Source organism: Nocardia bhagyanarayanae (assembly GCF_006716565.1).
In the GTDB taxonomy this organism is placed as follows: domain Bacteria; phylum Actinomycetota; class Actinomycetes; order Mycobacteriales; family Mycobacteriaceae; genus Nocardia; species Nocardia bhagyanarayanae.
The window spans coordinates 747,457-978,142 of the sequence record NZ_VFPG01000002.1 but is presented as its reverse complement, the minus strand read 5'-3'; the positions used below and the strand labels follow the sequence as shown (position 1 = coordinate 978,142).

The 230,686-nt window shown below is 69.4% G+C and carries 202 protein-coding genes, 2 tRNA genes, 3 rRNA genes, 3 pseudogenes and 1 riboswitch (1 of these 211 cut by a window edge); of the genes and pseudogenes, 80 read left to right on the top strand and 130 right to left on the bottom strand.

What is annotated here, in order from left to right:
• Positions 1 to 181 carry the start of an amylo-alpha-1,6-glucosidase gene (locus FB390_RS31195; protein ID WP_141812761.1) on the bottom strand. Its footprint begins 1,904 nt before the window's first position, so only the first 181 of its 2,085 coding nucleotides appear in the window; it begins with the start codon at positions 179 to 181; its stop codon lies off the left edge, out of view.
• A 230-nt stretch (positions 182 to 411) separates the two neighbouring features.
• Here FB390_RS31195 and FB390_RS31190 point away from each other — a divergent pair, with 230 nt between their 5' ends.
• Positions 412 to 1,044, top strand: a complete 633-nt coding sequence (locus tag FB390_RS31190) for a response regulator (RefSeq protein WP_141812760.1) — start codon at positions 412 to 414, stop codon at positions 1,042 to 1,044.
• Positions 1,045 to 1,132: 88 nt separating this feature from the next.
• Here the strand turns inward: FB390_RS31190 and FB390_RS31185 are convergent, their stop codons facing one another.
• Positions 1,133 to 1,924, bottom strand: a complete 792-nt coding sequence (locus FB390_RS31185) for a sigma 54 modulation/S30EA ribosomal C-terminal domain-containing protein (protein WP_141812759.1) — start codon at positions 1,922 to 1,924, stop codon at positions 1,133 to 1,135.
• A 138-nt stretch (positions 1,925 to 2,062) separates the two neighbouring features.
• Between FB390_RS31185 and FB390_RS31180 the strand changes: the two genes are divergently transcribed.
• On the top strand, positions 2,063 to 3,802 hold the full coding sequence (locus FB390_RS31180; RefSeq protein ID WP_141812758.1) for a sensor histidine kinase: 1,740 nt from the start codon (positions 2,063 to 2,065) through the stop codon (positions 3,800 to 3,802).
• Positions 3,803 to 3,815: 13 nt separating this feature from the next.
• Here FB390_RS31180 and FB390_RS31175 read toward each other — a convergent pair whose 3' ends face one another.
• Entirely contained in the window at positions 3,816 to 4,964 is a 1,149-nt protein-coding gene (locus tag FB390_RS31175; protein ID WP_141812757.1) for a beta-ketoacyl synthase N-terminal-like domain-containing protein, read from the bottom strand.
• A gap of 261 nt (positions 4,965 to 5,225) precedes the next feature.
• Between FB390_RS31175 and FB390_RS31170 the strand changes: the two genes are divergently transcribed.
• The 3 genes from FB390_RS31170 (at position 5,226) to FB390_RS31160 (ending at position 9,297) form a co-directional block, all read left to right on the top strand.
• Positions 5,226 to 6,566 carry a diguanylate cyclase domain-containing protein gene (locus FB390_RS31170; RefSeq protein WP_246124490.1) on the top strand — a complete coding sequence of 447 codons (1,341 nt, stop codon included), beginning with the start codon at positions 5,226 to 5,228 and terminating at the stop codon, positions 6,564 to 6,566.
• A 10-nt stretch (positions 6,567 to 6,576) separates the two neighbouring features.
• A complete protein-coding gene (locus FB390_RS31165) occupies positions 6,577 to 6,924 on the top strand; it encodes an antibiotic biosynthesis monooxygenase family protein (protein ID WP_141812755.1) in 348 nt (115 codons plus the stop codon).
• Positions 6,925 to 7,002: 78 nt separating this feature from the next.
• A complete protein-coding gene (locus tag FB390_RS31160) occupies positions 7,003 to 9,297 on the top strand; it encodes a HelD family protein (RefSeq protein ID WP_246124489.1) in 2,295 nt (764 codons plus the stop codon).
• 223 nt (positions 9,298 to 9,520) lie between these two features.
• Here the strand turns inward: FB390_RS31160 and FB390_RS31155 are convergent, their stop codons facing one another.
• The gene (locus tag FB390_RS31155; RefSeq protein WP_141812754.1) at positions 9,521 to 9,973 is read right to left on the bottom strand and encodes a universal stress protein; all 453 of its coding nucleotides are present in this window, start codon (positions 9,971 to 9,973) and stop codon (positions 9,521 to 9,523) included.
• 417 nt (positions 9,974 to 10,390) lie between these two features.
• Positions 10,391 to 11,260: a helix-turn-helix transcriptional regulator gene (locus FB390_RS31150; protein ID WP_141812753.1), complete on the bottom strand. Its 870-nt coding sequence runs from the start codon at positions 11,258 to 11,260 to the stop codon at positions 10,391 to 10,393.
• 70 nt (positions 11,261 to 11,330) lie between these two features.
• Between FB390_RS31150 and FB390_RS31145 the strand changes: the two genes are divergently transcribed.
• A complete protein-coding gene (locus FB390_RS31145) occupies positions 11,331 to 11,801 on the top strand; it encodes a VOC family protein (protein ID WP_141812752.1) in 471 nt (156 codons plus the stop codon).
• 24 nt (positions 11,802 to 11,825) lie between these two features.
• Here FB390_RS31145 and uvrB read toward each other — a convergent pair whose 3' ends face one another.
• Positions 11,826 to 13,991, bottom strand: coding sequence for an excinuclease ABC subunit UvrB (uvrB, locus tag FB390_RS31140; protein WP_141812751.1), 2,166 nt, complete (start codon positions 13,989 to 13,991; stop codon positions 11,826 to 11,828).
• Positions 13,992 to 14,308: 317 nt separating this feature from the next.
• Here uvrB and FB390_RS31135 point away from each other — a divergent pair, with 317 nt between their 5' ends.
• Positions 14,309 to 14,833, top strand: a complete 525-nt coding sequence (locus FB390_RS31135) for a ribonuclease FAU-1 family protein (RefSeq protein ID WP_141812750.1) — start codon at positions 14,309 to 14,311, stop codon at positions 14,831 to 14,833.
• Between the two features lie 374 nt (positions 14,834 to 15,207).
• Here FB390_RS31135 and coaE read toward each other — a convergent pair whose 3' ends face one another.
• Positions 15,208 to 16,398, bottom strand: a complete 1,191-nt coding sequence (gene coaE, locus FB390_RS31130) for a dephospho-CoA kinase (protein WP_141812749.1) — start codon at positions 16,396 to 16,398, stop codon at positions 15,208 to 15,210.
• A gap of 307 nt (positions 16,399 to 16,705) precedes the next feature.
• On the opposite strand from coaE, the gene FB390_RS31125 reads away from it, so the two are divergent.
• Positions 16,706 to 16,918 (top strand): hypothetical protein, encoded by a 213-nt coding sequence (locus tag FB390_RS31125; RefSeq protein WP_141812748.1) that lies wholly within the window; start codon positions 16,706 to 16,708, stop codon positions 16,916 to 16,918.
• Positions 16,919 to 16,979: 61 nt separating this feature from the next.
• Here the strand turns inward: FB390_RS31125 and FB390_RS31120 are convergent, their stop codons facing one another.
• The 7 genes from FB390_RS31120 to FB390_RS31090 form a co-directional block, all read right to left on the bottom strand.
• Positions 16,980 to 17,423, bottom strand: a complete 444-nt coding sequence (locus FB390_RS31120) for a MarR family winged helix-turn-helix transcriptional regulator (RefSeq protein ID WP_141812747.1) — start codon at positions 17,421 to 17,423, stop codon at positions 16,980 to 16,982.
• 49 nt (positions 17,424 to 17,472) lie between these two features.
• Positions 17,473 to 18,468: a zinc-binding dehydrogenase gene (locus FB390_RS31115; RefSeq protein WP_141812746.1), complete on the bottom strand. Its 996-nt coding sequence runs from the start codon at positions 18,466 to 18,468 to the stop codon at positions 17,473 to 17,475.
• Between the two features lie 176 nt (positions 18,469 to 18,644).
• A complete protein-coding gene (locus tag FB390_RS31110; RefSeq protein WP_141812745.1) occupies positions 18,645 to 20,054 on the bottom strand; it encodes an SPFH domain-containing protein in 1,410 nt (469 codons plus the stop codon).
• Between the two features lie 66 nt (positions 20,055 to 20,120).
• The gene (locus FB390_RS31105; protein ID WP_141812744.1) at positions 20,121 to 21,542 is read right to left on the bottom strand and encodes an MATE family efflux transporter; all 1,422 of its coding nucleotides are present in this window, start codon (positions 21,540 to 21,542) and stop codon (positions 20,121 to 20,123) included.
• 7 nt (positions 21,543 to 21,549) lie between these two features.
• On the bottom strand, positions 21,550 to 22,620 hold the full coding sequence (locus FB390_RS31100; protein WP_141812743.1) for a PLP-dependent cysteine synthase family protein: 1,071 nt from the start codon (positions 22,618 to 22,620) through the stop codon (positions 21,550 to 21,552).
• The gene (locus tag FB390_RS31095) at positions 22,617 to 23,966 is read right to left on the bottom strand and encodes an alanine racemase (protein WP_141812742.1); all 1,350 of its coding nucleotides are present in this window, start codon (positions 23,964 to 23,966) and stop codon (positions 22,617 to 22,619) included. Before FB390_RS31095 ends, FB390_RS31100 begins: the two co-directional genes overlap by 4 nt.
• Positions 23,957 to 24,934 carry an ornithine cyclodeaminase family protein gene (locus tag FB390_RS31090; RefSeq protein ID WP_141812741.1) on the bottom strand — a complete coding sequence of 326 codons (978 nt, stop codon included), beginning with the start codon at positions 24,932 to 24,934 and terminating at the stop codon, positions 23,957 to 23,959. The genes FB390_RS31095 and FB390_RS31090 overlap by 10 nt, the downstream gene beginning before the upstream one ends.
• A 250-nt stretch (positions 24,935 to 25,184) precedes the next feature.
• Here FB390_RS31090 and FB390_RS31085 point away from each other — a divergent pair, with 250 nt between their 5' ends.
• Positions 25,185 to 27,458 (top strand): MMPL family transporter, encoded by a 2,274-nt coding sequence (locus FB390_RS31085; protein ID WP_141812740.1) that lies wholly within the window; start codon positions 25,185 to 25,187, stop codon positions 27,456 to 27,458.
• Here FB390_RS31085 and FB390_RS31080 read toward each other — a convergent pair.
• Together FB390_RS31080 and FB390_RS31075 are read right to left on the bottom strand one after the other, a co-directional pair.
• Positions 27,427 to 28,059 carry a TetR/AcrR family transcriptional regulator gene (locus FB390_RS31080; protein WP_141812739.1) on the bottom strand — a complete coding sequence of 211 codons (633 nt, stop codon included), beginning with the start codon at positions 28,057 to 28,059 and terminating at the stop codon, positions 27,427 to 27,429. The two genes, FB390_RS31085 and FB390_RS31080, sit on opposite strands and share 32 nt — an antisense overlap.
• Entirely contained in the window at positions 28,056 to 28,754 is a 699-nt protein-coding gene (locus FB390_RS31075) for a TetR/AcrR family transcriptional regulator (RefSeq protein ID WP_141812738.1), read from the bottom strand. Before FB390_RS31075 ends, FB390_RS31080 begins: the two co-directional genes overlap by 4 nt.
• Before the next feature lie 89 nt (positions 28,755 to 28,843).
• Here FB390_RS31075 and FB390_RS31070 point away from each other — a divergent pair, with 89 nt between their 5' ends.
• On the top strand, positions 28,844 to 29,524 hold the full coding sequence (locus FB390_RS31070) for an NAD(P)-dependent oxidoreductase (RefSeq protein ID WP_141812737.1): 681 nt from the start codon (positions 28,844 to 28,846) through the stop codon (positions 29,522 to 29,524).
• Between the two features lie 89 nt (positions 29,525 to 29,613).
• On the opposite strand, the gene rpsA is transcribed toward FB390_RS31070, so the two are convergent.
• Positions 29,614 to 31,080, bottom strand: coding sequence for a 30S ribosomal protein S1 (gene rpsA, locus FB390_RS31065; protein WP_068059547.1), 1,467 nt, complete (start codon positions 31,078 to 31,080; stop codon positions 29,614 to 29,616).
• Between the two features lie 313 nt (positions 31,081 to 31,393).
• Between rpsA and FB390_RS31060 the strand changes: the two genes are divergently transcribed.
• The 4 genes and pseudogenes from FB390_RS31060 to FB390_RS34540 all read left to right on the top strand — a co-directional run.
• Entirely contained in the window at positions 31,394 to 32,248 is an 855-nt protein-coding gene (locus FB390_RS31060) for a class I SAM-dependent methyltransferase (RefSeq protein ID WP_141812736.1), read from the top strand.
• Between the two features lie 89 nt (positions 32,249 to 32,337).
• On the top strand, positions 32,338 to 33,078 hold the full coding sequence (locus FB390_RS31055) for an aspartyl/asparaginyl beta-hydroxylase domain-containing protein (RefSeq protein ID WP_185757346.1): 741 nt from the start codon (positions 32,338 to 32,340) through the stop codon (positions 33,076 to 33,078).
• A gap of 185 nt (positions 33,079 to 33,263) precedes the next feature.
• A complete protein-coding gene (locus FB390_RS31050; protein ID WP_425465944.1) occupies positions 33,264 to 34,181 on the top strand; it encodes a helix-turn-helix transcriptional regulator in 918 nt (305 codons plus the stop codon).
• A pseudogene (locus FB390_RS34540) lies at positions 34,180 to 34,362 on the top strand (alanine-phosphoribitol ligase); the annotation flags it as partial. The gene FB390_RS31050 and the pseudogene FB390_RS34540, both read left to right, overlap by 2 nt.
• Positions 34,363 to 34,424: 62 nt before the next feature.
• On the opposite strand, the gene FB390_RS31040 reads toward FB390_RS34540, so the two are convergent.
• From FB390_RS31040 to FB390_RS31030, 3 genes are all read right to left on the bottom strand, one after another.
• Positions 34,425 to 34,583, bottom strand: coding sequence for a type II toxin-antitoxin system antitoxin (locus tag FB390_RS31040; RefSeq protein WP_141812733.1), 159 nt, complete (start codon positions 34,581 to 34,583; stop codon positions 34,425 to 34,427).
• Between the two features lie 9 nt (positions 34,584 to 34,592).
• The gene (locus FB390_RS31035) at positions 34,593 to 35,477 is read right to left on the bottom strand and encodes an SPFH domain-containing protein (RefSeq protein WP_141812732.1); all 885 of its coding nucleotides are present in this window, start codon (positions 35,475 to 35,477) and stop codon (positions 34,593 to 34,595) included.
• 118 nt (positions 35,478 to 35,595) lie between these two features.
• Positions 35,596 to 36,969 (bottom strand): FAD-binding oxidoreductase, encoded by a 1,374-nt coding sequence (locus FB390_RS31030; RefSeq protein WP_141812731.1) that lies wholly within the window; start codon positions 36,967 to 36,969, stop codon positions 35,596 to 35,598.
• Between the two features lie 71 nt (positions 36,970 to 37,040).
• Between FB390_RS31030 and FB390_RS31025 the strand changes: the two genes are divergently transcribed.
• Together FB390_RS31025 and FB390_RS31020 are read left to right on the top strand one after the other, a co-directional pair.
• Positions 37,041 to 37,988 (top strand): LysR family transcriptional regulator, encoded by a 948-nt coding sequence (locus FB390_RS31025; protein ID WP_141812730.1) that lies wholly within the window; start codon positions 37,041 to 37,043, stop codon positions 37,986 to 37,988.
• A gap of 315 nt (positions 37,989 to 38,303) precedes the next feature.
• Positions 38,304 to 38,822, top strand: a complete 519-nt coding sequence (locus FB390_RS31020) for a DUF8020 domain-containing protein (protein ID WP_246124488.1) — start codon at positions 38,304 to 38,306, stop codon at positions 38,820 to 38,822.
• A gap of 102 nt (positions 38,823 to 38,924) precedes the next feature.
• Here FB390_RS31020 and FB390_RS31015 read toward each other — a convergent pair whose 3' ends face one another.
• The 5 genes from FB390_RS31015 to FB390_RS33800 form a co-directional block, all read right to left on the bottom strand.
• Positions 38,925 to 39,677, bottom strand: coding sequence for an amino acid ABC transporter ATP-binding protein (locus FB390_RS31015; protein WP_141813203.1), 753 nt, complete (start codon positions 39,675 to 39,677; stop codon positions 38,925 to 38,927).
• A 38-nt stretch (positions 39,678 to 39,715) separates the two neighbouring features.
• Positions 39,716 to 40,675, bottom strand: coding sequence for an amino acid ABC transporter permease (locus FB390_RS31010; protein WP_179831090.1), 960 nt, complete (start codon positions 40,673 to 40,675; stop codon positions 39,716 to 39,718).
• Positions 40,676 to 40,678: 3 nt separating this feature from the next.
• Positions 40,679 to 41,542, bottom strand: coding sequence for an ABC transporter substrate-binding protein (locus tag FB390_RS31005; RefSeq protein ID WP_246124599.1), 864 nt, complete (start codon positions 41,540 to 41,542; stop codon positions 40,679 to 40,681).
• 289 nt (positions 41,543 to 41,831) lie between these two features.
• Positions 41,832 to 44,264 (bottom strand): molybdopterin oxidoreductase family protein, encoded by a 2,433-nt coding sequence (locus FB390_RS31000; RefSeq protein WP_141812727.1) that lies wholly within the window; start codon positions 44,262 to 44,264, stop codon positions 41,832 to 41,834.
• A 101-nt stretch (positions 44,265 to 44,365) separates the two neighbouring features.
• Complete coding sequence (locus FB390_RS33800; RefSeq protein WP_185757344.1) at positions 44,366 to 44,521, bottom strand: hypothetical protein; 156 nt, start codon at positions 44,519 to 44,521, stop codon at positions 44,366 to 44,368.
• Positions 44,522 to 44,680: 159 nt separating this feature from the next.
• On the opposite strand from FB390_RS33800, the gene FB390_RS30995 reads away from it, so the two are divergent.
• Both FB390_RS30995 and FB390_RS30990 read left to right on the top strand, forming a co-directional pair.
• Complete coding sequence (locus FB390_RS30995) at positions 44,681 to 44,866, top strand: DUF2795 domain-containing protein (RefSeq protein ID WP_141812726.1); 186 nt, start codon at positions 44,681 to 44,683, stop codon at positions 44,864 to 44,866.
• A 66-nt stretch (positions 44,867 to 44,932) separates the two neighbouring features.
• Positions 44,933 to 46,012 carry an NAD-dependent epimerase/dehydratase family protein gene (locus FB390_RS30990; RefSeq protein ID WP_141812725.1) on the top strand — a complete coding sequence of 360 codons (1,080 nt, stop codon included), beginning with the start codon at positions 44,933 to 44,935 and terminating at the stop codon, positions 46,010 to 46,012.
• Positions 46,013 to 46,024: 12 nt separating this feature from the next.
• Here the strand turns inward: FB390_RS30990 and FB390_RS30985 are convergent, their stop codons facing one another.
• Entirely contained in the window at positions 46,025 to 47,041 is a 1,017-nt protein-coding gene (locus tag FB390_RS30985) for a Ppx/GppA phosphatase family protein (protein WP_141812724.1), read from the bottom strand.
• A gap of 84 nt (positions 47,042 to 47,125) precedes the next feature.
• On the opposite strand from FB390_RS30985, the gene FB390_RS30980 reads away from it, so the two are divergent.
• Together FB390_RS30980 and FB390_RS30975 are read left to right on the top strand one after the other, a co-directional pair.
• Positions 47,126 to 47,647 (top strand): hypothetical protein, encoded by a 522-nt coding sequence (locus tag FB390_RS30980; protein WP_141812723.1) that lies wholly within the window; start codon positions 47,126 to 47,128, stop codon positions 47,645 to 47,647.
• Between the two features lie 72 nt (positions 47,648 to 47,719).
• On the top strand, positions 47,720 to 48,064 hold the full coding sequence (locus FB390_RS30975; protein ID WP_141812722.1) for a hypothetical protein: 345 nt from the start codon (positions 47,720 to 47,722) through the stop codon (positions 48,062 to 48,064).
• Between the two features lie 15 nt (positions 48,065 to 48,079).
• Here the strand turns inward: FB390_RS30975 and FB390_RS30970 are convergent, their stop codons facing one another.
• Positions 48,080 to 49,165 carry an isocitrate/isopropylmalate dehydrogenase family protein gene (locus FB390_RS30970; protein WP_246124487.1) on the bottom strand — a complete coding sequence of 362 codons (1,086 nt, stop codon included), beginning with the start codon at positions 49,163 to 49,165 and terminating at the stop codon, positions 48,080 to 48,082.
• A gap of 79 nt (positions 49,166 to 49,244) precedes the next feature.
• Here FB390_RS30970 and FB390_RS30965 point away from each other — a divergent pair, with 79 nt between their 5' ends.
• Both FB390_RS30965 and trxA read left to right on the top strand, forming a co-directional pair.
• The gene (locus tag FB390_RS30965; protein ID WP_141812721.1) at positions 49,245 to 49,766 is read left to right on the top strand and encodes a 2'-5' RNA ligase family protein; all 522 of its coding nucleotides are present in this window, start codon (positions 49,245 to 49,247) and stop codon (positions 49,764 to 49,766) included.
• A gap of 48 nt (positions 49,767 to 49,814) precedes the next feature.
• Positions 49,815 to 50,186 carry a thioredoxin gene (gene trxA, locus FB390_RS30960; protein WP_141812720.1) on the top strand — a complete coding sequence of 124 codons (372 nt, stop codon included), beginning with the start codon at positions 49,815 to 49,817 and terminating at the stop codon, positions 50,184 to 50,186.
• A 57-nt stretch (positions 50,187 to 50,243) separates the two neighbouring features.
• On the opposite strand, the gene FB390_RS30955 is transcribed toward trxA, so the two are convergent.
• On the bottom strand, positions 50,244 to 50,669 hold the full coding sequence (locus FB390_RS30955; protein ID WP_246124486.1) for a 2-isopropylmalate synthase: 426 nt from the start codon (positions 50,667 to 50,669) through the stop codon (positions 50,244 to 50,246).
• 341 nt (positions 50,670 to 51,010) lie between these two features.
• Here FB390_RS30955 and FB390_RS30950 point away from each other — a divergent pair, with 341 nt between their 5' ends.
• The gene (locus FB390_RS30950; RefSeq protein ID WP_141812718.1) at positions 51,011 to 51,319 is read left to right on the top strand and encodes a DUF6191 domain-containing protein; all 309 of its coding nucleotides are present in this window, start codon (positions 51,011 to 51,013) and stop codon (positions 51,317 to 51,319) included.
• Between the two features lie 167 nt (positions 51,320 to 51,486).
• Here FB390_RS30950 and FB390_RS30945 read toward each other — a convergent pair whose 3' ends face one another.
• Positions 51,487 to 52,773: a YhgE/Pip domain-containing protein gene (locus FB390_RS30945; protein WP_141812717.1), complete on the bottom strand. Its 1,287-nt coding sequence runs from the start codon at positions 52,771 to 52,773 to the stop codon at positions 51,487 to 51,489.
• A 65-nt stretch (positions 52,774 to 52,838) separates the two neighbouring features.
• On the opposite strand from FB390_RS30945, the gene FB390_RS30940 reads away from it, so the two are divergent.
• Entirely contained in the window at positions 52,839 to 53,438 is a 600-nt protein-coding gene (locus FB390_RS30940; protein WP_141812716.1) for a TetR/AcrR family transcriptional regulator, read from the top strand.
• Between the two features lie 67 nt (positions 53,439 to 53,505).
• Here the strand turns inward: FB390_RS30940 and polA are convergent, their stop codons facing one another.
• From polA to FB390_RS30900, 9 genes and pseudogenes are all read right to left on the bottom strand, one after another.
• Positions 53,506 to 56,241 carry a DNA polymerase I gene (polA, locus tag FB390_RS30935; RefSeq protein WP_185757342.1) on the bottom strand — a complete coding sequence of 912 codons (2,736 nt, stop codon included), beginning with the start codon at positions 56,239 to 56,241 and terminating at the stop codon, positions 53,506 to 53,508.
• A gap of 81 nt (positions 56,242 to 56,322) precedes the next feature.
• The gene (locus FB390_RS30930) at positions 56,323 to 57,312 is read right to left on the bottom strand and encodes a neutral zinc metallopeptidase (protein ID WP_141812714.1); all 990 of its coding nucleotides are present in this window, start codon (positions 57,310 to 57,312) and stop codon (positions 56,323 to 56,325) included.
• Between the two features lie 87 nt (positions 57,313 to 57,399).
• Positions 57,400 to 59,070, bottom strand: coding sequence for a DUF885 domain-containing protein (locus FB390_RS30925; protein WP_141812713.1), 1,671 nt, complete (start codon positions 59,068 to 59,070; stop codon positions 57,400 to 57,402).
• A 156-nt stretch (positions 59,071 to 59,226) separates the two neighbouring features.
• On the bottom strand, positions 59,227 to 59,922 hold the full coding sequence (locus FB390_RS34535) for an ABC transporter ATP-binding protein (protein ID WP_246124597.1): 696 nt from the start codon (positions 59,920 to 59,922) through the stop codon (positions 59,227 to 59,229).
• 237 nt (positions 59,923 to 60,159) lie between these two features.
• Positions 60,160 to 61,116 (bottom strand): annotated as a pseudogene (locus FB390_RS34530) (ABC transporter ATP-binding protein); the annotation flags it as partial.
• Positions 61,113 to 62,516, bottom strand: coding sequence for a branched-chain amino acid ABC transporter permease (locus tag FB390_RS30915; protein WP_141812711.1), 1,404 nt, complete (start codon positions 62,514 to 62,516; stop codon positions 61,113 to 61,115). The pseudogene FB390_RS34530 and the gene FB390_RS30915, both read right to left, overlap by 4 nt.
• A complete protein-coding gene (locus tag FB390_RS30910) occupies positions 62,513 to 63,550 on the bottom strand; it encodes a branched-chain amino acid ABC transporter permease (protein ID WP_141812710.1) in 1,038 nt (345 codons plus the stop codon). The genes FB390_RS30915 and FB390_RS30910 overlap by 4 nt, the downstream gene beginning before the upstream one ends.
• An 87-nt stretch (positions 63,551 to 63,637) precedes the next feature.
• A complete protein-coding gene (locus FB390_RS30905) occupies positions 63,638 to 64,714 on the bottom strand; it encodes a branched-chain amino acid ABC transporter substrate-binding protein (protein WP_246124595.1) in 1,077 nt (358 codons plus the stop codon).
• A gap of 358 nt (positions 64,715 to 65,072) precedes the next feature.
• Positions 65,073 to 65,690 (bottom strand): ANTAR domain-containing response regulator, encoded by a 618-nt coding sequence (locus tag FB390_RS30900; protein WP_141812709.1) that lies wholly within the window; start codon positions 65,688 to 65,690, stop codon positions 65,073 to 65,075.
• A gap of 221 nt (positions 65,691 to 65,911) precedes the next feature.
• Between FB390_RS30900 and FB390_RS30895 the strand changes: the two genes are divergently transcribed.
• The 5 genes from FB390_RS30895 to FB390_RS30875 all read left to right on the top strand — a co-directional run bounded on the left by FB390_RS30895 (position 65,912) and on the right by FB390_RS30875 (position 68,502).
• A tRNA-Leu gene (locus tag FB390_RS30895) sits at positions 65,912 to 65,998 on the top strand.
• Between the two features lie 304 nt (positions 65,999 to 66,302).
• Positions 66,303 to 66,374 (top strand) — tRNA-Val (locus FB390_RS30890).
• 169 nt (positions 66,375 to 66,543) lie between these two features.
• The gene (locus FB390_RS30885) at positions 66,544 to 67,056 is read left to right on the top strand and encodes a monooxygenase family protein (RefSeq protein ID WP_141812708.1); all 513 of its coding nucleotides are present in this window, start codon (positions 66,544 to 66,546) and stop codon (positions 67,054 to 67,056) included.
• Positions 67,057 to 67,283: 227 nt separating this feature from the next.
• A complete protein-coding gene (locus FB390_RS30880; RefSeq protein ID WP_141812707.1) occupies positions 67,284 to 67,904 on the top strand; it encodes an arsenate reductase/protein-tyrosine-phosphatase family protein in 621 nt (206 codons plus the stop codon).
• Positions 67,905 to 68,091: 187 nt separating this feature from the next.
• Positions 68,092 to 68,502 carry a hypothetical protein gene (locus FB390_RS30875; protein WP_141812706.1) on the top strand — a complete coding sequence of 137 codons (411 nt, stop codon included), beginning with the start codon at positions 68,092 to 68,094 and terminating at the stop codon, positions 68,500 to 68,502.
• Between the two features lie 39 nt (positions 68,503 to 68,541).
• Here FB390_RS30875 and FB390_RS30870 read toward each other — a convergent pair whose 3' ends face one another.
• The 11 genes and pseudogenes from FB390_RS30870 to FB390_RS30820 all read right to left on the bottom strand — a co-directional run bounded on the left by FB390_RS30870 (position 68,542) and on the right by FB390_RS30820 (position 80,057).
• Positions 68,542 to 69,354: an acyl-CoA thioesterase gene (locus tag FB390_RS30870; RefSeq protein WP_245910674.1), complete on the bottom strand. Its 813-nt coding sequence runs from the start codon at positions 69,352 to 69,354 to the stop codon at positions 68,542 to 68,544.
• Positions 69,355 to 69,448: 94 nt separating this feature from the next.
• Positions 69,449 to 70,870 (bottom strand): pyruvate kinase, encoded by a 1,422-nt coding sequence (gene pyk, locus FB390_RS30865; RefSeq protein ID WP_185757340.1) that lies wholly within the window; start codon positions 70,868 to 70,870, stop codon positions 69,449 to 69,451.
• Positions 70,871 to 70,940: 70 nt separating this feature from the next.
• Entirely contained in the window at positions 70,941 to 71,609 is a 669-nt protein-coding gene (locus FB390_RS30860) for an amino acid ABC transporter permease (RefSeq protein ID WP_141812703.1), read from the bottom strand.
• A gap of 6 nt (positions 71,610 to 71,615) precedes the next feature.
• Positions 71,616 to 72,371 carry an amino acid ABC transporter substrate-binding protein gene (locus FB390_RS30855; protein ID WP_185757338.1) on the bottom strand — a complete coding sequence of 252 codons (756 nt, stop codon included), beginning with the start codon at positions 72,369 to 72,371 and terminating at the stop codon, positions 71,616 to 71,618.
• A 168-nt stretch (positions 72,372 to 72,539) separates the two neighbouring features.
• The gene (locus FB390_RS30850; protein ID WP_141812702.1) at positions 72,540 to 73,001 is read right to left on the bottom strand and encodes a TM2 domain-containing protein; all 462 of its coding nucleotides are present in this window, start codon (positions 72,999 to 73,001) and stop codon (positions 72,540 to 72,542) included.
• A gap of 227 nt (positions 73,002 to 73,228) precedes the next feature.
• Complete coding sequence (gene lgt / locus FB390_RS30845; protein WP_141812701.1) at positions 73,229 to 74,386, bottom strand: prolipoprotein diacylglyceryl transferase; 1,158 nt, start codon at positions 74,384 to 74,386, stop codon at positions 73,229 to 73,231.
• 67 nt (positions 74,387 to 74,453) lie between these two features.
• The gene (gene trpA, locus FB390_RS30840) at positions 74,454 to 75,254 is read right to left on the bottom strand and encodes a tryptophan synthase subunit alpha (protein WP_141812700.1); all 801 of its coding nucleotides are present in this window, start codon (positions 75,252 to 75,254) and stop codon (positions 74,454 to 74,456) included.
• Complete coding sequence (gene trpB, locus FB390_RS30835) at positions 75,251 to 76,513, bottom strand: tryptophan synthase subunit beta (protein WP_141812699.1); 1,263 nt, start codon at positions 76,511 to 76,513, stop codon at positions 75,251 to 75,253. The genes trpA and trpB overlap by 4 nt, the downstream gene beginning before the upstream one ends.
• Complete coding sequence (gene trpC / locus FB390_RS30830) at positions 76,513 to 77,331, bottom strand: indole-3-glycerol phosphate synthase TrpC (protein ID WP_141812698.1); 819 nt, start codon at positions 77,329 to 77,331, stop codon at positions 76,513 to 76,515. Before trpC ends, trpB begins: the two co-directional genes overlap by 1 nt.
• A 408-nt stretch (positions 77,332 to 77,739) precedes the next feature.
• A pseudogene (locus FB390_RS34525) lies at positions 77,740 to 78,462 on the bottom strand (TIGR02234 family membrane protein); the annotation flags it as partial.
• The gene (locus FB390_RS30820; RefSeq protein WP_246124485.1) at positions 78,459 to 80,057 is read right to left on the bottom strand and encodes an anthranilate synthase component I; all 1,599 of its coding nucleotides are present in this window, start codon (positions 80,055 to 80,057) and stop codon (positions 78,459 to 78,461) included. The pseudogene FB390_RS34525 and the gene FB390_RS30820, both read right to left, overlap by 4 nt.
• A 156-nt stretch (positions 80,058 to 80,213) precedes the next feature.
• Between FB390_RS30820 and FB390_RS30815 the strand changes: the two genes are divergently transcribed.
• The 3 genes from FB390_RS30815 to FB390_RS30805 all read left to right on the top strand — a co-directional run bounded on the left by FB390_RS30815 (position 80,214) and on the right by FB390_RS30805 (position 81,961).
• The gene (locus FB390_RS30815) at positions 80,214 to 80,675 is read left to right on the top strand and encodes a peroxiredoxin (RefSeq protein ID WP_141812696.1); all 462 of its coding nucleotides are present in this window, start codon (positions 80,214 to 80,216) and stop codon (positions 80,673 to 80,675) included.
• A gap of 71 nt (positions 80,676 to 80,746) precedes the next feature.
• Positions 80,747 to 81,346 carry a permease gene (locus FB390_RS30810; protein WP_141812695.1) on the top strand — a complete coding sequence of 200 codons (600 nt, stop codon included), beginning with the start codon at positions 80,747 to 80,749 and terminating at the stop codon, positions 81,344 to 81,346.
• A 168-nt stretch (positions 81,347 to 81,514) separates the two neighbouring features.
• Positions 81,515 to 81,961, top strand: a complete 447-nt coding sequence (locus tag FB390_RS30805; protein WP_141813199.1) for a MarR family winged helix-turn-helix transcriptional regulator — start codon at positions 81,515 to 81,517, stop codon at positions 81,959 to 81,961.
• Between the two features lie 12 nt (positions 81,962 to 81,973).
• Here the strand turns inward: FB390_RS30805 and hisI are convergent, their stop codons facing one another.
• The 6 genes from hisI to FB390_RS30775 all read right to left on the bottom strand — a co-directional run bounded on the left by hisI (position 81,974) and on the right by FB390_RS30775 (position 86,305).
• Positions 81,974 to 82,321 (bottom strand): phosphoribosyl-AMP cyclohydrolase, encoded by a 348-nt coding sequence (gene hisI / locus FB390_RS30800; protein WP_141812694.1) that lies wholly within the window; start codon positions 82,319 to 82,321, stop codon positions 81,974 to 81,976.
• Positions 82,322 to 82,328: 7 nt separating this feature from the next.
• The gene (locus tag FB390_RS30795; protein WP_141812693.1) at positions 82,329 to 83,294 is read right to left on the bottom strand and encodes a TIGR03564 family F420-dependent LLM class oxidoreductase; all 966 of its coding nucleotides are present in this window, start codon (positions 83,292 to 83,294) and stop codon (positions 82,329 to 82,331) included.
• 138 nt (positions 83,295 to 83,432) lie between these two features.
• Positions 83,433 to 84,206 (bottom strand): imidazole glycerol phosphate synthase subunit HisF, encoded by a 774-nt coding sequence (hisF, locus tag FB390_RS30790; RefSeq protein ID WP_141812692.1) that lies wholly within the window; start codon positions 84,204 to 84,206, stop codon positions 83,433 to 83,435.
• Positions 84,207 to 84,210: 4 nt separating this feature from the next.
• Positions 84,211 to 85,038, bottom strand: coding sequence for an inositol monophosphatase family protein (locus FB390_RS30785; protein ID WP_141812691.1), 828 nt, complete (start codon positions 85,036 to 85,038; stop codon positions 84,211 to 84,213).
• Positions 85,039 to 85,048: 10 nt separating this feature from the next.
• Positions 85,049 to 85,780: a bifunctional 1-(5-phosphoribosyl)-5-((5-phosphoribosylamino)methylideneamino)imidazole-4-carboxamide isomerase/phosphoribosylanthranilate isomerase PriA gene (gene priA, locus FB390_RS30780; RefSeq protein ID WP_141812690.1), complete on the bottom strand. Its 732-nt coding sequence runs from the start codon at positions 85,778 to 85,780 to the stop codon at positions 85,049 to 85,051.
• Between the two features lie 72 nt (positions 85,781 to 85,852).
• Positions 85,853 to 86,305 carry a MarR family winged helix-turn-helix transcriptional regulator gene (locus FB390_RS30775; RefSeq protein WP_141812689.1) on the bottom strand — a complete coding sequence of 151 codons (453 nt, stop codon included), beginning with the start codon at positions 86,303 to 86,305 and terminating at the stop codon, positions 85,853 to 85,855.
• A gap of 102 nt (positions 86,306 to 86,407) precedes the next feature.
• On the opposite strand from FB390_RS30775, the gene FB390_RS30770 reads away from it, so the two are divergent.
• Positions 86,408 to 86,929 carry a nuclear transport factor 2 family protein gene (locus FB390_RS30770; RefSeq protein ID WP_141812688.1) on the top strand — a complete coding sequence of 174 codons (522 nt, stop codon included), beginning with the start codon at positions 86,408 to 86,410 and terminating at the stop codon, positions 86,927 to 86,929.
• 499 nt (positions 86,930 to 87,428) lie between these two features.
• On the opposite strand, the gene hisH is transcribed toward FB390_RS30770, so the two are convergent.
• From hisH to FB390_RS30735, 7 genes are all read right to left on the bottom strand, one after another.
• Positions 87,429 to 88,064 carry an imidazole glycerol phosphate synthase subunit HisH gene (gene hisH / locus FB390_RS30765; RefSeq protein ID WP_141812687.1) on the bottom strand — a complete coding sequence of 212 codons (636 nt, stop codon included), beginning with the start codon at positions 88,062 to 88,064 and terminating at the stop codon, positions 87,429 to 87,431.
• Positions 88,061 to 88,693, bottom strand: coding sequence for an imidazoleglycerol-phosphate dehydratase HisB (hisB, locus tag FB390_RS30760; RefSeq protein ID WP_141812686.1), 633 nt, complete (start codon positions 88,691 to 88,693; stop codon positions 88,061 to 88,063). The genes hisH and hisB overlap by 4 nt, the downstream gene beginning before the upstream one ends.
• Before the next feature lie 20 nt (positions 88,694 to 88,713).
• A complete protein-coding gene (locus FB390_RS30755) occupies positions 88,714 to 89,847 on the bottom strand; it encodes a histidinol-phosphate transaminase (protein ID WP_141812685.1) in 1,134 nt (377 codons plus the stop codon).
• Entirely contained in the window at positions 89,844 to 91,181 is a 1,338-nt protein-coding gene (hisD, locus tag FB390_RS30750; protein ID WP_141812684.1) for a histidinol dehydrogenase, read from the bottom strand. The genes FB390_RS30755 and hisD overlap by 4 nt, the downstream gene beginning before the upstream one ends.
• A 419-nt stretch (positions 91,182 to 91,600) precedes the next feature.
• Entirely contained in the window at positions 91,601 to 92,017 is a 417-nt protein-coding gene (locus FB390_RS30745) for a hypothetical protein (RefSeq protein ID WP_141812683.1), read from the bottom strand.
• A gap of 84 nt (positions 92,018 to 92,101) precedes the next feature.
• Positions 92,102 to 92,704: a maleylpyruvate isomerase family mycothiol-dependent enzyme gene (locus FB390_RS30740; RefSeq protein WP_246124484.1), complete on the bottom strand. Its 603-nt coding sequence runs from the start codon at positions 92,702 to 92,704 to the stop codon at positions 92,102 to 92,104.
• A 185-nt stretch (positions 92,705 to 92,889) separates the two neighbouring features.
• Positions 92,890 to 94,392 carry a serine/threonine-protein kinase gene (locus FB390_RS30735; RefSeq protein ID WP_246124591.1) on the bottom strand — a complete coding sequence of 501 codons (1,503 nt, stop codon included), beginning with the start codon at positions 94,390 to 94,392 and terminating at the stop codon, positions 92,890 to 92,892.
• Between FB390_RS30735 and FB390_RS34520 the strand changes: the two genes are divergently transcribed.
• A complete protein-coding gene (locus tag FB390_RS34520; protein WP_245910679.1) occupies positions 94,312 to 94,494 on the top strand; it encodes a hypothetical protein in 183 nt (60 codons plus the stop codon). The two genes, FB390_RS30735 and FB390_RS34520, sit on opposite strands and share 81 nt — an antisense overlap.
• A gap of 98 nt (positions 94,495 to 94,592) precedes the next feature.
• On the opposite strand, the gene FB390_RS30730 is transcribed toward FB390_RS34520, so the two are convergent.
• Both FB390_RS30730 and FB390_RS30725 read right to left on the bottom strand, forming a co-directional pair.
• A complete protein-coding gene (locus FB390_RS30730; RefSeq protein ID WP_141812681.1) occupies positions 94,593 to 96,341 on the bottom strand; it encodes a penicillin-binding transpeptidase domain-containing protein in 1,749 nt (582 codons plus the stop codon).
• A gap of 61 nt (positions 96,342 to 96,402) precedes the next feature.
• Positions 96,403 to 97,266, bottom strand: coding sequence for an arylamine N-acetyltransferase family protein (locus tag FB390_RS30725; RefSeq protein WP_141812680.1), 864 nt, complete (start codon positions 97,264 to 97,266; stop codon positions 96,403 to 96,405).
• A 334-nt stretch (positions 97,267 to 97,600) separates the two neighbouring features.
• Here FB390_RS30725 and FB390_RS30720 point away from each other — a divergent pair, with 334 nt between their 5' ends.
• Together FB390_RS30720 and FB390_RS30715 are read left to right on the top strand one after the other, a co-directional pair.
• Entirely contained in the window at positions 97,601 to 98,095 is a 495-nt protein-coding gene (locus FB390_RS30720; RefSeq protein ID WP_141812679.1) for a tellurite resistance TerB family protein, read from the top strand.
• An 83-nt stretch (positions 98,096 to 98,178) separates the two neighbouring features.
• Positions 98,179 to 99,351, top strand: a complete 1,173-nt coding sequence (locus tag FB390_RS30715) for a winged helix DNA-binding domain-containing protein (RefSeq protein WP_141812678.1) — start codon at positions 98,179 to 98,181, stop codon at positions 99,349 to 99,351.
• A 291-nt stretch (positions 99,352 to 99,642) separates the two neighbouring features.
• Here FB390_RS30715 and FB390_RS30710 read toward each other — a convergent pair whose 3' ends face one another.
• Positions 99,643 to 101,292, bottom strand: a complete 1,650-nt coding sequence (locus FB390_RS30710; RefSeq protein ID WP_141812677.1) for an MFS transporter — start codon at positions 101,290 to 101,292, stop codon at positions 99,643 to 99,645.
• A gap of 105 nt (positions 101,293 to 101,397) precedes the next feature.
• Between FB390_RS30710 and FB390_RS30705 the strand changes: the two genes are divergently transcribed.
• Both FB390_RS30705 and FB390_RS30700 read left to right on the top strand, forming a co-directional pair.
• Positions 101,398 to 101,847, top strand: a complete 450-nt coding sequence (locus FB390_RS30705) for a MarR family winged helix-turn-helix transcriptional regulator (protein WP_141812676.1) — start codon at positions 101,398 to 101,400, stop codon at positions 101,845 to 101,847.
• Positions 101,848 to 101,918: 71 nt separating this feature from the next.
• A complete protein-coding gene (locus FB390_RS30700; protein WP_141812675.1) occupies positions 101,919 to 102,557 on the top strand; it encodes a GNAT family N-acetyltransferase in 639 nt (212 codons plus the stop codon).
• 95 nt (positions 102,558 to 102,652) lie between these two features.
• On the opposite strand, the gene FB390_RS30695 is transcribed toward FB390_RS30700, so the two are convergent.
• From FB390_RS30695 to nadA, 4 genes are all read right to left on the bottom strand, one after another.
• A complete protein-coding gene (locus tag FB390_RS30695) occupies positions 102,653 to 103,138 on the bottom strand; it encodes an aminoacyl-tRNA deacylase (RefSeq protein ID WP_141812674.1) in 486 nt (161 codons plus the stop codon).
• Between the two features lie 173 nt (positions 103,139 to 103,311).
• Complete coding sequence (gene nadC, locus FB390_RS30690; RefSeq protein WP_141812673.1) at positions 103,312 to 104,172, bottom strand: carboxylating nicotinate-nucleotide diphosphorylase; 861 nt, start codon at positions 104,170 to 104,172, stop codon at positions 103,312 to 103,314.
• Positions 104,173 to 104,233: 61 nt separating this feature from the next.
• Complete coding sequence (locus FB390_RS30685) at positions 104,234 to 105,919, bottom strand: L-aspartate oxidase (RefSeq protein ID WP_141812672.1); 1,686 nt, start codon at positions 105,917 to 105,919, stop codon at positions 104,234 to 104,236.
• Positions 105,920 to 106,019: 100 nt separating this feature from the next.
• Positions 106,020 to 107,063: a quinolinate synthase NadA gene (gene nadA, locus FB390_RS30680; protein ID WP_141812671.1), complete on the bottom strand. Its 1,044-nt coding sequence runs from the start codon at positions 107,061 to 107,063 to the stop codon at positions 106,020 to 106,022.
• A gap of 76 nt (positions 107,064 to 107,139) precedes the next feature.
• Here nadA and FB390_RS30675 point away from each other — a divergent pair, with 76 nt between their 5' ends.
• Positions 107,140 to 107,892, top strand: coding sequence for an NUDIX hydrolase (locus FB390_RS30675; protein ID WP_141812670.1), 753 nt, complete (start codon positions 107,140 to 107,142; stop codon positions 107,890 to 107,892).
• Between the two features lie 56 nt (positions 107,893 to 107,948).
• Entirely contained in the window at positions 107,949 to 109,202 is a 1,254-nt protein-coding gene (locus tag FB390_RS30670; protein WP_141812669.1) for an ATP-binding protein, read from the top strand.
• 445 nt (positions 109,203 to 109,647) lie between these two features.
• Here the strand turns inward: FB390_RS30670 and FB390_RS30660 are convergent, their stop codons facing one another.
• The 4 genes from FB390_RS30660 to bioB form a co-directional block, all read right to left on the bottom strand.
• Positions 109,648 to 110,181: a DUF1353 domain-containing protein gene (locus tag FB390_RS30660; protein ID WP_141812667.1), complete on the bottom strand. Its 534-nt coding sequence runs from the start codon at positions 110,179 to 110,181 to the stop codon at positions 109,648 to 109,650.
• A 90-nt stretch (positions 110,182 to 110,271) separates the two neighbouring features.
• Positions 110,272 to 110,916, bottom strand: coding sequence for a DUF2567 domain-containing protein (locus FB390_RS30655; protein WP_246124483.1), 645 nt, complete (start codon positions 110,914 to 110,916; stop codon positions 110,272 to 110,274).
• A 23-nt stretch (positions 110,917 to 110,939) separates the two neighbouring features.
• Positions 110,940 to 111,167, bottom strand: coding sequence for a biotin synthase auxiliary protein BsaP (bsaP, locus tag FB390_RS30650; protein ID WP_067793307.1), 228 nt, complete (start codon positions 111,165 to 111,167; stop codon positions 110,940 to 110,942).
• Between the two features lie 9 nt (positions 111,168 to 111,176).
• Complete coding sequence (gene bioB / locus FB390_RS30645; RefSeq protein ID WP_097248369.1) at positions 111,177 to 112,190, bottom strand: biotin synthase BioB; 1,014 nt, start codon at positions 112,188 to 112,190, stop codon at positions 111,177 to 111,179.
• 133 nt (positions 112,191 to 112,323) lie between these two features.
• Here bioB and FB390_RS30640 point away from each other — a divergent pair, with 133 nt between their 5' ends.
• Positions 112,324 to 112,908 carry a TetR/AcrR family transcriptional regulator C-terminal domain-containing protein gene (locus FB390_RS30640; RefSeq protein ID WP_141812665.1) on the top strand — a complete coding sequence of 195 codons (585 nt, stop codon included), beginning with the start codon at positions 112,324 to 112,326 and terminating at the stop codon, positions 112,906 to 112,908.
• Positions 112,909 to 113,197: 289 nt separating this feature from the next.
• On the opposite strand, the gene FB390_RS30635 is transcribed toward FB390_RS30640, so the two are convergent.
• The 6 genes from FB390_RS30635 to FB390_RS30610 all read right to left on the bottom strand — a co-directional run bounded on the left by FB390_RS30635 (position 113,198) and on the right by FB390_RS30610 (position 121,181).
• Entirely contained in the window at positions 113,198 to 114,403 is a 1,206-nt protein-coding gene (locus FB390_RS30635; protein ID WP_246124482.1) for an MFS transporter, read from the bottom strand.
• A gap of 244 nt (positions 114,404 to 114,647) precedes the next feature.
• Positions 114,648 to 115,994 carry an LLM class flavin-dependent oxidoreductase gene (locus FB390_RS30630; protein WP_141812664.1) on the bottom strand — a complete coding sequence of 449 codons (1,347 nt, stop codon included), beginning with the start codon at positions 115,992 to 115,994 and terminating at the stop codon, positions 114,648 to 114,650.
• Positions 115,991 to 116,773 carry an ABC transporter ATP-binding protein gene (locus FB390_RS30625; protein ID WP_185757336.1) on the bottom strand — a complete coding sequence of 261 codons (783 nt, stop codon included), beginning with the start codon at positions 116,771 to 116,773 and terminating at the stop codon, positions 115,991 to 115,993. Before FB390_RS30625 ends, FB390_RS30630 begins: the two co-directional genes overlap by 4 nt.
• Positions 116,749 to 117,612, bottom strand: coding sequence for an ABC transporter permease (locus tag FB390_RS30620; RefSeq protein WP_141812663.1), 864 nt, complete (start codon positions 117,610 to 117,612; stop codon positions 116,749 to 116,751). The genes FB390_RS30625 and FB390_RS30620 overlap by 25 nt, the downstream gene beginning before the upstream one ends.
• Complete coding sequence (locus FB390_RS30615; RefSeq protein WP_141812662.1) at positions 117,612 to 118,703, bottom strand: ABC transporter substrate-binding protein; 1,092 nt, start codon at positions 118,701 to 118,703, stop codon at positions 117,612 to 117,614. The genes FB390_RS30620 and FB390_RS30615 overlap by 1 nt, the downstream gene beginning before the upstream one ends.
• A 1,311-nt stretch (positions 118,704 to 120,014) precedes the next feature.
• Positions 120,015 to 121,181, bottom strand: a complete 1,167-nt coding sequence (locus FB390_RS30610) for an alpha/beta fold hydrolase (protein WP_141812661.1) — start codon at positions 121,179 to 121,181, stop codon at positions 120,015 to 120,017.
• Positions 121,182 to 121,450: 269 nt separating this feature from the next.
• Here FB390_RS30610 and FB390_RS30605 point away from each other — a divergent pair, with 269 nt between their 5' ends.
• Positions 121,451 to 122,182: a DUF2071 domain-containing protein gene (locus FB390_RS30605; protein WP_141812660.1), complete on the top strand. Its 732-nt coding sequence runs from the start codon at positions 121,451 to 121,453 to the stop codon at positions 122,180 to 122,182.
• Positions 122,183 to 122,203: 21 nt separating this feature from the next.
• Here FB390_RS30605 and FB390_RS30600 read toward each other — a convergent pair whose 3' ends face one another.
• The 7 genes from FB390_RS30600 to FB390_RS30570 all read right to left on the bottom strand — a co-directional run bounded on the left by FB390_RS30600 (position 122,204) and on the right by FB390_RS30570 (position 131,734).
• A complete protein-coding gene (locus FB390_RS30600; RefSeq protein ID WP_141812659.1) occupies positions 122,204 to 122,674 on the bottom strand; it encodes an SRPBCC domain-containing protein in 471 nt (156 codons plus the stop codon).
• 164 nt (positions 122,675 to 122,838) lie between these two features.
• Positions 122,839 to 122,955: ribosomal RNA gene (gene rrf / locus FB390_RS30595) — 5S ribosomal RNA — on the bottom strand.
• A gap of 162 nt (positions 122,956 to 123,117) precedes the next feature.
• Positions 123,118 to 126,250 (bottom strand): 23S ribosomal RNA (locus tag FB390_RS30590).
• Positions 126,251 to 126,573: 323 nt separating this feature from the next.
• Positions 126,574 to 128,092 (bottom strand): 16S ribosomal RNA (locus FB390_RS30585).
• The 16S, 23S and 5S rRNA genes sit together here, the layout of an rRNA operon.
• 497 nt (positions 128,093 to 128,589) lie before the next feature.
• On the bottom strand, positions 128,590 to 129,264 hold the full coding sequence (gene bioD / locus FB390_RS30580; protein ID WP_141812658.1) for a dethiobiotin synthase: 675 nt from the start codon (positions 129,262 to 129,264) through the stop codon (positions 128,590 to 128,592).
• On the bottom strand, positions 129,261 to 130,415 hold the full coding sequence (locus FB390_RS30575; RefSeq protein ID WP_141812657.1) for an 8-amino-7-oxononanoate synthase: 1,155 nt from the start codon (positions 130,413 to 130,415) through the stop codon (positions 129,261 to 129,263). The genes bioD and FB390_RS30575 overlap by 4 nt, the downstream gene beginning before the upstream one ends.
• Positions 130,416 to 130,441: 26 nt before the next feature.
• A complete protein-coding gene (locus FB390_RS30570) occupies positions 130,442 to 131,734 on the bottom strand; it encodes an adenosylmethionine--8-amino-7-oxononanoate transaminase (protein ID WP_141812656.1) in 1,293 nt (430 codons plus the stop codon).
• A gap of 140 nt (positions 131,735 to 131,874) precedes the next feature.
• Between FB390_RS30570 and FB390_RS30565 the strand changes: the two genes are divergently transcribed.
• A complete protein-coding gene (locus tag FB390_RS30565; RefSeq protein WP_141812655.1) occupies positions 131,875 to 132,819 on the top strand; it encodes a bifunctional helix-turn-helix transcriptional regulator/GNAT family N-acetyltransferase in 945 nt (314 codons plus the stop codon).
• A gap of 203 nt (positions 132,820 to 133,022) precedes the next feature.
• On the opposite strand, the gene FB390_RS30560 is transcribed toward FB390_RS30565, so the two are convergent.
• Positions 133,023 to 133,271, bottom strand: a complete 249-nt coding sequence (locus tag FB390_RS30560) for a winged helix DNA-binding protein (RefSeq protein ID WP_221639438.1) — start codon at positions 133,269 to 133,271, stop codon at positions 133,023 to 133,025.
• A 329-nt stretch (positions 133,272 to 133,600) separates the two neighbouring features.
• Here FB390_RS30560 and glgX point away from each other — a divergent pair, with 329 nt between their 5' ends.
• Positions 133,601 to 135,721, top strand: a complete 2,121-nt coding sequence (gene glgX, locus FB390_RS30550) for a glycogen debranching protein GlgX (RefSeq protein WP_425465931.1) — start codon at positions 133,601 to 133,603, stop codon at positions 135,719 to 135,721.
• Positions 135,718 to 138,168 carry a malto-oligosyltrehalose synthase gene (gene treY, locus FB390_RS30545; RefSeq protein ID WP_246124481.1) on the top strand — a complete coding sequence of 817 codons (2,451 nt, stop codon included), beginning with the start codon at positions 135,718 to 135,720 and terminating at the stop codon, positions 138,166 to 138,168. Before glgX ends, treY begins: the two co-directional genes overlap by 4 nt.
• Here the strand turns inward: treY and FB390_RS30540 are convergent.
• The 4 genes from FB390_RS30540 to FB390_RS30525 all read right to left on the bottom strand — a co-directional run bounded on the left by FB390_RS30540 (position 138,121) and on the right by FB390_RS30525 (position 141,422).
• Positions 138,121 to 139,509 carry a DUF2235 domain-containing protein gene (locus tag FB390_RS30540; protein WP_246124480.1) on the bottom strand — a complete coding sequence of 463 codons (1,389 nt, stop codon included), beginning with the start codon at positions 139,507 to 139,509 and terminating at the stop codon, positions 138,121 to 138,123. The genes treY and FB390_RS30540 overlap by 48 nt on opposite strands.
• Before the next feature lie 108 nt (positions 139,510 to 139,617).
• Positions 139,618 to 140,433 (bottom strand): methyltransferase domain-containing protein, encoded by an 816-nt coding sequence (locus tag FB390_RS30535; RefSeq protein ID WP_141812653.1) that lies wholly within the window; start codon positions 140,431 to 140,433, stop codon positions 139,618 to 139,620.
• 173 nt (positions 140,434 to 140,606) lie between these two features.
• Positions 140,607 to 141,029 carry a hypothetical protein gene (locus FB390_RS30530; RefSeq protein WP_141812652.1) on the bottom strand — a complete coding sequence of 141 codons (423 nt, stop codon included), beginning with the start codon at positions 141,027 to 141,029 and terminating at the stop codon, positions 140,607 to 140,609.
• A gap of 36 nt (positions 141,030 to 141,065) precedes the next feature.
• The gene (locus FB390_RS30525; protein WP_141812651.1) at positions 141,066 to 141,422 is read right to left on the bottom strand and encodes a nuclear transport factor 2 family protein; all 357 of its coding nucleotides are present in this window, start codon (positions 141,420 to 141,422) and stop codon (positions 141,066 to 141,068) included.
• Positions 141,423 to 141,623: 201 nt separating this feature from the next.
• Between FB390_RS30525 and FB390_RS30520 the strand changes: the two genes are divergently transcribed.
• On the top strand, positions 141,624 to 144,308 hold the full coding sequence (locus tag FB390_RS30520) for a helix-turn-helix transcriptional regulator (protein WP_141812650.1): 2,685 nt from the start codon (positions 141,624 to 141,626) through the stop codon (positions 144,306 to 144,308).
• Between the two features lie 5 nt (positions 144,309 to 144,313).
• On the opposite strand, the gene FB390_RS30515 is transcribed toward FB390_RS30520, so the two are convergent.
• Positions 144,314 to 144,547 carry a hypothetical protein gene (locus FB390_RS30515; protein ID WP_141812649.1) on the bottom strand — a complete coding sequence of 78 codons (234 nt, stop codon included), beginning with the start codon at positions 144,545 to 144,547 and terminating at the stop codon, positions 144,314 to 144,316.
• 87 nt (positions 144,548 to 144,634) lie between these two features.
• Between FB390_RS30515 and FB390_RS30510 the strand changes: the two genes are divergently transcribed.
• Together FB390_RS30510 and ilvA are read left to right on the top strand one after the other, a co-directional pair.
• Positions 144,635 to 145,069 (top strand): nitroreductase family deazaflavin-dependent oxidoreductase, encoded by a 435-nt coding sequence (locus tag FB390_RS30510; RefSeq protein WP_141812648.1) that lies wholly within the window; start codon positions 144,635 to 144,637, stop codon positions 145,067 to 145,069.
• 63 nt (positions 145,070 to 145,132) lie between these two features.
• Entirely contained in the window at positions 145,133 to 146,488 is a 1,356-nt protein-coding gene (gene ilvA / locus FB390_RS30505; protein WP_141812647.1) for a threonine ammonia-lyase IlvA, read from the top strand.
• A 52-nt stretch (positions 146,489 to 146,540) separates the two neighbouring features.
• Here ilvA and FB390_RS30500 read toward each other — a convergent pair whose 3' ends face one another.
• Together FB390_RS30500 and treZ are read right to left on the bottom strand one after the other, a co-directional pair.
• Positions 146,541 to 147,761, bottom strand: coding sequence for a serine hydrolase domain-containing protein (locus FB390_RS30500; protein ID WP_141812646.1), 1,221 nt, complete (start codon positions 147,759 to 147,761; stop codon positions 146,541 to 146,543).
• 84 nt (positions 147,762 to 147,845) lie between these two features.
• A complete protein-coding gene (gene treZ / locus FB390_RS30495; protein WP_141812645.1) occupies positions 147,846 to 149,591 on the bottom strand; it encodes a malto-oligosyltrehalose trehalohydrolase in 1,746 nt (581 codons plus the stop codon).
• Between the two features lie 267 nt (positions 149,592 to 149,858).
• Between treZ and FB390_RS30490 the strand changes: the two genes are divergently transcribed.
• On the top strand, positions 149,859 to 150,419 hold the full coding sequence (locus tag FB390_RS30490) for a class I SAM-dependent methyltransferase (RefSeq protein ID WP_425465943.1): 561 nt from the start codon (positions 149,859 to 149,861) through the stop codon (positions 150,417 to 150,419).
• A gap of 204 nt (positions 150,420 to 150,623) precedes the next feature.
• Here FB390_RS30490 and FB390_RS30485 read toward each other — a convergent pair whose 3' ends face one another.
• Entirely contained in the window at positions 150,624 to 151,025 is a 402-nt protein-coding gene (locus tag FB390_RS30485; RefSeq protein WP_141812643.1) for a hypothetical protein, read from the bottom strand.
• Between the two features lie 201 nt (positions 151,026 to 151,226).
• Between FB390_RS30485 and FB390_RS30480 the strand changes: the two genes are divergently transcribed.
• Positions 151,227 to 151,799 (top strand): TetR/AcrR family transcriptional regulator, encoded by a 573-nt coding sequence (locus FB390_RS30480; RefSeq protein WP_141812642.1) that lies wholly within the window; start codon positions 151,227 to 151,229, stop codon positions 151,797 to 151,799.
• Between the two features lie 76 nt (positions 151,800 to 151,875).
• On the top strand, positions 151,876 to 153,069 hold the full coding sequence (locus FB390_RS30475) for a Cmx/CmrA family chloramphenicol efflux MFS transporter (protein ID WP_141812641.1): 1,194 nt from the start codon (positions 151,876 to 151,878) through the stop codon (positions 153,067 to 153,069).
• 53 nt (positions 153,070 to 153,122) lie between these two features.
• Here the strand turns inward: FB390_RS30475 and dnaE are convergent, their stop codons facing one another.
• Complete coding sequence (dnaE, locus tag FB390_RS30470) at positions 153,123 to 156,668, bottom strand: DNA polymerase III subunit alpha (RefSeq protein WP_141812640.1); 3,546 nt, start codon at positions 156,666 to 156,668, stop codon at positions 153,123 to 153,125.
• Positions 156,669 to 156,983: 315 nt separating this feature from the next.
• Here dnaE and FB390_RS30465 point away from each other — a divergent pair, with 315 nt between their 5' ends.
• From FB390_RS30465 to FB390_RS30425, 9 genes are all read left to right on the top strand, one after another.
• Entirely contained in the window at positions 156,984 to 157,439 is a 456-nt protein-coding gene (locus tag FB390_RS30465) for a hypothetical protein (RefSeq protein WP_246124479.1), read from the top strand.
• A 63-nt stretch (positions 157,440 to 157,502) separates the two neighbouring features.
• Positions 157,503 to 158,702, top strand: a complete 1,200-nt coding sequence (locus FB390_RS30460; protein ID WP_141812639.1) for a sensor histidine kinase — start codon at positions 157,503 to 157,505, stop codon at positions 158,700 to 158,702.
• Positions 158,703 to 158,769: 67 nt separating this feature from the next.
• Complete coding sequence (locus FB390_RS30455; protein WP_141812638.1) at positions 158,770 to 159,564, top strand: LytR/AlgR family response regulator transcription factor; 795 nt, start codon at positions 158,770 to 158,772, stop codon at positions 159,562 to 159,564.
• The gene (locus tag FB390_RS30450; protein WP_141812637.1) at positions 159,561 to 159,926 is read left to right on the top strand and encodes a hypothetical protein; all 366 of its coding nucleotides are present in this window, start codon (positions 159,561 to 159,563) and stop codon (positions 159,924 to 159,926) included. The genes FB390_RS30455 and FB390_RS30450 overlap by 4 nt, the downstream gene beginning before the upstream one ends.
• A gap of 1 nt (position 159,927) precedes the next feature.
• Positions 159,928 to 161,673 carry a sodium/solute symporter gene (locus FB390_RS30445; RefSeq protein WP_141812636.1) on the top strand — a complete coding sequence of 582 codons (1,746 nt, stop codon included), beginning with the start codon at positions 159,928 to 159,930 and terminating at the stop codon, positions 161,671 to 161,673.
• Positions 161,674 to 161,832: 159 nt separating this feature from the next.
• Complete coding sequence (locus FB390_RS30440; protein WP_141812635.1) at positions 161,833 to 162,189, top strand: DUF485 domain-containing protein; 357 nt, start codon at positions 161,833 to 161,835, stop codon at positions 162,187 to 162,189.
• Positions 162,186 to 163,850 carry a solute symporter family protein gene (locus FB390_RS30435; RefSeq protein WP_141812634.1) on the top strand — a complete coding sequence of 555 codons (1,665 nt, stop codon included), beginning with the start codon at positions 162,186 to 162,188 and terminating at the stop codon, positions 163,848 to 163,850. Before FB390_RS30440 ends, FB390_RS30435 begins: the two co-directional genes overlap by 4 nt.
• A 135-nt stretch (positions 163,851 to 163,985) precedes the next feature.
• Positions 163,986 to 165,938 (top strand): acetate--CoA ligase, encoded by a 1,953-nt coding sequence (gene acs, locus FB390_RS30430; RefSeq protein ID WP_141812633.1) that lies wholly within the window; start codon positions 163,986 to 163,988, stop codon positions 165,936 to 165,938.
• Positions 165,939 to 166,365: 427 nt separating this feature from the next.
• Positions 166,366 to 166,800, top strand: coding sequence for a Rieske (2Fe-2S) protein (locus FB390_RS30425; RefSeq protein WP_141812632.1), 435 nt, complete (start codon positions 166,366 to 166,368; stop codon positions 166,798 to 166,800).
• A gap of 2 nt (positions 166,801 to 166,802) precedes the next feature.
• Here the strand turns inward: FB390_RS30425 and FB390_RS30420 are convergent, their stop codons facing one another.
• The 3 genes from FB390_RS30420 to FB390_RS30410 all read right to left on the bottom strand — a co-directional run bounded on the left by FB390_RS30420 (position 166,803) and on the right by FB390_RS30410 (position 169,041).
• Entirely contained in the window at positions 166,803 to 167,270 is a 468-nt protein-coding gene (locus FB390_RS30420) for a VOC family protein (protein ID WP_141812631.1), read from the bottom strand.
• Between the two features lie 119 nt (positions 167,271 to 167,389).
• Positions 167,390 to 168,112: a sensor domain-containing protein gene (locus tag FB390_RS30415; protein ID WP_141812630.1), complete on the bottom strand. Its 723-nt coding sequence runs from the start codon at positions 168,110 to 168,112 to the stop codon at positions 167,390 to 167,392.
• Complete coding sequence (locus FB390_RS30410; protein ID WP_141813191.1) at positions 168,100 to 169,041, bottom strand: hypothetical protein; 942 nt, start codon at positions 169,039 to 169,041, stop codon at positions 168,100 to 168,102. Before FB390_RS30410 ends, FB390_RS30415 begins: the two co-directional genes overlap by 13 nt.
• Before the next feature lie 123 nt (positions 169,042 to 169,164).
• Here FB390_RS30410 and lspA point away from each other — a divergent pair, with 123 nt between their 5' ends.
• From lspA to FB390_RS30395, 3 genes are all read left to right on the top strand, one after another.
• Positions 169,165 to 169,866 (top strand): signal peptidase II, encoded by a 702-nt coding sequence (gene lspA, locus FB390_RS30405; protein WP_141813190.1) that lies wholly within the window; start codon positions 169,165 to 169,167, stop codon positions 169,864 to 169,866.
• A complete protein-coding gene (locus FB390_RS30400; protein ID WP_141812629.1) occupies positions 169,863 to 170,789 on the top strand; it encodes an RluA family pseudouridine synthase in 927 nt (308 codons plus the stop codon). Before lspA ends, FB390_RS30400 begins: the two co-directional genes overlap by 4 nt.
• A 103-nt stretch (positions 170,790 to 170,892) precedes the next feature.
• Entirely contained in the window at positions 170,893 to 171,555 is a 663-nt protein-coding gene (locus FB390_RS30395; RefSeq protein WP_141812628.1) for a hypothetical protein, read from the top strand.
• Positions 171,556 to 171,825: 270 nt separating this feature from the next.
• Here FB390_RS30395 and FB390_RS30390 read toward each other — a convergent pair whose 3' ends face one another.
• Complete coding sequence (locus FB390_RS30390; protein WP_141812627.1) at positions 171,826 to 172,485, bottom strand: response regulator; 660 nt, start codon at positions 172,483 to 172,485, stop codon at positions 171,826 to 171,828.
• Entirely contained in the window at positions 172,479 to 174,329 is a 1,851-nt protein-coding gene (locus tag FB390_RS30385; protein WP_185757334.1) for a sensor histidine kinase, read from the bottom strand. The genes FB390_RS30390 and FB390_RS30385 overlap by 7 nt, the downstream gene beginning before the upstream one ends.
• Positions 174,330 to 174,468: 139 nt before the next feature.
• On the opposite strand from FB390_RS30385, the gene FB390_RS30380 reads away from it, so the two are divergent.
• The gene (locus tag FB390_RS30380; protein ID WP_141812625.1) at positions 174,469 to 176,523 is read left to right on the top strand and encodes an MMPL family transporter; all 2,055 of its coding nucleotides are present in this window, start codon (positions 174,469 to 174,471) and stop codon (positions 176,521 to 176,523) included.
• A 73-nt stretch (positions 176,524 to 176,596) separates the two neighbouring features.
• Here FB390_RS30380 and FB390_RS30375 read toward each other — a convergent pair whose 3' ends face one another.
• On the bottom strand, positions 176,597 to 177,415 hold the full coding sequence (locus FB390_RS30375) for a PhzF family phenazine biosynthesis protein (RefSeq protein WP_141812624.1): 819 nt from the start codon (positions 177,413 to 177,415) through the stop codon (positions 176,597 to 176,599).
• A 77-nt stretch (positions 177,416 to 177,492) separates the two neighbouring features.
• Positions 177,493 to 179,916 (bottom strand): HAD-IC family P-type ATPase, encoded by a 2,424-nt coding sequence (locus FB390_RS30370; protein WP_141812623.1) that lies wholly within the window; start codon positions 179,914 to 179,916, stop codon positions 177,493 to 177,495.
• A gap of 101 nt (positions 179,917 to 180,017) precedes the next feature.
• Between FB390_RS30370 and rarD the strand changes: the two genes are divergently transcribed.
• The gene (gene rarD / locus FB390_RS30365; protein WP_141812622.1) at positions 180,018 to 180,938 is read left to right on the top strand and encodes an EamA family transporter RarD; all 921 of its coding nucleotides are present in this window, start codon (positions 180,018 to 180,020) and stop codon (positions 180,936 to 180,938) included.
• A gap of 257 nt (positions 180,939 to 181,195) precedes the next feature.
• Positions 181,196 to 182,122, top strand: a complete 927-nt coding sequence (locus tag FB390_RS30360) for an ADP-ribosylglycohydrolase family protein (protein WP_141812621.1) — start codon at positions 181,196 to 181,198, stop codon at positions 182,120 to 182,122.
• A gap of 127 nt (positions 182,123 to 182,249) precedes the next feature.
• Here FB390_RS30360 and FB390_RS30355 read toward each other — a convergent pair whose 3' ends face one another.
• The 3 genes from FB390_RS30355 to FB390_RS30345 form a co-directional block, all read right to left on the bottom strand.
• Positions 182,250 to 185,513, bottom strand: a complete 3,264-nt coding sequence (locus FB390_RS30355) for an arabinosyltransferase domain-containing protein (protein ID WP_246124478.1) — start codon at positions 185,511 to 185,513, stop codon at positions 182,250 to 182,252.
• A gap of 186 nt (positions 185,514 to 185,699) precedes the next feature.
• Positions 185,700 to 186,200, bottom strand: coding sequence for a WKL family lipoprotein (locus tag FB390_RS30350; RefSeq protein ID WP_141812620.1), 501 nt, complete (start codon positions 186,198 to 186,200; stop codon positions 185,700 to 185,702).
• A gap of 95 nt (positions 186,201 to 186,295) precedes the next feature.
• Positions 186,296 to 187,657, bottom strand: coding sequence for a DNA polymerase IV (locus FB390_RS30345; RefSeq protein WP_141813188.1), 1,362 nt, complete (start codon positions 187,655 to 187,657; stop codon positions 186,296 to 186,298).
• Between the two features lie 237 nt (positions 187,658 to 187,894).
• On the opposite strand from FB390_RS30345, the gene FB390_RS30340 reads away from it, so the two are divergent.
• Positions 187,895 to 188,782: a UTP--glucose-1-phosphate uridylyltransferase gene (locus FB390_RS30340; RefSeq protein ID WP_141812619.1), complete on the top strand. Its 888-nt coding sequence runs from the start codon at positions 187,895 to 187,897 to the stop codon at positions 188,780 to 188,782.
• 20 nt (positions 188,783 to 188,802) lie between these two features.
• On the opposite strand, the gene FB390_RS30335 is transcribed toward FB390_RS30340, so the two are convergent.
• From FB390_RS30335 to FB390_RS30225, 23 genes are all read right to left on the bottom strand, one after another.
• On the bottom strand, positions 188,803 to 189,315 hold the full coding sequence (locus tag FB390_RS30335) for an NlpC/P60 family protein (RefSeq protein WP_425465930.1): 513 nt from the start codon (positions 189,313 to 189,315) through the stop codon (positions 188,803 to 188,805).
• A 356-nt stretch (positions 189,316 to 189,671) separates the two neighbouring features.
• The gene (gene ileS, locus FB390_RS30330) at positions 189,672 to 192,800 is read right to left on the bottom strand and encodes an isoleucine--tRNA ligase (RefSeq protein WP_141812617.1); all 3,129 of its coding nucleotides are present in this window, start codon (positions 192,798 to 192,800) and stop codon (positions 189,672 to 189,674) included.
• Between the two features lie 286 nt (positions 192,801 to 193,086).
• Positions 193,087 to 193,287, bottom strand: a complete 201-nt coding sequence (locus FB390_RS30325) for a hypothetical protein (RefSeq protein WP_141812616.1) — start codon at positions 193,285 to 193,287, stop codon at positions 193,087 to 193,089.
• Positions 193,288 to 193,449: 162 nt separating this feature from the next.
• Entirely contained in the window at positions 193,450 to 194,301 is an 852-nt protein-coding gene (wag31, locus tag FB390_RS30320; protein WP_141812615.1) for a DivIVA-like cell division protein Wag31, read from the bottom strand.
• A 66-nt stretch (positions 194,302 to 194,367) separates the two neighbouring features.
• Positions 194,368 to 194,670, bottom strand: coding sequence for a YggT family protein (locus tag FB390_RS30315; protein WP_067785731.1), 303 nt, complete (start codon positions 194,668 to 194,670; stop codon positions 194,368 to 194,370).
• 89 nt (positions 194,671 to 194,759) lie between these two features.
• On the bottom strand, positions 194,760 to 195,557 hold the full coding sequence (locus FB390_RS30310) for a cell division protein SepF (RefSeq protein WP_141812614.1): 798 nt from the start codon (positions 195,555 to 195,557) through the stop codon (positions 194,760 to 194,762).
• 189 nt (positions 195,558 to 195,746) lie between these two features.
• Positions 195,747 to 196,505 (bottom strand): YggS family pyridoxal phosphate-dependent enzyme, encoded by a 759-nt coding sequence (locus FB390_RS30305; protein ID WP_141812613.1) that lies wholly within the window; start codon positions 196,503 to 196,505, stop codon positions 195,747 to 195,749.
• Entirely contained in the window at positions 196,502 to 197,230 is a 729-nt protein-coding gene (gene pgeF / locus FB390_RS30300; protein WP_141812612.1) for a peptidoglycan editing factor PgeF, read from the bottom strand. The genes FB390_RS30305 and pgeF overlap by 4 nt, the downstream gene beginning before the upstream one ends.
• Positions 197,231 to 197,432: 202 nt before the next feature.
• Positions 197,433 to 198,680: a cell division protein FtsZ gene (gene ftsZ, locus FB390_RS30295; protein WP_141812611.1), complete on the bottom strand. Its 1,248-nt coding sequence runs from the start codon at positions 198,678 to 198,680 to the stop codon at positions 197,433 to 197,435.
• A 365-nt stretch (positions 198,681 to 199,045) separates the two neighbouring features.
• Positions 199,046 to 199,693: a cell division protein FtsQ/DivIB gene (locus FB390_RS30290; protein ID WP_281292448.1), complete on the bottom strand. Its 648-nt coding sequence runs from the start codon at positions 199,691 to 199,693 to the stop codon at positions 199,046 to 199,048.
• Positions 199,694 to 199,792: 99 nt separating this feature from the next.
• Positions 199,793 to 201,280, bottom strand: a complete 1,488-nt coding sequence (gene murC, locus FB390_RS30285) for a UDP-N-acetylmuramate--L-alanine ligase (RefSeq protein WP_141812609.1) — start codon at positions 201,278 to 201,280, stop codon at positions 199,793 to 199,795.
• Positions 201,277 to 202,437 (bottom strand): undecaprenyldiphospho-muramoylpentapeptide beta-N-acetylglucosaminyltransferase, encoded by a 1,161-nt coding sequence (gene murG, locus FB390_RS30280; protein ID WP_141812608.1) that lies wholly within the window; start codon positions 202,435 to 202,437, stop codon positions 201,277 to 201,279. The genes murC and murG overlap by 4 nt, the downstream gene beginning before the upstream one ends.
• The gene (gene ftsW / locus FB390_RS30275) at positions 202,434 to 203,888 is read right to left on the bottom strand and encodes a putative lipid II flippase FtsW (protein WP_141812607.1); all 1,455 of its coding nucleotides are present in this window, start codon (positions 203,886 to 203,888) and stop codon (positions 202,434 to 202,436) included. The genes murG and ftsW overlap by 4 nt, the downstream gene beginning before the upstream one ends.
• Entirely contained in the window at positions 203,885 to 205,327 is a 1,443-nt protein-coding gene (gene murD / locus FB390_RS30270; protein WP_141812606.1) for a UDP-N-acetylmuramoyl-L-alanine--D-glutamate ligase, read from the bottom strand. The genes ftsW and murD overlap by 4 nt, the downstream gene beginning before the upstream one ends.
• 49 nt (positions 205,328 to 205,376) lie before the next feature.
• Positions 205,377 to 206,453 carry a phospho-N-acetylmuramoyl-pentapeptide-transferase gene (gene mraY, locus FB390_RS30265; protein ID WP_141812605.1) on the bottom strand — a complete coding sequence of 359 codons (1,077 nt, stop codon included), beginning with the start codon at positions 206,451 to 206,453 and terminating at the stop codon, positions 205,377 to 205,379.
• A gap of 100 nt (positions 206,454 to 206,553) precedes the next feature.
• Positions 206,554 to 208,071: a UDP-N-acetylmuramoyl-tripeptide--D-alanyl-D-alanine ligase gene (locus tag FB390_RS30260; RefSeq protein ID WP_141812604.1), complete on the bottom strand. Its 1,518-nt coding sequence runs from the start codon at positions 208,069 to 208,071 to the stop codon at positions 206,554 to 206,556.
• Positions 208,072 to 208,147: 76 nt separating this feature from the next.
• A complete protein-coding gene (locus FB390_RS30255; RefSeq protein ID WP_141812603.1) occupies positions 208,148 to 209,722 on the bottom strand; it encodes a UDP-N-acetylmuramoyl-L-alanyl-D-glutamate--2,6-diaminopimelate ligase in 1,575 nt (524 codons plus the stop codon).
• A gap of 154 nt (positions 209,723 to 209,876) precedes the next feature.
• The gene (locus FB390_RS30250) at positions 209,877 to 211,763 is read right to left on the bottom strand and encodes a peptidoglycan D,D-transpeptidase FtsI family protein (RefSeq protein ID WP_141812602.1); all 1,887 of its coding nucleotides are present in this window, start codon (positions 211,761 to 211,763) and stop codon (positions 209,877 to 209,879) included.
• Entirely contained in the window at positions 211,760 to 212,650 is an 891-nt protein-coding gene (gene ftsL / locus FB390_RS34515) for a cell division protein FtsL (protein ID WP_246124476.1), read from the bottom strand. Before ftsL ends, FB390_RS30250 begins: the two co-directional genes overlap by 4 nt.
• Before the next feature lie 151 nt (positions 212,651 to 212,801).
• Positions 212,802 to 213,776, bottom strand: coding sequence for a 16S rRNA (cytosine(1402)-N(4))-methyltransferase RsmH (gene rsmH / locus FB390_RS30240; protein WP_141812601.1), 975 nt, complete (start codon positions 213,774 to 213,776; stop codon positions 212,802 to 212,804).
• A 234-nt stretch (positions 213,777 to 214,010) separates the two neighbouring features.
• Positions 214,011 to 214,442 carry a division/cell wall cluster transcriptional repressor MraZ gene (mraZ, locus tag FB390_RS30235; RefSeq protein WP_067785767.1) on the bottom strand — a complete coding sequence of 144 codons (432 nt, stop codon included), beginning with the start codon at positions 214,440 to 214,442 and terminating at the stop codon, positions 214,011 to 214,013.
• A 438-nt stretch (positions 214,443 to 214,880) separates the two neighbouring features.
• Positions 214,881 to 215,306 carry a DUF3040 domain-containing protein gene (locus FB390_RS30230; protein WP_067785770.1) on the bottom strand — a complete coding sequence of 142 codons (426 nt, stop codon included), beginning with the start codon at positions 215,304 to 215,306 and terminating at the stop codon, positions 214,881 to 214,883.
• A gap of 126 nt (positions 215,307 to 215,432) precedes the next feature.
• Positions 215,433 to 215,870, bottom strand: a complete 438-nt coding sequence (locus tag FB390_RS30225) for an SAV_6107 family HEPN domain-containing protein (protein WP_067785773.1) — start codon at positions 215,868 to 215,870, stop codon at positions 215,433 to 215,435.
• A 139-nt stretch (positions 215,871 to 216,009) separates the two neighbouring features.
• Here FB390_RS30225 and FB390_RS30220 point away from each other — a divergent pair, with 139 nt between their 5' ends.
• The 5 genes from FB390_RS30220 (at position 216,010) to FB390_RS30200 (ending at position 221,148) form a co-directional block, all read left to right on the top strand.
• The gene (locus tag FB390_RS30220) at positions 216,010 to 216,627 is read left to right on the top strand and encodes a GNAT family N-acetyltransferase (RefSeq protein ID WP_141812600.1); all 618 of its coding nucleotides are present in this window, start codon (positions 216,010 to 216,012) and stop codon (positions 216,625 to 216,627) included.
• Complete coding sequence (locus FB390_RS30215; protein WP_141812599.1) at positions 216,624 to 218,192, top strand: phytoene desaturase family protein; 1,569 nt, start codon at positions 216,624 to 216,626, stop codon at positions 218,190 to 218,192. The genes FB390_RS30220 and FB390_RS30215 overlap by 4 nt, the downstream gene beginning before the upstream one ends.
• A gap of 32 nt (positions 218,193 to 218,224) precedes the next feature.
• The gene (locus FB390_RS30210) at positions 218,225 to 219,049 is read left to right on the top strand and encodes a carotenoid biosynthesis protein (protein ID WP_221639463.1); all 825 of its coding nucleotides are present in this window, start codon (positions 218,225 to 218,227) and stop codon (positions 219,047 to 219,049) included.
• Between the two features lie 147 nt (positions 219,050 to 219,196).
• Positions 219,197 to 219,946: an LppM family (lipo)protein gene (locus FB390_RS30205; RefSeq protein ID WP_141813186.1), complete on the top strand. Its 750-nt coding sequence runs from the start codon at positions 219,197 to 219,199 to the stop codon at positions 219,944 to 219,946.
• A 35-nt stretch (positions 219,947 to 219,981) separates the two neighbouring features.
• A complete protein-coding gene (locus tag FB390_RS30200; protein WP_425465929.1) occupies positions 219,982 to 221,148 on the top strand; it encodes a glycosyltransferase family 2 protein in 1,167 nt (388 codons plus the stop codon).
• Positions 221,149 to 221,218: 70 nt separating this feature from the next.
• Here the strand turns inward: FB390_RS30200 and FB390_RS30195 are convergent, their stop codons facing one another.
• The gene (locus FB390_RS30195; RefSeq protein WP_141812598.1) at positions 221,219 to 221,950 is read right to left on the bottom strand and encodes a hypothetical protein; all 732 of its coding nucleotides are present in this window, start codon (positions 221,948 to 221,950) and stop codon (positions 221,219 to 221,221) included.
• 301 nt (positions 221,951 to 222,251) lie between these two features.
• A riboswitch (SAM riboswitch) is annotated at positions 222,252 to 222,346 on the top strand.
• Positions 222,347 to 222,790: 444 nt separating this feature from the next.
• Between FB390_RS30195 and FB390_RS30190 the strand changes: the two genes are divergently transcribed.
• The 8 genes from FB390_RS30190 to FB390_RS30155 all read left to right on the top strand — a co-directional run bounded on the left by FB390_RS30190 (position 222,791) and on the right by FB390_RS30155 (position 230,533).
• Positions 222,791 to 223,663 carry an amino acid ABC transporter permease gene (locus FB390_RS30190; RefSeq protein WP_185757330.1) on the top strand — a complete coding sequence of 291 codons (873 nt, stop codon included), beginning with the start codon at positions 222,791 to 222,793 and terminating at the stop codon, positions 223,661 to 223,663.
• Complete coding sequence (locus FB390_RS30185) at positions 223,660 to 224,433, top strand: amino acid ABC transporter ATP-binding protein (protein ID WP_141812597.1); 774 nt, start codon at positions 223,660 to 223,662, stop codon at positions 224,431 to 224,433. Before FB390_RS30190 ends, FB390_RS30185 begins: the two co-directional genes overlap by 4 nt.
• 20 nt (positions 224,434 to 224,453) lie before the next feature.
• Positions 224,454 to 225,413, top strand: coding sequence for an ABC transporter substrate-binding protein (locus tag FB390_RS30180; RefSeq protein ID WP_246124475.1), 960 nt, complete (start codon positions 224,454 to 224,456; stop codon positions 225,411 to 225,413).
• A gap of 4 nt (positions 225,414 to 225,417) precedes the next feature.
• Positions 225,418 to 225,936, top strand: a complete 519-nt coding sequence (locus tag FB390_RS30175) for a GNAT family N-acetyltransferase (RefSeq protein ID WP_141812595.1) — start codon at positions 225,418 to 225,420, stop codon at positions 225,934 to 225,936.
• Positions 225,933 to 227,012 (top strand): LLM class flavin-dependent oxidoreductase, encoded by a 1,080-nt coding sequence (locus FB390_RS30170; protein ID WP_141812594.1) that lies wholly within the window; start codon positions 225,933 to 225,935, stop codon positions 227,010 to 227,012. The genes FB390_RS30175 and FB390_RS30170 overlap by 4 nt, the downstream gene beginning before the upstream one ends.
• Positions 227,009 to 228,628 (top strand): ABC transporter substrate-binding protein, encoded by a 1,620-nt coding sequence (locus tag FB390_RS30165; protein ID WP_141812593.1) that lies wholly within the window; start codon positions 227,009 to 227,011, stop codon positions 228,626 to 228,628. Before FB390_RS30170 ends, FB390_RS30165 begins: the two co-directional genes overlap by 4 nt.
• A 1-nt stretch (position 228,629) precedes the next feature.
• Positions 228,630 to 229,628 (top strand): ABC transporter permease, encoded by a 999-nt coding sequence (locus FB390_RS30160; RefSeq protein WP_141813183.1) that lies wholly within the window; start codon positions 228,630 to 228,632, stop codon positions 229,626 to 229,628.
• Positions 229,629 to 229,717: 89 nt separating this feature from the next.
• The gene (locus tag FB390_RS30155) at positions 229,718 to 230,533 is read left to right on the top strand and encodes an ABC transporter permease (protein WP_141813182.1); all 816 of its coding nucleotides are present in this window, start codon (positions 229,718 to 229,720) and stop codon (positions 230,531 to 230,533) included.
• The last annotated feature ends 153 nt before the right edge of the window (positions 230,534 to 230,686 follow it).

The window sequence follows — 230,686 nt, the reverse complement described above, 5'->3', positions numbered from 1 at the left end:
CTTGGTCGTCCACGGTGAGTCGCCAGCGGGAGAGCACCCTGGTGTCGCGGACGAACAGGCCCTGCGCCCGGCGCGGCTCGATGCCGCCGCCGGATTCGCTGAGGCAGAACGTGGATCCCTCGACGAGCGTGACCGCGCCCGCCGTCCCGTGTTGCGCGGGTCCGCTGCCCCACGGGTCCATGACGTCACTCGCCCTTGCGCCGGGGATCGGCCGGAGCGCTCGGGGCGTTCCGCGGTGTCGCTGAATCGGCCATCGTTCGACAACTTCCACGCGTGCGGTCCAGAAATCCAGCATACTCGGAACATCAATACGCCCAGGGCAATTCGACCTGTTCCGTTCGCCAGATATTCGCTGGGACGGGATTTCGGGGTCGGCCCCGCGGCGGGATCCATGCGCAAGGAGGGGCCGCGGTGATCAAGGTGTTCCTGGTCGACGATCACGAGATCGTCCGGCGAGGGCTGACCGATCTGCTGGAGAGCGATCCCGAACTCGCGGTGATCGGCGAGGCGGGTGATGTCGCGCAGGCCATGGCGGGCATCCGGGTGGCCCAGCCCGACGTCGCGGTGCTCGACGTGCGGCTGCCCGACGGCAACGGCATCGAACTGTGCCGCGACCTGCTCGCCGAAATCGACGGTCTGCGTTGCCTGATCCTCACCTCCTACACCGACGAGCACGCCATGCTGGACGCGATCCTCGCGGGCGCTTCGGGTTACGTGGTCAAGAACATCAAGGGCATGGAGCTGGCCGAGGCCATCAAGGCCGTGGGCGCGGGCCGCTCGCTGCTGGACAACCGGGCGGCGACGGCGTTGAAGGCGCGCCTGCGCGACAGCGTCGCGGTCGACGGACCGCTGGCCGGACTTACCGAACAGGAGCGCAAGCTGCTCGCGTTGCTCGGCGAGGGTTTGACGAACCGGCAGATCGCGGCGCGGATGTTCCTCGCCGAGAAGACGGTCAAGAACTACGTGTCGCGGCTGCTGGCCAAGCTGGGTATGGAGCGGCGCACCCAAGCCGCGGTGCTGGCCTCGCGCCTGCGTGAGCCGTGAGCCGTGAGCCGTGAGCCGTGAGCCGTGAGCCGTGAGCGATCCAGCCCATGTCCGAGGAGCGGCGCTGCCCTTCGGACGGTGCTGTGGTTCAGTCCTTCTCGGCGGGCGCGACGATCGTCAGGTTCCCGTCGTAGCGGCGGTAGAGCAGGTGACCGCGGCGGGTCTCCACGTCGGTGAAGAACAGGAACGGCAGGCCCGCTCCGCACAACCTGGTCGCGGCCTCTGACTCGCTGAGCAGCGGGCTCGGCTCCGAATGCACCGTCAACGGTAGGGAATTCGCGCTCAGCGGCCGGATCCGCTCGAGCGGGGTGATCGTGGTCCACTGGCGGACGAGTCGCACGCCGAACGGGTCCCTCCAGTGCACGATGGCGTCCTCACCGGTCTCGGCGTCGGTGAACAGGTACGCCTCGTAGTCCATCGCGTCCATCACCGCGGTCGCCTCGCTGGGCGTTCCGGTGAGCAGCGGGCAGTTCTTGCGGCGGATGATCGGCCGCTCCTCGGTGACCTTGGCCAGCGAAGGCCGCGCCGGATCAGGCCACGCCCGAGACTGATTGGCGGCCAGCCTGCTGAGCTGACGGTCCAGCCGCTCGACGGCGAAGGTCACCGCGAACCCGCGCGGGCCGGTGACCTGCACCCGGGTCGGTGTGTCGTGCAGCCGCACGTTGGCCTGCACCACCGTGGGTTCGTCCAGATCCGGTGGGGCGGTGACGCGCACGCGCGCGGGCACGTCCAAGTGGTGGCGGCGCAGCACCCTTCCGATGGCGCGCACGGCGCGCGTCACGTCGGCGGGCGGCACGGCGCCGCGGGTGGTCACCGCCAGTTCCGGATCCGCGGCGCTGGACCAATGTTCCGAGGAGTACAACGATTGCAACGAATTCATAGGACACCTCTACTCTCAATTCACCCAGTGCCGCTATCCCACCTCTGCAACGTCGCCGCGAACAGGGCCGAAAGTCCCCGATCCGCGAATTACACTGGCTGAAGCGCTGTTCACGCGCCCACCCGAACAGGAACCGACATGACCGAAGACAGCGGTAACGGCCTGTACTCGGTACGCGACACGCTCTCGCAACTGCGCCTGCGCGAATTGCTCAGCGAAGTGAAGGAGCGCGTCGAGCTGATCATCGACTCGCGCGACCGGATGGACGGTCTCGTCGAGGCGATGCTCACCGTCACCTCCGGCCTCGATCTGGACGACACGCTGCGCGCCATCGTCCGCACCGCGACCAGCCTGGTCGACGCCCGATACGGCGCGCTCGCGGTGCGCGGGCACGACCGGCAGGTGGTCCAGTTCATCGACGAGGGCATGGACGAGGTGGTCCGGCAGCGCATCGGCCGGCTGCCCGCCGGACACGGCGTGCTCGGTGTGGTGTTCAATCGCCCGAAACCGCTGCGGCTGGACGACCTCACCGAACATGTCGAGTCCGTGGGGTTCCCGCCGGGACATCCGCCCATGCACACCTTCCTCGGCGTGCCGGTGCGCATCCGCGACGAGGTGTTCGGCAGCCTGTACCTCACCGAAAAGGCGGGCGGACAACCGTTCACCGAGGACGACGACGTGCTGGTGCAGGCGCTGGCCGCCGCGGCGGGCATCGCCGTCGACAACGCGCGCCTCTACGAATCGGCCCGCACCAGGCAGGTCTGGATCGAGGCCACCCGCGACATCGCCACCGAATTCCTCGCGGGCACCGAATCCGAGCGTGTCCTCGCGCACGTGGTGGATCACGCGCGCACGCTGACCGGTTCGGACCGCTGCTTCCTCGCCGGACTCGACGAGCACGGAACACCGGGCGAGATCGGCGAACTCGTGCTCACCCAGTGGTCGGGTCCCGGCACGGGACACGAGGGTTGGCTCGCTTCGACGGAGGGCACCGCGCTGGGCGAGGCGTTCACCCGGCGCACGCCGCTGCGCTTCGACGACGCGGCCCGCATCGATCTCGGTGTGCCGCTGGCCGATGTGGGGCCCGCGCTGATCCTGCCGCTGTGCACACCGGACGCCACGCTCGGCGTGCTGGTCGCGGTGCGTCCCAGCGGATCCGCGCCCTACGCCGACGAACTCGTCGAACTCACCGCCGCGTTCACCGACCAGGCCGCGCTGGCCATGCACCTGGCCGACACCCAGCGGCGGATGCGCGAGCTCGACATCCTCGCCGACCGCGACCGCATCGCCCGCGATCTGCACGATCACGTGATCCAGCGGCTGTTCGCGATCGGCCTGACCTTGCAGGGTTCGCTGCCGAAGGCGGTGGTTCCCGAAGTGCGCCAACGGTTGTCGACCTCGATCAACGAGTTGCAGGAGGTCGTCCAAGAGATCCGCACGTCGATCTTCGACCTGCACGGCGGCGACGGGCACAGCGCGGGATTGCAACAGCGCATCGAGCGCGCGGTGCGCCAGCAGACGGCCGAGACCACGCTCAAGGCCACCGTCCAGGTGACCGGTCCGCTCTCCGTGCTGGAGGCCGAACTCGCCGACCACGCCGAGGCGGTGGTGCGCGAGGCGGTGAGCAACGCGGTGCGGCACTCGGGCGCCGACACCATCGCGGTGGAGATCAGCGTGGCCGACGATCTGACGATCGTGGTCACCGACAACGGTTGGGGCGTGCCGAATCACGTCATCCGCAGCGGGCTGCGGAATCTGGAGCAGCGGGCCGAGAAGTCCGACGGCAGCTTCACGGTGAGTCCGGCAGGCCGGTCCGGCGAGGAGGCGGGACTGCCCGGGACGCGACTACGTTGGTCGGTGCCGCTGCCCGCGGATTGACGCCGGGCAGATCTCAGATTCCCGGTGGACCGAGCACCAGCATCGAATTGTGCCCGCCCATACCGAGCGACGACTTCAGGGTGAGACCCCCGTCGAACGGCGTCGGGCCGTCCAGCAGCCGCGGGTGCGCCGAGGCCACGATCGGCGGAGCGGGCAGCACCCCGCGCTCGTAGGCCATGGCCGCGACGGCCACTTCCACACCCGCCGCGGCGCCCTGACTGTGCCCGGTGAGCGGTTTGAGTCCGTACACGTGCGGGCGATCGCCGAACACCCGCGCGACCAGATCGCGCTCGGCCGTTTCGCATTGCCGCGTTCCGGTGCCGTGCGCGTTGAAGTACGCGATGTCGCCCGCCGCCACGCCCGCTTGGGCCAGCGCGCGGTGCGCGCAGTCGATGATCTGCGCGTGCTCCGGCTCCACCGACACCACGTGGTAGCCGTCGTTGGTCATGCCGCCGCCGAGCACGGTCGCATAGGGCCGCTCGACCTCGCGGGTCAGCACGAACGCCACGGACGCCTCGGCGAAGCCGAAGCCGCGGCTGCCCTCCTGGAACGGGCGGCACGCCTCGAGCGGTTCGGCGTCGGTTATCGCGGCGCCGAGGCGGACGAAATGCTCCACCATGTCCGGCGTCGCCGACATGTCGGTGGCCACGCAGAGCACGTCGTCGGCGATGCCGCTGTCGAGCCAGAGCTTCGCGGTGATCAGCGCGACGTTGGCCGAACTGCACGCCGCCGACACGTTCATCGACGGACCGTGGAAGCCGAACTCCTGCATCAGCACCGAGATCGGGGTGGACGGCAGCAGCCGCAGATAGTCGCGGGAGCGGCGATGCCCCTCATCGACCTGGTAGAAGTCGCGCCAGTTCACCACGTCGCCCAGCACGATCGCGTGCAGCAGGCCCACCGTGCGCCCCGGTCGCCAGCCGCGTTCGCGGGCGTCGGCGATCGCCTCGCGGGCGGATTCGTGCATCGCGCGGCCGTAGCGACTGGTGCTCACCGCGTGGTCGCCGCCGTCGGGCACCAGCGAGACCCAGGCGTGCTCGTCGCGGCCCGGCCCGTACCCGGGTTGTAGCTGAGCCGCGGATTTACCGCTGAGCAGCCCCTGCCACAGGGCCTCGCGACCCCATCCGTATCCGGTCACAGCGCCGACCCCGGCGATGGACATACGATCTCGGTACCGAACTCTGTGCTCCGGATTGGCGCCCGGCATGGCATCGCTCCTTCACCGGATCCCCGGGCCGGACAACCCTCGGTCCACCCTGTTCCCAAGGAACCGGAGTCTGTAATGATCACCGGTAGGAGCCCGACGAAGTGCTCGAACCGTGATCGAAGCAAGTGCGTCGACGCTGTGATCTCGCGCGCGTCGACACCAGAATAATCCCATGTTCCAATGGCCATAGGTCGGTCGACGATCGGGGGTTTGCGAGTGGGTGAGGAGACGACGGGCGGCGTCGTCGACGCCGAACAACTGGCGCAGCGCTACCGATCGCTGATCGAGCACACGCCGGACGGTATCTGCGTGCACGAGAACGGCATCGTCGTCTACGTCAACCAGGCCACCGTCCGGCTGCTCGCCGCCCGTAGCGCCGACGAGGTCGTCGGCCTGCCGCTCACCCGATTCGTCCACCCCGACTCGATCCCCGCCATGCGGGAACGCATCGAGCTGCTCACCAGCACGGGCACCGCTTCGGTGCCCACCGAGATGCTGTTGTTGCGCACCGACGGCGAGACGGTGCCGGTCGAGACGGTCTCGGTGCTCATCCCCTGGCACGATCACTTCGCCTACCAGGTGGTCATCCACGATCTGACCGCGCAGCGCGCCGCCGAGGACGCCCAGCGCCGCGCCGAGCAGCACTTCACCACCGTGGTCTCCCAGCTGGAGGAGGGCGTGGTCGTCATCGATCGTGGCGGACGCATCGAGTCGGCGAACCCCGCGGCGCACCGCATCTTCGGCGGCGACGAACGCCACGGCGACCTCGTCGGGCGCACCATCGACGAGCTACCGATGGTGCTGCTCGACGCCAACGCCCAGCCGCTGCCGCCCAGCAGGCATCCGATGGCGCGCACCCTGGCCACCGGCGAGACCATCACCGGCTACATCTTCGGCGTCGACCGCAGGGACGGGCAGCGGCGCTGGCTCTCGGGCAGCAGCAGGCTGCTCAACCCCGGCGACCCGGACTCCCCTGCCGTCTCCTCCTTCGCCGACATCACCGAATTCCGCGCCAGCCGACGGCAATTGGAGTACCAGGCGACGCACGACTCGCTGACCGGCCTGGCCAACCGCTCGCTGATCCTGTCGCAGCTGGCCAACGCGCTGGCCACCAGCGAGGACCTGCCCTACTCGACGGTGCTGTTCATCGACCTGGACGGGTTCAAGGCGATCAACGACACCCTCGGCCACGCCATCGGCGACACGGTGTTGCAGATCGTCGCGCAGCGGTTGCAACGCGCGCTGCGCGCCGACGACCTGGTCGGGCGGCTCGGCGGCGACGAGTTCCTCGTCCTGCTCTCCGGCCGCACCCGGCGGGTCGACCTGGACGCGCTCGTCAACCGGCTGCGCTCCACCATGTCCGAGCCGATCATCGCGCGCGGGCACCGCATCGCGGTCGACGCCTCGGTCGGCGTCACCGAACTCACCCCCGGCGACCACCGCACTCCCGAGGCCGTGCTGCACGACGCCGATGTCGCCATGTACCAGGCCAAGCCGCCCGGCCAGCGCGACACCGGTGTCGCCAAGGGCCGCACCAACAACACGCACGCGTCCTGAAAGTCACCGCATGATCGTCGAACACGCCCTGCTGCCGGTCCGGCCGGAACTGACCGCCGCCTTCGAAGCCGCCTTCGCCGAGGCGCGGCCGCTCATCGCGAGCATGCCCGGCTTCCGCTCGCTGTCGCTCTCGCGCTGCGTCGAGGCGCCGGGCACCTATCTGCTGCTGGTGGAGTGGGAGCGGCTGAGCGACCACGTGGACGGCTTCCGGCGGTCGCCGGAGTACGAGCGCTGGAAGGCGCTGCTGCACCATTTCTACGAACCGTTCCCGGTGGTACAGCACTTCGAGCCGGTGCGCACTGAGCCGGTTTCGGTGGCCCCACCTGCGGTTACGGCAGGTGCGCCGAACTCGCAGTAGACTCGACAACTCTGTTTTCCGACGTGCGCGCGGGATCGGCGCGCGCGTTCGCCCCTTCGCGGTGACAAGGAGTCCAGTTTGCCCGACCGCCTCGCCCACGACCGTGCCGTCACCGACGGTGCGGTCGAGCGGCCCCGCGAAATCGACAAAGAACAGGCGTACCTCTCGGTGCTCTACGAGCGGCTCGACGGTATGCGCGAGTACGCCAAGAACCGGCTGCGCACCGTGCTGCTGGAGACCGGAGGCACCCCGCAGGCGCGCAGCGAGCGCGAGTCGTTCACCCAGCTCTACTCCGAGGATCTGGCCAAGTACGACGCGGCCGAGCACGGCCTGTGTTTCGGCCGCATCGACCTCGACGGTGACGAGCCGCGCTACATCGGGCGCCTCGGCATCCTGGACGAGAAGGACGACTACGCCACCCTGCTGCTGGACTGGCGCGCGCCGCTGGCCCGCCCGTTCTACCTGGCGACCACCGCGACGCCGGACGGCGTGACCCGGCGCCGCCACATCCGCACCCGCAACCGGCGGGTCACCGCGGTCAACGACGAATACCTGGACCTCGCGGCCGCCGACCAGGCGGGCACGATCGAATCCGACGGCGGCGTCGGCAGCGAGAGCGCGCTGCTCGCGGCGCTCAACGCGGCCCGGACGGGCCACATGAACGACATCGTCGAGACCATCCAGAGCGAGCAGGACGCGATCATCCGCTCCGAGCACAAGAGCGTGCTCGTGGTCCAGGGCGGGCCGGGCACCGGCAAGACCGCGGTCGCGCTGCACCGCGCGGCCTACCTGCTCTACACCTATCGCCAGCAGCTGGCCAAGAGCGGCGTGCTGATCATCGGACCGAACGCGACCTTCCTCGACTACATCGGTCAGGTGCTGCCCTCCCTCGGCGAGACCGGCGTGCTGCTGTCCACCATCGGCGACCTCTACCCCGGCGTGAAGGCGACCCGCGAGGATTCGCTGCGCGCCGGCCAGATCAAGGGCGCGCTGAGCATTCTCGAGGTACTCAAGCAGGCGGTCCGCGACCGGCAGGAGGTGCCTGCCGAACCGATCCGGCTGAGCTTCGACGGCTACCCGGTGACGCTGGACAAGAAGATCGCGACCAAGGCGCGCGGCCGGGCCCGGTCCTCGCGCCGCCCGCACAACCTGGCCCGGCCCATCTTCGCGAGCTCGGTGATCGACGCGCTCACCGATCAGCTGGCCCAGACCATGGGCGCCGATCTCTCGGGCGGGCCGAGCCTGCTGAGCCGCACCGACCTCGCCGAGATCCGCGACGAGATGAAGTCCGATCCCGGCGTGCAGGCGGCCATCGGGCGGCTGTGGCCGATTCTGTCACCGCAGGAGGTGCTTGCCGATCTGCTGGCCGACCCGGCGCGGCTGGACCGCGCGGCGGCGAGCCTGAGCCCTGAGGATCGTGCGGAACTGGTCCGCCCCGACGACGGCGAGTTCAGCGCCGCCGACGCGCCCCTGCTCGACGAACTCGCCGAGCTGCTCGGCGTGGACGACACCGAGGAGCGGGAGCGGTCCCGCCGCCGCTGGCGCGCGCAGCTGGCCGAGGCGCAGGACGCGCTGGACATCCTCACCGGCTCGGCGCCGCAGGATCTCGAGGACGAACTCGATCCGGAGATCCTGATGGCCTACGACCTGATCGACGCGAGCCAGCTGGCCGAGCGCCAGGACGTGCGCGCCAGGCAGACCACCGCCGAACGCGCGGCGGGCGACCGCACCTGGACCTACGGGCACGTCATCGTGGACGAGGCGCAGGAGCTCTCGGAGATGGCGTGGCGCATGGTGATGCGGCGCATCCCGAACCGCTGGGTCACCGTCGTCGGCGACGTGGCCCAGACCGGCGACCCTGCGGGCGCCTCGTCCTGGCAGCGGATGCTGGAACCCTATGTGGCGCAACGCTGGAAGCGCACCGAGCTGACGGTGAACTACCGCACGCCCGCCGAGATCATGGCGGTCGCCGCGGATGTGCTCGCGGTGATCGACCCGGAGGCCAAAGCGCCGCGTTCGGTCCGCGAGACCGGGAATCCGCCGCTGGCGCACCGGGTCGACGTGGCCGAATTGTCCAGCGCGGTAGGGCGTTTGGTGGCCGCCGAGCAGGGGCCGGGCACCACCGCGGTGATCGCGCCGCACCCGCTGGTCGGCGAGCTGGCCGACCTCGCCGGGGAGTCGGTGCGAGTACTGACGGTGCACGACGTCAAGGGCCTGGAGTTCGACGCGGTGTTCCTGGTGGAGCCCGCGCGAATTCTCGCGGAATCGCCGCGCGGGATGAACGATCTGTATGTGGCGCTGACCCGCGCCACCCAACGGCTCACGGTGGTGCACAGCGAGGATCTGCCGGAGGTGTTGGCGGCGCTGGGTTGATCTGAAAGCTGGAGCCGGCAGGGGGTCGTCGTCCGCTTCGCCGGGCGGCGACCACCGGGCCCCGCCTCGGCGACCACGCTTCGACGCGACCGCCGAACGCACGAAAGCTCCGCACCGCACCCGAACGGGCGATACGGAGCTTCCGCAGAGGCTCTCGGGCGTGCTGTCGGACGAAGTCCGCCCTCAGCCCGCGCACGGTCAGAGCGCGAAGGCGGAGGTACGCCTACCGGACGGTGTGCACGATGAGCACGTCCGTGCGAGACTTGCGCGCCACATCGGAGGGCACCGAGCCGAGCAGGCGGCCGGCCAGGGTGTTCAGGCCCCGGTTACCGACGACCAGCAGATCGGCCTGGGTCTCCTTGATCAGGTTGAGCAGCGACTCCACCGGCTCACCGACGATGGCGCGCTCGACGATCTCCTTGGCGCCCGCGGCCGTCGCCTTGTCCCTGGCAGTGCGCAGGATCTCGTTGGTCGGGGCGGAACCGCGCACCTGGTAGGCCTCGTCCTTGAGCACGTCCGCCGCGGCGGCGACGTCACGGTCGTCGGTCGGATAGTAGGCGCAAGCCACGATCAGGGTGGAGCCGGCATCGCCAGCCAGTGCCGCAGCCTTCTCGACGGCCTTGTACGACGACTCCGATCCATCGGTACCGACGACAATGGTCCGGTAGGCGGTCATTTCTCCTCCAACTGTGCGGGTCGGGTGCCGACGTCCAGCGTCCCAGCAAGTCGGGCACCGGCGCGGCGACTGCGCTCGACCATAGCCGCTATCCGGGCGGAAACAGCAGAAATCGCAACACATCACACTCGCCCATGCCGGGCTTTTCGCTCCGGCGTTCGATCACCGAATGCGGTGGAGCCTTGGCGACCTGCGTGGATTCAATTTCTCGCGGATAATCCTGTGATTCTTCACAACCACCATGAACGTTCTTGCGCGCCTGGGATATTCATCACAGGATACCGTCGCGCGGCGTGCGCCACACCGCCGCGCGGCGCCTCGGCGCCTACCCCCGCTGAGCTCTTGACCAGTTGTGTTGGGTCTTGCCGCGGCGGCTCGCCCGCGCATCGTGGCCTCCGCGCCCCTCCGAATATTCGCTTATCGGCGGGATTCACCGGCCGTCGCACCGACCAAATCGGACGCCGTGCGCAGCGAATGCCTCGCGTACTCCAGCGGCGCCATTCCGATCTCCGCGGTGAACTCACGAGAGAAATGCGCCTGATCGAAATAGCCCAGTTCGACAGCGAGCGCGGCCAAATCCCCGACCCAGCCCTTGGCGAGCAGATCCGCGCCATCCTGCAGCCGATAGCGGCGAAGCACCCATTTCGGGCCCGCGCCGACGTAGCGACGGAACATCCGCTGCAGGGTGCGCACCGGAACCCCGAAGCGCTCGGTGATCTGGTCCACCCTGGTGAGCGCGCGGTCGTGCTCCATGGCGTGCACGATGCGCGTCACCAGCTGGAAGGTGGGATCCTCGCCGCCCGCGCGCGGCGCGAGGAAATCCTCGATCAGCACGCGTCGGTCCTCGTCGGATTCGGCGGCCAGCACCCGTTCGGCGAGCCCCTCGGCGTCCGGGAACACCTCGGTGATCGGCAGGGAGCGATCGCGGAGAGAACCGACGTCCATGCCGGTGAAGGCGCCGAACCCGCCCGCGCGAAACCGTGCGCCGAAGGTCAGCCCGCGGCCTGTCAGCTCGCGGGTGTACTTGGCGGTGCACACTCCGGTCACGAAGCCGCCGACACGGTGCGCGGAGTGTTCGAAGGTGATGTTCACGCACGGGAACGACAGCACCTCGGCGACGTACGGCGGGCGATCGCGCAAATCCCAGTGCACGACCCAGTACCAGTCCACGAACTCGCCGACCCGCGGCCCGGGCTCGAGCCGTTTCAGGCTGCGATGCCGAGACTGCTCCCGCGGGTGCAGGATTCCCTTCTCGCTGTCCAGCGGCGTCCGTTCGTCAGCGACCATCGCGCGCCCTCCCCGGAGGTTGTCGCTTTCTTACAAGATCGGGCGCGACCGCCCTGACAGAGTCGAAGTCATGACGACATCGGTGAACCCCATCCCCTCCGGCTACCACTCGATCACCTGTTTCCTCGCGGTCGCCGACGCGAACAAGGCCATCGAGTTCTACTCCGCGGTCTTCGGCGCGAAGGTGCTCAGCCGCAACGATCTGCCCGACGGGCAGCCCGCGCACGCCGAACTCCAGATCGGCGACTCGACGCTGCAACTCGGTATGCCCATGCCCGCCAACGGTGTTCAGGCCCCGAACGGCGAGTGGGTGCACACCTCGATCGTGCACTACTGCCCCGACGTAGACGCCGTCGTCCAGCGCGCGATCGAGCACGGCGCCCGCAGCGCCGAGGAGCCGCAGACCTTCGTCACCGGCGACCGCTTCGGCGTCGTGATCGACCCGTTCGGTCATCGGTGGGCGGTGATGACCCGGGTCGAGGACGTCCCGCACGAGGAGGCCCAGCGCCGCATCGAGGAGTGGATGGCCTCGCAGAGCTGACGCCGCGACGGACGCCATCCCGACTCAGCTCAGTCCGGCGGCGTCCATGCCGCGCAGTTCCTTCTTCAGGTCGGCGATCTCGTCGCGCAGCCTGCCCGCCAGCTCGAACTGCAGCTCGCGGGCCGCGTTCATCATCTGCGCGGTGAGTTCGCCGACCAGGTCGGCGAGTTCGGCGCGCGGCATCGACTTGATGTCGCGGCCCTCGAAGACGCCCGCGCTGACCGCGCGCCCTGGTTCGCCCTGTGCCCGCCTGCCACGGCTGGCGTTGCGACCGGAGCCGCCGACCTCGACCTCGTCGGCCTCCCGGTACACCTGGTCCAGGATGTCGGCGATCTTCTTGCGCAACGGCTTCGGGTCGATGCCCATCTGCTCGTTGTAGGCGATCTGCTTGGCCCTGCGCCGCTCGGTCTCCTCGATCGCGTGGCGCATGGAGTCGGTGACGGTGTCGGCGTACATGTGCACCTCGCCGGAGACGTTGCGGGCCGCGCGGCCGATGGTCTGGATGAGGCTGGTGCTGCTACGCAGGAAGCCCTCCTTGTCGGCGTCCAGGATGGCGACCAGCGACACCTCCGGCAGGTCGAGGCCCTCGCGCAGCAGGTTGATGCCGACGAGCACGTCGTACTCGCCGAGGCGCAGCTGGCGCAGCAACTCGACGCGGCGCAACGTGTCGATCTCCGAGTGCAGGTAACGCACCCGCACGCCGAGCCCGAGCAGGTAATCGGTGAGGTCCTCGGCCATCTTCTTGGTCAAGGTGGTGACCAGCACCCGCTCGTCCCGGTCGGTGCGCTGCCGGATCTCGTGCACCAGGTCGTCGATCTGCCCCTTGGTCGGCTTCACCACCACCTGCGGATCGACCAGGCCGGTCGGGCGGATGACCTGCTCGACCACCTCGCCACCCGCCTGCCCCAGCTCGTACGGGCCCGGGGTCGCGGAAAGGTAGACCGTCTGCCCGATGCGATCGGCGAACTCCTCCCAGGTGAGCGGGCGGTTGTCGATCGCGGACGGCAGCCGGAAGCCGTACTCGACGAGATTCCGTTTGCGCGACATGTCGCCCTCGTACATGCCGCCGATCTGCGGCACGGTGACGTGCGACTCGTCGATGACGAGCAGGAAGTCCTCGGGGAAGTAGTCGAGCAGCGTCGCGGGGGCCGACCCGGCCGGGCGGCCGTCGATGTGGCGCGAGTAGTTCTCGATGCCGGAGCAGAACCCGACTTGCCGGATCATCTCCAGGTCGTACTGGGTGCGCATGCGCAGCCGCTGCGCCTCCAGCAGCTTGCCCTGGCGCTCGAACTCGGCCAGGCGCTCCTCGAGCTCCTGTTCGATGTCGCGGGTCGCGCGCTCCATGCGTTCGGGCCCGGCCACGTAGTGGGTGGCCGGGAAGATCCGCACCATGTCCACCTTGCGCACCACGTCGCCGGTCAGCGGGTGCAGATAGTAGAGCTCCTCGATCTCGTCGCCGAAGAACTCGATGCGCACCGCGAGCTCCTCGTAGGACGGGATGATCTCGACGGTGTCGCCGCGGACGCGGAACGAGCCGCGGGTGAACGACAGGTCGTTGCGGGTGTACTGCACGTCGACGAGCAGCCGGAGCAGCGCGTCCCGGTCGATCTCGCTGCCGACCTCGAGCTGCACCGAGCGGTCCAGGTAGGACTGCGGCGTGCCGAGGCCGTAGATGCAGGACACCGAAGCGACCACCACCACGTCGCGCCGGGACAGCAGACTCGAGGTCGCCGAGTGGCGCAGCCGCTCCACGTCGTCGTTGATCGAGCTGTCCTTCTCGATGTAGGTGTCGGTCTGGGCGATGTACGCCTCGGGTTGGTAGTAGTCGTAGTACGAGACGAAGTACTCGACCGCGTTGTGCGGCAACATCTCGCGCAACTCGTTGGCCAGCTGCGCGGCGAGCGTCTTGTTCGGCGCCATCACCAAGGTCGGGCGCTGCAACTTCTCGATGAGCCACGCCGTGGTGGCCGACTTGCCGGTGCCGGTGGCGCCGAGCAGGACCACGTCGCGCTCGCCCGCCTTGATCCTGCGCTCCAGCTCCGCGATGGCCGCGGGCTGATCGCCCGCCGGCTGGTGCTCGCTGACCACCTGGAACTGTCCCTCGGTGCGCTCGATGGCGCCGACGGGACGGAACTCCGAATGGGCGAGCGGGGTCTCGCCCTCGGCGGGAATCTCGGTAGCGAAAGCCATGACAACCAGCGTAGGCGCAGGCACCGACAGATTTCGCGGCTCGGTGACCCGGCGCACGCGGGGGGCCTTCGAGTGGGGCCGAACTCCCCTCCTGCTCGGCCCCACTCCCGGCGGAGCGGAAACCGAACGGAACACTCTTGCCTGGGCCGCGGTCCAGGATATCGACCACAGTTATCGGTTGGCAAATCCTGTAATTTCAATTTTCAATTACCGGCCGCCACCTGCTTCGACCGCGGCCGCGCGTCGAATCCGTCGCATCGACCACCCGCACGCGCGCAGGACTCGACGGAACGGCCGGGACGGTAGATTCTGACTGCATGACACAGGCACCAGCAGTGAACGTGCACCGACCCAAGGTCGAGTACTTCGATGTCGCGAGCCTGACCAACACGGACCCCAAGGGGTTCGTGCGTCCGGTCGAGCGCTATCGCGTCGAACCGTGGGGCCTGTACATGGCGCGCACCGCCGACCACCCGCAGTTCCACTACATGGAGTCCTGGCTGTTGCCCGAACTCGGCCTGCGCGCAACGGTTTTCCACTACAACCCCGCGCATCGGCGCGACCAGGACTACTACCTCGATCTCGGCGAGTTCACCAGGATCGAACCGAAGAAGTGGCGGTCGGTCGACCACTACCTCGACATCGTGGTGCGCTCGCAGCGCGAGACGATCCTGCTCGACGTGGACGAACTGCTCGCCGCGCACGCCGCGGGCCTGATCGGCGCGGCCGAGGCGGAGGCCGCCATCCAGCACGCGACCGCCGCGATCGACGGCATCGCCAAGCACGGCCACTCCCTCGACGACTGGCTCGCCACCTACGACATCGAGCTGACCTGGCTCTGACCGCCGCGACCCGACCGCAAAACGCCGATCGCCCGGGGGGACATGCTCCCGCCGGGCGATCGCCTCGACTGCGCTCGACGACCTCGGTCACCGAGCCGCGCCGGTTTGCGACGCGCTTGCTCACCCGCCCCGATGGCCCCGCGGCCACGAAGAACCACTCCGTGAAGGAGAAATGCGGGAAATTCTGGGACGGCCGTTCGGTCGGCGATCAAGATCGACGAGAAGAAATGCGGCCCATCGGCGCCGGTTACCCCGCGGTATCGATATCGACGGGCGACCGGATATGACCCCCGCCACTCCACGAACACAGCATCCGACTTTCCGGAGAATTTTCGGTGAAGTAGTCCGAAATGGGGTATTCGCGCCGTCGACCGTCAGCCGACCACCCGGCGATAGACCGCGTCGAACCACGGTTCCTTCACCGCGTAATACGCCTCCGACGCGGCCTCGCCGGTGAGCCCGGCCGCCTTGGCCTCCGCCTCGCACTTGACCGCGAGGTACTCCTCGCGCGCCGCCGCGTCCGCGCGCAGCCAGTCGCGGAACGCCAGGGCGAACCGCTGCCCCGGCGACCCGTCCACACGGATGTGCACGTTGGCGATGCGGCCCGGATCGGCGTTGCCGTGCAGCCGCTTGGCCCAGCGGGCGGTATCGGTCCCGTCCGGGTCGCCCTCGGTCGGCTTCGGGTTGTCCTGCGTCACATGCGCTTTCACCGGGAAACCCGCCGCGCCGAGCGCGTCGCGCAGCCCGTCGGCCGCCGCCAGGTCGGCCACGGTGACCTGCAGATCCAGCACGTCTTTCGCGGGCAGACCCGGCACCGCCGTGGAACCGATGTGATCGATGCGCGAGGCCGCCGCGCCGCAGGCCACCCATAGTCGTGCGATGAGCCGCTGCGCCTGCGCGGCCCATTCCGGATCGTGCGGCACCAGCCGCAGCTCCCGTCGCGCAGCGGGCGTCCCGGTGCGCAGGTTGCGCTCGAACGGCACCAGCCGCTCCTCCCACAGCTGGTGCACCGCCGCGTCGACCGCGCCCGCCGGGCCGCTGTTGTCCAGCAGGACGTCGGCCACCGCGCGCCGCTGTTCGTCCGTCGCTTGCGCCGAAATTCGAGCCCGCGCATCGGCTTCCGTAACGCCACGGAATTCCGCGAGACGACGAATTCGCGTTTCCGCGTCGACGTCGACGATCAACACCAGATTCATCAACGGCGCCAAACCATTTTCCACCAACAGCGGAATATCTTGGACGACAATGGCGTCCGCCGGGGCCGCCGAAATCAATTCCGCGGTGCGCTTTCCGACCAGCGGATGGGTAATGGAATTCAGGGTTGCGCGGGCCGCGTCGTCGGCGAACGCGACGGCCGCGAGCGCGGGGCGGTCCAGGCTGCCGTCCGCCGCGAGGATGCCGGGGCCGAACGCCTCGACCAAGGCCGCCAGCCCCTCGGTGCCCGGCGCGACGACCTCCCTGGCGATCAGGTCGGAATCGACGATCACCCCGCCACACTCGGCGAGGATCCGCGCCACCGTCGACTTGCCAGCTCCCATGCCTCCGGTGAGGCCGATCCGCAACATTCGTTCAGTTTCGCATCCGCCGCGCACGCCCGGCCGACCGCCCGCCGGCGGCCCTTCCGGGGGCACACCACGCGAACGAGCGGATTACCCACTCACTCCGTTCAATTCACACACGGCGGCCCCAATTGCCCGTTCCGTGACGCGGCCGAGACCGATTCGCAACATTTACGCCGCGGCCGCGGAGCGACCCGACAACTTTCCGACACGCCGAGGCAATTACTTCCGCAAAATACTGTGTTCCACACTTTCGTTCCGCTAATCTTCGCCGTGGCGATCCAGGCCAGTACCAGCAAGCAAAGGAAATCCATTGGGCACCAGAATCAACCAGACGGGTCGCCACCGCCTGGGCATGGCGGGCGGGGTGCATTGCCTCGAGATCCCCGCCGTCGCGGCCGCGCTCGCCGAGCACCGCCGCTCTTGGTTCACCGCATTGATCAGTCCGGCCCGCCACAGCTTCGCGGCCATGCGAAAACGCTCCACCGTGGCCACGGCCTACTGGGTACCAGCGACCGCCAGCTGACCTTGTTCCACGACGATGGCCCAGCCGCTCGGCTGGGCCATTCGCGTGCGCCGAGGCGGGCTCAGAGCTGAGCGCCCTCCACGACGGCGGTGAACTCGCGGACCTCGGCGCGGAATCGGGCAAGACCCTCCCGGTCGAGGCCGGTGGCGTCGGCGATCTTCCTCGGGACCTCCCTGGCCCGGTCGCGCAGCGCCGCACCGGCCTCGGTCGGCCGCACCAGCACCGAGCGCTCGTCCTCCGCGGAACGCACCCTGCTGATCAGCCCCGTGGTCTCCAGCCGCTTCAACAACGGCGACAGAGTCCCCGAGTCGAGGTCGAGCGCCTCGCCCAGCTCTTTCACCGTCACGGTTTCGCGCTCCCACAGCACCAACATCACCAGGTACTGCGGGTAGGTCAGCCCGAGGTCGTCCAGCATCGGCCGGTAGAGCCGCGTGAGCGCCCGCGAGGCGGCGTACAGCGCGAAGCACACCTGGTTGTCGAGCTGGAGCTCGGTCGTCTGTGTCATTGTCACCACCTCTTTTTCGAAGGTAGTAGCCGATTCAGTGGCCTGCAATTCACCCGGCGCGATCCGGCGTTGGCGAAAGTGCGATCTTCGCATTGCGACCTGGGCGTTCGCTGGCGGCCGCCGCTTCGGCCGCGTGCTCGAGCGAGTGCACCGCCGCGATGGTCAGCCGCAGTTCACCACTCGCGGCCAGCTCGACCAGCTCGCGCAGCACCCTGGTGCGCTCGGCGGCGCCGATCTCCTGGGCCCGCCGGGAGCCCCAGAAGCCTTTCACCACAGCCTGTTTGAAGATGAGCGTGCCGGGCGAGATGGTCCACGGCTTGCCGGACAGCGCGCCGAAGGAGATCAGCTCACCGTTCGGCGCGAGCAGCTCGAGCAGGTCGGCGCCCGCCGGGCCGCCCACCTGATCCACGGCGCGCACGATCGGCGCCCCGCCGGTGGCCGCGGCGGCTTGGGCGAGCCAGCCGTCCGTCTCGGTGTCGATCACCGGTTCGTAGCCGAGTTCGCGCAGCGCACCCACCGACGCCTGACCGCGCACCAGATTCAGCACGCGCACGCCGCGGCGCCGCGCGAGCAGATTCAGCAGCCGCCCCACCGCGCCGTTCGCGGCGTTGATCACCACCCAGTCGCCCTCCCGCACGCGCAGATCGTCAAGCAGCACCGCGGCGCTGAACGGCATCGCGAGCAACTGGGCGGCCGTCTCGTCGTCGATCGAGTCGGGCACCGGCAGCGCCTGCGCCGCCTTGGCGACGAAGTACTCGGCCCACACCTCGGTCGCGCCGGAGACCGCCACCCGCTGGCCCACGGATCGGTCGGTCACGCCCTCGCCCACCGCGTCGATCCGTCCGACGCCCTCGGTGCCGGGGATCGCGGGCAGCGGCGGCCGGTAGCCGTAGACGCCGCGGATGATCGCGAGGTCGTGGTTGTGGATCGGCGCGAGATCCAGCGCGATCCGCACCTCGCCGGGACCAGGTTCGGGCAGCGGCCGGTCCGCCGTGGCCAGCACATCCTTCGGCTCCCCGAATTCTTCGATGACAACGGCTCGCACGTCCGCCTCCTTCGCTCGTAGTTTCGCGATACCGGATCCAGCGTAGACCACAATTAAATTGTGCCCAATCAAATCGAGCGTGGGTCGTGTCACCTTCCCAGCGGCGTTACCCAGCGGAGTCGTGCCCACACCCCCGCCACCCGGAGCGGGGTCCGGGTGACGAGGCGGGCACGGAATCAGTCCACCGGCGCGTCCCCCGCCGCCCGGCGCGCCGACCACGCGTCGATCACGCCGTTCAGCTGGGCGACCACCGTCGCGAGCCCCGACAGATCGCCGCCGATCTGGTACGAGCGCAGCTCGGCGGGCGCGGGCAGTTTCGCGACGATCTCGGGCAGGTTGGCGACCAGCGTGGCCTGGATGTTCGCGTCGTTCTGCGCGTTGGCGGTGGCGACGCGTTCCCGCTCGCGCTGTACGACGAGCAGCTCGCCCTCGTGTTCGGCGCGCTGCCGCGCCGTCGCCAGCGCCAGCTCGCCGTCCACTTCCATCCGGCGCAGTTCTTGGCGGAGGCGCAGGTTCTCGAGCTGCTCGGCGTGCTGTTCGCGTTCCAGCCGCACGGTGTGCAGCGCGGTCTGCTGCGCGAGTTCGGCGACCGCGCGCTGGTCGTCGTGTTCGCGCGTGGTGCGCCGCATCCGCTCCGCGGTCTCACGGTCGAAGCGCGCCGCCTCGTTGCGGTCGCGCAGCTGCGCGAGCTCGCGCTCGTTCTCGATGCGCCGTTCCTCGCCCGCCCGCTGCGCGGCCGCCTCCCTGGCCGAGATCGCTTCCTGAGCGGTGAGTTCCGCCAGCCGCGCGACCTGAGTCTGTTCGGTGCGGTAGGGCTTCTGCAGGTTCTCCCACAGTGTCGAGGAACTGACCACCGCCTCTTTGATCTGCACGGTGACGATCCGCAGTCCGAGCCCGCGATCACCGCCGCCGGTCTGCTCGTCACCGCTGCCTTCGGCGACGGCGCGCAGACGGGCGGTCAGTTCCTCGATGATGGGCTGCTTGTCGCTGAGCACGTCGCGCACACCCATCGTGGACACCTTGTCCTTGATGGCGGCCTCGGCCTGCTCGCGCAGCTGAATGTTGACCAGCCGCATGGGATCGTCGGCATCGGAGAAGTCGAGCTTGCGGTACGCGGTGCCGAAATCCTCGATGATCCATTGCACGTAGCCCTGCACCAGCACGCCCTGCAACTCCCGGCAGATGCAGTAGGCGTTGATCAGGATGGTCTGCATCGCGCCCGGCACCACGAGATAGGAGTCGGTGGCCGGGTACCGGAACGACACACCCAGCCCGATGTGCAGCGGTTCCGCGCGCCCCCGCCTGGTGTGCACGACGAAGGCGTTGGGCGGCACCAGCACCGTGCGCCACCGCCAGAATCCGGTGACCCGCACCTCCACCGGTCCGGTGCCCTGTCCCTGAGCACTCGGGCCGACCCGAGCGGACCGTTTCGCCAGCGGGCTGCGCGGCTGCGGCGGAGCGCCGGGCGCGGACGGCGCCGGCGCTCCCACGGCCGCGGGCTTGCGCGTGCGCAGATCGTCCTCCAGCGCCGCTTGCTGCGCCACGACCTGGTCGAGATAGGTGTTCTTGACCGGATTACTCCCCATGGCCGGGCACACTACCGGCGAATCCGCCCGCTCCCAACACTTTTCGTTCCGCGCAGGGCACGGAGCTCAACTCGCGGCGGACAGCGCCTCCGGCGCTCGCTCGCCGAGTCCGCCGACCCGCCGCAGAAAACTGCGCCAGACCAGCGCCGCGGTGGCGCCGAACCCGACGCACAGCCCGAGCCAGACCCCGGGCCCGCGCCAGTCCACCGCGAACCCGCACACCGCCATCGCGGGCACACCGAGGGCGAAGTAGCCGACCAGGGTGTTGCGCAGCCCGGCCTTGGTCTCGCCGATGCCGCGCAACAGCCCGATGCACAGGTTCTGCGAACCCTTGCAGTACTGCTGGACGATGGCGAACCAGAGCAGCGTCGAGGCCGCCGCGACCACCGCCGCGTCGTCGCGGTCACCGCCGAGGAACGGCGCGAGCACGGCGGCGGGGAAGAGCACGTAGCCGATGCCGACGACGGTCATGAATCCGAAGCCGAGCGCGAACGTGCGCCGCGCGATCCCCGCGACCATCGCCCACTCGCCCCGGCCGACGGTACGGCTGACCAGAATCGAAGCGCCTTGGGACAGACCGATGTTCACCTGGTACACGATGTAGGCCAGCTGGTTCACGATATTGCTCGCCGCGAGCGCCACCGGCCCGAACACACCCATCAGCAACGTGGCGACCGAGGTGACGGCGGCTTCCGCGCCGTAGGTCAGGGCGATGGGCGTACCCATCCGCACGATCCGCCGCATCGTCTCGCGGTCGGCCCGCCATGCGCGCAGCGAAAGCAGCTCACCGAGCATCGGATCGCGCCGCACGGTCGCGAAATACGTGGCGCAGGTCCATATCTGGACCAGCGTGGTGGCCAGGCCGATGCCCGCGAGCCCCAGCTTCGGCAGGCCGAACCAGCCGAACAGGAACAGCGCGTTCAGCAGCGCGTTGACCGCGATGGAGAGCAGCGTGACGCGCAGCAACGACCCGGCGCGCCGCATGCCGACGGCGAACTGCCGCAGCACGTTCAGCCACAGCATCGGGATCAGACCGGGTGCCAGCGTCCAGATGATGGGCCTGGCCAGTTCCAGCACGTCGGGATCCTGGCCGAGCCAGGCCAGCGCGTAACCCAACCCGATCAGCGTCACCGCGCCCGCCGCGGCCGTGCCGGTGGCGACAGCCAGCGCGGCGCGCACGTACCCGCGGATCTCGGCGCGCGCTGTCTCGTCGAGATCCGCCGTGCCCGTGCGCTTCTCGCCGCGACCGACAGCCGCGGCGATCATGTTGCCCACACCGGTGACCATCCCGACGCACATGGTGCGCAACTGGTTGTACAGCAGCAAGGCGAGTCCACCCGCCGCCACCGCGGCAACCCCGAGCAACCCCATCATCGCCAGGTCGACGGTGGTCAGCGCGACCTGCGCCAGCTGGATCCCCGCGATCGGCGCGGCCAGCGCCACGATCGCCCGGTAGTCCGCCCAGTGCGACGAGAAACGAAATGCCATGACCGCCTCAGCTTCCCGTGCGCGCGCTGTCGAACTCCGCCAGCCGCAGCGATTCGTCGTAGGCCGCGAAGAGACGGCCGATGCGCCGCTGGGCCGCCTCGTCGTAGAGCCCGCGTGCCACCAGCCACTCCTCGTCGTACACCGTGTCCAGGTACTTCTCCCCCGCGTCGCAGACCAATACCACCACGGTGGCGCCCGCGGGCAGGTGCACGAGGCGGCCGAGCGCGGCGAACACCGCCGCGCCCGCGGTGCCGCCGACCAGAATGCCCGTACGCCGCGCCACGACGCGCGCGGTGGCGAACGCCTCGCGGTCGCCGACCCGGCAACTCTCGTCGATGGCTTCGTACTTCACATTGCCGCCCACCGGGAATCCGGCCGGGCTGCCCGCGCCGGTCTGCCAGTACGGCCCGCCCGCGCCGCCGAAGATGATCGAACCGACCGGCTCGACGCCGATCGCGGACACCCCGGACCCCAGCCTGCGCAGCTCTTCGACGGTGCCGCACAGCGATCCGCCCGTGCCCACCGCGCCGACCAGGTAATCGACGTCGGTGTGCAGATCGGACAGCAGTTCGCCGGCCAGCTCGCGATAGCCCGCGTTGTTGTGCGGGTTGTTGTGCTGATCGGGACGAAAAGCGCCGGTGCGCTCGGCGATCTCGGCCGCGACCCGGCGACGTTCCACCGTGCTCGGACCGCCGGTGTCGTCGCCCGCCACGCGGACCAGCCGCGCACCCATCGCCTTCATGGCGCGCAGTTTGTCCTCTGCGGCGTGATCGTCGACGACGGCGGTGAACGCGTAGCCGCGTTCGAGCGCCAACAGCGCCAGACCCGTTCCGGTGTTGCCCGAGGTCGGTTCGACGATGTGGCCGCCGGGTCGCAGGTGTCCTTCCCGCTCGGCTTGCAGCACCATCTCGCGCGCCATGCGCACCTTGGCCGAGCCGGTCGGGTTGAACCCTTCGAGCTTCAGCAGCAGGCGCGTCCCGGAACCGGTGCGCACCAGTTCCAGCAGCGGTGTGGCGCCGATCAACTCCGAGGCGTTGCGCACCACGTTCTCCCGCGGTCGCGGCAGCCTCGTCGTCATCGGTCCAGCCTCCAGCGCAGTCGGCCCGCCTCCTCGGTCACCACGACCTTCGGCGGCAACGGCAGCTGATGGAACTCGCTCTCGTTCTTGTCCATCTGGTACCCGGCGGTGTTCGGATACAGCAGTAGGTCACCGTATTCCGGACGCTGCGCCAGCGGTACTTTCCGCCAGGTGAGCACGTCGTACTCCATGCAGCTCGCACCGCCGACGCAGGAGGCGACGGGCCGCGCGGCGGGATCGGAATCGCGCGGCACCAGGATCGGGTCGGGCAGGAACTCGCTGCCCTTCCACTGTTCGGAGACGCTCATGCTCAGGCCCTGGACCGTGGTGATCCCGTAGTCCGCGTTCTGCTTGTAGCCGAGCACGGGGAAGACGGTGCACCCAGCGTCGATGAGCAGCGCGCGGCCCGGTTCGATAAATAGCTCGATACCGTTGTCGCGCAAGCGTTCCGCGAGTGCCCGCCCGTCGAACTCGGTGGCCAGGATGGCGTCGAGCATGGCCGGACCGGTCGGGCCTTGGTGATAGGGATAGAACTTGTCGAAAGTCTTGCCCGCGTGGAACCAGCCGGGGTTCCGCTCGGCTCGAAAACGGGCCCAATCCGCCTCGGCCAGATAACTGCACGCGAAACCGCCGCCGATCGAGATCGCCGAGATGGGCAGTCCCCGCGCCTTGGTCGAGGCGCACAACCCGATCAGCTCGTTGGCGAGTTCGGCGCGCGGTGCGACGGCGTATCCGTCCAGGTGGAAGGAGAATCCGATCAGTTCGACGACCGAGGCCAGTCGCGCGCACCGCGCGATCGCGTACTCGAGGTCGGCATCGGACAACCCGAAACGACTGTCCGGGGCGTTCGGCGGCAGCCGCCGCAGCAGTACCCGCGTCCGTCCGGCCGAGGTGGCGATCGCCGCGAGCCGCTCGAGCTCGTCGAGCGCGTCGATCGCTACCACGCAGTCGTGCCTGGCCGCGAGGCGCAGCAGCCCGGCACTTTTCGCGGCTCCGGTGACGCCGATGTCGCGGCCGCGCACGCCGTGCGCGAGGGCGTGCACGAGTTCGGGTTCGCTGGCCACATCGACCGCACCGTCAAGCTCGGCCACCGCGTCCAGCCAGCAGCCCGCCTTGTTGGCCTTCTTGCCGTAGTAGACGCGCCCCGCCACGCCCCGCGCGGCCAAGACATCGCGGAACCCGATCAGATTCGCCGCGAATCGATCCGGATACACGAGGTGGAACGGTCCGCCGACGGCGTGCTGGATGTCGAACAGAAACTCCGGCTCCGCGCGAACGCGGCGCAGCCAGGCCGGTTCCAGCGCGGGCAGCGAGGGGACGTCGAGCAGCGCGGTGTTCACGACCACAGCCGCACCCGCTGTCCGCGTCCGGCCGCGACCGCGCGGGTGGCCAGCGCGTGTGCCACCGGGATGTCGGTGATGATCATGCCGCTGGAGAACGCGAAGACTCGGTCGTCGTCCGAGCGGCGTCCGGGAGCGCGGCCCGCCACGATCTCCGGCAGTTCCGCGTCGATGGTGACGACGCCGTCGGGTCCCGCCAAACGCGTTCCGGTGACGCCCAATTGGCCCGCGCTGGTGGCGATGGCGTAGTCGGCCTCCCGCAGCGCGCCGCTCGCCACGCCCTTGCTGGCCACCGAGACGAGCAGTCCACCGGGCTTCAGCCAGTCGGTGCGGACCTGCGGATGCGCGGCGCGCCCCGAGGCGGCGACCACGATGTCGGACTCGGCGGCCGCGGCGGGCAGGTCCTCGACGAGTTCGACCTCGCGGTCCGGAAACCAGCGCCGCAGCGTGGCGATGCTCTCGGCGATGCCATCCGGGTGCGTGCCGAACAACCGCAGCCGCTTCAGCCCCGGCAGCGCGGTGAGCAAGTAGGGCAACGTGTTACGGCCCTGGACACCGGTGCCGATCATCAGGGCACTGGCGGCGTCCGGTTTGGCGCAGTGCGCGGCGATGATCGCGGTGGTCGCGGGTGTGCGCGCCGCGCCGATCCGCTGGCAGTCCATCAACGCGAAGGGCAGGCCGGTCGTGTCGTCGTAGAGCGTGATCGTCGTGTAGTACTTCTCGGCGCTCTGACTGCCCTGCCGATAGGAGGTCTTGAAGCCGACCTGCTCGAGCGAGCCGTCGTAGCCCAGCATCGAATACGACACCGCGTCGCGTTCGGTCTTCGGGATCGGCATCATCAGCTTCACCGGGCAGCTGGATTCGCCGCGCGCGTAGGCGCGGTAGCCGTCGGTCACCAGATCGATGACCTCGGCCGGGGTGAGATCGATGTCGGCCAGATCGGTGCGGGTCAGGATGTGCAGAGCGTTGGTCATGGAACTCCGATGTCGTAGTGCGGTGTTCGGCTTCGATCCGGGGGTCGGTGACGAAAAACGTTGCGGCAGCGCTCTTCCCGGAAGTGCGGCGAACCCGCTCAGCATGCTATCGGAATTTGACAACGGTTTTCATTATCGTGAAGGCGTGACGTCCGCCACACCTGGTAGTCACTTGCAGAAATCGGGAACCCCCGCATAGGCTGACCGAGAAACCTGATAGTGACTATCAGGTAACTGAACAGGAGGGGCCATGTCGCTACCGACCCTGACCAAGGAGCCCGGCCAACGACCCGTCCCGCCGCCGCGACTGCGCGCGCTCGGGCGCTGGGGCGCGGCCATGGCCCGGCACCGCCGGATCGTCCTCGCCGCCTGGCTGCTGCTCGCGGTGCTCGGCGGCGCCGCCTATCCGCTGCTGCACGATCGGCTCGGCGCGCCCGACTACACGGTGCCGGGTTCGGCATCCAGCGAGGTGGATCGCCTTGCTGCGCAACACTTCGCACAGTTCGGCGCGGAACAGGACCTGCTGGTCTTCCACTCGCCGCGCTTCACCGCCGACGCCCCCGAATTCCGCGCCGCGATCGACCGCGCGCTCGTCGCCGCGCGCGAAACCCCGGGTGTCACGGGCGCGCTCGGACCGTTCCAGGGCAACGCCGCGGCGCAGATCTCCGCCGACCGGCACACCGCGTTCGGCATCGTCGGCCTGGAGGGCGACATGTCCGAGCGAGTCTCGGTCGCCACCCAATTGCAGTCGGCCGTCACCGCGGTCTCCGACGCCGACATCCGCGTCGCGGTCACCGGTTACGGTCCGGCCCAAGCCGATCTTATGGACATCGAGACCGCCGACATGCAGCGCGCCGAGACCATCGGTCTGCCCGTGGCGGCCGCCGTGCTGGTCCTCGCGCTCGGCGCGCTGGCCGCAGCGACGCTGCCCATCACGGTGACCGCCGCGGGCATCGCCGCCGCCGTGGGCGCGCTGTTCGGCCTGACCACCTTCCTGACCTTCGACTCGCTGGTGCTGTCGGTCGCGACCATGATCGCCACCGGCACCGCGATCGACTACGCCATGTTCATCGTCAGCCGATTCAACGAGGAACTGACCCGGCGCGGGGTGCGCGACCGCTCGGCGCGCGCGGAGATCGACCGCGCGGTCGCCGTCGCGCTGGACACGACCGGACGCACGGTGCTCGCCTCGGGCCTCATCGTGCTGATCTCGCTGTGCTCGCTGGCCGTGGTCGGCCTGCCGATGCTCGACGGTGTCGCGATCGGCGTGGTCACGGCCGTACTGGCCACCTTGTCCGCAGCCGTCACGCTGCTGCCCGCGCTGCTGGCGACGCTCGGTCCCGCCGTGAACCGGGGCGCGTTGCCCGCGCGGTTACGTCCCGCGGAGACGCGCTCCACGACGGCGTCGAGCGCATGGGCGCGCTGGGCGCACACCGTCATGCGCAGACCGTTGGCGTTCGGCCTGCTCGGCGTCGCCGTGCTGGCCGTGGCCGCCGCGCCGATCACCGGCATTCGGTACGGCATCGATATGGGCCTCGATTCGCTCGGCGACCGGCCGAGCGGCCAGGCCACCCAACTGGTGCGGGACAACTTCGGCCCCGGACTGCTCGCACCGCTCTCGGTACTCGCGACCGGGCCCGACAACGGGCCACTGCTGAGCGCGGCGCAATCGGGGGTGCACGAGTTCGCCGACGAGCTGTCCCGCGATCCGCGCGTGGCCACGGTCCTGCCCCAGCAGTCGCAGGGCCGGATCATGATCACGGTGGTGCCGCGGGAGTCCTTCGACTCCACCGCCGTCGCCGAGCTCACCGACGACATCCGTTCCCGCACTTCGGAAGTCGAGGGCGCGGAGTTGCGCGTCGGCGGCACACCCGCCACCTTCGCCGAAGTGTCCGAACGGATCACCGCCCGCTTCCCATGGGTGATCGCCCTGGTGCTGACGGTCTCGCTCGCCTTCCTGATCCTGGCGTTCCGCAGTATCGTGCTCGCGGTCAAGGCCATTCTGCTTAATCTGCTGGCCACCGGCGCGGCGCTGGGTATCACCGTCGGCGTGTTCCAGCACGGCGTCGGCGAATCCGTGCTCGGCTTCCAGAGCACCGGTTTCCTCCAGGTGTATCTGCCGATGCTGGTGTTCGCGGTGCTCTTCGGTCTCTCGATGGACTACGAGGTCTTCCTGATCCGGCGGATGAAGGAGGCGTGGGACCGCGGCAACGACAACGCCACCGCGGTCGCCGAGGGATTGCAGCGCACGGCACGCCCGATCACCGCCGCCGCGGCCATCATGGTCGCCGTGTTCGCCAGCTTCGTCACCGCGGACGTATTGGAAATCAAGCAGATCGGGCTCGCGCTCGCGGTCGCCATCACCATCGACGCGCTCGTCGTGCGACTGATCTTGGTGCCCGCGTTCATGCGGCTGTTCGGCCGGTGGAACTGGTGGCTGCCGCGGTGGCCCGCCAAGGCCGGAGATCCCGCCGAGGCCGAAGACGCCGTCGTCAGCGGACGATCTGCTCCAGCGCATCGATGATGGATTCCACCGCCGCGGTGTAGACCTCGCTCAGCGGCTCGGTGAAATCCTGTCCCGCCCAATGGTCCAGCGCCGCCACACCGCCCCAGATGGCGGTGGAGGCGGCCATCCGGACCTTCAGGTCGTTGGGGTCGCGCCCGCAGCGTTCGGCGAACAGCTGACGGAACTGTTCCTCCAGTTCGCGCATCTGCTTGGTCTGGCCGTCCCTGACCTCGGGGAAGGCGCGCACGTAGCGCAGCCTGCGCGCGATGCGGCGTTCGGAGTCCGCGGTGATCAGTGCCGAGATCATCACCGGCACCAGCGGACGCGCCACCGCGAGAAGCGCCGTGGGGTCCAGGGTTTCGCCGTCGCCCGCGGTGCGCAGCACCTCCAGCAGCTGCGGATCCGCCTCGTCGTAGAGGACCAGCATCTCCTTGGTGCCGAAGTAGCGGTAGATCGAGCTGGGGGAAACGCCCGCCGCAGCGGCCACCCGCTCGACGGTCACCTCGCGATATCCGTACGCGTCGAACAGATCCAGCGCGACGCGCTGAATCCGGCTCATCGCCTCGACCTTCCTGCGCTCCCAGAGGGTGGCGGGGAACCTTCGATGGGTCGCCGTCACAGGCCCACCGCCCGCACCAGATCGAGCATCTCGATGTGGAATAGCTTTGCGGGATCCTGCGATTGGGGGCGCAGATGGCCGTACACCTCGAGCGCGATGGGACCGTGCATGCGGCCCCACATGCGCAGCGCCAGCGCCAGCGCGGCCGGGGGCAGGTCGGGAAAGTCGGCGCGCACGTGCTCGACCAGTGCCGGGTCGAAGTCCGACCACGTCGAATCGCCGAGGGATTGCGTCGCGGCGGCGCGCGGCCAGGCGGCGGCGGCCAGCCCGACGAGTCCGTCGCAGGCGCGCAGCTCCGCCTCGCGCGCCGGGCCTTCCGGCGGCGGCTGGTACCCGGGCACCGGGTCGCCGTAGATCAACCGGAACCCTTCGGGATTCGCGACGGCCCAGTCCCGGACGGCCTCACCCCAGGCGATGATGCGCCCGGCGGGGTCGTCCTCGGACACGGCGTCCCTTGCGGCCTCCAACCGGTCGATGAGTGCGGTGTAGACGTCGGAGATGAGGGTGGTGATCAGCTCGTCGCGGGTGGCGAAGTAGCCGTACAACGCGCCCGCGGTCATGCCCATTTCGCGCGCGATGGCGCGCAGCGAGATCGCGTCCGGACCGCCCTCGGCGAGCAGGCGTCGGGCGATGGCCTTGATCTCCTCCGTCGCCTGCGCGCGCAAACGTTCCCTGCGACTCTGCACCTCGACCACGGTTGACACTCTACAGCGTGCGACTACTATCACCCGTGTCGTTACTGAACGGCGTGTAGTAATCGAACAGCGTTTAGAGGATGGGTATCGTGAAGATCGGTATTTTCGGCGCGAGCGGCGTCATCGGCGGGCGAGTGGTCGAGGAGGCGCGCGAGCGCGGCCACGACGTGACCGCCTTCGCGCGCGACTCCGCGCGCTTCCCCGCCGACCCGGGCGAGGTGCGCTGGCGGGTGGCGGACTGGCTGGACACCGACAGCATCGACGCGGCCATCGCGGGCTTGGACGTGGTGATCAGCGCGGTGAACGCCGGGCACGGCATAGCCGACACCATCGCCAACGCGAGCGCCTTCGTCACCGGGGCGCACGCCATGGTGGGCGCGCTGGAGCGGCACCCGGACATCCGGCTCATCGCCGTCGGCGGCGCGGGCAGTCTGGAGGTCGCTCCGGGACGCCAACTCCTCGACACCGGAACGGAATTCACGCGCATCCTCACCGAGGACCTCGGCGTACCCGCCGAATACCGCGACGTGGTGCTGGCGCTGCGGGAGGCGCTGAACGTCTATCGCCTCTCCAACCGCAATTGGACCTACCTGAGCCCGTCGTCGGGTTTGATCCAGCCCGGCGCCCGCACCGGCCGCTACCGCGTCGGCGGCGACCAGCTCCTGATCGCCGACGCCGACATCTCCGCCGAGGACCTGGCCGTCGCCCTCCTCGACGAAGCCGAGAACCCCCGCTTCACGCAGCGCCGCTTCACCGTCGCCGCCGCCTGAGCGTAGTCGGCTTCGACCGCACCCTGTCCCGAACAGGGCGAAGGCCCCGGTCCGTGTGGACCGGGGCCTTCGCGTGTGCTCTACCCGAATCAGGCGTTGCCGGAGAGCTTCTCCCGCAGGGCCGCCAGCTGGGCGTCGCTGGCCAGCGAACCGCCGGCGGGCTCGGCCTGGCTGGAGGAGGACTGCGAACCGCTCTCGGAGGAGTAGTTCGACGCGCCGCCGCCGTTCGCGGCCTCGGCCGCGGCGTCGGCCGCCATCTTCTCCATCTGCGCGGTGTGCATCTTGTGGCGACGCTCCGCCTCGGCGTAGCGGCCCTCCCACTCCTCGCGCTGCTTGTCGAAGCCCTCGAGCCATTCGTTGGTCTCGGGGTCGAAGCCCTCGGGGAAGATGTAGTTGCCCTGCTCGTCGTAGCTGTCGGCCATGCCGTACTTCGACGGGTCGAACTCGGCGTGGTAATCCTCGTTCGCCTGCTTCAGCGACAGCGAGATCCGGCGACGCTCCAGGTCGATGTCGATGACCTTGACCATCGCGTCGTCGCCGACCGCGACGACCTGGTCCGGCACCTCGACGTGGCGCTCGGCCAGCTCGGAGATGTGCACCAGGCCCTCGATGCCCTCTTCGACGCGCACGAACGCACCGAACGGAACCAGCTTGGTGACCTTGCCCGGCACGATCTGGCCGATCGCGTGGGTGCGGGCGAACTGACGCCACGGGTCTTCCTGGGTCGCCTTGAGCGACAGCGAGACGCGCTCGCGGTCCAGGTCGACGTCGAGAACCTCGACGGTGACCTCGTTGCCCACCTCGACGACCTCGGACGGGTGGTCGATGTGCTTCCAGGACAGCTCGGAGACGTGCACCAGACCGTCCACGCCGCCCAGATCGACGAAGGCGCCGAAGTTGACGATCGAGGAGACCACACCCTTGCGGACCTGGCCCTTCTGCAGCTGGTGCAGGAACTCGGAGCGCACCTCGGACTGGGTCTGCTCCAGCCACGCGCGGCGGGACAGAACCACGTTGTTGCGGTTCTTGTCCAGCTCGATGATCTTGGCCTCGATCTCCTTGCCGACGTACGGCTGGAGGTCGCGGACGCGGCGCATCTCGACGAGCGAGGCGGGCAGGAAGCCGCGCAGGCCGATGTCGAGGATCAGGCCGCCCTTGACGACCTCGATGACGGTGCCCTTGACGGCCTCGTCCTTCTCCTTGAGCTCCTCGATGGTGCCCCACGCACGCTCGTACTGCGCCCGCTTCTTCGACAGGATCAGGCGGCCTTCCTTGTCCTCCTTGGTGAGAACGAGGGCCTCGACCTCATCGCCCACGGAAACGACCTCGTTCGGGTCGACATCGTGCTTGATGGAGAGTTCGCGGGAGGGGATGACGCCTTCGGTCTTGTAACCGATGTCGAGCAGAACCTCGTCGCGATCGACCTTGACGATGGTTCCTTCGACGATGTCGCCGTCGTTGAAGTACTTGATCGTGGCGTCGATGGCGGCGAGGAAGTCCTCGGCGGAGCCGATGTCGTTGACGGCTACCTGCGGCGAGGTGACGGTGGTGGGCATGTGTCGGTTTGCTCCGGACGGATTGTGGTCGGTTGCGGACATTGGAACTTTCGGTACGCTGCGAAATCACCGCGACGATGCGACGACGGACACAGAGGAACGTACCGCACTCATCCACTTGTGAAACTCAGCACGGGCGCTCTGTTATTTCAGTACGCTGATACGTCGGTAGATCGTTACTTCGGTACACCGGTACGTCGGTACAGCAGACACTCGCGCGTTCAGCGTACGCGACCTTGGTCCGGACGGGCAAACCGGTCTGCACGCCACGCCGGAGCGGCTCCGGCGCGCCGCGATCGTTAAGCTCACGCGCGTGTCGGAAGATCGCCATGCCCAAGCGAACGCGCTGCTCGGAACCACCGGAACCGCACGAACCAAGCTGAGTTCGGCCGACAGTCAACGCGCGAGCAGGCGCTGGTGGGACGCCGACGCCGACCAGTACCACGAGACGCACGCCGATTTCCTCGGCGTGGACTCCCCCGGCGGCGAGTTCGTCTGGTGCCCCGAGGGGCTGCACGAGGGCGATATGCACTTCCTCGGCGAGGACTTGGCGGGCAAGCGCGTCCTGGAGATCGGCTGCGGCTCGGCGCCGTGCGCGCGCTGGCTGGCCGGGCAGGGCGCGCTGCCGGTCGGTCTCGATCTGTCGATGGGCATGCTGGAGCGCGGGCTGGCCGCGATGGCGCGCGGCGGTCCGCGGGTTCCGCTGGTGCAGGCGGGGGCCGAGGCGCTGCCGTTCGCGGACGAGTCCTTCGATCTCGCCTGCTCGGCGTTCGGCGCGGTGCCGTTCGTCGCCGATTCCGCGTTGCTGATGCGCGAGGTGGCCAGGGTGCTGCGGCCCGGCGGGCGCTGGGTGTTCTCGGTCAACCACCCGATGCGCTGGATCTTCCCCGACGATCCCGGCCCTGCCGGTCTCACGGCGTCCATTCCCTATTTCGATCGCACCCCTTATGTAGAGGTCGACGCCGACGGCGCGGCGACCTACGTCGAGCACCACCGCACCATCGGTGATCGGGTCCGCGAGATCGTCGCCGCCGGATTGACGCTGCGCGACATCGTCGAACCGGAATGGCCGGAATGGCTCGACCGGGAGTGGGGCCAGTGGAGCCCGCTGCGCGGCGAGCTCTTCCCCGGCACGGCCATCTTCGTCACGGAGAAGCCAGGACGCTGACGGCGCGGTCCGGCGCGGCTCCCCGGCCGACACGCCGCCCCGACGGAACCATCCTCGTGCGCGCGGTCCGCCTTCTTATCCTCGCAGCCATGTCCAAGAGCCTTCGCGACCACACGTACGACGCCGCCGTGCGGCTGCTGTCCCCGCTCGAACAGCTGGTGGCTCGTACGTCCCTGGTCAGCACCGAGCCGTTCTTGGACCCGCGAGAGTTCGCCTGGACGCGCCCGCTGGAGGAGAACTGGCAGACCATCCGAGCGGAGATGAACGCGGTCCTGGTCCACTGCGACGACCTGCCCGCCTTCCACGAGAACTCCTTCGATGTGGCCGCGACCTCCGACGAGCGCAGACGCGCCTTCTTCTTTTGCGGTTACGGCGTCCGATCGGAGGCCAACCGGGCCCGCTGCCCCGAGACGGCGGCGCTGCTCGATCGGGTATCGGGGCTCGTCACGGCGATGTTCGCCATCCTGCCGCCGGGCGAGCGCGTCCCGCCGCGCCGCGGGCTCTGGAACGGGGTGCTCCGCTACCACCTGGGGTTGCGCGTCGCCGATCCGCGGCGGTGCGGTATTCAGGTCGGCGGACTGACGAGACACTGGCACGAGGGCGAGAGCCTGCTGTTCGATGACTCCTACCGGCACCGCGCGTGGAACGACTCCGAAAGCGCCCGGGTGGTGCTGTTCCTCGATGTGCTCCGCCCCTGCCGCTTCCCGGGGTCGTGGGTCAACCACGCGTTCGTCGGCGCGGCGTCGAGGCCGCCGTTCGTCACGGACGCCGGGCGCAAGCACCGCGCCTGGGAACGCGGCTTGGCCGCCCAGGTCGGCAACCCGAACTGAGGTTCCGGCTCGCCGACACGCCCCGGAGCCAGGGGATTTCGCCCTAGACTTGGCCGGTGCCCAGTGCGCGAGATCTTCTCGATCGCGTCGAGCGCCACTGCCGAGCCGACCAGACGGCGAAGCGGCTGCGCGAGGTGGTGCTCGCCGATCTCCGCGCGGCCGTCTCCTTCGATGGGCACGTCTTCATGCTCACCGATCCGGCCACCAGGGTCGGCACGTCGCCGCTGGCCGACCTGCTCGGTCTGCCCTGGTCACGACTGCCGGAGCTGATCCGGCTGCGGTACCTGACCGAGTTCACCCGATGGAGCGATCTCCTCGATCGGAGCACGGCGGCGGCGTCCTTGCGCACCGCCACCGGCGGCGATCCCGCGCGCTCACGGGTGTGGCGCGAGGTGCTGCGCGATCTCGGCGTCTTCGACACCGCCACGGTGGTCTTCGGCGACCGCTACGGATGCTGGGGTTTCCTCGAACTGCTGCGCAAGACCCCGCGCGCCTTCGACCCCACCCAGCTCACCACCTTGGCGGCGCTTGCGGCGCCGATCACCCGGGGCCTGCGGGCCGCGCTCGGCCGCACCTTCGTCGCGGAGGCGGGCGGACTCGTCACCGCCGAACCCGCGGTGGTCGTGCTCGGGCCGGACCTGCGGATGCGTGGCCAGACTCCGGCCGCCGCGGCGGGGCTGCTCCGGCTGAACCCACCGCAGGAGGCCATGCCGCCGATCCCGAACGCGGTCTACAACGCGGGCGCCGCGCTGCTGGCCGCCGAGCACGGCACACCCGTCGGCCCGCCGCGGTCGCGCGTCCACCTGGGCGGCGCCCAGTGGCTGACGGTTCGGGCGGACCGGCTCGGGCCCGAGGACATCGCGGTCTCGCTGGCGCCGAGCAGCCCCGCCGAGCGCCTCGATCTGTTCGGGCGGGCGCACGCCCTCACTCCGCGCGAGACGGAGGTGCTCACCCTGCTCGCCACCGGCCGCGAATCTCGCCGTCCGGCAGGCGATTCGGGGCTACCTGAGCGCGCGGTCGACGATCACGTGAAGGCGATACTGGCCAAGTGCGGTGTGCACACGCGACAGGGACTGCTGTCGCGAGCGCTCGGAATCTCCTGAACTCGCCCACCCGCCCGCGGCGACGGAGCCAGCGCACCGCGACGGCCGCCGCCGCTACAGCACCTCCAAGCCGGCCAACTTGCAGACCGCCTACGAGCTGGCGCGCAGGCTCGGCGATCAGGGCGTCACGGTGAACGCCTTCGATCCCGGACTGATGCCGGGCACCGGATTGGCAAGAGATCGCGAAACGCCGAAAGCAGCGACTCCCGACACGGAAGACGCTGCCTGCTCGCAGCTTTCGGCTCACTTGGACTTCGGTTTGCGGCCCGCCTGTTCGAGCGCAAGGCGCAGGGCGTATTCGATCTGTGCGTTGATGCTGCGCAGGTCGTCGGCCGCCCACTTGGCCAGGGCCTCATGGACGGCCGGGTCGAGGCGCAGCAACAGTTTCTTGCGTTCGACCATGGGCCCGGCTCAGCTGTAGAGCGATCCGGCGTTGACCACGGGCTGGGTCGCGCGATCGCCGCACAGCACCACGAGCAGGTTGGACACCATCGCGGCCCGGCGTTCCTCGTCGAGCTCGACGACGCCGCGCTCGGTCAGGCGATCCAGCGCCAGGCTCACCATGCCGACCGCGCCCTCCACGATGTGCGTGCGCGCGGCCACCACCTGCGCGGCCTGCTGGCGAACCAGCATGGCTTGCGCGATCTCCGGCGCGTAGGCGAGGTGGGTGATCCTGGCCTCGAGCACCTCGATGCCCGCCATCTCGGTGCGGTCGCGCAGTTCGACGGTCAGTTCCTCGGCCACCTCCGCGCCGTCGCGCAGGCTGGTGCGTCCGGCGTCGTGCGCGTCGTACGGATGCGTGGTGGCCAAGTGCCGGACCGCGGCCTCGGACTGGGTTTCCACGTACTCCTCGTAGTCGTCGACGGCGAACGCGGCCTTGAAGCTGTCCACCACCCGGTAGACGACCACTGCGGCGATCTCCACCGGGTTGCCGTCGGCGTCGTTTACCTTCAGCTTCTGCGTCTCGAAGTTGCGCACCCGCAGCGAGATGCTCTTGCGGTCGGTCAGCGGCACCACCGAGAAGAAGCCGGGCTCGCTCACCGAGCCGATGTAGCGGCCGAAGAACTGCACCACCTTCGCCTCGTTCGGGTTGACGATCACCAACCCGGTGGCAAGCAGCGCGAGCACCACCACGACCACCGTGGCCGCGATCGCCGCGATCAGCGCGGGCATATTCCCGTCCTTGGCCGCCGCGACGTACCCCAAAGCGGCCGCGCCGCCGAAGAAAAGGGTCAGCACCAACCAGGCCACCAGCACCAGAAAGCCGTTGACGTGGAATGCGGGCCTGAGCTTCATGACATCCTCCCGGTATCAGAGTGATATCACGAAGATAGCACGCGGCCGCCGAGCGGCCAATCGGCGATCAGCCGTCGAGCGGCCAATCGGCGACCAGCTCGCCGGGCACACCCGATGCTCAGACCGCGGGCCGGATGTTGCGGTTGAACCGGAACATGTTGCGCGGGTCGTACTTCGCCTTCAGCGCCGCCAGCCGCGCGTAGGTGTCCGGCGCGTAGCCCGCGCGGGTCTGCGCGTCGTCCGCACCGTCGCCCGCGCCGTAGAGGAAGGCCAGGCTGTGGCCGATCGTCCACGGCGCCAACACTTCTCGAATCGCACTGTGCTCGTCGGGCACGCCCGCGCCCGCGCCGGGCGCGGGCATGGTGATCACCCGGACGACGTAGGCGGCATCGCGCCGGTCCACCGCGACACCCGCGGAGCCCGGCTCGCCGAGCGCGCCGCCGAGGTGTCGGATGTCGACCACGGCCGGAATCGCACCACCCGGACCGGTGGCCGCGGTGAGCGCGGCGAGCGCTTCCTCGGGGAACTCGCCCAGCACGGCATTGGTCGCGGCGTAGGCGTGCGGATGATCCGGATCGCTGTGGATGGTGTGCGATTCGGTGTAGGGCAGCTCGCGCAGATCGTCGCGCAGCCGCGCCCCGACCGCCCGCAGCGGCGCGACCAGGCGCTCACCCTCGGCGGCCGGCCCGTCGAACGCGATCCGGATCGAGGCGACGTAGCGGCCGCGCAGCGACTCGGGCACCTGCGGGATGTCGGGGTAGGTCAGCGTGGCGACGGTCGAGGTCAACTGGTCGGGCACCGTCGCGGTCCACTGCCGCCAGGCTTCCAGCGCGGCCGCGGCCAAGGGCGTGTCGAACACCAACTGCCCGCCGTAGACCGTCCGCACCGGAACGAGGTCGATCTCCAGCGCAGTCACCACACCGAAATTGCCGCCGCTGCCCAGCACCGCGCCGAACAGTTCGTCGCCGGGGCGCAGCGTGCGGATCCGGCCGTCCGCGGTGACCAGTTCGATCATTCGCACGTGATCGGCGGCGTAGCCGAATTCCCTGGCGAGCAGGCCGAGTCCGCCGCCGAGCGTGTAGCCGACCACGCCGACCGAGGGCGACGACCCGTTCAGCGGAGCGAGCCCGAACTCCGCCGCCGCCTCGACCAGCGCACCCGCGCGCACGCCCGCGGCGACCCGGGCGGTCTTCGCCTCGGGATCGATGCGGAGACCGGTCATCCGCGCGGTGCTGATCAGCACCCCGCCCTCGGCGGCCACCGAGAGCCCGTGCCCGGTCGCCTGCACGGCGACCGGCAGTCCGTGGCGCGCCGCGTATTCCACCGCGGCTCGGACGTCCTCGGCGTGCGCCGCGGCGACCACGAGCGCGGGCCGGTGGGTGTAGGCGGTCTGGAATCCGGCGATCTCCGCCTCGTAGCCTGGCTCACCCGGCCGGAACACCTGGCCGGTGAAGACGGGGAAATCGGTGGTCTGCGTCGCGTTGCTCGTCATGCCTACGACGATGCTCGGGCGCGAGCAAGAAGTACAACAGATGGTTTTTATCGATACTAGAATCGCCAGTTATGGAACTGCGCCATCTGCGCTACTTCGTCGCCGTCGCCGAAGAAGCCAACTTCACCCGCGCCGCCGCGCGCCTGCACCTGGCGCAGCCCGGCCTGAGCGCCCAGATCCGGCAGTTCGAACGGGAACTCGGCCAGCCGCTGCTGGACCGCGGTGGCCGCACGGTGACGCTCACCGAAGTCGGCGCGGCCGTGTTGCCGCACGCCAAGGCCGCCTTGGCCGCCGCGCAGCGCATCGCGGACACGGTGGACGAGTTCACCGGCCTGTTGCGCGGACACGTGCGCGTGGGACTCATCTCCGGCGCCGCCACCGAGGAATTCGACGTCGCGGCGGTGCTCGCCGATTTCCACGACGACCACCCGCGGGTCGCCATCAGCCTCACCGAGGACACCTCCGAACGCATGCTCGCCGCGCTCGGCCGCGGCGAACTGGACATCGCCCTGGTCGGCCTGACCGGCGCCGACCTCGATCCCGGGCTCGGCAAGCAGGTCGTGCTGGACACCGCGGTTGTCGCCGCGGTCGCCGCAGGCGACCGCGAGCACGGCGCGACCATCCCGCTCGCCGCGCTGCGCGACCAGCCGGTGATCTGCTTACCTTCGGGAACCGGCCTGCGCGGCGTCTTCGAACGCGCTTGCGCGGCGGCTGGATTCCAGCCACTGGTGGCGTTCGAGGCGGCCGCCCCGCCCCTGCTGCTGCGACTGGCCGCGCGCGGACTCGGCGTGGCCGTGGTGCCAGCGCTGACCGCGGCGGAGGCCGCCGCGCACGGAGTGCGGACGCTGCGGATCGTCGAGCCGGAACTGCGCGGGCAACTCGCCCTCGTCTGGCGCACCGACCACCCAGTCGCGCCCGCGACCAAAGTGCTCCTCGGCCAACTTCGAATCGCGCTCGGCGACCGTTCCGGCGCCGGGCGGCAATCGCGTCCAGAATATTCGAACAATACTGGCGAGTAATTTCCGCTACGCCAGCGTCTGACCTGCGCGAGTGGCGTACTCGCCATTCCTCCGGCACCATCGACGGCACTGCCCGCTCCGGTCAGCGCTCCCATTGACACTGGTCAACGCAATAGTCAGGGCAAGTTGAATCTCGAATTGCCGCATTCACCGTCGGCGGAAAACAAACCTGAAATTCGCGTCGAATGCGCTTGCACCCCCCTGGACACAAAGTGATTCAAAGGAGCATCATATTCATTATCCGGTGCCGTTCGTCGGGGGAACGTCAAAGGAACAGGCAAGGATGATTGGAGTCCAATGTTTATCAAGAAATTGGTGGCTACCGCATTCATAGCCATTGCGGCCACCGGTATAGCCACCGCTACCGGACACGGGGAGGCAGGTCTGGCGGACGTCAGCTTCAGCGGCACGGACGGCACGGTCGGCTACACGACGACACTCGCGGCCGATCACTCGAGCGCCTTGGTGAACCTCGCCTCAGGCAAGTTCGCCATCACGCCCGACGCGGTCACGGTCCTCGCGGACGACGGCTCGGTCGTCGGCGCAATCCCGACAACGTTCGGGCAATTCGCCGTCGCGCCCGTGCTCAACGCCGCAGGAACTCAGCTGTCGCTGACACCGATCGGCGGGCCGACGAACGAGGCGGTCAACTCGCAAGAACTGCCCGGCGTGCAGCAGGCCTGGGGACCGATCTCGATCGTTGTCGGCGCGGCCATCGGCTGCGCGATCGGCTTCGCGATCGGCATCTGGTTCTTCTTGGTCGGAGCCATCCCCGGATGCGTCATCGGCGCAGCGGTCGGCGCCACCCTCGGCTTCTTCTCACCATTCCCGTGATCGGTAGCCGAGCAGAGTAACCGATAACAACGACAAGCGGGCCGGACGTCCATCGGACGCCCGGCCCACTGCTGTCGCCATGCGGAGCAACCGCGAGAGAACTCAGAGCAGACGCGAGAGGAACGCCTTGGTCCGTTCGTGTTTCGGATCGCTGAGCACCTCGCGCGGCGCGCCCGCCTCCACCACCACGCCGCCGTCCATGAACACCAGTTGGTCGGCGACCTCGCGGGCGAAGCCCATCTCGTGGGTCACCACCACCATGGTCATGCCGCTCTCGGCGAGTTCCCGCATCACCTGCAGCACTTCGCCGACCAGTTCGGGGTCCAGCGCCGAGGTCGGCTCGTCGAAGAGCATCAGCTTCGGATCCATGGCCAGCGCCCTGGCGATAGCCACGCGCTGCTGCTGGCCGCCGGAGAGCTGGGCCGGGTAGGCGTTTGCCTTGTCGCCCATGCCGACCCGATCGAGCAGTTCGTGGGCGCGGGCCACGGCGTCGGCCTTGCGTACCCTCTTCACCTGCGTCGGCGCCTCGATGATGTTCTCCAGCGCCGTCCGGTGCGGGAACAGGTTGAAGTGCTGGAACACCATGCCGATGTCGCGGCGCTGCTTGGCCGCCTCGCGCGGGTGCAGTTCGTAGAGCTTGTCGCCCTTCTGCCGGTAGCCGACGAGCTCGCCGTCCACGTACAGCCTGCCCGCGTTCACCTGCTCGAGGTGGTTGATGCAGCGCAGGAAGGTGGACTTGCCGGAACCGGACGGTCCGATCAGGCACAGCACCTCACCCCGCGCCACCTCCAGCGAGATGCCCTTGAGCACCTGCAGCGCGCCGAAGTTCTTGCAGACCCGGTCGGCGACGATCATCCGCGGCGCGGCCTGCTCGTCCTTGTCCATGGAAACCGTCATTTCGCCTTCACCACGCTCTGTGCGTCGGCCAGCTCCTGCAACTGCTTGGCGGTCAGCTGCCGGGACGCGCCGCGCGAGTAGTACCGCTCCAGATAGAACTGGCCGACCATCAGCACGCTGGTGATGGCCAGATACCACGTCGCGGTGACCAGCAGCAGCGGGATCGGCTGGAAGTTCACGCCGTAGATGTCGCGGGCCCGTCCGAACAGGTCGGTGCTGAGCGGGATCGCGGTCACCAGCGAGGTGGTCTTCAGCATGCCGATGAGCTCGTTGCCGGTCGGCGGGATGATCACCCGCATCGCCTGCGGCAGCACGGTGCGCCGCATGGTCTGGGTCCAGGACATGCCCAGCGCGATCGACGCCTCGCGCTGGCCCTCGCCCACCGAATTGATGCCGGCGCGGACGATCTCCGCCATGTACGCGGCCTCGTTGAGACCGAGACCGATCACGGCGAAGGTGAACGCGGCCTGCAACTCCTGCACGTCGAGTTCGAAGAACTGCGGCCCGAACGGCACACCGAGATGGATCTGCTGATACAGCGAGGGCACCAAGCCCCAGAACACCAGCTGCACGAAAATCGGTGTGCCACGGAAGATCCAGAGGTACACCCACGCCGTCGAGCGCAGCACCGGGTTGGGCGAAAGGCGCATCACCGCGAGCACCGTCCCGAGGACGATCGCGATGGCCATCGCCAGCACGGTCAGCTCCAGGGTGACGACCGCGCCCGCGACGATGCGGCTGTCGAACAGGTACTTCCAGTAGGTGCCCCACTGGTAGGCGTCATTGGTGGCGGCGCCGTAGACGAACAGCCCGAGCAGCACGAGGATGACGGCAGCGGCGATCCATCGCCCCGGCCTGCGCAGCGGAACCGCTTTGATCGGTTCGGGCTCGGACGGCGCCGGGATGCCGCCGGGCCCGGGATCGCCGGGCACGACGGTGGTGTCGGTGTCGGACATCTGTCAGCTCACGGCCCCGTTGATCACCGACTCGGTGATCGCGCCGTCCTGCACGCCCCAGTTCTCGGTGATCTGCTTGTACTGCCCGTTCTTGATCAGGTGGTTGACCGCGGCCTGCAGGACCTTGGCCAGCGGCGAGCCCTTCGGCACCGCCCAGCCGTAGGGCGCGGAGTCGAACACCGGGCCCGCGGTCTCGATCTTGCCGTCGCTCTGCTTGATGGCGTACGCGGTCACCGGGGAGTCGGCCGACATCGCGTCGACCTGGCCGAGCACCAGCGCGTTGGTCGCGGCGCTCTGCTCGTCGAACGGCTTGATGTCGATGGCGGGCTTGCCCTCGGCGACGCACTTGGCGCTCTTGGCGGGCACCTCGTCGGTGTGCTCGACGGTGGTGGCCTGCACCGCGACCTTCTTGCCGCAGGCGTTGTTCGGGTCGATCGGCTTACCGGTCTGCTGGGCCCACTGGATGCCCGCGCTGAAGTAGGTGGTGAAGTCGACCTGCTGCTCGCGTTCCTTCGAGTCGGTGATCGAGGACATGCCGACGTCGTAGGTGCCCGCCTGGATCGCCGGAATGATCTTCTCGAAGGCCGACTCCACGTACTCGGCCTTGATACCGAGCACCGAGGTGACCGCGTCCATCAGGTCGACGTCGAAGCCGACGATCTTGCCGCTGGCGTCCTTGTACTCGTTGGGCTGGTAGGGCACGTTCACGCCGATGACCAGCTTGCCGGACTGCTTGATCTTGTCGGGCAGTTGATCGGCGATTTCGGTGACCTTGTCCACTTGCACCTTGGAGACCGCCGGTCCGGTGTCTTCGGTGTTGGTGGTACAGCCCGCGAGCACGAGTGCGGCACCGGTGAGCGCGCACATCGCCCGCAGGGCCCGCCTGCCAGGCTTGGATCGATCAGACACAGCAGCCCTCCACATTTCGGTTACAAGAAACCCGGGTGTCACCACCCGTTTGGCAATCTAAGCGACCGAGACGTTTCGTGCTGGACAGTAATGGAATTCCACATCGGGTCGTTGCGGACTCCACCCGGTACAGAGCTGCCGGTGCGCCGACCGGACACCATACCCCGGCGGCTCGCATCCGAGCCGTGCGGGTTGCCGCAGAGTTGCTCGCGCAACGGAAGACTCACGGCCTTTTGGCTTCCGCGCATCAGGAAGGGTCGAGTTCGACCGTGACGGCCGCGGGGCCGCCCGTGGTGGCGGGAACGGCGGCGTCGACCGGGGCGGACGCGGTCGTCGTCGGCGCGGTGGACGGGTCGGCGCCCGGCGCCACCCGGACCAGGTTCGCCGCCGCGGTCTTGAAAAGTGGCTGTTTGGATGCCGGGTCCCAGTCGGTCGGGGTGAGCTCGTTCGCGGCCCGGTCGTGCGCACCGTCGCCGCGGTCCCAGTAGCCGTAGTGGAACGGCAGGAAGAGCACGCCGGGGCGGATCCGGCCGATGCGGGCGCGGGCCCGCACCGATCCGCGTCGCGTCGACACCTCCACCAGGTCGCCCTCTTCGATCCCCGCGTGTTCGGCGTCCGCGCGCGAGATCTCGACCCAGACCTCCGGGGCGGCCGCGTCCAGTTGCGGTGCGCGGGCGGTCTTCGTCCTGGTGTGGAAGTGGTACAGCGTTCGCCCGGTGACCAGCGCGAACGGATGATCCGCCGTGGGCGTCTCGCGCGCGTGGACGTAGTCGGCCGATTTGATGATCGCCTTGCCGTCCGGGTTCAGCGCGCGGTACGCCGCGGGCTCGACCGGCTTCCCGGAGAGCAGGTCCTTGCCGTAGGACTCGCAGTCGTCGGGCGCGCTCCAGAACCGCCCGTCGGCGTAGAGGCGCTCGGTACCGTCCGGATGCTCGCTGTCGCAAGGCCATTGGATGCCCGAGCCCTCGCGCAACCTCGCGTACGTCAGGCCGCTGTAGTCGCACGGACGTCCGGCCGAGCACGCCTTCCACGCCTCGAACGCCGACTCCGGATCGTGCCAGTGGATCAGTGGGCCGCCGTCCCGGTCGCGAAAGTCCATGCGGCGGGCGTAGTCCAGGAAGATGTCGAGATCGGACTTCGCCTCTCCCGGCGGGTCGACGGCCCGCTCCGAGAAGTGCACGGTGCGGTCGGCGTTGGTGAACGCGCCGGTCTTCTCGCCCCACGCCGCGGCTGGCAGCACCACATCGGCCATCGCCGCGGTCTCGGTCGGGAAGATGTCCTGCACCACGAGGAACAGGTTCTCGCGCGCGAGGATCGACCGGACCCGCGCCAGCTCCGGCAGCGACACCGCCGGGTTGGTGGCGCTCACCCACAGCATCCGGATATCGCCCTGCTCGGCGTACCGCATCATCCGCATGACGTGGGTCGGCGGTCCGGAGTGCGGGATCCGATCCGGATCGACCCGCCATCGCTCGGCCAGCTCGGCGACGTGCGCGTCGTTGGCCCAGTTGCGAAAACCCGCCATGTCACCGTCGGCGCCGCATTCGCGGGTGTTCTGCGCCGTCGGCTGACCGTTCATCTGCAATATCCCGCAGCCGGGTCGTCCGAGCATCCCTCGGATCAGGTGCACGTTGTTGACCTGCACCGCCGCCGCGGTCGCCTGATGGGATTGATAGAAGCCCTGGAGCACCGTGGACAGCAGCCGTGGCGCGGTACCGAGCAGGCGGGCCGTCTCCCGGATGTGCCCGGCCGCGACGCCACAGATCCGCGCCGCCCGCTCCGGGAAGCATTCGCTCACGCGGGAGCGCAATTCGTCGAAGCCGACGGTGTGCTCGCGGATGTAGTTGTGATCCACCCACCCGTTGGCGATGATCTCGTGCAGCAGCGCGTTCATCAGTGCGACATTGGTGCCCGGCAGGGGCGCGAGGTGGACACTGGCGCGCTCCGCGACCGGGGTGTGGCGCGGGTCGACGCACACGATCGCGGGCGGGTTCGGTCCGGCGAGCCGGTCGAGGATCCGCGCCCACAGCACCGTCTGCGTCTCGGCGACGTTGTGCCCGAACAGCGCGATGACGTCGGCGTGGTCGACGTCGGCGTACGAGCCGGGCTGGCCGTCGCAGCCGAAGGACTGCTTCAGCGCCTCTGCCGCCGTCGACGTGCAGAGCCGGGTGTTCCCGTCGACGTGGTTGGTGCCGATGCCCGCGCGGGCGAGCACGCTCAGCGTGTAGTACTCCTCCAGGAACAGCTGGCCGGAGGTGTAGAAGCCGATGGCCCCGGGTCCGTGCCGCTCGAGCAGGCTCTCGCTGTGCCGCACGATGCGGTCCATGGCCGTGTCCCAATCGGTCTCGACCAGTTCGCCGTCGCGGCGGACGAGCGGGCGGGTCAGGCGATCGGGCGACGAATTGGCCTGCCAGGCGAACAGATCCTTCGGTCCGAGCCTGCCGCGGTTGACCCGGTCCACCGCACGGCCGCGTACCCCGACCATCCGGCCGTCCACGACCGCGATGTCGAGCGCGTCGCCGTTGGAGCTCATGACCGAGGCGGAGGGCACCCACCGCTGCACGGACTCGGGCTCGACGCCGTCGGCCAGATACATGTCGACCCGCTCGGGCCACCGCTGTCCCGCGCCGTAGGCGAACCTGCGCCCCCAGGGGTCGGCAATTCGATCTCGCGTCTCCATACCGCGCGCGTACCCGCCGAGGGACGCGACACGCCTGATGGACGCTCCCGGACGAAGTCCGCTCCCAGACTGCGACGTCCGGAGCGAATGCGGAGGTACGCCTACTCTTCCGCCTCGTCCCCCTCGTCCTCCCCTTCGGCTTGGTCCGGCTGCGGCCGTAGCCGATCCGGCGGTTGCAGCATGTCCGGGTCGGCGTCCGGATCCTGGGCCGGGTCGTAGTCGGAGCCGCCCTCGCCCGGCTTGCCGTGCGGTGCCATGTCGTCCCCTTTCGCGGCTGCTGGATCGTCCGATCGCAGTACCCGGCGGCCAGGCCGAGAAACCGCGAGTACATAGCGCACGGTGGTTTGAGCCGACGGCCGTGTGGTACTGCGGCCGAGTCCGATATCTCCAGCCGCACTCTCGGAAGGAGAGAACCCATGGGTCAGGTGAGCCCCATCCAAGTGCAGAAGTATCTGGCCGGAATCGACTATCCGTGCGACCGCGCGGGCATCGTCTCCGCCGCCGAGGACAACGGCGCGGACAACGAGATTCTGCAGGCTTTGAAAGCCATCCCCGATCGGACCTACAACGGCCCGAACGCCGTCAGCGAAGCCATTTCCTGAACGGCATTCGATACCCGCGTCGGCCCGCGTGCGCGGGTCGACGCGCCCCAGTGGTGAGGAGTGGCCATGCGCGTCGTCGTGGTGGGTGCTACCGGCAATATCGGCACCTCGGTGGTGTCGGCCTTGACGGCCGAGCCCGTGGTGACCTCGATCGTGGGGGTGGCGCGTCGCGCCCCGTCGACGCTGCCGTCCGGGGTGGAGTTCGCGGGCGCCGACGTGCGCATGGACGATCTCGGCCGCGTCTTCCGTAATGCCGACGCGGTCGTGCAGCTGGCGTGGCTGTTCCAGCCGACCCACCGGCCGGAGGTCACCTGGCGTGCCAACGTGATCGGGACCCAGCGGGTGCTCGCCGCGGCGGCGGCCGAAGGCGTGCCCGCCGTGGTCTGCGCTTCATCGATCGGCGCGTATTCGCCCGCACGCGACGACGATCCGGTCGACGAGTCGTGGCCCACCGACGGGTGGCCGCTCGCGGCGTACACGAGGGAGAAGGCCTACGTCGAGCGCGTGCTCGACGCGTTCGAAACCGAGCATCCCGACACACGGGTGGTGCGCATGCGGCCGTCGTTCGTGTTCCAGCGGGCCTCGGCCAGCGAGCAGCGCCGCCTGTTCGCCGGACCGCTGCTGCCGCACCCGCTGGTCCGCCCGGGAGTCGTTCCGATTCTTCCGATACCGCGCGGCTTGCGCATGCAGGCGCTGCACAGCCACGACGCGGGCCGCGCCTTCGCCCGCGCCGCCGTCACCGACGCCCGCGGCGCGTTCAACATCGCCGCCGACCCGGTGCTCGATCGTGCGCGCCTCGGCGAACTCTTCGAGGCGAGAACCGTCGAAGTGCCGCCTGGCACGGTCCGCGCGGCCCTCTCGACGGCGTGGCGGCTGCGCCTCGCGCCCACACCGCCCGGACTCTTCGACGCGCTGCTGCGGCTGCCGATCATGGACACCGGCCGTGCGCGGACGGAGCTGGACTGGACGCCGCGCTTCACCGCCTTCGAGACGCTGCGCGAGGTGCTGGACGGGTTCCGCGCCAACGCGGGCGGCGACACTCCCCCGCTCGCGTCGGACGCGGGCGGACGGTTCCGCATCAAAGAGTTCGCCTCCGGGGTGGGCGGCCGCGATCCGGTGGACGCGTGGGGCGTTCCGGCGCATTAGGAACTCGCGCCGTCAGCGATGCCCCGCCAACGTGGTGATGACGGGATCGGTCTCCGGCTGCTGGGCGAGCGCGAACGGGGTGAGCGGCAGGATGTCGTCGGTCTCGACCAGCGTCGCGATGTGTTGCAGCACAACGCCTTCGCGCAGCGCCCACGGGCTCACCTCGAGGCGCTCGATGTTCAGCGCCGCCATCGTGGCTTCGGCGACCATGGCCCCCGCGAGGATCTGCCGGGCCCGCGGCTGTGAGACGCCGCGCAGCTGGGCGCGTTGGCGCGCGGAGAGCTTCGCGAGGCGGCGAGTGATCCGCCGGGCCTGGCCCTGCCGCAGCTCGCGAGTGGCGAACGGCCCGTGCCGCTGCGGCGGCGCACCCGCGAGGCGGGCGAGTTGTTTGAAGGTCTTGGAGCTGCCGATCACCCGGCGCGGCTGCCCCTCCCACAGCAACCGGTCGCGGACCTCCTTCAGGCACTCCTCGATGTGTTCGCGCAACAGGCCGACCTCGTGCAGATCGGGCGGATCGCCGCGCAGGTACGCGCGGGTCAGCCGCCCGGCGCCGAGCGGTAGCGAGAGCGCGAGCTCCGGTTCGTCGTCGCGGCCGAGGGCCAGCTCCATCGAACCGCCGCCGATGTCGAGCACCAGCAGCGGCCCGGCCCGCCACCCGTACCACCGGCGCACCGCCAGATAGGTCAGCCGGGCTTCCTGGGCGCCGGTGAGAAACTGCGGGCGAACACCCGCCGCCCGCTCGATGCCGTCGAGCACCGACTCCCGGTTCGGCGCGTCCCGGATCGCCGCGGTGACGAAGGCGTAGAAACTCTCGATCTCGTAGCGCCGCGCCGCCTGCAGGATTCGGGACACCGCCGTCGCGGTCCGCTCGATCCCGGCGTCGCTGATCTCCCCGTCCGCGTCGATGTCCTCGGCCAGCACCACCGGTTCCTTCAGCGCCCGGATCGGCAGCGGCGGCGCGCCGGGCGACGCGTCCACCACCAGAAATTGCGCCGAGTTGGACCCCAGATCCAGAACACCGAGCCTCACCGGAAGGCACTACCCGATTCCCGCCCTCCTACACCGCCGCCGACCGGCAGGCATACCTCCGCCGCCGTGGGGCACTACCACGCCATGGGACGGTTCTCGATACCGCTACCGGCGGCGCACAACGACCCGCTGGGAATCTACCTCCAAGACCAGCTCGCCCTCGGCCTGGTGTGGCGGGAGTTGGCGCGGCGGGCACAGCGAAACAACGCGGGCACGCCGCAGGGCGCGGCGCTGGCCGAGGTGGCGTCGGACATCGCCGAGGACGTGGAGACCTTCCGCGACATCATGCGCAGGCTCGATGTTCCGGAGAGCCGGATCAAGTCCGGACTCGCAATGGCCGCGGAACGGCTCGCGCGACTGAAACCCAACGGGCGGTTGGCCGGGTACTCGCCCCTGAGCCGCTTCGTCGAACTCGAGTTCCTGATCATGGGCATCGAGGGCAAGAAGCAGCTGTGGTCCACCCTGGCCGATCTCGCGGGGTTGGCCGAGCGCTTGCCCGACACCGATTTTCGCGAGTTGACCGAGCGCGCCGAACACCAGCGGTCGATTTTGGAGCCGTGGCGAGCCGAGTCCGGTTCGTGGGCCTTCGGAACGGAGCAGAGCTGAGCGCGCGGTCGCCGCGGCGGTGTCGCACGCGAGGCGCGCCGGAGATGTCCGGTTGCCCTCTACACTGGGCGCGTGCGTTTTCGACGGCTGATCGCCCTGTCCTTCGTGGCCCTGCTCGCCCCGCTCGGCGCGGCCGCCTGCACCGTGGAGGGGCCGGGCACCAAGTCCGAGTGCAATGTCGGCGGGTGCACCGTGACCTTCACCCGCGGCGTGGACGCCAAGGCGAACATCCTCGGCATCGACGCGGAACTCGTTGCGGTGAACGGCAATACGGTCACGCTGAAGATCGGCGGCCAGCAGGTCGACGTCCCGGTCGGTGAGACTCAGGCCGCCGAAGGCATGAACGTCACGGTGCAAGAGGTCACCGACGAGAAGGTGGTCGTCAAGATCGCCACCGGACTGAACAGCGGAAACTGACGCCGCCCACCGGGTTCAGCGGCGGTGCACCCGCGCGCACACCTGCTCGGTGAACTCCGCCGTCGAGACCTGACCACCCAGATCCGCGGTCGCGATGCCCGCCGCGAAGGTGGCCGCGACCGCCCGTTCGATGCGGTCGGCGGCGTCGCTCGCCGCGGCGTCCGCGTCGCGAGTTCCCAACCAGCGCAACAACATCGCCGCGGACAGCTGGAGCGCCACCGGGTTGGCGCGGTTGTGTCCGGCCAGCGTCGGCGCGGCGCCGTGCACCGCCTGGGCCATCGCACGGGTAGCCGAACAGTTCAGCGAGGCGGCCATGCCCAGCGAACCGCTCAACTCGCCAGCCAAGTCGGACAGGATGTCGCCGAAGAGATTCTCGGTGACCAGCACGTCGAAATCGCCCGCGGCGCGGACCAGATGCGCGGCCGTCGCGTCCACGTGCTCGTCGTCCACCTCGACGCCGGGATAGGCACGCGCCACCTCGTAGCAGACATCGCGGAACAGGCCCATGGTCATCGGCAGCACGTTCGCCTTGTGCACGATGGTCACCCGCTTGCGGCGGGCGGAGGCCGCGCGGAAGGCCTCGTGCGCGATCAGCTCGCAGGCCCGCCGGGTCACCACGCCGACGGCCATGGCCATGTCGCGGCTCGGCTGGAACTCCCCCGATCCGGCGAACATATTGCGATCGGCGTAGAACCCCTCGCTGTTCTCGCGCACGATCACCAGGTCGATATCCGGCGCCGCCGCCCGCACACCGGGAAAGGCGCGGGCCGGGCGGATGTTCGCGAACAGGCCGAACTGCTTGCGGATCGCGCCGCCCGGCGCCACCGCGCCGCGATGCTCGGCCGGATAGGACGCGTTGTCGTGCGGTCCGAGGATCCACGCGTCGAGTTCCTCGAGCCCGCGCAGCGTATGTTCCGGCAGCGCGGCGCCGAACTCGTCGATGGCGCGGTGACCCATCGGCAACTCCACCCATTCCACCGCGGGCGCGCCGGCCGCCGCCAGCGCCTCGTCCACGACCACCCTGGTCGCGCGCACCACCTCGGGACCGATCCCGTCGCCCTCGATCAACCCCAGTCGCACCGCTGTCCTCGCTCGCTTCACCGGGCAATCCTCTCGCCGACGCCTCGCCGTACCGGAACCGGCCCGCCGCCCGGGCCCGTGCGGCTACGTTGGAAAGATCATGGTGCAGTCGGTCGAATTGCTGGTGGACGACGCGGCCGAGGCGGAGATTCGGCGGCAGTGGACGCTGCTCGCGGAGGCCGGGCTGCCCAGCGTCACGCCGAAGGCGATCGAGACCCGCCGGCCGCACATCACGATCGCGGTGGCCAGAACGATCTGGCCGCGCATCGACCACGCACTCGACCAGCTGATCTTCCGCCCGTTCCCCGTGCGGCTCGGCGGCGTGCTGGTGTTCGGCGCGCGACACCCGATCCTCGTCCGGCTGGTGGTGCCCTCCGAGCAGCTGCTCACGCTGCAGAGGCGGGTTTACGACGTCGTGTCGCCGTGCCCTGGCGCGCCCGCGAACCTGCGGCCGGACGCGTGGACGCCGCATATCACGCTGGCCCGGCGGGTACCCGTCCGGCAGCTCGGCGCCGCGGTGCACGCCGTGGCCGCCGACCGGGATTTCCCCGCGACGATCGCGGGTATCCGGCGGTGGGACGGCGACCAACGGCGGGAGTGGCCGGTGGCCCGTGGAAGATAAGAGACGAGCCCGGCGTTACAGCTGGCAACATTCGAACGAGAGGACGTCATGGCCACCCAGACGCTGACCCAGCAGAATTTCGATGAGGTAGTCACCGGAAACGACGTGGTACTCGTCGATTTCTGGGCCGATTGGTGCGGTCCGTGCAAGAGTTTCGCGCCGACCTTCGAGAAGTCCTCGGAGAATCACCCCGACGTCGTGCACGGCAAGGTCGACACCGAAGCCGAGCAGGGTCTCGCGGCCGCCGCGAACATCCGCTCCATCCCGACCATCATGGCGTTCCGCGAGGGCGTGCTGGTGTTCGCGCAGCCGGGCGCGCTGCCCCCCGCCGCGCTCGAGGACCTGGTCACCCAGGTGAAGGCCCTCGACATGGACGAGGTCCGCAAGCAGCTCGCCGAGCAGCAGTCCGCTTCCGAGTAGGCCGCGCCGACGGATCGGGCCGGGCACCCCCACCGGGGCGCCCGGCCCGTCGTGCGTTCAGGAACCGAGTCGGTTGATACCGGAAATCATTGCGCGGACGATGGATTCGGCGCCGTCGTCGGCGAAGGCCGCGCCCCACCCGCGCTTGCCGTCGAGCTCGCACCGGACGAAGGTCGCGGTGCCGCCCGCGGTGCGGCGCTGGTGGAACTGCAGGATCTCCACCGGGTAGCCCTCCTCGTAGAGGGCCGAGGTGAGAGCGGCGACCGGGCTGCCGGTGGTGGCCACCGTGCGCAGGTGGTCGGCGAACTCGAGCGTCGCGGTGCACTCGGCGTTGCGGTGACCGCCGGCGAATTCGCTGAGCCGGACCGGGCCGGTGTGCCCGCAGTAGCGGTCGTAGAACTCCGCCGGTGTCATCCCGGCGGCTTCCGCGCGCAGCCCCTTGGGCGCGGCGGCGATGAAAGTCTTCGTATCAAGAGTGAGCATGGTCATTGTGAGGTAGGTCTTCCCGAGGAATGTCGGCGGAGGGGACCAGCGTCAACACATCGAATAGCCCGCAGCGAGGGGGCCGGTCCGAATCAGACCCCGCTACGGCGGGTTACTACGAGAAGTCGCGCCTGCGCCACAACCGCGGTAAGCGGCATTAGCGCAACGCGGTCGCGGTCTGCGACACGGAGCGCTGCGCTGTGGTGGTCAGCAGGATTCGGCACGGCATCGAGGATAGGCATTCCGAAGCCGGATAGCAACCTTTTCGTGCCTGCGTTTCCGCTACTCGCGGGTACCATCACCGCAGCTCACACCGCACGCGGCGCGGGTACCTTTGTGGCATGGGTCTCGTCGCCATGACCATCCCGGGTCTCGCCGTCCTGCTCGTCGCGCTCGCCTTCATCGAAGTCCTCTGGAATCGCCTCACCGGCAGCCGCCTGCTCCCCTGGACCAAACGCCGCACCGGCCACCCCCTCGCCGCCACCGGCTTCGAAGAGGTGACCGCGTTCTTCCAAGGTTCCAAGCATTACGAGTTCGAACAGCGCCAGACCACCCTCATGCACCGCGAGACCAAGTCCGACGGCGCGCCGCCCCGCGACGAGGTGGACCTGAGCACCGGCGCGGCGCGATTGGTCCGCCGGGCACCGTAGCGCTGACCCGCCGGCTTCCTCGACGCGGCCGATTCCGCTCCGCGGCAACGGTTTTCAGCCCCGCTGTCGCTCGCCGCAGAGATGCCCGGAATCTCACAGCACCACAGCACGACGCCGTATCGAGCGGCCGTGGATGGTGGGGATCCGCCGCCGCCCGTGCACGCCCCTCAGCTCGCCGCGACGGGGATCGCGACCGGCGCCGGATTCGACGCGGCGGCGCGGTCCAAGCCCCTGCGGTCGTAGAGGTGGGTGGCGAGGGCGCCGAAGACCAGGCCGATGGCCAAGCCGAGGAGGGTCATCCAAATGCCTTGGCCGAGACCGGCTTCGGCGTGCGCGTCGAAGAAGAGGATGGCGCGCACGGCCAGGTAGATCTGGTGCATGGGTTCGAAGGCGGCCAGATCCGAGATGTAGGACGGCGTGGCCTCCAGCGGGACGGTGGCGGCCGAGGAGGGCAGTCCGAGCACCACGAACAGGATCAGGTTCACCAGCAGTCCCGCGGTACCGAAGGCCGCGAGCACCGCGAGCGCGGTGACGCCGACGGCGATGATCGCCAAGGTGCCGTACAGCCAGAGCAACGGTCCGTTGCCGAGCGGTACGCCCAATACCGTCGCGACGCCGAGGAATACCGCGGACAGGATGGGCGCCGCGGTGGCGATGACGCCCCACTTGATCAGCAAGGTTCGCAGCCGCGAGACGCCGGTGGCGGGCGGATGCACGAACCAAGGACCGAACTCGGTCGGCGTGAAGCCGAGCACCGAATCGATGAGCGTGTGGATGATCATGGCGCCGGTGAATCCGGCGAGGAGCAGGATCAGCGTGTAGAAGAAGGCGACCAGACCCTGCCCGGCGCCATCGTCTATGGGCCGGTAGGGAGCCGTGACGACCTGCACCGGATCGGTGAGCGAAAGCCTTGCCGCGCCGCTCATCTCGACCGGAGTGCCGTTAGCGAGCGCGGCGTTCACCTGGTCGGTGAGGTTCTTGCCGACGGTCTCGTTCACCTGCGTCAGCGCGCGGTCGGCGATGCGCTGCATGATGCCGGTCGTATACGGCCCGACACGGGGATTCGTCTGCACGGTGATGACCGGTCGCTCGATCTCGCCAGGCACCACCGCGCCCGCGCCGAGAATCGCCAGCCGCTTGGTGAAGTCCGAAGGGATGACGATGGCGCCGTACACCTCGGCGTTCTGCAACTGGTTGCGCGCCTCGGCGATGCCGACGACTCGCAGATCCACTGTCTCCGAAGGCATTCCGGCCACCAGCCCGTCGGTGACCTGGGCGCCGAAGTTCGCGGGCTTGCCGTCGATCGTGTCGCCGACGTCCTGATTCACCAGCGCGACCGGAAAGTCGTGCAGGTTCTTCTCGGTATTGCTGGCGTAGCCGAGGTACATGGTGGCGAGCAGCGCCGCGAACACCATCAACACGGCGATCGGGGCGGTGAAGGTCCGAACCGTCATACCGAAAAATGTAGGCAGTGCCTACAAAGTAGTCAATGACTACATCTTGTTATCCTGCATACACCATGCCGATCACCCGAGCCCGCGCCTATCACCACGGCGACCTGCGCGCCGAGCTGCTCCAGCGCGCCGAGGCGACGTTGCGGGAATCCGGCGTCGACGGCCTGTCCCTGCGGCAGCTGGCCCGTGATGTCGGCGTCAGCCACGCCGCGCCGACCCGGCATTTCAAGGACAAGCAGGCCTTGCTGGACGCCCTCGCGGTGTCCGGGTTCCAGCAGCTGGGCGCCGCGCTCGAGCAGACCGTGGCGAGCGACTCGTTCGGCGGACGCATCCGCGAGATGGCGCGCACCTACCTGCGCTTCGCGACGGAGAACTCGGCGCTGCTCGCGCTGATGTTCGCGCGCAGGCACAGCCCGGCCGCGGGCGATGCCATGTCCGAGGCGGTGGACCGCGCCTTCGCCGCGCCGGTCGCGCTCATCGCGGACGCGCAGGCGCGCGGCGAGGTCATCGCGGGCGAACCACGACGCATCGCCCTCTCCGCTGTCGCTGCGCTCCAGGGTCTTGCCACGTTCGTCGGCTCCGGTGTGATCGCGCGCGACGCCGCCGACGAGCTACTGGAAGAGATGACCATCCACATGATGGACGGCCTGCATCCACGCCGGTGAACGTGGCCGCCTCCTGGCGTAGGCAGCGCATCTGTGCCGCGTACGGGAGATGTGGAGGAGCGGAGGATCAGTGCGCGGCGGAATCCCAGCTGCGCCCGGTACCGACCGATACGTCCAGCGGCACCGACAGATCGATCGCCGTCGACATCTGTTCGCGCGCCAGCTGTTCCAGCGCTTCCCGCTCGCCCTCGGCGACCTCGAAGACGAGTTCGTCGTGGATCTGCAGCAGCATCCGCGAGCGCAGGCCCGCCTCGCGAATCGCCTTGTGCACGTTGATCATCGCCACCTTGATGATGTCGGCGGCGGTGCCCTGGATGGGCGCGTTGAGCGCCATCCGCTCGGCGGCCTCGCGGCGCTGCCGGTTGCTGGAGTCCAGGTCGGGCAGGTAGCGGCGGCGGCCGAAGAGCGTCTCGGTGTAGCCGACCTTGCGCGCCTGCTCGACCACCTCGTACAGGTAGTCGCGGATGCGGCCGAAGCGGGAGAAGTAGATGTCCATCTGCTCCTTCGCCTCGGTGGTGCTGATCTTCAGCTGCGCCGAGAGGCCGTAGGAGCTCAGGCCGTAGGCCAGGCCGTACGACATGGCCTTGATCCGCCTGCGCAGTTCCGGGCTCACCTCGGAGATCGGGATGTCGAAGGCCTTGGACGCGACGAAGCTGTGCAGGTCCTCGCCGGAGTTGAACGCCTCGATCAGGCCCTCGTCGCCGGACAGGTGCGCCATGATCCGCATCTCGATCTGGCTGTAGTCGGCGGTCATCAGCTCGGCATATCCGGCGCCGACCACGAACGTGTCGCGGATCATGCGTCCGGTATCGGTGCGGATGGGAATGTTCTGCAGGTTCGGCTCGGTCGAGGAGAGCCGTCCGGTGGCCGCGATCGTCTGGTTGAACGTGGTGTGGATGCGGCCGTCCTCGGCGACGGACTTCAGCAGGCCGTCCACCGTCACCTTGAGCCGGGTCGCGTCGCGGTGCGCGAGCAGGTGCTCGAGGAACGGATGCTGGGTCTTCTCGAACAGCGATTCCAGCGCGTCGGCGTCGGTGGTGTATCCGGTCTTGGTGCGCTTGGTCTTCGGCATGTCGAGCTCGTCGAACAACACCACCTGCAGCTGCTTGGGCGAACCGAGGTTGATCTGCTTGCCGATCACCCCGTAGGCCGCCTCGGCAGCCTCGCTCACCTTGTCGGCGAACTGGCGCTGCAGCGTCTCCAGCTGCGGGACGTCGACCGCGATGCCCGCGTCCTCGAGGGTGGACAGCACGCCGAGCAGCGGCAGTTCCATGTCGGTGAGCAGCGCCGTGGACTCGATCTGCTCGAGCTCCTCGTCGAGCGCGGCGGCCAGGTCGAGCACCGCGCGGGCGCGCAGCATCTCGGCCTGGGCCAGCTCCGCGTCGACGGTGTCCTCGTCGTCGAGCAGCGAGAGCTGGGGCGTCGCGTCGGTCTCGGCGCGCAGCTCGCGGCGCAGGTAGCGCAGCGAGAGATCGTCGAGGTTGAAACTGCGCTGGCCGGGCCGGACCAGATAGGCCGCGAGCGCGGTGTCGCTGGTCAGCCCCGCGATCCGCCAGCCACGGCCGCGCAGCGCGTGCCCGGCCGACTTGGCCTCGTGCAGCGCCTTGAACACCGCGGCATCGGCGAGCCAGGCACCGAGCGCCGCCTCGTCCTCCGGGGTGAGCACCGTGACGTCGATGTAGCCGCTCTCGCCGTCGGCGGCCGCGATCGCGATCGCCTTCACGTCGCCGTTGCCGGGCGCGCCCGTGCCGACTACCGAGACACCGTGCCGGACACCGGCTTTCGCGTGCGCGGCGAGCCATTCGGCGACCGCGCCGACGGCGAGCGAGCCACCGGAGATCTCGAAACCGGATTCGGCCTCCGGCTCCGGCGGGGCCAGGGTCTCGAACAGCCGGTCGCGCAGCACCCGGAATTCCAGATCGTCGAAGAGCTGGTGGATCTGCTCGCGATTCCACGGCGCCTGCGCCAGCTGATCGGGGGTGTAGGGCAGCGGCACGTCCTTGACCATCTCGGTGAGCTGCCGGTTGAGCACCACGCTGCTGAGGTTGGCGCGCAGCGCGTCGCCGACCTTGCCCTTCACCTGATCCACCTTCTCCACCAGGGTAGCCAGGTCGCCGTACTCGCGGATCCACTTGGCCGCGGTCTTCTCGCCCACGCCGGGAATACCGGGCAGGTTGTCGCTCGGGTCGCCGCGCAGCGCCGCGTAGTCCGGGTACTGGTTCGGGGTGAGGCCGTATTTGGCCATCACCTCGTCCGGGGTGAACCTGGTCAGATCGCTGACGCCCTTGCGCGGGTACAGCACCGTGACCTCGTCGTCGACCAGCTGGATCGAGTCGCGGTCGCCGGTGACGATGAGGATACGGAAGCCCTCGGCCCGCGCCTGCGTGGTGATGGTCGCGATCACGTCGTCGGCCTCGAAACCGTCGATCGCCATCACCGGTATGCCGAGCGCGCCGAGCACGTCCTTGGTGAGCTCCACCTGGCCGCGGAACTCGTCCGGCGTCTGGCTCCGGTTGGCCTTGTACTCCGGATACGCCTCGGTGCGGAAGGTCTTGCGCGACACGTCGAAGGCGGCCGCGATGTGGGTCGGCTTCTCGTCGCGCAGCAGGTTGATGAGCATGGCCGTGAACCCGTACACCGCGTTCGTGGTCTGTCCGGTGACCGTCTTGAAGTTCTCCGCGGGTAGCGCGAAGAACGCGCGGTAGGCGAGCGAATGCCCGTCCAGCAACAGCAGTGTCGGCCGATCGCCGGAAGCGGCGGCGGTCGCGGAAGCGGGACGCGAGGCAGTCGAGGGTGAGCTCACGCCCCAGAGTCTAGGGACCGGCACCGACAAGCCGATACGCCGACACCGGCACACGCGCCGAACCGGCTCGGGGCGCCGGGTCTACTCGACGTTCTCCTGCTCGGCGTACCAGGTGTTGCACTCCCAGGTGTCGCCCTTGTCGGAGCCCCACTTCCACCAGCCCCACACGTTGTGGTCGGCGCCGTGCAGGCGGGGTGCGCCGGGCCGGTCGGCCACGGCGCGCGCCCGGTCGGCGGCCTCGTCCCAGGTCCGCTGATCGATGTCGCCGCGGCCGTGATTGATGCCGAAGAACATGCCCGCGAAACAACCGGCTTGCAGCTCGAGCCGTCTGCTCTGCTCCTGGCCCGCCGCGGTCTGCCAGCCCACCTCGGTGCGCCGCTCGGTGTAGGCGCGCAGCACTCCGACCACGTGCTGGATGTGGTGGCCGTATTCGTGGGCGAGCAGCGCCAGCTGCCCGCCGCGGCGCGAATCGGCGGTGACCTCCCGCGCGGCGGCGTACGGGATGACGATCGTCTCGTCCGACTCGCAGTACGACGCGGGCCGTCCGTCCTGCGGGCAGGCGCTGCGCACCGCGTCGACCGTGGCGGGCGCGTCCAACCGAGGCGGCCGGAACGGCAGTCCGGCGCCGCGCAGCGTCGGTTCCCACGCCGCGTTGAGACAGCCGAGCGCGGCGCGGTAGAACACCCGCGCGGCCTCGGGTTCGTCGCGCCATTCGGGCAACTCGCAGTCGACCCGGCCCAATCCGATGTGCTGGGCGAACAGCGGATGGTCCCGCAGCGCGTACACCGGGCGGGCCGACGAGGCGTGCGGCGATCCGGCCAGCGGAAGCCCGGCCAGCGGCGCGGGCGCGATCGGCGGGGCGGCGTCGCGCACGGGATCGGTCGCCTCGCCGACCGATCCGGCGAAACCGGGTCCGGTCGCGGCCGTGAGTCCTCCGGTCCGCAGGGTGCCCGCGTCCGCGGGCGGCCCGCTCAGCGCGGCTATGCTCGCCGCGGCCCCCAGCGCCACCGCACCGCAGAGCAGCGCGATGAGGATTCGTCTTCGGATGCGGGTTGCCAACAGCCGGTTCATCGTCCCCCCTGACCGTGCTTCGTCAACGCACCTTCATGGAACCCGACGCGGCGGCCGCCCGCAACTCGGTCGTTCGCAGCGAAAACCTCACAGCGCGGCGACCAACTCCCGGAGCACCGGCAGGCTCACCGTGCCCGAGCCGAGCACGACATCGTGGAAAGCCTTGATGTCGAAGTGCTCCCCCAGCCGCTCGGCGGCCAGCGCCCGCTGCTTGCGAATCTCCAGCTGCCCCACCTTGTAGGACACCGCCTGCCCCGGAATCGCGATGTAGCGGTCGATCTCGACGGTGATCTCGGTCAGCCCCACCGGCGCGTTGGCCACCATGAAGTCGATGGCCTGCTGCCTGCTCCAGCCCTTCGCGTGGATGCCGGTGTCCACCACCAGGCGGCAGGAACGCCAGGAATCGCCCGCGAGCATGCCGAGCCGGTCGAGATCGTCGGAGTACAAACCCATTTCGTCGGCCAGCCGCTCGGTGTAGAGCGCCCAGCCCTCCACGAAGGCGGTGTTGGCGAAGGACTGGCGCTGGAAGCGCGGCAGGTGCTCGAGCTCGTTGGCGATGGTGAGTTGCAGGTGATGGCCGGGGATCGCCTCGTGGAACGCCACGGCCGCGGTCTCGAACCGGCCGCGGTCCTGCGGCTCGTGCTGATTCACGAAATACGTTCCCGGACGCGAGCCGTCGGCGGCGGGCGGGAAATAGTAGGCCGTCGGGGCGTCGGCGGCCAGGAAGTCCGGCACCGGCACGATGTCGCAGGATTCCCGGGGCAGCCTGCCGAACCAGTTGCCCATCTCGGCGGTCGCGGCGTTCAGGCAGCGGTAGGCGTCGGTCATGATCTGCGCGCCGTCGGCGTAGCGCAGGCCGGGATCGTCGCGCAGCCTGCCGAAGATCTCCGCGAGGTCGGAGGTGCCGAACAACCGCGCGCCGATCTTCGCGTATTCCTCACGCAGCAAAGCCAATTCGGAGAGACCCAGCTCGTGGATCTCCTCGGCGCCGAGATCGGGCAGCGTCGTGTGGTGGCGCAGCAGGCTGCGGTAGATCTCGGCGCCGTCGTCGCCGAGCCAGCACAGACCGCTGCGCTCGTCGGGCCTGCCCGCGGGCAGCAGTTCGTCGGCGAGCGCGGCCCGGTACCGCTGGAAGGCGGGCCGGATCACGTCCGCCGCGACCCGCGCGAGTTCGGCGCGCCACTCGGCCTCGCCGTCCCAGTCCCGCGGTCCGGCGAAGGTGACGAACGGATCGGTCGACGGATCCGAGGCCAGATAGCCGTCGAGCTGGTTGAGCGAACGCTCGATGGTGATCCGAGCCGGGGCCCGGCCCGCGGCCAGGCCGTCGCGGAAACGGTCCACCGCCGTGCCGAGCATGTCGCCGAGCTGCTCGTGCCGCCGCACCAGTGCCCACGCGTGCTCCGGCTGCGGCGCATTGATCTGCGGCGCCACCGTGAGCAGCGCCGCGTGGACGCCGTCCATCTGGTCGGACGCCATCTCCACCGGCCGCCAGGCCAAATGCTCCACCGCCGTAGCCAATTCCGCGCGCAGCAGGGCGTGGGTCACCCGATCCGCGGGCGAGAGCCTGGCCGGGTCGAGCGCGTCGACCCGGCCGAGCAGATCGCGCGAGGACTCCAGCCGACGCTGTTCGGCGTCGAGCGAGAGATCCTCGATGCGATCGTCGAAGCGGTGATCGCCGAGCAGGGTCGCCAGGCTCGGCGCCGCCGCCAACGTCTCGTCCCAGTACCGGTCAGCCAGTTCGAGCAGCTCCTCGTCCATGCAGTAATGATGGCCGCGCCTGCGGCGCGGCGTGTTCGCGGCCCCTTATGTCTCGCTAACGGGCTCGTAAAGACTCGCCCGGAGGTGTTGCGAAGGCATGGATGGTGCGTCCTAGCCGGACGCAAGCCGTCCACAGCCCGCGCACGGCGGGACCCCTTATCCGACACCGAGGTAGGCCGACTTCACCGCAGGATCGGTGAGCAGCTGGCTGCCGCTTCCGGTCTTGGTGACGCCGCCGGTCTCCAGGATGTAGGCGCGGTCGCTGCGGGCCAGCGCCTGCTGGGCGTTCTGCTCGACGAGCAGCACCGTGGTGCCCTGCCGGTTGATCTCCCCGATGATGCGGAAGATCTGCTGAATCACCATGGGCGCCAAGCCCATCGACGGCTCGTCGAGCAGCAGCAGGCGCGGGCGCGCCATCAGCGAGCGGCCGATGGCGAGCATCTGCTGCTCGCCGCCGGACAGGGTGCCGCCGACCTGTTTGCGCCGTTCCAACAGCCGGGGGAACAGCTCGAACACCCAGTCCAGCGTTCGCTGGTACTCGGCCTTCTGCGCGAAAGTCCGCCCGTAGCAGCCCATGTCGAGGTTTTCCTGCACCGTCATGCCGGGGAACACGCCCCGGCCTTCCGGTGCCTGGATCAACCCGCCGATCACCCGTTCGTGCGCCTTCATCGTGGTGATGTCGCGGCCCTCGAACTTGATCCGCCCGCGCGCCAAGGGCAGCAGTCCGGACAGCGCGCGCATGGTGGTGGTCTTGCCCGCGCCGTTCGCGCCGAGCAGGGTGACCAGCTCGCCCTCCGCGACGCGCAGCGAAACACCGTGCAGGGCCTGGATTCTGCCGTAGTTGACGACCATGTCGTCGACCTCGAGCAGCGCGGGCGCGTCGCTGAAGTCGCGCGGCGCGGCGGACTTCGTCGCCGGCTCCTTCCGAACGCTCACCTGGGCGCCACCGGCTGGAGGGGTTGGCGGCTCCCCTGCCGATTCCCCTGCGCCGGAGCCGGTTTCGCCGCCCTCGGCGGACGGTGCGTCCGCGCCCGATTCCGCCTCGGACGAAGGCGGGCCGGTTTCGCCCGGTGCGGTGGAACCAGATTCGACCTCCGAGTCCGGCACACCGAGGTAGGCCGCGATGACCGCCGCATCCTCACGGATCTCGCCGGGCAGCCCGTCGGCGATCTTACGGCCGAACTCCAGCACCACGATGCGGTCGGTGACGCCCATGACCAGCCGCATGTCGTGCTCGATCAACAGCACGGTGAACCCGTCGTCGCGGATCTTGCGGATCAGGTCCATCAGCGCCGACTTCTCGCTGGGATTGAACCCGGCGGCGGGCTCGTCCAGGCACAGCAGTTTCGGCTCGGTGGCCAGTGCGCGCGCGATCTCCAGGCGACGCTGATCGCCGTAGGAGAGGTTGCGCGCCTTCTCCACCGCGCGCGGCGCGATGCCGACGAATTCGAGCAGCGCCATTCCGCGTTCGATGGCGTCGCGCTCCTCGCGCCGGTGCCGCGGACTGCGGAAGACCGCGCCCGGCACCGAGGTCCTGTGCCTGGCGTCGGTGCCGACCACCACATTCTCCAGCGCGGTCATCTCGCCGAAGAGCCGCACGTTCTGGAAGGTGCGTGCGATGCCGAGCCGGGTGATGGCGTTGCGCTTGGTCTTCGTCAGCGGCTTGCCGTCGAAATACACCAGCCCGGAGGCGGGCTTGTACACGCCGGTGATCGCGTTGAAGCAGGTGGTCTTGCCCGCGCCGTTGGGGCCGATGAGCCCGAGGATCTCGCCGCGGCGGATCTCGAAACTCACGTTGTCCAACGCGGTGAGACCGCCGAACTTGACGGTCAGTCCCTCCGTCTTCAGCAGCGGAGCGCCGACCTCGGTCTCGATCTCGCGGTGGGGCGCGACGACCTCGGCGACGGTCTCCTTGTCGGCGAGCTCCGGAATCACCGCTGTGACGTCGACCTCGCCCGCGCTCTTCTCCACCTCCGGCGGCGCGGCGTAGCCCGCGGCCATGTCCTCGTTGTCGAACAGCGCGTCGCCCGCGCCCGGCCCGGTCATTTCGCCGCTCCGATCGGCTCGCCCACCGTGGGTTTGCGCACGGCCTGGTACACCTGCCTGCCATAGGTGAGCAGCTTCTGCCGCACCGGGAACAGACCCTGCGGCCGCAGAATCATCATCACCACCAACGCGATTCCGAAATACAGATACTTGAGGTCGCCGAGCGACTGGGCGCCGCCCTTGCGGAACAGCAGCACGCTGCCGAGCAGCAGCGCCGCCATGATGCCGGTGAACACCATGCCGGTGATCAACCCGCGACGCGGCCAGATGCCGAATTCGCGGCCCTTGTACCGCCAGAGCACCAGCAGGCCGACGAACAGCGCCACGTCGACGATCAGCAGCACGTAACCGGTCGACTCGTTGTCCACCAGCTGCACCGAGGTCAACCGCTTGGGCAGGTAGGCGATGATGAACGCGCCGAAGATGACCCCGAGCTTGTTGCCTTGGCCGCCGATCACCACCGCGCAGAGGAACAGCATCGAGTTGATGATGTTGAACCCGGTCGGGTTGATGAACTGCACCTGGCCCGCGTACATCGCGCCGGACAGACCGCCCACCGCGGCGCCGATCATGAACGCCCACAGCTTGAACTTGAAGGTCGGCACGCCCATGATCTCCGCGGCGTCCTCGTCCTCGCGGATGGCGACCCAGGCGCGGCCGACCCGGCTGCGTTCCAGGTTGCCGACTATCAGCAGCACGATGATCACCAGCACCATGCCGAGCCAGAACCAGTAGGTGCCGTAGCTGGCCCGGTCGAGCAGGTTGGCGCTGTCCGGATCGCCGGTGTTGCCCGCGGAGAACACGCCGTTCGGCTTCTCCGCCGACTCGCCCACGTGCGGGTACGCCACCCCCGAGAGCCCGAGGCTGCCGTTGGTCAGCTCGTGCAGGTTGTCGGCGAGCAGTCGCACGATCTCACCGAAACCGAGCGTGACGATCGCCAGGTAGTCACCGCGCAGCCGCAGTGTCGGCGAGCCGAGGATCAAACCCGAGATCGCGGTCACCGCGACCGCGATCGGCAGACACGCCAGCCACGCCCACTCCGGGTCGAGCCAGCCGCCGTCGGTCTGGTTCCACGGGCTGTTCGGGCTGGTGAGCAGGCCCACCGTGTAGGCGCCGATGGCGTAGAAGCCGACGTAGCCGAGGTCGAGCAGACCCGCCTGTCCGACAACGACATTCAGGCCGATGGCGATCAGCGCGAACATCGCGAACTCGGCCATGACGAGGCCGAAGTTGTAGGCGGGGGTGTCCAGGATCGGGGGCGGGAAGAGCGGAAGCAGCGCGAGCGCGGCGATCGCGGGCACGCCGACGGCCCACTGGGCGGGCCGGGACAGTCCTTCCCACCAGGTGCGCAGCGCGTCGCCGACGCCCTGCCGCGGCGCGGTCTTGGTCGAGTCGGTCATGCGCGGGCCCTCCCGAGACTTTCACCGAGGATGCCGGTCGGGCGAACCATCAGCACCACGACCAGCACGACGAAGGCGACCACGTCGCGCCATTCGCTACCGAACAGGATCTGTCCGTACTGCTCCACGACCCCGAGGATCAGGCCACCGAGCAGCGCGCCGCGCAGATTGCCGATGCCGCCGAGCACCGCGGCGCTGAACGCTTTGATTCCGAGGATGAAACCACCCGAGTAGATGATCGCGGGCGGGATCTTGATCGCGTACAGCGTCGCCGCCGCGCCCGCGAGCACACCGCCGATGAGGAAGGTCAGCATGATGACCCGCTCCCGTGAGACGCCCATCAGCGTCGCGGTGTCCGGGTCCTGCGCCACGGCGCGGATGCCGCGGCCGAATTTCGTTCTGTTGATGAGCATTTCGGTGGCGATCGCGAGCACCACCGCGGCGACCACGATGAGGATCGCGATATTCGTGACGTCGGCCCCGCCGAAGCTGAACTGCGTTGTCGCCTCGACGAGCTGGATCGGCTGCTGGGCGTTCGTGCCGCCGAGATCGGGATTGATCTTCGGCAGGATGAAGTGCACGAACTCCTGGATCACGAACGACATGCCGATCGCGGTGATCAGGAAGGCCAGCGGTTTGGCCCCGCGTTTACGCAGCGGGCGATAGGCCACCCGCTCCAGTCCGACCGCCGCGCCGCCGGAGACGAGCATGCCGACGATCATCGCCAAACCGATGTACACGACCGTCAGCAGCACGCCCTGGTTGTAGACATCGGGGCTGGCGGCGAAACCGAACAGCATCAGTCCGATCAACTGACCGAACATGCCCAACATGAATATTTCCGAATGGGCGAAATTGATGAGCCGAAGTACGCCGTAGACCAGGGTATAGCCCACCGCTACCAAGGCGTAGATGGAACCGTAGGTAACTCCGTCGACGGTCAGTCGCCAGAATTGATCGACCACTGCCTGATAGTCGAAGTCGATCGAGCCGTCGGCGAGGTGTGCCACGCCGGCCAGTGCTGATGCTGTCATTCGAAAAACGCCCTCACCAATGCCCCTCATGAAACAGCACGTACGGGGGCGTTACGGGCACCCCCGTACGTGCTGGGTTAGCGGTACTTACTTGACCTCGTAGATCCAGATCTGCGCGTTGGCCAATTCGCCGTTCGGGCTCCACTTGTAGTTACGGGCCAGACCCGGACCGTCGTAGGAGCGGACGAATTCGAGCAGATCGGGGCGGGTGACCTTACCGCCGTCGATGCCCTTGGCCAGGATCGTGGTCAGGTCGTAGGCCTCCACCGAGTAGACGCCGGGCGCCTGCCCGTTGAGCGCCTCGTAGTCCTTGGCGAACTTCTCCGGAGCCGGGCCACAGGGGCAGGTGAGGTTCGCACCCTTGGCCGCGCTACCCGCCTGCGAGATGAACTGCGGGTCGTTGACACCGTCCGGGCCGACGAACACGGCCTTCACGCCACCGGACTTCAGCTGCTGCGCCAGCGGCGCGCCCTCGGCGTAGTAGCCGGAGAAGAAGACCGCGTCCGGCGCCGCCGCCGCGATCTTGGTGACGGTGGCCGAGAAGTCCTTGTCACCCTTCTTGATGCTGGCCGCGCACGCCGGATCGGCGGCGGCGCCCAGGCCCTCGGTCACGCTCTTGGCCAGGCCGACACCGTAATCGGTGTTGTCCTGCACCACGCACACCTTCTTGTAGTTCGCGGTGCTCACCAGGTACTTCGCCACCGAGGGGCCCTGCACGTCGTCATTGGCCAGGCCGCGGAAGAAGGTGGTCCAGCCGTTCTGGGTCAGCGTCGCGTTGGTCGCCGAGGAGGTCACCGCCACCAGGCCCGCGTCGCTCAGAATCTGGCCGGTCGCCTTGGTCTCGCCGGAGAACGCCGGACCGACCAGGCCGATGATCGACCGATCGTTGACGATCTGCGGGATCACCTGGGTCGCCTTCTGCGGATCGCCCTCGGTGTCGAACTGCTTCAGTTCGATCTTGCAGCCCGGATTCGCCTTGTTGTGCTGATCCAGCGCCAGCTTCACGCCGTTGACGATGTTGATGCCGAGCGCCGCGTCCGGGCCGGTGAGCGCGCCCGCCATGGCGACGGCGGTACCGGGAGCACAGGTGGCCTTGCCGTCACCCGCCGGATCGGCCGCCTTCGCGGGATCCGTCTTCGGCACTTCCTTGCCCGCGGTGTCCACCTGCATGACCGGCTGGATGGCCAGGCCTCCCGAACCGGTACCGGTCGCGTCCGAACCGCTGTCGGTGGATTTGTCGCTGCACCCGGTCAGTACGAGCGCCGCGGCCGCACCGATGACCAATACACCCCGCGTCGAACGACTGCGCCATGTCGAACTAAGCACGTCTCACCTCTACGTCCTGTGCTCCCCCGGCAACCCGAGGAGGCCGACCACGTCAGCCCGGTCAGAACATAGCGTCGGCACGTTAGATCCGCATCACATTCGCATCATGCGGACGACATCGTGTCGAATTCTTTTTGGCGATCGCGTTTCCGGCAAGTAAATCTTTCCAGCGCGCACCGTCCCGAGGGGTGGCGCATCACTTCGGCGCCAGGTTCTCCAGCACCACCTCGGCGACCGCCTTCATGGTAGTCCGGCGATCCATCGCGGTCCGCTGAATCCACTTGAAAGCCTGCGGCTCGGACAAACCCTGCGTCTGCATCAGCACGCCCTTGGCCCGCTCCACCAGCTTGCGGGTCTCCAGCCGATCGGCCAGATTCGCGACCTCGCCCTCCAGCGCGGTGATCTCGTGGAAACGGCTCGCCGCCAGCTCGATCGCGGGCACCAGATCCGACTTGGTGAACGGCTTCACCAGATAGGCCATCGCGCCCGCGTCCCGCGCCCGCTCCACTAGGTCCCGCTGACTGAACGCGGTCAGAATCACCACCGGCGCAACGCGTTTCGACGCGATCTCGGCGGCGGCATCGATACCGTCGCGGCGCGGCATCTTCACATCCATGATCACCAGATCGGGCCGGTGCTCGACCGCGAGATCCACCGCCTGCTGGCCGTCGCCCGCCTCGCCGACGACCTGGTAACCCTCTTCGGTCAGCATCTCGACCAGATCCATCCGAATGAGCGCCTCGTCTTCGGCGACGACGACCCGCTTCGCCCCGGCGTCCTTCTTCGCGCCGGCGCCCCCTGCAGTAGTGCTCATAGGTATGCCCCTCTGGTTCCGATGCCTGTCCCGACACGCGCGAATGGGCCGAAGCCACACCAACCTGGCCTCGCCCCACCCTGCACGCTATCGAGTGATGTAGAGAGTACCTTTCAGTTCGGCTCACAACGCATATACCCTGCGTAAAGAGGAAACTGTGCCGTACATGGCAACCCGTTTCCGGAAAGCGCCCCCGACCCGCTATAGTTCACACCCGGTGCGCCGGGTTGGCGGAACTGGCAGACGCGACGGTCTCAAAAACCGTTGTCCGAAAGGACGTGTGGGTTCGAGTCCCACACTCGGCACCAACTCTGGGGGAAGTGTGCTTGCTGCTTCGCAGCTGCGCCTGGTCGTTGGTGTTTGTGTTTATCTGGGGGTGCAACCCCCAGACCCCGCCCGGCGGGGCTTCGCCCCCCGGACCCCCCTTCCAGTGGCTGGCTTGGCTGCATTGCTCGCGCTGGTCCTTCGGCTGCGTTTCAGGACTGCATGGGGAGACTTCGCGGCGACGCAGTGGCGAATCGCTTGCCGACGGTTCTGTCCACGACCGGCACCGCCGCCGCTCGAAGAGTCACGGACCGATGGCCCTCCGCGGCTGATACCGCGCCTCTCGGCCATGGAGTAGTTCAGCGGTCGAACACCGGCACGACACGTAGGAGGTCGCAGGTTCGATCCCTGCCTCCATGGCTATTCTCCCTGCCTGCCGGATGACGGCTCGGCCTCCATTACCTCGTCGGCGGGGTCGGCGCAAACCTCCGCCACCGCGTGCGGCGAGCATCCGGATGAACCGAGGTGGCGGCTCGCACGTACCTCGTAGGGTGGGCGTCGAAGTGCGCGCCGGTGCGGAGGTTGCGGTATGCGGGTGAGCAGGATGACCGTGGATTTGTCCGGGTATCCGGATCTCGTCGTCGTGTACCTCGGGATGCGGGTGCGGCGGCCGCGGGGGATGGTGCGGCTGCTGGGGTTGGGGCCGAAGTTGTATCGGTCGCATCGGGACCGGCCGGACGGGCTGCTGCTGCACGAGGACGTCGTGTGGGGGTTGTTTCCGCCGCACTGGGGTGCGCGGCAGTACTGGCGCGATCTGGACAGCCTCGAGCGGTGGACGCGGTCCGAGCCGCACCGGGAATGGTGGGCACGATTCCTGAAGGACTCGGGCGGGACGGGGTTCTGGCACGAGGCCTACTTCGCGCGCGGCGGCATCGACGCGATGTACGACGACATGGCGCCCGCGACGGGGATGGCTCGGTTCGCCCCGGTGGTCGCCTCCCGCGGACCGATGTTCTCCACGCGCGGACGGGTGCACGGCGAAAAATCGAAAGTCGCGCCGGTGATCTCCGAAAGCTCTTATTACCGAAACGAATACGAGTGAGCGACCGCACAATGCCGCGACGGCGGGTCGATGATTGAAGCTCGAAGCGGCTGGGTAAGTTCAGCGATAAGCCCGGCGCTCGATCGTGACGTGCATCGAGAATCCGCCTGAATAACCGGGTGAGCTTTGTGTACGGCACGCTACGCCGAGATGAATATGTGTCTGCGCACGTGTGATTCGATCTTGCGCGCCTTCTGGTCCGAGACCAGCCGAATTACCGTATTCCCATGCACGTCCTGTTCGTCTGCAACGGCAATGTCTGCCGTTCGGTGATCGCCGAGCGGCTCACCCGCGCTCTCGCCGTCGAACACGACCTCGCCGGTCTCACCGCGGAAAGCGCGGGCACCCGCGCGCTGGTCGGATTCCCCATCGAACCGCTCACCGCACAAACCATTTCCGGTCTCGGCGCGGATCCGGAGGGCTTCCGCGCACGCAAACTGAAGCCGGAAATGATCGACCGCGCCGATCTCGTGCTCGCGATGACCGAACAAATCCGAGAACAAGCCTCCGACATGGCATTCGGCGCCGCCGCACGTACTTTCACGCTGCTGGAGGCGCACCGGATCGCCAAAGTCACCGGCGCGCGCACGGTCGCCGACCTGAACCTGGCCCGCAACGATCTGTCCTTGGTCGGCAGGGAGAACATCGCCGACCCGGTCGGCCTTTCCGAGGCCGCCTACTGCGAAGTCGGCGACCGCATCGCCGAAGCGCTGGTACCGCTGATGCTCGCGCTGGCGCCGCACGAACAAACCCGGCCCGAAGACGACGACCGCACGGGACTCGTACTGCAACCGGGCGCCGCGCCCGCACCGCTCTCGGCTTTCCTGGCGGCGCAGCGCATCCGGTGAGGCAGCGCATCGGTTCGTAGCGAATCCGACGCGGTAAGCCGGTCCGGTGACACATCCGAGGAACGTCACGAAATCGGCACGCGCCCGTGAATTCCCGCCCGGCTGTGTCCCGCGCACCCACCGAGGCATTACACTCCCGGCGGACAGCACCCGCCGTTGATGGTTCGACACACGACAGGAACCAAACATGCCGAAACGCATCTCGGATGTTTCGCTTCATGTTTATGTGACACCGGAAACCCTCGAACGGGTTGTCGAAACGGTGCGCGCGGTGGTGGACGACCACCTGCACGACCGCGACGTTTTCGCCTGGCGTTTCACATTGCCCGTCGACACCGACCATCCCGCCCACGTGCTGCTCGAAACCCAATGGCGCGGCGGCCATCCCGGCCGCGAACCGGAGGCGCGCCGCACCTACGAGATCGCGCTCAGCCTGGTCGGCGCACCGCGCGATCTGACCGCCCCGAGCCTGGCCGCGCTGGAACGGCGGCTGATGATCGAAACAGCCTGCGGCGTCGCCGATCCCGACGTGCCGCGCACGATAAGCACGCAGCGCAGGGACAGCTTCGATTTCGAGATCGAGCGGGAAATCCTCTAGAAAAGCCGGCGCCCAGGCCTTTTCGGCCTGGGCGCTCGATCACCGCCGGGACGGGAAGTGGCGGATCAGGCCCTCCTGCACCGTGGTGGCGAGAAGCTCACCGCTGCGCGAGTAGAACCGGCCGGTGGCCAGGCCCCGCGAGCCGGCCGCGACCGGCGACTCGGTGGAATACAGGGCCCAGTCGTCGAAGCGGAACGGACGGTGGAACCAGATGGAGTGGTTCACGGTGGCCGCGACGATCCGGTCCAGCCCCCAGGACAGGCCGTGCGTGGTGATGATCGAGTCGAGCACCGTGGTGTCGGACGAGTAGCCGAGCGTGGCGACGTGGATCAGCGGATCGTCGGGTAGCTTGCCGTCGGCGCGCATCCAGACGCGGTTGTGGTTGAGCCGCTCCCCCGTGCCCTTCAGGATCCAGGCCGGGTCGTTGGTGTAGCGCATGTCGATCGGGTGCGGCGCGTTGACGAACATCTCCAGCTTGTCCTCCAAGCCTTCGAAGCTCTCCTCGACGCGCGGCAGCTGCTCGGGATCCGGCACCTCGGGGTGGGGATGCGCGTGCTCGAGTCCCTTGCCCCAGTCCTGGAAGGCGGCCAGCATGACGAACAGTTCCTGATCGTCCTGCACCGCGGTGACCGTGCGATTGGCGAAGGAACGGCCGTCACGGTGCCGGTCGACCCGGTATTCGATCGGCTGCTTCGGATCGCCGCCCCGCACGAAGTGCGCGTTCACGGCATGCACCGGCCGGTCGCCCACGGTGCGACCGGCCGCCATGATCGCCTGCGCGACCAGCTGTCCGCCGAAGGTCCGGCTCCAGACCTTCTCCGGATGGTGACCGACGAAGACGTCGGTGTCCATCTGCTCGAGCTCGAGCAGACCGAGCAACACATCCAGATCGGACCGCGTCGCCGACCCTTGGGTGCCGACGGGATCGCTCAGCGAAGCACTCACTCTAATGGTCCTCCTCACCGATACGGTGCACGTGGATCAGGTTGGTGGAACCGACAGTACCGGGCGGGGAGCCCGCCACAATGACCACCAGATCACCTTTCTTGTATCGGTCCATCGACAGCAGCGCCTGGTCCACCTGATGGATCATGGCGTCGGTGGTCTTCACCGTCGGCACGATGAACGTCTCGGTGCCCCAGGTCAACGCGAGCTGGCTGCGCACCTCGGGCAGCGGGGTGAAGGCCAGCAGCGGCAGCGGGGTGTGCAGCCGGGCCAGGCGGCGCACGGTGTCGCCGGACTGGGTGAACGCCACCAGCGCCTTGGCGTTGAGCCGCTCGCCGATGTCGCGCGCCGCGTAGGAGATGACGCCGCGCTTGGTGCGCGGCACGTGGGTCAGCGGCGGCACCCGGGTGGAGGACTCCGCCTCGACCGCGTGCACGATCCGCGCCATGGTGCGCACCGTCTCGATCGGGTACGCGCCGACCGAGGTCTCACCGGACAGCATGACCGCGTCCGCGCCATCGAGCACCGCGTTGGCCACGTCCGAGGCCTCGGCGCGGGTCGGGCGCGAGTTCTCGATCATCGACTCCAGCATCTGGGTCGCGACGATGACCGGCTTGGCGTTCTCCCTGGCCATCTGAATGGCCTTTTTCTGCACGAGCGGGACCTGCTCCAGGGGCAGCTCGACGCCGAGGTCGCCGCGCGCGACCATGATCGCGTCGAAGGCCAGCACGATCGCCTCGAGGTTGTCGATCGCCTCGGGCTTCTCCAGCTTGCCGATCACCGGCACGCGCCTGCCCACCCGGTCCATCACGTCGTGCACCAGCTCGACGTCGGAGGGCGAGCGCACGAAGGAGAGCGCGATGAAGTCGACGCCCAGCTTCAGCGCGAACTCCAGGTCCTCGATGTCCTTCTCGGACAGCGCGGGCACCGAGACGTCCATGCCGGGCAGCGAGACGCCCTTGTTGTTGGAGACCGGCCCGCCCTCGGTCACGCGGCACACCACGTCGTTGCCGTCGACGGCGGTCACCGTCAGGCCGACCTTGCCGTCGTCGACGAGCAGGCGGTCGCCGGGCTTGGCGTCCTTGGCCAGCTCCTTGTAGGTGGTCGAGACGCGGCTGTGGCTACCGTCCACGTCGTCGACGGTGATGCGCACTTCCTCGCCGGTCGCCCACACCGTGCGGCCCTCGGTGAACCGGCCGAGCCGGATCTTGGGGCCCTGTAGATCGGCGAGGATGCCGACCGCTCTGCCGACGTGGTCCGAGGCCTGACGCACCTTCTTGTAGTTCTCGGCGTGGTCCGCGTGCTCGCCGTGGCTGAAGTTCAACCGCGCAACGTCCATCCCGCTCTCGACGAGTTCGCGGATACGGTCCTCGGTGGCAGTGGCCGGGCCGAGCGTGCACACAATCTTCGTCCGTCGCATCACGAGTAGAGCCTAGTCCTGCCGGGTGGGGTGGGCCCGTCGTGGCCTCGGTGAAGAATTGGTGAACTGGTCCTCACCTCGCCACGTGCCGGGAAAGGCGGGTCTCCAGGCGCGTCTGACCGAAGCCGAGGATCAGGCAGATGACCCAGTAGTACAGCGCGGCCACCCCGTAGAGGGCGAAGAAGTCGAAGGTCGGCGCGGCCGCCAGCTGGGCGGTGCGCAGCAGTTCGGTGACCAGGATGGTCGAGGCCAGTGAGGTGTCCTTGACCAGCGAGATGAGCGTGTTCGACAGCGGCGGCACCGCGATACGCGCGGCCTGCGGCAGGATGATCAGCCGCAGCATCATCGGATACGACATGCCGAGCGCCTGCGCCGCCTCCCACTGGCCGTGCGCGACCGACAGGATCGCGGCGCGCACCACCTCGGCCGCGTAACCGCCGACGTTCAGGCTGAACGCGATCACGGCCGCGGGGAACGGATCGATGACGATGTCGAACTGCGGCAGCGCGTAGAACACGATGAACAGCTGCACCAGCAGCGGCGTGCCACGGATGATCGAGATGTAGAAGCGCGCGGGCGCGGACAGCAGCCAGGTCGGCGACATCCGCGCCAGCGCGACGAACAGCGCGAGCACCAAACCGATCACGAAGCTGATCGCGGTGAGCGGAATGGTCTTGGTGACGGTGGCCTCGAGCATCGGCCACAGATTGCGCCAGATCAGCTCCCGGGTCGCGGCGTCCACTGACCGCTACTTGCTGACGTCGACGCCGAAGTACTTGTCCGAGATCTGCGCCAGCCTGCCTTCGGCGCGCAGTTCGTCCAGCGCGCGATTCACCTCGGCGATCAACGGGTCGCCCTTGCGGGCGGCGAAGCCCATCGTGCTGGTCTCGCCGGTCCGCGCGGCGATCTTCACCGACTTGTCGCCGGAGGTCTTGGTGTACTCGTTGAACACCAGGTTGTCGTTGACGGTGCAGTCGACGCGGCCGTTCTTCAGCAGCTGGATGGCCTGCACCCAGCCCTCGACGGCCTCCACCTTCGCGCCCGCGCCAGCGGCGACCGCACTCCAGTTGCTGGTGGCGGACTGGGCGGAGGTCTTGCCCGCGAGATCGGCGAGCGAGGTGATGGCGTTGTTGTCGGCGCGGGTGACGATCACGCCCTCGGAGGTCGTGTACGGCTGGGAGAGCTCGTACTTGTTCTTGCGCTCCTCGGTGATCGAGACCTGGTTGGCGACCAGATCGAAGCGCTTGGACTCCAGGCCCGCGAAGATCGCGTCCCACGGGGTCTGCACGAATTCGACCTTGCGGCCGAGCTTGTCGGCCACGGCGCGGACCACGTCGACGTCGTAGCCGGTGAGCGCGCCGTCGGAGCCCTGGTAGCTGAACGGCGAGTAGGTGCCCTCGGTGCCGACTTTCAGCACGTTCGGGTCGTCACCGCTGCCGCAGGCGGTGAGGCCCGTGGCGGCGACGATGGCGAGCATGGCGGCGGCGAACAGCTTGCGACGCACGAAATCCCTCTCTCCGGTGCGTGGACGGCCCCACACACGACACACAGATCCGGCCCAAGTTACGCCCGTCGCGGGCCGTTGCACAGTATTTCGATCACCCTGCGCGAAAGGTCGCGTCGCGGAAACACGAAGGGCGCCGCCATTTCGGCGACGCCCTTCGGATGGCGATCATTCCCGCAGGGGTCGCCCGTTGGCGTCGGGCACCTTGCCGGTGAGGATCATGATCGCGTCGATGAGCGACCAGATACCGCAACCACCGCAGGTGACGATCTGCAGGATGCCGATGGTGGTGTAACCAAGGTAGAAGCGACCGATACCGAGACTGCCGATCAGCAGCTGCAGGATGCCCGCGATCATCTTCTGCTTGTCGGAGAACGGCACGCCCATCATGTCACGGCCGTACGGGGCCTCCGGGTCGGCCGGGTTGTAGCCCTGCGGCAGGGGCTGGCCGTACGGCGCGGCAGGCGGGTAACCACCCGGCTGCTGGCCGCCGAACTGCTGCTGACCGTACGGGTCGGCGGGCTGCCCGTACTGCTGGCCCGAAGCGTCCTTGTTCAGGTCCGGTCCGGTACCGGGCGGGCCGTACTGCGGGCCGCCGAAGCCCTGGTTGTTCTGGTAAGGGTCGGTCACTCATGTCCTCCTCATCAAGTGGGCACCCACGCTGGCCCCCGATTCGACGATCGCCTCGACGGGCACACCCGCGACGATCACCGGTCATTCTTGCCGGAATCGACCGATTTTGTCGCATCGGCGCCCCACAGGGCACGAGGTCCGAGGAAGTGGATTCCTCGGACCCCGTGTGGTTATCGCGCCCTGTGGTGAATGTGTTGCCTACGCCGTCGGTTTCGACGGGCGAACTACTTGCCCGTGTCGGCGGTGGACTTCTCGCCCACTCCCTTCGCGTCCTCGGTGGACTCGTCCACGTCCGGGGAGACATCCGTATCCGCGGACGACTCCGCGACCGCGGAGGACTTCTCCGAAGTCGCCTCACCGGATGCACCAGACCGGTCCTCCGCCGAGTCCGAGTCCGATTCGCCCTCGGCGTCTTTCGCGGACTCCTTGGTCAGCGCTACGCCGCCCCCGGCCGTCGCCTCCGAAGCGCCCGCGGCGCGCAACGCGCCGATCTGCCACGGCCACGGCCGGTTCATCGCGCCGGGCTGCAATTGATCCGCGGTCTCGCGTCCCTTGGTCGCGAACACGAAATAGGCGATGGCCGCGAGGAAGACGAGCGCCGAGGTGAACGAGTTGACGCGGATGCCCGCGATCAAGGTGGCCTCGTCGTCGCGCATCAGCTCCACGAAGAACCGGCCGAAGCTGTATCCCGCGACGTAGAGCGCGAACAGACGCCCGTGGCCGATTCGCCAGCGCTTGTCGATCTGCACGAGCAGCACCACGATCAGCACGTTCCAGAGCAACTCGTAGAGGAACGTCGGGTGCACGATCTTCTCGACGACATCGTTGGAGACGCCGTTCATCGGGTCGGGATCGCCGTTGGCGTCGAACCTCGGGTAGATCTCCAGACCCCAGGGCACGGTGGTCTCGCGGCCGTAGAGCTCCTGGTTGAACCAGTTGCCGAGGCGGCCGATGGCCTGGGCGAGCAGGATCGGCGGCGCGATGGCGTCGCCGAAGGCGGGTAGCGGGATTCGGTACACCCGGCAGCCGATCCAGGCGCCGACGCCGCCGAGGAACACCGCGCCCCAGATGCCGAGGCCGCCCTGCCAGATATAGAGCGCCTCGATCGGGTTGCCGCCCGCGCCGAAGTACTTCTTCCAGTCCGTGGCCACGTGGTAGAGGCGCCCGCCGACCAAACCGAACGGCACCGCGAACATGGCGACGTCCAGCACCGTGCCCGGCTGACCGCCGCGCTCCTGCCAGCGCCGCTCGCCCCACCAGATGGCGACGACGATGCCGAGGATGATGCACAGGGCGTAGGCCCGTAACGGGATCGGCCCGAGTTGCCACACGCCCTGCGGGGGGCTGGGAATGTAGGCCAGCACATCGCTTCGTAAGGTCACGGTGGCCACCGTAGTCGAGGGCGCGCTCCGGCTCAGCTCCGGCCGTGCGCGACCTGCCGAGGAAGTACTACGAGGCGACGGTCGCCGAGCGCACGCCCTCGGCGAGTTCGCGCGTCAGCGCGCGCACCGCGTCCAGCCCATCGGCCGCCGCCGTGACCAGCGCCGAACCCACGATCACGCCGTCGGCGTAGCTCGCGATCTCGGCGGCCTGCGCGCCGTTGCGGACGCCGAGACCGACGCCGATCGGGATGTCGGAGTGGGCGCGCACCCGGGCGCACAGCGCGGGCGCCGCGGAGGACACCACGTCGCGCGCGCCGGTGACGCCCATGGTCGAGGACGCGTAGATGAAACCGCGGCTCGCCTCGAGCGTCTTCACCAGTCGCTCCTCGGTGGAGGACGGCGCGACGAGGAAGATGCGGTCCAGATCGTGCGCGGCGGAGGCGACGAACCAGTCGTCGGCCTCCTCCGGGATGAGGTTCGGGGTGATGAGGCCCGCGCCGCCCGCCGCGGCCAGATCGCGCGCGAAACGGTCGACGCCGTACTTGAGCACCGGGTTCCAGTAGGTCATCACCACGGCCTTGCCGCCCGCCTCGGCGATCGACTCGACCACCGTGAACACGTCGCGCACCCGCACCCCGCCGCGCAGCGCCTGCTCGGCGGCGGCCTGGATGGTCGGGCCGTCCATCACCGGGTCGGAGTAGGCGACGCCGACTTCGATGATGTCGCAACCGGATTCGACCATCGCGCGGCACACGTCGATGGAACCGGCCAGGTCCGGGTAGCCCGCGGGCAGGTAGCCGATGAGCGCGGCACGGTTCTCCGCGCGCGCCGCGGCGAAGGTGTTGGCGAGACGGGACTGCTGACTCACGACTCGGTCTCCTGCGGTGCGTCGAACAGCCCGAACCAGCGGGCCGCGGTGTCCATGTCCTTGTCGCCGCGGCCGGACAGGTTGACCAGGATGATCGCGCCGGGGCCGAGTTCCTTGCCGAGCTTCAGCGCGCCGGCGACGGCGTGCGCGGACTCGATCGCCGGGATGATGCCCTCGGCGCGGCTGAGCAGCAGCAGCGCGTCCATCGCCTCGGTGTCGGTGATGGGCTGGTACTCGGCGCGGCCGATGTCCTTGAGGTAGGCGTGCTCGGGGCCGACGCCCGGGTAGTCCAATCCCGCGGAGATGGAATGGGATTCGATGGTCTGGCCGTCCTCGTCCTGCAGCAGGTACGAGTAGGCGCCCTGGAACGCGCCCGGCGTTCCGCCGGTGAAGGTCGCGGCGTGCCTGCCGGTGTCGACGCCGTCGCCCGCCGCCTCGTAGCCGATCAGCCGGACGGCCGAATCGTCGAGGAAGGCGTGGAAGATGCCGATCGCGTTGGAGCCGCCGCCGACGCACGCGGTCACCGCGTCGGGCAGCCTGCCGGTCAGGTCCTGCACCTGCTGGCGCGCCTCGAGGCCGACGACGCGCTGGAGGTCGCGCACCATGAGCGGGAACGGGTGCGGGCCCGCGGCCGTGCCGAAGCAGTAGTAGGTCTGCTCGGCGTTGGTGACCCAGTCGCGCAGCGCCTCGTTGATGGCGTCCTTGAGCGTCTGCGAGCCGGTGGTCACCGAGATCACCTCGGCGCCGAGCAGCCGCATCCGCGCCACGTTCAGCGCTTGGCGCGCGGTGTCGACCGCGCCCATGTAGATGACGCAGTCCAGGCCGAGCAGCGCGCACGCGGTGGCGGTGGCGACGCCGTGCTGGCCCGCGCCGGTCTCCGCGATGACGCGGGTCTTGCCCATCCGCTTGGCCAGCAGCGCCTGGCCGAGCACGTTGTTGATCTTGTGCGAGCCGGTGTGGTTCAGATCCTCGCGCTTGAGCAGGATGCGCGCCCCGCCCGCGTGCTCGGCCAGCCGCTGGCACTCGAACACCGGCGAAGGACGGCCGGTGTAGTCGCGCTGCAGGCGGTCGAGCTCGTCGAGGAAGGTGTGGTCGGCGCGGCACTTCTCGTACTCTGCGGTGACCTCCTCGATCACCGCCATCAGCGCCTCGGGCACGTGCCTGCCGCCGTAGACGCCGAAGTGGCCGCCGAGATCCGGTTCGTGCGTGCTCGGGTGAGCGACGCCCGCGCTGGCCTGAGGTAGACCGTGCACCGCCATCACCGCCCCCGCCGGGCCGGCTTGGGGCAGGACGGGTGGGTGCCCGCGGTCACCAGCTCGGACACCGCCGCGCGCGGGTCGCCGCTGGTCACCAGACCCTCGCCGACGAGCACGGCGTCCGCGCCCGCGCCGGCGTAGGCCAGCAGGTCGGCGGTGCCGCGGATGCCGGACTCGGCGATCCGGATGACCTCGGTGGGCAGCCCGGGGGCGATGCGGGCGAACACGTCGCGATCCACCTCGAGCGTCTTGAGGTTGCGGGCGTTCACGCCGATCACCGACGCGCCCGCGACGAGCGCGCGGTCGGCCTCTTCCTCGGTGTGCACCTCGACCAGCGCGGTCATGCCGAGCGATTCGGTGCGATCGATGAGCGAGGAGAGCACGTCCTGCTCGAGCGCCGCGACGATCAGCAGGATGACGTCGGCGCCGTGCGCGCGTGCCTCGTGGATCTGGTAGGGACCGACCACGAAATCCTTGCGCAGGATCGGGATGTCCACGGTGGCGCGCACCGCGTCCAGGTCGTCGAGCGAGCCGCCGAAACGGCGTCCCTCGGTGAGCACGCTGATGATGCGGGCGCCGCCGTCCTCGTAGGCCTTGGCCAGGCTCGCGGGGTCCGGGATGTCGGCCAGCGGTCCCTTGGACGGGCTTGCCCGCTTGACCTCGGCGATGACGCCGATGCCGTCTTCAAGGAGTGCGGCGCGCGCGTCCAGCGGGGCGGGCGCGGCGGCGGCTGCGGCCTTGATGGCGGGGAAGTCCACGAGGGCTTCCCGAGCGGCCACATCCGCGCGGACCCCGTCGAGAATCGAGTCGAGTACCGTCATCTGGCTCGAATCCTTTCTGGGGAGACGGACTTGCTGCCTGAGAATCCCCCCAGGCGCTGTCTCACCGATGCTGACAAAGAATAAATGGCTGTACCTGTTGTCTCCGCGCCGGGGTTCGGCTCCGCACGCGACCGGTGGTCACGGCCCGGAGGCAACCCGCGGGGCGGGGAATGGGCGGTCACCTCAGCCCACACCGCCGTCCGCTGTGCGGCGGGGAGAATCGAGCTCCGCGTTCCGGCGCGAATCGGACGCGGCGTCTCGGAGAGAACCGGTCTCGGCGTCGCGAGGCGGGACGGAACCGGCGTCCCGAGGCGAATCGGAAGCGACGCCCTGGCGCGCGTCGGGCCCAGCGGCGCCACTCGATTCGGCGGAGCCGACGCGTCCGGCGGCGCCGCGTGGCTCGGTATCCGGCTGCGCGGTGTCGGCGTCCTCGGTCGGGTCGGTGCCCGCGTCCAGCGCGTCCCACAGCACCCGCTCGGAGAGTTGCCCGGAGTTGTCCGCGGCGCGGCGCTTGGTCACCTCTTCGGTGGCGGCCTCGCGACGCACCACCGGACTCTCGTACTTGCCGGAGAGCCTGCCCGATTCCCTCGGCATCCTGGCGAGCAGGACACCGGCGGCGAACGCGGCGAACGCGGCCGCCAGCGTGAGCAACGCGGGCAACGGCGCGGTGGTCACCTCGGTGACGGTGGCGCGGCCGGGCAGTTCGGCCAGCGCGGCGGCGCGCTCCGCCGTCGCGCCCTGGCCGGTGAGCAGGGCGAAGGCGGGCACCGCGGTCACCGCGGCGACGAGAGCGACCAGCACGCCGACCATCCGGCGCAGCCAGCCTTTGGTCGCGAGCAGCGCGGCGATGGCCGCGAGCAGCACCAGCGCCAGCGGGGTGAGCGCGCCGAACCAGACGCTGCCGTTCAGCTCGTCGGTGCGCGGTTCGGTGAGTCCGTCCGAGGACGACACCGTCACCCAGGTCAGCCGCGACGAGCCCCACATCAGCACCGCGGCGAGCGCGAGAAGCACGATGGCCCCGATCGGATACCGGCGTCCCTCGGCCCGGCCGACGGGTGCTACCGCCTCGGTTGGGGACGACTCGTCGGGCTCGGCCGAGGCGCGCGGATCTCGGTCGGGTTCGCTGGTCATAGGGTTCCGCCGTCTCGGTTCGCCGCACCGGACGCGCCCGTAGGCGTGGCATCGGCGTCGGCGCTCGCGGCGCCGTAGGCGCGCACGGTCTCGGCGGCGGCGACGGCCTTGAGCACCGCCATCGCCTTGTTGCGCGATTCCACGTCCTCGTAGTCCGGGTCGGAATCGGCGACCACGCCCGCGCCCGCCTGGACGTAGGCGACGCCGTCCTTGAGCAGGGCGGTGCGAATGGCGATCGCGGTGTCGGCGTCGCCCGCGAAGTCGAGGTAGCCGACGACACCGCCGTAGACGCCGCGCCGCGTCGGCTCGAGTTCCTCGATGAGTTCCATCGCACGCACCTTCGGCGCGCCCGAGAGCGTGCCCGCCGGGAAGCAGGCGCTCACCGCGTCCAACGCGACCTTGCCCGGCTTCAGCCGGCCCGACACCGTCGACACCAAATGCATGACGTGGCTGTAGCGCTCGATGTGCCGGTACTCGGTCACGCGCACCGTGCCCGGCTGGCAGACCCGCCCGAGATCGTTGCGGCCGAGATCGACGAGCATCAGGTGCTCGGCGTTCTCCTTCTCGTCGGCGAGCAGGCCCTTCTCCAGCAGCAGGTCGTCCTCCTCGGTGAGGCCGCGCCAGCGGGTGCCCGCGATCGGGTGCGTGGTCGCGACGCCTTCCTTCACGGTCACCAGCGATTCCGGGCTGGAGCCGACGATGGAGAAGGCGGTGCCGCCCTCACCGTCGGGGACGTGGATCAGGTACATGTACGGGCTCGGGTTGGAGGCCCGCAGCATCCGGTACAGGTCGAGCGGCTCGCCGTGGTAATCCATCTCGAATCGCTGGGAGAGCACGACTTGGAACGCCTCGCCCGCCTCGATCTCCTTCACCAACCGGCGCACGCCCGCGCCGAATTCGTCGGAGGTGCGCTGGCGGCGGTAGTGCGGCTCGGGCTGGTCGAAGACCGAGACGGTGGACTGGGCGGGCGCGGCGAGCGCCTCGGTCATCCGGTCCAGCCGCGCGACCGCGTCGTCGTAGGCCTCGTCTACCCGGTCGGCGGTGCCGTTCCAGTTCACGGCGTTGGCGATCAGGGTGATGGCGCCCTCGTGGTGGTCGAAGGCGGCCAGGTCGGTGGCCAGCAGCAGCACCATCTCGGGCAACTGCAGGTCGTCGGCGGCCAGGTTGGGCAGCCGCTCGATGCGGCGCACCGCGTCGTAGCCGAGGTAGCCGACCATGCCGCCGGTCAGCGGCGGCAGATCGGGCAGCCGCTCGGTGCGCAACAGCTGCAGCGTCTCGCGCAACGCGAGCAGCGGGTCACCGCCCGAGGGTGCGTCGACCGGGGCGTTGCCGAGCCAGGCCGCTTCGCCGTCCACCACGGTCAGCGCCGACGGGCTGCCCGCGCCGATGAACGACCAGCGCGACCAGGACCGTCCGTTCTCGGCGGACTCGAACAGGAAGGTGCCCGCCCGATCGGCGGCCAGCTTGCGATAGGCCGACAGCGGAGTTTCGGAGTCCGCCAGCACCTTTCGGGTCACAGGAACCACCCGGTGTTCCGCGGCGAGCAGATGGAACTGTTCGCGGGTCGTGGTGGTGGGAGTGGACGCGCCAGGCATTACTCCATCATCCCAGGGCGGACGCTCGGACTTCGCTCGGCCCGGTCCAAGGCCCCTATCGGCGCGTCGCCGCCGACCCGCGAGTCGAACCCAGCGCTCGGCGAGCGGCCGAAAGGACAGTACCGAGCGTCCAGTACGCCCGGTACTGTCCTGATCATGCGCAAAGGACAGCTCGCCCCGCAGTTCGAGCTCCCCGACCAGTCCGGCACCCTCCGCTCCCTCGACGAGTTGCTCACCGACGGGCCGCTGGTGCTGTTCTTCTATCCGGCCGCGAACACCCCTATCTGCACCGCGGAGGCGTGCCACTTCCGCGATCTCGCCGCGGAATTCGTCGCGCTCGGCGCGTCCTGCGTCGGCATCAGCGCCGACGCCGTGGACACCCAGGCGGGTTTCGCCGCCAAGCAACGACTCGACTACCCCCTGCTCTCGGATGCCGACGGCGCGGTGGCCGCGCAGTTCGGCGTCAAGCGCGGATTGCTCGGCAAACTCGCGCCGGTGAAGCGGCAGACCTTCGTCATCGACACCGACCGCACCGTGCTCGAGGTGATCACTGGAGAGTTGCGGGCCGACGTGCATGCCGACAAAGCGCTGACCTTCCTGCGCGAGCGCGTTCGCTGAATACCGTATAAGCGAAACGCCGAGGCGCGCGCCGCCGTCCGCAGACCGACCGGTCGGCCTACGCTGAAACCATGACTTCGAGCGAGGTTCGGCCGGACGGCAAATCCAGCGCGTCCGTCTGGCGCAATCGGATCATCGGCGGCGTTGCCCTGTTCGTGGCCCTCGTCGTCACCTACCTCATCCTGGCCGCCTTCATCCCGCGGTGGTGGGCACAGCGGCTCGCCGAGATGGTGAACGGCAGCTTCGCCAAGGGCATCGGCTGGGGACTGCTCCTCGGCGGCCTGTGCACCCTCATCCCGCTGTTGTTGCTGCTGTTCGCGGTGCTGATGTGGCGCAAGCGGGCGGGCAAGTTCCTGGCGGGCGCGGCGGCGGTGCTCGCCGTTCTCGTGGCGATACCGAATCTGATGACGCTGACCATCGTGCTCGGCGGCAACAACGCCGCCCACGCGGGCGAGCGCATTCTGGACGTCGACGCACCCGCGTTCCGCGGCGCGTGTCTGGTCGGCGCGGTGCTCGCGGTGCTGTTCTTCCTCGGTGCGGTGTACCTCGCCACGCGCCGCGGGATGCGGCGGAGAAAGGCCGCCAAGGAGAACGCCGCGGCGACCGGAAACACCGCGTCCGCGACGGCCACCACGCCGGACACGACACCGACACGCCACGACCACCTGTGAATGAACTCACGACATCGGTGATCCGTATGACCACCGAGCGAAGTCGTGGCAAACTCGTGCACGCGAGTGACCGTACGACCCCACGTCACTTGGCTCGAAAGAAGGCGCATAGTGACGAAGTGGCTGGACCCCGTGGAACAACGGGCTTGGCGCGCGGTCGTGGCGCTGATGACGCGGCTGCCGAGCGCCTTGGACACTCAATTGCAGCGCGAATCCGGAGTCACTCATTTCGAGTATTGGGTTTTGACGTTGCTTTCCGAGGAACCGGGACATCGGCTCCAAATGAGTGACCTTGCACACAAAGCAAATGCCTCGCTATCGCGCCTGTCCCACGTGGTTTCGAAGCTCGAACGAATGGGCTGGGCGCAACGCTCGGCGACGGTGGGTCGCCGCGGCGTGCAGGCGGTCCTCACCGACGACGGCTACCTCAAGGTCGTCGAGGCGGCGCCCGGATACCTGGATGCGGTGCGGCGCTTGGTCTTCGACGGATTGGACGCCACGCAGAAGGCGCAGCTGGCCGATCTCAGCGAGATCCTCGCGCAGCGGCTCACCGAGGTGATCGGTCAGCTCGCGTCGACCGACGGCGCCACCAGGGGCGAACGGTCGAGCGAGTGAACGCCTGATCCGTCAGCCGGGTTCGCCGAGCAGCACGTCCGAATCGAAGCAGGTGTGGGTGCCGGTGTGGCACGCCGCGCCCTCCTGGTCCACGACGAGCAGGACGGTGTCGCCGTCGCAGTCCAGCCGCACCTCGTGCACGTACTGGGTGTGGCCGGAGGTCTCGCCCTTGACCCAGTACTGCTGACGCGAGCGCGAATAGTACGTCGCCTTGCGGGATTCCAGGGTGCGAGCCAGGGCCTCGTCGTCCATCCAGGCGACCATCAGCACATCCCCGCTGCCGCGCTCCTGCGCGACGGCCGCGACGAGCCCCGCGTCGTTGCGCTTGAGTCGGGCGGCGATGGCGGGGTCCAGTGTCATGTCACCGTTATAACAGGGCCGTCGCGGCGTCGGTCGATCGACTACGTCGCAGCTCGCCGAGCACCCGCCAGGTGCGCCGCTGATCCTCCGGCGTGGTCAGGTCGGTCTGGGTGAAGATCACGTCGGTCGCGCCCGCGTCGAAGTACTCGGCGACGCGCGCGGCGATCGCGGCCTCGTCCCCGATGACGACCAAGTCGGCGGCGCGGCGCACGCCGGACAGCTCGACGATCCGCCGATAGGACGGAATGTCGTCGTAGAAGGCGGTGTGCGCCACGGCCTTCGCGCGAGCGCCCTCGATATCGGCGGTCACCACGCCGGGCACCAGGACGCCGATCCGCGGCCGCGGCCTGCCCGCGCGCTCGGCGGCGGCGGTGATCGGTTCGACGATGTGCTCCCCCAACGCCCGGGGTCCCACCAGAAACGGCAGCGTGCCGTCGGCCAATTCGCCGGTGACCCGCAGCGCCTGCGGACCCATCGCGGCGACCAGCACCGGCACCGGAGGCGTCGCGCCGGCCACCGCGGCGGCGAACGGCGTCGCCGCGGTCAGGGTCTCGCCGTGGAAATCGACCGACCCCGTGTGGAATACGTCGCGCAGCACCGTGAGGAATTCGCGCAGTCGCGCGATCGGGCGGTCGTAGTCGATGCCGAACACCGGCTCGGTGAACGCCGCCGCGCCGAGCCCGAGCCCGAGGGTGAACCGGCCGTGCGCGGCCGCCTGCGCGGTCTGCGCCTGGCTCGCGACGAACAACGGATGCCGCGCCGGGATCGGCACCGCCGAGGTGCCCACCTCGAGCTGCGGGACCTCGCGGCCGACCACGGTCGCCACGGCGATGGTGTCGTGACTGAACTGCTGCCCGAACCACAGCGAGCTCAACCCGGCCTCGACGGCCTGCCGCCCGAAGTCCACCGCCGCGTCCACCGCGTTCTCACTGGTGTCCAGCGCGGACGGACCCAATGCCACACCGATGCTCATGGCACGGCCAACCCGCGCGCCCGCGAAGGGATTCCGGCCCGACCGATTCCCGCCAGCCCGGCGTCGAGGATCGTCTCTGCCCGCCTGCGGAGGGACTCACCCGGTGGCGGCCCCGCGATCGATTGCGCGGCGGCGGAATCAGCGGACGACGATGTTCTCCGCGCGCATGGAGTCCTTGACCTGGCCGATGGTGAGATCGCCGAAGTGGAAGACGCTGGCGGCGAGGACGGCGTCCGCACCCGCCTGCACCGCGGGGGCGAAGTGTTCGACCGCCCCGGCGCCGCCGCTGGCGATGACGGGCACCGAGACGGCGGCCCGGACCGCGCGGATCATCGGCAGGTCGAAGCCGGTCTTGGTGCCGTCGGCGTCCATCGAGTTCAGGAGGATCTCGCCGACCCCGAGCTCGGCGCCGCGCACGGCCCATTCGACGGCGTCGATGCCGGTGCCGCGCTTGCCGCCGTGCGTGGTGACCTCCCAGCCGGAGGAGGTGTCGGGCTGGCCGTCGGGCACGGTGCGGGCGTCGACGGAGAGCACGATGCACTGCGAACCGAATCGTTCCGACATCTCCCGCAGCACCTCGGGCCTGGCGATCGCGGCGGTGTTCACCGAGACCTTGTCCGCGCCCGCGCGCAGCAGCCGGTCCACGTCCTCGACGGTGCGCACGCCGCCGCCGACGGTGAGCGGGATGAAGATCTGCTCGGCGGTGCGGGTCACCACGTCGATCATGGTGCCGCGGTCGCCGGTGGAGGCGGTGACGTCGAGGAAGGTCAGTTCGTCGGCGCCCTGGGCGTCGTAGAGCGCGGCCAGCTCGACGGGATCGCCCGCGTCGCGAAGGTTCTCGAAGTTGACGCCCTTGACCACCCGGCCCGCGTCCACGTCCAGACACGGGATCACGCGTACGGCCAACGTCATCGGCTCATCCTTCCTCGGCGGTCGACGGATCGGCGACCGTGCAGATCATCTCGAGCAGTTCTTCGTGCACCCCGGGCGCCGCCGCGAGCACCGAGCCGGAGGTGATGGTCCACGGCTCGCCCGCCAGGTCGGTCACGACGCCGCCCGCCGCGCGGACCAGCGCGACGCCCGCCGCGTTGTCCCACGGGTGATGGCCGAACACGATCGCGCCGCCGAGCACACCAGCGGCGGTGAAGGCCAGGTCGATGCCGGTCGAGCCGTGCATGCGCACCCGGGAGGAGAGCCTGCTGAGCGGGCCGAGCAGATCGAAGCGGAAGCGGCCGGGGATGCGACCGTCGGAATCGACGTTGAAGGCGCCGAATCCGATCATCGCGTCGGCCAGCTTCCCGGGCGGCAGCGGCGCGAGCGGTTCGCCGTTGAGCAGCACCGGGCCGCCGCGCATCGCGGCGTAGCGCTGCCCGAGGATCGGCAGCCAGGTCAGCCCGAGCACCGGTTCGCCGTCGCGCACCAGCGCGAGCAGCATGCCGGAGAGCGGGTGGCCGGAGGAGTAGTTGAAGGTGCCGTCGATCGGGTCGAGCACCCACGCGGTGCCGGAGGTGAGCTGCGGACCGCCGAATTCCTCGCCGTGCACCTCGATTCCGGTGCGCAGGGCCAGCCCCTCGGAGACGGTACGTTCCAGCTCGAGGTCGAGCTCGGTGGCGAAGTCGTTGCGGCCCTTGGTGACCGCGCTCGGCGCGCCGAGCCCCTCGACGAAACGCCCACTGGCGTCGTCGAGGATCTCGCTCGCCACGGCGAGCAGCTCGGGAAGCTCCGCGATCGGGTTGGCAGCCATGGTTTTTCGGTCAGCGCACCGCGGCCAGCGCCTCGGGCAGGGTGAACCGGCCCGCGTACAGCGCCTTGCCGACGATCGCGCCCTCGACGCCGTCGGGCACCAGCCCGGCGATGGCGACCAGGTCCTCGACCGTGGACACACCGCCGGAGGCGACCACCGGGGCGTCGGTCGCCGCGCACACGTCGCGGAGCAGGTCCAGGTTCGGGCCGGTCAGGGTGCCGTCCTTGGTGACGTCGGTGACCACGTAGCGCGAGCAGCCGTCGCGCTCCAAGCGCTCGAGCACCTCCCACAGGTCGCCGCCGTCGCTGACCCAGCCGCGGCCCCGCAGCCGGTGCTCACCGTCGATGATGCGCACGTCCAGGCCGACGGCGATGCGCTCGCCGTGCCTGGCGATGGCGCTCGCACACCACACCGGATCCTCCAGCGCGGCGGTGCCGAGGTTGACGCGGGCGCAGCCGGTGGCCAGCGCCGCCTCGAGGGACGCGTCGTCACGGATGCCGCCGGACAGCTCGACCCGCACGTCGAGCTCGCCGACCACCTCGGCGAGCACTTCGCGGTTGGAGCCGCGGCCGAACGCCGCGTCCAAGTCGACCAGGTGCACCCACTCGGCGCCCGCCTCCTGCCAGGCCAGTGCGGCGTCGCGGGGCGACCCGTAGCTGGTCTCGCTGCCCGCCTCCCCCTGGACCAGGCGGACGGCTTCTCCATTGGCGACATCGACGGCAGGTAGCAGCACAAGACTCACTCCGAGCAGCATAGTCGGCCACTCCCCGCGCCCTACCTCCGGCCTGCGGAAACGCAACGGGCTCCGCGGCGGTCAAGATCGCGAGTGATCGTCCAGTATCCGGGTGAGCAAGCCGACCAACTGGCGGCGCTCCGCGGCGGACAGCGCGGCGAGCAACTCGTCCTGCGCGGTGTCGAGGCGACCGTCCAGGTCGTCGAGATGGCGATCGCCCGGGCGGGTCAGGGTGACGATGTTGCGGCGGCGATCGCCGGGGTCGGGGCTGCGCTCCACGAAACCGCGGTCCGCCAAGTCGTTCAGCGCCGCGACGATGTCGCTCCGGTCGATGCGGGTACGGCGGCCGAGATCGGCTTGGCTCGCGGGGCCGAACTCGCGCAGCGTGGTCAGCAGGGCGTAATGATGTCGGCGCGACCCGGTGTCCTCCAGCGCCCGTTCCGTCGCCCGGTCGGCCACGATGGCGACCTGGTTGATCAGCCGGGTGGGCAGCGCACGCAGCCTGCCCGCGACACCTTTGTGCGCGATCTCCATGGCCCCAATCTAGCAACCTACTTGTTGGCGCGACCCACATTCCGCTATCGTTGGCCACGCCAACGTTGGAGTAGCCAACATTCAGTTCGAAAGGCTCTCGCCATGAAGAAGTTCAGCCTCGCCCTCCCCCTCACCCTCCTGCCGATCGCGGCGCTGGCCGCCTGCTCGTCCACCGCGACAGCCGCCGACGCCGAGCGCCGGGAAATCCGAGAACTGTTGGACCGCAACCACATCACCGCGCTCGTCGACCGCCTCGGCCACGCGCTGGACGAGGGCGCGTTCGAGGATTTCCGGCAGATCTACACCGCCGACGCCAGCGCCACCACGCCGGGCGGCACCGCGCAAGGAGTCGACGCGATGATCGAGCAAGCCGGACGAAGTCATTCCCCGGACAAGAAGATCCAGCACTTCATCAGCAATGTGATCGTGGACCTGCGAGGGGACACAGCCGCGGTACGCGCCAATCTGCTGGCTACTTTCGCGCCTGCGGCGGAGGGGACACTGACCGAGCCGAAGTACACGCTGGGTGAGATCTACAGTTTCGATGCCGTGCGAACGGCGGAGGGGTGGCGGCTCTCCCGGGTGCAAAGCACTCCACAGTGGGCGATCGGTACGCGCTTCTAGCGCTTCCAGAATGGTCGGCGCGGTAACCGACCGAAGGCCACCCTCACCCCGCAAGACCGACCGAACGTCACCTTCGGTCACCCGGCCTGAACGGCCCGCCGCCGGGTCGCCCGCCCGCGATATCCGAGCGCAGTGCGCCCGAAATCGACGGTAGTCAAATGGTTGCTAGTTGATCTTCCAAAGCCACCATTTGACTACCGTCGAATCCATTTCTCTATCGACGGTAGTCAAATGGTGGTTGCGCCCTTGACAGGCCAACAGCCCTCCCGAGGTCGACCGGCAAAAGAACTCCAGATTGCCCTCTCTGGACGCAACCACAGCCAGATGACCACGCCGGAAGCCGAGCCCAGGCACCCAACTGCGGGAGGTAAGCCGGGTACGGCACCCGACGCGCCCAGCACTGCTCCGAGGAAAACCTGGGACCGAGTGCGTGCCTGTAGCGAGCAAACCCTCGGAACCCGTCCCCCAGCCGACCACCTCGAAAGTCAGCTCTTACCGCTCACAACGAGTCGATCCAATTACGCAACAGATGAGCTCCCGCGTCACCGGACTTCTCCGGATGGAACTGCGTAGCGGACAAAGCACCGTTCTCCACCGCGGCGAGGAACGGCACACCATGCTCGGCCCAGGTGAGCTTCGGCGACGCGAAATGCTCACTCGGCGGAAGATCCCAGGTCTGAGCGGCATAGGAGTGGACGAAGTAGAACCGGGTCTCGGCGTCCATACCCTTGAACAGCACGCTGTCGGACGGCGCCGACACGGTGTTCCAGCCCATGTGCGGCAGCACCGGGGCAGACAGCCGCTCGACCACGCCGGGCCATTCGGCGCACCCGTCGGTCTCCACGCCGAACTCCACGCCGCGCTCGAACAGAATCTGCATACCCACGCAGATGCCGAGAACCGGACGACCACCCGCCAAGCGCTGACCGATGATGCGCTCGCCGCGCACCTCGCGCAGCCCCGCCATGCACGCCGCGAACGCGCCGACGCCGGGCACCACGAGACCGTCGGCCGCCAGCGCGATCTGCGGATCGGCGGTCACCTCGACGCGCGCGCCCGCACGCACCAGCGCCCGCTCCGCGGAGTGCAGATTGCCGGAACCGTAGTCCAGCAGGGCGACGGATTTCGTTGTCACAGCGTTCCCTTCGTCGACGGCACACCGCTCACCCGCGGGTCGAGCTCGACGGCGGCGCGCAGCGCCCGCGCCACGGCCTTGAACTCGGCCTCGGTGACGTGGTGCTGGTCGCGGCCGTAGAGCACCCGCACGTGCAGCGCGATACGGGCGTTGAGCGCGATCGACTCGAAGACATGGCGGTTCAGCACCGTGGAGTACGGCGCGCCCGGCTCGGAACGACCCCGCACCGGGCTGCCCGGAATCACCGCGTGCAGCAGGTGTTCCGGCTCGCCGGTGTGCACGCAGTACGGCCGGCCCGACACGTCGACCGCCGCGTGCGCGAGGGTCTCGTCCATCGGGATGAAGGCGTCGCCGAAGCGGCGGATGCCGGACTTGTCACCCAGCGCCTTACCGAGCGCCTGCCCGAACACGATGGCGGTGTCCTCCACCGTGTGGTGCGCCTCGATCTCGATGTCGCCCTCCGCGCGCACGGTCAGGTCGAAGCTGGCGTGCGCGCCGAGCGCGGTGAGCATGTGGTCGTAGAACGGGACTCCGGTGGAGATCTCGGTCTTGCCGGTGCCGTCCAGATCCAGTTCGACGACGATGCTGGATTCCTTGGTGATGCGCTCGACCCGCGCGGTCCTTGTCATCGGTGCTTCCTCCACGGGGTTCATCGGGGCGTGAGTTCGGTGCCTGCCAGCTCGCCGCTGACGCGCAGGAACTCGTCGTTCTCGGCCGCGAGGCCGATGGTCGCGCGCAGGTAGCCGGGGATGCCGACGTCGCGGATGAGCACGCCGCGGTCCAGGTAGCGCTGCCAGGACCGGCCCGCGTCGGCGAACCGGCCGAACAGCACGAAATTGGCGTCGCTCGGCACCACCTCGAAGCCCATCTCGCCGAGCGCGGCCGCGACCCGATCGCGCTGCGCCGCCAATTCCGCGACGCTGCCGAGAGTTTCGTCCGCGTGCCGCAGGGCCGCGCGCGCGGCGGCCTGGGTGACCACCGACAGGTGATACGGCAGCCGCACCAGCAGCATCGCGTCGATCACCGCGGGCGCGGCGACCAGGTAGCCCAGCCGGCCGCCCGCGAACGCGAAGGCCTTGCTCATGGTGCGGCTCACCACCAGCTTGGCCGGGAACCGGTCGATCAGCGCGATCGCGCTCGGCGCCGCCGAGAATTCGCCGTAGGCCTCGTCGACCACCACGATGCCGGGCGCGACTTCGAGGATCCGCACCAGGTCGGCCTGCGGAATGCTGTGTCCGGTGGGGTTGTTCGGGCTGGTCACGAAGACCACGTCCGGCTTGCGTTCGGCGATGGCCGCCAGCGCGTAGTCGATGTCGAGGGAGAAGTCGGCGTTGCGTTTGGCCTCGACCCACTCGGTGTCGATGCCCTCGGAGATGATCGGGTGCATCGAGTAGGACGGCACGAAACCCAGTGCGCTGCGGCCCGGTCCGCCGAAGGCCTGGAGCAGCTGCTGCAGGATCTCGTTGGAGCCGTTGGCCGCCCAGACGTTCGCCTTGTCCACCGCGACGCCGGTCTGGCGGGTGAGGTAGTGCGCCAGGTCGGTGCGCAGCGCCACCGCGTCGCGGTCCGGATAGCGGTGCAGGTCGGCGGCCGCGGCACGGATGGACTCGGCCACGTCGTCGATGAGCGCGCGGCTCGGCGGGTGCGGGTTCTCGTTGGTGTTCAGCTGCACCGGAACGGTCAACTGCGGTGCGCCGTAAGGCTTCTTGCCGCGCAGATTCTCGCGCAGCGGCAGATCGTCCAGGCCGATGGCGGACCCGGGCGCGACGAGCTGACCGGTCATGACAGCGTCTCGAATCGCACCGTGACGGCCTGGCCGTGCGCCGGGAGGTCCTCGGCATTGGCCAGCGCGACCACGTGCCCGGCGACATCCTTCAGCGCCGCCTCGGTGTACTCGACGACGTGGATGCCGCGCAGGAAGGTCTGCACGCTGAGTCCGGAGGAGTGCCGCGCGCAGCCCGCGGTGGGCAGCACGTGGTTGGAGCCCGCGCAGTAGTCGCCCAGGCTGACCGGCGCGTACGGGCCGACGAACACCGCGCCCGCGCTGCGCACCCGGCCCGCGACCGCGGCCGCGTCGGCGGTCTGGATCTCCAGGTGCTCGGCCGCGTAGGCGTTGACCACGCGCAGACCCTGCTCGATGTCGTCGACGAGCACGGTGCCGGACTGCTTGCCGGTCAACGCCTCTCGCACCCGGTGCGCGTGCTTGACCACCGTCATCTGGGTGCTCAGCGCGGCGTCCACCGCGTCGGCGAGCTCGACGCTGTCGGTGACGAGCACGCTGGCCGCGAGCACGTCGTGCTCGGCCTGGCTGATCAGGTCGGCCGCGACGTGCGCCGGATCGGCGGTGGCGTCGGCCAGGATGGCGATCTCGGTGGGGCCCGCTTCGGCGTCGATGCCGACCAGGCCGCGGCACAGCCGCTTGGCCGCGGTGACGTAGATGTTGCCCGGACCGGTGATCAGGTCGACCGGCTCGAGTTCCGCGCCGTCGGTGTCGACGCCGCCGTAGGTGAGCAGCGCGACGCCCTGCGCGCCGCCGACCGCCCACACCTCCTCGACGCCGAGCAGCTGCGCGGCGGCCAGGATGGTCGGGTGCGGGAGCCCGCCGAACTGGGACTGCGGCGGCGAGGCAACCACCAGCGAACCGACGCCCGCGGTCTGCGCGGGCACCACGTTCATCACCACGCTGGACGGGTAGACGGCGTTGCCGCCGGGCACGTACAGCCCGACCCGCTCCACCGGCACCCAGCGTTCGGTGACCGTGCCGCCGGGCACCACCTCGGTGGTGGTGTCGGTGCGGCGCTGATCGGCGTGCACCGCGCGAGCCCGCGCGATCGACTCCTCCAGCGCGGCGCGCACCGCCGGGTCCAGCTCGTCGAGCGCCTTGACCAGCTCGGACCGCGGGACGCGGACGGTCGCGGGAATCACACCGTCGAACCGCTCGCCGAACTCCAGCGCCGCGGAGACGCCATGGTCGCGGACCGCCTCCACCACCGGGCGCACCTGATGCAGCACCGAGTCCACGTCGACTCCCCCGCGCGGCAGCGCGGAGCGCAGCTCGGCAGCGGAAGGAGTACGACCGCGCAAGTCGACGCGGGCGAGCTCGATGCGGGATGTCATGTCGGTGTCGATCCTTGTCTCCAGCTGGTCACAACAGGAAAGTTGCCGCTACCAGCCTAATGGACGCCGCCGGACGCCAGTCCGCCCGTAGCCCGCGCACGGCCGGAGCGAATGCGGAGGTACGCCTAGTGGACGCCGCCGGACGCCAGCCGCACGCCCGCAGCGGATCGAAGACCCGACCACGGACACCGCCCATGTCAGTCCACCTGCCAGCAGCGCACAGCCGAGGCGAAGACGGAGGCACGCCCTTGGTCGCCGTCCATCACGTTCTCCCCCAGCCGTGCGGACGCGGAGTCACCCGGCGCAGAGCTGCCCGGATGCCCGCAGACGGGCGTGGCAAACAGAAGGTCCGCCCGATGAGACGCCGCGAGACACCAGCTCGCCGCAGCCGAGAGGCACGCCTGTCGACCGGCCCGCGTTCAGCCGATTCGGCGGTAGATCAGGTCGAAGTCGTGCTCCCAGCGCGCACCGTCCGCCGACTTCTCCCAGGCGCCGCGCAGGGTCGTGCCCGTCTCGTCCAGGGTGGCGGTGAATCGCTGCGAGAAGCCGGGGGCGTCCCGCCAGACCCGCCACTGGCCGCCACCGAATGCGCTGCGATAGACACGGGACACCCCGCGTTCGTCGTGGTGCAGCACGGTCAGTCCCTGATCGTCGTCATCGGCGCCGATGACCCAGGTGCCGCTCGGACCCGGCTCCGGCACGGTGTCGCGCAGCAGCAGGTACGCGCCGTCGGCCAGCCATTCGACGACGGTGCGGCCGGGCGGGCCGGGAAACTGCGGACAATCCACCTCCCGGGTGCCGACCAAGACCCCGAGCTCGACGAGCTGCGCCGCCATTCGTCTCTCCTCCCGCGCGTGCCGCACTCGGAGTCATTGTCGCGCCGAACCGCTCCGCGCCTGCGGGATTGCCGAACGCGACGCTCACCCGCAGCGGCGGCGCAATTCGGCGACTCCCTCGCCTTCGAGCTCGTCGAGCGCCACCGGGCGCCCGACCATCGCGAGAGTGAGGGCCTCCGCGGGCCCGCGCACCTCCGGCCCGCTGCCGTCGGCCCAGTCCAGGTCCGTGGCCACCAGCCGCAACCCCTTCTTACGTCGCCCCGGCCGGACGAACGGGTCGGGATGCTCGACCAGGTAACGCAACCGCTCGGCCGGAATCTCGCGGTTGCGGCCGAGCGGGCGTCGAATGTCCTGCTGGTGCACGAACAGATCGGCCAGCACCAAGGCGGGACCGAACTGCGACAGCCCACCCGCGGCGTTCTCGAATTTGTCGATCAGCTGGTCGGTCGACAGCGTCCGCGCCTTGTGGACCAGCCGGTCGTTGACGCGGTCGATCGAGAATCCGCACCGGGCGACGATGCCACCGTAGGTCAGCGGCGCGATCGTGTCGTACAGCAGATGTCCGACCACGTCGCGCACCGTCCACCCCGCGCACAGCGACGGCGTCTCCCATTCCTCCGCGCGCAGGTCGCGCAGCAACGCGATGAGCTCGGCGCGTTCCTCCGCCAGCATCCCCCGAATCGTCATGCCGGAAGCCTACTCGGCCGCAAGCGAGTGGAAATATACGCAATTGCGCCAAGTCCTTTCGCCGAGAACTCGGGCGACGGCCGGCCGTCCGACCACCTTCGGCTCGGCCGAGATCCGGTCGAGCACCGCACGCACCCTTACCGAGAGCTCGTTGCACGCCGAACGCGGCGGACGCGCTCTGCGGCTCAGCGGGTTTCGCTGTCGATGAGCAGTCGCCCGCCGCTGTCGACGACCCGCAGCACCAGCTGCTTCGACTCGCCCTCCACCGTCAGGTTGCCCAGTCGCATGTCCACCGAGCCGTCGGCGTTGTTGGAGCCGGTGGCCGCCTGGATGCTGGAGAACGTGTCGACGATGCGCGAGCCCCAGTATTCGCGGAAGGCCTGCTCCCCGCCGTAGGCCTTCTGCGCCGCCGGGGTGAGCAGCGACCAGGACCCGCTCGGGTTGCTGTAGAAGTCGACGATCAGCTGACCGGCCGGTCCCCACTCGACGGTGCCCGCGCTCGGCGTGCGGCCGAGCGCCGGTGCCGTCGTGGTCGTCTTGCCGGTGGCCGTGGCGCTCGCCGACGGTGGAGTCGCCTGCGCCGAAGGAGAATTCGAGTCCGACTGGTTCAGGCTGCCGATCAGCAGCGCGGCGACGGCCACCACCGCGCCGACGACGCCGCCGATGAGCACCGCGCGGCGCTTGCCCGCCGAGGAGCCGGACGCCGGACGCTGCTGGGCCACGGTCCTCGGGTGCGCGGCCGTGTTCGGGTGCGCGGCGGCGTGCTGCGGCGGAGGCAGCGGACGGACGTGCCGTTCGGTCGGCTGATGGGTGGGCTGCGGCACCGGTGTGCGCAGCGCGCGCGTCGCCGCCTCCGAGGCCGACTGGCGCGCGAAAGTCTCACTGGCCGGGACGAATCCGACGGGCACCGGGTTGGCGCCGGAGTCGGCGAAAGCGGCCAGCGTGTCGCGCGCGACACGCATGCTCGGCCGTTCCTCCGGGTCCGGATTCAGCAGCGCGAGCAGGAAATCGGTGGCGGGCCCGGCGTTTCGCGGCTGGCTGACCTGACCGTTGGCCGCCGCGTAGAGCACCGCGAGCGGATTCGCGCTCGCGCCGTAGGGCGGTTCGCCCTCCAGCGCGTGAAAGAGCGTGGCGCCGAGGGAGAACACGTCGGCCGCGGGCGTCGGATCGGCGCCACGGGCCACCTCGGGTGCGAGATACGCGGCGGTGCCGCAGATCAGGCCGGTCTCGGTGAGCGTGACGTCGCCGGTCGCGCGGGAAATGCCGAAGTCGGTGATCTTGACCGTGCCGTGATCGTCGAGCAGCACGTTGCCCGGCTTCACGTCGCGGTGCACGATGCCCGCCTGGTGCGCGGCGATCAGCGCCGAGGCGACCTGCTCGCCGATGCGCGCGACCTGGGTCAGCGGCAGCGTGCCCTGCGCGGAGAGCACCGCGGCCAGGCTGCGCGACTTCAGGTACTCCATCACCAGGCACGGGTCGCCCTCGTGCTCGGTGATGTCGAACACCACGATCGCGTTGGGATGCTGGAAGCGCGCCGCGTTGCGGGCCTCGCGGGTCGCGCGCTGGCGCACGATGTCGCGTTCGGCCTCGGGCAGGCTCGCTTTTATGTGGATCTGCTTGATCGCCACGGAACGCCGGAGTCGCTCGTCGGTGGCACGCCAGACGACACCTGTGCCGCCGCTACCAATCCGCTCGACCAGGCGGTAATGCTCCGCGATCAACTGACCGGTATCGATGGCGCCTACTCCGAACCTTCTCGAAATCGTGACATCCCGCATATTGACCGCTGACGCGGCCCGCCGACGAGTGTAGCGGGCGCACCGAGCGCGGTCCGCGCCAGCCGGGATATATCCGCCGCCCAAATCGCCCGAACGGCAGACGCCGAAGGTTACCGCGAGGCGCGCAGCATCCGACCGGCGGCCTCCACCGCCGGACCCGAGCTGCCCGCGTCGCTGACGAACACCGCGAACGCCAGGTCACCGTCGATTCCGACGAACCAGCCGTGCGCGTGGGTGTCGTCGATGTACTCCGCGGTGCCGGTCTTGCCGAGCAGGCCGGGGATGTCGCGCAGCTGCGTCGCGGTGCCGCCGGTGACGGTTTCGCGCATCATCGTCTTCAACTGCTCGTCGACGGTCCCGGACAGCGGCTCCGGTTGCCGGTCGGCCACGCCCGGCCTGCCCTGCACCACGGTCGGCGCAGGCACCGAGCCGCGCGCGATCGAGGCGGCGACCAGCGCCATGCCGAACGGCGAGGCTGTCACCTGTCCTTGACCGATGCTGGACTCGACGCGCTCGGCCGGGGTGTCGGCGGTGGGCACCTTGCCGGTGACCGTCGTCAAGCCGGGTGTGACGTAGTCGATGCCGAGTCCGAGCTGGGCGGCCGCCCGGGTCAGCCCGTCCGGCGGCAGCTGCACGCCGAGCATGCCCATGGTGGTGTTGCAGGAGCGGGCGAAGGCGGTGTGCAGCGGCACCTGACCGAGATCGAAGTTGTCGTCGTTGGGGATTCGGCGGCCCTCGATGTCCGCGGTGCCGGGGCACGGCAGCACGGTGTCGGGGTTCACCTCGCCCGCCTGGAGCGCGGCCGACACCGTCACGGTCTTGAAGGTCGAGCCAGGCGGGTACAGGCCGGTCAGCGCGATCGGGCCCTGCGCGTCCGCGGCGGCGTTCTGCGCCATGGCGAGCACGTTGCCGGTGGAGGGCTGGAGCGCGACGATCGCCGCGGGCTGGGCGATCGGGGCGAGGGCGTCCTCGGCGGCGCGCTGCAGCCCGGTGCTGAGCGTGGTGGCGATGTCGGCGGTCGGGCGCGGATCCTCGCCGGCGACGCGTTCGGTGCCGGTGGGCGTCTTGGCCCGCACCGCCCAGCCCGCCGCCTCGTCGGCGTTCTGCTGCCACAGTTCGGCGATGCCGGTCATGGTCGGCGAGGACAGCGCCTTGTCGACGGTCAGCAGCCTGGTCTGCGGTGCGAGGGTGACGCCGGGCAGCGCGGCCAGCGCGTCGTTGATCGGGGCGATGTCGGCGGCGCGCAGCGTGATCGCGGTGATCGGTTTGCCCTGCGCGGCGGCGAGTTCCGCCTCGAGGGACTGCGCGGTGATGCCGGGAGCCAGCGGTGCGAGCAGGGCCGCGACGGCCGCGGTGTCGACGCCGGGCGCGAGGTTCACCAGGGTGACGATCTGTTCGGTCATGAGATCGCCGCCTGCGCCGTCGAGAACGCGAGCGGGCTTGGCGAAGGCGGGTCCGTAGGTCAACGGACCCGCGGCCAGGCCGGGCGCGACGGTGGCGGGATCCCAGCGGATCTTCCAGTCGTCGTTCTCGGTGGCCTCGCCGGCGGTGGTGTAGCTCCACTCGTCCCTGCCGCCCTTGCCCAGCTTCCAGGTGGCGGCGAGGGTGAAACCGTTCCCGTCGGTCGAACGCACCTCGAAGGTGACGTCCTTGCCGAGACCGTCGTAGAGCTGATTCAGCGTGTCGGTCGCCTTGGCGGGGTCGTCGGTGAGCGCGGCCGCCGCGGCGACATCGTCGCGGTTCAGCGCGTCGGCGAACTGACCGGCCACGGTCTCCGGCTGTTCGGGCCCGGAACCGCACGCGGCGAGGGCGAGCACGGGCGCTGCGGATAGAACCAAGAGCTTCCGGTGAGTACGCACCCAGCCGACGGTAACCGAATCGACCGTCGGTGCGGCGTAACCCGCGCCGACGGTGTCACGCTCAGCGGTCGAGCCAGGGCGCCGTGCTCAGCGCGGCGGCGTCGGCCGGATCGAGTTCGATGTCGAAGACCTCTTCCAGGATCTTGGGCAGTTCCGTCGGCTCGAGCTCGCGGGTATCGCTCGATCCGTCGGGGCGTTCCGTGACGAGAGTCAGGCCGTCGAGCACGTGATGGACGTCGGGCAGGAACCGTTGGACGAACGGGCGCGCGGTGAACGGCGAGCGCGGCGAGGTGGACACGAAGTGGTTGCCCACCTCGAAGTCGATGCGGTACTGCGGTTCGGTGGTGAAGGTGTAGCGATCGATCCAGCCGTCGCGACCGAACTGGTGCAGCACCCACAGGTCGGTGTCCAGCTCGCCGACGGTGCGTTCGAGGCGAAATCGCCACTCGCCCAAGGCGAACTCGCCGGGGCGTTCGACCAGCTCGTAGGGCTCGAGCGGGCCGGAACCGAACCCGACGTCGCAGATCCAGACGCGGTCGTCGTCCGCGGTCGTCACGCGCAGCAGGGCGTGCGTCGCCGGGCGCAATCCGCCGGAGCCCATCGTCACCCGGCCGCTGAGTCCGGTGACGCCGAATCCGAGGCGTTCCAGCGCGGCGGCGAAGAGTCCGACGTTCTCGTAGCAGTAGCCGCCGCGACGGCGGCGCACCAGCTTGTCCTGCAAGGTGGCCAGGTCCAGCGGAATCGGTCGGCCGAGCACCGGCTCCAGGTTCTCGAACGGAATGGAAGTGGTGTGCAGGCGGACGAGTTCGCGCAGCGTCACGAGGGTGGGGGCGCGTTCGCCCGCGAAGCCGATCCTGTCCAGATAGGCGTCCAGGTCCAATTCCGCGCCGTTCCAGTGATATGCGGCATCCGCCGGCTTGCTCATCTCACGCCTCTCTCGTCGGTGTCGAACCGAACAACCGGCGCGCGGCGGGAAGTGTTCCGCCGTGGCTCGAGCCGCGCATTTGGCATGCGTGGGTGCGGGCGGCGCGCTCACGATCCCGCGCGCCACGTCGACCAGATAGTCGCGATCGGGTCCGTCGATCGGTTCGGCGCCGGTGAGCAATCGTTCGGCGCGGATGTGCGGCGGCCGCAGACGATCGAACGACTTCGGAAGGACGACCGCGCGCCGCGAGGTCTGCTAGCGTGCCGATCATCGAGTCGGAGTTCGGCGCCGCGCGGGTCCGCGGTGGCCGGGCCCTCTTTCCAGGAGTTCGTCCATGGCTTTCATCAACAAGCTGATCTCCAACGCGCACACCTTCAGCAGGCTGATGGACGTGGTGGACAAGGCCCCGCAGTGGCGAAAGCAATTGCTGGCCAAGAAGAACGAGTTGCGCGGCGGCTCCTTCCGCGACGCGGCGATGGGCATGTGCGCGCTGGTCGCCGCCGCCGACGGCGCGATCGATCCGGACGAGCGGATGCGGGTGGCCGGGCTCATCTGCGCCGATCCGGTGCTGAACAACTTCCCCGCCGACGAACTGCGCGCGCTCTTCGACGACAACTGCCACCGGCTCACCGCCGATCCCGCCTTCGGCCGCGCACACGTCTTGCAGCAGATCGGCAAGGCGGCCGGCAAGCCCGCCGAGGCGCAGGCCGTCGTGCAGATCGGCATCATGATCGGCAATGCCGACGGGTCCTTCGACCAGGCCGAGGTCGCGGCCGTGCGCGAGGCGTGCCAAATTCTGCGGCTGGACCCAGGCCAGTTCGGCCTCTGAGCGACCGCCACGGGACGGAGCACTCGCATCGGCGGCTCACAACGCGAGGGTCGAATGTCGGAGGGGACGGTTAGTATTCGCCTATGCGTTCGATAGATGTCGCCGAGCGGCGCGCGCGACTGGGAGTTCGGCATCGGCTGGCGGACGCGCACCGCACCGACGACATCACCGATATCGCGAGGTCGCTGGTGGTTTTGCATGCCACAGACCCGGCCACGGTGTTCCTTTCCCTCGGCGCCCGAAGCCTGCTGGCGACGCCCGCCGACGTGGAGCGCGAGCTGTACGACGAGCGGACGCTGCTGCGCATGCTCGCCATGCGCCGGACCATGTTCGTCGCGCCCGTCGAGCTGGTTCCGGTGCTCCAGGCCGCGTGCGCGAACGCGTTGGCGGACAAGCAACGCAAGACCTACGGGCGTTTTCTCGAGCAGGCCGGAATCCGCGACGTCGCGAGCTGGTGGGCCGAGGTCGAGGAGGAGACCCACCGCGCGTTGCTCGCTCGCGGCGCCGCCACCGGCGCGCAGCTCGGCAAGGACGTACCGCGGCTGCGCACGCAGGTGAATCCCGCACCGGACAAGTCGTATTCGAAGCCGACCAACATCACCACCTGGGTGCTGGTCACCCTGGGCTGCGAGGGTCGCATCGTGCGCGGGCGGCCGAACGGCAGCTGGGCGAGCAGCCAGTACCTGTGGGCGCCGGTGGAATCGTGGCTGCCCGAGGGCGTCGCCGAACTGCCCGCCGAGGAGGCACGCGCCGAACTGGTACGACAGTGGTTGGCCGCCTTCGGCCCGGCCCCGCTCGGCGACCTCAAATGGTGGACGGGCTGGTCGCTGGCCGAGGTCCGCAAGGCGCTGGCCCGGCTGGAGGTGGCGGAGGTCGACCTGGACGGCACGCCCGGCCTCGTCCTCGCCGACGACCTCGAACCCGTTGCGCCACCCGAGGATTGGGCCGCCTTGCTCCCCGCCCTCGACCCGACCCCGATGGGCTGGCAGTCCCGCGACTGGTACCTCGGCCCGCACGCCGCCTCCCTCTTCGACCGCAACGGCAACATCGGCCCCACCCTCTGGTGGAACGGCCGCATCGTCGGCGGCTGGGCCCAGCGCAAAGACGGCGAGATCGTCTGGCGCCTCCTGGAAGACGTCGGCTCCGAAGCGAAGTCCCGCATCGAATCCGAAGCCGCCCGCACCACGAAGTGGTTCGGCCCCGTCCGCACCATCCCCCGCTTCCGCACCCCGCTGGAACGCGAACTCACCGCCTGACCCCACACCGCTGCGGGCGGCCACCCTGCGTGGATAGTCCCGGGTCACGATGGTGCTTGCTCGACCAACGGTGCGCGGCCTGCGAGGCACCCAAAGCTCCGCGAAGCGATCGAGACTGGCAGAGCGCCGCCGCAGGAACGCGCGCTGCTGTTGGCGTCCAACCTGGGTCGGGTCCGGCATCACCGTCGCCGCACGCGTTCGGCGGTGGTCACTGCTGTGCGCTGACGCTCGTCCCCACAGCGTGCGCACACCCGCACGGGGCCGGCCACCTCGTGCGGGTGTGCGGCGAACTCAGGGCGTGGCGGGTTCGTCGACCGCCATGTGCGGAGTGGGGGCTTGGCGTTGGCGGATGGACAGGGTTGTGGCCAGGGCCAGGATGAGCAGCCCCGCACAGGCGTAGGCGGTGAGCGCGAGGCCGGCGGACATGGACTCGCGGGCGGCCTCGGCGATCGGGCGGGTGGCGGGGTCGGCGGCGAGTGCGGGTATCGCGGATCCAGCGCTGGTCGTGACGGCGTCGGTCAGGGTGTCGGCGGCGGGCGTGTCCGCGAGACGGTCGCGCAGGTCGTTGCCGAGCACGCTGAAGAAGAGCGTGGTGAGCACGGCGATGCCGAGGGCCGAGCCGAGTTCCCTTGCGGCGCTTTGGATGCCCGAGCCCTGGCCCGCGCGTTCGCCGGGCACTTCGGCGAGCACCACGTTCGTCACCTGTGCGGTCGCGAAGCCGACGCCGACGCCGTACACGAACAGCGCGAGGACGATGGCCCACCATGGCGTGTCCGTGGCCGCGACGAGCGCGAGCAAGGCCAGCCCCGCGGCCTCCAGCACCAGGCCGATGCGCACCTGCGCCATCGCCGACGCGGTCATCGAGAAGCTGGCCCCGCTGGTGACGAAGCTGCCGACCGCCAGCGCGGCGAGGGCGAGCCCGGTCTGGAAGGCGGTGTAGCCGAGGGTGAACTGCATCCACAGCGGCAGCACCGCGATGATCCCGAATTCGCCGACGCCAACCACGAGCGTGACGACATTGCCGTTACGGAACGAGCCGATCCCGAACAGCCGGACGTCCAGCAGAGGTTCGCCGCCCGTGCGCACCAGCCGCCGCTGCCGCCGCCAGAACAGCGCCAACGCGCCCACCGCGACGAGGAACGCGACCAGCACCGGTGACGGCCCGCCGCGCCAGACCACCTCACCGATGACCAGCGGCTCGGTCGTGCTCACCCACCCGTAGTGGCGACCCTCGATCAACGCGAACGACAGCAGCCCGAGCCCCAGCACCGACAGCGCCGCACCGGGCAGATCGAGCCCTCCGCCGAAGCGCGGCGACGCGGGCGAACCCTCGCCCGCACTCCGGCCGTCCACGGGCTCCGGACCAGGCCGGTCCGGCAGGAACCGCAGCACCGCCGCCACGATGACGAGCACCAGCGGAATGTTGATACCGAAGGCCCACCGCCACGAGAAGTCGGCCAGCCACCCGCCGAGCAGCGGACCGACCGCCGCCGCGGCGCCGATGGTCGAACCCCAGATCGCGAACGCCTTGGCGCGCGCCGGACCCGCGAAGCCCGCGTTCACCAGGGCCAGCGAGGTCGGCAAGATCATCGCGCCGCCGATGCCCTGGAGGAAGCGGGCCGCGATGAGCGCGCCGCCGTTCGGCGCCGCGGCGGCCAGCAGGCTGGTCGCGCCGAAGACCACCAGCCCGATCACGAAAAGTTTTCGCGCACCGTACAAATCGGCGAGTCGACCGGTGACGAGCAGCAGCGCCGCGAAGACGATGGCGTAGGACTCCTGGATCCACTGCGCCTCGATCGAGGTGATGTCCAGGTCGTCGATGATCGGGGCGACGATCACGTTGACGATCGTCAGGTCCACGACGATCAGCGCGACACCCAACGCGACGGCGATCAGGCCGAACCAGTGCCGGGCGGAGGGTGTATCGGTTTCGGCTGACAATTTACCTCCATCATCAAGTTACTTTACGATGAAGTTATTCCGCGACGGGGTAAGTTGTCAATCCGTGCGGGCGCGGGCTCGTGCGCATCGAGAAGGGAGTGGCCGGTGTCGAACGACCCTGCGGCGCAACGCGAACGGCTCGCCGGCGGCCTGCTGTCCTACGGTGCGAGCTTCGCCGAACTCGGCCGCCGGTTCGCCGCGGAACTCGGCGTGCACGCCACCGACGCCTTCGCGCTGCTGGAGATCGCGTCCGCGGAGTCGCTCGGCACGCCGATCTCACCGGCGCTGCTGAGCAAGCGCATCGCGTTGACCTCGGGGGCGATGAGTTCGCTGCTCAACCGGCTGGAGGACGCCGGGTACATCACCCGCACTCGCGAGCACGCCGACCGGCGCGTGGTCACGCTGCGCGCCGGCGCGCAGGTCAAGGAGCGGGCCGACGAGTTCTTCCGCCCGTGCAACGAACGCCAGGACGCGATCCTCGCCGAGTACCCGCCCGAGATCCTGGATCAGTTCGAGACGCTGCTGCGTCGGCTGACCGCCAGCTTGACGAGCTGACACCCCCGCCGATCCGTCGGCCGCGGAAAGCTGAACGCCACCCTTCCATTCACGCCGGTACGTTGGGTGCCGTGGAGATTCGCCGGTTCACCGAGTCCGATCGCGACGAGTTGCGCGCCCTGGCCCGCCGCGCCGGCGCGGGAGCGCCGACCGAATCACTCTGGGGGCACGCGGAATCCGAGGCGGCGGTGTACCTCGAACCCTATCTGGATATCGAGCCGCGATCGCTGTTCGTCGCGGTGCGAGACGGCGCGCTGGTCGGCTACCTCGCGGGCTGCGTGGACAGCGCGGCGTTCCCCAGCGAAGACGAGCGCATCGAAGCGGCTATTCGCCGGTACCGCTTGGTGTTCCGGCGCGGGCCCGCCACGTTCTTCGCGCGCGCGGCATTCGACGCGTTGGGCGCGAAGCTGCGCCGCCAACCCACCGCGGGCGACTTCACCGACCCGCGCTGGCCCTCGCACCTGCACATCAACGTGGCCGAGGAGGGCCGGGGCACCGGCGCGGCCGACGGACTCGTCGCGCGCTTCCTGGAGCACGCCGCCGCGGCCGGATCCCCCGGCTGCCACCTGCAAACTCTCGTCGAGAACACCCGCGCCGTGCGGTTTTTCGAGCGAATGGGCTTCACCGGGCACGGCCCGGCGCCGCTGGTCCCCGGCCTGCGCCACCAGGGCGATCGGGTGCATCAGCGAACCATGGTCCGCGCCCTCTGATCAGCGCACAGCAACACCCGGCGAGCCATGAACACGCCCGTCGAGCCGAGAAGTCGCGCCGACGGCCTAGCCGACCGGACCCGCGAGGTTCGACCTCACTCCGGAGCGCCACCTCCACGCTTGGAGAAGTGCGCCTTCTCCGCCCGCTCCATCAGCCGCATGAACTGATCCGTACGCAGGTGAACGAGTTCCTCGTGGTCCCCGGCCTCGAAATAGACGTCGGGCACCGTGGTGAGGCTTTCGTCCATCAGCGTCTGCACGCCGTACGCGGTGCAGACGGCCGGGATCGCGCCGACCTCGCAGTCCTTGAAGACCGAGCGAAGCTCGGACTCCTTGGCGAGGACCAGATGCCGTCCGGTCTGCGCCCACAGTTTCGACAGGCGCAGGTGATGGGTCGATGGCAGCACCGCGCCGACGTAGCCCTGATCGTCCTCGAGCATGATCGTCTTGGCGAGACGATCGGCGGGGATATTGGCCACCGACGCGGTATGGGCGCTGGTGTAGCTGTGCGGATGACGCACGACCTCGTATTCGACGCCCGCGTCGCGCAGGCATTCCTCGACCGTCGATGACATGGACATTGCGGACCTCCACTCGTTAGCTGGCGCGCCACCGCGTCCCGGTGACAATGCAGTCGGATGCACAGCGTCAAGCCGTTCTACGAGTAAGTTTGCGCCTTTTGCCGCCGAATGCCGACCCCCATTTGCGATCGGATTGCCGGCGACGGCCGACCGCGGGCTCGGCCGCGCCGAGCTCACATGTCCAGACCGAGGTCCAGCACCCGTACCGAGTGCGTCAACGCCCCCACCGCGAGATAGTCGACGCCCGTGCGCGCGTAATCCGCCGCCATCTCCAGGGTCAGCCCACCCGAGGACTCCAGCTTGGTCTCCGGCGCGACGGCGTTGCGCCGCTGCACGGCCGCCTGGGTCTGCCAGAGCGGAAAGTTGTCCAGCAGCACCAGTTCCACGTTCTCGGCCAGCACGGCGTCGAGCTGCTCCAAGCTGTCGACCTCCACTTCGCAGGGCAGATCGGGCGCCAATTCGCGCACCGCGCGCAGCGCGTCGACCACCGAACCCGCCGCGACGACGTGATTGTCCTTGATCAGCGCCGCGTCACCCAGCCCCATCCGGTGGTTCACCCCGCCGCCGACCCGCACCGCGTACTTCTGCAGGCCGCGCAGGCCGGGCAGCGTCTTGCGGCTGTCGCGGATCTCGCAATGGGTGCCCTCGACCTCGTCGACCCACGCCGCGGTGGCGGTGGCGATGCCGGACAGGTGGCACATCAGGTTCAGCATGGTGCGCTCGGCGGTGAGCAGCCCGCGCGTCGGCGCGACGACGCCGAGCACGACGTCGCCCGCTTGCACCCGGGTCCCGTCGGCCACCCGCTCGGTGATCTCGTATTCGCTCGCGCCGATCACCTCGTCGAGCACGAGCAGGCCGACGTCGATGCCCGCGACGGTGCCCGGCTGACGGGAGACCACCGAGGCCTTCACCGCCGCGTCGGCGGGCACGGTCGCCATCGTGGTGATGTCCGGTCCGTAGCGCAGATCCTCGTCCAGCGCGGTGCGAATGAGCGCGAGCACCTCGTCGCGGTCCAGTGCGGCGTCCAGCGCCATCAGCGCACTCCTACTCTGTCGGCCCGCGACGAGCGGCGCGGGCGAAAGTCGATATCGGGGTTCACGGAACCGCCAGGGTCAGCGCCGGGGCCTCGGGGTCGTCGGCCAAGCGGGAAGCCAGCGGCTCCCCTTCCGGCGAGCCGCCGGCCAGGAACACGTCGGGTCGTCCGTCGGCGTCCAGGCGAATCGGAATGCTGTGCCGCAGCGCCTCGTTGGACTCGGGATGATCGGATCGCGTGTGACAGCCGCGGCTTTCGGTGCGGGCCGCCGCGGCGAGCAGCAGCACGCGGGCGGTGAGCGTCAGCGCGCCGTCCTCCAGTTCGGCGATCCGGCGAGCGGCCAGATCCTCCGGCGCGGGCGGCACCATGGCGCCGTCCCCGGCGAAACGGCTCGACATGCCGCGCAGTACAGCGCGTTCCAAGGTCGCCGCCGCGCTCGCCAGCCCGTCCCGGTCCCGCACCACGGCCGCGTGCGTGGTCATGACCTGCTGTAGCGCCGCGCGCGGCACCCGGGGCATGGTCCGTGGCCGCACGTCGGTCACCTCCGTGGACGCGCCGAGCCGCTCCACGGCCGCCGCACCAGCTCGTTCGCCGACGACCAGACCTTCGAGAAGACTGTTGGACGCCAATCGATTCGCGCCGTGCAATCCGGTCCGCGCCACTTCCCCCGCGGCATACAGCCCGGGCACCCCGGTCCGGCCGTGCGCGTCGGTGACCACGCCGCCGCACTGATAGTGCGCCGCGGGCGCGACGGGAATCAGGCCCGCGCGCGGGTCTATTCCCGCGGCCAGGCAGGACGCGGTGATCGTCGGAAAACGTTGCGCGAAACCATCGATCGCGCGAGCGTCGAGGAAGACGTGATCCGTGCCCAGCTCGCGCATCCGCGCGGCGATGGCCCTGGAGACCACATCGCGCGGCGCGAGATCACCGCGCGGATGCACCGCGGCCGTCACCGAATTGCCCTCGGCGTCTACGAGGGTCGCGCCCTCGCCGCGCACCGCCTCGCTGATCAGCGGCCGACGCCCCAGCCCGCCCGGCGTGTACAGCACGGTCGGGTGGAACTGCACGAATTCCAGATCCGCGACCGCCGCGCCCGCCCACAGCGCGAGTGCGACACCGTCGGCGGTGGCGCCGGGTGGATTGGTGCTCAGCGCGTAGAGCTGGCCGAGCCCGCCGGTGGCCAGCAGCACGGCCGGGGTGTGCACCACGCCGAAACCCTTGTCCGACACAGCGATCACGCCCTGCACCCCGCTCGGGCCGGTGACCACCTCGCAGGCCGCCGCGCCGAACAGCACGGGCAGACCCGCCGCGTTGAGCGCGCGCTGCACCTCCGCGCCGGTCGCGTCGCCGCCCGCGTGGATGATGCGGCGCGTGCTGTGCCCGCCCTCCCTGGTGCGCGAGATCTGGCCGTCCCGACCGAGATCGAACACAGCGCCGAGGTCGGTCAGCGCCGCGACGGCCGCCTGTCCGCCCTCGACGATGGCGCGCACGGCGCTCGTCTCGCACAGGCCGGCGCCCGCCTCCACCGTGTCCCGCACGTGCGACTCGATCGAATCACCGTGCGGCGCTACGACCGCGATCCCGCCCTGTGCGTATTGGGTGGAGGTGTCGATCGGGCCGCCCTTGCTGAGCGCGAGCACCCGCAGGCCGCGCAGCGACGCGGTGCGAGCCGCCGTCAGTCCGGCGACGCCGCCGCCGACCACCACCAGGTCGGCCGAGGCCTCCCACTCGATTACCGGAGCATTCATCTCCGCCAGCCTCTCGTTCCGAGCTCGGGCGCGAATATCGCCGCGCCCGCCGAGGTCATGCGGCGCCGCTACGCGCCCGCCGCATGTCGTCGGCGTCGGCTCACTCGCCGCCGCCCGGATTGCCGATCGCGATCATCCGCTGCACCGAATTGCGGCCGAGCGCCGCGGTTTCCGGATCGACGTGCACCTCGTCGGCGCCGTCCACCAGGCAGCGCAGCAGCGCGGCCGGGGTGATCATCTTCATGTACTTGCAGGAGGCGCGATCGTTGACGGCCTGGAAGTCGATGCCGGGCGCGGCCTTGCGCAGCTGGTGCAGCATGCCGACCTCGGTGGCGACCAGGACCTGCGTCGACTTGGCGGCCTTGGCGGCGTCGATCATGCCGCCGGTGGACAGGATGTGCACCCGGTCGGCCGGGAACGCGCCCTCGCCCGCGAGGTACAGCGCCGAGGTGGCGCAGCCGCACTCGGGGTGCACGAACAGCTCGGCGTCCGGGTGGCTGCGCGCCTGCTCGGTGAGCTCGTCGCCGTTGATGCCCGCGTGCACGTGGCATTCGCCCGCCCAGATCTGCATGTTCTCCCGGCCGGTCACGCGCTTGACGTGCGCGCCGAGGAACTGGTCGGGCAGGAACAGAACCTCGCGGTCGGGATCGATGGAGGCGACCACGTCGACCGCGTTGGAGGAGGTGCAGCAGATGTCGGTGAGCGCCTTCACCTCGGCGGTGGTGTTCACGTAGGACACCACGACCGCGTTCGGGTGCTCGGCCTTCCACGCGCGCAACTCGTCGGCGGTGATCGAATCGGCCAGCGAGCAGCCCGCGCGCTGATCCGGGATCAGCACGGTCTTCTCCGGGCTGAGGATCTTCGCGGTCTCGGCCATGAAGTGCACGCCGCAGAAGACGATGGTGTCCTCTGGCGCCTCGGCCGCGATCCGCGAGAGCGCCAGCGAGTCGCCGACGTGGTCGGCCACGTCCTGGATCTCGGGCAGCTGGTAGTTGTGCGCGAGAATGGTCGCGTTGCGCTCCCGCGCGAGCCGCTTGACCTCCTGCGCCCACTCGGGCGTCGCCGCGACGCCCGTGTAGCCCGAGGGCCCGTCGAATACCTGCCCCATCAGCGGAGGCGCCAGTTTCGCACCCGTCGTCGCCATGATGGCTCCCTTCCTCGTGCGGCCGGCAACACCGCCGATTCGCACCAAACCAGGTTTTCGACTTACAATCGAAAACGTGGCCCATAGTAGCACCATCCACGAATCGCTCACCGCGGTGTTCCAGGTTCGCCGCTTCCCCACAGACAAATCCGCAGGTCAAAGCGCTGCGAGCGGTGTGATGGGCCCGTGCCCGCCCGATCAGCGCACCGAGCTCGCGGTATTGCTGTGGGAGCGCGCGCTCGACCCGCAGAAGGGCACTTGGTCGCTGCCGGGCGGGCGGTTGGGAGACGACGAGGATCTGGACGCGTCCGCGCGCCGCCAGCTGGCCGAGAAGGTCGACGTGCGCGAGCTGACGCATCTCGAGCAGCTCTCGGTCTTCAGCAATCCCGATCGCGTGCCGGGCCCGCGCCGCATCGCGTCGGCCTACCTCGGCTTGGTCCCGCTGACCGCCGAACCGGAACTGCCCGCCGACACCGCGTGGCACCCGGTCTCGGCACTGCCCGCGATGTCCTTCGATCACGGCACGGTCGTCGACCACGCCCGCACCCGGCTGGCCGCCAAGCTCTCCTACACCAACATCGCCTTCGCACTCGCCCCGTCCGCGTTCACCATGTCGACGCTGCGCGAAATCTACTGCGCCGCATTGGGTTACGACGTCGACACCACCAACCTCCAACGCGTCCTCGCGCGCCGCAAGGTGATCACCCCCACCGGCGCCACCGCCGCCCCCGGCCGCGCCGGTGGCCGCCCCGCCGCCGTCTACCGCTTCAGCGACTCCGGCCTCCGCGTCACCGACGAATTCGCCGCCCTCCGCCCCCGAGCGGAGTGAGTCTCGGCTAGGTTGCACGCATCTAAGTTAGAATCATTCTAAGTAAGAAACGATCTATGTTTGCCCGCGGACGCAACCCGGTCACCGAGCGCGCGGACTTCACCTCCACCGTCGCCCACTCGCCCCTCGGCAACGCGGAATTGGTGTCCGGCCTGCAGGCCGCCGATTGGAACCAAGCGCTGCGCGCGCTGTCCATCGCGATTCCGGCCGACTCGCCCACCATCGCTGTGATCGACGAGGTGCCGTGGCTGGTCGAGCAGGACGGCGAGTTCGAGGGTGCGCTGCAGACCGTTTGGGATCGTCACCTGTCGGCCAAGCCCGTTCTCCTGATCCTGGTCGGCAGTGACATCTCGGTCATGGAGGCGTTGCAGTCCCGGGAGCGGCCGTTCTTCGGGCGAGCCGCCGAGATGACCGTCGAGCCACTGCATTTGGCCGACGTTCAATCCATGACCGGTCTCGATCCGGCCGACGCCGTCGACGCACTGCTGATCACCGGCGGCTTCCCGGAAATCGTTCAGTCGTGGCGTCCCGGCATGAGCAGAATCGACTTCTTGCGCGCTTCGACAGACAACCCGCTGTCTCCACTACTCGTGGCAGGGGAACTGACACTGCTCGGCGAGTTTCCGGAAGCATCCCGGGCGCGCGCGGTGCTCGAGTCGGTCGGCAGCGGTGAGCGCACTTTCAGCACCATCGCGGCGCAGGCGGGCGGAGCGGGTGCGCTTCCCGCTGGAACCTTGACACCGCTACTGAGCACACTGCAATCGAAACGAATCGTCGCGGCCGACCTTCCGTTGTCGACCAAACCCGACAGCAAGAACAAGCGGTACCGCATCGCCGATTCCTATCTCCGGTTTTGGCTCGCCTTCCTGCAGCGCGGAATCCCACTGGTCGAGCGAGGCCGCGGCGATGTCGCCCGCACGCGGATCGAACGATCATGGACGACCTGGCGTGGGCGTGCGGTCGAACCGCTCATCCGTGAATCCCTACTGCGCCTGCTGCCGGATGAGCGTTGGCCCGACACCGAGGCGATCGGCGGATGGTGGAACCGGCAGAACAATCCGGAGATCGATCTCGTCGGCGCCGATCGCGAACCGGTCGCCGGCACAGTCCACTTCCTCGGGTCGATCAAGTGGCTCGAGGATCGGCCGTTCGATCGGCACGACTACGACGCGCTCGCCCGCGCGACGCTCTCGGTGCCGGGAGCCGACGTTCGCACGCCACTTGTCGCAGTATCCCGCGCGGGTCTCGGAGCCGAGCTTCCCTTGGCGATGCACTGGGGCCCGGCGGATCTCGTCGACGCTTGGCGCTGAACTACTACCGACCCGGCCTCCGCGTCACCGACTCCGGCCTCCGCGTCACCGACGAATTCGCCGCCCTCCGCCCCGAGCGGAGTGAGGTCGCGGCGCGCGGGGATCACGCGTCGTGGGAGCGGTTTCGGTGTTTCGGGGTGCGGCGGTATCGGCGTTTGCCGGGGATCGGCTGGGCGGCGTTGGAGCGGCGTAGTTCGTGGCGGCGTCGCCAGGCGGTGAGATCCGGGCGTTCCGAAGAGGTTCGGGACGCGTCGGGGTGCGGTGCGGTCTGTGGCTGGGCGTGCATGGTCGTCACCTCCTCCCCTGGGCTCGCCCGTTCGCTTGCCGGATCACGGTAACGACGGGCGCCGTTCGTTCTCCACCCATTTTCGGCCGGGCGGCTCCGCGAATCGGGTGACGCAGGATGGCGGCGCGAGCCGTCCGTACGGGATGCGCCGAAAACCGTTCAGGCCGTTTTCATCTGGGGCTTCGGCGGGGACGCGGGCGTGCGGGTCGCGAGCCGCCCACCGGCCCAGAACACCAGCTCCACCACCCAGAACAACCACAGGAACAGCGTCACAACGATCACCGGTATCGCGAGGAACAACACCGAGGGCACCGCGACAAGCAGGAACAGGGCACAGTCGCGCGGGCTCGCGCCGTGCAACCGGTTCGCCGAGCGCACCGCCGCCCACATCATCCAGCGCCGCGGCACCGAAATGCCGAACTCGCGCAGGCAGCGCCGGAAGAGCCCGTCGGCGTCGGCACTGCTCACCTCCTGCGAGCGCAGCAGATAGTCGTGCAGGATGGCGGCACGGGTGTATGCGCCGTAGCGGGGAATGAGCCAGACCAGCGCGCGCGGCACCGAAGCGAAGTCCGTGCGGAAGCCCGCGGGCACGGTGAATTCCTGAACATCACCCCGATAGACGAGCGGCTCGGACAGCCGCCAGAACTTCGCGTCGATCTCCTCGACGACCGGACCGCCACCGATGAACGCCACGACCCGTTCCTCTCCGAATGTGCCTGTTTCCACCATTTTACGTGGTAGAGGCACCAAAACAGCGCGGAGAGACAACGGTTGGGTGACGTGTCAGCGAGCCGGGCGCGGCACCGAATCCGTCCCGTCCTCGGCGGCCGGATCGTAACCGCCGTAGGCGCTCCCGTACGGCGCGCGCGCCCCGGCCGCGTCGAACCCGATCGGCGTGAACGCCTCGGACGGACGCGAACGACCGAATGCGCTGCCGTAGCCGGTGCCCAGATCCTCCGACGGATTGAGCGCCGCGAGGAACAGCAGCACCAGCGAGGCGATCAGCGGCTGCACGACCAACGCGAGCGCCGTGCCGACTTGCGTTGGGAGCTCGACGATCTGGCCGACCGGCGGGTCGTCCGGCCGCGGGTGCAACAGCTCCGTGACCGTCTCCCCCACCAGCACCATCGAATACGCGCCGAGCAACGAGCCGGACACCAGCCCGAGTTGCAGCAGCGGGCCGCGCACCGTGCGCAAACGCCAGGCCGCGACGGCGGTGAGCAGTCCGGTCACCCCGCCCGCGCAGACGAACAGCGCGACCGCGTCGAACTGATGGGTGCTCTCGCCGGTCAGCGGCGCGCCGCGTCCCGGTTCGGTGACGAGCAGCTGTTCGGTCGGCGCCAGGAACCCCCACAGCACGCCGACGAGCACGCTGCACACCACGACGGCGGCCAAGACGAGCAGCGCCACTCCCGCCTCGGTCCGCACACCACGCGCCTGCACCGCCGCCACTAGCGGTGTTCCAGACTCTTCGAGTCGATCACGCCGTGCCGCGAGCACTTGGCCCACCAGCCGTCGGGACTCACCTGCACGATCATCCGGCGCCCGCACTGCTCGCAGAACCGCGGCGGCTCGAGACCGAGCGCGGCCGCGGCGGGCACCGTGTCGTCGAGACCGGGCACGATCCGCTTGCCGGTGAACGGGTTGTAGCGCTCGTCCATATCCATGACAGTACTCATGGCCCGGTCCTACAGCGTTTCGTTGAGCGCCTTGATCGGCATCTTCAGCTCGCCGAGCAGATCCAGGTCCGCCTCGGCGGGACGGCCGAGGGTGGTCAGATAGTTGCCGACGATGACGGCGTTGATGCCGCCGAGGATGCCCTGCTTGGCGCCCAGATCGCCGAGGGTGATCTCCCGGCCGCCCGCGAACCGGAGGATGGTGCGCGGAAGCGCGAGGCGGAACGCGGCGACGGCGCGCAGCGCGTCGGCGGCGGGCAGCACCTCGAGGTCACCGAACGGGGTGCCCGGACGCGGGTTGAGGAAGTTCAGCGGCACCTCGTCGGGCTCCAATTCGGCCAGCTGCGCCGCGAATTCGGCGCGCTGCTCGAGGGTCTCGCCCATGCCGAGGATGCCGCCGCAGCACACCTCCATGCCCGCCTCGCGCACCATGCGCAGGGTATCCCAGCGCTCCTCCCATGTGTGCGTGGTGACGACCTGCGGGAAGTGCGACTTGGCGGTCTCCAGGTTGTGGTTGTAGCGGTGCACGCCCATGGCGGCCAGCTGGTCGACCTGCTCCTGGGTCAGCATGCCGAGCGAGCAGGCGACCTGGATGTCGACCTCGTTGCGGATCGCCTCGACGCCCGCGGCGACCTGCGCCATCAGCCGCTCGTCCGGTCCGCGCACCGCGGCGACGATGCAGAACTCGGTGGCTCCGGTTTTGGCGGTCTGCTTGGCGGCCTCGACCAGGCTGGGGATGTCGAGCCAGGCGGCGCGGACCGGCGACTGGAACAGGCCGGACTGCGAGCAGAAGTGGCAGTCCTCGGGGCAGCCGCCGGTCTTGAGGCTGATGATGCCCTCGACCTCGACCTCCGGACCGCACCACTTCATGCGGACATCGTGGGCCAGCGACAGCAGCTCCTCGAGCCGGTCGTCGCCGAGGCGCAGCACCTCGAGCGTCTGCTCCTGGGTCAGGCCTTCGCCGCGCTCGAGCACCTGCTCGCGGGCGATCGAGAGAATATCGGTGTCAACGGGTGCCTGCGTCACTGGACGGATCCCTTCGGCTGAACTGCCTGTCGGCGACGACGCGCCTCGCGCCCGAGGTGGCCGTGCAACTTGAACGGTGTTCAGGCTAGGGTAGCGGTAGGAGTGAGTCAAAACACGACGGGGAGGAATCCGGGTGCAACTGCACAGGGCGGACGTGGTCGACGGCGCCATCGCCATTCTCGACCAGTACGGCCTCGCCGATCTCACCATGCGCAGGCTGGCGAGCTCGCTTCAGGTGCAGCCCGGCGCGCTGTACTGGCATTTCCCCAACAAGCAGGCGCTGCTCGGCGCGGTCGCCGACCGCATTCTCGCGCCGATGGAGGATCCGGTGACCGCCGACGAGTGGTCCGGCCAGATCTCCGAGCTGGCGCACCGGCTGCGCGACTGCCTGCTCGCCTACCGCGACGGCGCGGAGCTGGTCTCCTCCACCTACGCCTCCCGCCTGACCACGAGCAAGGGCAGGGAACGCCTCGCCAGCGCCGCCATCCGCGCGGGCATGCCGCGCCAGGAGGCCGAGCTCGCCGCGTTCACGCTGCTGTACTACGTGCTCGGTCAGACCGTCGACGAACAGTCCCGCATGCAGATGGATTCGGCGGGCGCGCTGCCCGAGGACAGCACGCCGATCGACGAAACCCCCGACGCGACAGCACGATTCGATTTCGGACTGCAACTGTTCGTCGCGGGCGTTCGGCACCTGCTTGGCAGCCGCATCCGCTGAGCGGAGCGAGCCTCCGCGGCATCCGCAACCACCGAACCGGCCCGATCTCCGCAGTTGCCGCTGAAACGCTCCGGTTCCCAGCGGAACCTGCACCCATCAGCCGAGCCGATCTCCAGCAGCACTCGCCTCCACCAAACCGACCCGGCTCTCAACAGGACCCGCCGCCACCGAATCCGCTTCCCCGGGGTCCGCCTTCCTCACTGCTCCGACCTGGCGCTTCGAGACCGAGCGGGGACAGCTGTGCCCAGGTCATGCAGGCGATGGCCGCGAGAGTCGGCGTCCGCTCCATTCAGCGCAGCCGCAGCCGACCGCCCGCGCCGGGAAACCAGCGGTACATCGCCACCGCACCAGCTGCGGCGGACACCGCGAGAGCGAGGGCAGCCGCGCCGAGCACGGCAATCGAGCTGATCACGCCCACCGCGATGGGACCGGCGAACATGCCGACATCGTGGGTGAGCCGCCACGCGCCGAGGAACTCGGCGCGCCGGTCCTCCGGCGCGACGTCGGCGCCGACCGTCATGATCAGACCGTTGCTGATCCCGTTCGCCAGCCCGAGCAACACCGCCGCGAGCCCCATGGTCAGCGCCGTACCCGTGCACGGCAGCACCGCGTACCCGGCGGCGAAGCACATCATCGATGGCACCCCGGTCGCCCGGCGACCCCGCCGATCCAGCCAGACGCCCGCCGGATACGACATGAGCACGTCCACCGCGCCCGAGACGCCGAAGATGAGACTCGTCGTCGCGGGACTCAGACCGATGTGCGCGGCCCACAGCGGCAACAACGCCTGCCGCGACGCCCGCGCCGCGCCTGTGAGCAACGCGGCAGACCCCAAAGTGCCGAGCACCCTCCGGTTTTCGACGACCACCGAACGCAGCGTGTGCCCGCTGGACGCGCCATCCTCGACATCGCGGATGGCGACCATCGCGAGCCCGGCAGTAACCGTTGTCGCGCACTGCAACCACAGCGCTCCGTTCGGTCCCATCCCGTGTACGAGCCCGGCCCCGAGGAACGGTCCGCAGAAGAACCCGAGCCGGTGCGCCCCCGCCAGCGTCGACAGCGCTCGCCCACGATCGGTGGGCGGCACGACCGCCACGATGTAGGACTGGCGCGCCAGCCCCCACACCGCGCCCGCGGCGCCGTTGAGCAGCATGCCCGCGGCCAGCACAACCAGGTTCGGCGCGAAGATGGCAGCCAGTACGCCGAGCAGTCCGAGAAGCGAACCGAGGCCGACCGCGCCGCGCTCACCGATCCGCGCGACGATGCGCCCGGCGGGCAGGTCGGTGAGCACCATGCCCAGTCCGCCGAAAGCGACTATCAGACCGGCCGAACCCACCGACGCACCGAGGTCGAGCGCCCGCAGCGCGTACATGGGCGCGGCCGCGCCCGCGCCGGTGCCGTACAACGCCATCGGCACGAACACCGACCAGGTGAGGCTGCGCAGCCGCACCGGAGTGGGGGTGACCGAAGCTTTCTCGGCTAGTTCCCCGCTCACCGCGCCAACCGCCGAGCATCCGCGTCGAGACCGCGCCGACAGGCCACCACACTCAGCGTAACTGGTTGCCGCCCAATGGGTTCACCACCAGGCGAGACGGAACGACCACACGCCGACGAGTCGGCCGCCGCGCGCTCGAAACGAGCTCGATCGCCCACCGGGGCTGTCGAGCCCGCCCGCGATCCCGCGGCAACCGCCGTCCCTACGGCCGGAAGATGTTCGGAACAGTCGCAATCCGCCCCGTTCACCGGGCGAGTGCCGGACGACGAGCGAACCGGCTCTCCGGCCGTGCCAGACCGAAGTGGTCCCGCAGCGTGGTTCCGGTGTACTCGGTGCGAAACAGTCCGCGCTCCTGCAAGATCGGCACCACAGTCGAGGTGAAGACCTCGAGCCCGCCCGGGTAGTAGGGCGGCATCACATTGAAACCGTCTGCGGCGCCGTTACGGAACCACTCTTCGATAGTGTCGGCGACCTGCTCCGGTGTGCCGGCGAAGACTCGATGCCCGCGCGCTCCCGCCAACCTGTGCAGCAACCCGCGCAGTGTCGGGCGGTCCCGCCGCACGATGCCCGCGACCACCTGGAGCCGTGAGCGCGCGTTGTCGGTGACATCGCCCGCGCCGTCGAACTCCTCGACCGGGACCAGCTCGTCCAGCGCCAGGTGCCGCAGGCTCTTGCCCGCGATGCTCTCCAGTTGCGCCAGACCGTATTCCGGCACGGTCAGCTCGTTGAATTCGCGCTCCAGCCGCTTGGCGTCGGCCTCGGTGTCGCCGATGAACGGGCTGATGCCGGGCAGGATCTTCACCTGCTCGGGGTCGCGGCCGAATTCCCGCGCCTTGGCCTTGATGTCGGCGTAGAAGGCTTGGGCGTCGGTCAGCCGCTGGTGCGCGGTGAAGATGGCTTCGGCGTAGCGGCCGGCGAAGGACCTGCCCTCGTTGGACGCGCCCGCCTGCACCAGCACCGGGTAGCCCTGTGGCGTACGCGCCGCGTTGAACGGTCCACGCACCTTGAGGTATTCGCCCTCGAAGTCGATGCGGTGGATCTTGTCCGGATCGGCGTAGCGGCCGGCGGCCTGGTCGAGCAGGATCGCGTCGTCCTCCCAGCTGTCCCACAGCGCCACCACGGCGTCGACGAATTCCCGTGCGCGGGCGTATCTTTCCGCGTGGTCGGGATGCCGGTCGAGGCCGAAGTTGGCCGCGGCCAGATCGGTTCCGGTGGTGACGATGTTCCAGCCCGCGCGTCCGCCGGAGATGTGGTCCAGGCTGGAGAACAGCCTAGCCAGGTTGTAGGGCTCGTAGTACGTGGTGGACGCGGTGGCGATCAGACCGAGATGGGTTGTGGCCGCGGCGATCGCGGTCAGCAGCGTGATCGGCTCCAAGCCGGGCGCCGCGTTGTGCGCGACATTGGTGCGCAGGGCCGGTCCGTCGGCGAAGAACACCGCGTCGAGTTTCGCGGCCTCGGCGGTGCGGCCGATTTCCTGGTAGTAGGTGACGTCGTAGATCCGGTCGGGGCGGCTCTGCGGGTGGCGCCAGGCCGCCTCGTGGTGGCCGGACGGGTAGATGAACGCGTTCAGGCTCAGCTGGCGCTCGGTCATGAGGCTTGCTTCTCTTCCTCGTGAAAATCGGGGGCGGCCGCGTCACCGGCCGCGCTGGCAAGGGGATCGACGCCGAGACCGGCAAGCAGCCGCTCGCGCGCCGCGATGAACTCCGGATCGCTGTGGCGGCGCGGGCGTTCCAGGTCGATGCGCAGATCGATGGCGATGCGGCCCTCGTCGAGAACGAGCACGCGATCGGCGAGCAGCACGGCCTCGTCGACATCGTGGGTGACCAGCAGTACCGCGGGCTTGTGCTTCGCGCACAGCTCCTGCAGCAGCGCGTGCATCCGGATCCGGGTCAGCGCGTCCAGCGCGCCGAACGGTTCGTCGGCCAGCAGCAGCTCGGGTTCGCGCACCAGCGAGCGGGCCAGTGCCACGCGCTGCTGCTCGCCGCCGGAAAGCTCCTTGGGCCAGGCCTTCTCACGACCGGCGAGGCCGACCTCGGCGAGCGCGGCGCGGCCACGATCCGCCGATCCCGCACCGCTGAGGCCCAGCGTCACGTTGTCGAGCACCCGCACCCACGGCAGCAGACGCGAATCCTGGAATACCACGGCGCGTTCCGAGGGCACCGCGAGATCGCCGGAACCCGGTACGTCGTCGTCCAATTCGGCCAGCGCGCGCAGCAGGGTGCTCTTGCCCGAGCCGCTGCGGCCGAGCAGCGCGACGAATTCACCGCGTGCGATGTCGAGGTCGATGCCGCGCAACACCACGCGGTCGCCGAAGCCGCGGCTGAGGTCTCGGGCGCGGACCACGTTCAGTCCGCGAGTGTCTGACGCCATGCCAGCGTCCTCCTTTCCAGTGCGCGCACGGCGATGTCGCCGAACAACCCGAGCAGGCCGTAGATCACCAGACCGACCACGATGACGTCGATCTGGCCGTAGGTGCGCGCCTGCGTCATGAGATAGCCGATGCCGCTGGTGGCGTTGACCTGTTCGACCACGACCAGCGCCAGCCACGAGATGGTGACCGCGAGACGAAGGCCGATGAAGAAGCCGGGCAGCGAGCCGGGCAGAGCGATGCGGCGGATGAACCCCCAGCGCGAAAGCTGAACGGTCTCGGCGAGTTCCACGTAGCGGGCGTCCACGCTGCGCAGGTGGGCGTGCGTGTTGATGTACACCGGCACCAGCACACTGGTGGTGATGACGATGAGCTTCATCTCCTCGCCGATGCCGAACCACACGATGAACAGCGGGATCAGCGCCAGCGTCGGAATCGCGCGCTTGATCTGAATCGGGCCGTCCAGCAACGCTTCGCCGACGCGGCTGAGCCCGGCGGCCAGCGCGAGCACCACACCGATGGCGACGCCGAGACCCAAACCGAGACCGGCGCGCTGCACCGAGGTCAGCAGGTTGGACTGTAAGCGTCCGTCGGCGATCAGATCCCCTGCCGTCTGCGCCACCGTCCACGGCGCGGGCAGCGTCTCCGGATCCAGCGTCCCCGTGGCGGATCCGATCACCCACGCCGCCACCAGCAGCGTCGGTCCGAGGGCGATGCCGAACGGAATCGGCTTGCCGGGTCCGAGCCTGCGCCGCGACACCTTGCCGCGCGCCTGAAGTTCGACGGGCGCTGTCGCCGCCCTGCCGAATCGGCCGAGTACGCCCGCGTCGAGTGTCGCCATCACCGCTCCTTCGGTTCGTGTGAAGCGCCGGATTCGGCGACCGCGCGCGTCACGAGGGCGTCGTAGCGCAGATCGAAACCGTTGGCGGCGCTGACTTTCTTGGGCAGTTCGCCCGCGGCGGCGATGGCGTCGATGGTGGATTGCTGCCGGTCGACGAGCCGCTGATCCAGGTGCGGGAAGGTGTAGGTGCCCAGCGATTCCACGATGCGCCGCGCGTCCTCGGGGCTGACCTTCTGGTTGTCCACGTAGTACTTCTGCGCCCACTCCTCGCGATGGGTGTTCACCCACTGGTAGGCCCGGACGTAAGCACTCACCAGCGCGCCGACCGCCGCCGACTTGGCCGGATCCTGCGTCACCGCGCGCCGCGCGTACAGGTAGGCCAGGCCACCGTAGATGCCCGCGGTCTCGGAATCCGGGATCACCGAGGTGCCGGGCGTGCGCAGCAGCCGGGTCACATTCGGCTCGATCAGCGGGGCGATGTCGACTTGGCCGGTGCGCACCGCGTCGAGAAACTCGGCCAGCTGCAACCGGACCAGCTGCACGTCGCCGGTCTTCAGCCCCGCCTTGTCCAGCGCGCGCAGCACCGCGGCCTGCTGCGCCGTGCCCTCGGCGTAGGCGATCTTCTTGCCCTTCAAGTCGGCCAGCGTCGTCGCCGTGCGGCCGGGGGCGACCGCCAATTTCAGTGCGGCCGGACTGGTTTGCTGCGCACCGACGATCGGCACGTCCTGCCCCGCGGCCAGCGCGTGGATAGGCGGCACGTCACCGACCGGCGCCACATCGGCCGCACCCGCGCGGAACGCCTCCAGGATGGCCGGTCCGCCGACGAAGTTGGCGAACTCCACCTGGAACGGCAGCTTGTCCAGCTCACCGGAGAAGCGCAGCACGCTCTGCAGGCGCTCCTGCTGATCGGCGACGATCAGTTTGGTGCCCGCGGGCACCTCGGTCGGCAGCGGCGTATTGGCGGTGTCGACGACCGGCGTGTCGTCCTTCGCGCACCCGGTCAGCCCGAGGGTCGCAGCGGTCGCCACGGCAAGCAAAGCGGCGGTGGTGCGGCCACGGAGGCCGGGCAGGAACGTACTCGGTCGAAACATGCTCGGTAGTCAAGCAGGACGAAACAGACCCGAACACGGTTAACGACAGCCTGATTCGAACCGGTGCCAACCCGCCGCCATGCGCCGCGTCCTCTTTTCCCCTGCACCATGTCAGTGCGCGCCGCATCGCGATGCCAACCCGTCGCCGCAACACCGCCCCGCAGGCGCCGAAGTGCTGGACCAGTCGGGCACCAGGGCGCTGCCCCATTCGGGCGCATCCCCGCGCTCAACCACGCGGCGCTGAATCAGCCGGGCACCATGGCGCTGTGCCATTCGGGCGCCCCGGCGCCGCAAAGGAACCGGGCGGCGCTGTGTCGGCCGGAGCCACAGCGCTGTGTCAGCCAGGCACCTCGGCGCTGCGCTCGACTGGCGCCGCGGTGCCAACTGCACCCCAGCGCGGCATCAGCCCGGCGCCACTGCGCTATGCCAGTCGCGCGCCCCAGCGCTGCGCTCAACCGGGCGGCGCGGTGACAGCCGGGCACCGCTGTCCTCCAGTCGGTCAGGCACCGCAACGCTGTGTCAGCCGGGCACCCCAGCGCGGCATCAGCCCGGCGCCGCTGCGCTATGCCAGCCGCGCGCCCCGCCGCCGCGCTCAACCGGGCTGCACGGTGCCAGCCGGGCACCGCAGCTCTGTATCACTCGGGCGCCCAGCACTGCGGTCAGCCGGGCGGCGCTGTATCAGCCGGGCACCTGTGCGCGTCAGCCGGGCACCGCTGTGCAGTATCAACTGGGCACCACCGCGGTGCGCCAGCCGGGCACCGCAGCACTGCGGTCCGGCGTACGCCGGAGCACAGTGTCCGCCATGTGCCGCAGCGCTGTGCCTCGGCACTGCGTTGAGCCGGGCGGTGTGCCAACCGAGCACCGACGTGCAGTACCAGCCAGGCCCCGCAACGCTGTGGTCAGCCAGGCACCACTGCGCTGCGCCAGTCGGGTACCACAGCGCTGTATCAACCGGGAGCCACAGCGCTGTATCAACCGGGAGCCACAGCGCTGACAGCCGGACACCGATGTGCTGTATCAGTCGGGCCCCGTAGCGCTGTGCCAGCGGGGCGCCGATGTGCTTTATCAGTCGGCACCGCAGCGCGGGATCAGCCCGGCACCACTGCGCTGTGCCAGTCGCGCGCCCCGGCGCTGCGCTCAACCGGGCGACGCGGTGCTGGCCGGGCACCGCGGCTCTGTATCAGTCCGGTGCCCAGCACTGCGCTCAACCGGGCGACGCTCCGCCAGAAGGGCGCCGGAGCGCTGTGTCGGCAGGCACCGCAACGCTGTGGTCACGCAGACACCCCAGCGCTGTGTCAGCCGGGCACTGTGTCAGCCGGGCGCGGCGGCGCTGCGCACCCCGCGTACCTGATCCAGATACCGCTGCAGGAACGGCATGACCTGCTGGTCGATGACCTTGTTGTACTCGTGCGGTGCCTGCCGCGGGTTGGCGTGGCCGGTGTTGCGTGGCATCACCACCAGTAGGCTGCCGTCCACTCCGCCCGCGCGCTCGATGAGGACCTGGTGCGAGTACTCGACATCGACGACTCGGTCGCGCTCGGCGTCGCGTGGCCGGATGAAGACGATGGCCGGGCGTGGTTTGCCGTCGACCGGACGGGACAGCGCGCGGAGATTGTCGATCGCGCCGCCGCCGACGATGGCGAGGAACTGCGATTCGATGAGCCCGTTGCTCGCGGCGTTGCGCGACAAGACCTTCTCGGTCGCGACCTCGGCCAGCACGTCTCCCAGTTCGCCGAATCGAATCGTCGGCACCGGGTCGGCGGTGCGATCGACGAACCGCTCCCGGCGCGCGTAGGTCTCCACGGCGAGCCGCAGGGCCCGGCTCTCGCGCGCCCCAGGCAACCAGCCCATCCAGCGCAGCATGTCCTCGCCGCGTCCGCGACTCTCCGGGCGCACCGCGTTCAGATCGACTGGGGTGCAGTCCAACAGCACGCCGGCAAGCCGCCGATCGCTGTCCAGATGGATGTGCTGCCCGACCTCCAGCGCGATGACCCCGCCCATGCTGTGCCCGACGAGCACGATGTTCCGCACGCCCGACATCTGCGCGGCGCGGACGACGAGATCGGCGATCACCTTGCTGTCGATGCCCTGATTGTCGTATTTGATGGCCCAAACCACGCCCATCCGCCGCAGGGCGGGTAGCGACGCCGCCGTGTCGGAGGCGTTCAGACCGCCCAGTCCGACCAGATCGACGACCGCGGTGTCCCAGTTCTCCTCCCGCGCGGGAGTCGCGACCGGGAGCAGCGCGGGCTCGGTCAAGGCGAGTCTGGCGCGCTCGGGGGCGACATCGTGCACCCAGTACTGAGTGAACACGGTGAGTACGAGTATCAGCAGTGCGGCGACCCGCAGCAGTGTCAACCTGGTGCGGCGCAACGTCGTCCACCGGTGCCCGAGGCGGGTCTCCCGGAGCCGAGCCTTACGTCGCGCATCATCCCAGTCGGTGACGGTGGACGGGTGCCGATCGTCCAACGGCGACATCTCTTCACGGTATCGACGGATGCGAAGGGTTGCCACGTGGTCCGCATCGAGCTCGAAGCCGACCCCGCAATGCTTCGGCAAGTGCTTGCCCAGCTGCCACCTTCGACAACGCACCCCGGCTCGCCATCGTCTGCAGACCTGAACTCCTCGAAAGGCTGTGCGCGAACGCACAAGAGCGATCTGCACTGCTCCGTGTACCGTCGAAACCGGAGGGATCGGTATCGCCCGCAACAGCGGCGGAGCCGGCTCCGAGAGAGAGGACCCGTCGCATGATGCCTCAGATCTCGAGCGTCATCGAGAGACGTCTGCTGGTCAATTACCGCGTCGAACCCGACGTTGCGGCGGCTCTGCTACCGGCGCCACTGCGACCACATCTGGTCGGCGACTGGGCGGTGGCGGGAATCTGTCTCATCCGGCTCGGCCGAGTACGTCCGGTCGGTCTGCCCAGCGTGGTCGGTGTGCGCAGCGAGAACGCGGCGCATCGAATAGCTGTCGAGTGGGACGGTCCGGATGGGGTCGAGAGCGGCGTCTACATTCCGCGCAGAGACAGCGGCTCACCACTGAACGTGCTGCTCGGCGGGCGCCTGTTTCCCGGCGTCCACAGCTTCGCCCGATTCGACGTCGAGGAGAGCGGGCACGACCTGCACGTCGCCTACACGAGCAGGGACAGTTCGACCAAGGTCAGTGTCGACGTACGCACGGTCGACGAGTTCGAGGGCAGCGCGATGTTCCCCGATCTGGCCGCGGCTTCGGATTTCTTCCAGCGGGGCCGCACCGGTTTCTCCGCCAGCCGTGATGACACGCGCCTCGACGGCCTCGAACTAGACACGCACGCATGGCAGGTGAGCCCGGCGCGCACACACGCTGTCCGTTCGACCTTCTTCGAGGACCAGACCCGTTTCCCGCGCGGCAGTGCGACTCTCGACTGCACGCTGCTCATGCGCGATGTCCCGGCTGTCTGGAACGTCACCGCGCCGATGCGGATTCCGACGATGGCCTGACTGCCCGGCCTGACCACTTCCTCAGTCGAGCGAGCCGGTTTCCGCGAGCGTGGCGAGTTTGGCCAGTGCGAGTCGCCAGCCCAGTTCGTTGTCCTCCGGTTTCACCGCGGCGGGCACGCCCTCGTGGATGGCGACCAGATCCGTGCCACCGTCGCCCGCATCGGAAAGGGTTACGGCAACGGTCATCTCGCCGCGGGCGGCCGGGTCGTCGCTTTCGAATTCGAGAATCTCCACGACCTGTTCGTCGGGGATCAAGGTGACGAAACGCCCCTGATAGGTGTCCGACTGGGCGGTGGTCTTGCCGGTGTCGGCCGGGTCGTCGTAGGTGAGGGTGATGCGGAACCGCCCGCCCTCGCGCGGCTCGAATTCATGGACGTGACTGGTCATTCCAGTGGGCACCCGCCACCGCGCCACCGCTTCGGCGTCCAGCAGCAGGCCGTAGACGGTCGACCGCGGTGCGCGAATGTGCTTGCCGATCCTGGTGCTGGACATGTGCACCACGGTAGTCCGAGACTTCGGCGCGCGAGGAGCCTCGATACGGCGAGCCCCGGAAATGCCGAACGCCTCCAGCTACGGTCGGGGGCCTTCGCGGTCGACGGCATCTCGCCGAACGCAAAAAGGCCCCCAGCTGGTGCTGGGGGCCTTTCGCAATGATGTTCCGGCGGTGTCCTACTCTCCCACACCCTGTCGAGTGCAGTACCATCGGCGCAGGTGGCCTTAGCTTCCGGGTTCGGAATGGGACCGGGCGTTTCCCCACCGCTATAGCCGCCGTAACTCTATGAAACTATCCACACACCATATCGTGTGCCGGGAGAATCCTTTCGAGGGTGGTGCCCTCGAACTCCCCGCCGAATGAAAACCCAAAGGGGTTTCATTCGATCACTCGGTGTCTGTGTGTTGTTTCAGATACCGCACAGTGGACGCGTAGCTTCTTCGTTGGTAAGTCCTCGGCCGATTAGTACCAGTCACCTCCACCGGTTACCCGGCTTCCAGTTCTGGCCTATCAACCCCATGGTCTGTGGGGGGCCTTACCCCCTCGAGGGGGTGAGAAACCTCATCTTGGAACAGGCTTCCCGCTTAGATGCTTTCAGCGGTTATCCCTTCCGAACGTAGCTAACCAGCGGTGCCCTTGGCAGGACAACTGGCACACCAGAGGTTCGTCCGTCCCGGTCCTCTCGTACTAGGGACAGCCTTCCTCAAGTTTCTGACGCGCGCGGCGGATAGAGACCGAACTGTCTCACGACGTTCTAAACCCAGCTCGCGTGCCGCTTTAATGGGCGAACAGCCCAACCCTTGGGACCTACTCCAGCCCCAGGATGCGACGAGCCGACATCGAGGTGCCAAACCATCCCGTCGATATGGACTCTTGGGGAAGATCAGCCTGTTATCCCCGGGGTACCTTTTATCCGTTGAGCGACACCGCTTCCACTTGCCGGTGCCGGATCACTAGTCCCGACTTTCGTCCCTGCTCGACATGTCTGTCTCACAGTCAAGCTCCCTTGTGCACTTGCACTCGACACCTGATTGCCAACCAGGCTGAGGGAACCTTTGGGCGCCTCCGTTACATTTTAGGAGGCAACCGCCCCAGTTAAACTACCCACCAGGCACTGTCCCTGAACCAGATCATGGTCCGAGGTTAGAGGTCCAATACGATCAGAGTGGTATTTCAACGACGACTCCACCGACACTGGCGTGCCGATATCACAGTCTCCCACCTATCCTACACAAACCGTACCGAACACCAATACCAAGCTATAGTGAAGGTCCCGGGGTCTTTTCGTCCTGCCGCGCGTAACGAGCATCTTTACTCGTAATGCAATTTCGCCGAGTCTGTGGTTGAGACAGCAGAGAAGTCGTTACGCCATTCGTGCAGGTCGGAACTTACCCGACAAGGAATTTCGCTACCTTAGGATGGTTATAGTTACCACCGCCGTTTACCGGGGCTTAAATTCTCAGCTTCGCCACCAAAGTGGCTAACCGGTCCTCTTAACCTTCCGGCACCGGGCAGGCGTCAGTCCGTATACATCGTCTTACGACTTCGCACGGACCTGTGTTTTTAGTAAACAGTCGCTTCTCTCTGGTCTCTGCGACCCCACCCAGCTCCCACCGCAAGGGTGTTCACCAGACGAGGTCCCCCTTCTCCCGAAGTTACGGGGGCATTTTGCCGAGTTCCTTAACCACAGTTCTCTCGATCGCCTTAGTATTCTCTACCTGACCACCTGTGTCGGTTTGGGGTACGGGCCGTGTACCAACTCACTAGAGGCTTTTCTCGGCAGCATAGGATCACTGAATTCGCCTCAATCGGCTACGCATCACCTCTCAGGCACATGCTGTGCGGATTTGCCTACACAACGCCCTACAGGCTTACACCAGTACAACCACTGACTGGCCCAGCTACCTTCCTGCGTCACCCCATCGCTTGACTACTACAGCCAGGGTCCCATGCAGCCCCATCACGTTCCCCGAAGGGAATCGATCCGGATTTGGATGGTTAGCACAACTGCCTCGCCATTGGGCGCGGATACACGGGTACGGGAATATCAACCCGTTGTCCATCGACTACGCCTGTCGGCCTCGCCTTAGGTCCCGACTCACCCTGGGCGGATTAACCTGGCCCAGGAACCCTTGGTCATTCGGCGGACGAGTTTCTCACTCGTCTTTCGCTACTCATGCCTGCATTCTCACTCGCGTGCCCTCCACGGCTGGATCACTCCGCCGCTTCCCTGGACACACGACGCTCCCCTACCCATCCGAGCCACTGGATGCATGCCCGTAGACACACATCGGTGTAATGCTCGAATGCCGCGGCTTCGGCGGTGTACTTGAGCCCCGCTACATTGTCGGCGCAGGATCACTTGACCAGTGAGCTATTACGCACTCTTTCAAGGGTGGCTGCTTCTAAGCCAACCTCCTGGTTGTCTTCGCGACCCCACATCCTTTTCCACTTAGTACACGCTTAGGGGCCTTAGCCGGCGATCTGGGCTGTTTCCCTCTCGACTACGAAGCTTATCCCCCGCAGTCTCACTGCCACGCTCTCACACACCGGCATTCGGAGTTTGGCTGACTTCGGTAAGCTTGTGGGCCCCCTAGGCCATCCAGTAGCTCTACCTCCGGCGTGAAACACGTGACGCTGCACCTAAATGCATTTCGGGGAGAACCAGCTATCACGGAGTTTGATTGGCCTTTCACCCCTACCCACAGCTCATCCCCTCAGTTTTCAACCTAAGTGGGTTCGGGCCTCCACGACGTCTTACCGTCGCTTCACCCTGGCCATGGGTAGATCACTCCGCTTCGGGTCTAGAACATGCGACTGGAAACGCCCTATTCGGACTCGCTTTCGCTACGGCTACCCCACACGGGTTAACCTCGCCACATGCCACTAACTCGCAGGCTCATTCTTCAAAAGGCACGCCATCACCCACAGTGACAAGTCACTCGCAGGCCCTGACGGATTGTAAGCGCACGGTTTCAGGTACTATTTCACTCCCCTCCCGGGGTACTTTTCACCTTTCCCTCACGGTACTAGTCCGCTATCGGTCACCAGGGAGTATTCAGGCTTACCGGGTGGTCCCGGCAGATTCACAGCAGATTTCACGGGCCCGCTGCTACTCGGGTGTTGCTCACATGAGCCGTTGAGTTTTCGCCTACGGGATTCTCACCCTCTACGACAGGCCGTCCCAGACCACTTCAGCTAACACAACGGTTTCTGACTCACGCCCAGCTCGGCAGAACTGAGAAGAGCAATCCCACAACCCCACGAACGCAACGCCTGCCGGCTATCACACGCCCATGGTTTAGCCTCATCCGCTTTCGCTCGCCACTACTCACGGAATCACTATTGTTTTCTCTTCCTGTGGGTACTGAGATGTTTCACTTCCCCACGTTCCCTCCACACACCCTATATATTCAGATGCGGGTAACACGACATCACTCGTGCTGGGTTTCCCCATTCGGAAATCCTCGGATCTCAGCTCGGTTGACAGCTCCCCGAGGCTTATCGCAGCCTCCTACGTCCTTCATCGGCTCCTGGTGCCAAGGCATCCACCGAACGCTCTTAAACACTTACAAACAAAGATGCTCGCGTCCACTGTGCAGTTCTCAAACAACACACCCACTCGAACCCACACCCCGGACCAGCACCCCCAAAGGAGCCGGTATCACAGGAGATCCGAGCGGATCGTATCTTTTGCCTGGAAAGAACGTCTGTTCTTTCAGGACCCAACAGTGTGTCGACTACATCTGGCACCCGCAGCCATCGTGACCGCGAGCTGTTGCCAGCACATGTCAGCGTTCCACCCATGAGCAACTGCGGCTCTTCATACGAGAGCTCAAACAGCCTCTGCCAGAACAACCTCCCACCTGTGTGGGCATGCCTGGAGAATGCTCCTTAGAAAGGAGGTGATCCAGCCGCACCTTCCGGTACGGCTACCTTGTTACGACTTCGTCCCAATCGCCGATCCCACCTTCGACGGCTCCCTCCCACAAGGGGTTAGGCCACCGGCTTCGGGTGTTACCGACTTTCATGACGTGACGGGCGGTGTGTACAAGGCCCGGGAACGTATTCACCGCAGCGTTGCTGATCTGCGATTACTAGCGACTCCAACTTCACGGGGTCGAGTTGCAGACCCCGATCCGAACTGAGACCGGCTTTAAGGGATTCGCTCCACCTCACGGTATCGCAGCCCTCTGTACCGGCCATTGTAGCATGTGTGAAGCCCTGGACATAAGGGGCATGATGACTTGACGTCGTCCCCACCTTCCTCCGAGTTGACCCCGGCAGTCTCCTGCGAGTCCCCACCATTACGTGCTGGCAACACAGGACAAGGGTTGCGCTCGTTGCGGGACTTAACCCAACATCTCACGACACGAGCTGACGACAGCCATGCACCACCTGTACACCGACCACAAGGGGGCCTACATCTCTGCAGGTTTCCGGTGTATGTCAAACCCAGGTAAGGTTCTTCGCGTTGCATCGAATTAATCCACATGCTCCGCCGCTTGTGCGGGCCCCCGTCAATTCCTTTGAGTTTTAGCCTTGCGGCCGTACTCCCCAGGCGGGGCGCTTAATGCGTTAGCTACGGCACGGATCCCGTGGAAGGAAACCCACACCTAGCGCCCACCGTTTACGGCGTGGACTACCAGGGTATCTAATCCTGTTCGCTACCCACGCTTTCGCTTCTCAGCGTCAGTTACTGCCCAGAGACCCGCCTTCGCCACCGGTGTTCCTCCTGATATCTGCGCATTTCACCGCTACACCAGGAATTCCAGTCTCCCCTGCAGTACTCAAGTCTGCCCGTATCGCCTGCAAGCTCACAGTTGAGCTGTGAGTTTTCACAGACGACGCGACAAACCGCCTACAAGCTCTTTACGCCCAGTAATTCCGGACAACGCTCGCACCCTACGTATTACCGCGGCTGCTGGCACGTAGTTGGCCGGTGCTTCTTCTACAGGTACCGTCACTTGCGCTTCGTCCCTGTCGAAAGAGGTTTACAACCCGAAGGCCGTCATCCCTCACGCGGCGTCGCTGCATCAGGCTTTCGCCCATTGTGCAATATTCCCCACTGCTGCCTCCCGTAGGAGTCTGGGCCGTGTCTCAGTCCCAGTGTGGCCGGTCGCCCTCTCAGGCCGGCTACCCGTCGTCGCCTTGGTAGGCCATTACCCCACCAACAAGCTGATAGGCCGCGGGCCCATCTCGCACCGATAAATCTTTCCACCAAAAACCATGCAGTCCCTGGTCATATCCGGTATTAGACCCAGTTTCCCAGGCTTATCCCGAAGTGCGAGGCAGATCACCCACGTGTTACTCACCCGTTCGCCGCTCGTGTACCCCGAAGGGCCTTACCGCTCGACTTGCATGTGTTAAGCACGCCGCCAGCGTTCGTCCTGAGCCAGGATCAAACTCTCCGTTGAAGACTCTCGAAACACCCGAAGGTGAATCAGAAATATCTAACTAGAGTCCGAAAACCTAGCAAAACAATCGCCAGCCGGAAATTAGCTGACTTCAATGTCCAGCCCTCCACACGGGGAGTGGAAGAGCCGGAACCAAATTTCAAAATTTGGCACTGACATTCATCGACACACTATTGAGTTCTCAAAGAACACACGCACACACCATCTCCCGGGGATTCCCCCGATCAATCGGTGAGGCAACTTTTACAGCTTAGCGCGGCCAGTAACCCGAAACCAAATCGGGGTCCCAATCGAGCTAGTGTGATCGTCAGGCGCTCCTCGTCCTACCTCGTTTCCCGGTCCACGCTCAGCCTTTCGGCTTGGCGTCTCGGCTCCGGGTCGGTGTCCGTGTCGCTCTGACTTGGATAAAGTTACGTAGCGATGAGCACGATGTCAAATCCGCTGGTAGAAGCGGTAAACCGACACTTAACGCGGAATGGACGCGGCAAGACGCACGCCTAGCGGTGCGCGGACCACCCCGGGACGAACCATCCCGGCGCCGCCGCGACGAACCGATCCTGATCCCAACCGCCCGCACCCGCCGGGACGACGCCGACCACATCGACACCCGTCACGCGCGGGAGATCGGTCCTATTGCATTCGGCGGCGAGATCCGGCTCGGCGGGCCAGGCCCCGATCACCAAGCCGGCGCAGCGGACCCCCGCCGACTCCAGCGCGCGGACGGTCAGCTCGCTGTGATTGAGGGTGCCGAGTCCCGCGGCGGCCACGACGACCACGGGCGCGTCGAGTTCGCGCGCGAGATCCACGAGGGTGAATTCGCCGACCCGCACCAACAGCCCACCCGCGCCTTCCACCAAGGTGAGGTCCGCGCCGTCCAGCGCGCGCACCGCGGCGGCGGTCTCCTTCAGTGTCAGCAGCGGTTGGCCGCAGCGGAGGGCCGCGGTGTCCGGCGCGAGCGGCTCCGGATAGCGGGCGAGTTCAAGCGTCTTGACCGGACCGGCCAGCCGCTCGACTTCGGCGAGATCGCCGGGTTCGCCGGGCGCGATACCGGTCTGCGCGGGTTTGCACACCGCGACCGACAAGCCCGCCGCGCGCGCGGAAGCGGCCAGCGCGGCGGTGACGACGGTCTTGCCCACGTCGGTGGAGGTCCCGGTGATGAGCAGCAGAGTCATGCGGGCACCACGTCCAGTCCGCGCGCCTCGGCCAGCACCGAGCCGAGCACGTCGGCGATGGTGCCGAGCTCCGCGTCGGTGAGGTTCGCGCGGGCGGTGAGCCGCAGTCGCGAGGTGCCCTCGGGTACCGACGGCGGGCGGAAGCAGCCGACATCCAGTCCCCGAGCGCGACATTCCTGCGCCGCGTCGTAGGCGACCTGCGCCTCGCCGAGCACCACCGAGACGACCGCAGAGTCCGGTGTGGGCACACCCGCGATTCGCGCGATGTCGGCGGCGCGGTCCAGCACACGGGTCGCCATCTCGGGCTCGCGGCGCAGCAATCCCAGCGCGGCGCGGGCGGCGCCGACGGCGGCGGGCGCGAGACCGGTGTCGAAGATGAAGGTGCGCGCCGCGTCGATGAGGTGCGCGCGGACCCGTTCGCTGGCGAGCACCGCGCCGCCCTGGGCGGCGAAGGCCTTGGACAGCGTCGCCGTCACGACGACATCCGGCTCGCCCGCCAAGCCGAGTTCGTGGACGAGCCCGCGGCCTCCACTACCGCGCACCCCGAGCCCGTGCGCCTCGTCGACGACGAGGACCGCGCCGTTCGCGCGGGTCACGCGGTGCAGCTCGGCCAGCGGGGCCAGGTCGCCATCGGCGCTGAAGACGGAATCGGTGAGCACGAGCGCGCGCTCCTCGGTGCGCGCGGCGAGCAACCGGTGCACGGCGTCGACATGGCAGTGCGGTGCGATCTCCACCCTCGCTCGGGAGAGGCGGCAGGCGTCGACCAGCGACGCGTGACTGCCCGCATCGGAGACGATCAAGGCGCCGCGCCCGGCGAGCGCGGTGACCGCGCCGAGGTTCGCGGCGTAGCCGGAGGCGAACACGAGACCGGCCTCGGCGCCGACGAACTCGGCCAGTTCGGCTTCCAGGCGCTCGTGGTCGGCGGTGGTCCCGGTGACAAGTCGCGAGCCGGTGGAACCGGCGCCCCAGCGCCGCACGGCCTCGATCGCACCCTCGATCACCTCGGGGTGCTTGGTGAGACCGAGATAGTCATTGGAGGCCAAGTCGATCGACGGCGAATGCGGATCACGCGGCCGGAGTTCCCGGCGCAATCCGGCGGTCACGCGCTCTGCGGCCCGTTCGTCCAACCAGCTCAACGGATCGGTAGTCACAGCTCCGCAGCATACTTGAACACCGTTCAGGACGGGAGAGCGGCCGGAATGTGGGCCGCGGCCGCCGCGCACATTCCCGAGGTGATCGTGGCGACTTCCTCGGTGCCGCTGATGAACGGCGGCATGGTGTAGATCAGGTTCCGGAACGGCCGCAGCCAGACGCCGGCGTCGACCGCGGCCGCGGTGGCGGCGCGCATGTCGACCGGCCGCTCGAGTTCGACGACGCCGATCGCGCCGAGCACCCGGACGTCGGCGACGCCGGGGAGCTCCCGCGCCGGGGCCAAGCCCGCGACGAGCTCGGATTCGATCCGCGCCACCTCGCCGCGCCAGTCACGCGAGAGCAGCAGCTCGATCGACGCGACGGCGACCGCGCAAGCCAGCGGGTTGCCCATGAAAGTGGGTCCGTGCATCAGCCCGCCGTGCGCCGCGCTGATGGTCTCGGCGATGCGCGCGGTGCACAGCGTCGCGGCGAGGGTCAGATAGCCGCCGGTCAGCGCCTTGCCGACGCACATGACGTCGGGGGCGACGCCCGCGTGGTCGGCCGCGAACAGCTCGCCGGTGCGGCCGAAACCGGTGGCGATCTCGTCGAAGACCAGCAGCACGTCGTTGGCGTCGCAGAGGCGGCGCAGGTCGGCGAGGTAGCGCGGGTCGTGCCAGCGCATTCCGCCCGCACCCTGCACGACCGGTTCCACGATGACGGCCGCGAGTTCGTCGGCGTGGGCGGTGATCGCGCGTTCCAGTTCGGCCACGTAGTCGGCGCGGTGGTCGCGCGGCGGCGCCGCGACGAAGACCTGTTCGACGAGCACGTCGGTCCACAGCGAGTGCATGCCGCCCTCGGGGTCGCACACGCTCATCGGCGTGAAGGTGTCGCCGTGGTAGCCGCCGCGCCAGGTGAGCAGCCGCCGCTTCTGAGGTTTCCCGACACTGCGCCAGTACTGCAGGCACATCTTGGCGGCGACCTCGACCGAGACCGAGCCGGAGTCACAGAGGAAGACCTTCTCCAGGCCGGCGGGCGTGTGCTCGACGAGCAGCTGGGACAGGCGCGCGGCCGGTTCGTGGGTGAGCCCGCCGAACATGACGTGGCTCATCCGCCGCGACTGCGCGAGCAACGCGGCGTCGAGCACCGGGTGCCGGTAGCCGTGCACGGCCGCCCACCACGAGCTCATGCCGTCGACCAGTTCGCGGCCGTCGGCCAGGGTGAGCCGCGCGCCGGACGCCTCCGCCACCACGAGCGGCGGTGTTGAAGCCGGGAATCCGCCGTAGGGGTGCCAGACGTGTTCGGCGTCGACGGCGATGATCTCGTCGGGGGTCAGTGCCACAGGAATCCCTCCCGGTCGACGGGCTTGAACGGTGTTCAAGTTATCAGTCGAGCTCTATCGATCCGACCCGGCTCCGAGAATTCGGCCCGGCCGCCCTCGATTCCGGATATTGTTTGACGCAGTCAAAGATTGGAGCCGTCGTGACCGCCGTCCTCCCCACCGACATCGCCGCCGTGCGCGAGTTCAACCGCCACTACACGCGGGTCATCGGCGTGCTCGCCGAGGGACTCGTAGAGACGGAGTACTCCCTGACCGAGGCGCGAATCCTGTTCGAACTGGCTACCACCGGTTCCACCGAAGCGGTCCGGCTGCGCCGCGCGCTGGACCTGGACCCCGGCTACCTCAGCCGCATCCTGACCCGATTCAAGAACCGCGGCCTGATCGAGAGCGGACGTTCCAGCAGCGACGGCCGCCGCCAGGAGGTGCGGCTCACCGACAAGGGACGGGCCGCTTTCGCGGTGCTGAACCAACGCTCCGGGGCCGACGTCGGCAAGCTGCTCGCGGCGCATCCGCCCGGCGACCGGGCCCGGCTCGTCGACGCGATGCGCACCATCCAGCGCCTGCTCGACCGCCCGGCCGAACCCGCCGCGCGGCAGTTCACGCTGCGCGCGCCGCTGCCGGGCGACTATGGGTGGGTGATCCAGCGCAATGCCGCCGTATACGCCGCGGAGTACGGCTGGGACGTCCGATACGAGGCGCTGGTCGCCGAGATCGTCGCGAATTTCCTTGCCGGGCACGACGATCGACGCGAGCGCGCGTGGATCGCCGAGTGCGGCGGGGTGCCGGTGGGCTGCGTCTTCTGCGTCACCGACAGCGAGACCACCGCCCGCCTCCGCCTGTTGCTCGTGGAACCGAGCGCCCGCGGGCTCGGCGTCGGCGCCGCGCTGGTGGCGGAATGCCTGCGCTTCGCGACGGAGGTCGGCTACCGCGAGATGGTGTTGTGGACCAACGACGTTCTCACCGCAGCGCGCCGCATCTACGAACGCGCGGGATTCGAGCTCGTCGAATCGGCGCCGCACCACAGTTTCGGCAAGGACTTGGTCGGCCAGACCTGGCGGCGGCGACTCGGTCCGGCGGAAGCCTGAGCCCTGCGGAGTCGGTATTCGGGTCCGCGCCACGCCGGAGCAGGCACCGGCCCGGGTCGACCAGATGGGCCGTGGATGTGACATCGACGCCACCGGCTCCGAGGCTAGCTCGCCCGACTCGGCCGACACCGTCGACCGCGGCTCGACGTTCCACCGCCGATCTCCGCCGGTACCACGGACCCGATCGCTCGGCCGACGACGTCTTACGCCTCCCTCGCATCGCTGTCGATCAATCCCGGCACCCTGGCCAACGACGTCCGCAGCGCACGCAGTGCGTCGTCTCCGAGTTCGTCCGCGAGCATCCGCTCGATCCCCGCGATTCGATCGGCGGCGAGAGCGAGCGCGCGGCGGCCCGCCGCCGTGGTGACGACGATTCGGGCGCGACGGTCGGCGGGATCGACCGTCCGCTCGACATAACCGCGGCGCTCGAGGTGCGCCACCAGCTCCCCCATCGACTGCTTATGCCGCCCGCCGCTGCGGCACTGGGAGGTGTTCCGGCTCTGGCGCGCTCTCGACGCGGCGGGCAAGACCACCGCGGGACGGGTGCCCCGCGACCCGCTGGCGCTTGCGCTGCTCTGGGACTACCAGGACGGCTACCTCGCGGGCATCCCGGCCTGGACGCAACGCGCACTGCTCGGCGGGCTGGCGGGGGTCGCCCGGCGGCTCGGGTACGAACGCGCTGGTTGCCTGCGGAACAAGGCAGGCGCGCGGCGGGTCGCTTCCCCGCGAGGAGCACGGCCGTGCGCCGACCCGGCACATGCCTCACGCTACTGTCGTTGCCATGGCTCAGCCCGACGCAGCGCCCGGTGAGATGACACCACTAGGTGTCTGGCCAGGCACCGCCTACCCCCTCGGGGCGACCTACGACGGCGCGGGCACCAACTTCTCGGTCTTCTCCGAGGTCGCCGAATCCGTCGAGCTGTGCCTGATCGCCAAGGACGGCGGCGAGACGAGAATCGCGCTCGACGAGGTGGATGGCTACGTCTGGCACGCCTACTTGCCGACGATCGGTCCCGGCCAGCGCTACGGCTTCCGCGTACACGGCCCCTACGACCCGGATCGCGGCCTGCGCTGCGATCCGAGCAAACTGCTGCTCGACCCGTACGGCAAGGCCTTCGACGGCGAGTTCGACAACGATCCCTCCCTCTATACCCCCGGTCTTGATTCGCTGGGCCACACCATGACCGGCGTCGTCATCAACCCGTTCTTCGACTGGGGGTCCGACCGCGCGCCGAACCGGCCCTACCACGAGACGGTCATCTACGAGGCGCACGTCAAGGGCATGACGATGACGCACCCCGAGGTGCCGGAGGAACTGCGCGGCACCTACGCGGGCATCGCGCACCCGGCGATCGTCGAACATTTGAAGAGCCTCGGCATCACCGCGATCGAACTGATGCCGGTGCACCAATTCCTGCACGATCGAGTGCTGCTCGACCAGGGCTTGCGAAACTACTGGGGCTACAACAGTTTCGGCTATCTGGCACCGCACAACGAGTACGCGGCGAGTCCGCGCGGCGGCGCGGCGGTGACCGAGTTCAAGGCGATGGTGCGCGCGCTGCACGCCGAGGGCATCGAGGTGATCCTCGATGTGGTCTACAACCACACCGCCGAGGGCAACCACCTCGGGCCGACGCTGGGCTTCCGCGGTATCGACAACGCCGCCTATTACCGTCTGCTGGACGGTGATCCGGGGCGCTACATGGATTACACCGGCACCGGCAACAGTCTCAACGTCCGGCATCCGCACACCTTGCAGCTGATCATGGACTCGCTGCGGTACTGGATCCTGGACATGCACGTCGACGGTTTCCGCTTCGATCTGGCCGCCACCCTGGCCCGCGAGCTGCACGACGTGGACCGGCTGTCCACGTTCTTCGATCTGGTGCAACAGGATCCGGTGGTCAGCCAGGTGAAGCTGATCGCCGAGCCGTGGGACGTCGGCGAGGGCGGTTACCAGGTGGGCAACTTCCCCGGACTGTGGACGGAGTGGAACGGCAAGTACCGCGACACCGTCCGCGACTACTGGCGCGGGGAACCGGCCACCTTGGGCGAGTTCGCCTCTCGGCTCGCGGGCTCCTCGGATCTGTACGAGGCCACCGGCCGCAGACCCAGCGCGAGCATCAACTTCGTCACCGCGCACGACGGTTTCACGCTGCGGGACCTGGTGTCCTACAACGAGAAACACAACGAGGCCAACGGCGAGGGCAACCGCGACGGGGAGAGCTACAACCGATCCTGGAACTGCGGCGTCGAGGGCCCGACCGACGATCCGGAGATCAATGCCCTGCGCGCCAAACAGACCCGCAACATGCTGGCCACGCTGGTGCTGAGCCAGGGCACCCCGATGCTGGCCCACGGCGACGAGATGGGCCGCAGCCAGCTGGGCAACAACAATGTGTACTGCCAGGATTCGCCGCTGGCCTGGATGGACTGGTCGCTGGCCGAGACCAACGCCGATCTGCTCGCGTTCACCCGCTCGGTCATCGCGCTGCGCACCGAGCACCCGGTCTTCCGCCGCCGCAGATTCCTAGCCGGACAACCGATTCGCGCTAAAGACCGGGCCGGCGACATCGCCTGGCTCACGCCCGCCGGCGCGGAGATGACCGCCGCGGACTGGGACAGCGGATTCGCCAAGGCGCTCATGGTCTATCTGAACGGCCAGGGCATTCCCGAGCCGGGACCGCGCGGTGAACGCATCACCGACGATTCGTTCCTGCTGTGCTTCAACGCCCACGATTCGGCCATCGATTTCGCCCTGCCCGGCACCGATTACGGAGGACCGTGGACGGTGGCGCTGGACTGCTCGTCGGCCGACGGCCGAGCCGAGGCCACCTATCCGGCCGCCGCCACGATCTCCGTCCCCGACCGTTGTCTGCTCGTCCTCCGCTGCCCCGCATGACCGACACGCACATGACCGCATCCCACGCACCGATCGAGACACATCACACCGACCCCATCGCCCGCGGGCGCGCACTCGCGCGGCAGACCACCGTGCGCAGCACCTACCGGCTGCAACTGCGCCCCGACGCGCTCACCTTCGCCGACGCCAGGGCGATCGCGGAATACCTTCAGCAGCTCGGCATCTCGCACCTGTATCTGTCGCCGATCCTGACCGCGACGCACGGGTCGACGCACGGCTACGACGTCACCGACCCGAGCACCGTCTCGGCGGCGCTCGGCGGCCCGCTCGGGCTCAAGGCGCTCTCCGACGAGGTGCGCACCAGGGGCATGGGGCTCATCGTCGACCTGGTGCCCAACCACGTCGGCGTCGCCGATCCGCGACAGAACCCGTGGTGGTGGGACGTGCTGCGCAACGGCAAGGACTCGCCGTTCGCCCGGTTCTTCGACATCGACTGGAGCCCGAGCAACGGCGCGGGCGGTCGGCTGGCGCTGCCGGTGCTGCAGAGCGAGAACGATCCCGCGGCGCTGACCGTGGACCGCTCCGGACCGGAACCGATGCTGGCCCTGCACGATCTGCGTTTCCCAATCGCGCCGGGCACCGACGGCGACAACGCGCTGCGCATCCACGACAAGCAGCACTACCGCTTGGTGAGCTGGAAAGCCGGACTCTGCACCTATCGGCGGTTCTTCGCGGTGAGCAGTCTGGCGGCGGTGCGGCAGGAGGACCCGGAGGTCTTCGACCTCACCCACCGCGAACTCGCGGCCTGGTGCGAGCACGACCTGATCGACGGCGTGCGGGTCGATCACCCGGACGGATTGACCTATCCCGCGGCGTATTTGACCCGCCTGCGCCAGCTGATCGGCCCGCAGCGACTGCTGCTGGTGGAGAAGATCCTGGCCAACCGCGAGCCGCTGGACGCGACGCTGCCCATCGACGGCACCACCGGCTACGACGCGCTGGCCGGGCTCGGCGGCGTGCTCATCGATCCCGACGGCGAGCAGACGCTGACCGAGCTGTCGCGCCGCTTCGCCGGACACGGCAGCGACCGCGCCTGGATCGGCGAGACCGAGCACCGGATCAAGCGCGCCGTCGCCGAAAGCATTCTGGCGCCGGAGATTCGGCGGCTGATCGGCGCGATCAAACGGGACGCGCGCGCGGACAGCTTCGACACCATGGCGCTGACCAACGCCACCATCGAGGTGCTCGCCTTCATGCCGGTCTACCGCGCCGACTACGCGCCGCTGGCCGGAATGACCGGCGCGGTGATCGCCGAGGTGGAGAAGCGCAACAGCGAGCTCACCGCGCCGCTCAACGTGCTGGTGTCGGCGCTCGCCGCCGACGGGGAGGCGGCCGCCCGCTTCCACCAGGTGTGCGGCGCGATCACCGCCAAGGCCGTCGAGGACACCATGTTCTACCAGGCGGCTCGGCTGGTCTCGCTGCAAGAGGTCGGCGGCAATCCGGCCCGATTCGGCCACTCGCTCAACGAATTCCATCTCGCCAATGTCGAACGCGCGCAGCGCTGGCCCGCCACGATGACCACGCTGTCCACCCACGACACCAAGCGTGGCGAGGACGTGCGCGCCCGGATCGGGGTGCTCTCCCAGGTCGCGCGGACCTGGGCTCGGTCGGTCGAGACCTGGATGGACAAGACGCCCGCGCCGGACGGTGCGACCGCACTGTTCTTGTTGCAGAACATGTTCGGCGTCTGGCCCGCCGACGGCCGCCCCGCCTCCTCGGTGCCGGGCCTGCGCGAACGGCTGCATCTGTTCGCCGAGAAGGCGATGCGCGAGGCAGGCACCCGGACCTCGTGGGAGGAGCCGGACGGCGAGTTCGAGGCGGCCGTGCACGCGTGGATGGACGCGGTGATCGACGGACCGGTCGGCGCCGAGCTCAGCGATCTGGTGCACGATCTGGCGCCGCACGCCTGGTCGGACGCGTTGTCGCAGAAACTGCTTCAGCTGTGCGGTCCCGGTATCCCGGATCTGTACCAGGGCTGCGAGCTGTGGGAGGACTCGCTGGTCGACCCGGACAACCGCCGTCCCGTCGACTTCCCCGCGCGTACCGGCATGCTGCAATCGCTCACCGGGACACCGGCTTTGGACACCTCCGGCGCGGCGAAGATGTGGATCGTCGCCTACGCGCTGTGGCTGCGCAGGGAACGCCCCGACTGCTTCGTCGGCGGCGCCTATCTGCCGCTGTTCGCCACCGGGGAGCAAGCCTCCCGGCTGGTGTCCTACGCGCGCGCCAGGGTCGGCGACGCGCCCGAGGTGATCGTCGCGGCCACCAGGCACAGCGTCGGCCTCACCGACACCGGGTGGGGCGATACCGCGCTCGACCTGCCGCAGGGCAACTGGACCGACCGCCTCACCGGGCATACCTTCCAGGGCAGGGCGCGCCTAGAGAAGCTGTTCGCTCGGCTCCCCGTCGCCCTGCTGGTGCGTTGAGGCATCGAGCGGGCTGATCTTCTCGATCAGCTCGGCCGGGAACTCGCCGCCCAGATCCTGCTGCCAGCGCCGCAGGTTGTACGGCCGGTATTCGGCCTTGTCGTGCACGGTCGAGGCGACCAGCACGCCGTTGTCCGTCTCCACCCGCAGGCGGCGCAGGGAGTTCCAATAGAACCGTGCCCGCAGCGGGCTTCGGAGGGTGCGGACCACGTTGAGCAGGGTGTAGCCGGGCCCGCACGACTTGTGCCGCTCCATATGGTTCTCCTGCCCCGCGCACTTGGCCGACAGCTCCTCGAGCAGTTCGGTGTCGAACGCGAGACCCTCGGCCTCCGCCTCGGCGACCATCCAGCGCAGGGTGATATCGGACAGCCCGCACTGGGCGTAGCCGCCGCCGATGTCGCTGTGCACGCCCTCGAACCAGACCTGCTTGACGCGGTCGGCCTTGCGGTCCTTGATCCGGCGGTACTTGATGCCGAGTTCGACCGGCACCTCCCAGAGGCAGGGCTCGAAGTTGCGCCGCCGTTCGTCGATGGCGAGGGCTTGCCGCGCGCACAGCACCCGCGGCGAGAGCTTGACGTCGTGGAAGCGGTGCCGCCACGAGGTCAGGCCGGGGACGCCGAGCGCGCCGACGGTGTCGAACACGCCGATGAAGTCGATGACCCGCCTGCGATGGCTGTGCTCGCGACGGAAGTCACGCACCTGCTGGTCGGTGGGCGGTTTGCGCCACCGCATCAGCTTGTTGCGGCCGCGGCGCCGGTACATTCTGAACGCCTTCGGGTACTGTCCGGCGATCATCGAATCGGGTTTCATGATGCCGATGCAGTCGATCAGGCCGACCAGGCTGCGCGCGGTGTACGCGCCGCGGCTGAAGCCGAAGATGTACAGCTCGTCGCCGGGCTCCCAGTTGACGGCCACCTGCCAGTAGGCGGCGGACAGGTTCGCCTCCAGGCCCAGGCCGAAGGCGCCGCCGAACAGCCGGTCGGCGGTGAAACCCCTTGCGCCGGGCCCGGATACGTAGATCACGTGCTGGCGGACGGGCTGCCCGTCGGGGCCAGGGGCCTCCATGCGGACGGTCTGCGCGATTTTGACGATGTTGGATACCGTGCTGCTGTTCTCGGCTTTCCACGTGCCGTCGCAACACACCACCAGGCGTTTCATGGCGAAATTCTCCCCTCGAATTCGCGTCGGAAACCCGCGTACTGGACTACTCGAATCATCGCCCCCGCGCCCGGCCCCGTTAATGAAAACGCTGTCTTTCAATGCGTTTCGACGAAGAAGTCCCGGTCGGGCCCGGGATATTCGGGTGGGCGCTACGCAGAGCCGGGCCGGGTCGTCGAACATGGCGCCGCCGTCGCCGCCCGCTTCGGACGGCGAGAGCCGCGTTCCCGAAGACCGACGGCATGGCGCCGACAGTAGTAGCTGGTCGCCGTATCCGAAGACGCGACGCGATCACGGCTTGTGGGCGAGCACCGCGAACATCGTCACCGACAGGTGGAAGTCGCCGCGCTCGATGCCCGCGTCCAGGTCGGCGAGGAACCGCTCGAACTCCTCGGCGGTGACCGTGCCGTATCTCGACGCTTGCTCGTTCATCTGCTGGTACAGCGGTCGCGCGGTCACCGGGTCCCAGATCACCGCCTCGGATCCCTGATCGTCGATGACGAAACCCTGGCCCGCCAGCAGTCCGCGCAGCCTACGGCCGGACGCGGGGTTGGGGACGTCCGCCAGCATCGCGGTACCGAGCGCCTCGACGACGGCCGGATCGCCAGGATGCGTGATGGCGGTGTACCAGTCGCTGTCGATCAGCAGAACCCGGCCGCCGGGGCGCAGCACCCTGGCGATTTCGGCGGTGGCCGCGGCGGGATCGTCGAGATGCTGGTAGACGCGCTCGCAGCGGACCGCGTCGAAGGACGCGTCCGGGAACGGCAGGTGATAGACCGAGCCGTGCACGAACCGCGCGCACAGCCCGGCGGCCGCCGCCCGCCGCCGCGCGACGGCCAGCATCGCGGGGTTCGGGTCCAAGCCGATCGCCGCGCCCGCGTCACCCACCCGCTCGGCGAAGACCAGCGCCTCCGATCCGGTGCCCGCCCCGATATCGAGGGCCCGCTCCCCCGCGCGCACCGCGAGCGCCTCGTGCGCCCACTGCCGCATCCGGCGGATGCCGGGCAGGTCTGCCTGCAAGTCGAGAAGCTCGACCAGCTCATCGATCCGGTCGGCATCGATCCGATCGGAGTGAAAAGACGGAGCTTCCACCGGTCCCTCTGTCATCCGTCCGACGCTACCCGCCTCGACGCACCTGCCCGGCCGGATCCGGAACCTTCGCCGAGCCGCGCGGCGATCGCGCCATGCGCGAGGCGCCCGAGGGTGGATACGACGACGGCCCCGGCGGGGCGCCGGGGCCGTGCTGTGGTCGATGCGGTTGTCGGAGAAGGGTTTTGCGGTCACCGGGTCTTGCGCAGGCCCAGGTACTGGAGGGCGGCGAAACCACCGACCGTCGCGGCCTGCATGACCGCCCAGACCGAGCCGACGACGTTCAGATCGAGCGCGCCCGCGACGAGCGCGGCCAGGCTGACCAGGACCCAGGCGGCGTTCAGGCCGATCACCGCGCGGGCGGCGACGGGATTGATCGACTTCGTCGACCCGATCGCGGCGACGCCGAGACCGTAGAGGGTGAGGAAGACGCCGATCGCGATGCCGAGGCCGCGGTCGAGGCCGAGCAGCGACTCGAGCGGGCCGGAGAGGGCCAGGTAGGCGATCCCGTTCGCGCCGGTGATCACCGCGTCCAAGCGCAGCGAGGTCCGCAGCAGCTTGTCGCCGGGGGCGAACAGGGTGGACAGGTAACCGGGGGCGGTGGTGGTGGTCATGGCGAATCTCTTTTCTGAACAGTAGTTTCGGGAAGATCAGGCGGCGGCGGGCACTTTGTCGAGGAAGCCGTACACGTCGGCGATGCGGCCCTGGTCGAGCACCGCGACGTCGAAGCCGACCACCAGCGCCGGGCCGTCGGCGGGGCCGAGCTCCCAGGTGAAGCGCACCTGGTCGTGGTGTCCGTCGACCGGGCCGGCCAAGCGGAACACCATGCCGGGGAACTGCGCCTGCACCGCGGCGATCCCCGCGTCCAGCGCCTCGCGTCCGGTGACGGCCATGAGCGGGTCGACGTAGCGCGGCTCGTCGGTGAAGACCCGGGCGATGGCGGCCGAGCGGGCGGCGGCGTCGGTGGTGTTCCAGATCTCCAGGTACTGCGCGACCAGGTCGTTCATCGTTGTCTCCCTTGTATTTCCCTGCGCCGTGTTGCGCTGTGAGAACAAGGTATGGCGGGGCGAGGGGCCGCCGAATCAGTCACGCATAAGTACTTTCCGCGACCGATGACGTAGGGCGATTCGCCGCCGCCATGGGTGGCCGTCGGACTTCGTACGTCCGCGATCTACCTGCCGCCCGTCGGTGACGGATACGGTGAACGGATGCTGCACGGACGCGAGGCCGAACAGGCGCGCATCGATCGACTGCTAGCCGACGCGCGGGCCGGCCGCAGCGGCGTCCTCGTGCTGCGCGGCGAAGCGGGCATCGGCAAGACAGCGCTGCTCGATTACGCTGCGGCACAGGGCATTCCGTCGGTGCGCAGCGCGGGTGTCGAGTCGGAGGCCGAGCTGCCCTTCGCCGGCCTGCACCTGCTGGTCCGGCCCGGCATGGCCCTGGTGGACACGCTGCCAGAACGCCAGCGCGCGGCACTGCTCGGCGCGTTCGGGCTCGGCGAGCGGGAACCCGGCGACCGGCTGCTCATCGGCCTCGCGGTGCTCTCGCTGCTGGCCGAGGAGGCCGCCGAAGGACCGCTGCTGTGCCTGATCGACGACGCGCACTGGTTGGACCGCGCGACCGCGGAAACCCTGCTCTTCGCCGCGCGCCGCCTGGACGCGGAAGGCGTCGCGATGATCTTCGCGACCCGCGCGGGCGCGAACGACTTCCCGGCCCCCGGCCTGCCGGAGCTGCCCGTGCCTGCGCTGCGCCAGGAGGCGGCCGCCGCGCTGCTGGACGCGGACGCACCGGATCTCGCCCCCGCACTGCGCTACCGGCTGCTCACCGAGGCGGGCGGCAACCCGCTGGCGCTGCGGGAGCTTCCCGCGGTGCTGGCCGCCGAGTCCGCGGACTCCGGGCCGAATCCGCTGCCGCTCACCCAGCGGCTTCAGGTCGCCTTCTACGGCCGGGTCAGCAGGCTGCCCGCGGCCACGCGGACGATGCTGCTCGTCGCCGCGGCGGCGGGTGCGGCCGAGATCGATCCGATGCTGCGCGCGGCGGCGACCCTGGGTGCCGGTCCCACCGATCTCCAGCCCGCCGAGGACGACGGCCTGGTGCGCACCGATGGCCGGACGCTCACCTTCCGCCATCCTTTGCTGCGTTCGGCGATCTACCAGGGCGCGCCGCTCGCCCAGCGGCTCGCCGCGCACGGCGCCCTCGCCGCGACACTCACCGCCCCGGAGGACGCCGACCTGCGCGCCTGGCATCTGGCCTCGGCGGCCACCGGTCCGGACGAGGCGATCGCCGCCGCCCTGGCCGCCACCGCCGACCGGGCGCGCGCCCGCAACGGATATCACGGCGCGGTGGCCGCCTACGAGCGCGCGGCCGCGCTCAGCACCGAACCCGCGGCGCGGGTGAGCAGGTTGGTGCTCGCCGCCGAAACCGCCGGTGAGACGGGCATGTACGAGCTGGCGGACCGGCTGGCCGAGCGCGCGACTGCGCAGACCACCGACCCGCTGCTCGCGGCGCGCCTCGACCTGGTCCGCGGTCTCGCGGAATTCGGTGCGGGCAAACGACTTCCGGCGCACCGGCGCCTTATCGCGGCGGCCGACGCGGCGCGACGGGAACCGCTGCTCGCGGCGCGCATCCTGATGGTCGCGGTGCACACCGCGTGGTATCTGGGCGCCGACGAACTCGACGAGGTCACCCGGCGCTTGGCCGCACTGCCGCTGCCCGAGGACGATTCACTGGCGCACACCACCGCGTACGTGCTCGACGGCGTGCACGGGCGGTTCCGCGTCGACCTGCGCGCGGCGGCCGACGCGGCCCGCGCCACGGGCGCGGACGTGCGCGATCTGGTGCAGTTGTCCGGCGTCGGTCTCGTGGTCGGACAGGACGAGCGGGTGGCGGAACTGACGGACGAACTGGTCGCGGCATGTCGCGACGAGGGCAGGATCGGCCCGCTACCGACGCTGCTGTTCTTCCGCGCCGAAGCCGAGGCCTTCCTCGGCCGACCGCGCGAGGCGCTGGTCGTCGCGACCGAAGGCGTGCGGATCGCGCAGGACACCGGGCAGGATCACTGGGTCTGCCAGCTCTCGGCAATGCTCGCCTACCTCGCGGCGCTGGGCGGGCGGGAAGCGGACTGCCGTGCCGCGGCCGAGCACGCGCTGGCCGAGCGGTTCGGCGGGGCCGACGCGCCGGGCGCCGGCTGGGCACACGCGGCGCTCGGCCTGCTCGATCTCGGACTCGGCCGGGTGGACAGCGCCATGACCCGGCTCGAATCGCTGACCGAGGAACCGGCCCGGCACATGGTCATCGGGCTGCGCTCGCTACCCGATCTCGTGGAAGCGGCGGTCCGGCTCGGCGACCCCGCCCGGGCAGGCGACGCGCTGGATCGTCTCGAGGACTGGGCCGCGGCCTCGCGCCAGGACTGGGTGGCCGCGCTCGCCGCACGCGCTCGCGCGCTGCTCGGCCCGGACGCGGATGCCGAGGAACATTTCCGTGCCTCGCTCGAGTTCGGTGGCCGTCCGTTCGAGCGCGCCCGCACCCAGCTGCTCTACGGGGAGTGGCTGCGCCGCAACCGCCGCAAAGTGGACGCCAGGAGCCAGCTGCAACCGGCTCTGGAGATCTTCGAGCGCTTGGACGCCGCGCCGTGGGCCGAGCGTGCCCGCGTGGAACTCGGCGCGCTCGGCGTCGGCGCGGCCGCGCGGGCCGGATCGGGGGTGCTCGCCGCGCTCACACCGCAGGAGTTGCAGATCGTGCGGCTCGCCGCGCAGGGGATGACGAATCGGGACATCGCGGCGCAGCTGTTCCTGAGTCCGCGGACTGTCGGCCATCACCTGTACAAGGCCTATCCGAAGCTCGGCGTCGTCTCGCGCGGGGAACTGGCGGCGTTGCCGTTGGATGCGGACTGATCCGTTCAGTGCGGGGACAGCGCCCGGGCTGCCGGATGGACGTCGCGCCGCGTCGTCACGTGTCCGAGCGTCCAGCGCAGAGCCGCGATCGCGGCGGCGGCCAGCACGGCGACCTGCGGTGCGCCGGTGATCAGCAGGAGCAGCGCACCGGCCACCAGCCCGGCGGCCAGCGCCTCGAGCTTGTACACGGGCCACGCGGTGCCCGCGATGTCCACGCTGATGGGGTGAGCCGTTGCCATGTCATCAGGATATACGGAAGGCGAATTTCGGGCCACCGAACATTTCCGGCCGGGAACACCGGCGGCCGATGCGGTGTTGCCGGTCGTATGCCACTTACCGGAGAGTACGCACCGAGCACGTCCGACTGGGCTCGCAAGCAGGCCGAGACCTATGAGAATTCCGGCGGTACCAAGGGCACGTCGCTACAGGGCAAGCCCGTCATCCTGCTCACCACCAAGGGCGCCAAGACCGGAAAATTGCGCAAGACCCCGCTGATGCGGGTCGAGCACGACGGTGAATACGCCGTGGTCGCCTCGCTGGGCGGCGCGCCGAAGCACCCGGTCTGGTACTACAACATCAAGGCCGAACCGCACGTCGAACTGCGCGACGGCGAGGTCACCAAGGACTACACCGCCCGCGAGGTCTTCGGCGAGGAGAAGCGGGTGTGGTGGGACCGCGCCGTCGAGGTGTGGCCCGATTACGCCAACTACCAGACGAAGACGACCCGCGAGATCCCCGTTTTCGTGCTCACCCCGCGCTGATCGGACAAGCGAGCGCCCCACCCGCCGCGCACCCGCGTCGCGGCGGGTGGCAGCATATTTCGGGTGTCCAATCCGCTTGATGTGATCGATCACCTGTCCGCCGCCCGTCCCGCACTGAGCGCGGACGAGATCGATGCCGCCGCCAAGCGAATTGCCGACATTATCGACCCGACCCCGCTCCAGCTCAGTCCGCGGCTGTCCGCGCTGACGGGCGCGCAGGTCTATCTCAAGCGCGAGGACCTCTCCGCCGTGCGCTCCTACAAGCTGCGCGGGGCCTACAACCTCATCGTCCAGCTCAGCGCCGAGGAGCGGGCCGCGGGCGTGGTCGCCGCCAGCGCGGGCAACCACGCGCAGGGCGTCGCCTACGCCTGCCACGCCATGGGCATCACCGGCCGCATCTACGTGCCGACCACCACCCCGAAGCAGAAGCGCGACCGGATCCGGGTGCACGGCGGCGAGTTCGTCGAGCTGATCGCGGTCGGCGAGACCTACGACGCCGCCGCCGCGGCCGCCGCCGCCGATGTCGAGCGCACCGGCGCGACCATGGTTCCCCCGTTCGACGACCCGCGCACCGCCGCGGGCCAGGGCACCATCGCCGCCGAGATCCTAGAGCAGCTCGGCGCCGCGCCCGACCTCGTCGTCGTCCCCGTGGGCGGCGGTGGCTGCCTCGCCGGCGTCGGCACCTACCTGCGCGAGCGCGCGCCACAGACCGGCATCCTCGGCGCCGAACCGGCGGGCGCGGCCTCGATGACCGCGGCGCTGGTCGCGGGCGGACCGGTGACGCTGCCGGAGATCGACCCGTTCGTCGACGGCGCCGCGGTGCGCAGGATCGGCGCGGTGCCCTACGCCGCGGTCGCGGGCTTCGGTGGCCGGGTGGTCTCGCACGGCTCGCTGCCTCTGCTGACCGCGACCGAATCCCGCAGCGGCGCAGGCTCTTTCCGACTTCTTCAGGTCGACGAGGGCGCCATCTGCACCACCATGCTCGACCTGTACCAGAACGAGGGCATCATCGCCGAACCCGCGGGCGCGCTCGCGGTGGCCGCGCTCGCCGAGGTCGACGTCACGCCGGGCTCGACGGTGGTGTGCCTGGTGTCGGGCGGCAACAACGACGTCTCGCGCTACGGCGAGATCATCGAGCGCTCACTGGTGCACCGTGGGCTGAAGCACTACTTCCTCGTCGACTTCCCACAGGAGCCCGGCGCGCTGCGCCGCTTCCTCAACGAGGTGCTCGGCCCGGACGACGACATCACCCTGTTCGAGTACGTCAAGCGCAACAACCGGGAGACCGGGGCGGCGCTGGTCGGCATCGAACTCGGTACGCCGGACGGTCTGGAACCGGTGCTGGAGCGGATGGCCGCCTCACCCATCCAGTGCGAGCGGCTGGAGCCGGGTTCACCGGCCTACCGGTATCTGACCTGACACCCCGTCCCCGCTCTGTCCGCTGACAGCGCGGGGACGACCGGTCGGCCAGTCAGGCCGCCGCCTCGCGCGTCTCGTCGAGCGTGACGCGCCGGGTGGCGCGCAGGCAGTTGAGGATCAGCGGCAACAGCCACATGGCCGAGAACTGGTCGACGCCCAGCTGACCGGCCGAGAGCCGGTTGTGCACGAACCCGACCGAGAGGCCCATGCGCGGTTCGGCCCAGCCGAACGAGCCGCCGAGCCCGATGTGGCCGAGACCGCCGCGGGCGCCCGGCATCGGCAGCGAGTGGTAGCCGAGATGCCACATCATCGGCGCGTAGAACAGCGCGTGGTCGAGGCGGTAGGTGCGCACCTTGCTCAGTTCCCTGATCGTCGCGCGCGACAGGAACGGCAGGCCGCCCGGTGTCTGGCCGCTCGCGACGGCGCCGTACATGGTGGCGAGGGCGGACGCGGTGGCCACCCCGTTGCCCGCGGGCAGCTCCGTGCGCAGGATCGACGGCCCGTCGCCCTCGAGGATGGCGTGCAACCCGGGCAGGAACAGGCAGCGGGTCGCCGCGCCCAACGCGCCGGGGATGAGGTGGCTGCGGCCGAGCACGAGCGCACCGAGCGGCTTGCCGAGCAGGCTGAGCTGGCTGCCCGCCAGCGGCGCGTACACGGTGGCCGACCCGGCGGGCGGCAGACCAAGGTGGAGCCCGTCGACGCCGAGCGGCTCGGACACCTCGGTTCGGAACAGCTCGCCCATGCTCTTGCCGGTGATCCCGCGGGCGATGCCCGCGAGCAGCCAGCCGTAGGTGAGCGCGTGATAGGTCGGCACGCCGAGTTTTCGATCGGGTTTGGCGGCGGCCAGGCGCCGCTCCATTAGCTCGTGGTCGAGGATGTCGTCGGGGCTCTTCGCGATCGGCGCCAGGGCCGAGAGCCCCGCGCTGTGCGTCATCACCTGCCGCACCGTGATGCCGCCCTTGCCGTTGGCGGCGAATTCGGGCCAGTACTCGGCGACGGGAGCGTTGTAGTCGAGCAGTCCGCGGTCGGCGAGCCGGTGGATGACGGTGGCGGTGATGCCCTTCGTCGCGGAGAAGATGATCGAGCCGGTTTCCCGGGTCCAGACGCCCTCGCCAGCGGTGCCGACGCAGATGTCGACAAGGGGTTCACCGTTCAAATGCACCGCCAGCGCGCCACCCGCGCCGCGACGGTTTCCGAACGCCCTGGTGAAAGCGCGTACCAGGGGTCCGAATTCGGCGGCGGCGCTGCCGCTGACTGAAGCCACGTTGCTCATCACTCCACGGTAATGGCGACGGACAAACCGGGCAATAATCCTGTCCCGGACAGTTGGCGGACCGTTACCCGGGATTCGGCAGGGTCACAGGCTTTTCACGGCTTGGGGAGAGTCGGCGAGCAGCGCGAAGGAGTGCGCGGGAATCGTTGTGCCCGTTGGCCCTTCGGTCGGCGGCTCCCAGGACAGTAGGGAGAACCCGGTTACCGGCACCCGCACCGGGTCTTCGGACAGGTTGCACACCAGGCGCAGCGCCCCGCGGTGCAGCACGAGCCATCGGGACCGTTCATCGTAGTCCACCCGCACGTGCCGCAGCGACGAATCGGTGAGATCCGGGTGCGCCCTGCGCATCGCGAGCAGGGCGCGATAGCAGGCGAGCAGCCTGGCCCCGGCGGGATCGGCGAGTTCGGACCAGTCCAGCTTGGATCGGAGGAAGGTGGCGGGGTCCTGCGGGTCGGGCACGTCCTCGCTCGGCCAGCCGTGCTCGGCGAACTCGTTCTTGCGTCCGGCCGCGGTGGCCGCGCCGATCTCCGGGTCGGTGTGCGAGGTGAAGAACTGAAACGGCGTGCGGGCGCCCCATTCCTCGCCCATGAACAGCATCGGGGTGTACGCGGAGCACAGCACGAGCGCCGCCTTGACGGCGAGCTGGCCGTCGGTCAGGTAGGCGCTCGGCCGGTCGCCCAGCGCCCGGTTGCCGACCTGATCGTGGGTGCAGGTGTAGGCGAGCAGCGCCGAACCAGGGACCAGGGAACGATCTATCGGACGACCGTGGACGCGACCGCGGAAGCTGGAGTACGTGCCCGCGTGGAAGAAGCCGTGCGTCAGCGTCCGTGCCAGACAGGCCATCGAACCGAAATCGGCGTAGTAGCCCTGCCGCTCACCGGAGACCGCGGCGTGCACGGCGTGGTGCAGGTCGTCGTTCCACTGCCCGGTCAGCCCGTAGCCGCCCGCCGCGCGCGCCGTGATCAGCCGAGGATCGTTGAGATCGCTCTCCGCGATCAAGGTCAGCGGCCTGCGCACGTGGGCGGCGAGGCGTTCGGTCTCGGCGGCCAGCTCGGCGAGCAGATGGGTGGCGGTGCGATCGACCAAGGCGTGCACCGCGTCCAGCCGTAGCGCGTCGATGTGGAAGTCGCGCAGCCAACGCAGCGCGTTGCCGATGATGTAGCGGCGCACCTCGTCCGAGGCCGGACCGTCCAGGTTGAGGCTGCGCCCCCAGGTGTTGCGGCCCTCGGTGAGATAGGGACCGAAGCGGGGCAGATAGTTGCCGGACGGCCCGAGGTGGTTGTAGACGACGTCGAGGCAGACCGCCAAACCGCGCGTGTGGCAGGCGTTCACGAACCGTTGCAGCCCGTCGGGCCCGCCGTAGCTCTCCTGCACCGCGTACCAGAGCACGCCGTCGTAGCCCCAGTTGTGGGTACCGTCGAAGGCGTTGACCGGCATCAGTTCCACCACGGTGACGCCCAGGTCGACGAGGTGGTCCAAGCGTCCGATCGCTGCGTCGAAGGTGCCCTCGGGCGTGAACGTGCCGATGTGCAGTTCGTAGAAGACCGATCCCGCCAGCGGCCGCCCGGTCCAGTCCCGGTCGGTCCACCCGGCCGGATCCAGCGCGTGCAGCGCGGAGCGTCCGTGCACGCCGTCCGGCTGACGGGCCGAGCGCGGGTCGGGCAGCACGGTGGGATCGTCGTCGAGCAGGTACCCGTACCGGGCGCCGTCGGCCGCGTCCCGCTCGACGCGCCACCAGCCGTCGGCGGAGCCCCGCATCGGGTGCACGTCTCCGTCGAGCTCGAGCCGCACCGTGCCGGCCTTGGGCGCCCACACCTCGAAGACAGTCACCGCGCCAGCATCGCACGCCGGACCGGGTAGATCATCCCGACGAGGCCGCCGGGCGGTATCGGCACAGTGTCCTTCCAGCGCATTGCCGCTGCACCCCTCGATGTCTACTGGCGCAGCACCCGTCGAGCGCACCAGTTCGGTATCCATCGAGCGCACCGGCGCCGCATCTGGTGGGCACTGGCGCGGGGGCACTCGGGCTGCGAGAGTGAACGCGTGGGACTGTACGAGAATCAGGTCGTGCCCCGGCTGGTGGAGTTCGCCTGCGGCATGCGGGTCAACGAACCGCAGCGGAAGCGGGCGTGCGCCGGTCTGCACGGCCGGGTGGTCGAGATCGGCTTCGGCTCCGGGCTCAACGTGCCGTTCTATCCGGACACGGTGCGGTCGATCAGCGCGGTGGAGCCCGCGGATCTGGGCTGGAAACTGGCGGGCAAGCGCCTGGAACGGGCAACGGTGCCGATCGAGCGGGCCGGGCTGGACGGCCAGTCGCTGCCCTTCCCGGACAACACTTTCGACTCCGCGCTCTCGACCTGGACCATGTGCACCATCCCCGACGTGGCGACCGCGCTCGCGGAGGTGCGCCGGGTGCTGGTGCCTGGCGGAACATTCCACTTCGTCGAGCACGGGCTCGCGCCGGACGCCAAGGTGCAGACCTGGCAGCACCGGCTCAATCCGATCCAGAAGACGATCGCGGGCGGGTGCAACCTCGACCGCGACATCCTCGGCCTGGTGCGTGCCGCCGGGTTCGAGATCCGCGACCTGGACGTGTTCTACGGCGAGGGACCGAAGTTCCTCGCCGCGCTGACGCTGGGTGTCGCGGTCTCCCCTTAGGCGTACCTCCGCCTTCGCTCCGGCCATGCGCGGGCTGTGGACGGGCTCCACCCGACAGCATCTTCTATGCGTACCTTCGCCTTCGCGCCGGCCATGCGCGGGCTGCGGACGGGCTCCACCCGACAGTGCCTATCAGCGCCTGGTGACGCGGCCGTGCGCGATCCGTCGATGGATCGACCGACCGCGCACGGCGGGAGCTGAGCGTCAGTGGATTTCGACGTGCAGCGTGTAGCTGGCGTTGCCGCGGGTCGGCGCGACGAGCACCCGGTAGAGGCCGTCGTAGGGCAGCACGATCTCGGTCGCGGTCTCCTCGACCGCCAGCACCAGGCCGTCGGGGGCGGAGATGCTGAAGTTCACGTTGTCCTCCAGCGCGACGATCGCGGTGTAGAGCAACTGCCCGCCGCGCGCGTCGAGCAGGTAGCTGTCCGCGTCGCCGCGCACGACCGCTCCGTCCAGGGTGGCCTCGCTGGCGCCCGGCGCGAACTTGATTTCCGTGTACACCCCGGCCTGCGCGGCGCCCGCGCCCGCGCCGGCGAACACGAGGGTGGCCGCGAGAGCGGTGAGCGCGAGGAGTGCGGCACGGAAGGGGCGGAGGATCGTTGCCATGGTCGTTGTCCTGTGGTGAGAGGGGGAATGTCGAACGCCGCCAAGTGTTCCCACGGCGGCTTGCCATCGGCTGAAGACGCGGTTAAAGCGCCGGTCACACGCTTGTTCGCGGCGGCGACCGGGTAGATCGTACGGATTCTGGGCCGGGTTCCGGGAACCGGTTTTGAATCAATCAGTCCAAAACGTGCTATCGTTCCGAATATGGCGCGACCCAAGCAGTTCGACGAGGAGCGCGCGGTCCAGGCGGCGATGCGCGCGTTCTGGACCGCGGGCTACGAAGCCACCTCCACCCAAGACCTCTGCGCGGCAACGGGGCTGGGCCGCAGCAGCATCTACAACACCTTCACGAGCAAGCACGAGCTTTTCCGCCGGGCGCTCGATCGCTACATGGCCGCCAAGAACGGGCCGATCTTCGAGTTGCTCGACGGCACGGGATCGGCGAAGGAGAAGTTGCGCGCACTCCTGGAACAAGCCGCCGACGCACCCGAGGACGAACCCGCGGGCTGCCTCGTGGTCAACTCCACCGTCGAGCTCGCGCCCCGCGACCCCGAGGTCGCCGCCATACTCCGCGCGGATCTGCGCCGCCGCCACGACGCGATCACCGCCACCATCGCCGAGGGACAACGGGCGGGCGAGATCCACAAGAGCCGGGAGGCGAACGAACTCGCCCACTTCCTCATCGCGACGATCAGCGGCATCCGTGTGGCGGCCCGCGGCGGCGCGGACCGAAAGACCCTGAGCGCCATCGCCGAGACCGCACTGGCTTGTCTCTGAGACTCCCACATCCGACTTCGCCGCGTTTGCCGTGGCCTCATTTTGTACCGATCCATCCAAAACAGAAGAGGAACACATGCCCCTCGCCGTCTACGTCCTCGGCATCTCCATCTTCGCCCAGGGCACTTCGGAACTCATGCTCGCCGGACTGCTCACCGAAATCGCGGCCGATCTCGGCGTCTCCATTCCCCGTGCGGGACTGCTGATCTCGGGCTTCGCTCTCGGCATGCTGATCGGCGCACCGATGCTCGCCGTCGGCACGCTGCGCTGGCCCCGACGCGATGCCCTGCTCGGCTTCCTCGGGCTCTTCGTGATCGCCCATGTCGTCGGCGCGCTCACCTCCGACTACTGGATTCTCTTCGGCACCAGGGTGATCAGCGCGTTCGTCTACGCCGGCTTCTGGGCGCTCGCCGCCGCGACCGCCGTGAGCACGGTGGCGCCGACCGCGCGGGGCAAGGCGATGAGCATCGTCGCGGGCGGACTCACCATCGCCACCATCGTCGGCCTGCCCGCCGGGACGGTGCTCGGCCAGCAGTTCGGTTGGCGGTCGGCGTTCTGGGCGGTGGCGCTGCTCTCGGCGCTGTCGATGATCGGGGTGTTCGCCGCGATTCCCGGCGGGCGGGCGGCCGAATCACCGCGGCTGCGCGGCGAACTCCGCGCTATGGCGAGCCCGCGGCTCTGGCTGTCCTACGGAACCACGGCGCTGTCCACCGGCTCGATCTTCGTCGTCTTCGCCTACCTCGGCGCGCTGCTCGCCGACACCACCGGCCTCGCGGAATCCTGGATTCCCGCGGTGCTCGGGCTCTACGGGCTCGGCAGTCTGGTCGGCATCGTCATCGGCGGCCGCACTTCCGACAAGCACCCCTTCGCCACCCTCTACGCCGGCGCGGCGGGCATGGCCGTCGTCGCCGCCGCGCTCGCGCTCACCGCGACCATCCCGGCCGCGGCCGTCGTGCTCGTCTTCCTGCTCGGCGCTTTCGGTTTCGCCACCAACCCGGCCCTGAACACCCGCGTCTTCGCCCTCGCCGAGGCCGCCCCCACCCTGGCCGCCGCCACCAACTTCTCGGCCTTCAACGTCGGCATCACCGTCGGCCCCTGGCTCGGCGGACTGGCCATCGGCGCCGGCTACGGCTACGCCTCCCTCGGCTGGCTCGGCGCCACCCTCGCCCTCGCCATGCTGGCCACTGTTCTGTGGGCAGATCGCTTGCACCACAAGCCGATCCCCGCCCCCGAATCACCCGCCGCCGACCTCGCCACCAGCACCCACTGACCGCCCGACCCGGCCGCCGAATCCGCACAGCAGGTTCGGCGGCCGCGGGGCGCTCAGATCGTCAGGCAGCTCGGGCCGAGCAGGGCCTTGAGGTCGCCGAAGAGGGCCGAGGACGGGGAGACGCGCAGGCTGTCGTCGAGTTTGAGCAAGGTGGTCTTGTCGCGGGCGCCGACGTGGCGGACGTGTACGTCGGAGGTGCCGGGGTGGCGGGAGAGAACGCGTTTGAGTTCGCCGATCTTGTCCGGGGTGCACATCCGGGTGGAGATGGTGACCGCGAGCGGTTTGGCGACGCCGATGGAGGACAGGTCGGGAACCGCGAGGTCGTTGGCGATCAACGAGATTCGATCATCGCGCACCGAGACGCGCGCCTTCACCAGCACCACCGCGTCCTCCACGACGTCGGCGCCGTACACCGAGTACGCCTGCGGGAAGAACAGCACCTCGATGCCACCGGTCAGGTCCTCGAGCTGAGCCGAGGCCCAAGCCAGGCCGTTCTTGTTGATGCGCCGATTCACCGAGGCGAGGATGCCGCCGATGGTGACCTGCGCGCCGTCCTTCACGTCGCCTTCGAGGATGGCGGGGATCGGGGTGTCGGCCTGCGCGGCGAGCACGTGCTCCACGCCGTTGAGCGGATGCCCGGAGACGTAGAGACCGAGCATCTCCCGTTCCAGCGCGAGTTTGTGCTTGGACTCCCACTCCTCGTCCGGCACCGCGACGTTGAACACCGAGGCCACCGACTCGTCGGCGTCCATGCCGCCGAACAGGTCGAACTGTCCGATGGCCTCGGCCTTCTTGGTGGTCATCACCGCGTCGATGGCGTCGGAGTGGATCAGCATCAGGCCCTTGCGCGGATGCCCGAGCGAATCGAAAGCGCCCGCCTTGATGAGGGATTCGGTGACCTTCTTGGTGCAGGCGACGGCATCGATCTTGTTCAGGTAGTCGGAGAAATCGGTGAACTTCGATTTCTCCTTGCGCGCCTGGATGATCGAGGACACCACGTTCGCGCCGACGTTGCGCACCGCGCCGAGACCGAAGCGGATGTCCTTGCCCACCGAGGCGAAGTTCTGCTCGGACTCGTTGACGTCCGGCGGCAGCACCGTGATGCCGAGCCTGCGGCAGTCCGACAGGTAGACCGCCGCCTTGTCCTTGTCGTCGCCGACGGAGGTGAGCAGGCCCGCCATGTACTCGGCCGGGTAGTTGGCCTTGAGGTAGGCGGTCCAGAAGGAGACCAGACCGTAGCCCGCCGCGTGCGACTTGTTGAACGCGTAGCCGGCGAACGGAAGGATGGTGTCCCACAGCGCTTTCACCGCGCCCTCGGAGAACCCGTTCGCGGTCATGCCCTCGTGGAAGCCCTTGTACTCGGCCTCCAGCACCTCGAGCTTCTTCTTACCCATGGCCTTGCGCAGCGCGTCGGCCTTGCCCATGGAGTAGGAGGCGACCTTCTGAGCGATGAACATGATCTGCTCTTGGTAGACGATCAGGCCGTACGTCTCGGCCAGGATGTCCTTGAGCGGTTCCTCGAGCTCCGGATGGATCGGCTTGATCGGCTGGCGGCCGTTCTTGCGGTCGGCGTAGTCGTTGTGCGCGTTCATGCCCATCGGGCCGGGGCGGTACAGCGCGAGGACGGCCACGATGTCGTTGAACCCGGTGGGCTGCATGCGGCGCAGCAGGTCGCGCATCGGCCCGCCGTCGAGCTGGAAGACGCCCAGAGTGTCACCGCGCGAAAGCAATTCGTAGGTGGCGGGATCGTCCAGCGGCAGGTTGTCCATGTCGAGGTCGATGCCGCGGTTGGCCTTGATGTTGTCCAGCGCGTCACCGATGACGGTGAGGTTGCGCAGACCGAGGAAGTCCATCTTCAGCAGGCCGATGGCCTCGCAGGACGGGTAGTCCCAGCCGGTGATGATCGCGCCGTCCTGGGGGCGGCGCCACACCGGGATCGCGTCCATCAGCGGCTCGGAGGACATGATCACCGCGCAGGCGTGCACGCCCGCGTTGCGGATCAGGCCTTCCAGGCCGCGGGCGGTCTCGTAGATCTTGGCGACATCGGGATTGTTGCCGATGAGCTCGCGGACCTCGGCGGCTTCCTTGTACCGCTCGTGATCGGGATCCATGATGCCCGAGAGCGGGATGTCCTTCGCCATGATCGGCGGCGGCAGCGCCTTGGAGATCTGGTCGGCGATGGCGAAACCGGGCTGGCCGAACTGGACGCGTGCGGAGTCCTTGATGGCGGCCTTGGTTTTGATGGTGCCGAAGGTGATCACCTGGGCGACCCGGTCGCTGCCCCACTTCTCGGTGGCGTAGCGGACCATCTCACCGCGGCGACGATCGTCGAAGTCGATATCGATATCGGGCGCGGAGGGCCGCTCCGGGTTCAGGAACCGCTCGAACAGCAGGCCGTGCGGAATCGGGTCGATATTCGTGATGCCGAGCGCGTAGGCGACCAGCGAACCGGCCGCCGAACCACGGCCGGGACCGACGCGGATGCCGACCTCTCGCGCGTGCTTGACGAGGTCGCCGACGACGAGGAAGTAGGCGGGAAAGCCCTTCTGCCGGATGACGTCGAGCTCGAAGTAGGCGCGGTCGTAGTACTCCTGCGGCACGCCGTCGGGGAACCGGCGGGCCAGCCCGCGGTCCACCTCTTTGCGCAGCCACGAGTCCTGGGTCTCGCCCTCCGGCACCGGGAACACCGGCATGCGGTCCTTGAAGTTCCACACGTCGTCGTAGGACTGCACGCGCTCGCCGATGAGCACCGTGTTCTCGCACGCGCCAGGCACTTCCGCGTCCCACAGGGCGCGCATCTCCTCGGCCGACTTCAGGTAGTAGCCGTCACCGTCGAACTTGAACCGGGTCGGGTCCGAGAGGGTCTTGCCGGTCTGCACGCACAACAGCGCCTCGTGGTTGGCCGACTGATCCTTGGTCACGTAGTGACAGTCGTTGGTGGCCAACGGCGGAATGCCCAGCTGCTTGCCGATGTGCAGCAGACCCTCGCGGACGCGGCGCTCGATCGACAGACCGTGATCCATCACCTCGAGGAAGAAGTTCTCCTTGCCGAAGATCTCCTGCCACTTGGCCGCGGCCTCCAGCGCCTCGCGGTCGTGACCGAGGCGCAGCCGGGTCTGGACCTCGCCGGACGGGCAGCCGGTGGTCGCGATGATGCCCTCGGCGTACTGGGCGATGATCTCCTCGTCCATGCGCGCCCACTTGCCGAGCTGTCCTTCGATGGAGGCCAGCGAGGAGAGCTTGAACAGGTTGCGCAGGCCGGTCGCGGTCTCGGCGACCATCGTCATGTGGGTGTAGGCGCCCGAACCCGAGACGTCGTCGCCCTTCTGGCTCGGATCGCCCCACTGCACGCGCTTGGTGTCGAACCGGGAGCCGGGCGCGATGTAGGCCTCGATGCCGATGATCGGCTTGATGTCGTGTTTCTTGGCGGAGTTGTAGAACTCGGACGCGCCGTACATGTTGCCGTGGTCGGTCATGCCGACCGCCGTCATCCCGAGTCGCTTCGCCTCGGTGAACAGCGGAGAGATCTTGGCCGCCCCGTCGAGCATGGAGTACTCGGTGTGGTTGTGCAGGTGAACGAACGATCCGGACTCGGCCAAGACAGTCCTTCCTCCCAAGGTCTCGACGGGGGTTGGTGCACCGAGTCTAAGCGCCCCCTGCGACACGAATTCGCACCGGCACGCACCGCCAGGATGATCATCGGCGCGTCGTGAAGAAGATCACCGGCGCGTCGCGATCGGCCGCCCAGATCGGCCGGAAAGACCGGTCGCGAAGGGCCCGCGCCGCCGCGGACGACAGCGCGCTCGCGAGTGGCCGGATCGATCGAAATCGTGCGGACCGAAGGCTCGATCTTGGTACTCTCGCATCCGCGTACGCAGGTCGAAGAATCCGCAACAATTCGGACGAGGTGTCGAATGACCGCCAAGATGACCAGCACGCTAGTCAGGACAGTCCCCATGGCCGCCGTGCTCTCCGCGGCCGCGCTCGCCGTCACCGCGGCTCCCGCCGCGGCCAACGGCGGCGAGTTCGCCACCATCTACTCGCTGACCAACGGAGCATGCATCGCTCAGATCGATGCCTCCGTCAACGGCGACGCGTACCCGCAGTCCGCCGCCTTCACCGTCGCCTCGAACATGTGGGGCCTCGGGCCGTGCAACGTCCCGGTGACGTTGAACTGGCGCAATACCGAGACCGGCGAAACGGGGAAGGTCACCCAGACGCCCAACGGTCCCGGCTTCTGGATGAACGACGGCAAGTCGGCGATCTTCAGCCCGGGCGTCGGGAAGTTCACCGCGACGATCACGGTCGGCGCGGCGCACATGCCGCAGCCCGGCACGATCCAGTTCGCGGTCGCCCCGTACCAGGGCTGACCCGCGCCCGTAGCGGCGCGTCCATAATCGGACCATGATCGGGCGAATCCTGACCGTGGTCCGGTGACCGCGACCGTGGTCGCCGTCGTCGCGGCGACGCTGGTGGCGGGCGGCGCGCTGTTGGTGTGGCTGCGCACGCGGCGGGTGGTCACCACACCCGCCGAACGTGCGGTGCACTCGGCGCTGCACACCGCCTCGCTGGCGGCCGTGCCGCTGCGCCGCGGGCTCACCGACCAGTCCGCGCGGGAGGCCGCGCCACATTTGCGCGCGCTGACCGGCGCGGACGCCCTCGGCGTCGCCGATCCCGACGGAGAGGTGCTCGCCTGGGACGGTCCCCACACCGATCTCGCCGAGGCCTTCGCCGACGCCGCGCGACGGGCGGCCGCGAGCGAGCGACCGGTTCTGGTGGCCGGTCCCGGGCAGGGCGAGCACGGCGCGCGGACGCTGGTGGCGCAGCCGTTGCTGATCGAGAACAGCGGCGCGGCGGGCGCGCTCGGCGTGGTCACCGACGGCAAGCCGGGGCCGGGGCTGCTCGGCGCGCTCGCCGAGGTGGCCCGGTACGCCTGCGGCCAGCTGGAACTCGCCGATCTCGACGCTTCGCGCGCCCGGCTCGACCGCGCCGAGGTGCGCGCGCTGCGCGCCCAGATCAGCCCCCACTTCATCTACAACGCGCTCAACACCATCGCTTCGTTCGTGCGCACCGATCCCGATCGGGCCAGAGAGCTCATCCTCGAGTTCGCCGACTTCACCCGCTACTCCTTCCGAGCCGCGGGGGAATTCACCGTGCTGTCCGACGAACTGCGCAACATCGAGCGCTACCTCGCGCTGGAACGGGCCCGCTTCGGCGACGCGCTGCAGGTGCGGCTGCGCATCGCGCCCGAGGTGCTCGGCGTGGTGCTGCCCTTCCTCGCCCTGCAACCGCTGGTGGAGAACGCGGTGCGGCACGGCATCGCGGGCAGGCAGGGCGGCGGCACCATCGCCATCGTGGCCACCGACGCGGGGACCGACTGCCTGATCAGCGTCGAGGACGACGGCGCGGGCATGGACCCCGACCTGCTGCGCTCCGGCGCGCTGGACGCGGTCGAAACCGGTTCGGGCCCCGCGGGTTCCGGAGAGTCCGCGCACGTAGGGCTGGCGAACGTGGACGACCGGCTGCGCGCGGCCTTCGGCAACGACTACGGGTTGATCGTCGAGACCGCGCCGGGCGCGGGCACCAAGGTCAGCCTGCGGGTGCCGAAGTTCCGGCCCGGCGTGCGCGCCTGAGCGACGCCGAGCCGGGTCGGGGTATCCGAAACAGCGCCGATCACCATGCCCTTACGATGGAACGGTTGTGACGCAGAACACCGATGGCTCGGCGGGCCCGCTGCGCGTGCTCGCCGTGGATGACGAGAAGCCCGCTCTGGACGAGCTGGTGTACCTGCTGCGCACCCAGCGCGGCGTCGGCGAGATCCACACCGCGGGCGAGGCGACCAGCGCGCTGCGGGTGCTGCGCACCCATCCGGTCGACGCCGTCTTCCTCGACATCAACATGCCCGGGCTCGACGGCATGGAGCTGGCCGGCATCCTCTCCGAGTTCGCCAACCCGCCCGCCGTGGTGTTCGTGACCGCGCACGACGACCGGGCGGTGAGCGCCTTCGATCTCGGCGCGGTGGACTATCTGCTCAAACCGCTGCGCGAGGCGCGCCTGACCGAGGCGGTGCGGCGCATCACCCAGACGCGCGCCGCTCCCCCGCCGCCCGCGGCGCCGCGCACCGACCCGAACGAAGTGATCCCCGTCGAACTGGGCGGCGTCACCACGTTGGTGCATCGCTCCAGCGTGAGCTGGGTCGAGGCGGACGGCGACTACGCGAGACTGCACACCAGCGCGGGCTCGCACCTGGTGCGCATCCCACTCACCGCGCTCGAATCCCGCTGGGAGAACGCCGGTTTCCTGCGCGTGCACCGCTCCTATCTGGTGGCACTGCGGATGGTGACCGGCTTGCGCACGGTCGGCAGCGGAACCGTGGTGTGCCTGCGCGCCGAGGGCAGCGCGGCGGCGGTGGAGTTGCCCGTCAGCCGCCGCCAGGTGCGCGAGCTCAAGCAACGACTGGTGCACGGGCCGCGGCACAACTGGACGACCCGGTGACCGGCCCGCAGCGGCCTGCCCGCCAGCGAGTGGTGCTCGCCGAGCGGCGCGGCGCGCGACGGGTGCGCACCCGGGTCGAAGTGGCCGAACAGACCGAGATCGGGGAAGCCTTGATCGGCGGTCTCATCCGCGCCCAGCTCGGCCTGGCCCTGCGGCTCGCGGTGGTCACGGTGCTGGTGCTCGGCGCGGTTCCGCTGCTGCTCGGTATCGACGCGCTCGCCTCGGCCGTCCTGCTCGGCGTGCGGCTGCCGTGGCTCCTGCTCGGCTTGGCGGTGTTCCCCGCGCTGTACGCCGTCGGGCGTCTCTACGTCCGCCTGTCCGAACGCAACGAGGAGGACTTCCTCGACCTGGCCGGGGACTGACGTGGGCGCGCCCGCCCTGACCCTCGCCGCGCTGCTGCTCGCCGCGTTCGCCACCGTGGCCATCGGCGCCTACGGCGTGCGGCTCGCGCGCACCACCTCCGATTTCCTGGTCGCCTCGCGCAGCGTCGGCCCCGGATGGAACGCCGCGGCCATCTCCGGCGAATACCTCTCGGCCGCTTCGTTTCTCGGCGTCGCGGGACTGATCGCCAAGTACGGCGCGGACGCGCTGTGGTATCCGGTCGGGTTCACCGCGGGCTATCTGGCGCTGCTGCTGTTCGTCGCCGCGCCGCTGCGCCGGTCGGGGGCCTACACGGTGCCGGACTTCGCCGAATTCCGGCTCGGCTCGGTGCGTTTGCGCAGGCTGGCCGCAGTCGTGGTGGTGCTGGTGTGCGCGGTCTATCTGATTCCGCAGTTCCAGGGGGCCGGGCTCACGCTGCGGATTCTGCTCGGCGTGCCCAGCTGGGTCGGGGCCGTGGCGGTCGGCGCCATCGTGATCGCCAATGTCACCGGCGGCGGGATGCGGTCGATCACGCTGGTCCAGGCGTTCCAGTACTGGCTGAAGTTCACCGCGGTCGCGCTGCCCGCCCTGGTGCTGCTCGGTCATTTCCTGGCGCAGGACCGCGAACTCGGCACGGCGGCGCCGCCGATCGTCACCGAGCGCACCACGGTGGATGTCACCACGGATGTGGTGGTGCAGGTCGGTGTCGGCCAACAGGTTTCCATCACCGGCACGGTGGACGGCCACCGCGTCGACGGACCGGTGGCGTTGACCCCCGGCGAACACGAGCTGGCAGCGGGCACCGAGATGGTGCTCGAACCCGGTTCGGCGGTCCCGGTGGTGGCTGGTGCGCCCGCGGACGGCACGAGCTGGTTGTCGCCCGGCGGCGGCTTCGGCGGCTCGCACCCGACCTACCAGGTGTATTCGCTGATCATCGCCACCTTCCTCGGCACCATGGGGCTGCCGCACGTGCTGGTGCGCTTCTACACCAATCCCGACGGCCGGGCCGCGCGCGCCACCGCGCTCGCCGTCATCGGTCTGGTCGGCACGTTCTACCTTTTCCCGATCCTGCTCGGGGTGTTCGCGCGGCTCTATGTGCCGCAGTTGCTGATCACCGGGACCTCCGACGCGGCGGTGCTGTTGCTGCCCGGTTCGGTGCTCGGCGGATTGCCGGGGCAGCTGCTGGCGGCGCTGGCCGCGGCGGGCGCGATCGCCGCGTTCCTCTCCACGTCGTCCGGGCTGCTCGTCAGCATCGCGGGCGTGCTGAGCACCGACATGCTGCGCGGCCGGGTCAGGGACTTCCGGATGGCGGCGCTGGCGGCGGGCGCTGTGCCGCTCGCGCTTTCGCTCACCGTCGCCTCGCTCGACCTTTCCCGCACGGTCGCGCTGGCCTTCTCGGTGGCCGCGTCGACGCTGTGTCCGTTGCTCGTGCTGGGCATCTGGTGGCGCGGGCTCACCGCGAAGGGCGCCGGGGCGGGCCTGATCGCGGGCGGACTCGTCGCGGGCGGGGCGACGGCGGTGTCGGTGCTCGGCGGCGCGTCCGAGGCGGTGGCCGACGGCTGGCTCGCCGCGATCCTCGGCTACCCCGCGGCGATCAGCGTGCCGCTGGCGTTCCTGACGATGATTCTGGTGAGCAAGCTGACGCGCGGCCAAGCCCCGCGCACGGTGCGGCGGATCTTCGTGCGCATGCACGCGCCGGAACGGCTCGGCATGGGCGCCGACCGCGAGCGCGGACTGCGCGCGGGCTGACTTCCGGGCCGTTCGACCGCCGACCGTTCGTCGCGCCGAGCCGACCGTTCACCGCACAGATCCCCGCCTTCACAGAGTGACCTGCGCCACAACGCATATCGGGGCTCGGCGCGGTCTACCTTCACCGCAGTAATCCACGTCACAAGCTAGGACGCTCCGATGACAAGTATCGACCTCGACGGCACCAAGCCACCGCGCGTGCCGAGCGCCGAGGACTTCGCGGCCGTACAGGCCAGTCCGCAATTCCAGGAGCTGCGCAACCGGCTGCGCCGCTTCGTGTTCCCGATGACGGCGCTGTTCCTTGTCTGGTACCTGAGCTACGTGCTGCTCGGCGCGTACGCGCACGACTTCATGGCGAGCAAGGTCGTCGGCGACATCAACGTCGGGCTGCTGCTCGGTCTCGGCCAGTTCGTGTCCACCTTCGTGATCACCGCCCTCTACGTTCGCTTCGCCAACAAGGAACTGGATCCGCGCGCCGCGTCCATCCGCGACTACCTGGAGGGTGAGCGGGCATGAGCGAGCGCAGCGAGCGAACAATCGACACAGCCACGCAGTACCTCGCCGCCGACACGGTCGGCAACCCGATCGCGAACATCGCCATCTTCGGCCTGTTCGTGGCCGTCACGATGGTGGTGGTGATCAGGGCCAGCCGCAACAACGCCAGCGCCGCGGATTACTTCACCGGCGGACGCGGCTTCTCCGGCCCGCAGAACGGCATCGCCATCGCCGGTGACTACCTCTCGGCGGCAAGCTTTCTCGGCATCGCGGGCGCCATCGCCGTGTACGGCTACGACGGGTTCCTGTACTCCATCGGATTCCTGGTGGCCTGGCTGGTCGCGCTGCTGATGGTCGCCGAAATGCTCAGGAACACCGGCAAATTCACCATGGCCGACGTGCTGAGCTTCCGGCTGCGGGAACGGCCGGTGCGCACCGCCGCCGCGCTGTCCACGCTGACCGTCTCGCTGTTCTACCTGCTGGCGCAGATGGCGGGCGCGGGCGGCCTGGTCGCGCTGCTGCTCGACATCGACGACCGCGCCGGGCAGTCGGTGGTGATCGCCGTGGTCGGCGTGCTGATGATCGTCTACGTGCTCGTCGGCGGCATGAAGGGCACCACGTGGGTGCAGATCATCAAGGCGGTGCTGCTCATCACCGGCGCCGCGCTGATGACGGTGATGGTGCTGGCCAAGTTCGGGTTCGACTTCTCCGACATCCTCGGCTCGGCGCAGCAGATGGTCTCCGATTCCACCAACAAGGCCGTCGCCTCGCGTGACGTGCTCGCCCCTGGCGCTCAGTACGGCGCGAACGAGACCTCCAAGCTGAACTTCGTCTCCCTCGGCCTGGCCCTCGTGCTCGGCACCGCGGGCCTGCCGCATGTGCTGATGCGCTTCTACACCGTGCCGACCGCCAAGGAAGCCCGCCGCTCGGTGGTGTGGGCGATCGCCCTGATCGGCGCGTTCTACCTGTTCACGCTGGTGCTCGGCTACGGTGCGGCAGCGATCGTCGGCCCGGACCGCATCCTCGCCTCGGCGGGCGGCCAGAACTCGGCGGCGCCGCTGCTGGCCTTCGAACTGGGCGGCGTGCTGCTGCTCGGCATCATCTCCGCGGTCGCGTTCGCCACCATCCTCGCGGTGGTCGCCGGTCTCACCATCACCGCGGCGGCGTCGTTCGCGCACGACATCTACGGCAGCGTGCTCAAGCGCGGCAAGGCGGACGAGTCCGCGCAGGTGCGGGTTTCGCGGATCACCGCGGTGGTGATCGGCGTGCTCGCCATCGGCCTCGGCATCCTGGCCAACGGGCAGAACATCGCGTTCCTGGTGGCGCTGGCCTTCGCGGTCGCCGCGGCGGCGAACCTGCCGACGATCGTGTACTCGCTGTTCTGGCGGCGTTTCAACACCACCGGCGCGCTGTGGAGCATGTACGGCGGCCTGATCTCGACCATCGTGCTCATCGTGTTCTCGCCCGCGGTGTCGGGCAGCAAGAGCGCCATGCTTCCCGGTTCCGACTTCGACTGGTTCCCGCTGTCGAACCCTGGAATCGTTTCCATCCCACTGGCTTTCGCGCTCGGCGTGATCGGCACCCTGGTGGGCGGCCGCACACCGGAGAACCCCGCGAAGGCCGCCGAGATGGAGGTTCGCTCGCTCACCGGAGTGGGCGCGGAGAAGGCGGTCGTGCACTGACCTTCCGGGTCCCGGCGCCCGCCGGGACCACCGCAGGACTCGCCGCAACGGCGCGGCGCTCGTCGGGTCCCGGCAGCACCGGGGCCCGACCCCTGTTCCCGTTGCCGCTCAGGCTTTTTCGATAGGAGATGTGACTTGTCCAGCGCCACCACCGAACCCGGCACCGCGGTCCCCGCGGTCTACCCGCCCGGCGCCGAGTTCGCCGCCGCCGCGAATGGCGGTGCGGCACTCTACGATCGGGCCGCCGAGGACCGCGACGCGTTCTGGGCCGAGCAGGCCGAGCGACTGCACTGGCATCGGAAATGGGACCGGGTGCTGGACTGGAGCGACGCGCCCGTGGCCAAGTGGTTCGTCGGTGGCGAGCTCAACGTCGCCTACAACTGCGTGGACCGCCACGTCCTGGACGGACACGGCGATCAAGTCGCCATCCACTGGGAAGGCGAACCCGGTGACTCGCGCGACATCACCTACCGTCAGCTGCTCGACGAGGTGTCCCAGGCCGCCAACTACCTGACCGAGCTCGGGCTCGAGGCGGGTGACCGGGTCGCCATCTACATGCCCATGGTCCCCGAGGCGATCGTCTCGATGCTCGCCTGCGCGCGGCTCGGGCTGACCCACTCGGTGGTGTTCGCGGGCTTCTCCCCCACCGCCCTGCGCCAGCGCGTCGACGACGCGCGCGCCCGGCTCGTCATCACCACCGACGGGCAGTGGCGCCGCGGCAAGTCCGCGCCGCTCAAGGAGGCCGTGGACGAGGCGCTCTACGCGCACGGCGACGTGCCGCACAGTGTCGAGCACGTGCTGGTGGTGCGCCGCACGAACGTCGAAGTGCCGTGGACCGAGGGGCGCGACCTGTGGTGGCACGAGACCGTCGCCCAGGCCTCGACCGAGCACGAAGCCCAGCCCTTCGACGCCGAGCACCCGCTGTTCATCCTCTACACCTCCGGCACCACCGGAAAACCCAAAGGCATCCTGCACACCTCCGGCGGCTACCTCACCCAGACCTCCTACACCCACCACTACGTCTTCGACCACAAACCCGGACAAGACGTCTACTGGTGCACCGCCGACATCGGCTGGGTCACCGGCCACAGCTACATCGTCTACGGACCACTGTCCAACCGCGCCACCCAGGTCGTCTACGAAGGCACCCCCAACTCGCCCACCGAGCACCGGCACTTCGAGACGATCGAAAAGTACGGCGTCACCATCTATTACACCGCTCCCACCCTCGTGCGCACCTTCATGAAATGGGGGCGCGAGATCCCCGACGCGCACGACCTGTCCGCACTGCGACTCCTCGGCTCGGTCGGCGAGCCGATCAATCCCGAGGCCTGGCGGTGGTATCGAGAGGTGATCGGCGGCAACCGGACTCCGATCGTGGACACCTGGTGGCAGACCGAGACCGGTGCGATCATGATCTCCCCGCTGCCCGGCGTCACCGCCGCCAAACCCGGCGCCGCGATGACCCCGCTGCCCGGGATCTCCGCACAGGTCGTCGACGACGACGGCAGCGGCCTCGAGCGTGGCCGCTCCGGGCTCCTGGTGCTCGACCAGCCGTGGCCGTCCATGCTGCGCGGCATCTGGGGCGATATGGACCGGTTTCGCGAAACCTATTGGGCGCGTTTCGCTTCCGAAGGGTGGTACTTCGCCGGTGACGGGGCGAAGGTGGACGAGGACGGGGCGCTCTGGGTGCTCGGCCGGGTCGACGACGTCATGAACGTCTCCGGCCACCGCATCTCCACCGCCGAAGTCGAATCCGCCCTCGTCGGACACTCCGGCGTCGCCGAAGCCGCCGTCGTCGGCGCAAGCGACGCCACCACCGGCCAAGGCATCGTCGCCTTCGTCATCCTCACCGCCGAAGCCAAAGACACCGGCGAAGCACTCATCGGCGAACTGAAGGCCGAAGTCGCCCGCGAGATCAGTCCCATCGCCAAACCACGCGAAATCCACGTCGTGCCCGAACTCCCCAAAACCCGCAGCGGCAAAATCATGCGCCGCCTGCTGCGCGACGTCGCCGAAGGCCGCGAACTCGGCGACACCTCCACCCTCGTCGACCCCAAGGTCTTCGAGGCCATCGCCCGGGGCTGACCCGGCGCCCGGCGGCGTACCCGGTCCGTGAGGGGGATCGGGTCCGCCGCCCTCGCGCCACTGAAAACCCTTTCCGAATGCCCGCCTTCATGTCTACTATGCCCCGTAGTAGACATGAAGGAGTACCGAGTGAAAACCAGCACCGAGCGAGTGATCGGCGTAGCGCCCCCGCGCTTTTCGCGCGTCATGGCGGCGGCCGACCCAGCGGTCCACGCCGGATGACGCTGGGCATCCTCCTGCTGCCGTGGGCGCGACAAGTCTCGGCCGCCGCCCACGAAGACCGGGTTCCAGCCGCCCTCGGCCGTACACGTCACAGCCCCGAAAGGGAGGTGGTTGAACCGGGGTGGGTTGCGGGACGTGTAGGTGGGGACGGTGGTTCGGGCGGAATCGGCTCTGTATCGCCGCGGCTGGGTTCGAGGAGATACGCATGAAACACGCTAGGGACGACAACGATTCGCTGCTCGACCGCCGCACCGTGGTGGTAGGAGCCGGGGCGCTGGCCGCCACCGCGCTCGCGGCGTGCGGCGCCTCCGGGGACAACACGGCGGCGTCCGCTCCGGCATCCGCGGCGCGGTCCGGCGGCCCGACGGTCCTCGCCAAGACCGCCGACGTTCCCGTGGGCGGCGGCGTGATCGCCGGGGACACCGTGGTCACCCAGCCGAGCGCGGGCGTCTTCGTCGGCCTGGACAGCACCTGCACGCACGCCGGCTGCCGAGTCGGCGAGGTGACCGGCGGCACCGTCAATTGTCTCTGTCACGGCAGCAAGTTCGGTCTGGACGGCTCCGTCGTCGCCGGACCGGCTCAGCGCTCGCTGGCATCCAAAGCCGTTCGGGTGGAGGGTGATTCGGTCGTCGCCGAGTGACCTCAGTCCTCGCCGAACATCTCCGCCATGCGCCGGTCCATCTCCTCCGGGGAGATGTCCTCCACGTGTGTGGCCACCGTCCAACGGTGTCCCCACGGGTCTTCGAACGCGCCGCTGCGGTCACCGTAGAACTGGGTGGTCATCGGCGACAGCTCCCTGGCGCCGCCCGCGATGGCGGCCGCGAAGGACGCGTCGGCGTCCTCGACGTAGACGTAGATGTTGACGGGTGTGCCGCCGACCGTCTTGGGGTCGAGGAATTCCATGTCCGGCGCCGGGTCGCCGAGCATGATGACCGAATCACCGAGCGTGAGTTCGCAGTGCGCGATCTTCCCGTCGGGGCGCGGCATGCGCATTCGTTCCGCGGCGCCGAACACCTGCTTGTAGAAATCGATCGCGGCCGCGGCGCCGTCGATCGCCAGGCCCGGCGATACCGCCGGATATCCGTCGGGGATGGGTTTCACATCGGACATTTGAAGACCTCCGATCGAGGCGTTTATGTCGGATAGGGCGAGCCTATTCCCGACAGCCCGCCGAAATCGCACGATCGGCCGAAAGATCTATGGACACGCGGCCGGAACCACGCCCAGGCTCACGGCCCGGCGACGCCCCGCAACCTGTCCACTTGATCGGCCGTCAGATCGGTCAGCGCAGCAGGCTCCACCGACTCCGGCGCGGTAATGGTGACCTGCGCCAATACCGAACCGACCTGAACGATCGAGGCGACCGAGACCAGGGTGAACCCGGCGCTCGACGTCCGCAGCTGGAATGCCGTCGAGGCGTCCCCGACGGACGGTTGTTCCAGACCGCCGAGCCGGTATTCGATCGACGTCCCGTCCGCGTCGTTGCCGGAATACTCGGTGCATTCGCGCAATGTGCGCTGCACCGCGGAAAAGGCGTCCGCCAATTTCTCCGGTGCGTAACTCGCGGCGTCGATATCGATACTGGAAAAGCTGGGACCGTTGTAGGCGACGGTGTTCCACGTCAGCGGTTCGGTGCCCTGCTCGGCCAGCGGCAGCAACACCTGAGCGCACTGGGCCGGGCGCGTCTCGGCCGTGGGTCCGGCGGTCTGGGCCTGTCCCGGGGAGCGGGTATCGAGCACCGGCGTCATGCCGGGCAGGTCGGCGGGCCCGAGCAGGCGGCGGGCCAGCTCGTTCGGATCGGTCAGCGGCGGACCCGGCACCGAAGCGGCCGCGACCGCGGGACCGAGCGGCGGTAGGTCGGGCGCGGACGGTTCCTCCCGCTCCGATCCGCAGCCCGCGACCACCGCCGCGCTCACCACCGCGAGCAGCAGGCCGCGTCTCACTCCGCCCACGAGACCTGCGTGGTGATGGTCTGCTGCAACATGCTCGCGCTGCGCGGATCACGGTAGGCCTGATGACCGCCGACGGTGATGGAGCCCGCCACCGGCAGCGGCAATCCGAGGTCGACGGTGATGGTCCCGGTGCCCTGCATCACGTAGTCCTCGATGTCGAGGGTGCCCGCGTTGTTGGGCAGCGACCACTTCGAGGATTTCGGGGTCTGCGTCACGTTCAGGTGGATGGTGAGCCGGTCACCGTCGCGCTCGGTGAGCGTCGCGGTGGTGATCTGGTCGAGCGTCACGCCGCCGGTCACCTCCTGGTGCACGGTCCATACCGCGCCCTCGCCCACGGGCTCGTCGGGGAACATGATCGAGCGGTACACGGCCTGGTAGAACGCCTGCTCCAGCGCGGCGCGCGCGGCGTTGGAGGTGTCCGGTGACGGCGCGAGCCGCAGCGCGGTGATGGCGCCGTCGTCGCTGAAATCGAAGCCGGCGTGTGAGCCGTCGGCGGCGGTGAGCGCCTTGTTCAACAGCGGGTCGGGCGTGGACACCGCGCCGATGACGAGGTCGACGCCCTCCGCGCTGGTCTCGGCGGTCATCGGGATGGTCAGCGCGGGCGTGGAGAAGTCGCGCTTGGGCTGATCGTTGATCTGCTGCTCGATGCGGTGATCGGTGCGCAGGGTCACCCGCTGGTCGGTGCCGACGACGAAATGCGGCCGCAGCACATCGCGCGGCTCGGCGCCGGGCGAGAGGAGCGTGGCCGCCGCGGCCGAGATCGGCACGGTCACTTCCTTGGGCATGCCGAGCGGCTCGGTCCCTTCGGTGGCCGCGGGCGCCTCGGTGTCGTCGCCGCAGGCGACGCCGAAGGCGGAAAGCCCGACCGCGAGCACGACGAGCAACACACTCGAGCGCGCGAACCGGGGCAGGTGAGAAGAAGACAACACCGTCACGAGCAACACGATACGACCGCTTCCTGAGTGTCAGCTGGGACATTCGCCTTGCGTGCCGCCGGGCGCGTTGCGAACACGCGCGAGGAGGCGCGGCGCGGCGCCCGCGGCGCTCGAGAGATGATGATCGGCGTGAGTGACGACCGGCCGCCCGAGGACAACACCGCCGACCCGGCGCGAAAGACGACCCAGCCGCTACGGTTGCGGACCCTGCTGATCATCGCCGCGGTGCTGTTCGGCCTCGATCTGCTCACCAAGACGATCGCGGTGGCCAACCTCCGGCCGGGCGAGCCCGTGTATCTGATCGGCGATTTCGCGCGGTTCACCCTGGTGCGCAATCCCGGCGCCGCGTTCTCCATGGCCACCGGCATGACCTGGCTGCTGACGCTGGTCGCCGCGGCCGTGGTGATCGGCGTGATCCGCATCGGGCGCACGCTGCGCTCGCTGTGGTGGGCGATCGGACTCGGCATGGTGCTCGGCGGCGCGCTCGGCAACCTGGTCGACCGGCTCTTCCGCGCGCCGGGACCATTGCAGGGCCACGTCGTCGACTTCGTCGCGATCGGCTGGTGGCCGGTGTTCAACGTGGCGGACTCGGCGATCGTCTGCGGCGCGATCCTGCTCGTGGTGCTGACCGTGTTCGGGTTCGAGCCCGACGGCACCCGGACCGGCCGCGACGAGGACGAGGAGCGCGCGGCGACGCCGCGGCCGGAACCGCCCGCCGAGACCGAACCCGGCAAGGACGGGCCGCAGAAGACTGAGCCGAACAAGACTGAGCCGAACAAGGACATGCCGGGCAGCACCGGAGAGGAGAACGCGGCATGAGAGAGACCAGAACCATGCCCGTGCCCGACGGGCTCGACGGCATGCGGGTCGACGCGGGCCTCTCCCGGCTGCTCGGGCTGTCGCGGACTGCGGTGGCGGCGCTCACCGCCGAGGGCTCGGTCCAGCTCGACGGCGTGCCGGCGGGCAAGTCCGACCGGCTCGTCGCCGGCGCCTGGCTGGAGGTCGAATTCCCCGAGCCCAAGCGCGAACTCACCATCGAGGCCGAACCGGTGGAGGGCATGAAGATCCTCTACGCCGACGACGACATCGTCGCGGTGGACAAGCCGGTCGGCGTCGCGGCGCACACCGGCGTCGGCTGGACGGGCCCCACCGTGGTCGGCGGGCTGGCCGCGGCCGGATACCGGATCTCCACCTCCGGCGCGCACGAGCGCCAGGGCATCGTGCACCGACTGGACGTCGGCACCTCCGGTGTGATGGTGGTCGCCCAGTCCGAGCACGCCTACACCGTGCTCAAGCGGGCGTTCAAGCAACGCACCGTCGACAAGCGGTATCACGCGCTGGTGCAGGGACATCCCGATCCGAGCAGCGGCACGATCGACGCGCCCATCGGCCGCGCCAGGGGCGACGCCTGGAAGTTCGCGGTCACCGCGGACGGACGGCCGAGCGTCACCCACTACGACACCGTCGAGGCGTTCCAGGCGGCCAGCCTGCTGGACATCCACCTGGAGACCGGCCGCACCCACCAGATTCGCGTGCACTTCTCGGCGATCCGGCATCCCTGCTGCGGTGACCTCACCTACGGCGCCGACCCGCGCCTCGCCGAACGCCTCGGCCTGGAACGGCAGTGGTTGCACGCCCGCTCGCTCGGCTTCGCCCACCCCGCCGACGGACGCTGGGTGGAGATCACCAGCGAGTACCCGGACGATCTGAAGAACGCGCTGGACGTCCTGCGCAATGCGTGAGCGGTCGGAGTCCGGTACGGATCGTCACGAAAGTGGCGCCGCGGGCGGACCCGAAGGCCCGGCAACGAACCATACGCGCGCCGGCGAAGGGGGCCGCGGACGCATGCTGCGGGCCCCGCTCGCTGGAATCTTGGCGGTCGGCGTCATCGGATTCATGGCCGTGCTCGGTGCGCTGAATCCGCCGCGCGAGCTCGGCGTCGGCTCCGATCGCCTCGGCCCCGACCACGCCGAGCCGGTCGCCGAATACCTTGCCAGAGCGAGGGATTCGCTCTCCGGAACCGACACCGAGCAGCACTGGGCGCTGGTCTCGTTCACCGAACCGATCGCGCCGCAGGCGATTCCCGCGCACAGCGGTGGTCTGCGTATCGGCCAAGTGCTGTACCGGGTTCCGATTCCGCGCGTGCAGACGCCGCTGGTCGCGGTGCAGGTGCCCGCGGGCGACGCGGTGGCCGTGGCGTCCGCCGACGCGGCCGCCTGGCAGGTGCAGGACCAGCTCGAGCGCACCGGCGCGATCGGCGAGCGCTACACGCGGGTCATGACGGTCTCCATCTCCCGCCTGCGAGCCGGATGCGCCTGCACCGTAGGCCTGGTCGTCCGCGGAACCCTACCGGAGCTGCGAAACCTGGCCGCCACCAACGGCATCCGCGCGATCGAAGCCCTGCCCGCCGACGCGGTCGCGGGCCACTTCGCGGTCAGCCCGTTGCTGCCGGAACACACCGACGCCGTGGTCCCCGGACCGGACGACGCCCCGGTCCCCGACAACTGACCGGCAGCTCAGCGCGACTCCGTACTGCCCCAGAACCGGCAGGAAGCGCCGCGACATCCGGCGCACAGCCGACCGGCAAGCGCTACCAAGCTCGGCGCACAGGCCCATCGCCGACGAGCAGGCGCGAGATAACGCGGACAGGTCGCAACCGACAGGCCAGCACCATAAGCCCCGGCGCAACAACCTCACAGCCGTCAGGCCACCAGCACTGCGAGACCTGGCGCAGTCCGCAACGGACGGGCACGCGCGCCGAATCCGCCGCAGGGGTTCTCAGGTGGCGGGCGTGACGAGGCCCGCCTCGTAGGCCGCGATGACGAGCTGGACGCGGTCACGGGCGAGCAGTTTCGCCAGGATGCGGCTGACGTGGGTCTTCACCGTCAGCGGGCTGAGCACGAGGGTCTCGGCGATCTCGGCGTTGGTCAGGCCGCGCGCGACGAGGACGAGCACATCGAGTTCGCGATCGGTGAGCGCGCCCAGCGTGGGGCGCGGCGCGGGATCGGGCGCGGACCTCACCCGCGCGATGACGGCGGCGGTCGCGCTCGGCGACAGCAGCGCCTCCCCGGCCGCCACCGTGCGGATCGCGTCCAGCAGCGCGGCGGGCTTGGTGTCCTTGATGAGGAACCCGCTCGCACCCGCGCGCAGGGCGGCCAGCACGTTGTCGTCGGTGTCGTAGGTGGTGAGCACCAGCACCCGGACGCCCGCGAGATTCTCGTCCGCGGCGATGGACGTGGTCGCGGCGATGCCGTCCAGATCCGGCATGCGGATGTCCATCACCACCACATCGGCCCGTTCGGCACGAGCCATCGCCACCGCCTCCCGCCCGGTCGCCGCCTCCCCCACCACCGTCATATCGGGCGCGGACGCGACCAACAGCGCGAACGCACCGCGCACCAGAGCCTGATCATCGGCCAGCAGCACCCGAATCACGATGCCACTCCGGCGGACTCGCTCCGATCACCGTCGCCCGCCGACACCTGCCCGCTGCCTTGGACGCCGACACCGCCCGTGATTCGCCACCGCCCGCCACCGCCGTACGCCCGAACGCCGCCGTCGCCGGAGCCGCGTACCCCGGTACCGCCGTCCATTTGCCTGCCGCCGTCACGCGCATCCATCCGGCCCCGACCTGCCTCCCGGTCATCAGATCGCCCGCCGTCACCCATCGATGTCTGCACGCCGCCCCGCACATCGACGCCGCCCGCGATATCCCCGCGCCACCGCCCGCCACCGCAGTCCAGCCGCCAGCCGATGTCATGCGCGTCCATCCCACCTCGGCCGTCGTCCTCACCATCGGATCGGTCGACGTCGTCTATCGGCAGCACGCCGATGCCGCTCACGCCCACGCCGCGGGGAACTCCGTTACTGCCATCCTCCTGCGTGCCGACATCCCGCGCGTCCATCCCGTCCGGACGGGCCTCCCCGTCATCAGATCGCCCACCGTCGCCCCTCAGTGCCTGCACGCCGCCCCGCACACCGACGCCGCCCGAGATATCCCCGTGCGACCGCCCGCTACCGCCATCCACCTGCACGCCGACATTCTGCGCGCCCATCCCACCCCGGCCGAGGTCGCCCATCGGTGCCTGCGCGCCGCCCCGTCGCGCATCACCCGACGAGCCAGGCGAATCAGCCACCGCGCCAACGGCTTCGGGCACTCCCGGAATCGGCAGCTCGGCGATCACGGCGAAACCCGCGTCCGTGCCGAGCGTCCGGAGCGAACCTCCGACCGCCTCGGCCCGCTCGATCATGCCGCGAATGCCGAAACCCGCTGCACCGACCGAGGCTCCGCGACCGTCGTCGGTGACGCGCACGATCAGCCTATCGGCCTCGTAATCGAGGCGCACCGCGGCGCGGGTGGCCCGCGCGTGTTTGGCGACGTTGGTGAGGGCCTCCTGCACGATCCGGTAGGCGACCATCTCGACGGTCGGCGCGAGCGCACGCACCTCGCCCGTCGTCTCGAACTCGACAACCGCACCCGCCGCCTCGGCCGGTTCGGCCAGCACGGACAGCTGCGCAAGGGCGGGCAGCGGGCCGCGGGGTTCCCCGCCCGGAGTGCGCAGGACGCCAACGGTCGCGGCCAATTCGGCGCGCGCGTCGGCGCACGCGTCCGCGATGGTGTCGAGGGCGGCGACGACGGTGGTCCGGTCGGCCCGCCCCTCGGTGAGCAGGTGCGCGGCCACCCCGGCCTGCACCTGGATCACCGTGATGGTGTGGGCGAGCAGGTCGTGCAGATCCCTGGCGATGCGCAGCCGTTCCTCCGCCACCTGCCTGCGCGCCTCGGCGTCGCGCGAGCGTTCGGCGCGCTCGGCCCGGTCCAGCGCCTCGGCGATGTAGGCGCGGTGCAGCCGAACCGCCTCGCCCGCCACGCAGGCCAGCACGATCCAGCCGACGGCGCCGAACGCCTGGAGCGCCGTGTTCTCGTTTCCGGTGCGCGACAACAAGATTCCACCAACGCCGAACAGGAGAACCCCCGCGATCACCGAAGCTGTCCGCGCCCGGGTGCCGTATCTGGCCACCGTGTAGAGCGCCACGATGGTCGCGGGCACCACGGCCTCGTGCGGAAACTCGTTGGCGTGGTATGGAATCGCCAACGCCAAGTGCGCGAGCAAGACCCCGAGCGGCCGGCTGCGGCGAGCCACGAGCACCGCGGTCGACACTGTGAGCAGCACCGCGCCGAAGGCGTTCAGCGGGCGCGGGTCCGCGAGCGGTCCCGCCGCGATCAGCTCGACGATCAGCAGCGCACCGGCCAGCGCGCCGTCGGCCACCCACCGTCTGTTCATCCCGCCATTCTCCGGCAGCCCGGCCCGGCCGGTGTACTCCGCGCGGCGTATCTCCAACAGCCTTCCCGGGGCGGACGCTTTCGATCCGCGTTCCCGCGACGCTGCTTGCCATGTCCGAAACAAGGAGACAGTAATGGGGATGAAGAGCAGAGCGTGGTTGCTCATCGGCCTGTGGATCGCGGTGCTCGCCGCGCTGACACCGTGGGCAGGCGGGTTGGACGACGTGAAGTCCGACCGGGAGATCGACTACCTCCCCGCCTCGGCGCAGTCGACGATGGCGGCCGAGCTGGAGACCACCCTGCCCGGCGGCACCGAGAGTGTCTTCCTGGTGGTGTATCACCGCGCGAGCGGCGTCACGGAGGCCGATCGAGCCACCGCCGCCGCGCACTACGCCGCGCTGCGCACTAAGTACGGCACGCAAGGGGGACCCGAGCGGCCGCTGTCCTCCGACGACGGTGCGGCGCTGCTGTTTCCGGTCGCGGTGGGCGAATCACACGGTGAGGCGGCGGAATACATCGAAGAGTTCCGCGCGGCGGTCGCCGAGCATCCCGACGGACTCACCGTCCAGGTCGCCGGACCCGGTGCGCTGCAAGCGGATTTCGAGGGCGCGTTCGAGGGCATCGATGAGCGGCTGCTCCTGGTGACCGCCCTCGTGGTCACCGTCATCCTGCTGCTGACCTACCGCAGCCCGCTGCTGTGGCTGGTGCCGTTGGTCGCCGTCGCGGGGGCCACCGTGCTGTCCATGGCGGCGGTCTACGGGCTGGCCAAGGCATTCGACGTCACCGTCAACGATCAGAGCGCCGCGGTGCTCACCATTCTGGTGTTCGGCGTCGGCACCGATTACGCGCTGCTGATCGTCGCGCGCTACCGCGAGGAACTGCACCGCCGCATCGAGGTGGGCGCGGCGATGCTGGCGGCGCTGCGGCGCTCGGTCCCCGCGATCGCGGCGTCCGCCGCCACCGTCAGCCTCGGACTGCTGTGCCTGCTGGCCGCCGACATGAACAATGCCGCGGGCATGGGTCCGGTCGGCGCGGCGGGCATCGTGTGCACGCTCGCCGTGATGGTGACACTGTTCCCCGCCCTGCTGATGGTGTGCGGGCGCTGGATCTTCTGGCCGCGGGTGCCGCGGGTGCGGGCCGAAACGACCGCCGCCGAGACCATTTGGGACCGAATCGGGGCGACCATCGCCCGCAAGCCGGTGGTCTCGGCGCTCGCCTCGGTCGCGGTGCTGGCGCTGCTGAGCCTGGGACTGCTCGGCAACACCGCCTCGCTGGGACGGGCCGACCAGTTCGTCGACACCCCGGAATGCGTCGCAGGGCAGTCGCTGATCGCCGCGCACTTCCCGGACCGCGCGGGCACGCCGCTGCTCGTCCTCGCGCCCAACGGCGTTCGCGACGCGGCCATGTCGGCGGTCGCGGCTGATCCCGGCATCGGCGCGGTCGAAGCGGGACGGTCCGGGCCGATCGTCGGCGAGCTCGTCGCGATCCCGCGCGACCCGGCCGATTCCGCCGCCGAGACCGCGACCATCGAGCGGTTGCGCGACACCCTGGGCGAGGTCGCGCCGGGCACCGTGGTCGGCGGCCCCAGCGCGGCGAACCGCGACATCGCGACGGCGTCGGCGCGCGACCGGTGGGTGGTGATCCCGCTGGTGCTGCTCGTGGTCACCGCGGTCCTCGGTCTGCTGTTGCGATCGCTGGCCGCACCCGTCGGACTGGTGCTCACCGTGGTGCTGTCGTTCGGATCCGCGCTCGGCGCAAGCGTTTTCGCCTTCGAGCACCTGTTCGGCTTCGACGGCCTGGATTCCGGGCTTGTCCTGCTGGCCTTCCTGTTCCTGGTCGCCCTCGGCGTGGACTACAACATCTTCCTGGTCAGCAGGGCCAGGGAAGAGTCGGTGCGGCACGGCACCAGGGCGGGCATCCTGCGCAGCCTCTCGGTCACCGGCGGCGTGATCACCTCCGCGGGCATCGTGCTGGCCGCCACCTTCGCGGTGCTGGTGACCCTGCCGCTGGTCTCGCTGGCCCAGCTCGGCTTCGCGGTGGCCTTCGGCGTCCTGCTGGACACCCTGCTGGTTCGATCGGTCCTTGTTCCGGCGCTCACGCTGATCGCGGGCGATCGAGTGTGGTGGCCGTCCCGGATGTCGGGACCCGCCGTTCCGCCCACGCCCCGGCATTCGGAGACCGTGGCGGCACAGTAGTCACAACCAGTGACTCTCGTCTCGACGAACCGTGCGCGGGCCGACGTCGGCCCGCGCACGGCCGAGGCGTCCGTCAGTCCGGCAGGGTCACCACTCCATCGAGATACCGGCGGCAGCGGCCGAGGAGCAGGACCCGATCGTCGACCAGCGCACAGCGCAGTGCACCTCCGCGGCGGGACAGCTGACGGGCCGTCAGCTCGGTGCGCCCGAGTTCGGCGGCCCACAGCGGAACGAGTTGGGCGTGCGCCGATCCGGTGACCGGATCCTCCGGCACGCCGACACCGGGCGCGAAAACCCGTGAGACGAAATCGGCTTCCGCACCTCGGGCGGTGAGGACGGCGGCGCGCGGCAGCGGCGGAAAGGCGCTCAACAGCGGACGGGCCTGGCGCACTTGGTCTTCCGAGGAGAGCACGACGACCTCGTCGGTGCCGGAGAACGCGCGCACCGGCGTCACACCCAACGCCGCCACCAGCGCCGGGTCGGGTTCCACCTCGACGGAGGCGACCGTCGGCAGGTCGAGCACGTACTCGTCGTCGTCGGTGCGATCGACGTGCAGCCAGCCGCTTCTGGTGAAGAAGCTCACCCGGTCGGCGCCGGGATGCATGTCCTCCAAGACCTGAGCCGCGGCGGCGAGGGTGGCGTGCCCGCACAGGTCGACCTCCGCCGCCGGGGTGAACCAGCGCAGGTGGAACACCGGGTGATCCACGGGCGGGCCGGCCGCCTCCGGAGGTAACTGCGAGGTGTAGAACGCGGTTTCGGCGAGGTTGTTCTCCTCGGCCAGGTTTTGCAGCAGCTCATCCGGCAACCACGACGTCAGCGGCATCACGGCCGCCGGATTGCCCGAGAACGGTGCGTCGGCGAACGCGTCGATCTGGTGCAGCAGTACCTCCATATTCGGAGAAGGTACTCCAACTCCGAATGACCGCTTCGCACAAGGCTTCTCGCGCCGGAACCGTGCAGGTGGGCGGGTTACGCGCTGCCGCCCGGCGTGGCCGGGATGAGCCTGCGTCGCTCGCCGTGCAACGCCGCGCTGATCCACCAGATCGCCTCCACCAGCACGATGCCGATCGCGCCGCAGATGAACGCCGAGGTGGTGAGCGCCACGTTGGAGGGGTCGAGCTTGAAGAACTCGCGGGTGAACGGCACCGTGAACAGCACGATGTAGGCCCCCGTCGACGCCGCGATCAGCACCACCTTCCACCACACGTACGGCCGGGCGACGATGGCGAGCACCCACACCGCGATCATGATCAGCGTGATGAGCGCGGTGGTGCCCGCCTGCTCCTTCTGCGTCTCGCTGGCTTCCGGTCCCGCGTAGGCGATGAGGTACGCCACGAATGTCGCGACGCCGATCACCACGCCGGACGGGATCGCCAAACGCATGACGCGCGAGACGAATCCGGTGCGTGCGCGCTCGTTGTTCGGCGCGAGCGAGAGGATGAACGCCGGAATGCCGATGGTGAACCAGGCGGCGATGGTGACGTGGCGCGGCAGGAACGGATAACCGATCGGCTCGTAGTCGAAGATCTGCGAGCCGACGCCCGCCAGACCGACCAGGAACGCGAGCAGCACCGAGTACACGGTCTTGGTGAGGAACAGATTCGAGACGCGCTCGATGTTGCCGATCACCCGGCGACCCTCGCCGACGACGTAGGGCAGCGTCGCGAACTTGTTGTCCAGCAACACGATCTGCGCGACCGCGCGGGTCGCCGGGCTGCCCGCGCCCATGGCGACGCCGATATCGGAATCCTTCAGCGCCAGTACATCGTTCACGCCGTCGCCGGTCATCGCGACGGTGTGGCCGCGCGACTGGAGCGCACCGACCATCGCGCGCTTCTGATCCGGCCGGACCCGGCCGAAAGTGGTCTCGTGCTCGAGCACGTCGGCCAGCTGCTCGCGGTCCTCGGGCAACCGGCGCGCGTCGACGGCGTGATCGCCGCCGGGCAGGTCGAGCGAGGACGCCACCGCACCCACCGAGACGGCGTTGTCGCCGGAGATAACCTTGATCGAAACGTCTTGGCTGGCAAAGTAATCGAGGGTGTCGCGGGCATCGGGCCGGATCTTCTGTTCCAGCACGACGAGCGCCGCGGGCCGCACCGCGCCCGGCGCGTCGGGCGCGTCCACCGGACGGTCGCTCCGCGCGAGCAGCAGGACGCGCAGGCCCGAGGAGCCGAGTTCCTCGGCCGTGCGCGCCTCCTCCGAGCCCGGGTCCAGCAGCACGTCGGGCGCGCCGAGCAGCCAGTCGCCGTGCTCGCCGTAGGAGAAGCCGCTCCACTTCTTGGCCGAGGAGAACGGCGCGACCGCGGTGTGCTGCCAGCCGGGGCGGTCGGTCAGCTCCTCGGCGATGGCCTGCACGCTGGCGTTGGGGCGCGGGTCGTCGCCCGCCATCGCGGCCAGCGCCTTGCGCACCTCGCCGTCGTCGAACCCGTCGATGATCTCGAGGTCCGACAGCCGCATGCCGTTCTCGGTCAGCGTGCCGGTCTTGTCCGCGCACACCACGTCCACGCGGGCCAGGCCCTCGATGGCGGGCAGCTCCTGGACCAAGCACTGACGGCGGCCGAGTCGCACCACGCCTACCGCGAACGCGATGGACGTCATCAGCACCAGGCCCTCGGGCACCATCGGAACCAGCGCGGCCACCATGCCCGTCACCGCGGGCCGCCAGCTCTCGCCGCTGGAGAACAGCTGGTTGTAGATGCTGAGCAGTCCGGCGGGGATCAGCAGGTAGGTGATGAACTTCAGGATCTTGTCGATGCCACTGCGCAACTCGGAGTGCACCAGGGTGAACTTGCTCGCCTCCTCGGCCAGCTTCGCGGCGTAGGCGTCGCGGCCGACCTTGGTGGCGCGGTAGGCGCCGGAACCGGACACCACGTAGCTGCCCGACATCACCTCCGCGCCGATGGCCTTGTCGATCGGATCGGCCTCGCCGGTGAGCAGCGACTCGTCGATCTCCAGCAGCGCGGACTCCTCGACCACGCCGTCCACCACGATCTGGTCGCCGGGACCCAGCTCGATCAGGTCGTCGAGCACCACGTCCTTCGGCGCGACCTCGTGCGCGACGCCGTCGCGTCGCACGGTCGGCCTGGCCTGGCTGACGATGGCCAGCTGGTCCAGCGTCCGCTTCGCGCGGACCTCCTGGATGATGCCGACCGCGCTGTTGGCCACGATCAGCAGGCCGAACATGCCGTCGATGATCGAACCGGTCGACAGCACCAGGATGAACAGCACGCCGAGGATCGCGTTGATCCTGGTGAAGACGTTGGCGCGGACGATGTCGCGTACCGAGCGGCTGGCCCGGTCCGGCACATCGTTGGTGAGTCCGTCGCGGCGACGCTGCTCGACCTCGGCCGCGGTGAGCCCGGTGGCGCCCGCTGCCTGCACGGTTATCGACATGCTCGTCAGCGTAATAGGGCGGTGCCGAGCGAACGTCTTCCCTAGACCACACGCACCGATAATTCATCCCATGAACAACGCCCGCACACTAACCTGGCACGGTGCGGCGAATCAGATCCATCCCCGGTGTTGCCTTCGGCACCAGTGCCTATCTGATATGGGGTTTGTTTCCCGCGTTCTTCGGTCTGCTCGCGTTCGCGAGCGCGGTGGAGGTGCTCGCGCAGCGGATCCTGTGGACGCTCGCGGTGGTGCTTGCCGTGCTCGTCGTCACCGGACGGCTGCGCGAGATGGCGGGCATCGGCGCGCGGACCTGGCGGTTGGCCGCGCTCGCCTCGGCGGCGATCTCGATCAACTGGGGCGTCTACGTCTACGGCGTCACCTCCGGGCACGTCGTGGAGTGCGCGCTCGGATACTTCGTCAACCCGCTGGTGACCGTCGGCTTCGGGGTGATCATCTTCCGGGAGCGGCTGCGGCGGGCGCAGTGGGCCGCGCTCGGGCTGGGAGCTGCGGCGGTCGCGGTGCTCACCGTCGACTACGGCAGGCCGCCGGTGATCGCTCTCGCCCTTGCCTGCTCGTTCGCGCTGTACGGACTGGTGAAGAAGGTCATCAGGCTCGACGCGCTGCGCGGTATCGCGGCCGAGGGCATCGTCGCCGCGCCGTTCGCGCTCGCGTTCGTCCTCGTGCTGTTGTTCACCGGCCGCAGCGAGTTCACCTCCGGCGCGGGGCACGCCGCGCTGCTGATGTCGACCGGACCGGTCACGCTGGTGCCGCTGCTGCTGTTCGCCATCGCCGCGCAGCGAGTTCCGCTGTCCACCATGGGTTTGCTGCAATATCTCACCCCGGCGCTCCAGATGGCCTGGGGCGTCGCCGTCGTGCACGAACCGATGCCCGCGTCCCGCTGGGCCGGCTTCGGGCTCATCTGGGCCGCGCTGGCGATCTTCACCACCGACGCCCTGCTGCGCGCCCGGCGAGGTCGGCGCGCACCGGCTCCGGTGTCGCCCGCCGAAACGCCCGCACCCTGAGCACGGCGCCATCCCCGGTCCGGCGCGATGGGAAGCGCCCGTATCACCGCTGAACACGCACCGCGACGCCCACGCCGCCATAGGCGGACGTATGCGTGCGGGCCACCACCGCCGCGGCCGAATCGACCGCGGGGACCGGACTTTCGTCGTATCGGCACAGAGAACGCGGCCGACGCTTGTCCGATTCGACAGCGGGCCCGCGCCCGGCGGCCCGGTACATTTGCCGCGATCGACGCGGGACCGGAGGGGTTTTCACGATGCTGGACGACGGGCGACTCGACAGAGCGGCCGGTGTGCTGCTCGGCACCGCGGCGGGCGACGCGCTCGGCGCCGGATACGAGTTCACCCGGCCCGGTCCGGAGCAGGAGATCGACATGATCGGCGGCGGCGCGTTCGACTGGGCGCCCGGCGAATGGACCGACGACACCGCGATGGCGCTGGCCATCGCCCAGGCCGCCGCGGACGGCCCGGGACTCGAAATCGACGCGGTGGCAGCGGGTTTCGTGCGATGGTACGACTCCGACCCCAAAGATATCGGCGTCCAGACCAACCGGGTGCTCGCCGCGCGACCGGCCTCGGCGCGGGCCATGCACCAGCAGGCCATGTCGCTGGACGGGCTGACCGGCGGGAACGGTTCGCTGATGCGCACCGCCCCGATCGCGCTGTGCTACCTGGACGACGCCGCGGAGTGCGTGCGAATGGCGGGCGCGGTCGGCCTGCTCACCCATCACGATCAGCAGGCCGTCGAGGCGTGCAAGATCTGGACCTACGCCGTCCGGCACGCGGTGCTCACCGCGACCTTCGACGGCGTCCGCGAGTACGTCGCCGCCACCGACAGCGCCGACTACTGGAACCGGCTGCTCGATCAGGCCGAAAACGGTGCGCCCGCGCACTTTCCGAACAACGGCTGGGTCGTGCACGCGCTACAGACCGCCTGGTGGGCGATCACCACCGCCGACGCCTCCGGTCCCGAGCACCTCCCGCTGGCGCTCGAACTCTGCGTCCGCGCCGGCGGCGACACCGACACCACCGCCGCCATCGCCGGCGGGCTGCTCGGCGCGCGGTGGGGCGCTTCCGCCGTCCCCGCCCACTGGCGCACCATGCTGCACGGCTACCCCGGCCTGACCGGCGAGGACCTGGTCGCCCTCGCGACCCGCATCGTCAAGGCGAACAGCGCCGCCTGAGCGCGCCAGGGCCGGTCGCTCCTCCGCCAGGTCCACCCCGCTACTCGGCGTCCCCACCTCCGCGAGCCAACTCCGAACAGCCGATCCGGCGCGCACCCACGCGGATGCGCACCGGATCGGCGGGCTCTCAGTAGTTCGTGTTGATCGGTCCCGGACTCCACAGCCCGGAGTGATCCCGCTGGATGATCGCGGGCTCGGCCGGGACGGCGCTGTCATCGATGCGCGTGAACAGCTGGAGATCACCCCAGTCGCGGTCCCAGTCCTCGTTCAGATACGTGGCCAATGACCTCGCGCGCAAGAGCATTCCGGTCCAGCCGAGCGGACCGCCGCTGTCGTGGCTCTGCCACAGGTTGGTGACGGCGGCGCCTGGCCGGTCGGGCAGGATGCGGTAGCCGGGGACCTCCGCGATGCCGTCGCGGTGATCGAACGGCCGCTGGTTGGGGAATTGCAGCCCGACCATCCAGTCCACCAGGGCGGGCGTCGTGCCGACCACTTCGTTCAGCGTCTTGGTCTGCGGCACTCGGGGCGGCGTCACCGCCAGCCACTGCTTCGGATTGCGGTCGCGGTCGACGGCGACCAGACGGATCACGTCGGCCTGCGCCGGAATGCCGGCGAACGGCACCCGCAGGTTGCGCCACGACGGCGCCGGTCCGATGTCGATCGGGACGACCCGGCCCATCGGCTGCGCCGTGGACGCGGAATCCGTTGCACCGTACTCGATCTGCAACGACTGGCCGGGCGTCACCACACCGTCGGCGTCCACCGACCAGATGCGGCCCGCGGCGCTCAGCGCGATGATCCCGGCGCGGTCGCCCGGATCGGGCAGCCGGTACCAGCCGGTGGTCAGTTCGGCCGGACCCGCGTCACCGGAACGGTAGCTACCGAGCACCGGTACCCGGGCCGGATCGAGACCGAAAGGCAATGCGGCGGTGGCTGTTCCGGCTTCGTCGTCCGAGGAGGACTTGGTCGCGAGCGCGTCGGCGATGCTGCCGGTCGAGCTGCTGCCCTCGTCGTCGGCCCGCAGATCCTCGGCCACTCCGCCCGGCGTGAAGCCGGTCGCGTCGCCCGCGAGCGTGCTCTGCGCGTCGCCCGTGAGCGGCGCGAGCATCCCCTCGTTCGGGTCGGTCTCGACCAGGACGTGACCGGCGAGCCCGTACGGCTTCCCCGTCACCGCCTCGATGTTCGACCGCGCCAGCGAGAACGACTTGCCCTGCGCCACCGCCGCTTTGGCGAAGGACCCGATGTCCCACACCACGAGCAGCGCAAGCGCGACGGTCAACGGAGGCAGCAGCGACATCCGCCACCCGAGTCGCGAAACCCGCTGCGGTGTACCGGGTTCCGGCGCGTGCACATGCCACCAGGCGGCCACCGCGAGCAGCACGACCGCGATCAGCCGGAACACATTGTTCAGCATCAGCCCGGCCACCGACGGCGGCTTGTCCCACCACGGCATCCCGTACGCGGAGACGTACCACCAGCCGTTGGGCCCGGAGAACACCAGCGCGAGCAGGAACGCGATCAGCGCGGCGAACAGCGCGCGGTTGCGCGGCGACCGCAGCACCTTGGGGCCGACCGCCATCGCGGTCAGCACCGCCACGCAGCCCGCGACACCGGCGAACACGCCGAAGTGGTGAGTCCACTTGGTCGGCGTGACCATGATCAGCAGCAGGGCGCCCGCCGTTGTGCCGAGGATGCGCCGGGACGGGCCCGCGGCGGTGAGCGGAATGCGTCCGCCCTTGCGCAGCAGCACGGCGACGCACACCACGATGCCGATCAGCATCGCGAGGATGCCGATCCGGCGGCCGACCGACCCGTCGACCTCACCCTGGAAGAGGTACTGGTAGCGCAGATACTCCTGGAACCACGGCACGTCGGGACCGATGTCGTGGTGCACCCGCTGCATCTCGAAGGCCGCGGCCAGCGGCTGGTCGGCGAACGCGATCGCCAGCACGACGACACCGGCCGCGCCGAGCGGAGCCAGCAGTGTCGCGTAGCCGAGCACGCGCTGCCGCACGGTCCCCGAGCCCACCTTGTCCATCACGATCCTGGCGACCGGACGCAGGCCGGACAGCAGCGCGGCGATACAGATGAGGCCGGACGGACCCGCGGTGACGGTGAACGCCGCGATCAGAACCGCTAGCGCGGCGGGCAGCAACCGCCGGGTGGCGATGGCGCGCTCCACCGAACACCAGGTGAGCAGCAAGCCCAGCGCGACGGGCGGTTCCGGCCGCAGGCCGTTGTCGTAGGGCAGCCAGACCGCGAGGAAGCCGAGCGCACCGGTCCACAGCGCGATCTTGTCGTGCCGCACCGCCACGCCCAATCGCGGCACCACCTCGCGGCTCAGCAACAGCCACAGCAGCACACCGCAGGCCAGCGCGGGCAGACGCACCCACGGGCTGGCGGTCGTCACCTCGGTCATGATCCGGATCAGGTCGTAATACGGTGTGCCGATCGGGTTCTCGGGGACGCCGAAGTAGGCGAAGTAGTTGGACATGTAGCCCGCCGCGCCGGACGCGCGCGCCATGCCGAACTGATAGCCGTCGTCGGAGGTGGTGGCGCCGATGAAGTGCCAGAGCACCAGCACGCCGAGCACCACGCCGTCCAGCACCGAGAACGTCCACCAGCGTTGCGGCAACAGGCGGCGGGTTCGCCTGCCGTCCTCGCGGTCGATCCGGTAGAGGGCGACCAGCGCGACGATCGTGGCCAGCACGGCGAGCCAGATGGCGGCCCGCTTGACGGGAGTCGGGCTGGAGGTGAAGCGGGTGTCCAAGGCCGCGGTGACGGTCGCGCCGTCGGCGGCGGCCAGATCGCTGTAGATGCCGACGAGCTGCGGGCGGAAATCACCGTCGAGCGTCACGGGGAAGCCGGGCGCGGTGAATCCCGGCATGGTCGCCGTCGCCCTGGTGGTGTCGGCGTGCACCACCAGCTCGCAACCGGCGGGCAGCTGATCGACCGGGGTGCTGAGCAGCGCTTGGTTGCGCAGGATGACATCGAGCCGGGCGGGCGCGTCGGCGGTGGGCGTGGTCACCCGCGCGAGAAAGCCGTAGCGCTCGCGGTCCGGCGCGCCGTTGGGCGCGGTGGCGGCGAGGGTGCCGCCGTTGACGGCCAGCTGGCCGATCGCCGCGCACGGCAGGGTGGCGTCGAAGGTCGACGGCGCGTAGGCCACCAGCGGCGCCTCCACGCTGCGCGCCGAGCCCGCCTGCGGCCAGGACAGCGTCGCCTCGTCCACCCGGATCGGGAGCAAGGGAACCGCTACCGCGCACAGCGCGCCGACCAACGCCGCGATCAGAGCGACGGGCCGCGCCCATCCCCCGCTCGTATTCCGTTGTGCCGTCCGGGGTCCCGATTCCTCGACGGACGGCTGCCCCGCCCACACCATCGTGTCAGCCACGAGGCCAGATAGTAACGATCGAATCTGAGAGCGAAACCCGACGCCCGCTCCGAGCGCGGGTCTACCGGCGAATCAGGCGGCTGATCTGCGGATTCTCGCCAACGCGTCACTTCGGCGGACCGACTCGGCCGCCGGGAAGCGGGTTGGTCGCGGCCCGGATTCAGGCCCGGGCCGCGACACCGTGAATCAGGCGCAGGCGGTCGACTGCTGGCCGAGCGCGGTCAGCATCTGGCAGGCCCACGCCTTCTGGACCTTCCACTTGCCGTCCTCGGCGACGAACGGCACGTCGGCGATGTTCTCCTGGTTGTTCAGCACGATCTTGGCCTTGGCGTTGATGGTGTCGCCGAAGGCGGTCACCTCGGTCACCACGACGCTCGCCCCGGTCTGCGCGTAAGCCTCGGCCAGCCGGCCGGGCAGCTCGGGATCGGCCTCGGCGCCCTGCACCATCTCCAGCTTCTCCGAGTTGGGCACCGCCGGGTCGAGCGCCTTCTGCAGCTGCGCGTTCAGCTCCGCCACGGTCGGCACCGCGGGCAGGTTCGCCTGAGCGGTGGTTGCCTTGGCGCTGGTCGTCGTCTTGGTCGTCTTGGCGGTGTCACTCGAGTCGTCGCCACCACAGGCGGTCAGGCCCAGGGTGGCAACGATGGCGAGGCCAGCGATCGCGATGCGTCCAGTCGTACGAAGCTTCAACTGCTCGTCCTTTGCGTTCGAGGAGGGGTCCGTGTCGTAACCGCGGCAGCGTCCACCAAGAACCGGCGGCACTGCCCGAGGCATCAGGCTACCGGTCAGTCGAGACTGCCGAGCGGATCCGCCCGGGACAGACTGATGTCGTCGGCGCTGAAGGTACGCGCCGGGCCCGGCCCTGTCGAACTGGTCTCGAAGCGCACGGTGACCACGCCGTGCCCCGCTCCCTGCACCCACCCGTGTCCGTAATCCGGGTGCGCCACATCCATTCCCGGGTACCAGAGGCTCGCGGACGGGCTCGGCTCGGCGGCGGGCGCCGCGGGCTCGCTCGATTCCCATTCGGGATCGAGCGTGTCGTCGGCCGGGCTCTGGTCCAGTTCCGGGAAGAGCGACTCCTGCCGCACCGTGGACAGCCCACCGAAGCCGACGCCGACCAAGCGGATCGGGCCGAGCTCGGCGGGATCGATCGCCGACCGCTGGGCGGCGGTGGTCAGCGTGACCAGGTCGGTGGTGGCGTAAGGCAGCGTGAACGAGCGCGTCACCACGCTCATATCCGACTTCTTCAGTTTCAGCACCACCGTGCGCGCGGCCCGGCCGTCCTTGCCGAGCCTGGCGTGCGCGGCCGCGGCCATGGTCTCGATCGCGGGCCGCAGCTGGGCCAGGGTGACGATGTCGGTCTCGTAGGTGTTCTCGGCGCTGATCTGCTTGGCCTCGGCGCGCTCGGCGACCGGCCGGTCGTCGATGCCCCGGGCCAGCCGGTGCAGCGCGGCCCCGACGCTGCCGCCGAGCAACGACACGGCCTCCGATTCGGGCAGCGCGGCGAAGGCGCCGACCGTCTCGATGCCGAGCGAACGCAACCTGCCCTCGGCGACCGGGCCGATCCCCCACAGCTTGCGCACCGGAAGCCCGGCGAGCAGTGCCTGCTGCTCGTCGGGCGCGACCACCCGGATGCCGTCGGGTTTGGCCAGGCCGGAGGCGATCTTGGCGAGCTGCTTGCCGCTGCCCGCGCCGACCGAGGCGACCAGGCCGGTGCGCTCGCGCACCAGCGCGCGCAGCTCCGCGCAGAATTCGTAGACCCGATCCGCGTCGGCGCCGGCCAGTTCCTCCGGTTCGCCGAACGCCTCGTCGAACGAGAGCGTCTCCAGCACCGGGATGCGGCTGCGCAGCGCCTCGAACACCCGGCCGCTGACCACCCCGTACACCGCGCCGCGCGGCGGCACCACCACGGCGGTGACCCCGACCAGGCGCTTGGCCTGGTGCATCGGCATCGCCGAGCGCGCGCCGAAGACCCGCGCCTCGTAGCTGGCCCCCGCGACGACGCCGCGCCCTCCGGTGCCGCCGACGAGGACCGGACGGCCGCGCAGGGTCGGGCGGGTCAGCTGCTCGACCGAGGCGAAGAACGCGTCCATATCTATGTGCAGCACCCAGCGCCTGGAGGTGCGGCCGACCGCCGCCTTCTCCATCGCCCGATCCGTCCGCACGACCGGAATCTACGCCAACGCACCGACAGGTTCGCCGCCGCGGCGGCTGGGCGTTGCCTGATCGATAGCTGGGGATCTGCGGAGCGCCCCTGCCGCCGCCCGCACCGCGATCCAGCGGCGTTGACCTGGGCCGATACATCGCGCGCCAGGTTTTTCGACACGGCAACGAACGACGGGGATCGCGCCTTGCCCGCCGGTTCGTATGTGATGATCGGACGCATGAAGATCCGTAAGGCAGTCATCCCGGCGGCCGGTATCGGCTCCCGGTTGCTCCCGCTGACCAAGGCCATCCCGAAAGAGATGCTGCCGGTCGGCGACAAGCCGGTCATCGAGCACACCGTCCGCGAGCTGGTCGCCTCCGGCATCACCGACATCACCATCGTGGTCAGCGGCGGAAAGTCGTTGATCCAGGACCACTTCCGCCCCAATCCCGCCCTCGTGGCGCAGTTGCGCGCGGACGGCAAGACCGCCTACGCCGACGCCGTGGAGGAGGTCGGGGAACTGTCCCGCCTCGGCCACATCACCTACCTGGACCAGCACGGCCCCTACGGCAACGGCACCCCGGTGCTCAACGCCGCCCGCAACGCCGGTGACGAGCCGATGCTCGTGCTCTGGCCCGACGACGTGTTCGTGGCCGAGGTGCCGCGCGCACAGCAGCTCATCGACGCCTACGAGGCCACCGCGGCGCCGGTGCTGGCGCTGATGCCGATGAACCCGGCCGAGTCCAAGCGCTACGGCGTCCCGGTCGTCGCCGACGATCAGGGCAACGGCCTGCTGCGTATCACCGGCCTCATGGAGAAGCCCAAGCCCGAGGACGCGCCGTCGGCCTACGCCGCCATCGGTGGCTACGTGGTGACCCCCGGGATCGTCGACGAGCTGCGCAGGCAGACCGCGGCCTGGTACGAGCACCGCACCGGCGAGGTCTACCTCACCGACGCCATCAACGTGCACGCCTCGGACAATCCGGTGTTCGGTCAGGTGATTCGCGGCCGCTGGTACGACACCGGCAATCCGGGCGACTACCTGGTCGCCCAGTTCGCCTCGGCGCTGGCGCATCCGGAGTACGGCCCGCTGCTTCGCGGGCTGGCCACCGACCACCTCGCCTGAACACAACGGTTTACGCGCCGTCAGAACCGGCGGACGGCGTAGATCGTGAACTGCCGGAGCGGTGCGAGGCCGACCGGGACGCCGCGACCGTAGGCGTTGAAGATCTGCCCGAAACCGGCGTAGATGCCGACGTGCGAGCCGTCGTCGTTCAGCACGACGACGTCGCCCGGCGCCATCGCGCGGACCGGCACCGGGACGCCCGCGGTCGCCTGCTGCCAGGTCGTCCTCGGCATATCGACGCCGACCTGCCGGAACGACCACTGGACGAGCCCCGAGCAGTCCCAGCCGTGCGGGCCGGTGCCGCCCCACACGTAGGGCTTGCCGGTCTGAGTCGTGGCGATGGCCAGTGCGGCGAGGCCGCGTGGACTCGGCAGCGGCAACGCCGCCGAACCGCTCGAGCTTCCGGACGCCGAACCGGGGCCGCTGCCCGAGGCGCTGCCGGTGTCGGCCCAGGCGGGTCCGGCGAGCAACAGGGTGACGATCGTGGTGACGACAAGGCCGACGAATAGTCGGCGCAACGGTTTTCCGATCACGAAACGCACCTCTCCTGTCGGTCCGGCGAACAGGCCGCGACTGACGGCCTCGCTGACGCGCGGCGCCGCCCTCGTCATCGGAGGGGAGCCGCAGACCTCCGCGCCCATCCGGCCGCATAACTCGCCGAACAGCGCACATCAGGTAGAACATGCCTCACGAGAATCACTGCGGCACCAGTGATCGATCTGCGTACCAACAGCAACAGGCCCGATTCTGCCGGGCTTTCCGGAAACAGGAGAGGTTTCCAGCAAATCATCAGCGTGTGATCTAGATCACTACCGCTGCGCGTCCTCGACCGCCATCGGGTCGAGTCGGGTCGTCGGGGTGGACGACGACGCCCACCCCGACGACCGGCTCAGGCCTTGGTCACCGCGGCCTTGACACCGCCGACCAGTTCGGCGGCGCCGACACCCGCCGGGCCGAAATCGAGTGCGGTGGCGAGGATTTCACCCGCGATCAGATCCCGGTGGGTCTGCGCCCATGCCAGGCGCTCGGCCGGGACCTCGAGGACCACGGTGATCCGGTCGGAGACGTCCAAGCCGAGCGACTTGCGCGTCTCCTGGAGGTCGCGGATCAGGTCGCGGGCCCAGCCCTCGGCCTCGAGCTCCTCGGTGACCACCGAGTTCAGCACCACCAGACCCGCGTTACCGGGCAGCGCCGCGGTGGATTCGGGCTCGGCGGCGACCAGCCGCTGGCTGTATTCCTCGGGGAGCAGGGTGATTCCGGCGGCGCTGACGACGCCGGCCGCGTCCTCGGACCACTCCCCCGCCTTGACCGCCTTGATCACCGTCTGCACGTCCTTGCCAAGGCGCGGACCCGCGGCACGGGCGTTCACCGCCAGCTCGAAGCGACCGTGCACGGCGACGTCGGTGGTCAGATCGACCTTCTTGACGTTGACCTCGTCGGCGATGATGTCGGCATACGGGCGCAACCGCTCGGCGTCGCCCGCCGCGATGGTCACCTCGGCCAGCGGCAGGCGCACCCGCAGGTTCTTGGCCTTGCGCAGGCTCAGCACCGTCGAGCAGACCGTGCGCACCTCGTCCATGGCGGCGACCAGCTCGGGATCCTCCGGCAGCTCGCCCTCCTTCGGCCAGTCGGCCAGGTGCACCGAGCGATCGCCGGTGAGCCCGCGCCAGATCACCTCGGCGATCAGCGGCAGCAGCGGCGCGGCCAGCCTGGTCACCACCTCGAGCACGGTGTGCAGGGTGTCGACCGCGTCGCGATCCTCCGACCAGAAACGCGAACGCGACCGGCGCACATACCAATTCGTGAGCGCGTCGGCGAACGAGCGCAGCTCCTCGCACGCGCCCGCGATGTCGTAGACCTCCAGCGCGTCGGTCATCACATCGCGGGTTTGCGCCAGCTTCGCCAGGATGTAGCGGTCCAGCACGTGCGGCGAATCGGTGCGCCACACGCCGGGCTTCGAGGCGTACAGCTGCAGGAAGGTCCACGCGTTCCACAGCGGACGCAGCGCGTGGCCGACACCCTCGCGGATGCCGCGCTCGGTGACGATGAGATTGCCGCCGCGCAGGATCGGCGAGCTCATCAGGAACCAGCGCATCGCGTCGGAGCCGTCCCGGTGGAACACCTCGTTCACGTCCGGGTAGTTGCCCTTCGACTTGCTCATCTTCAGCCCGTCGTCACCGAGCACGATGCCGTGCGCAGCAACGGTTTTGAAGGCGGGGCTGTCGAACAGCGCGGTCGAGAGGACGTGCAGGGTGTAGAACCAGCCGCGGGTCTGCCCGTTGTACTCGACGATGAAGTCGCCAGGGAAGTGCCCGTCGAACCAGTCCTTGTTCTCGAACGGGTAGTGCACCTGCGCGTAGGGCATCGAGCCGGACTCGAACCAGCAGTCCAGCACCTCGGGCACCCGGCGCATGGTCGACTTGCCGGTCGGGTCGTCGGGGTTCGGCCGAGTCAGCTCGTCGATCATGGGACGGTGCAGGTCGGTCGGGCGCACGCCGAAGTCGCGCTCGAGCTCGTCCAGCGAGCCGTACACGTCGACGCGAGGGTAGGCCGGATCGTCGGAGACCCACACCGGGATCGGGCTGCCCCAGTAGCGGTTGCGGCTGATGTTCCAGTCGCGCGCGCCCTCCAGCCACTTGCCGAACTGGCCGTCGCGGATGTGCTCGGGCACCCAGGTGATCTGCTTGTTCAGCTCGACCATCCGGTCGCGGAACTTGGTGACCGCGACGAACCAGGACGGCACCGCCATGTAGATCAGCGGCTGCCCGGAGCGCCAGCTGTGCGGGTAGGAGTGCTCGATCGTCTCGTGGCGCAACAGCTTTCCGGCGGCCTTGAGGTCCTTGATGATCACCGGGTTGGCGTCGAAGACCATCAGGCCCTCGTACGGCGGCACCATCGAGGTGAACTTGCCGCCCGGATCCAGCGGCTGCACGATCTCGATGCCGTTGGCCGAGGCGACCTCCATGTCCTCCTCACCGAAGGCGGGAGCCAGGTGCACGATGCCGGTGCCGGAATCGGTGGTCACGTAGTCGGCGGCGAGCGCACGGTGCGCGTTCGGGTGGCCGACGAAGAAGTCGAAGGGCGGGGCGTAGGACAGACCGACCAGCGCCGCGCCGTCGAACTCGCCGAGCACCTGCGGCTCCTCGCCGAACTCCCGCGTGTAGTGCGAGACGCGCTCGGCGGCCAGCAGGTAGCGCTTGCCGTCGGCGGCGCGCAGATGCACGTAGCGCACGTTCGGGTGCACGGCCACGGCCAGGTTGGACGGCAGGGTCCACGGCGTGGTGGTCCAGATGAGCGCGTTGGCGCCGTCGAGCTCGCGCAGCGGATGGTCATCGGGCACGCGCAGCGCCATGTCGACGGTGACGGCCGGGTCCTGACGCATCTTGTAGGCGTCGTCCAGGCGGGTCTCCTGGTTCGACAGCGGCGTCTGCTCGTACCAGCTGTAGGGCAGCACCCGGAAGCCCTGGTAGATCAGGCCCTTGTCGTAGAGCGACTTGAAGGCCCACATGACCGACTCCATGAAGTCGAGATCGAGGGTCTTGTAGTCGTTGTCGAAGTCGACCCAGCGGGCCTGGCGGGTGACGTAGTCGCGCCATTCCCCGGTGTAGCGCAGCACCGAGGATTTGCACGCGGCATTGAATTCCGCCAACCCCATGGCATCGATCTGTGATTTGTCCGTGATACCGAGCTGCTTTTCCGCTTCGATTTCCGCGGGAAGGCCGTGACAGTCCCATCCGAAACGCCGATCGACGCGCTTGCCGCGCATCGTCTGGAAACGTGGGATCAAATCCTTCACATAGCCGGTGAGCAAATGACCATAATGCGGCAGACCGTTGGCAAAGGGCGGGCCGTCGTAGAAGACGAACTCCGCTGCACCCGAACGGTTCTCGATGCCGGCGCGGAAGGTGTCGTCGGCCGCCCATGCGTCGAGCACGCGTTCTTCCAGCTCGGGGAAGCTCGCCCCGGAGCCTGCGCCCAGATCCACGCGGGGGTATGCGCTCTTGCTGTCGTCCGCCATCGCGGATGCGTCTCCTCGTGCCACCGCGCCGCAGGCGCGTATCAGTGGTTGGCACGGGGACGACCCCGGCGCTCGGTGCGCCGAAACCGCGGTACCACCCCGTTTGTCCTGGCCTGCCCCACCGGGGCCGCCGGACCACTCGTTGCGAGCTGTGACGGGCTCACCCGTTCGGTTCTACTGAGCGCCTCGGCGCCGTTCTTCCGAAGGCTCCCCGGTGATGGCCGGATCGACGCCGTTCTGTCTCGATTCTAACCAGCCCGGGCAAACGATATTCCCGCGCCCGGCCTCAGCGTTTGGCGTGCCGCCCCGGCGGCGGTGGCGCGTCGCTCTCCGGCCTGCGCATGGAAAGCGCGCTCGCCAGCAGCAGCACCGCGCCGACGACGCAGACGACGATGCAGCCCCAAGCCCACAGCACCGACCCGGTGGTCAGCGCCGTGACGAGCAGGGCAAAGCCGATCGCGGCCAGGGCGAGTGTCAGAACGAGCATGATGACCCCCTCGGCGTACCTCCGCCTTCGCTACGGCCATGCACGGGCTGTGACACGCGTCGTCCGGCTGGGTCCGCCGGGCATGCCAGGCGATTCGACTTTACCTCTAGAGACGACTCGAACAACTGCTTTCGCGACGGCGCAGGACCGCCGAGGGCGAGATTACTTGCCGCCCTTGGCGAACGACGCGGGCGCGAGGTTGCTCGCGGTGTTCGTGTCGGCGAAGGCCTCGCCGCCGTCCACCGGAACCGCCGAGCCACGGTTCTCCAGCTCCTCGAGCTGCGACTCCAGGTACGACTTCAGCCGCACGCGGTACTCGCGCTCGAAGGTCTTGAGCTGCTCGATCCGGCTCTCCAGCACGCTGCGCTGCTGGGTGATGGTAGCCATGATCTCGGTGTGCTTGCGCTCGGCGTCGGCCTGCAGCGCGTCGGCCTTCTCCTTGGCCTGGCGCAGCTGGTTGTCCGAGCGGGTCTGCGCGTCCGACAGCATCGCGTCAGACTTCTGGCGGGCGTCCGCGATCATCGCCTCGGAACGGGTCCTGGCATCGCCGACCAGTCGCTCGGAGTTCGCCCGCGCGTTGGAGAGCAGGTTCTCCGCCTCGGTCTTCGCGTCGCTGGTCAGCCGGTCCGCCATCTCCTGGGCGAGGCTGAGCACCTTGGCTGCCTGCAGATTCGCGTCGGCGCCGGGGGCATCCTTCGGCGCAGGCGCGGCCGCGGGCATCGGGGCCGGCGGCGGTGCGGGCACCGGGGGTTTGATCGGTTCAGGCGGCGGGGCCTGCTGTACCGGGGCCTTGACGGTGGCGGGGGCCGCCTGCCGATTCTTCTTGGCGTCGGCCAGTTCCGCATCGAGTTCGGCGACCCGCTGGCGCAGGTCGGCGTTCTCCTCGATCAGACGCGAGAGCTCCTGCTCCACGAGATCCAAGAAGGCATCGACTTCATCCTCGTTGTAGCCGCGCTTCCCGATCGGCGGTTTGCTGAACGCGACGTTGTGCACATCGGCTGGGGTCAGCGGCATGGAAGGATCCCTTCACGCGTCTTTTGGAGATCGAGCAGATCTAGCAAGGTATCTTGGCCCATTCTGTCACACCGGAGCTACCGGTTGGCCGAGCCTGCTCACGATCGACATCAGGATGAAGACGATGAATAGCAGGACCATAATCGACAGATCCAGGCGAATTCCCCCCAGGGACACCGGTGGTATCAGCCGTCTCAGTAGTTTCACCGGAGGGTCCGTGATCGTGAAGATCACCTCCAGGATGACGACAACGACACCGGTCGGTCGCCAGTCACGGGCGAAGCTACGAACGAACTCGACGATCACCCGGCTGATCAGCAACAGCCAGAAGATGAACAGTACGAAGTACAGCACCGCGAACAAGGCCACGACTTCACTCTGCCCGAAAATCGGCGTTGCGCAAAATGACCACACCGCCCCGCGCGCGACAAGACCGACGAACCCCCCGGATCAGCCCGCTATTTCTGGTTGTAGAAGCCGGTTTCGGCGATCCTGCGCCGCTCCTCGGCCGATACGTCGACATCGGCCGGTGAGAGCAGGAACACTTTGGTCGCGACCTTGTCGAACGAGCCACGCAGGGCGAACGCCAGTCCGGCCGCGAAGTCGACGAGCCGCTTGGCGTCGGCGTTGCTCAGGTCGACCAGGTCCATGATCACCGGGTTTCCCTCGCGGAAACGCTCGCCGATGATGCGGGCCTCGCTGTAATCGCGCGGGCGCAGCGTCGTGATCTTGGACAAGGGGCCTCCGTCCTCGAAGATCCCCGGCCGGCGAGCGGGCGCGGGCTCGGGGCGCACGCGCTCCTCCAGCCGTCGCTCCTCGGCCTCGGGATCGACGGCGAGCGCACCCCTGGTGGCTCCCCGCAACATGCCTGCGCCGCCGCCCGCACGGAACCGGCCGGACGACGCGGCCGCATCGATACGGGTGGGACGCCGCGGCGACTCGTAGCGATCGTCGCCGTAGGGCTCGTCGGCGTACTCGTCACGGCGCGCCGCCGGGTAGCCGGCCTGGTAGGGCGACTTGTAGGCGGGCTCCGGGTAGTCGACGTCCTCGTCGAACCGGTCCTGGCCGAAACGGTCTGCGCCGTAACGATCTTCGGGGTACCGGTCGGCGCCGTAGCCGCCGCGGTCGGAGTAACTGCGCGGGCGCGCGCCACCGCGCTCGTTCGCGCGCGGGGCGCGATCGTCGACGTAATCGTCTTCGTAATCCTCGAGCGGGACCATCCCGAAGTACGCCTTGAACTTGTGCAGCGTGCTCATAGATTTACCCCTCCCCGTCGCTCGACTCGGTGATGACCACGATGGTGGCTGCGTCGAGTCCATGCTCGCTGCGCTCGCTCATTCTGGTCGACCTTCCTTCGGCCCCGGTGGCGGCCGGGTGTTGAAGTCTTGCTCAGCCCTCGTCTGCCTCAATCTTATGTGTCGAATGTGACTGATGAGGTTTCTTTGCTAGCCCGAGGTTATCGGTCGAGTGCCCATCAGAGCGGTACCGACACGCACAACCGTCGAGCCGTGTTCGATCGCCGATTCCAGATCACCCGACATACCTGCGGAAAGTTCGATCGCGGCGGGGTGACGGGCGAGTAGCCGCGTGTGCAAAGTCGCAAGCCGCGCGAAGGCGCTATGAGGGTCGGCGTCGAGCGGCGGAATCGCCATCAGGCCCCCGAGCTGCAGTCCTTCCGCCGCCGCGACGTGGTCCGCGAGGCGACCAAGATCATCTTCGATGACGCCGCCGCGCTTCGGGTCCTCGTCCAGGCTCACCTGGAGCAACACTCGCAGCGGCTCGGTGCGCTCGCCCGCCTCCAGCGCGGCGAGCGCGCCCCTGTCAAGAGCCGTTGCCAACCGTTCGCTGTCCACCGAGTGCACGGTGTGTGCCCAGCGCGCGACCACTTTCGCCTTGTTGCGCTGCAGTCGGCCGATCATGTGCCAGCGGATATCCGGGCGGTCGCCCAGTTCGGCGACCTTCGCGGTGGCTTCCTGTTCGCGCGATTCGCCGAATTCCCGGCGACCGAGACCGTACAGAATGGCCACGTCGGCGGCCGGGAAGAACTTCGTCACCGGCAGCAGCCGCACCGAGCCCGGCTCGCGTCCCGCCGCCCGGCAGGCGGCGTCGATCCGCTCGAGCAGACCGTCCAGCCGGTCCGCCAGCTCCGCGGTGCGCGCGTCGGCTTGCGCCACAACGGTTTCCGAATCGGCGCGCCAGGTCATCTCGGCCCCTCGATCCAGATCACGCCCGCGATGCGTCCGGTCGGCGCACCGCGACGGTGGCTGAACAGCGTCTTGTCCTCGATGGTGCAGCGCGGATCTTCGGCGACCGCGGCGACTCCGGCCTCGGTGAGCTGCCTGCGGATTCCGGCGCGCAGGTCGAGCCCCGGCGTGCCGCGCACGGTGGTCGTCGCACTGCCCGGCAGGTGCTTCTCCACGTCGTCGCGCATGGCGGCGGGCACCTCGTACTGCCTGCCCGAGGCGGCCGGGCCGAGGAACGCGCCGACCCGGTCGAGCCTGGCGCCCACCGACACCATCGCGTCCAGCACGCGCGGCACGATGCCGATGCGTGCGCCGATGCGGCCCGCGTGCACGGCGGCGATGACGCCCGCCTCGTCGTCGGAGAGCAGGATCGGGACGCAGTCGGCACTGAGCGTGACCAGCGCGAGGTTCGGCACGGTGGTGACGAGAGCGTCGGTCGCGGGCACCGGCTCGGGGCGCGGACCGTCGACGATTTCCACAGCGCGCCCGTGGATCTGCTCCATCCAGACCAGCCGGTCGGGTGTCAGGCCGATGCCCGCGGCGAGGCGCTCGCGGTTGCGGCGGACGGCCGCCGGATCGTCGCCCACGTGGTCGCCGAGGTTGAACGAGTCGTAGGGCGGGGCGGAGAAGCCGCCCGCCCTGGTCGTCGTGACCCGTCGGACGGTGAGTGTGTGGGCAGCAGTCATGCCTACGAGCCTAGTGGCTCCGGACGGCGCCGCGGCGGCTCGCACGGCGGGCGTCGAACCACGCGCTCGGCGAATCCTCGTGTTCGGTCGGGGGATTCGCGTGTGCGGCGCGTCGCGCCAGGGCACGCCGTGCGGCGAACCTCACCCCGCGCGACACTCTCGCGTCTCGCGGCCGTCGTCCCGGTAGGCCGGGACGATCGGGTCAGCGGCGCATGAAGGACGGCACGTCGACGTCGTCATCGTCGTCGCCGCCGTCGGGGGGCTGGATGTGGGAGCGGTTGTTGTGCGAGACCGTCGGCTCGGCGGGCCGGACGCGCTCGGTGTCCCGGTAGCTCGGCACGGCGCCGCGGGTCACGCTGCTCGAGGCGCCCGCGGAAGTGGTGTCGGTGCTGCGCGTGGACGCGGCGATCTCGCTCGGCCTGCTGCTCTGACCGATCTCGCCCGCTCGTCCCGAACCGATCGAGCCCCGGACGGTCGCGGGGTCGAAGGTCCGCCGGGCCGGGCCGCCGCCGTCGAAGCCGGCCGCGATCACGGTGACGCGCACTTCGTCGCCGAGCGAATCGTCGATGACGGTACCGAAGATGATGTTGGCCTCGATGTGCGCGGCCTCCTGCACCAGCGAGGCCGCCTCGTTGATCTCGAACAGACCGAGGTCCGACCCGCCCGCGATGGAGAGCAGCACGCCGTGCGCGCCGTCCATCGATGCCTCGAGCAGCGGCGAATTGATCGCCGCCTCGGCCGCCTTCACCGACCGGCCCTCGCCGCGCGCCGAGCCGATGCCCATGAGCGCGCTGCCCGCGCCGGACATGACGCTCTTGACGTCGGCGAAGTCGACGTTGATCAGACCCGGGGTGGTGATCAGGTCGGTGATGCCCTGAACACCGTTGAGCAGCACTTCGTCGGCGGAGCGGAACGCGTCCATCAGGCTGACCGCGGCGTCGCCGAGCTGCAGGAGCCGGTCGTTCGGGATGACGATGAGGGTGTCGCAGGACTCGCGCAGCAGGTTGATGCCCACCTCGGCCTGGTTGCCGCGGCGCTTGCCCTCGAACGAGAACGGCCGGGTGACCACGCCGATGGTGAGCGCGCCGAGCTTGCGCGCGATGCTCGCGACGACCGGCGCGCCACCGGTGCCGGTGCCGCCGCCCTCGCCCGCGGTGACGAAGACCATGTCGGCGCCCTTGAGCACCTCTTCGATCTCGTCCTTGTGGTCCTCCGCGGCCTTGCGGCCGACCTCCGGGTCGGCGCCCGCGCCGAGACCGCGGGTGAGTTCACGGCCGACGTCGAGCTTGACGTCGGCATCGCTCATCAGCAGCGCCTGCGCGTCGGTGTTGACCGCGATGAACTCGACTCCCTTGAGTCCCTGTTCGATCATCCGGTTGACGGCATTCACGCCGCCGCCGCCGATACCGACGACCTTGATCACCGCAAGGTAGTTGTGCGGGGGCGTCATGGGCTCTCGCCTTCCTTCGATCTAAAGCCTGTCATTTTCGGATTCAGGACATTTCGCTATGGGCCACCCTCGGTTGTTCGCCCGGGACCGTTCACTCCACGATCCGCGGCCCGGGCAAACCCTAAACCTCAACCACAGGGTTAGCGTTATGTCAAGTATCCGACTGGTGCGGAACGCTATTCGCAGCCGCCGCGATACGGGCGCAGGCGCGCCGACACGAGTGACAGAATCTTGTGTGATCCCTCTCGTTCGCCACTCCACACACCGTATGGTTGGACGGTTGCCCCCCGAGCCCCATCCCGGCGACGGCCCTGCGCCTCGCGGCAGAGCGCCCCCGAAAATTCCCTGGGCACAATGGGTGTCGATCACTTTACCGTGACCAGATTCGGGCTCGACACGTCGAACACCATTCCCTCCCGCGTCAACAGCGGCAACACCACGGCCGCCTTGCGTTCGGCATCGTTCGCACCGCCCCAGAGTACCGTGCGCCCGTCGTGCAGATTCAAGGAGATATCCGAAATCGACCGTGCGACAACCTCGCCCACCTGGATATTCAGGGCGGGCGGCAAGACCGCGAGCACCGCGACCGCCGCGCGGGTCACCGGATCGGCGCCGCCGGGTTGTTCGGTGATCAACTTGGGCACGCCGATCGGCGCGGCTTCGATGGCGAATTCGACGCTTTCGGCATCCAGGAGATGCGCGCCTTCCGGACTCTCGAAGAACAACACCGGCGTGCGCTCGACAATGGTCACCTTGACGGTCGACGGATACACCCGCTGCACCCGCGCCGAGCCGACTTTCGGAATACTCGCCACCCGCCGCGCCATGGCGTCGGTATCGATGCGCAGCATCGAGCGGCCCGAAGGAATTTCGAGCCGCTCGCGCACTTGCGCTTCCGGCACCGCGACGAGTCCTTCGATATCGACGGTGCGCACCGAGAGCACCGGCGTGAACCACGAGATCGACAGGACGACAGTAAGCACGCACACGCCCAGCAATCCCCACAGCCGCATCCGGCGCAGTCGCGCCGGACCACCGGGGCGGCGCAGCAGGTCGAACCGATCGAGCCAGCTCGCGGCCGCGCGCCGCTCACCCCCCGGCCGCATCGCGGCTCACCGCCCGTACTGGGGACGCGCCCGTAGCCCGTCGAGAATCTGGCTGCCGAGCATCGTGACGTCGCCTGCGCCCATGGTGATCACGACATCGCCGGGCAGCGCGAGCCCGGCCACCTGGCGACCGACCCGGGACATATCCGGTTGGTAATGCACCGGTTTGGTGACTGCCTGCGCGACCAGCGCGCCGTTCACGCCGGGCAGCGGCTTCTCCCGCGCGCCGTAGACGTCCAGCACGACGACCTCGTCGGCCAGACTCAGCGCGACGCCGAAATCCTCGGCGAAGGTCGCGGTGCGGCTGTAGAGGTGCGGCTGGAAGACCACGATCACCCGGCCCTGGCGCGACCGCGCGCCGTCGCGCGCCTCCTGTTGCACGAGTTCGGCCGCGGCGCCGAGCACCGCGCGCACCTCGGTGGGATGGTGCGCGTAGTCGTCGAAGACCCGCACGCCGTTCTCCCTGCCGACGAACTGGAACCGCCGGTGCACGCCGCCGAAACCCTCCAGGCCCTGGATGATCTCGTCCACGTCGGCGCCCGCCGCCCGCGCCGCAAGCAGCGCGGCCAGCGCGTTGAGCGCCATGTGCCGCCCCGGCACCGAGAGTCGCAGCGTGCGCGGCGCGGGTTCGTCGGCCAGCTGGAATTGGGCGAGCCCGCCCACGTCGCGCGGCTCCCAGCTGTGCAGCCGGACGCCGACGGGGACCGGGGCGTCGGCGAGTTCGCCGGAGCCGTAACCGAGTACTCGAACGCCCTTGTCCGCCAGGCGGGTTCCGACCCGCTCGGCCAGCGCCCGCGAGCCGGGATCGTCCAGGCACACCACCAGCAGGCCGCCCGGGGCGAGCCGGTCCGCGAAATCGTCGAAGACCTGCACGTACGCGGCGTCGGTTCCGAAGAAGTCCAGGTGATCGGATTCGATGTTGGTGACCACCGCGACGTCGGGGTCGTACTGCAGCAGCGAGCCGTCGCTCTCGTCGGCCTCGGCCACGAAGACCTCGCCGGTGCCGTGGTGGGCGTTGGTGCCCGCCTCGTTGAGCTCGCCGCCGACCGCGAAGGACGGGTCCAAGCCGCAGTGCTGCAGCGAGACGATCAGCATCGAGGTCGTCGACGTCTTGCCGTGGGTGCCCGAGACCAGCAGGGTGCGGTGCCCGCGCATCAGCGAGGCCAGCACCGCGGGGCGAAGCAGGACCGGGATGTCGCGCCGGTTCGCTTCCACCAGTTCGGGATTCGTCTTCGGGATGGCCGCGTAGGTGGTCACCACCGCGGTCGGGCCGCCGGGCAGCAGATCGAGCGCGCCCGCGTCGTGTCCGATGTTGACCTGCGCGCCGCGCGCACGCAGCGCGAGCACGCCGCGGCTCTCCTTGGCGTCCGAACCCGACACCGCGCCGCCGCGGGAGAGCAGGATACGGGCGATGCCGGACATCCCCGCGCCGCCGATGCCCACCATGTGCACCCGCTCCAGCTCGGGCGGCAGTGCCGAACGCTCGTCGGTCATCGGCCCCGCCCCAATTCCACCACGATCCGCGCCACTTCGTCGGCGGCGTCGCGGTGCCCCGCGCCTGCCGCGGCGCGGCCCATCTCGGTCAACCGTGCGGGGTCCATGAGCAGCGGTATCACCTCGTCGATCACGTACTTCGGGGACAGTTCGGCATCGGGGACAATTCTGCCACCGCCCTGCGCGACCACGGGACGGGCATTGAATTCCTGTTCGCCGTTGCCGTGCGGCAGCGGCACGTAGAACGCGGGCAAGCCGACGGCGGACACCTCGGCGACCGTCATCGCGCCGGACCGGCACACCACCGCGTCGGCGGCGGCGTAGGCCAGATCCATCCTGGACAGATAGGGCACCGCCACGTAGCGCGCGGCGCCGTCGCCCTCGGCGACCTCGAGCGTGTTCTTCGGACCGTGCGCGTGCAGCACCGAGACGCCCGCCGCCGCCAGCTGCGGCGCGGCGCCCGACACCGCCTCGTTCAGGCTGCGCGCCCCCTGCGATCCGCCGAACACCAGCAGCACCGGCCCCTCGGCGGGCAGGCCGAAGTGCGCGCGGGCCTCGGCGCGCAGCGCCGGGCGATCCAGCGCGGTGATGGCCTCACGGACCGGGATGCCGACGACCTCGGCGCGTGGCAGACCGGAATCCGGCACCGCGGCCAGGACCCGCGCGGCGCGCCGGGCGCCGACCTTGTTCGCGATGCCCGCCTTCGCGTTGGCCTCGTGCACGACGACCGGCACCGCGCGCCTGCGCCACAGCATTCCCCGGCCCGCGGCCAGATAGGCGGGCAGCGCGACGTAACCACCGAAACCGACGATGACGTCGGCCTGCACCGCATCGATGACGGCTCTGGTCTCGGCCACCGCGGCGCGCACCCGGCCGGGCAGCCGCAGCAGATCCGCGGTCGGCTTGCGCGGCAACGGCACCGGCGGGATCAGCTCGAGCGGATAGCCGCGCTCGGGCACCAGCCGGGTCTCCAGACCGCGCTCGGTGCCCAGTGCGGTCACCCGGATGGAATCGTCCAGGCGCCGCAGCGCATCCGCCACGGCGAGGGCCGGTTCGACATGTCCGGCCGTGCCACCGCCCGCCACGATCACCGAAAGCCCGGATCCCTTCGCGGACCGCTGTGTTGCGTCGGCGGTACTCCCGGGTCCCGCATTCACCTGGATCTTCCCCGTTCTCTAGCGTGTGGCATCGGATAGTTCGGCTCCCAAGCCCTGGTGGCACGCAGTGAACTGGTGCCCCGGCTCTCGGGCGAGCGGCGTCGCGGCTGCCCGCCTCCTGATTGTCCCCGCCGCGGCGGCGGCGCTTGGCGCGACCTGGATCGCTCGGTGCGGGCTCGCTGCGCCGCGGCCTTGGCGGCGTTGCGCGCCCTGGCCGCCTCCGCCTTGGCCGGCGAGTACACCTCGGGCTTGGGTAGTCGAAGCAGACGGCTGAATCGCCCGTCCTGCCCGGCCTGCAGCGCCGACACCGCCTCCGGCTCGTGCCGGGCGGCGTTGGCGATGATGCCGAACATGAACAACGTGATGGCCAGCGAGGAACCGCCCGCCGAGACCAGCGGCAGTTGCAGACCGGTCACCGGAAGCAAGCCGACCACGTAACCGACGTTGATCAGCGCCTGCGCGGTGATCCAGGTGGTGGCGGTCGCGGTGAGCAGCCGCAGGAACGGGTCCACCGAGCGGCTGGCGATGCGCAGGCCAGCGTAGACGAACAGCGCGAACAGCCCGAGCACCAGCGCGCAACCGAGGAAGCCGAGTTCCTCGCCGATGATCGCGAAGATGAAGTCGTTGTGCGAGTTGGGCAGATAGCTCCACTTGGCCCGGCTCTGCCCGAGTCCGCGGCCCCAGATGCCGCCGTCGGCCAGCGAGTACTGCGCCTGCCGTGCCTGATAACCGATGCCCTGCGGGTCCTCGCCGGGATTGAAGAAGGCGCGCATGCGGTCCGAGCGATAACCCGCGGAGAGGGCGAGCACCGCCGCGGCCACGACGCCGGACACCGCGATGGTGACGAACAGCCGCACCGGCAGCCCGCCGAACCACAACAGCGCGGCGAGCACGATGCCGAGCGCGATGGTGGTGGACAGGTTGGGCTCGAGCACCACGAGCAGACACACCAGCATGCCCGCCGGAACCAGCGGCACCAGAATGTCTTTCAGCGCCGCCTGCTCCGACCGGCGCGAGGCGAGCAGGTGCGCGCCCCACACCACCAGCGTCACCTTGACGATCTCGGAGGGCTGCACCGACACCGGGCCGAGGTCGATCCAGCGCCGTGAGCCCTGCACCTCGCTGCCGATGCCGGGAATCAGCACCAGCACCAGCGCGAGCACCGACAGCGCGAACAGCGGGAACGACCACTGCCGCAACCTGCGCATCGGAATGCGCAGCGCGACGTAGAACAGCACGCAGCCGACGGCCGCGAACATGGCCTGCTGGACGAACAGCGAGTACGCCGACCCGCGCTCGGCATACGCCTCGACGCTGGAGGCCGACAGCACCATCACCAGTCCGAGCACGGTGAGCAGGGTGGCGATGGTGACGATGAGATGGAACGACGCGAGCGGGCGCGCCAGCCAAGCGACGAACCTGGCCGCGGGCGCTCGCGTCGTCTCCGTCATAGCCGCCGCCCGATGTCACCGTCTTCCAGCGCGTGCACCGCGGTGGCGAAACTGCGTCCGCGGTGGGTGTAATCGGCGAACATATCGAGAGAGGCGGCCGCGGGAGCGAGCAGCACGGTGTCTCCCGAGCGAGCGAATCCGGCGGCGGCGCGCACGGCTTGCGCCATGACGGCGTCCGCCTTGTCGGATCTCGACGGGTCGTCAGCCATCACAGCATCGTCCCCCGCGCGCACCTCGACGACCGGGACCTCGGGCGCGTGTCGCGCCAACGCGGCGGCGAGCACCGGCGCGTCGGACCCGATGAGCACCGCGGCGACGAGCCGGTCGGCGACCTCCTCGATCAGGTCTTCCACCCCGGCGCCCTTGAGCTGGCCGCCCGCGATCCAGATGACGTGCGGGTGCGCGAGGATCGAAGACCGCGCGGCGTGCGGATTCGTAGCCTTCGAGTCATCGATGAAATCGACGCCCGCCAGCTCGCGCACGAAGGCCGCCCGGTGCGGGCCGACCTTGTGCTCCTGCAGTCCTTCCTTGACGAACTGCGGCGCCACGTCGATGGCCCTGGTCAGCGCGGCTGCGGCCAGCGCGTCGGCGACGCCCGCGGGGCCCTGCGGGCTGATGTCGCCGACCTCCGCCAGAATCGCGGCCTTGGTGAACGCGCGGTCGAGCAGTTTGCCGTCCACCACGCCGAGTTCACCGTCGGCGGGCACGCCGATGCGGAAGCCGACCGTGCGGCGGGCCTTGGAGCGACGGGCCAGCGAGGCCGCCACCGGATCGTCGAGGCCGACAACGCCGACCCGCCCGACCAGCGCCCGCGCCTTGGCGGCCGCGTAGGCGTCCAGTCCGCCGTGCCAATCCAGGTGATCCTCGGCCACATTCAGCACGACGCCCGCCTCCGGCCGCACCGACGGCGCCCAATGCAGCTGGAACGAGGACAGTTCCACGGCGAGCACCTGCGGGCCGGGATTGCGGCGCAGCGCGTCCAGGATCGGGGTGCCGATATTGCCGCAGGCGACGCTGGCGATGCCCGCCGCGCGCAGGATGGCGTGGGTCATCTGGGTGGTGGTGGTCTTGCCGTTGGTGCCGGTCACCACCAACCACTTGCGGACCGGGCCGTAGATCCTGGCTTGATCGACCCACCAGGCGAATTCGACGTCGCCCCACACCGGGATGCCCTCGGTGACCGCGGAGACCAGCACCGGCGAGTCCGGCCGCCAGCCCGGGCTGGTGATCACCAGCGCGAAGCGGCTCAGATCGGCCGACTCGAGTTCGACGCAGGTGGCCACTTCGAGGCCGAGTTCGGCCGCCTCGGCGAGCGCCTTCGCGCCCGCGTCGGTGACCACCGGATGCGCGCCGATATCGCGCAGCGGTTCCACCAGCGAGCGACCGGAGACGCCCCAGCCGGCGACGAGCACGTCACGGCCACGGAGGAATTCGAGCATGGGCCCCGGAGATCGCAGGGCCCGCGGAGAATGTTCGACCATCGCTAGTTCACCCGACCGCGGAGAGGTATTCGCTGTAGAACAAGCCGAGGCCGACTGCGGAGGCCATGGCGGCCAAGAGCCAGAACCGAATGATCACAGTCGTCTCGGCCCATTTGCTGAGCTCGAAGTGATGATGGAACGGCGCCATCTTGAACAGCCGGTTGCGGGTGGTGCGGAAGACCGCCACCTGCAACACCACCGACACGCCCTCGGCGACGAACAGCGCGCCCATCACGATCATCAGCAGCTCGGTCCGGGTCGTAATGGAGATGCCCGCCAGCAGACCGCCGAGCGCCAGCGACCCGGTGTCGCCCATGAAGATCTTGGCGGGCGCGGCGTTCCACCACAGGAAGCCGATGCACGCCGCGGCGCCCGCCGCGCAGACCAGAGCCAGATCCAGCGGGTCGCGCACGTTGTAGCAACCGGTCTCGGGCTTGGTCGCGCACGCGTGGTAGTACTGCCAGAACGTGATGATCACGTAGCCGCCGAGCACCAGGCTCATCGAACCCGCGGCGAGCCCGTCCAGGCCGTCGGTGAGATTCACGACGTTGGACCAGGCGACCACCACGAAGCACACGAACGCCAGGAAGATGATCACGCCTGCCGACACCGTGTTGATGTCGCGCACGTAGGACAGATGGCGACTCGCGGGCGTCAAGCCGTTCTCGCCACGGAATTGGAGCGCGAGGATGCCGAAGATCACCGCCGAGGTGATCTGGCCGATGTACTTGCCCGCCGCGGTGAGGCCGAGGTTGCGCTGCTTGCGCAGCTTGATGAAGTCGTCGGTGAAGCCGACGGCGCCCAGCGCGGTGGCCAGTCCGAGGACGAGCATGCCCGAGGCGGTCGGTCCCTCGGCGTCGTAGCCGATGCCGATCAGGTGCGAGCCGAGGTAACCGGCCCACATACCGATCAGGATGGCGACGCCGCCCATGGTGGGCGTGCCGCGCTTGGCCTGGTGGCTGGCCGGACCGTCGACCCGGATCTCCTGGCCGAAGCCCTGCTTGGCGAAGAACTTGATCAGCAGCGGCGTCAGCAGAATCGACACCGCCAGCGCGATCGCCGCCGCGAATAGAATCTGCCTCACGACCTTGCCTCGCTAGTGCTCGGCTCCGTCGCACGACCGATCTCCGGCCTCGTCGTACAGCCGACGGCCGCTGTGCCCATTGTTCGCTCGCTCCGCTCGCTCACTGCCCTGCCTCCGCGCTGCTACCCGCGCGCCCCGTGGCACGATCCGCGCCGGTCAAGTGTTCGGCGACCGCCCAGAGGCCGACCGACTTGGACGCCTTGACCAGCACCACATCACCCGCTTCGACCTCGTCGTCGAGCAGCGCGATGGCCGCGCCGATATCGGGCACGAGGACCGACTCCTCGCCCCATGAGCCTTCCATCACCGCTCCCTGGTGCATCGCGCGGGAGGGCCTTCCGGTGCCGACGACGACGAGCCGGTCCACGTCGAGGCGCACCGCGAGCCTGCCGATGCCGTCGTGCTCGATCACGGATTCCTCGCCGAGTTCGGCCATCTCACCGAGCACGGCCCAGCTACGCCGCGGCGTGTCGCCCGCGCGCGACATCGTCACCAGCGCCTTGAGCGCGGCGCGCACCGAGTCGGGGTTGGCGTTGTAGGAGTCGTTGACGACCGTGACGCCGTCGGCGGTGGTGCGCACGTCCATCCGGCGCTCCGACACCCGCTGGGCGCCCGAGAGCGCCTGCGCGATGGCGGCCAGGTCGGCGCCGCAGGCCAGCGCGACCGCGGCGGCGGACAGTGCGTTGCCGACCTGATGCTCGCCGTGCACGGCCAACTGGATGTGCGTGCTGCCCACCGGGGTGTGCAGCGTGAACCCGGCGCGCGCCTCGGAATCGAGACGCACGTCGGTGGCCCTGATGTCGGCGTTGGCGGCCTGCCCGACCCGCACCACCTCTGCCTTGGTCCGACCGGCCATCGCGGCCACCTGCTGGTCGTCGGCGTTGAGCACGGCGAGACCGGTCGCGGGCAGCGCCTCGACGAGTTCGCCCTTGGTCTGCGCGATGGCCTCGCGGCTGCCGAATTCGCCGAGGTGCGCGGTGCCGACATTGAGCACGACGCCGATGCTCGGCGGCGCGACCTTGGCGAGCGCGGCGATGTGACCCGGCCCGCGCGCGGAGAGCTCGAGCACCAGGAATCGCGTCTTCTCGTCGGCGCGCAGCGCGGTCCAGGGGTGGCCGAGCTCGTTGTTGAACGAACCGGGCGGCGCGACGACCGGACCGAGCGGCGCGAGCACCGCGGCGAGCAGATCCTTGGTGGAGGTCTTGCCGGAGGAACCGGTCACCCCGACGACGGTGAGACTGCCCGCGGCGGTGAGCCGCTCGACACTGGCACGCGCCAACGCGGCGAGCGCGGCCAGCACCGCTGCGCCGGAGCCGTCCGAATCATGGGTCAGCGCAACGGAAGTCGCGGGCACGGTGCCGGGGCTCGGGGTCACCACGATGGCGGGCACGCCGACCGGGCGCGCGGCGAGCACAGCCACCGCTCCCGCGGCCACCGCCGCCTCGGCGTACTGGTGCCCGTCGACTCGCTCGCCGGGCAGGGCGAGGAAGAGATCACCGGAACCGATTCGGCGCGAATCGAATTCGACCGAACCGGTGACTCGCACCTCCGGATCGGGTACGTCGTGCAGCGTGCCGCCGACGACCTCCGCGATCTCCCGCAGTGTCATCTCGATCATGAAACCGTCAAGTCCTCCGCGTCCGTCGAGTGCGGACTTCGCTGTGCTCGCTGAACATGCTGTGCCGCCTGAAAGTTCATGCCCGCGCCTCCGCGGCCACCTTGCGCGATAAGGCCTCCGCCACGACATCGCGGTCGTCGAAAGGGTGTTTCACGCCCTGAATCTCCTGACCCGTCTCGTGGCCCTTGCCCGCGATCAGCACGGCGTCGCCGGGGCGGGCCCAGTCCACCGCGGCGGCGATGGCCGCCGCGCGGTCACCGATCTCGCGGACCTCGCCGCGCTCGCCTGCCGGCACAGCCAGCGCGCCGTCGCCGATCGCGGCCCGGATCGTAGCGGGATCCTCCGAGCGCGGGTTGTCGTCGGTGATGACGAGCAGGTCGGCGCCCCTGGCCGCGACCTCGCCCATCAGCGGTCGCTTGCCCGCGTCCCGATCGCCGCCCGCGCCGACCACCACGGCAAGGCGACCGGGCGCGGCCGGATTGTCGGCGGCCAGGTGCACGCGCAGGGTGGCGATCACCGACTCCAGCGCCGCGGGCTTGTGCGCGTAGTCCACCACGGCGAGGAAATCCTGGCCGCGCTCGACGCGCTGCATCCGCCCCGGCACGTCGACGCCGGCCAGCGCGGCCGCCGCGGCGGCGGGATCGACACCGGCGGCGGCGCACACGGCCACCGCGAGCAGCGCGTTGGCGACGTTGTAGCGGCCGGGAAGACGAAGGCGCACATCAACATTCACGTCCGGACCGGCGGCGGTGAACCGCTGCTCGGGGCCGTGCGCGGCGACCGCGCCCGCCACGTGCCAGTCCGCGGGTCCGGTGGTCGCGACCGTGGTCGGCGCGGGCAGGCTCGCGGCCAGCCTGCGGCCCCACTCGTCGTCGACGCAGATCACCGCGGTGCGCGCGGCGACGGCCGAGCCCGGCTCGAACAACCTGCGCTTGGCGCCGAAGTAGTCCTCGAAATCGGCGTGGAAGTCCAGGTGGTCCTGGGAGAGGTTGGTGAACGCGCCCACCGTGAAGCGCACGCCGTCGACCCGGCCGAGCGCCAGCGCGTGGCTGGACACCTCCATCACCACCGCGTCGACGCCCTGCTCGACCATCAGCGCGAACATCGCGTGCAGCTGCGGCGCCTCGGGGGTGGTCAGCGCGCTCGGCACCCGGCGGCCGCCGATCCTGGTCTCGATGGTGCCGATCAGCGCCGTGGACAGGCCACCCGCCGCCAGGCCCGCCTCCACCAGATAGGAGGTGGTGGTCTTGCCGGAGGTGCCGGTGATGCCGACGATGCGCAGGCGCTCGGAGGGGTTGCCGTACAGGGCCGCGGAGAGTTCGCCGAGCACCTCGCGCGGCCGTTCGCGCACCAGCACGGGAACGCCGAGTTCTCCGGCCAGCGCGGCGCCTTCGGCGTCGGTGAACACGGCCACCGCGCCGCGCGCGACGGCGTCGGCGGCGAAGCGCGCGCCGTGCGACTGCGAGCCGGGCAGCGCGGCGAACAGATCGCCGGGCCGCACCGCGTTCGAACGCTGCTCGATCCCGGTGACCACGAGATCGCCGGGGACCGTCGCCGACGGGCGGGCGCCGGTCAGCTCCAGCACGGTGGTCAGCGGTGTCGACGGCGGGTCGACCGGCCGCAGCACGGGCTGGCTGGACTGCGCGGGCACCTCGCTCCTCTCTGACAGGGCTTCTGTAAACAGCACGGATCTCTGGTGACGAGTCAGGTTACCGACGCGGACTCATCGGTGAACAACGCGCCTCGGTGTTGCCGGGCCGAGCGCGCGCCGGGACGAGGAAATATCACGTTCGACAAAGCCGGAATCACACACCGGCCTGCAGGACGAACTTCTCCGCGGGCGCGGTCGACGGCGGGATCCGGTCGCGCTGCAGCGCCCACGAGGCGATGTTGTGGAACAGCGGCGCCGCGGACTGGCCGCCGCTGCCGTCCGAACTGCGCACCGGGTTGTCCAGCATCATGCCGATCACGTATCGCGGGTTGTCGGCGGGCGCCATGCCCGCGAAGGTGATCCAGTAGCTGGAGGACGAGTAGCACTTGCAGCCCGGATCGATCTTCTGCGCGGTGCCGGTCTTCCCCGCGATCCGGTAGCCCTCGATCGCGGCGGGCCAACCGGTGCCGTTCTGGTCGGCGTTCATCGGATCTCGCTGCACGACGGCCTGGAACATGTGCCGCAGCGTCTGCGCGGTCTGCGGGCTCACCACCCGCACGCCATCCGGCTGCGGCTCCTCGGTGCGGGCGCCGTCCGGCGCGATCTTCGCCTTCACGATGCGCGGCGGGACCCGCACACCATCGTTCGCGATGGCCTGGTACATTCCCGTCATCTGCAGCGTGGACATCGAAAGGCCCTGTCCGATGGGCAGATTGGCGAAGGTGCCGCCGGACCACTGATCCCGGGACGGTACCTGTCCCCCGGTCTCGCCGGGGAGACCGACGCCGGTGCGCTGGCCGAGTCCGAAGCGGTACAGCATGTCCGCGTAGCGGTCCTCGCCGACGCGCTGGGCCAGCATCAGGGTGCCGACGTTGGACGACTTCGCGAAGATGCCGGTGGTCGTGTACGGCGCGACGCCGTGGCCCCAGGCGTCGCCGACGGTCACGCCCGCCATCCGGATCGAGCCGGGAACCTGATGCACCTCGTCGGGATGGGTCAGCCCGTACTCGATGGCCGCGGCGGCGGTGACGATCTTGTTCACCGACCCGGGTTCGAACGGGTCGCTCACCGACGGGTTGCTCGTCTTGGCCGAGCTCCAGTTCTGCGGGCCCAGCGTCGGATTGAAGGTGCTGTCGTTGGCCATGGCGAGCACCTGGCCGGTCTTGGCGTCCAGCACCACCGCCGAGGCGCCTTGGGCGCCGGACATCTCCCTGGCCTGCTGCACCTGCTGCTGCACGTAGTACTGCAGGTCGGAGTCGAGGGTGAGCTCGACCCCGTTGCCGTTCACCGCGGGCTGCTTGTCGCGCCAGCTGCCGGGAATGACGGCGCCGTCCGAACCGCGGTCGTAGGTGTGCGAGCCGTCGGTGCCCGCGAGCACCGAGTCCAGCGAGGATTCCAGGCCGATCAGGCCGTGCCCGTCCCAGCCGGTGGCGCCGAGGATGTTGGCGGCCAGCGATCCGCCCGGGTATTCGCGCCGCGGCTGCGAGTCCGCGCCCACCTCGGGGAACTGAACGGTGATATCCGTCGCGACACGCGGATCGACATTGCGCGCCAGGTAGACGAACGTCTCGTCGCTGCGCAGCTTGTCGAGTAACGCCGATTCCGACGGCGCGTTCTTGCCCAGCTTCTCGTGAATCGTCTTGGCGATGGCTCGCAGACGCTCGTCCGGGTCGGGAGCCTTGTCGCTCTTGGCTTTCGCGTCCTCCAGATCCTTGCGCACCCGCACGGGTTGGAAGTGCAATTCCACCGCGGCGGTGGTGAAGGCCAGCGACTTGCCGTTGCGGTCGGTGATCGGGCCGCGGGTGGCCTGGTCGGTCAGCCGCACGGTGCGCTGGCTGGCCGCCTGCGCCGAGAGGCCGGGGGCCGAAATGCTCTGGATCCAGAGCAATTGGAGCGCGACGACGGCCAGCGCGACCAGCATGACGATCCGGCCGACCCCGAGGCGCAGCCGCACGGGTCGATCGGCGGCGGCGCGCGATCTCGGCGGCCCCGATGCCACCGGCCCGCGCCGCTTGCGCGGCGCGGGCCTGGTCTGGGTCATCGAATGCCTCCCGGCTGTTCTTGCGGCTCGGCCTGCGTGCCGGGCGGTGCGGGTTGCTGGTCGGCTGGGACTTGCGCCACCGGCTGCGGTGCCGCGAGATCCGGCGCCGCGGCTGGGTCTTGGGCCGCAGGCTGCGGCGCCGCCGGGTCCGGGGCAGCCGCCGGATTCTGGGCCGCGGGCTGTGGTACCTCGGCGGGCGGCGGCGGTAGTGGCGACGGCTGACCCGCGACCGCTCCGGGAACCGGCGGCACGGCGGGTGTCGGGCTCGGCGTGTTGCCGTTGGCCTGCTCGGCGCTCGGCCTGCCCGGCGTGGTCGACACCGGCACCAGGCGCTCACCCTGCGCCTGTGCGTGCCCGGGCTGCGCGGACGGCCGCGCGGACGGCGTGACGTTCAACGGCGGCGCGGGCGCGCCCTGCGCAGGGGTCTCCTTGCCGATCACCGTAACCGTGCCATCCGGGCCGATCACCAGCCGGGCCGGATCCTTCGCCGGGATCATGCCCAATTCGCGGGCGCGCGCGGCGAGTTCGGGCGCCGAGTCGGCGGCCTCGACCTCGCGCTGCAGGGCCGCGCGCTCCTCGGAGAGCTTCCTGTTGAGCTCCCTGGCGTCGCTGAGCTGGTAACTGTCCTCGGCCGCCCTGGTGGTGAGCAGCAGGGTGAGCGCGAGGCCGCAGCCGAGCATCGCGATGATCGCCGCGACGAACGGTATCCGCGCGGCCATCACCGACCTGCGGGTCGGCAGCCGCGGCCCCGCGTCGGCACGCTGCTCGGCACGCATCTTGCGCTTGGCGTAAGCGCGTTGCGCCGCACCGGATTTGACCCGCTCGGCGGCCTGCACTCGACGGGCGACCCGGCCCGGCGACTCGACCGTGCGCGTCCGGATACTCATGGTGTCGTCGCCTCCTCTGTTCCGCAAGAACACCCCCACCCCGTCGACGTCGTGCGGCCCGTGACGATCGGCGCGCGCGGTGCGCCTCCGGTCGCGGACCGACGTCCGATGAGCGCGACGGCGGCCGAGGTCTGGCTCGATGTCGTCACACTCATCCCCTTTCCTGAATCCGTTCGGCCGCCCGCATGCGCACGGGCGCGGCCCGCGGGTTCTCGTCTATTTCCCGCTCGGTCGCCTTTTCGGCGCCGCGGGTGAGCATCCGGAATTCCGGTCCCATGCCCGGCAATTCGACCGGTAGGTCCACCGGCGTACGCGAGTGGATCCGCGGCGCGAGCTCCTGCTTGACGACCTTGTCCTCCAGCGACTGGTAGGACATGATCACGATCCGCCCGCCGAGTCGTAGCGCGTCCAGCGCGGCCGGTAGCGCGGCGCGTAGCGAGTCGAGCTCGTGGTTCACCTCCACCCGCAGCGCCTGGAAGGTTCGTTTGGCAGGATGGCCGCCGGTCCGCCTGGTCGCGGCCGGGATGGTCGCGTAGAGCAGTTCGACGAGCTCGGCGCTCGTGGTGAAGGGCCGCTGCTGACGGCGGCGCACCACCTCGGAGGCGATCTTGCCCGCGAAACGCTCCTCGCCGTAGGTCTTCAGCACCCTGGCGAGATCGCCGTGGCTGTAGGTGTTGAGCACGTCGGCGGCGGTGATTCCGGTCGTCGGATCCATCCGCATGTCCAGCGGGGCGTCGACGGAGTAGGCGAAGCCGCGTTCGGCCTCGTCCAGCTGCATCGAGGAGACGCCGAGGTCCATCAGGATGCCGCTCACCGAACCGAGCGGGTCGAGTCCGGCCTGGGTCAGCGCGTCGGCGATCCCGTCATAGGTGGTGTGCACCAAAGTGATTCGGTCCGCGAACGGGCGCAGCCGCTCCTCGGCCAGGCGTAGGGCGTTCGTGTCCCTGTCCAGCCCGACCAGTCGCAGTCCGGGATAGGTGCGCAGGAAATGTTCGGCGTGCCCGCCGAGACCCAGGGTGGCGTCGACGTAGACGGCGCCGGGCTCGGTGAGCGCCGGACCGAGCAGTTCGTCGGCTCGGCCCAGGAGAACCGGGACATGCCGGGGGCCGTCCTGTTCACGGTTCACCTCGACCTCCCGGATCCTGCCTCGCGTCGTCGCTTTGCACCGGATGGCGAGCGCCGGTGGCCGAACGTTCGACCATCGCACACGGGTCGCCTTGTTCCACAGTGCTTTTGATAAAGAAGCTGCTGTCGAGAACGAATGCCCCGTGGTCTCTGACCGAACAACGGCACCTGGCGTCGGGGAAGTACGCCAGGGTCCGCGTCCGGGCAGAGGCCGCGTGGCACTCGTCCGCTCGGGCTAGAAGATTCCGCCCAGCGACTCGTCTCTCGCTTGCGCGTAATCCTCCTCGTGCTCGGCGAGGTAGGACTCCCACGCCTGCTTGTCCCAAATCTCGAGGAAGTCGACCGAGCCGATCACCACGCAATCCCGGTCCAGGTTCGCGTAGCGCCGATGATCCGCCGACAACGTGATGCGGCCCTGTGCGTCCGGACGCTGTTCATCGGTTCCGGCCGCGAGTGCCCTGACGAACGCGCGGGCCTGCGGGTTGCTGCGAGACGCGGCCGCGGCTCGCCGAGCGAGCGCGGTGAACTCTTCCTTGGGGTACACGGCAAGGCTGTGGTCCTGACCCTTCGTGACCATCAACCCTCCCGCCAGATCGTCTCGAAACTTCGCAGGCAACGTGAGTCGCCCTTTGTCATCCAGCCGAGGTGTGTAGGTACCGAGAAACATCTCGATACCTCCCTACTGGATCACCTCTCTGGATGGCCTCTCCTGTAGTGCGCGCTCCACATTACCCCACTTTCCCCCACTTTCAATCGAAAGTGGAGGTGATCTGGCTCCCCGCCGATGCGATTTCGCAGGTCATCCCAGCTATCACCGGGGTGGGGAACTTTTTGCATGTTGTGCCGACACGCGGGCGTCGCCGCGCGACAGCCCGGAAACATCCAGCAAACTGCCCTGGTAGCCAAGGTCCTCGAGCCCGTCGGGGGCGGCACTGGGGGAAGGTGGGGAACGTCGTGGGGAGAAGTGGGAACCACTTACCGAGGCGCGTCCCCTACCGCACGGGAGCGGTTCGCGCGACACGGGCCCGAACGCGAGCAGGCGACGCCGCACCATCGGCCGGTGCGGCGTCGCCTGTCGTGATGAAGATGTCGGGTTACAGCCGAGCTACTCCTGCTCGAACCGTCTCCGGAAGCGATCCTCCATGCGTTCGGAGAAACCACCGGACTTGCGCTGACGCCCAGGTCCGCTCGATCCGCCACCGCCCGGCCCGCTGGAGGGTGCCTCGCCGGAACGCGCGCCACGGGCGGCGCCCTTGGAGTTGCCGAGCAGCAGCAGCACGCCGGCGCCGAACATGACGATGAATCCGATCAGGCTGATGATCGGAAAGCCACCGGGCTTCACCGGAGCGGCGATACCGGCGACCAGTAGAAACAGACCGAGGACGAACAAGGCCGCGGCCTGGAGTCTGCGACGACTCGAGGTCGAGCGAAGGCGTCCGCCGCGGACGGACGAGGCGAACTTCGGATCCTCAGCATAGAGCGCGCTCTCGATCTGTTCGAGCATGCGCTGCTCGTGCTCGGAGAGTGGCACGGTACCTCCCCCGGCACTAGGACGTGGCTTGTCGCCTCCGGGTAGGCGACAGATAGCCGACCTTGGCGGCTATCTGTCACCAATGATACGAGTTCGATCAGGGCCGTACCACCTTCTCGGTGATAACTAAGCGGTCATGCCTCCGCTCCATCCCGGCGCGGGCCGCAACCGCGCGGCCGACTTCAGCAGATCCTCCACGTCGTGCAGGAATGCCCCCACCCGCGAAGAGAACTCGTCGGCCTGCCGCTCGTCCACCTCGCGGTCCAATCCGGCCTCCAGCGCGGCGCGCAGCTCCGAGCGCGCGCTGAAGTAGTCGGCCCACATGACGAACTCGGGCGCGGCGCGCTGCAACAGCACCCAGGCGTTGCGCGAGCGGGCCCGCGGCGCGGCGTCGGCGCCGGTGAAGGCGAGCACCGCGCCCGCACCACGCAGCGCGGCGAGATACGCGGTGCGGAACCGCTCCCGCGGATCGGTCTCCCCCGCCGCCTGCATCAGCAGTCCGTCGGCCTTCTTCAGCAGTTTCCCCGCCTTGCCGGGCTGGCCCGGCTGCTCGATCCGACTCATCGGCTCGTCCCTCCGCACTCGCACACCTCCGGTCCCCGTGCACCGCGCGGACCGAACAGGTATTCGAACGTTTGAATTGAGCTTGAATATAGAGACGCCCACCGACAACTTTCCGCGTCCGCGCGGTCCGACGAGAGCCATGACAGCCGTCAAGCCACATCACTCACCCGCACCCGCACCCGTCGTCGTCGACCTCTCGGTCGCGGACCTGCGCTACCGGCTGCACGACGCGCTAGCGGTCTATGTCGCCGCGATGGACTATCCGCGCGGCACCGAGAACCATCGCGCGCCGATGTGGACCGAGCACACCACCCGCGCGGGCTGGCAGGCGGTCGCCGCGCTGCTTCCCGATGACAACGGCCACGTCGATCTGCGCACTTCGCCCATCGTCGCCATCGCCTACGGCTACCGCGGCGCGCCGCACCAGTGGTGGCACCAGCAGGTGCACAGCGGGATGCGCCGCTCCGGCTGGCCGGAACACTCCGCGCGCGAACTGCTTTCGGACTATTTCGAGCTGACCGAGTTGCACGTGCACCCGAGCGCGCAGGGCCGCGGCATCGGCGGCACGCTGCTGCGCAGGCTGCTCGAGGACCGGACGGAGAGCGCGGTGTTGCTGTCCACGCCGGAGGTGGCGGGCGAGGAGAACCGCGCGTGGCGGCTCTACCGCAGGGAGGGATTCGCCGACGTCATCCGGCATTTCGTGTTCGCGGGCGACAACCGGCCCTTCGCGATACTCGGCAGGCGGCTGCCGCTGTGAACGTGGTGGTGGTCGGTTCCGGCCACAACGCCCTGGTGGCGGCCTGCTATCTGGCGCGCGAGGGTCATCGGGTCGAGGTGCTGGAGCGCGACGAGGTGCTCGGCGGGGCGGTGTCGACGGTCGAGCGTTTCCCCGGGCACCTGGTCGACCGCGGCTCGTCGGCGCACATCATGATCCGGCACACCGGGATCGTCGAGGAGCTCGAGCTGGAGCGCTTCGGGCTGCGTTACATCGATTGCGATCCTTGGGGTTTCACCCCGGCCGATGCCGAGGGCCGGCCGCCGCTCGTCTTCCACCGCGACGTCGACGCGACGTGCGCGTCCATCGCGGCGGCGTGCGGGGCGACCGACGCCGAGGCGTATCGGCGGTTCGTCGCGGTGTGGGGTCCGCGCAGCGCGCGGGTGATGCGTGCGTTTCGCGGCGCGCCGGGGCCTGGTCATCTGCTTCGGTCGTTCTGGGGGCTGGACGCGAAGGCCGGGGGCAGCGCGCTGTCCAGGGAGTTCCTGCAGTCCGGTGACGCGTTGCTGGACAGCTTGTTCCGCGACGAACGGCTCAAGGCGTCGCTGGCCTGGTTCGGCGCCCAGTCCGGTCCGCCGATGTCGGAACCGGGCACGGCGCCGATGGTCGGCTTCGCGGCGCTGATGCACACGCTGCCGCCGGGGCGGGCGGTCGGCGGCAGCGGCGCGTTGAGCGCGGCGCTGGTCGCGCGGCTGCGCGCGGACGGCGCGACGGTGACAGCCGGTGACGCGGTCACCTCGATCGGGCGCGCGGGCGAGGGCTGGGCGGTGCGCACCGCGTCCGGGCGGAACCTGCGCGCCGACGCGGTGATCGCGGGCGCGCACGTTCTCACCACGCTGGATCTGCTGCGCGCGGGCGGGTTCGACGGGGCCACGCTGGACGACTGGCAGCGCCGCATCCGGGTCGGGCCCGGCATCGGCATGGTGGTGCGCGTCGCGACGAACGCGCTGCCCGGCTATCCCGGAGCCGCCACCACGGAGTCCGCGCACGGCCTGCAATTTCTCGTCTCCGACCGCGCGCAGCTGCGGCGCGCGCACGGCGCGGCGCTGGCGGGCGACCTGCCGCCGCGGCCGGTGGTGCTCGCGATGAGTTTCAGCGCGCTCGATCCGAGCATCGCCCCACCGGGCGAGCACCAGCTCTCGCTGTGGGCGCAGTGGCATCCCTATCGGCTGGCCGACGGCAGCGACTGGGCCGCGCACGCCGATCGCGAGGGCGATCGGATCGTCGCCGAGGTCGACTCCTACGCACCGGGGTTCGCCTCGAGTGTGCGCGAGCGGTTCGTGCAGACGCCGGTCGACCTGGAACGGGAGATGGGGCTGCGCGGCGGCAATGTGATGCACGTGGAGATGTCGCTGGACCAGATGATGCTGTGGCGGCCGCTGCCGGAGCTGTCGGGTCAGCGGGTGCCCGGTGCGCCCGGCCTCTATCTGACGGGGGCGTCCACCCATCCCGGCGGCGGCGTCTCCGGCGCCAGTGGCCGGACGGCGGCGCGGCTCGCCATGCGCGATGCTCGGCGCAGGCGATTTCCCTTCGCGCGCAAGCGATGACGGACCCGGTGATGCGGACACCGGACCACGACATGGTGCGACGGGCGCGGTCGATGGTGCGGTCGGTGCGGCACCCGGTGCCGGTGCTGCTCGCGGTCTTGCTCGTGCTCGCCCAGATCGGCTATCCGCTCTCCGAGGGCGCGGCACGGGACCGGATCACCGTGGTGATCGTGCTGCTCTCCGCGGGCACGGCCCTCACGCACGCCGCCGCCACCCGCGGAACGCGGTACGCGCTGGGGTTTCTGGTGATCGTCTCGGGGCTCGGCCTGCTCGCCGAGATGCTCGGCGTGGCGACCGGAATCCCGTTCGGCTGCTACGAGTACGCGCAGGATCGGATCGGGCCGTCGCTCGCGGGCGTGCCGCTGCTGGTGCCGCTGGCCTGGACCGGCGGGATGTATCCGGTGTGGATCGTGGCAGGGATCGTCACCCGCGGGACCGCGGGGCGGGTCGTCCTCACGACGGTCGGGGCGGTGGGATGGGACCTGTTCCTCGATCCGCAGATGGTCGCCGACGGGCAATGGACCTGGTGCGACGCCGATTCCGGGCTGCCGGGCCTGGCCCACATCCCGCTCACCAACTACCTCGGCTGGTTCTGCGTCGGCCTGCTGATGGCGCTCCTGCTCGCGGTCTGGGATCGCGCCGCGCCCGGCCCTGCCCAACCTCGCTCCGGCGCCTCGCTCGCCGTGCCCGTCGCGGTCTTCCTCTGGACTTGGCTCGGCTCCGCCCTCGCCCACGCCGTCTTCCTCGATCTTCCCTACTCGGCCTGGTACGGCGCCCTCGGCATGGCGCCCCTCGGCGTGCCTCTCCTGATCCACTTGGCTCGCCACCGCTCCGTCGAGGCGCGCCGCGCCGGTTGACGCCGCTGCGCTCGCCATGGAGCGGGGCGGACCTCGATATATAAGGCAGGCGAGGTGGGGTGTCTCGTCGTGTCGCGCCCGCCGCGTGGCGATTCGGACGTTCGGCCTGGCACGATGTGAGCCGTGCAACCGAGTCCCGCCACCACGATGCCCGATGTCCCGGTCCGACCGTCGCCGCGCGCACCCCGTTCCAGGCTGCGGGTAGCCGCGGGCGTGCTGCTCGCCGTGCTGTTGGCGCCGGCGCTGGCCGGGTGCCTGCGGGTGCAGGTGTCGATGGGTGTGTCGTCCAACGACCGGGTGTCCGGGCGGATCGTGGCTGCGGTCGTGCCCGCGAGCCCTGAGGACAAGGGTCCGCAGCTGAAAGCGCCCGAGTCGCTGGCGGCGAAGGTGCGGGTCGAGCCCTACAACCAGGACGGTTACCTGGGCAGCAAGGTGTTCTTCGAGGACCTGTCCTTCGGTGAGGTGCAGCAGCTCGGCATGTTGTCCGATCAGACGCAGGGCATGTTCCAGCTGAACTTCCAGCGCACCGGCGATCTGGTCAGCCTGGAGGGGCGGGTCGACCTGAAGTCGGTGCCGCCGCACGGCTCCGACGTGCAGTTCACCATCGCGTTCCCGGCCCGGGTAGCCAAGACCAACGGCAACCGCGAGGGCGATTCCACCGTCTCCTGGAAGCTGCCGCCCGGCGAGGTGTCCAGGGTGCTCGCCGAGGTCCACTACGCCGACCCGAACACCCGCTCGTTCGCGGGTTGGGCGGGCATCGTCGGCGGCATCACCCTCGCGGTCGCCGCCATCGTCGCGGCCATGGCGTACATGGATCGCAACCCCGCCGCACCGGAAGTTCCCGAGCACCAGTTCTCCTGGCGGCGTTGGTGGCGGACGGTCAAGCAGTTCCGCTGATCGGGCGCCCGGCCGCGGGCGGGTCGGGTGGATTCGTGACCCGTGACAAGGCGAGCCGGGCCGGTTCCCCCGCGCTGGTCGGCATCGGCACGGCCGTCGCGCTGGCGAGTTGCGGTATCGCGCTGATCAATCGGCTCTCGATGCCGCGTGCGGACGCGAATGCCGAAGTGGCCGAGCCGGTTACCGTGTGCGTACCGGCCCGCGACGAAGCGGAGCGGCTGCCCGCGTTGATCGCCGACCTGCGCGCGCAGACCGGCGTGCCCGCCATGCGAGTGCTGATCCTCGACGACGGTTCGACCGACGGCACCGCGGCGGCCGCGCGGGAGGCGATCGCGGGTGACCCCCGCTTCGAGGTCGTTCGCTCGGAGGCCGAGCCGCCCGCGGGCTGGACCGGCAAAGCCGCTGCCTGCGCCCGCCTTTCCGAAAACGTCGACACGCCGATCATCGTCTTCCTGGACGCCGACGTGCGACTGGCCCCGCGGGCCATCGCCGCGGCGGCAGGCGCGGTTCGCGATCGGGGCGCGGCCTTGGTCTCGCCGTGGCCGGCGCAGCGAGCCGAGACCATCGCCGAGGCGCTGGTGCAGCCGCTGCTCTGTTGGTCTTGGGCGTCGACGTTGCCCATCGTGCTGGGCAACCGCGGCCATCGTCCCTCGACGGCGGTCGCCTGCGGCCAGTTCCTCGCCTTCGACAACGCCGCCTACCGCGCCGTCGGCGGGCACGCCGCGGTGGCACACAGTCCGACCGAGGACCTCGACATCGCCCGTGCCCTGCGCCGCGCCGGCCACACCACCCACCTCGTCGCCGCCGGACGACTCGCTCGCACCCGCATGTACCGCGGCGCGGCGGAGATCGACGCCGGGTACACGCGCTGGCTCTGGTCCGCCTACGGCGGCTCACGCACGGCGGCCGCCGCCGTGGGAACCGCCCTGGCACTCGGTTATTGGCTCCCTCCGCTGGCCGCGCTGTTCGGCAGCGGGCCGACCCGCCGCACCGGCGCGCTCGGCTACGCCGCCGCCGTCACCGGCCGCCTGCTGGCCCGCTCCCTCGAATCCGGCGGCCCCCTCCACCGCGCCGACGCGCTCGCGGCACTGGCCCATCCCCTATCGATCGCCGCCTATCAACGCCTGGTCCTCCGCTCACACCGCGCGAAAAGCCGTGGGGCACTTCGCTGGAAGGGCCGCGCGCTGCCCGAGGTCCGCTGAGCAGGGGCACGCAGCGAAACGACACCGGCTCGGTCGGTGGACCGAGCCGGTGTCGTCGATGGCCTGGGTCTTACGGGACCGAGGTGATACCGACCGTCGGCAGGAAGAAGCAGGACTGTTTGCCGTTGTCGACGGTGCCGAAGACCGCGGCGAGGACGGTGCCCTTGCCGGTGTCGACGGGGACCGCGCGGATGCCGCCGACAGGGAGCGCGGCGAAGAAGAAGTCCTGGACGGCGCGTTCGGCGTGCGGGCGCAGGTCGGCGGGGACCTCGGCGGGGATCATGGCGCGGAAGATGTCGGCGAGCGGGCCCATTTTGGTGAGGCCGCTGCGGCCGTTGCTGACATTCAGCCAGGCCACTTGCATACCCGCGGTAGTGCGGCTGTCCGCGTCGAGGCCGTAGGGCACGAAGGTGAACATGGTCTGGCCGGACTTCACGGCCGTCAGATCCAGACCGGGAATGGACACCGTGGTCTTGGGCCACGGTCCCGGCATCGCGCCCGCGACGGCGGGCACGAGACCGAAGGTGCTGCCGTTGCCGCAGAACGCCGCGGCGGTCGGGTACAGGAACGGGTCCATCCCGAATCCGCGCAGCGCCTCCACGGTGGACTGGTAGGCGCCGAGCAGGTCGCCCGGCGCGGCGGCCTGCTGTTTGCCCGCCAGTTCGGTGGCGGCCGGGGGTGCGGCGGGGGCGGGCGCCGCCACGGCGGGGGCGCAGACGCCGAAAGCCAGTGCGACCGAACCGGTCGCGGCGGCGGTGAGAGTGGTGAAGCGGCGCAACAGGGTCACAGCGGTGCTCCTCATCGTCGGCACGGTGAGGACACGGTACTCCGGCAAACCCGCTCAGCAGCCATTTCGGCAATCGGCAAGTTTTCGGCGCGTCGGCTTGCACCCGCATTTCAGAGCGACGACACGAGTGAGCACCCCGCGGCGGGCGGCCGCTCGGCGCGGGAACCGACCGGCCGACCCGCGCAATGATCATCCGTCGCACCGACCGACGCCAGGGCTGCGCTCACCCTGATTCCTAACCTTGTCCGGCACATGCCCTGCTCCGCATGATGATTCGGCTCGACCCTGCTGCGCCCGGAGCGGACCGGGGTCCGCAACACCATCCAGAGCGACCGAGAGACCTGGCTCGCCGACGTCGCAGCAACCCCCCGGACGACCGGGTGCGGGTGCTTCCGCCAGGAACGATGGAGGACCGAATGATCTGCCCACACCGCGGCGCCCGCCGGACCCGACGCCACGCCGAGACCTGCCGCCCAACCCCAGCCAGCTGTCCGCGCTGATCCAGCGCCAGACCGTGCACCCGTCGCTGGCCGGGTGCGGTGACCAGCGCGTCGCGCGGTCGCGTTCGATTCTCCCGAAGGGCCCGAAATGAGTGCGTCCCTCGCATCCGATGCGGCGGCCGCGGATGACGCCGATCCGCCCGGCACAGCCGACAGCCCCGTCGCAGCCGCACACCGACCCGGCGCGATTGCCGACCAACCCGGCTCTGCCGCACGCCGATCCGCCGCGGACGCAGACGAACCCGGCACAGCCGCCGACCAACTTCAGTCGGCGGCACTTCAACCGAACGGAGCCGCGAACACAACCAGCGACCGAACCCCCAGGGTCGCACGCACCTACCACCCGTGGCGCTGGGTGATCAGCGCCGCCGCGTTGATCCTGCTCGCCCAGTTCGCGCACGGCCTGGTCACCAATCCCGGCTGGGACTGGCCGACGTTCGCGAAGTACTTCACCGCGCGATCGGTGCTGACGGCGCTGCGGGTGACGCTGGAACTGACGCTGTGGGGCACCGCGCTCGGCTTCCTCATCGGCACCCTGCTCGCCGTGGCGCGGCTGTCGAACAATCCGGTGCTGCGGGTGATCGCGTGGGTCTACATCTGGGCGTTCCGCTCCATTCCGATGATCGTGCAGCTGCTGTTCTGGTTCAACATCGCCTACCTGTATCGGACTCTCTCGCTGGGGATTCCGTTCGGACCGGCGTTCCTCACCTTCGAGGTCAACGGTGTGATCACCGGATTCACCGCCGCCGTGATCGGTCTCGCGCTGCACCAGGCCGCGTATTCGGCCGAGATCATTCGCGCCGGGCTCGTTTCGGTCGATCCTGGTCAGCTGGAAGCCGCGGCGGCGCTGGGTATACCGCGCTGGCGGCAGTTCCGCACGATCGTCGTGCCGCAGGCGATGCGCTCGATCCTGCCGAACGCGACCAACGAGGTGATCAGCCTGTTCAAAGGCACCTCGATCGTCTCGGTGATGGCGATCGCCGAACTCTTCTACCAGGTGCAGGTGATCTACGGCCGCAACGGCCGGGTGGTGCCGCTGCTCATGGTGGCGACGGTCTGGTACATCCTGCTGACCACGATTCTCACGGTGGCGCAGTACTACATCGAGCGCCACTACGCCAAGGGCGCCCAGCGCACCCCGACACCGACGCCGCTCCAAGAACTGCGGCGCAGGGTCCGCGAGATCGCCGAGCTCGGTTCCGCCGCGCCTCGGGGAGCGACCCGATGACCGCGCTCGAGACGCCCGCCGTGCGAGTCACCGGCGTGCGAAAGTCCTTCGGTCGCACCGAGATCTTGCACGGCATCGATCTGACGGTGCGCGCGGGCGAGGTGGTCGCGGTGATCGGCCCGTCCGGTTCCGGCAAGTCGACGCTACTTCGGGTGCTCAACCACCTCGAGCCGGTCGACGCGGGCACCGTGCACATCGATGGCGAACTGATCGGCTACCGCCTGCGGCGCGACGTCTTGTATCCGCTGCCGGATCGCGTGGTCCGTGAACAGCGTTCTCGCATCGGTTTCGTGTTCCAGCAGTTCAATCTCTTCCCGCATCTGACGGTGCTGGACAACGTCACCCTCGCACCGGTGGCGGCCCAGCGCAGGGACCGCCGCGAGGTCGAGCGCGAGGCGAAGGCGCTGCTCGAGCGCGTCGGCATCGGCGAACTCGCCGACGCCTACCCGCGCAGGCTGTCCGGCGGGCAGCAGCAGCGGGTGGCGATCGCCAGGGCGCTGGCCGTGCGGCCGCGAGTGATCCTCTTCGACGAGCCGACCTCGGCGCTGGATCCGGAGTTGGTCGGCGAGGTGCTGGACGTGATCCGCGATCTGGCCGAGGACGGCACCGCGCTGGTGATCGTCACGCACGAAATCGGTTTCGCCCGGGAGGTCGCCGACACGGTGGTGTTCCTCGACGCGGGCGTGATCGTCGAACAGGGCCCGCCCGCCGAGGTCCTGGACAACCCGAACCATCCGCGCACCCGCGCCTTTCTGTCCCGAGTCCGATGAGCGTCACGAACAGGTTCCCGATGAGATTCCCCGCCATGGTCACCGCCCTCGCCGCGGCCGCGCTGCTGGTCACCGCGTGTGCCACCGACCCCGACGAAGACCTCCAGGTCTCCTCCGACGGCACGGTCGCCTTCGACCTGTCGCCCGAGCAGTCCGGACGCGTCCGCGCGGACAAGGTCGACGCCATCGCCGCCGAGGTACCGCAGACCATCCGTGACCGAGGGACCTTGGTGGTGACCGGCGCGTCGGGCACCGCGCCGCCGCTGCGCTTCTACGCCACCGACGACAAGACGGTGGTCGGCTCCGAGGTCGACTTCGCATCGCTGGTCGCCGACATCCTGGGGCTGAAACTGGTCGCGAGCGTGGCGGATTGGTCGCAGAACTTCGTGCGCGTCGACTCCGGCGAAGTGGACGCCTTCATCTCGAACGTGACCGTCACCGAGGAGCGCAAGGAGAAATACGACTTCGCGACCTACCGGCACGACAACGTCGCGCTGGAGGTGCCCGCCGCGAGCGAGCTCCAGTACCAGGACCGGAAGAGCCTGGCGGGCAAGCGGATCGGCGTCGGCACCGGAACCAACCAGGAACAGCTGCTGGTGAAGTGGAACGAGCAGAACCGCGCCGAGGGGCTGCCCGCCATCGAGATCGCCTACTACGACAAGACCAGCGACTACTATCTCGCCCTCGCCTCGCAGCGGCTCGACGGCTATCTCGGCCCGAATCCGACCGCGATCTACCACGTGAGCACGGCGAACCAGACCAAGATCGTGGCGACCTTCTCCGGCGCGGGCGAGGCGCTGCAAGGCGAGATCGGTGTGCTGACGAAGAAGAACAACGGTCTGATCGGCCCGGTGCAGAAGGCCCTGCGGCACGCGCTCGAGTCCGGGCTCTATCAGCGGGTCATCGACCGCTGGGGACTGCGGACCGAGGCCGTCACCGAATCGCGGATCAATCCGCCCGGTCTACCGAAGCAGCGGTGACCCGATGACACGGGGACTCTCGACGATCCGCCGGGCGCACTGGGTCGCCCAAGACGATCCGCTTGCCGCGCCGCTGCTCGCCGAGCTGGCGCTCGAGTACAGCAGCCGCTACGGCCGGACTCCCGGCGAGGTGCACACCGATCTGCGCGGCTATCCGGCCGCGCACTTCGCACCGCCGGAGGGCGGGTTGCTCGTGGTCACGCAGGACGGCGAGCCGGTGGCGGGCGGCGCTTTTCAGCAGTTCGACGCGACGACCGCCGAGCTGAAGCGGATCTGGACCGCGCGGGAGCACCGCAGGCGTGGTCTCGGCCGATTCGTGTTGGAGCGGTTGGAGGCCGAGATCGCCGCCCGGGGCTACCGGCGCGTCTATCTGACGACCGGACCGCGCCAGCCCGAGGCGGTCGGCCTGTACCTGGCGGCCGGGTACCTCGCCCTCTACGACCCCGCGCTGCCCGCGGAAGTGGTCGGCCCGCACCCGTTCGAAAAGTTTCTCGACCTCGGCGAATGGGAGGCGACGGCATGAAGTTCCTGTTGTTCACGCTGGTGACGCGGGTGCCCGATCCGCGGACCGGTGTGCTGCCCGACACCAGGCAGCGATTGCGGTCGGTGGTCGAACAGGCCAGGCTCGCCGAGGATCTCGGCTACGACGGATTCGCCGTCGGTGAGCGGCACGAGGATCCGTTCCTGTCCGCCGCACCGCCGGTGATCCTCTCCCACATCGCGGCCATCACCTCGCGCATCACGCTGTTCACGGCGGTGACGACGCTGAGCCTGCTCGACCCGGTGCGGGCCTTCGAGGACTACTCGACGCTGGACAACCTCTCCGGCGGGCGCCTCGAGCTGATCATCGGCAAGGGCAACGGCGCGGCGCAGGCCGAGCTGTTCCACGTCACCACCGAGGATCAGTGGGAGCGCAATCGCGAAGGCTACGAACTGTTCCGGGCGCTGTGGGCGAGCGACAGCGTCACCTGGTCGGGACGGTTCCGTCCGCCGCTGGATCGGGCCAAGGCGCTGCCGCGCCCGTTCCAGCCGCGGATCCGGATCTGGCACGGCAGCGCCACCAGCCGCGATTCGGTGGAACTCGCCGCGCGCCACGGTGACCCGCTGTTCTCGGCCAATGTCACCAATCCGATCGAGCCCTACGCCGAACTGGTGCGCCACTACCGGGAGCGGTGGGAGCACTACGGCCACGATCCGGCCGAGGCGCTGGTCGGCGCCGGTACGGCGGGCTTCCACGTGGCGCGCACCTCGCAGCAGGCGCTGACCGCATACCGGCCGATCTTCGAGGCGCGGCTGGCGCTGAGCCGAAAGCTCGGTCTACCCATCGTCTTCGAGACACTCGACGATTTCGTCGCGCGCAGTTCGGCGTTGATCGGCAGCCCGGAACAGATCGTGGACAAGGTCGGCCGCCAGCACGAACGGTTCGGCCACGAGGTCATTCACCTGTCCGCCGAGCGCGACGGTCGCGGCGTTGCCGAACACCGCGAAAGTCTCGAACTCTTCCAAGCCGAGGTGGCGCCGGAACTGCGCCGCCGAATTCCCAGCAGGCCGTTGGCGGCAAGCACCGCACACAGCGAACTCATTGGAGTGACATCGTGATCCGAACCCGTCGTCGAATTCTCGCGCTGGTCGGCGCGCTCGCCGCGACGAGCGCCTTGGCCGCCTGCGGCAGCGATTCGAGCGCGCCGGGCGGCGACGCGGGCCCGCCCCGGCCGGGCGGCACGCTGCGCTACGGGTTGTCCCAGGCGCCGACCTGCTCGGATCCGGCGCAGGCCGGCACCAACCAGACCCTCTATGTGGCACGGCAGATCGTCGATTCGCTCACCGACCAGGATCCGCAGACCGGTCGGATCGAACCCTGGCTGGCGCGCAGCTGGGAAATCAGTCCGGACGCAAAGGTGTTCACCTTCCACCTCGCCGACGGCGTCACGTTCAGCGACGGCACCCCGCTCACCGCGGACTCGGTGCGCAATACTTTCGACTCGGTGCAGCGGCTCGGCGCGGTGAAGTCGCCGCTCGGCGCCAGCTATCTCACCAACTACGTGGGCACCACCGTCGTCGACCGGCTGACGGCGCGCGTGGAGTTCAGTCGGCCCAATGCCCAGTTCTTGCAGGCCTCCTCGACCACGCAGCTGGGCATTCTCGCCGACGCGACGACCGCGAAGCCCGCCGAACAGCGCTGCCTCGGCGACAACATCGGCAGCGGACCGTTCACCTACGCGGGCTGGCGACAAGATCAGTCCGCGACGCTGGCCAAGCGCATCGGATACCACTGGGGATCGGCGGTGTTCGCGCACCGAGGCGAGGCCTACCTGGACGGGATCGAGTTCACGGTGGTGCCCGAATCCGGGGTTCGTACCGGCAGTCTCGTGTCCGGTCAGCTCGACGCGATCAGCGACGCGCTGCCGCAGGACGTGCCGCAGCTGGAAGCCGCGGGTGCGCGCCTGCTCACCACGGTCAACCCCGGCGTGCCGTTCGGCCTCCAGGCCAACGTGACCCGTGGCCCGCTGCGCGATCCCGCGGTGCGCAAGGCGCTGTTGCCTGCCATCGATCGGAAGCAGTTGGTGGACACCGTCCTCGGCCCGCAGTTCAACGCTGCTTCCGGTCCGCTGGCCAGCACCACACCCGGCTTCCAGGACTTCTCGGCGCGACTGGCCTACGACCCGGCCGCGGCGAAGGGCATTCTGGACCAAGCGGGCTGGGTACCGGGCGGTGACGGCATTCGCGCGAAGAACGGCGAGCGCCTGTCGTTCTCGGTGCTGTTCAGCCAGGCGTTCGCGGGTAACCAGGCCATTCTGGAACTGGTGCAGCAGCAGCTGCGGCAGGTGGGCGTGGAGTTGAAGCTGGACCTGGTGTCCTCTCCGGAGTCCACGGCGCGGCAGAACGCCAAGGACTTCGACATCACCTACTACAACACCACCCGCGCCGACGGCGACATCCTGCGCTCGGTGTTCGGCGTGGAGGGCCGCAACCTCAATGCGCGCGAACGCATTCCGGCGCTGGACGACGCGCTCGACGGTCAGCTCGGCGCGGTCGACGCCGCCGCGCGCACCGCCCTGATCCGCACCGCGCAGGAGCAGGTGCTCGAGGCCGGGCTGTGGATCCCGACCATCGAGCTCTCCCAGGCCATCGGCGCCGCGGCGAACACCAGGGACCTGAAGTTCGAGGCGTCGGCCCGGTTGCAGTTCTTCGACACCTGGCTGAGTGGGCGCTGAGATGGCCCGCTATGTGGCGCTGCGCGTCCTGCAGGCGATCTGGGTGCTCTGGGCGGCGTTCAGCATCTCGTTCGTCGTGCTCTACCTGCTGCCCGCCGACCCGGTCTCCATCGCGGCCGACGGCGGCGGCGCGGGAACGCCGGTCGACAAGGCCGCGATCGCGGAGCTGCAAGCCCGTTACGGATTGGATCGTCCGCTGTGGGACCAGTACACGACAGCGCTCGGCAACGCGATCCGCGGTGATCTCGGACTGTCCATCTCGACCGGTCGCCCGGTCACCGAGGCCGTCGCGGAGGCCGTGCCCGCGACGCTCGGATTGGCCTCGCTCGCCCTGCTTTTCGCGACCCTCGGCGGAGTGACGCTGGCCTTCGCCGCCACCTACACGCGCAAGCCCTGGCTCCGGAACCTACTCGCCGCTCTGCCGCCGCTCGGTGTCGCGGTGCCGACGTTCTGGACGGGACTGCTACTGCTCCAGGTGTTCTCGTTCCACTGGCGCCTCGCCCCCGCATTCGGCGGGCAGGGCCTGCGTGGCACGGTACTGCCCGCCTTGACGCTGGCCATCCCGATCGGCGCGGTGATCGCACAGGTGCTCGCGGCCGGACTGGAATCCACCTGGCGGCAGCCGTTCACCGAAGTGGCGCTGGCCAAGGGCGCGTCGCGCTGGTGGGTGCAGCGCAAGCACGTGGCACGGCCCGCCAGCTTGCCCGCGTTCACCATCGCCGGTGTGCTGGTGGGCAATCTGCTCGCCGGGTCGGTGGTGGTGGAGACGGTGTTCGCGCGCGCGGGCGTCGGCAGGCTGACCCAGACCTCCGTGCTGGCCCAGGACATTCCGGTGGTGCAGGGCATCGTGCTGCTCACCTCGCTGGTGTTCGTCGCGGTGAATCTGGCGGTCGATCTGCTGTATCCGCTGCTCGACCCGCGGATCGCGGCGCGCGGCGGGCGTTCCGGCGAGGCGACGGAGGCCGAGGACATCGCGGAGGAGGTGCTCGTCCGTGTCTGACGAGAACGCCGCGGATCGAGAAGGGAACGCCCGTGGTTGACGTGGTCGACAAGACCCGCCGGATCGCGCTACCCGGCCTGCGCGGACCGATGCCGAGCGTGCGCGCGCTCCGGCGCAACGCCGGGCTCATCGTCTCGGCGGCGGTGGCGCTGCTCGTGCTGGGGTGGGCGCTCACGCCGTCGGTGTTCGCGAGCGGTGACCCGCTCACCGGAGTGCCCGCCGAGAAGTTCCAGGCGCCCAGCGCCGAGCACTGGTTCGGCACGGACAACCTGGGGCGCGATCTGTACACGCGGATGGTGCACGGCGCGGGGCTCTCTCTCACCGCCACGCTGTCCGCCGTCGCGCTGGCACTGGTGGCCGGCTCGCTGCTCGGGCTGCTGGCGGGGGCGATCGGCGGTGTGGCCGACGCCGTCGCCATGCGCGTGGTGGACGTGCTGCTCTCCATTCCGGCGCTGCTGCTTTCGCTCGCGCTGGTCACCGCGTTGGGCTTCGGAACACGCAATGTGGCGATCGCCGTGGGTGTTTCGTTGATCGCCAACTTCGCGCGGGTGATGCGGTCGGAAGTGCTGCGGGTGCGGCGCGCGGTGTACGTCGAGGCGGCGCACGCCTCCGGGGTGCGCTGGTACACGGTGCTCGCCCGGCACGTCCTGCCCAACTCCTACCAGCCCGTGCTCGCGCTCGCCGCCGTCGAGTTCGGCATGGCGGTGCTCTCGGTCTCCGCGCTCAGCTTCCTCGGCTACGGCGCCAAGCCACCGACGCCCGAGTGGGGCTCGCTCATCTCCGAGGGCCGCAACTACCTCGCCACCGCCTGGTGGCTCACCACCGTGCCCGGGCTGGTGATCATCGCCGTCGTGCTGGCCGCCCAGCGCCTCGGCCGCGCCGCAGGAAGGACCGATCAGCCGTGAGCAAGCCGACCACGGCCCGCGCCGACGGGCAACCCGCCCGAGACGACGTCGCCGCGCCACCGGATGGCAGTCGGAGTGCCGCCGATGCTCTGACCCATAACCGCCAAGACGGCCGAGCGCCGACCGGAGAGCGCGAATCAGCCTCGGCGCCAC

Coding starts and splice junctions, on each gene's coding strand:
- FB390_RS31185 (WP_141812759.1), bottom strand. CDS start 1,924: ATGAATTCGTTGCAATCGTTGTACTCCTCGGAACATTGGTCCAGCGCC.
- FB390_RS31180 (WP_141812758.1), top strand. CDS start 2,063: ATGACCGAAGACAGCGGTAACGGCCTGTACTCGGTACGCGACACGCTC.
- FB390_RS31175 (WP_141812757.1), bottom strand. CDS start 4,964: ATGTCCATCGCCGGGGTCGGCGCTGTGACCGGATACGGATGGGGTCGC.
- FB390_RS31165 (WP_141812755.1), top strand. CDS start 6,577: ATGATCGTCGAACACGCCCTGCTGCCGGTCCGGCCGGAACTGACCGCC.
- FB390_RS31155 (WP_141812754.1), bottom strand. CDS start 9,973: ATGACCGCCTACCGGACCATTGTCGTCGGTACCGATGGATCGGAGTCG.
- FB390_RS31150 (WP_141812753.1), bottom strand. CDS start 11,260: ATGGTCGCTGACGAACGGACGCCGCTGGACAGCGAGAAGGGAATCCTG.
- FB390_RS31145 (WP_141812752.1), top strand. CDS start 11,331: ATGACGACATCGGTGAACCCCATCCCCTCCGGCTACCACTCGATCACC.
- uvrB (WP_141812751.1), bottom strand. CDS start 13,991: ATGGCTTTCGCTACCGAGATTCCCGCCGAGGGCGAGACCCCGCTCGCC.
- FB390_RS31135 (WP_141812750.1), top strand. CDS start 14,309: ATGACACAGGCACCAGCAGTGAACGTGCACCGACCCAAGGTCGAGTAC.
- coaE (WP_141812749.1), bottom strand. CDS start 16,398: ATGTTGCGGATCGGCCTCACCGGAGGCATGGGAGCTGGCAAGTCGACG.
- FB390_RS31120 (WP_141812747.1), bottom strand. CDS start 17,423: ATGACACAGACGACCGAGCTCCAGCTCGACAACCAGGTGTGCTTCGCG.
- FB390_RS31110 (WP_141812745.1), bottom strand. CDS start 20,054: ATGGGGAGTAATCCGGTCAAGAACACCTATCTCGACCAGGTCGTGGCG.
- FB390_RS31105 (WP_141812744.1), bottom strand. CDS start 21,542: ATGGCATTTCGTTTCTCGTCGCACTGGGCGGACTACCGGGCGATCGTG.
- FB390_RS31100 (WP_141812743.1), bottom strand. CDS start 22,620: ATGACGACGAGGCTGCCGCGACCGCGGGAGAACGTGGTGCGCAACGCC.
- FB390_RS31090 (WP_141812741.1), bottom strand. CDS start 24,934: ATGACCAACGCTCTGCACATCCTGACCCGCACCGATCTGGCCGACATC.
- FB390_RS31085 (WP_141812740.1), top strand. CDS start 25,185: ATGTCGCTACCGACCCTGACCAAGGAGCCCGGCCAACGACCCGTCCCG.
- rpsA (WP_068059547.1), bottom strand. CDS start 31,080: ATGCCCACCACCGTCACCTCGCCGCAGGTAGCCGTCAACGACATCGGC.
- FB390_RS31055 (WP_185757346.1), top strand. CDS start 32,338: ATGTCCAAGAGCCTTCGCGACCACACGTACGACGCCGCCGTGCGGCTG.
- FB390_RS31050 (WP_425465944.1), top strand. CDS start 33,264: ATGCTCACCGATCCGGCCACCAGGGTCGGCACGTCGCCGCTGGCCGAC.
- FB390_RS31040 (WP_141812733.1), bottom strand. CDS start 34,583: ATGGTCGAACGCAAGAAACTGTTGCTGCGCCTCGACCCGGCCGTCCAT.
- FB390_RS31035 (WP_141812732.1), bottom strand. CDS start 35,477: ATGAAGCTCAGGCCCGCATTCCACGTCAACGGCTTTCTGGTGCTGGTG.
- FB390_RS31030 (WP_141812731.1), bottom strand. CDS start 36,969: ATGACGAGCAACGCGACGCAGACCACCGATTTCCCCGTCTTCACCGGC.
- FB390_RS31025 (WP_141812730.1), top strand. CDS start 37,041: ATGGAACTGCGCCATCTGCGCTACTTCGTCGCCGTCGCCGAAGAAGCC.
- FB390_RS31015 (WP_141813203.1), bottom strand. CDS start 39,677: ATGATCGTCGCCGACCGGGTCTGCAAGAACTTCGGCGCGCTGCAGGTG.
- FB390_RS31010 (WP_179831090.1), bottom strand. CDS start 40,675: ATGTCCGACACCGACACCACCGTCGTGCCCGGCGATCCCGGGCCCGGC.
- FB390_RS31005 (WP_246124599.1), bottom strand. CDS start 41,542: ATGTGCGCGCTCACCGGTGCCGCACTCGTGCTCGCGGGCTGTACCACC.
- FB390_RS31000 (WP_141812727.1), bottom strand. CDS start 44,264: ATGGAGACGCGAGATCGAATTGCCGACCCCTGGGGGCGCAGGTTCGCC.
- FB390_RS33800 (WP_185757344.1), bottom strand. CDS start 44,521: ATGGCACCGCACGGCAAGCCGGGCGAGGGCGGCTCCGACTACGACCCG.
- FB390_RS30995 (WP_141812726.1), top strand. CDS start 44,681: ATGGGTCAGGTGAGCCCCATCCAAGTGCAGAAGTATCTGGCCGGAATC.
- FB390_RS30990 (WP_141812725.1), top strand. CDS start 44,933: ATGCGCGTCGTCGTGGTGGGTGCTACCGGCAATATCGGCACCTCGGTG.
- FB390_RS30980 (WP_141812723.1), top strand. CDS start 47,126: ATGGGACGGTTCTCGATACCGCTACCGGCGGCGCACAACGACCCGCTG.
- FB390_RS30965 (WP_141812721.1), top strand. CDS start 49,245: ATGGTGCAGTCGGTCGAATTGCTGGTGGACGACGCGGCCGAGGCGGAG.
- trxA (WP_141812720.1), top strand. CDS start 49,815: ATGGCCACCCAGACGCTGACCCAGCAGAATTTCGATGAGGTAGTCACC.
- FB390_RS30955 (WP_246124486.1), bottom strand. CDS start 50,669: ATGCTCACTCTTGATACGAAGACTTTCATCGCCGCCGCGCCCAAGGGG.
- FB390_RS30950 (WP_141812718.1), top strand. CDS start 51,011: ATGGGTCTCGTCGCCATGACCATCCCGGGTCTCGCCGTCCTGCTCGTC.
- FB390_RS30945 (WP_141812717.1), bottom strand. CDS start 52,773: ATGACGGTTCGGACCTTCACCGCCCCGATCGCCGTGTTGATGGTGTTC.
- FB390_RS30940 (WP_141812716.1), top strand. CDS start 52,839: ATGCCGATCACCCGAGCCCGCGCCTATCACCACGGCGACCTGCGCGCC.
- FB390_RS30930 (WP_141812714.1), bottom strand. CDS start 57,312: ATGAACCGGCTGTTGGCAACCCGCATCCGAAGACGAATCCTCATCGCG.
- FB390_RS30925 (WP_141812713.1), bottom strand. CDS start 59,070: ATGGACGAGGAGCTGCTCGAACTGGCTGACCGGTACTGGGACGAGACG.
- FB390_RS34535 (WP_246124597.1), bottom strand. CDS start 59,922: ATGGTCGTCAACTACGGCAGAATCCAGGCCCTGCACGGTGTTTCGCTG.
- FB390_RS30915 (WP_141812711.1), bottom strand. CDS start 62,516: ATGACCGACTCGACCAAGACCGCGCCGCGGCAGGGCGTCGGCGACGCG.
- FB390_RS30910 (WP_141812710.1), bottom strand. CDS start 63,550: ATGACAGCATCAGCACTGGCCGGCGTGGCACACCTCGCCGACGGCTCG.
- FB390_RS30900 (WP_141812709.1), bottom strand. CDS start 65,690: ATGAGCACTACTGCAGGGGGCGCCGGCGCGAAGAAGGACGCCGGGGCG.
- FB390_RS30885 (WP_141812708.1), top strand. CDS start 66,544: ATGCGGGTGAGCAGGATGACCGTGGATTTGTCCGGGTATCCGGATCTC.
- FB390_RS30880 (WP_141812707.1), top strand. CDS start 67,284: ATGCACGTCCTGTTCGTCTGCAACGGCAATGTCTGCCGTTCGGTGATC.
- FB390_RS30875 (WP_141812706.1), top strand. CDS start 68,092: ATGCCGAAACGCATCTCGGATGTTTCGCTTCATGTTTATGTGACACCG.
- FB390_RS30870 (WP_245910674.1), bottom strand. CDS start 69,354: ATGGACACCGACGTCTTCGTCGGTCACCATCCGGAGAAGGTCTGGAGC.
- trpB (WP_141812699.1), bottom strand. CDS start 76,513: ATGGCGGTGCACGGTCTACCTCAGGCCAGCGCGGGCGTCGCTCACCCG.
- trpC (WP_141812698.1), bottom strand. CDS start 77,331: ATGACGGTACTCGACTCGATTCTCGACGGGGTCCGCGCGGATGTGGCC.
- FB390_RS30820 (WP_246124485.1), bottom strand. CDS start 80,057: ATGCCTGGCGCGTCCACTCCCACCACCACGACCCGCGAACAGTTCCAT.
- FB390_RS30815 (WP_141812696.1), top strand. CDS start 80,214: ATGCGCAAAGGACAGCTCGCCCCGCAGTTCGAGCTCCCCGACCAGTCC.
- FB390_RS30810 (WP_141812695.1), top strand. CDS start 80,747: ATGACTTCGAGCGAGGTTCGGCCGGACGGCAAATCCAGCGCGTCCGTC.
- FB390_RS30805 (WP_141813199.1), top strand. CDS start 81,515: ATGACGCGGCTGCCGAGCGCCTTGGACACTCAATTGCAGCGCGAATCC.
- hisI (WP_141812694.1), bottom strand. CDS start 82,321: ATGACACTGGACCCCGCCATCGCCGCCCGACTCAAGCGCAACGACGCG.
- FB390_RS30795 (WP_141812693.1), bottom strand. CDS start 83,294: ATGAGCATCGGTGTGGCATTGGGTCCGTCCGCGCTGGACACCAGTGAG.
- hisF (WP_141812692.1), bottom strand. CDS start 84,206: ATGACGTTGGCCGTACGCGTGATCCCGTGTCTGGACGTGGACGCGGGC.
- FB390_RS30785 (WP_141812691.1), bottom strand. CDS start 85,038: ATGGCTGCCAACCCGATCGCGGAGCTTCCCGAGCTGCTCGCCGTGGCG.
- FB390_RS30775 (WP_141812689.1), bottom strand. CDS start 86,305: ATGGAGATCGCGCACAAAGGTGTCGCGGGCAGGCTGCGTGCGCTGCCC.
- FB390_RS30770 (WP_141812688.1), top strand. CDS start 86,408: ATGAAGAAGTTCAGCCTCGCCCTCCCCCTCACCCTCCTGCCGATCGCG.
- hisB (WP_141812686.1), bottom strand. CDS start 88,693: ATGACAAGGACCGCGCGGGTCGAGCGCATCACCAAGGAATCCAGCATC.
- FB390_RS30755 (WP_141812685.1), bottom strand. CDS start 89,847: ATGACCGGTCAGCTCGTCGCGCCCGGGTCCGCCATCGGCCTGGACGAT.
- hisD (WP_141812684.1), bottom strand. CDS start 91,181: ATGACATCCCGCATCGAGCTCGCCCGCGTCGACTTGCGCGGTCGTACT.
- FB390_RS30745 (WP_141812683.1), bottom strand. CDS start 92,017: ATGGCGGCGCAGCTCGTCGAGCTCGGGGTCTTGGTCGGCACCCGGGAG.
- FB390_RS30740 (WP_246124484.1), bottom strand. CDS start 92,704: ATGACGATTCGGGGGATGCTGGCGGAGGAACGCGCCGAGCTCATCGCG.
- FB390_RS30725 (WP_141812680.1), bottom strand. CDS start 97,266: ATGAGCAAGCCGGCGGATGCCGCATATCACTGGAACGGCGCGGAATTG.
- FB390_RS30720 (WP_141812679.1), top strand. CDS start 97,601: ATGGCTTTCATCAACAAGCTGATCTCCAACGCGCACACCTTCAGCAGG.
- FB390_RS30715 (WP_141812678.1), top strand. CDS start 98,179: ATGCGTTCGATAGATGTCGCCGAGCGGCGCGCGCGACTGGGAGTTCGG.
- FB390_RS30695 (WP_141812674.1), bottom strand. CDS start 103,138: ATGTCCATGTCATCGACGGTCGAGGAATGCCTGCGCGACGCGGGCGTC.
- nadC (WP_141812673.1), bottom strand. CDS start 104,172: ATGGCGCTGGACGCCGCACTGGACCGCGACGAGGTGCTCGCGCTCATT.
- FB390_RS30685 (WP_141812672.1), bottom strand. CDS start 105,919: ATGAATGCTCCGGTAATCGAGTGGGAGGCCTCGGCCGACCTGGTGGTG.
- nadA (WP_141812671.1), bottom strand. CDS start 107,063: ATGGCGACGACGGGTGCGAAACTGGCGCCTCCGCTGATGGGGCAGGTA.
- FB390_RS30670 (WP_141812669.1), top strand. CDS start 107,949: ATGTTTGCCCGCGGACGCAACCCGGTCACCGAGCGCGCGGACTTCACC.
- bsaP (WP_067793307.1), bottom strand. CDS start 111,167: ATGAGTACTGTCATGGATATGGACGAGCGCTACAACCCGTTCACCGGC.
- FB390_RS30630 (WP_141812664.1), bottom strand. CDS start 115,994: ATGACCGAGCGCCAGCTGAGCCTGAACGCGTTCATCTACCCGTCCGGC.
- FB390_RS30625 (WP_185757336.1), bottom strand. CDS start 116,773: ATGGCGTCAGACACTCGCGGACTGAACGTGGTCCGCGCCCGAGACCTC.
- FB390_RS30620 (WP_141812663.1), bottom strand. CDS start 117,612: ATGGCGACACTCGACGCGGGCGTACTCGGCCGATTCGGCAGGGCGGCG.
- FB390_RS30615 (WP_141812662.1), bottom strand. CDS start 118,703: ATGTTTCGACCGAGTACGTTCCTGCCCGGCCTCCGTGGCCGCACCACC.
- FB390_RS30610 (WP_141812661.1), bottom strand. CDS start 121,181: ATGTCGCCGTTGGACGATCGGCACCCGTCCACCGTCACCGACTGGGAT.
- FB390_RS30605 (WP_141812660.1), top strand. CDS start 121,451: ATGATGCCTCAGATCTCGAGCGTCATCGAGAGACGTCTGCTGGTCAAT.
- FB390_RS30600 (WP_141812659.1), bottom strand. CDS start 122,674: ATGTCCAGCACCAGGATCGGCAAGCACATTCGCGCACCGCGGTCGACC.
- bioD (WP_141812658.1), bottom strand. CDS start 129,264: ATGACTCTGCTGCTCATCACCGGGACCTCCACCGACGTGGGCAAGACC.
- FB390_RS30560 (WP_221639438.1), bottom strand. CDS start 133,271: ATGGGGGAGCTGGTGGCGCACCTCGAGCGCCGCGGTTATGTCGAGCGG.
- glgX (WP_425465931.1), top strand. CDS start 133,601: ATGGCTCAGCCCGACGCAGCGCCCGGTGAGATGACACCACTAGGTGTC.
- treY (WP_246124481.1), top strand. CDS start 135,718: ATGACCGACACGCACATGACCGCATCCCACGCACCGATCGAGACACAT.
- FB390_RS30540 (WP_246124480.1), bottom strand. CDS start 139,509: ATGTTCGACGACCCGGCCCGGCTCTGCGTAGCGCCCACCCGAATATCC.
- FB390_RS30535 (WP_141812653.1), bottom strand. CDS start 140,433: ATGACAGAGGGACCGGTGGAAGCTCCGTCTTTTCACTCCGATCGGATC.
- FB390_RS30530 (WP_141812652.1), bottom strand. CDS start 141,029: ATGACCACCACCACCGCCCCCGGTTACCTGTCCACCCTGTTCGCCCCC.
- FB390_RS30525 (WP_141812651.1), bottom strand. CDS start 141,422: ATGAACGACCTGGTCGCGCAGTACCTGGAGATCTGGAACACCACCGAC.
- FB390_RS30520 (WP_141812650.1), top strand. CDS start 141,624: ATGCTGCACGGACGCGAGGCCGAACAGGCGCGCATCGATCGACTGCTA.
- FB390_RS30515 (WP_141812649.1), bottom strand. CDS start 144,547: ATGGCAACGGCTCACCCCATCAGCGTGGACATCGCGGGCACCGCGTGG.
- FB390_RS30510 (WP_141812648.1), top strand. CDS start 144,635: ATGCCACTTACCGGAGAGTACGCACCGAGCACGTCCGACTGGGCTCGC.
- FB390_RS30500 (WP_141812646.1), bottom strand. CDS start 147,761: ATGAGCAACGTGGCTTCAGTCAGCGGCAGCGCCGCCGCCGAATTCGGA.
- FB390_RS30490 (WP_425465943.1), top strand. CDS start 149,859: ATGCGGGTCAACGAACCGCAGCGGAAGCGGGCGTGCGCCGGTCTGCAC.
- FB390_RS30485 (WP_141812643.1), bottom strand. CDS start 151,025: ATGGCAACGATCCTCCGCCCCTTCCGTGCCGCACTCCTCGCGCTCACC.
- FB390_RS30480 (WP_141812642.1), top strand. CDS start 151,227: ATGGCGCGACCCAAGCAGTTCGACGAGGAGCGCGCGGTCCAGGCGGCG.
- FB390_RS30475 (WP_141812641.1), top strand. CDS start 151,876: ATGCCCCTCGCCGTCTACGTCCTCGGCATCTCCATCTTCGCCCAGGGC.
- FB390_RS30465 (WP_246124479.1), top strand. CDS start 156,984: ATGACCGCCAAGATGACCAGCACGCTAGTCAGGACAGTCCCCATGGCC.
- FB390_RS30440 (WP_141812635.1), top strand. CDS start 161,833: ATGACAAGTATCGACCTCGACGGCACCAAGCCACCGCGCGTGCCGAGC.
- FB390_RS30435 (WP_141812634.1), top strand. CDS start 162,186: ATGAGCGAGCGCAGCGAGCGAACAATCGACACAGCCACGCAGTACCTC.
- FB390_RS30425 (WP_141812632.1), top strand. CDS start 166,366: ATGAAACACGCTAGGGACGACAACGATTCGCTGCTCGACCGCCGCACC.
- FB390_RS30420 (WP_141812631.1), bottom strand. CDS start 167,270: ATGTCCGATGTGAAACCCATCCCCGACGGATATCCGGCGGTATCGCCG.
- lspA (WP_141813190.1), top strand. CDS start 169,165: ATGATGATCGGCGTGAGTGACGACCGGCCGCCCGAGGACAACACCGCC.
- FB390_RS30400 (WP_141812629.1), top strand. CDS start 169,863: ATGAGAGAGACCAGAACCATGCCCGTGCCCGACGGGCTCGACGGCATG.
- FB390_RS30395 (WP_141812628.1), top strand. CDS start 170,893: ATGCTGCGGGCCCCGCTCGCTGGAATCTTGGCGGTCGGCGTCATCGGA.
- FB390_RS30385 (WP_185757334.1), bottom strand. CDS start 174,329: ATGAACAGACGGTGGGTGGCCGACGGCGCGCTGGCCGGTGCGCTGCTG.
- FB390_RS30380 (WP_141812625.1), top strand. CDS start 174,469: ATGAAGAGCAGAGCGTGGTTGCTCATCGGCCTGTGGATCGCGGTGCTC.
- FB390_RS30375 (WP_141812624.1), bottom strand. CDS start 177,415: ATGGAGGTACTGCTGCACCAGATCGACGCGTTCGCCGACGCACCGTTC.
- FB390_RS30370 (WP_141812623.1), bottom strand. CDS start 179,916: ATGTCGATAACCGTGCAGGCAGCGGGCGCCACCGGGCTCACCGCGGCC.
- FB390_RS30360 (WP_141812621.1), top strand. CDS start 181,196: ATGCTGGACGACGGGCGACTCGACAGAGCGGCCGGTGTGCTGCTCGGC.
- FB390_RS30345 (WP_141813188.1), bottom strand. CDS start 187,657: ATGGAGAAGGCGGCGGTCGGCCGCACCTCCAGGCGCTGGGTGCTGCAC.
- FB390_RS30340 (WP_141812619.1), top strand. CDS start 187,895: ATGAAGATCCGTAAGGCAGTCATCCCGGCGGCCGGTATCGGCTCCCGG.
- ileS (WP_141812617.1), bottom strand. CDS start 192,800: ATGGCGGACGACAGCAAGAGCGCATACCCCCGCGTGGATCTGGGCGCA.
- FB390_RS30325 (WP_141812616.1), bottom strand. CDS start 193,287: ATGCTCGTTCTGACACTCGCCCTGGCCGCGATCGGCTTTGCCCTGCTC.
- wag31 (WP_141812615.1), bottom strand. CDS start 194,301: ATGCCGCTGACCCCAGCCGATGTGCACAACGTCGCGTTCAGCAAACCG.
- FB390_RS30310 (WP_141812614.1), bottom strand. CDS start 195,557: ATGAGCACGCTGCACAAGTTCAAGGCGTACTTCGGGATGGTCCCGCTC.
- FB390_RS30305 (WP_141812613.1), bottom strand. CDS start 196,505: ATGACCTGGCGCGCCGATTCGGAAACCGTTGTGGCGCAAGCCGACGCG.
- pgeF (WP_141812612.1), bottom strand. CDS start 197,230: ATGACTGCTGCCCACACACTCACCGTCCGACGGGTCACGACGACCAGG.
- ftsZ (WP_141812611.1), bottom strand. CDS start 198,680: ATGACGCCCCCGCACAACTACCTTGCGGTGATCAAGGTCGTCGGTATC.
- FB390_RS30290 (WP_281292448.1), bottom strand. CDS start 199,693: ATGCGGCTGTGGGGATTGCTGGGCGTGTGCGTGCTTACTGTCGTCCTG.
- murC (WP_141812609.1), bottom strand. CDS start 201,280: ATGACCGACGAGCGTTCGGCACTGCCGCCCGAGCTGGAGCGGGTGCAC.
- ftsW (WP_141812607.1), bottom strand. CDS start 203,888: ATGACGGAGACGACGCGAGCGCCCGCGGCCAGGTTCGTCGCTTGGCTG.
- murD (WP_141812606.1), bottom strand. CDS start 205,327: ATGCTCGAATTCCTCCGTGGCCGTGACGTGCTCGTCGCCGGCTGGGGC.
- FB390_RS30260 (WP_141812604.1), bottom strand. CDS start 208,071: ATGATCGAGATGACACTGCGGGAGATCGCGGAGGTCGTCGGCGGCACG.
- FB390_RS30250 (WP_141812602.1), bottom strand. CDS start 211,763: ATGACCCAGACCAGGCCCGCGCCGCGCAAGCGGCGCGGGCCGGTGGCA.
- ftsL (WP_246124476.1), bottom strand. CDS start 212,650: ATGAGTATCCGGACGCGCACGGTCGAGTCGCCGGGCCGGGTCGCCCGT.
- mraZ (WP_067785767.1), bottom strand. CDS start 214,442: ATGTTTCTCGGTACCTACACACCTCGGCTGGATGACAAAGGGCGACTC.
- FB390_RS30225 (WP_067785773.1), bottom strand. CDS start 215,870: ATGAGTCGGATCGAGCAGCCGGGCCAGCCCGGCAAGGCGGGGAAACTG.
- FB390_RS30220 (WP_141812600.1), top strand. CDS start 216,010: ATGACAGCCGTCAAGCCACATCACTCACCCGCACCCGCACCCGTCGTC.
- FB390_RS30210 (WP_221639463.1), top strand. CDS start 218,225: ATGGTGCGACGGGCGCGGTCGATGGTGCGGTCGGTGCGGCACCCGGTG.
- FB390_RS30205 (WP_141813186.1), top strand. CDS start 219,197: ATGCCCGATGTCCCGGTCCGACCGTCGCCGCGCGCACCCCGTTCCAGG.
- FB390_RS30195 (WP_141812598.1), bottom strand. CDS start 221,950: ATGAGGAGCACCGCTGTGACCCTGTTGCGCCGCTTCACCACTCTCACC.
- FB390_RS30185 (WP_141812597.1), top strand. CDS start 223,660: ATGACCGCGCTCGAGACGCCCGCCGTGCGAGTCACCGGCGTGCGAAAG.
- FB390_RS30180 (WP_246124475.1), top strand. CDS start 224,454: ATGAGATTCCCCGCCATGGTCACCGCCCTCGCCGCGGCCGCGCTGCTG.
- FB390_RS30175 (WP_141812595.1), top strand. CDS start 225,418: ATGACACGGGGACTCTCGACGATCCGCCGGGCGCACTGGGTCGCCCAA.
- FB390_RS30170 (WP_141812594.1), top strand. CDS start 225,933: ATGAAGTTCCTGTTGTTCACGCTGGTGACGCGGGTGCCCGATCCGCGG.
- FB390_RS30160 (WP_141813183.1), top strand. CDS start 228,630: ATGGCCCGCTATGTGGCGCTGCGCGTCCTGCAGGCGATCTGGGTGCTC.
- FB390_RS30155 (WP_141813182.1), top strand. CDS start 229,718: ATGCCGAGCGTGCGCGCGCTCCGGCGCAACGCCGGGCTCATCGTCTCG.